This window comes from Arcicella lustrica (genome assembly GCF_034930985.1).
Classification (GTDB): Bacteria; Bacteroidota; Bacteroidia; order Cytophagales; family Spirosomataceae; genus Arcicella; species Arcicella lustrica.
In genome coordinates this window covers 1-230,686 of the sequence record NZ_JAYGIM010000005.1, presented here as the reverse complement: position 1 = coordinate 230,686, position 230,686 = coordinate 1, and the positions used below count along the sequence as shown (strand labels likewise).

The 230,686-nt window shown below is 35.2% G+C and carries 196 protein-coding genes, 9 tRNA genes and 1 riboswitch (1 of these 206 cut by a window edge); of the genes, 117 read left to right on the top strand and 88 right to left on the bottom strand.

What is annotated here, in order from left to right:
- The 6 genes from VB798_RS07745 to VB798_RS07720 form a co-directional block, all read right to left on the bottom strand.
- Positions 1 to 1,805: the 5' portion of a sensor histidine kinase gene (locus tag VB798_RS07745; protein WP_323257630.1), read on the bottom strand. 91 nt of this gene lie to the left of the window's left edge; the window shows 1,805 of its 1,896 coding nt (coding positions 1–1,805); it begins with the start codon at positions 1,803 to 1,805; its stop codon lies off the left edge, out of view.
- Between the two features lie 16 nt (positions 1,806 to 1,821).
- Entirely contained in the window at positions 1,822 to 2,229 is a 408-nt protein-coding gene (locus tag VB798_RS07740) for a response regulator (protein WP_323257628.1), read from the bottom strand.
- 10 nt (positions 2,230 to 2,239) lie between these two features.
- The gene (locus VB798_RS07735; protein ID WP_323257626.1) at positions 2,240 to 2,875 is read right to left on the bottom strand and encodes a response regulator transcription factor; all 636 of its coding nucleotides are present in this window, start codon (positions 2,873 to 2,875) and stop codon (positions 2,240 to 2,242) included.
- 687 nt (positions 2,876 to 3,562) lie between these two features.
- Entirely contained in the window at positions 3,563 to 4,126 is a 564-nt protein-coding gene (lptC, locus tag VB798_RS07730; RefSeq protein WP_323257624.1) for an LPS export ABC transporter periplasmic protein LptC, read from the bottom strand.
- Between the two features lie 52 nt (positions 4,127 to 4,178).
- Entirely contained in the window at positions 4,179 to 5,519 is a 1,341-nt protein-coding gene (locus VB798_RS07725; RefSeq protein ID WP_323257622.1) for a hypothetical protein, read from the bottom strand.
- 13 nt (positions 5,520 to 5,532) lie between these two features.
- The gene (locus VB798_RS07720) at positions 5,533 to 6,261 is read right to left on the bottom strand and encodes a type III pantothenate kinase (protein ID WP_323257620.1); all 729 of its coding nucleotides are present in this window, start codon (positions 6,259 to 6,261) and stop codon (positions 5,533 to 5,535) included.
- Between the two features lie 168 nt (positions 6,262 to 6,429).
- Between VB798_RS07720 and VB798_RS07715 the strand changes: the two genes are divergently transcribed.
- Entirely contained in the window at positions 6,430 to 7,500 is a 1,071-nt protein-coding gene (locus VB798_RS07715; protein ID WP_323257617.1) for a mechanosensitive ion channel family protein, read from the top strand.
- 81 nt (positions 7,501 to 7,581) lie between these two features.
- Positions 7,582 to 8,589 carry an SMP-30/gluconolactonase/LRE family protein gene (locus VB798_RS07710; RefSeq protein WP_323257615.1) on the top strand — a complete coding sequence of 336 codons (1,008 nt, stop codon included), beginning with the start codon at positions 7,582 to 7,584 and terminating at the stop codon, positions 8,587 to 8,589.
- Positions 8,590 to 8,812: 223 nt separating this feature from the next.
- Here the strand turns inward: VB798_RS07710 and VB798_RS07705 are convergent, their stop codons facing one another.
- From VB798_RS07705 to VB798_RS07695, 3 genes are all read right to left on the bottom strand, one after another.
- A complete protein-coding gene (locus VB798_RS07705) occupies positions 8,813 to 11,440 on the bottom strand; it encodes a valine--tRNA ligase (protein WP_323257613.1) in 2,628 nt (875 codons plus the stop codon).
- Between the two features lie 199 nt (positions 11,441 to 11,639).
- Positions 11,640 to 12,623, bottom strand: coding sequence for a ribonucleoside-diphosphate reductase small subunit (locus VB798_RS07700; protein WP_323257611.1), 984 nt, complete (start codon positions 12,621 to 12,623; stop codon positions 11,640 to 11,642).
- Between the two features lie 514 nt (positions 12,624 to 13,137).
- Entirely contained in the window at positions 13,138 to 14,109 is a 972-nt protein-coding gene (locus VB798_RS07695; protein ID WP_323257610.1) for a hypothetical protein, read from the bottom strand.
- A 173-nt stretch (positions 14,110 to 14,282) separates the two neighbouring features.
- Here VB798_RS07695 and VB798_RS07690 point away from each other — a divergent pair, with 173 nt between their 5' ends.
- Positions 14,283 to 15,905, top strand: coding sequence for a sodium/sugar symporter (locus tag VB798_RS07690; RefSeq protein WP_323257608.1), 1,623 nt, complete (start codon positions 14,283 to 14,285; stop codon positions 15,903 to 15,905).
- Between the two features lie 130 nt (positions 15,906 to 16,035).
- Positions 16,036 to 16,908 (top strand): inositol oxygenase family protein, encoded by an 873-nt coding sequence (locus VB798_RS07685; protein WP_323257606.1) that lies wholly within the window; start codon positions 16,036 to 16,038, stop codon positions 16,906 to 16,908.
- A gap of 51 nt (positions 16,909 to 16,959) precedes the next feature.
- Here the strand turns inward: VB798_RS07685 and VB798_RS07680 are convergent, their stop codons facing one another.
- Entirely contained in the window at positions 16,960 to 22,245 is a 5,286-nt protein-coding gene (locus VB798_RS07680; RefSeq protein WP_323257604.1) for a T9SS type A sorting domain-containing protein, read from the bottom strand.
- A gap of 288 nt (positions 22,246 to 22,533) precedes the next feature.
- On the opposite strand from VB798_RS07680, the gene rpsA reads away from it, so the two are divergent.
- The 18 genes from rpsA to VB798_RS07590 all read left to right on the top strand — a co-directional run bounded on the left by rpsA (position 22,534) and on the right by VB798_RS07590 (position 42,308).
- Positions 22,534 to 24,351 carry a 30S ribosomal protein S1 gene (gene rpsA / locus VB798_RS07675; RefSeq protein ID WP_323257602.1) on the top strand — a complete coding sequence of 606 codons (1,818 nt, stop codon included), beginning with the start codon at positions 22,534 to 22,536 and terminating at the stop codon, positions 24,349 to 24,351.
- Between the two features lie 214 nt (positions 24,352 to 24,565).
- Positions 24,566 to 24,636, top strand: a tRNA-Cys gene (locus tag VB798_RS07670).
- A gap of 513 nt (positions 24,637 to 25,149) precedes the next feature.
- Entirely contained in the window at positions 25,150 to 26,355 is a 1,206-nt protein-coding gene (locus VB798_RS07665; RefSeq protein WP_323257600.1) for a cytochrome c3 family protein, read from the top strand.
- A 68-nt stretch (positions 26,356 to 26,423) separates the two neighbouring features.
- Complete coding sequence (locus VB798_RS07660; protein ID WP_323257598.1) at positions 26,424 to 29,504, top strand: TAT-variant-translocated molybdopterin oxidoreductase; 3,081 nt, start codon at positions 26,424 to 26,426, stop codon at positions 29,502 to 29,504.
- A 104-nt stretch (positions 29,505 to 29,608) separates the two neighbouring features.
- Positions 29,609 to 31,018, top strand: a complete 1,410-nt coding sequence (gene nrfD / locus VB798_RS07655) for an NrfD/PsrC family molybdoenzyme membrane anchor subunit (RefSeq protein WP_184129429.1) — start codon at positions 29,609 to 29,611, stop codon at positions 31,016 to 31,018.
- A 58-nt stretch (positions 31,019 to 31,076) separates the two neighbouring features.
- Positions 31,077 to 31,601 carry a DUF3341 domain-containing protein gene (locus VB798_RS07650; RefSeq protein WP_184129433.1) on the top strand — a complete coding sequence of 175 codons (525 nt, stop codon included), beginning with the start codon at positions 31,077 to 31,079 and terminating at the stop codon, positions 31,599 to 31,601.
- 56 nt (positions 31,602 to 31,657) lie between these two features.
- Positions 31,658 to 32,275: a c-type cytochrome gene (locus VB798_RS07645; RefSeq protein WP_323257596.1), complete on the top strand. Its 618-nt coding sequence runs from the start codon at positions 31,658 to 31,660 to the stop codon at positions 32,273 to 32,275.
- A gap of 82 nt (positions 32,276 to 32,357) precedes the next feature.
- Positions 32,358 to 33,689, top strand: coding sequence for a quinol:cytochrome C oxidoreductase (locus VB798_RS07640; RefSeq protein WP_323257594.1), 1,332 nt, complete (start codon positions 32,358 to 32,360; stop codon positions 33,687 to 33,689).
- Positions 33,690 to 33,780: 91 nt separating this feature from the next.
- Complete coding sequence (locus VB798_RS07635; RefSeq protein ID WP_323257592.1) at positions 33,781 to 34,887, top strand: cytochrome c oxidase subunit II; 1,107 nt, start codon at positions 33,781 to 33,783, stop codon at positions 34,885 to 34,887.
- Positions 34,888 to 34,922: 35 nt separating this feature from the next.
- Positions 34,923 to 36,806: a cytochrome c oxidase subunit I gene (locus VB798_RS07630; protein WP_323257590.1), complete on the top strand. Its 1,884-nt coding sequence runs from the start codon at positions 34,923 to 34,925 to the stop codon at positions 36,804 to 36,806.
- A 144-nt stretch (positions 36,807 to 36,950) separates the two neighbouring features.
- Positions 36,951 to 37,916, top strand: a complete 966-nt coding sequence (locus VB798_RS07625; RefSeq protein ID WP_323257588.1) for a COX15/CtaA family protein — start codon at positions 36,951 to 36,953, stop codon at positions 37,914 to 37,916.
- A 54-nt stretch (positions 37,917 to 37,970) separates the two neighbouring features.
- The gene (cyoE, locus tag VB798_RS07620) at positions 37,971 to 38,858 is read left to right on the top strand and encodes a heme o synthase (RefSeq protein WP_323257586.1); all 888 of its coding nucleotides are present in this window, start codon (positions 37,971 to 37,973) and stop codon (positions 38,856 to 38,858) included.
- 30 nt (positions 38,859 to 38,888) lie between these two features.
- Complete coding sequence (locus VB798_RS07615; RefSeq protein WP_323257584.1) at positions 38,889 to 39,482, top strand: cytochrome c oxidase subunit 3; 594 nt, start codon at positions 38,889 to 38,891, stop codon at positions 39,480 to 39,482.
- Between the two features lie 53 nt (positions 39,483 to 39,535).
- Positions 39,536 to 40,294, top strand: a complete 759-nt coding sequence (locus VB798_RS07610; protein ID WP_323257582.1) for a cytochrome c oxidase subunit 3 — start codon at positions 39,536 to 39,538, stop codon at positions 40,292 to 40,294.
- Positions 40,295 to 40,321: 27 nt separating this feature from the next.
- Positions 40,322 to 40,639: a cytochrome C oxidase subunit IV family protein gene (locus tag VB798_RS07605; protein WP_323257580.1), complete on the top strand. Its 318-nt coding sequence runs from the start codon at positions 40,322 to 40,324 to the stop codon at positions 40,637 to 40,639.
- 90 nt (positions 40,640 to 40,729) lie between these two features.
- Positions 40,730 to 41,455, top strand: a complete 726-nt coding sequence (locus tag VB798_RS07600) for an SCO family protein (protein ID WP_323257578.1) — start codon at positions 40,730 to 40,732, stop codon at positions 41,453 to 41,455.
- Between the two features lie 21 nt (positions 41,456 to 41,476).
- Positions 41,477 to 42,016, top strand: a complete 540-nt coding sequence (locus VB798_RS07595) for a DUF420 domain-containing protein (protein ID WP_323257576.1) — start codon at positions 41,477 to 41,479, stop codon at positions 42,014 to 42,016.
- Between the two features lie 22 nt (positions 42,017 to 42,038).
- Positions 42,039 to 42,308: a hypothetical protein gene (locus tag VB798_RS07590; protein WP_323257574.1), complete on the top strand. Its 270-nt coding sequence runs from the start codon at positions 42,039 to 42,041 to the stop codon at positions 42,306 to 42,308.
- Between the two features lie 38 nt (positions 42,309 to 42,346).
- On the opposite strand, the gene murI is transcribed toward VB798_RS07590, so the two are convergent.
- A complete protein-coding gene (gene murI, locus VB798_RS07585) occupies positions 42,347 to 43,153 on the bottom strand; it encodes a glutamate racemase (RefSeq protein ID WP_323257572.1) in 807 nt (268 codons plus the stop codon).
- A gap of 209 nt (positions 43,154 to 43,362) precedes the next feature.
- On the opposite strand from murI, the gene VB798_RS07580 reads away from it, so the two are divergent.
- The 10 genes from VB798_RS07580 (at position 43,363) to nusG (ending at position 49,246) form a co-directional block, all read left to right on the top strand.
- Complete coding sequence (locus VB798_RS07580; protein ID WP_323257570.1) at positions 43,363 to 43,908, top strand: RNA polymerase sigma factor; 546 nt, start codon at positions 43,363 to 43,365, stop codon at positions 43,906 to 43,908.
- A 26-nt stretch (positions 43,909 to 43,934) separates the two neighbouring features.
- The gene (locus VB798_RS07575; RefSeq protein WP_323257568.1) at positions 43,935 to 44,732 is read left to right on the top strand and encodes a hypothetical protein; all 798 of its coding nucleotides are present in this window, start codon (positions 43,935 to 43,937) and stop codon (positions 44,730 to 44,732) included.
- A 159-nt stretch (positions 44,733 to 44,891) separates the two neighbouring features.
- The gene (locus VB798_RS07570; protein WP_323257566.1) at positions 44,892 to 46,091 is read left to right on the top strand and encodes an outer membrane beta-barrel protein; all 1,200 of its coding nucleotides are present in this window, start codon (positions 44,892 to 44,894) and stop codon (positions 46,089 to 46,091) included.
- Positions 46,092 to 46,303: 212 nt separating this feature from the next.
- Positions 46,304 to 46,386: transfer RNA gene (locus VB798_RS07565), tRNA-Tyr, on the top strand.
- 68 nt (positions 46,387 to 46,454) lie between these two features.
- Positions 46,455 to 46,530 (top strand) — tRNA-Gly (locus VB798_RS07560).
- 111 nt (positions 46,531 to 46,641) lie between these two features.
- A tRNA-Thr gene (locus VB798_RS07555) sits at positions 46,642 to 46,713 on the top strand.
- A 158-nt stretch (positions 46,714 to 46,871) separates the two neighbouring features.
- Complete coding sequence (gene tuf / locus VB798_RS07550) at positions 46,872 to 48,059, top strand: elongation factor Tu (RefSeq protein ID WP_323257564.1); 1,188 nt, start codon at positions 46,872 to 46,874, stop codon at positions 48,057 to 48,059.
- A 120-nt stretch (positions 48,060 to 48,179) separates the two neighbouring features.
- A tRNA-Trp gene (locus VB798_RS07545) sits at positions 48,180 to 48,250 on the top strand.
- Between the two features lie 157 nt (positions 48,251 to 48,407).
- Positions 48,408 to 48,593, top strand: a complete 186-nt coding sequence (secE, locus tag VB798_RS07540) for a preprotein translocase subunit SecE (protein WP_184129481.1) — start codon at positions 48,408 to 48,410, stop codon at positions 48,591 to 48,593.
- 101 nt (positions 48,594 to 48,694) lie between these two features.
- A complete protein-coding gene (nusG, locus tag VB798_RS07535; protein WP_184129484.1) occupies positions 48,695 to 49,246 on the top strand; it encodes a transcription termination/antitermination protein NusG in 552 nt (183 codons plus the stop codon).
- 71 nt (positions 49,247 to 49,317) lie between these two features.
- On the opposite strand, the gene VB798_RS07530 is transcribed toward nusG, so the two are convergent.
- The gene (locus VB798_RS07530) at positions 49,318 to 52,290 is read right to left on the bottom strand and encodes a TonB-dependent receptor (protein WP_323257560.1); all 2,973 of its coding nucleotides are present in this window, start codon (positions 52,288 to 52,290) and stop codon (positions 49,318 to 49,320) included.
- Between the two features lie 427 nt (positions 52,291 to 52,717).
- Here VB798_RS07530 and VB798_RS07525 point away from each other — a divergent pair, with 427 nt between their 5' ends.
- Entirely contained in the window at positions 52,718 to 53,788 is a 1,071-nt protein-coding gene (locus tag VB798_RS07525; RefSeq protein ID WP_323257558.1) for a mannose-1-phosphate guanylyltransferase, read from the top strand.
- A gap of 39 nt (positions 53,789 to 53,827) precedes the next feature.
- Here VB798_RS07525 and VB798_RS07520 read toward each other — a convergent pair whose 3' ends face one another.
- The 7 genes from VB798_RS07520 to VB798_RS07490 all read right to left on the bottom strand — a co-directional run bounded on the left by VB798_RS07520 (position 53,828) and on the right by VB798_RS07490 (position 59,506).
- Positions 53,828 to 54,706, bottom strand: coding sequence for a MerR family transcriptional regulator (locus tag VB798_RS07520; RefSeq protein ID WP_323257556.1), 879 nt, complete (start codon positions 54,704 to 54,706; stop codon positions 53,828 to 53,830).
- Between the two features lie 238 nt (positions 54,707 to 54,944).
- Positions 54,945 to 55,628, bottom strand: a complete 684-nt coding sequence (locus tag VB798_RS07515) for a carotenoid biosynthesis protein (RefSeq protein WP_323257554.1) — start codon at positions 55,626 to 55,628, stop codon at positions 54,945 to 54,947.
- A gap of 55 nt (positions 55,629 to 55,683) precedes the next feature.
- A tRNA-His gene (locus VB798_RS07510) sits at positions 55,684 to 55,759 on the bottom strand.
- Between the two features lie 96 nt (positions 55,760 to 55,855).
- Positions 55,856 to 56,467, bottom strand: coding sequence for a superoxide dismutase (locus VB798_RS07505; protein ID WP_323257552.1), 612 nt, complete (start codon positions 56,465 to 56,467; stop codon positions 55,856 to 55,858).
- An 88-nt stretch (positions 56,468 to 56,555) separates the two neighbouring features.
- Positions 56,556 to 56,996 carry a nucleoside deaminase gene (locus tag VB798_RS07500; protein ID WP_323257550.1) on the bottom strand — a complete coding sequence of 147 codons (441 nt, stop codon included), beginning with the start codon at positions 56,994 to 56,996 and terminating at the stop codon, positions 56,556 to 56,558.
- A 3-nt stretch (positions 56,997 to 56,999) separates the two neighbouring features.
- Positions 57,000 to 58,112 carry a chorismate synthase gene (gene aroC, locus VB798_RS07495; protein ID WP_323257548.1) on the bottom strand — a complete coding sequence of 371 codons (1,113 nt, stop codon included), beginning with the start codon at positions 58,110 to 58,112 and terminating at the stop codon, positions 57,000 to 57,002.
- 56 nt (positions 58,113 to 58,168) lie between these two features.
- A complete protein-coding gene (locus tag VB798_RS07490; RefSeq protein ID WP_323257546.1) occupies positions 58,169 to 59,506 on the bottom strand; it encodes a BatD family protein in 1,338 nt (445 codons plus the stop codon).
- A gap of 266 nt (positions 59,507 to 59,772) precedes the next feature.
- Here VB798_RS07490 and VB798_RS07485 point away from each other — a divergent pair, with 266 nt between their 5' ends.
- On the top strand, positions 59,773 to 59,991 hold the full coding sequence (locus VB798_RS07485; protein WP_323257544.1) for a hypothetical protein: 219 nt from the start codon (positions 59,773 to 59,775) through the stop codon (positions 59,989 to 59,991).
- 67 nt (positions 59,992 to 60,058) lie between these two features.
- Here the strand turns inward: VB798_RS07485 and VB798_RS07480 are convergent, their stop codons facing one another.
- Positions 60,059 to 64,765, bottom strand: a complete 4,707-nt coding sequence (locus VB798_RS07480) for a hypothetical protein (RefSeq protein WP_323257542.1) — start codon at positions 64,763 to 64,765, stop codon at positions 60,059 to 60,061.
- Between the two features lie 439 nt (positions 64,766 to 65,204).
- On the opposite strand from VB798_RS07480, the gene VB798_RS07475 reads away from it, so the two are divergent.
- From VB798_RS07475 to VB798_RS07465, 3 genes are all read left to right on the top strand, one after another.
- Complete coding sequence (locus VB798_RS07475; protein ID WP_323257540.1) at positions 65,205 to 66,410, top strand: site-specific integrase; 1,206 nt, start codon at positions 65,205 to 65,207, stop codon at positions 66,408 to 66,410.
- Between the two features lie 226 nt (positions 66,411 to 66,636).
- Positions 66,637 to 67,635, top strand: a complete 999-nt coding sequence (locus tag VB798_RS07470) for an AAA family ATPase (RefSeq protein WP_323257538.1) — start codon at positions 66,637 to 66,639, stop codon at positions 67,633 to 67,635.
- A gap of 68 nt (positions 67,636 to 67,703) precedes the next feature.
- The gene (locus VB798_RS07465) at positions 67,704 to 70,187 is read left to right on the top strand and encodes a S8 family peptidase (RefSeq protein WP_323257537.1); all 2,484 of its coding nucleotides are present in this window, start codon (positions 67,704 to 67,706) and stop codon (positions 70,185 to 70,187) included.
- A gap of 556 nt (positions 70,188 to 70,743) precedes the next feature.
- Here the strand turns inward: VB798_RS07465 and VB798_RS07460 are convergent.
- Complete coding sequence (locus VB798_RS07460) at positions 70,744 to 70,992, bottom strand: helix-turn-helix domain-containing protein (RefSeq protein WP_323257535.1); 249 nt, start codon at positions 70,990 to 70,992, stop codon at positions 70,744 to 70,746.
- A 165-nt stretch (positions 70,993 to 71,157) separates the two neighbouring features.
- Here VB798_RS07460 and VB798_RS07455 point away from each other — a divergent pair, with 165 nt between their 5' ends.
- The 11 genes from VB798_RS07455 to VB798_RS07405 all read left to right on the top strand — a co-directional run bounded on the left by VB798_RS07455 (position 71,158) and on the right by VB798_RS07405 (position 86,083).
- Positions 71,158 to 71,346 (top strand): hypothetical protein, encoded by a 189-nt coding sequence (locus VB798_RS07455; RefSeq protein WP_323257533.1) that lies wholly within the window; start codon positions 71,158 to 71,160, stop codon positions 71,344 to 71,346.
- Complete coding sequence (locus VB798_RS07450; protein WP_323257531.1) at positions 71,297 to 72,628, top strand: radical SAM/SPASM domain-containing protein; 1,332 nt, start codon at positions 71,297 to 71,299, stop codon at positions 72,626 to 72,628. The genes VB798_RS07455 and VB798_RS07450 overlap by 50 nt, the downstream gene beginning before the upstream one ends.
- Positions 72,629 to 73,632: 1,004 nt before the next feature.
- Positions 73,633 to 75,063, top strand: a complete 1,431-nt coding sequence (locus VB798_RS07445) for an SIR2 family protein (RefSeq protein WP_323257529.1) — start codon at positions 73,633 to 73,635, stop codon at positions 75,061 to 75,063.
- 5 nt (positions 75,064 to 75,068) lie between these two features.
- On the top strand, positions 75,069 to 77,195 hold the full coding sequence (locus VB798_RS07440; protein WP_323257527.1) for an ATP-binding protein: 2,127 nt from the start codon (positions 75,069 to 75,071) through the stop codon (positions 77,193 to 77,195).
- An 83-nt stretch (positions 77,196 to 77,278) separates the two neighbouring features.
- Entirely contained in the window at positions 77,279 to 78,067 is a 789-nt protein-coding gene (locus VB798_RS07435) for a restriction endonuclease (RefSeq protein ID WP_323257525.1), read from the top strand.
- 258 nt (positions 78,068 to 78,325) lie between these two features.
- Positions 78,326 to 79,429 (top strand): Fic family protein, encoded by a 1,104-nt coding sequence (locus tag VB798_RS07430; protein WP_323257523.1) that lies wholly within the window; start codon positions 78,326 to 78,328, stop codon positions 79,427 to 79,429.
- Positions 79,430 to 79,833: 404 nt separating this feature from the next.
- Complete coding sequence (locus VB798_RS07425; protein WP_323257521.1) at positions 79,834 to 81,039, top strand: tyrosine-type recombinase/integrase; 1,206 nt, start codon at positions 79,834 to 79,836, stop codon at positions 81,037 to 81,039.
- A 218-nt stretch (positions 81,040 to 81,257) separates the two neighbouring features.
- Positions 81,258 to 81,455 carry a helix-turn-helix domain-containing protein gene (locus VB798_RS07420; RefSeq protein ID WP_323257519.1) on the top strand — a complete coding sequence of 66 codons (198 nt, stop codon included), beginning with the start codon at positions 81,258 to 81,260 and terminating at the stop codon, positions 81,453 to 81,455.
- Between the two features lie 66 nt (positions 81,456 to 81,521).
- Complete coding sequence (locus VB798_RS07415; protein WP_323257517.1) at positions 81,522 to 82,448, top strand: toprim domain-containing protein; 927 nt, start codon at positions 81,522 to 81,524, stop codon at positions 82,446 to 82,448.
- 39 nt (positions 82,449 to 82,487) lie between these two features.
- On the top strand, positions 82,488 to 82,964 hold the full coding sequence (locus tag VB798_RS07410; protein ID WP_323257515.1) for a JAB domain-containing protein: 477 nt from the start codon (positions 82,488 to 82,490) through the stop codon (positions 82,962 to 82,964).
- A gap of 308 nt (positions 82,965 to 83,272) precedes the next feature.
- Positions 83,273 to 86,083, top strand: coding sequence for an SMEK domain-containing protein (locus VB798_RS07405; protein WP_323257513.1), 2,811 nt, complete (start codon positions 83,273 to 83,275; stop codon positions 86,081 to 86,083).
- Between the two features lie 1,009 nt (positions 86,084 to 87,092).
- Here the strand turns inward: VB798_RS07405 and VB798_RS07400 are convergent.
- Both VB798_RS07400 and VB798_RS07395 read right to left on the bottom strand, forming a co-directional pair.
- Complete coding sequence (locus tag VB798_RS07400; RefSeq protein ID WP_323257511.1) at positions 87,093 to 87,974, bottom strand: hypothetical protein; 882 nt, start codon at positions 87,972 to 87,974, stop codon at positions 87,093 to 87,095.
- 114 nt (positions 87,975 to 88,088) lie between these two features.
- Complete coding sequence (locus VB798_RS07395; protein WP_323257509.1) at positions 88,089 to 88,340, bottom strand: hypothetical protein; 252 nt, start codon at positions 88,338 to 88,340, stop codon at positions 88,089 to 88,091.
- Between the two features lie 615 nt (positions 88,341 to 88,955).
- On the opposite strand from VB798_RS07395, the gene VB798_RS07390 reads away from it, so the two are divergent.
- From VB798_RS07390 to mobF, 4 genes are all read left to right on the top strand, one after another.
- Positions 88,956 to 89,096, top strand: coding sequence for a hypothetical protein (locus tag VB798_RS07390; protein ID WP_323257507.1), 141 nt, complete (start codon positions 88,956 to 88,958; stop codon positions 89,094 to 89,096).
- 464 nt (positions 89,097 to 89,560) lie between these two features.
- Entirely contained in the window at positions 89,561 to 91,075 is a 1,515-nt protein-coding gene (locus VB798_RS07385; protein ID WP_323257505.1) for a type IV secretory system conjugative DNA transfer family protein, read from the top strand.
- Between the two features lie 14 nt (positions 91,076 to 91,089).
- Complete coding sequence (locus VB798_RS07380) at positions 91,090 to 91,872, top strand: hypothetical protein (protein ID WP_323257503.1); 783 nt, start codon at positions 91,090 to 91,092, stop codon at positions 91,870 to 91,872.
- Between the two features lie 167 nt (positions 91,873 to 92,039).
- Positions 92,040 to 94,781 (top strand): MobF family relaxase, encoded by a 2,742-nt coding sequence (gene mobF / locus VB798_RS07375; protein WP_323257501.1) that lies wholly within the window; start codon positions 92,040 to 92,042, stop codon positions 94,779 to 94,781.
- Between the two features lie 425 nt (positions 94,782 to 95,206).
- Here the strand turns inward: mobF and VB798_RS07370 are convergent, their stop codons facing one another.
- Positions 95,207 to 95,413 (bottom strand): hypothetical protein, encoded by a 207-nt coding sequence (locus VB798_RS07370; protein WP_323257499.1) that lies wholly within the window; start codon positions 95,411 to 95,413, stop codon positions 95,207 to 95,209.
- A 572-nt stretch (positions 95,414 to 95,985) separates the two neighbouring features.
- Between VB798_RS07370 and VB798_RS07365 the strand changes: the two genes are divergently transcribed.
- A complete protein-coding gene (locus VB798_RS07365; RefSeq protein WP_323257497.1) occupies positions 95,986 to 96,651 on the top strand; it encodes a hypothetical protein in 666 nt (221 codons plus the stop codon).
- A 6-nt stretch (positions 96,652 to 96,657) separates the two neighbouring features.
- Here the strand turns inward: VB798_RS07365 and VB798_RS07360 are convergent, their stop codons facing one another.
- The 4 genes from VB798_RS07360 to VB798_RS07345 all read right to left on the bottom strand — a co-directional run bounded on the left by VB798_RS07360 (position 96,658) and on the right by VB798_RS07345 (position 97,617).
- Positions 96,658 to 96,927, bottom strand: a complete 270-nt coding sequence (locus VB798_RS07360) for a hypothetical protein (RefSeq protein ID WP_323257495.1) — start codon at positions 96,925 to 96,927, stop codon at positions 96,658 to 96,660.
- A 1-nt stretch (position 96,928) separates the two neighbouring features.
- Complete coding sequence (locus VB798_RS07355; RefSeq protein ID WP_323257493.1) at positions 96,929 to 97,195, bottom strand: helix-turn-helix domain-containing protein; 267 nt, start codon at positions 97,193 to 97,195, stop codon at positions 96,929 to 96,931.
- 198 nt (positions 97,196 to 97,393) lie between these two features.
- Positions 97,394 to 97,477 (bottom strand) — tRNA-Leu (locus VB798_RS07350).
- Between the two features lie 67 nt (positions 97,478 to 97,544).
- Positions 97,545 to 97,617, bottom strand: a tRNA-Gly gene (locus tag VB798_RS07345).
- 256 nt (positions 97,618 to 97,873) lie between these two features.
- Between VB798_RS07345 and VB798_RS07340 the strand changes: the two genes are divergently transcribed.
- Positions 97,874 to 98,596, top strand: a complete 723-nt coding sequence (locus VB798_RS07340) for a DUF2490 domain-containing protein (RefSeq protein WP_323257491.1) — start codon at positions 97,874 to 97,876, stop codon at positions 98,594 to 98,596.
- A 67-nt stretch (positions 98,597 to 98,663) separates the two neighbouring features.
- On the opposite strand, the gene VB798_RS07335 is transcribed toward VB798_RS07340, so the two are convergent.
- The gene (locus tag VB798_RS07335; RefSeq protein WP_323257488.1) at positions 98,664 to 99,440 is read right to left on the bottom strand and encodes a T9SS type A sorting domain-containing protein; all 777 of its coding nucleotides are present in this window, start codon (positions 99,438 to 99,440) and stop codon (positions 98,664 to 98,666) included.
- A gap of 326 nt (positions 99,441 to 99,766) precedes the next feature.
- Between VB798_RS07335 and VB798_RS07330 the strand changes: the two genes are divergently transcribed.
- From VB798_RS07330 to VB798_RS07320, 3 genes are all read left to right on the top strand, one after another.
- Positions 99,767 to 101,524 carry a sensor histidine kinase gene (locus tag VB798_RS07330; RefSeq protein ID WP_323257486.1) on the top strand — a complete coding sequence of 586 codons (1,758 nt, stop codon included), beginning with the start codon at positions 99,767 to 99,769 and terminating at the stop codon, positions 101,522 to 101,524.
- 33 nt (positions 101,525 to 101,557) lie between these two features.
- A complete protein-coding gene (locus VB798_RS07325) occupies positions 101,558 to 102,241 on the top strand; it encodes a response regulator transcription factor (protein WP_184129535.1) in 684 nt (227 codons plus the stop codon).
- A gap of 117 nt (positions 102,242 to 102,358) precedes the next feature.
- Positions 102,359 to 102,853 carry a DUF456 domain-containing protein gene (locus VB798_RS07320; RefSeq protein ID WP_323257483.1) on the top strand — a complete coding sequence of 165 codons (495 nt, stop codon included), beginning with the start codon at positions 102,359 to 102,361 and terminating at the stop codon, positions 102,851 to 102,853.
- Here VB798_RS07320 and rlmN read toward each other — a convergent pair.
- Positions 102,843 to 103,922 carry a 23S rRNA (adenine(2503)-C(2))-methyltransferase RlmN gene (rlmN, locus tag VB798_RS07315; RefSeq protein ID WP_323257481.1) on the bottom strand — a complete coding sequence of 360 codons (1,080 nt, stop codon included), beginning with the start codon at positions 103,920 to 103,922 and terminating at the stop codon, positions 102,843 to 102,845. The two genes, VB798_RS07320 and rlmN, sit on opposite strands and share 11 nt — an antisense overlap.
- A gap of 287 nt (positions 103,923 to 104,209) precedes the next feature.
- Here rlmN and VB798_RS07310 point away from each other — a divergent pair, with 287 nt between their 5' ends.
- On the top strand, positions 104,210 to 104,584 hold the full coding sequence (locus tag VB798_RS07310) for a hypothetical protein (protein ID WP_323257479.1): 375 nt from the start codon (positions 104,210 to 104,212) through the stop codon (positions 104,582 to 104,584).
- Between the two features lie 110 nt (positions 104,585 to 104,694).
- Here the strand turns inward: VB798_RS07310 and VB798_RS07305 are convergent, their stop codons facing one another.
- The 4 genes from VB798_RS07305 to VB798_RS07290 all read right to left on the bottom strand — a co-directional run bounded on the left by VB798_RS07305 (position 104,695) and on the right by VB798_RS07290 (position 108,845).
- Complete coding sequence (locus VB798_RS07305) at positions 104,695 to 105,489, bottom strand: (Fe-S)-binding protein (protein WP_323257477.1); 795 nt, start codon at positions 105,487 to 105,489, stop codon at positions 104,695 to 104,697.
- A gap of 12 nt (positions 105,490 to 105,501) precedes the next feature.
- On the bottom strand, positions 105,502 to 106,383 hold the full coding sequence (locus tag VB798_RS07300) for a sterol desaturase family protein (protein ID WP_323257475.1): 882 nt from the start codon (positions 106,381 to 106,383) through the stop codon (positions 105,502 to 105,504).
- Between the two features lie 80 nt (positions 106,384 to 106,463).
- Complete coding sequence (locus VB798_RS07295; RefSeq protein ID WP_323257473.1) at positions 106,464 to 107,456, bottom strand: alpha/beta hydrolase; 993 nt, start codon at positions 107,454 to 107,456, stop codon at positions 106,464 to 106,466.
- A 60-nt stretch (positions 107,457 to 107,516) separates the two neighbouring features.
- Positions 107,517 to 108,845, bottom strand: a complete 1,329-nt coding sequence (locus tag VB798_RS07290) for a (Fe-S)-binding protein (RefSeq protein ID WP_323257471.1) — start codon at positions 108,843 to 108,845, stop codon at positions 107,517 to 107,519.
- Positions 108,846 to 109,107: 262 nt separating this feature from the next.
- Between VB798_RS07290 and VB798_RS07285 the strand changes: the two genes are divergently transcribed.
- The 4 genes from VB798_RS07285 (at position 109,108) to prmA (ending at position 112,272) form a co-directional block, all read left to right on the top strand.
- A tRNA-Phe gene (locus tag VB798_RS07285) sits at positions 109,108 to 109,180 on the top strand.
- Positions 109,181 to 109,435: 255 nt separating this feature from the next.
- The gene (locus VB798_RS07280; protein ID WP_323257469.1) at positions 109,436 to 110,257 is read left to right on the top strand and encodes a HipA family kinase; all 822 of its coding nucleotides are present in this window, start codon (positions 109,436 to 109,438) and stop codon (positions 110,255 to 110,257) included.
- 151 nt (positions 110,258 to 110,408) lie between these two features.
- Positions 110,409 to 111,254 carry a hypothetical protein gene (locus VB798_RS07275; RefSeq protein WP_323257467.1) on the top strand — a complete coding sequence of 282 codons (846 nt, stop codon included), beginning with the start codon at positions 110,409 to 110,411 and terminating at the stop codon, positions 111,252 to 111,254.
- Positions 111,255 to 111,438: 184 nt separating this feature from the next.
- Positions 111,439 to 112,272, top strand: coding sequence for a 50S ribosomal protein L11 methyltransferase (gene prmA, locus VB798_RS07270; RefSeq protein ID WP_323257465.1), 834 nt, complete (start codon positions 111,439 to 111,441; stop codon positions 112,270 to 112,272).
- A gap of 132 nt (positions 112,273 to 112,404) precedes the next feature.
- Here prmA and VB798_RS07265 read toward each other — a convergent pair whose 3' ends face one another.
- Positions 112,405 to 112,884: a flavin reductase family protein gene (locus VB798_RS07265; RefSeq protein WP_323257463.1), complete on the bottom strand. Its 480-nt coding sequence runs from the start codon at positions 112,882 to 112,884 to the stop codon at positions 112,405 to 112,407.
- Positions 112,885 to 113,137: 253 nt separating this feature from the next.
- On the opposite strand from VB798_RS07265, the gene VB798_RS07260 reads away from it, so the two are divergent.
- From VB798_RS07260 to VB798_RS07250, 3 genes are all read left to right on the top strand, one after another.
- Positions 113,138 to 114,346: a 4-hydroxy-3-methylbut-2-enyl diphosphate reductase gene (locus VB798_RS07260; protein ID WP_323257704.1), complete on the top strand. Its 1,209-nt coding sequence runs from the start codon at positions 113,138 to 113,140 to the stop codon at positions 114,344 to 114,346.
- Positions 114,347 to 114,733: 387 nt separating this feature from the next.
- Complete coding sequence (locus VB798_RS07255) at positions 114,734 to 115,255, top strand: gluconate 2-dehydrogenase subunit 3 family protein (RefSeq protein WP_323257461.1); 522 nt, start codon at positions 114,734 to 114,736, stop codon at positions 115,253 to 115,255.
- 69 nt (positions 115,256 to 115,324) lie between these two features.
- Positions 115,325 to 117,040 (top strand): GMC family oxidoreductase, encoded by a 1,716-nt coding sequence (locus tag VB798_RS07250; protein ID WP_323257459.1) that lies wholly within the window; start codon positions 115,325 to 115,327, stop codon positions 117,038 to 117,040.
- A 164-nt stretch (positions 117,041 to 117,204) separates the two neighbouring features.
- Here the strand turns inward: VB798_RS07250 and VB798_RS07245 are convergent, their stop codons facing one another.
- Positions 117,205 to 117,570, bottom strand: a complete 366-nt coding sequence (locus tag VB798_RS07245) for a winged helix-turn-helix transcriptional regulator (protein ID WP_323257457.1) — start codon at positions 117,568 to 117,570, stop codon at positions 117,205 to 117,207.
- 160 nt (positions 117,571 to 117,730) lie between these two features.
- Here VB798_RS07245 and VB798_RS07240 point away from each other — a divergent pair, with 160 nt between their 5' ends.
- The gene (locus VB798_RS07240) at positions 117,731 to 118,606 is read left to right on the top strand and encodes an SDR family oxidoreductase (protein ID WP_323257455.1); all 876 of its coding nucleotides are present in this window, start codon (positions 117,731 to 117,733) and stop codon (positions 118,604 to 118,606) included.
- Between the two features lie 126 nt (positions 118,607 to 118,732).
- On the opposite strand, the gene VB798_RS07235 is transcribed toward VB798_RS07240, so the two are convergent.
- Positions 118,733 to 120,019, bottom strand: coding sequence for an O-acetylhomoserine aminocarboxypropyltransferase/cysteine synthase family protein (locus VB798_RS07235; protein ID WP_323257453.1), 1,287 nt, complete (start codon positions 120,017 to 120,019; stop codon positions 118,733 to 118,735).
- 135 nt (positions 120,020 to 120,154) lie between these two features.
- Positions 120,155 to 121,036: a fructosamine kinase family protein gene (locus VB798_RS07230; protein ID WP_323257451.1), complete on the bottom strand. Its 882-nt coding sequence runs from the start codon at positions 121,034 to 121,036 to the stop codon at positions 120,155 to 120,157.
- A 169-nt stretch (positions 121,037 to 121,205) separates the two neighbouring features.
- On the opposite strand from VB798_RS07230, the gene VB798_RS07225 reads away from it, so the two are divergent.
- Both VB798_RS07225 and VB798_RS07220 read left to right on the top strand, forming a co-directional pair.
- Positions 121,206 to 121,508 carry a (2Fe-2S) ferredoxin domain-containing protein gene (locus VB798_RS07225; protein ID WP_323257449.1) on the top strand — a complete coding sequence of 101 codons (303 nt, stop codon included), beginning with the start codon at positions 121,206 to 121,208 and terminating at the stop codon, positions 121,506 to 121,508.
- A gap of 59 nt (positions 121,509 to 121,567) precedes the next feature.
- The gene (locus VB798_RS07220) at positions 121,568 to 122,185 is read left to right on the top strand and encodes an adenine nucleotide alpha hydrolase family protein (RefSeq protein ID WP_323257447.1); all 618 of its coding nucleotides are present in this window, start codon (positions 121,568 to 121,570) and stop codon (positions 122,183 to 122,185) included.
- Between the two features lie 128 nt (positions 122,186 to 122,313).
- On the opposite strand, the gene VB798_RS07215 is transcribed toward VB798_RS07220, so the two are convergent.
- A complete protein-coding gene (locus tag VB798_RS07215; RefSeq protein WP_323257445.1) occupies positions 122,314 to 123,009 on the bottom strand; it encodes a YjjG family noncanonical pyrimidine nucleotidase in 696 nt (231 codons plus the stop codon).
- Between the two features lie 160 nt (positions 123,010 to 123,169).
- Here VB798_RS07215 and VB798_RS07210 point away from each other — a divergent pair, with 160 nt between their 5' ends.
- The 12 genes from VB798_RS07210 to VB798_RS07155 all read left to right on the top strand — a co-directional run bounded on the left by VB798_RS07210 (position 123,170) and on the right by VB798_RS07155 (position 133,001).
- The gene (locus tag VB798_RS07210; RefSeq protein ID WP_184129586.1) at positions 123,170 to 123,493 is read left to right on the top strand and encodes a DUF3467 domain-containing protein; all 324 of its coding nucleotides are present in this window, start codon (positions 123,170 to 123,172) and stop codon (positions 123,491 to 123,493) included.
- Positions 123,494 to 123,662: 169 nt separating this feature from the next.
- On the top strand, positions 123,663 to 125,120 hold the full coding sequence (locus VB798_RS07205; RefSeq protein ID WP_323257441.1) for a tagaturonate reductase: 1,458 nt from the start codon (positions 123,663 to 123,665) through the stop codon (positions 125,118 to 125,120).
- The gene (locus VB798_RS07200; RefSeq protein ID WP_323257439.1) at positions 125,117 to 126,124 is read left to right on the top strand and encodes a sugar kinase; all 1,008 of its coding nucleotides are present in this window, start codon (positions 125,117 to 125,119) and stop codon (positions 126,122 to 126,124) included. Before VB798_RS07205 ends, VB798_RS07200 begins: the two co-directional genes overlap by 4 nt.
- Before the next feature lie 7 nt (positions 126,125 to 126,131).
- Positions 126,132 to 126,791, top strand: coding sequence for a beta/alpha barrel domain-containing protein (locus VB798_RS07195; protein WP_323257437.1), 660 nt, complete (start codon positions 126,132 to 126,134; stop codon positions 126,789 to 126,791).
- A 188-nt stretch (positions 126,792 to 126,979) separates the two neighbouring features.
- A complete protein-coding gene (locus tag VB798_RS07190; protein WP_323257435.1) occupies positions 126,980 to 128,005 on the top strand; it encodes a rod shape-determining protein in 1,026 nt (341 codons plus the stop codon).
- Between the two features lie 118 nt (positions 128,006 to 128,123).
- Positions 128,124 to 128,972, top strand: a complete 849-nt coding sequence (mreC, locus tag VB798_RS07185) for a rod shape-determining protein MreC (protein ID WP_323257433.1) — start codon at positions 128,124 to 128,126, stop codon at positions 128,970 to 128,972.
- A gap of 52 nt (positions 128,973 to 129,024) precedes the next feature.
- Positions 129,025 to 129,531 (top strand): hypothetical protein, encoded by a 507-nt coding sequence (locus VB798_RS07180; protein ID WP_323257431.1) that lies wholly within the window; start codon positions 129,025 to 129,027, stop codon positions 129,529 to 129,531.
- Positions 129,532 to 129,698: 167 nt separating this feature from the next.
- The gene (locus tag VB798_RS07175; RefSeq protein WP_184129601.1) at positions 129,699 to 130,316 is read left to right on the top strand and encodes a sigma-70 family RNA polymerase sigma factor; all 618 of its coding nucleotides are present in this window, start codon (positions 129,699 to 129,701) and stop codon (positions 130,314 to 130,316) included.
- Positions 130,317 to 130,538: 222 nt separating this feature from the next.
- The gene (locus VB798_RS07170; protein WP_229202765.1) at positions 130,539 to 130,745 is read left to right on the top strand and encodes a phosphohydrolase; all 207 of its coding nucleotides are present in this window, start codon (positions 130,539 to 130,541) and stop codon (positions 130,743 to 130,745) included.
- 119 nt (positions 130,746 to 130,864) lie between these two features.
- Positions 130,865 to 131,440, top strand: coding sequence for a guanylate kinase (gene gmk, locus VB798_RS07165; RefSeq protein ID WP_323257427.1), 576 nt, complete (start codon positions 130,865 to 130,867; stop codon positions 131,438 to 131,440).
- 188 nt (positions 131,441 to 131,628) lie between these two features.
- Positions 131,629 to 132,201: a nicotinate (nicotinamide) nucleotide adenylyltransferase gene (gene nadD / locus VB798_RS07160; RefSeq protein ID WP_323257425.1), complete on the top strand. Its 573-nt coding sequence runs from the start codon at positions 131,629 to 131,631 to the stop codon at positions 132,199 to 132,201.
- On the top strand, positions 132,198 to 133,001 hold the full coding sequence (locus VB798_RS07155; protein ID WP_323257423.1) for a Rossmann-fold NAD(P)-binding domain-containing protein: 804 nt from the start codon (positions 132,198 to 132,200) through the stop codon (positions 132,999 to 133,001). Before nadD ends, VB798_RS07155 begins: the two co-directional genes overlap by 4 nt.
- Positions 133,002 to 133,096: 95 nt before the next feature.
- Here VB798_RS07155 and VB798_RS07150 read toward each other — a convergent pair whose 3' ends face one another.
- Both VB798_RS07150 and murC read right to left on the bottom strand, forming a co-directional pair.
- The gene (locus tag VB798_RS07150) at positions 133,097 to 135,463 is read right to left on the bottom strand and encodes a S9 family peptidase (RefSeq protein ID WP_323257421.1); all 2,367 of its coding nucleotides are present in this window, start codon (positions 135,461 to 135,463) and stop codon (positions 133,097 to 133,099) included.
- A 424-nt stretch (positions 135,464 to 135,887) separates the two neighbouring features.
- Positions 135,888 to 137,264 (bottom strand): UDP-N-acetylmuramate--L-alanine ligase, encoded by a 1,377-nt coding sequence (gene murC / locus VB798_RS07145; RefSeq protein WP_407654138.1) that lies wholly within the window; start codon positions 137,262 to 137,264, stop codon positions 135,888 to 135,890.
- 178 nt (positions 137,265 to 137,442) lie between these two features.
- Between murC and VB798_RS07140 the strand changes: the two genes are divergently transcribed.
- Complete coding sequence (locus VB798_RS07140) at positions 137,443 to 137,949, top strand: PAS domain-containing protein (RefSeq protein ID WP_323257417.1); 507 nt, start codon at positions 137,443 to 137,445, stop codon at positions 137,947 to 137,949.
- 290 nt (positions 137,950 to 138,239) lie between these two features.
- Positions 138,240 to 139,712: a pyruvate kinase gene (gene pyk / locus VB798_RS07135; protein ID WP_323257415.1), complete on the top strand. Its 1,473-nt coding sequence runs from the start codon at positions 138,240 to 138,242 to the stop codon at positions 139,710 to 139,712.
- Between the two features lie 126 nt (positions 139,713 to 139,838).
- Here the strand turns inward: pyk and VB798_RS07130 are convergent, their stop codons facing one another.
- The 11 genes from VB798_RS07130 to VB798_RS07080 form a co-directional block, all read right to left on the bottom strand.
- Positions 139,839 to 140,348, bottom strand: a complete 510-nt coding sequence (locus tag VB798_RS07130) for an NADH-quinone oxidoreductase subunit J family protein (protein ID WP_323257413.1) — start codon at positions 140,346 to 140,348, stop codon at positions 139,839 to 139,841.
- Positions 140,349 to 140,399: 51 nt separating this feature from the next.
- Positions 140,400 to 140,918, bottom strand: coding sequence for a NuoI/complex I 23 kDa subunit family protein (locus VB798_RS07125; RefSeq protein ID WP_323257411.1), 519 nt, complete (start codon positions 140,916 to 140,918; stop codon positions 140,400 to 140,402).
- 62 nt (positions 140,919 to 140,980) lie between these two features.
- Positions 140,981 to 142,141: an NADH-quinone oxidoreductase subunit NuoH gene (nuoH, locus tag VB798_RS07120; RefSeq protein WP_323257409.1), complete on the bottom strand. Its 1,161-nt coding sequence runs from the start codon at positions 142,139 to 142,141 to the stop codon at positions 140,981 to 140,983.
- Between the two features lie 38 nt (positions 142,142 to 142,179).
- Positions 142,180 to 143,196, bottom strand: coding sequence for a 2Fe-2S iron-sulfur cluster-binding protein (locus VB798_RS07115; protein WP_184129636.1), 1,017 nt, complete (start codon positions 143,194 to 143,196; stop codon positions 142,180 to 142,182).
- 95 nt (positions 143,197 to 143,291) lie between these two features.
- Positions 143,292 to 144,482: a glycosyltransferase family 4 protein gene (locus VB798_RS07110; RefSeq protein WP_323257406.1), complete on the bottom strand. Its 1,191-nt coding sequence runs from the start codon at positions 144,480 to 144,482 to the stop codon at positions 143,292 to 143,294.
- Positions 144,483 to 144,492: 10 nt separating this feature from the next.
- Positions 144,493 to 145,833 (bottom strand): NADH-quinone oxidoreductase subunit NuoF, encoded by a 1,341-nt coding sequence (gene nuoF / locus VB798_RS07105; protein ID WP_323257404.1) that lies wholly within the window; start codon positions 145,831 to 145,833, stop codon positions 144,493 to 144,495.
- A 75-nt stretch (positions 145,834 to 145,908) separates the two neighbouring features.
- A complete protein-coding gene (locus VB798_RS07100; RefSeq protein ID WP_323257402.1) occupies positions 145,909 to 146,403 on the bottom strand; it encodes an NADH-quinone oxidoreductase subunit NuoE family protein in 495 nt (164 codons plus the stop codon).
- A 24-nt stretch (positions 146,404 to 146,427) separates the two neighbouring features.
- Positions 146,428 to 147,663: an NADH dehydrogenase (quinone) subunit D gene (gene nuoD / locus VB798_RS07095; protein WP_323257400.1), complete on the bottom strand. Its 1,236-nt coding sequence runs from the start codon at positions 147,661 to 147,663 to the stop codon at positions 146,428 to 146,430.
- A 12-nt stretch (positions 147,664 to 147,675) separates the two neighbouring features.
- Entirely contained in the window at positions 147,676 to 148,176 is a 501-nt protein-coding gene (locus VB798_RS07090; RefSeq protein WP_323257398.1) for an NADH-quinone oxidoreductase subunit C, read from the bottom strand.
- Positions 148,177 to 148,246: 70 nt separating this feature from the next.
- Complete coding sequence (locus VB798_RS07085) at positions 148,247 to 148,795, bottom strand: NADH-quinone oxidoreductase subunit B (protein WP_323257396.1); 549 nt, start codon at positions 148,793 to 148,795, stop codon at positions 148,247 to 148,249.
- 154 nt (positions 148,796 to 148,949) lie between these two features.
- Positions 148,950 to 149,339, bottom strand: a complete 390-nt coding sequence (locus VB798_RS07080; RefSeq protein ID WP_323257394.1) for an NADH-quinone oxidoreductase subunit A — start codon at positions 149,337 to 149,339, stop codon at positions 148,950 to 148,952.
- A 392-nt stretch (positions 149,340 to 149,731) separates the two neighbouring features.
- Here VB798_RS07080 and VB798_RS07075 point away from each other — a divergent pair, with 392 nt between their 5' ends.
- Genes VB798_RS07075 through VB798_RS07065 form a run of 3 tightly spaced genes read left to right on the top strand, consistent with a single transcriptional unit; the run spans position 149,732 to position 151,449 of the window.
- Positions 149,732 to 150,208, top strand: a complete 477-nt coding sequence (locus VB798_RS07075) for a nucleoside deaminase (RefSeq protein ID WP_323257392.1) — start codon at positions 149,732 to 149,734, stop codon at positions 150,206 to 150,208.
- 44 nt (positions 150,209 to 150,252) lie between these two features.
- A complete protein-coding gene (locus VB798_RS07070) occupies positions 150,253 to 151,119 on the top strand; it encodes an SMP-30/gluconolactonase/LRE family protein (RefSeq protein ID WP_323257390.1) in 867 nt (288 codons plus the stop codon).
- 33 nt (positions 151,120 to 151,152) lie between these two features.
- Positions 151,153 to 151,449 carry a putative quinol monooxygenase gene (locus VB798_RS07065; RefSeq protein WP_323257388.1) on the top strand — a complete coding sequence of 99 codons (297 nt, stop codon included), beginning with the start codon at positions 151,153 to 151,155 and terminating at the stop codon, positions 151,447 to 151,449.
- An 84-nt stretch (positions 151,450 to 151,533) separates the two neighbouring features.
- Here the strand turns inward: VB798_RS07065 and VB798_RS07060 are convergent, their stop codons facing one another.
- From VB798_RS07060 to VB798_RS07045, 4 genes are all read right to left on the bottom strand, one after another.
- Entirely contained in the window at positions 151,534 to 152,055 is a 522-nt protein-coding gene (locus tag VB798_RS07060; RefSeq protein ID WP_323257386.1) for an acyl-CoA thioesterase, read from the bottom strand.
- A gap of 179 nt (positions 152,056 to 152,234) precedes the next feature.
- Positions 152,235 to 152,546: an NADH-quinone oxidoreductase subunit NuoK gene (gene nuoK, locus VB798_RS07055; RefSeq protein ID WP_323257384.1), complete on the bottom strand. Its 312-nt coding sequence runs from the start codon at positions 152,544 to 152,546 to the stop codon at positions 152,235 to 152,237.
- Between the two features lie 31 nt (positions 152,547 to 152,577).
- Positions 152,578 to 153,099: an NADH-quinone oxidoreductase subunit J family protein gene (locus tag VB798_RS07050; protein WP_323257382.1), complete on the bottom strand. Its 522-nt coding sequence runs from the start codon at positions 153,097 to 153,099 to the stop codon at positions 152,578 to 152,580.
- Positions 153,096 to 154,541, bottom strand: coding sequence for a 4Fe-4S binding protein (locus VB798_RS07045; protein WP_323257380.1), 1,446 nt, complete (start codon positions 154,539 to 154,541; stop codon positions 153,096 to 153,098). The genes VB798_RS07050 and VB798_RS07045 overlap by 4 nt, the downstream gene beginning before the upstream one ends.
- A gap of 473 nt (positions 154,542 to 155,014) precedes the next feature.
- On the opposite strand from VB798_RS07045, the gene rplM reads away from it, so the two are divergent.
- From rplM to VB798_RS07005, 8 genes are all read left to right on the top strand, one after another.
- Positions 155,015 to 155,458 carry a 50S ribosomal protein L13 gene (gene rplM, locus VB798_RS07040; protein ID WP_184129674.1) on the top strand — a complete coding sequence of 148 codons (444 nt, stop codon included), beginning with the start codon at positions 155,015 to 155,017 and terminating at the stop codon, positions 155,456 to 155,458.
- An 83-nt stretch (positions 155,459 to 155,541) separates the two neighbouring features.
- Positions 155,542 to 155,931 (top strand): 30S ribosomal protein S9, encoded by a 390-nt coding sequence (gene rpsI, locus VB798_RS07035; protein ID WP_309915319.1) that lies wholly within the window; start codon positions 155,542 to 155,544, stop codon positions 155,929 to 155,931.
- A gap of 223 nt (positions 155,932 to 156,154) precedes the next feature.
- Positions 156,155 to 156,958: a 30S ribosomal protein S2 gene (gene rpsB / locus VB798_RS07030; RefSeq protein WP_184129680.1), complete on the top strand. Its 804-nt coding sequence runs from the start codon at positions 156,155 to 156,157 to the stop codon at positions 156,956 to 156,958.
- A gap of 220 nt (positions 156,959 to 157,178) precedes the next feature.
- Positions 157,179 to 158,012 carry a translation elongation factor Ts gene (gene tsf, locus VB798_RS07025; RefSeq protein ID WP_323257377.1) on the top strand — a complete coding sequence of 278 codons (834 nt, stop codon included), beginning with the start codon at positions 157,179 to 157,181 and terminating at the stop codon, positions 158,010 to 158,012.
- Positions 158,013 to 158,259: 247 nt separating this feature from the next.
- On the top strand, positions 158,260 to 158,868 hold the full coding sequence (locus VB798_RS07020; protein WP_323257375.1) for a PepSY-like domain-containing protein: 609 nt from the start codon (positions 158,260 to 158,262) through the stop codon (positions 158,866 to 158,868).
- Positions 158,869 to 159,017: 149 nt separating this feature from the next.
- Complete coding sequence (sbcD, locus tag VB798_RS07015) at positions 159,018 to 160,220, top strand: exonuclease subunit SbcD (RefSeq protein ID WP_323257373.1); 1,203 nt, start codon at positions 159,018 to 159,020, stop codon at positions 160,218 to 160,220.
- 3 nt (positions 160,221 to 160,223) lie between these two features.
- The gene (locus VB798_RS07010; RefSeq protein WP_323257371.1) at positions 160,224 to 163,283 is read left to right on the top strand and encodes an AAA family ATPase; all 3,060 of its coding nucleotides are present in this window, start codon (positions 160,224 to 160,226) and stop codon (positions 163,281 to 163,283) included.
- Between the two features lie 96 nt (positions 163,284 to 163,379).
- The gene (locus tag VB798_RS07005; RefSeq protein WP_323257370.1) at positions 163,380 to 164,249 is read left to right on the top strand and encodes a hypothetical protein; all 870 of its coding nucleotides are present in this window, start codon (positions 163,380 to 163,382) and stop codon (positions 164,247 to 164,249) included.
- Positions 164,250 to 164,310: 61 nt separating this feature from the next.
- Here the strand turns inward: VB798_RS07005 and VB798_RS07000 are convergent, their stop codons facing one another.
- Positions 164,311 to 165,111 (bottom strand): glycosyltransferase, encoded by an 801-nt coding sequence (locus VB798_RS07000; RefSeq protein ID WP_323257367.1) that lies wholly within the window; start codon positions 165,109 to 165,111, stop codon positions 164,311 to 164,313.
- Between the two features lie 189 nt (positions 165,112 to 165,300).
- Here VB798_RS07000 and VB798_RS06995 point away from each other — a divergent pair, with 189 nt between their 5' ends.
- The gene (locus tag VB798_RS06995; protein WP_323257365.1) at positions 165,301 to 166,281 is read left to right on the top strand and encodes a glycosyltransferase; all 981 of its coding nucleotides are present in this window, start codon (positions 165,301 to 165,303) and stop codon (positions 166,279 to 166,281) included.
- Between the two features lie 4 nt (positions 166,282 to 166,285).
- Positions 166,286 to 167,158, top strand: coding sequence for a glycosyltransferase family protein (locus VB798_RS06990; RefSeq protein WP_323257363.1), 873 nt, complete (start codon positions 166,286 to 166,288; stop codon positions 167,156 to 167,158).
- 94 nt (positions 167,159 to 167,252) lie between these two features.
- On the opposite strand, the gene VB798_RS06985 is transcribed toward VB798_RS06990, so the two are convergent.
- From VB798_RS06985 to VB798_RS06960, 6 genes are all read right to left on the bottom strand, one after another.
- Positions 167,253 to 168,188 (bottom strand): ABC transporter substrate-binding protein, encoded by a 936-nt coding sequence (locus VB798_RS06985; RefSeq protein WP_323257361.1) that lies wholly within the window; start codon positions 168,186 to 168,188, stop codon positions 167,253 to 167,255.
- Between the two features lie 150 nt (positions 168,189 to 168,338).
- Positions 168,339 to 168,932, bottom strand: a complete 594-nt coding sequence (locus tag VB798_RS06980; RefSeq protein WP_323257359.1) for a DUF6580 family putative transport protein — start codon at positions 168,930 to 168,932, stop codon at positions 168,339 to 168,341.
- Between the two features lie 59 nt (positions 168,933 to 168,991).
- Complete coding sequence (locus tag VB798_RS06975; protein ID WP_323257357.1) at positions 168,992 to 170,095, bottom strand: DUF5074 domain-containing protein; 1,104 nt, start codon at positions 170,093 to 170,095, stop codon at positions 168,992 to 168,994.
- Between the two features lie 224 nt (positions 170,096 to 170,319).
- Positions 170,320 to 172,269, bottom strand: a complete 1,950-nt coding sequence (locus tag VB798_RS06970; protein WP_323257355.1) for a TonB-dependent receptor plug domain-containing protein — start codon at positions 172,267 to 172,269, stop codon at positions 170,320 to 170,322.
- A 109-nt stretch (positions 172,270 to 172,378) separates the two neighbouring features.
- Positions 172,379 to 172,693, bottom strand: a riboswitch (cobalamin riboswitch).
- A gap of 101 nt (positions 172,694 to 172,794) precedes the next feature.
- A complete protein-coding gene (locus VB798_RS06965) occupies positions 172,795 to 173,184 on the bottom strand; it encodes a response regulator (RefSeq protein WP_323257353.1) in 390 nt (129 codons plus the stop codon).
- The gene (locus tag VB798_RS06960; RefSeq protein WP_323257351.1) at positions 173,171 to 176,176 is read right to left on the bottom strand and encodes a PAS domain S-box protein; all 3,006 of its coding nucleotides are present in this window, start codon (positions 176,174 to 176,176) and stop codon (positions 173,171 to 173,173) included. Before VB798_RS06960 ends, VB798_RS06965 begins: the two co-directional genes overlap by 14 nt.
- Positions 176,177 to 176,626: 450 nt before the next feature.
- Here VB798_RS06960 and VB798_RS06955 point away from each other — a divergent pair, with 450 nt between their 5' ends.
- The 3 genes from VB798_RS06955 (at position 176,627) to VB798_RS06945 (ending at position 181,902) form a co-directional block, all read left to right on the top strand.
- A complete protein-coding gene (locus tag VB798_RS06955) occupies positions 176,627 to 179,473 on the top strand; it encodes a TonB-dependent receptor (RefSeq protein ID WP_323257350.1) in 2,847 nt (948 codons plus the stop codon).
- Between the two features lie 83 nt (positions 179,474 to 179,556).
- The gene (locus VB798_RS06950) at positions 179,557 to 181,275 is read left to right on the top strand and encodes an Ig-like domain repeat protein (protein WP_323257348.1); all 1,719 of its coding nucleotides are present in this window, start codon (positions 179,557 to 179,559) and stop codon (positions 181,273 to 181,275) included.
- 78 nt (positions 181,276 to 181,353) lie between these two features.
- Positions 181,354 to 181,902, top strand: a complete 549-nt coding sequence (locus VB798_RS06945) for a hypothetical protein (RefSeq protein ID WP_323257346.1) — start codon at positions 181,354 to 181,356, stop codon at positions 181,900 to 181,902.
- Positions 181,903 to 181,997: 95 nt separating this feature from the next.
- Here VB798_RS06945 and VB798_RS06940 read toward each other — a convergent pair whose 3' ends face one another.
- Complete coding sequence (locus tag VB798_RS06940; RefSeq protein WP_323257343.1) at positions 181,998 to 182,510, bottom strand: hypothetical protein; 513 nt, start codon at positions 182,508 to 182,510, stop codon at positions 181,998 to 182,000.
- Positions 182,511 to 182,749: 239 nt separating this feature from the next.
- Between VB798_RS06940 and VB798_RS06935 the strand changes: the two genes are divergently transcribed.
- Positions 182,750 to 183,535, top strand: a complete 786-nt coding sequence (locus VB798_RS06935; RefSeq protein ID WP_323257341.1) for a DUF3050 domain-containing protein — start codon at positions 182,750 to 182,752, stop codon at positions 183,533 to 183,535.
- A 184-nt stretch (positions 183,536 to 183,719) separates the two neighbouring features.
- Here VB798_RS06935 and VB798_RS06930 read toward each other — a convergent pair whose 3' ends face one another.
- A complete protein-coding gene (locus tag VB798_RS06930) occupies positions 183,720 to 184,166 on the bottom strand; it encodes a DoxX family protein (RefSeq protein ID WP_323257339.1) in 447 nt (148 codons plus the stop codon).
- 165 nt (positions 184,167 to 184,331) lie between these two features.
- Here VB798_RS06930 and VB798_RS06925 point away from each other — a divergent pair, with 165 nt between their 5' ends.
- From VB798_RS06925 to VB798_RS06915, 3 genes are read left to right on the top strand one after another with little or no spacing between them, the layout of a single operon-like run.
- Positions 184,332 to 184,787 carry a YHS domain-containing (seleno)protein gene (locus VB798_RS06925; protein WP_323257336.1) on the top strand — a complete coding sequence of 152 codons (456 nt, stop codon included), beginning with the start codon at positions 184,332 to 184,334 and terminating at the stop codon, positions 184,785 to 184,787.
- A gap of 4 nt (positions 184,788 to 184,791) precedes the next feature.
- Positions 184,792 to 185,187: a DoxX family protein gene (locus VB798_RS06920; protein ID WP_323257334.1), complete on the top strand. Its 396-nt coding sequence runs from the start codon at positions 184,792 to 184,794 to the stop codon at positions 185,185 to 185,187.
- Between the two features lie 9 nt (positions 185,188 to 185,196).
- Positions 185,197 to 185,880, top strand: coding sequence for a Crp/Fnr family transcriptional regulator (locus VB798_RS06915; RefSeq protein WP_323257332.1), 684 nt, complete (start codon positions 185,197 to 185,199; stop codon positions 185,878 to 185,880).
- 52 nt (positions 185,881 to 185,932) lie between these two features.
- On the opposite strand, the gene VB798_RS06910 is transcribed toward VB798_RS06915, so the two are convergent.
- The gene (locus tag VB798_RS06910) at positions 185,933 to 186,598 is read right to left on the bottom strand and encodes a LysE family translocator (protein WP_323257330.1); all 666 of its coding nucleotides are present in this window, start codon (positions 186,596 to 186,598) and stop codon (positions 185,933 to 185,935) included.
- Positions 186,599 to 186,775: 177 nt separating this feature from the next.
- On the opposite strand from VB798_RS06910, the gene VB798_RS06905 reads away from it, so the two are divergent.
- Both VB798_RS06905 and VB798_RS06900 read left to right on the top strand, forming a co-directional pair.
- Positions 186,776 to 187,159, top strand: coding sequence for a RidA family protein (locus tag VB798_RS06905; protein WP_323257328.1), 384 nt, complete (start codon positions 186,776 to 186,778; stop codon positions 187,157 to 187,159).
- 145 nt (positions 187,160 to 187,304) lie between these two features.
- Positions 187,305 to 187,613: a hypothetical protein gene (locus VB798_RS06900; protein ID WP_323257327.1), complete on the top strand. Its 309-nt coding sequence runs from the start codon at positions 187,305 to 187,307 to the stop codon at positions 187,611 to 187,613.
- Between the two features lie 103 nt (positions 187,614 to 187,716).
- On the opposite strand, the gene VB798_RS06895 is transcribed toward VB798_RS06900, so the two are convergent.
- The 3 genes from VB798_RS06895 to moaA all read right to left on the bottom strand — a co-directional run bounded on the left by VB798_RS06895 (position 187,717) and on the right by moaA (position 190,327).
- Positions 187,717 to 188,169, bottom strand: coding sequence for a GNAT family N-acetyltransferase (locus VB798_RS06895; protein WP_323257326.1), 453 nt, complete (start codon positions 188,167 to 188,169; stop codon positions 187,717 to 187,719).
- Positions 188,170 to 188,263: 94 nt separating this feature from the next.
- Positions 188,264 to 189,247: a bifunctional heptose 7-phosphate kinase/heptose 1-phosphate adenyltransferase gene (locus VB798_RS06890; RefSeq protein WP_323257324.1), complete on the bottom strand. Its 984-nt coding sequence runs from the start codon at positions 189,245 to 189,247 to the stop codon at positions 188,264 to 188,266.
- A gap of 96 nt (positions 189,248 to 189,343) precedes the next feature.
- On the bottom strand, positions 189,344 to 190,327 hold the full coding sequence (gene moaA / locus VB798_RS06885) for a GTP 3',8-cyclase MoaA (protein WP_323257322.1): 984 nt from the start codon (positions 190,325 to 190,327) through the stop codon (positions 189,344 to 189,346).
- 137 nt (positions 190,328 to 190,464) lie between these two features.
- Between moaA and VB798_RS06880 the strand changes: the two genes are divergently transcribed.
- On the top strand, positions 190,465 to 190,707 hold the full coding sequence (locus VB798_RS06880) for a MoaD/ThiS family protein (RefSeq protein WP_323257320.1): 243 nt from the start codon (positions 190,465 to 190,467) through the stop codon (positions 190,705 to 190,707).
- Between the two features lie 47 nt (positions 190,708 to 190,754).
- Here the strand turns inward: VB798_RS06880 and VB798_RS06875 are convergent, their stop codons facing one another.
- A complete protein-coding gene (locus tag VB798_RS06875) occupies positions 190,755 to 191,297 on the bottom strand; it encodes a hypothetical protein (protein WP_323257318.1) in 543 nt (180 codons plus the stop codon).
- Between the two features lie 657 nt (positions 191,298 to 191,954).
- On the opposite strand from VB798_RS06875, the gene VB798_RS06870 reads away from it, so the two are divergent.
- Positions 191,955 to 194,306: a S9 family peptidase gene (locus VB798_RS06870; RefSeq protein WP_323257316.1), complete on the top strand. Its 2,352-nt coding sequence runs from the start codon at positions 191,955 to 191,957 to the stop codon at positions 194,304 to 194,306.
- A gap of 78 nt (positions 194,307 to 194,384) precedes the next feature.
- On the opposite strand, the gene VB798_RS06865 is transcribed toward VB798_RS06870, so the two are convergent.
- Positions 194,385 to 195,119: an NUDIX hydrolase gene (locus tag VB798_RS06865; RefSeq protein WP_323257314.1), complete on the bottom strand. Its 735-nt coding sequence runs from the start codon at positions 195,117 to 195,119 to the stop codon at positions 194,385 to 194,387.
- Positions 195,120 to 195,222: 103 nt separating this feature from the next.
- Between VB798_RS06865 and VB798_RS06860 the strand changes: the two genes are divergently transcribed.
- Positions 195,223 to 196,866, top strand: a complete 1,644-nt coding sequence (locus VB798_RS06860) for a carboxylesterase/lipase family protein (protein WP_323257312.1) — start codon at positions 195,223 to 195,225, stop codon at positions 196,864 to 196,866.
- 412 nt (positions 196,867 to 197,278) lie between these two features.
- A complete protein-coding gene (locus VB798_RS06855; RefSeq protein WP_323257310.1) occupies positions 197,279 to 199,171 on the top strand; it encodes an amidophosphoribosyltransferase in 1,893 nt (630 codons plus the stop codon).
- Positions 199,172 to 199,856: 685 nt separating this feature from the next.
- On the opposite strand, the gene recG is transcribed toward VB798_RS06855, so the two are convergent.
- The gene (gene recG / locus VB798_RS06850) at positions 199,857 to 201,953 is read right to left on the bottom strand and encodes an ATP-dependent DNA helicase RecG (protein WP_323257308.1); all 2,097 of its coding nucleotides are present in this window, start codon (positions 201,951 to 201,953) and stop codon (positions 199,857 to 199,859) included.
- 236 nt (positions 201,954 to 202,189) lie between these two features.
- Here recG and VB798_RS06845 point away from each other — a divergent pair, with 236 nt between their 5' ends.
- The 4 genes from VB798_RS06845 (at position 202,190) to VB798_RS06830 (ending at position 206,517) form a co-directional block, all read left to right on the top strand.
- Positions 202,190 to 204,622, top strand: a complete 2,433-nt coding sequence (locus tag VB798_RS06845) for a gliding motility-associated C-terminal domain-containing protein (protein WP_323257306.1) — start codon at positions 202,190 to 202,192, stop codon at positions 204,620 to 204,622.
- Positions 204,623 to 204,709: 87 nt separating this feature from the next.
- Entirely contained in the window at positions 204,710 to 205,264 is a 555-nt protein-coding gene (gene nuoB, locus VB798_RS06840; protein WP_323257304.1) for an NADH-quinone oxidoreductase subunit NuoB, read from the top strand.
- A 5-nt stretch (positions 205,265 to 205,269) separates the two neighbouring features.
- A complete protein-coding gene (locus VB798_RS06835) occupies positions 205,270 to 205,758 on the top strand; it encodes an NADH-quinone oxidoreductase subunit C (RefSeq protein WP_323257302.1) in 489 nt (162 codons plus the stop codon).
- Between the two features lie 15 nt (positions 205,759 to 205,773).
- Complete coding sequence (locus VB798_RS06830) at positions 205,774 to 206,517, top strand: glycosyltransferase family 2 protein (protein ID WP_323257300.1); 744 nt, start codon at positions 205,774 to 205,776, stop codon at positions 206,515 to 206,517.
- On the opposite strand, the gene VB798_RS06825 is transcribed toward VB798_RS06830, so the two are convergent.
- From VB798_RS06825 to VB798_RS06815, 3 genes are read right to left on the bottom strand one after another with little or no spacing between them, the layout of a single operon-like run.
- A complete protein-coding gene (locus tag VB798_RS06825; RefSeq protein WP_323257298.1) occupies positions 206,480 to 207,271 on the bottom strand; it encodes a polysaccharide deacetylase family protein in 792 nt (263 codons plus the stop codon). The genes VB798_RS06830 and VB798_RS06825 overlap by 38 nt on opposite strands.
- The gene (locus tag VB798_RS06820; RefSeq protein ID WP_323257296.1) at positions 207,246 to 208,205 is read right to left on the bottom strand and encodes a glycosyltransferase family 2 protein; all 960 of its coding nucleotides are present in this window, start codon (positions 208,203 to 208,205) and stop codon (positions 207,246 to 207,248) included. Before VB798_RS06820 ends, VB798_RS06825 begins: the two co-directional genes overlap by 26 nt.
- Positions 208,187 to 209,371 carry a glycosyltransferase family 87 protein gene (locus tag VB798_RS06815; RefSeq protein ID WP_323257293.1) on the bottom strand — a complete coding sequence of 395 codons (1,185 nt, stop codon included), beginning with the start codon at positions 209,369 to 209,371 and terminating at the stop codon, positions 208,187 to 208,189. The genes VB798_RS06820 and VB798_RS06815 overlap by 19 nt, the downstream gene beginning before the upstream one ends.
- A gap of 523 nt (positions 209,372 to 209,894) precedes the next feature.
- Here VB798_RS06815 and VB798_RS06810 point away from each other — a divergent pair.
- The 3 genes from VB798_RS06810 to VB798_RS06800 all read left to right on the top strand — a co-directional run bounded on the left by VB798_RS06810 (position 209,895) and on the right by VB798_RS06800 (position 213,347).
- A complete protein-coding gene (locus VB798_RS06810; RefSeq protein WP_323257291.1) occupies positions 209,895 to 211,730 on the top strand; it encodes an ABC transporter ATP-binding protein in 1,836 nt (611 codons plus the stop codon).
- Between the two features lie 348 nt (positions 211,731 to 212,078).
- Complete coding sequence (locus VB798_RS06805) at positions 212,079 to 212,285, top strand: cysteine-rich CWC family protein (RefSeq protein WP_323257289.1); 207 nt, start codon at positions 212,079 to 212,081, stop codon at positions 212,283 to 212,285.
- A gap of 219 nt (positions 212,286 to 212,504) precedes the next feature.
- On the top strand, positions 212,505 to 213,347 hold the full coding sequence (locus VB798_RS06800; RefSeq protein WP_323257287.1) for an endonuclease/exonuclease/phosphatase family protein: 843 nt from the start codon (positions 212,505 to 212,507) through the stop codon (positions 213,345 to 213,347).
- Between the two features lie 170 nt (positions 213,348 to 213,517).
- Here VB798_RS06800 and prmC read toward each other — a convergent pair whose 3' ends face one another.
- On the bottom strand, positions 213,518 to 214,378 hold the full coding sequence (gene prmC / locus VB798_RS06795; RefSeq protein WP_323257285.1) for a peptide chain release factor N(5)-glutamine methyltransferase: 861 nt from the start codon (positions 214,376 to 214,378) through the stop codon (positions 213,518 to 213,520).
- Between the two features lie 20 nt (positions 214,379 to 214,398).
- Here prmC and ribD point away from each other — a divergent pair, with 20 nt between their 5' ends.
- Positions 214,399 to 215,445 (top strand): bifunctional diaminohydroxyphosphoribosylaminopyrimidine deaminase/5-amino-6-(5-phosphoribosylamino)uracil reductase RibD, encoded by a 1,047-nt coding sequence (ribD, locus tag VB798_RS06790; RefSeq protein ID WP_323257283.1) that lies wholly within the window; start codon positions 214,399 to 214,401, stop codon positions 215,443 to 215,445.
- On the opposite strand, the gene VB798_RS06785 is transcribed toward ribD, so the two are convergent.
- The 11 genes from VB798_RS06785 to VB798_RS06735 all read right to left on the bottom strand — a co-directional run bounded on the left by VB798_RS06785 (position 215,429) and on the right by VB798_RS06735 (position 227,664).
- Positions 215,429 to 215,800 (bottom strand): DMT family transporter, encoded by a 372-nt coding sequence (locus VB798_RS06785; protein ID WP_323257281.1) that lies wholly within the window; start codon positions 215,798 to 215,800, stop codon positions 215,429 to 215,431. The two genes, ribD and VB798_RS06785, sit on opposite strands and share 17 nt — an antisense overlap.
- Positions 215,801 to 216,772 carry a sterol desaturase family protein gene (locus VB798_RS06780; RefSeq protein WP_323257279.1) on the bottom strand — a complete coding sequence of 324 codons (972 nt, stop codon included), beginning with the start codon at positions 216,770 to 216,772 and terminating at the stop codon, positions 215,801 to 215,803.
- Positions 216,773 to 216,961: 189 nt separating this feature from the next.
- The gene (locus tag VB798_RS06775; protein WP_323257277.1) at positions 216,962 to 217,867 is read right to left on the bottom strand and encodes an N-acetylneuraminate synthase family protein; all 906 of its coding nucleotides are present in this window, start codon (positions 217,865 to 217,867) and stop codon (positions 216,962 to 216,964) included.
- A 151-nt stretch (positions 217,868 to 218,018) separates the two neighbouring features.
- Positions 218,019 to 218,510 carry a KdsC family phosphatase gene (locus tag VB798_RS06770; RefSeq protein WP_323257275.1) on the bottom strand — a complete coding sequence of 164 codons (492 nt, stop codon included), beginning with the start codon at positions 218,508 to 218,510 and terminating at the stop codon, positions 218,019 to 218,021.
- 196 nt (positions 218,511 to 218,706) lie between these two features.
- Positions 218,707 to 219,537 carry an SDR family oxidoreductase gene (locus tag VB798_RS06765; RefSeq protein ID WP_323257273.1) on the bottom strand — a complete coding sequence of 277 codons (831 nt, stop codon included), beginning with the start codon at positions 219,535 to 219,537 and terminating at the stop codon, positions 218,707 to 218,709.
- Positions 219,538 to 219,629: 92 nt separating this feature from the next.
- Positions 219,630 to 220,973 carry an aminotransferase class III-fold pyridoxal phosphate-dependent enzyme gene (locus tag VB798_RS06760; RefSeq protein ID WP_323257271.1) on the bottom strand — a complete coding sequence of 448 codons (1,344 nt, stop codon included), beginning with the start codon at positions 220,971 to 220,973 and terminating at the stop codon, positions 219,630 to 219,632.
- A 114-nt stretch (positions 220,974 to 221,087) separates the two neighbouring features.
- Entirely contained in the window at positions 221,088 to 221,996 is a 909-nt protein-coding gene (locus VB798_RS06755) for a transketolase family protein (protein ID WP_323257269.1), read from the bottom strand.
- 131 nt (positions 221,997 to 222,127) lie between these two features.
- Positions 222,128 to 222,985 (bottom strand): transketolase, encoded by an 858-nt coding sequence (locus tag VB798_RS06750; protein WP_323257267.1) that lies wholly within the window; start codon positions 222,983 to 222,985, stop codon positions 222,128 to 222,130.
- A gap of 21 nt (positions 222,986 to 223,006) precedes the next feature.
- Positions 223,007 to 223,810: a glycosyltransferase family protein gene (locus tag VB798_RS06745; RefSeq protein WP_323257265.1), complete on the bottom strand. Its 804-nt coding sequence runs from the start codon at positions 223,808 to 223,810 to the stop codon at positions 223,007 to 223,009.
- Between the two features lie 17 nt (positions 223,811 to 223,827).
- A complete protein-coding gene (locus tag VB798_RS06740) occupies positions 223,828 to 224,865 on the bottom strand; it encodes a hypothetical protein (RefSeq protein ID WP_323257263.1) in 1,038 nt (345 codons plus the stop codon).
- Between the two features lie 234 nt (positions 224,866 to 225,099).
- Complete coding sequence (locus VB798_RS06735; protein WP_323257261.1) at positions 225,100 to 227,664, bottom strand: DUF5686 and carboxypeptidase-like regulatory domain-containing protein; 2,565 nt, start codon at positions 227,662 to 227,664, stop codon at positions 225,100 to 225,102.
- Between the two features lie 289 nt (positions 227,665 to 227,953).
- Between VB798_RS06735 and VB798_RS06730 the strand changes: the two genes are divergently transcribed.
- Positions 227,954 to 229,132, top strand: coding sequence for an alkaline phosphatase family protein (locus VB798_RS06730; RefSeq protein ID WP_323257259.1), 1,179 nt, complete (start codon positions 227,954 to 227,956; stop codon positions 229,130 to 229,132).
- 185 nt (positions 229,133 to 229,317) lie between these two features.
- On the opposite strand, the gene VB798_RS06725 is transcribed toward VB798_RS06730, so the two are convergent.
- Positions 229,318 to 230,469 (bottom strand): TIGR03364 family FAD-dependent oxidoreductase, encoded by a 1,152-nt coding sequence (locus VB798_RS06725; protein ID WP_323257257.1) that lies wholly within the window; start codon positions 230,467 to 230,469, stop codon positions 229,318 to 229,320.
- Positions 230,470 to 230,686 lie beyond the last annotated feature (217 nt).

Sequence of the window (230,686 nt, the reverse complement as noted above, 5' to 3'; positions counted from 1 at the left end):
CAATAAATTTTCGCTTTATGAAAATCTGTAAAATATTTCACTACGTGTAAACCTAAACCAGTTCCATTGATTCCATCTACATTTGATGCTCTTGAGAAAGCCTTAAATAAATTTTGTAAGTCTTTTGCTGGAATACCAATTCCATAATCAACCACCATAACAGTTACAGCATGCTGTCTGAAATGTAGTTGTAAAATCGGTGCTTTTTTTCCTTCAGAATATTTAAAGGCATTTCCAATGATGTTATTCAAGATATGATTCATCATCATTCTATCAAATTCAACTTCATGATTTACTCCCTTTACAATTACTTGCATTTGTCTTCCATCTGCCAATTGTGCATATTTTTCATGAAGTATTACTCTTACAAAACTTTCTAAATCTTGCGGAAATGGTCTGAATTCTACTTTACCACTTTCTATTTTGCTAATCAGGAGTAACTCTTCCATCAAACTTTCCATGCCACCTACTTCACTAACAATTCTGTTTGTATGGAAGTCAACGGCCTCTTTATCCAATCTATCTGTTTCGCTCAGCATTTCCATAATTTGTGCGCTCGACTGAATGACAGAAAGCGGTGTACGCATTTCATGAGAAACAATATTTACAAATCCTGATTTTAGCTCATTCAATCGTTTCTCCTTTTCTATGATTTTTTGTAATTCAGAAACGGCAAGATGTTGGTCTGTTACATCACTAAAAAAGATTGCATAAAATACTTCGTTACTTTCTGCTATATTATAAGGAACAAACGAAACACTTAAATATCTTCTTGAACCATACTTATCTTGAAAACGATATTCCTTGGTAGAACCTTCAAAACTACCACTCTGCTTGGTAAACTCTATCTCCTTTATTAAAGAAGAAATATTTTCAACTGCAATTACATTAATTGATTTTCCTATAATATCGTCTGAAGCATAACCAAAAGTAGATTCAAAAGAAGAGTTTGTATAAATCACATTAAAAGATTGGTCAATCACAATTACGGCAATACTTAAAATTTCTGTGATTTGAGCCAAATTTTTCTCCCTACGATTAACATTCTCTTCAGCATTTTTGATAGAAGTAACATCCATTCCATAGCCAACAACAAACTCTAATTCATTGTTATCAGCATAGAAAGGGTGCATCCTGCGAAGGTTATACTGAATATTGCCTTCAGGAGTAATGTTTTCTTCTAAAAATTCATTACAATCTTTTTGGTTGACTACCTCTTGAAATAATGCTCTTCTTTTTTCAGCAATTCTGATGTCCCTTCCTCTAAATTTCACATAATCAAAATCATCTTTTCCTACAATCCATTCTCTGATTTCATCATTTTTAATAGCTCTTTTATTGACGAATAAGTACTTATGATCCTTATCAAAAACAGCAATATCAGCAGGGATATTCAACAAAATGCTTTCATAGAATTTCTTTTGATTATTCTTCTTTACTTCTAAACTATGGGCGTAGGTATAATCATAGTAAATCCATACTTGTCCTTCAAAAAAATTATTATTAATAATGGGTAAGTAATCTCTCAAAAAAAATCTTCCGTCGGCCAACTCAAGCATTTCTTGTCTAACGGGTTCTTTTTTAGCAAGAATTTCTTTTACTCTCTCTAAAAATTCTTGAGAGTATTTAAATAGCGGGGCAGCAGATTCAGCGGCTTGTTCACAGTTGAAACCAACCATTTGGTCTGGTTCAATAGGGATGTGGAATAGTTCGCAAAAATTAGGATTTACAAATTGTAACCTTCTTTGATTATCCTCTAATAAAACTGCAAAGGGAACTTCATTTAATATAAAACGGAGATCCAAGGCTATGTCATTCTTTTTAAATACCATCGAAGTCAAATTTTCCAATAGCAAGTTCTATCGCATCAATAAGCATTACTTTACTTACTACTTTTTGTAAATACGCTACAATTTCTACATCTAATTTTCTTTCTTTAAAAACTGCATATTCTGATGCCGAGACGACAATCACTTCTATTTGTTTTCCAGTAAATTCTACTTTGTTATCTCTTAAATACAATAAGAATTTATAGCCATCCATCACAGGCATATTTAAATCTAATAGAACAATGATGTGCTGGAAAGTACTTTCTTTGATAGCATCAATCGCCTGTTGTCCGTCTTCACATTCACTAATTGGTATTTCTAAGGAACTTAGTTGTTTAGATAACACAAGCCTATTCATTCGGTTATCATCTACAATTAAGATGAATGGGCTTTTGTTCATAATATATTATTTAGTTGATGAATAAAGCTAATAATTCTCCTTTCGAATTAATTTCAAGCTTTGCATATATTTTTTTAATATGGTCATTTACAGTAGAATAGCTAATAAATAATTGGTTGGCGATTTCTTTGTAGCTTTGTCCTTTCAGTAAATAATCCACAACGTCAAGTTCTCTTTTTGTAAGAACGCCTTCTATCTTAGCTTCTTTTTCCTTTGTTTTCTGAGCAATCTTAGAAAATAACATTGAAGCTACTTCTGGCGAAATTAAAGCGCCATTATTCTTAATAATATCAATTTGCTCAATGATTTTTTTGAGCGAAAGAGGCTTTAACAAATACCCATTTGCACCAGCACTTACGGCTTCCCAAACAGAATCTTCATTACAAGTGCCACTTATCATCACGATGTGTGCATTAGGGTAGGTTTTACGAATCAAACTGATACCTTCTATCCCTGATATACCGGGAAGACCAATATCAATAAAGATTAAGTATGGTTCTTGTGTTAATGATTTATTTTCACTTAAAAATTTTTCTATACTATTCACAGAAAAAACAATAGTTATATCTGTGTATAAGGAGAAAAACTTCTCAATATTATCTCTTAAATTATGATCATCTTCAATGATTCCTATTAACAAATCCATTTCTTAAATTTATTATGATTCAAATGCCCTTTCAATCAAAGTTAAAACCCTTTAAAATGTACAGTGAGGATGAAGGTTCTAAAAAAAAATGATAATAATCACTTTTCTATTACTTATAATGACCTAAGAACATTTATAATACAATTAAACCGACAGTAATATCCGCCCGACTTACCATCAGTTTAATTATATTAATAAATATCAAGTTTTTTGATTAACTTAAAATTCATAGTAGTGAATTTCAATTAGTTGGTTAGGCAAATATTAAACTTGACATTGCAAAGTAAGTTTTTATTATATCGTTATACAATCCCTTAAAATAGGGGTTTTTATAAAAAAGTTGCCATTAACCAATTAATATATTGATTCGGTAAGTATGGAAATGAAAATTGAAGATTGTTCTAGCTTATGAGTGCTTCAATTTTACTTCAATAATGAAGTAAGAATATTTACAAGTAATACAATTTTGAGACAAAATGTATCTGTTTTTTAGTAGCGTTGGAAAAGAATAACAAGTGTAGTATAAATGTGGAGAGCCACTTTATCATCGCATTCTATTAACAATTGTAGAACCCAAATCAGTTTAATAACCAACGATGATATTACTTGGGTGGCAGTTGGTTGTCTTTATGCAGGGACCATACATAATAGATAGAAATCTTTAAGCAACAACCTCATAGTTATTACTTATGGTAAATTTTTTACGCTAACAACTCCCGTTACTTTTCTGAGTGTATAGTCCGTAAAATCTTGATTAGCATCCATTCCTACACCGTGAAAGACTTCTTCGGATGTTTTTACATCGACTGGTTTGTCTGTATAAATTTTCTTGGTATCTGGATTCCAATAAAGTTCATCTGTAGTAAGTGTTTCGTGTTTAATTTGATTGTTGATGAGTACTCTTCCCATGATATGATAAATATTTTTCATGCGAATGTATCTTGCAGAATCACTTCGTAAAGTGGTACTGTTGTTTCCTAATTTATCAAAAAAGAATACTCTTACTTCATGAGGATATACTTTATCTTCATTCGGCATTGTCAATTGGCTTTCTGTGGACATTCTAACGACTAATCTGGCAGAATCTGAATAAGTCATGTTTACACCATAAATCTCAGAGATTGGTCCCTCATAAGCTTTTTTGGCAATTACTTTCTTTTCTTCCTTACAAGCCATTAGTAAAAAGAAAGTAATCATTAAACCAAGTATTGGGCGTAAAACTAATTTGACAACCCTTAGTGGAGTTGTCAAATTAGTCAATTGTTTGAAATATATTTTGAATTGATTCATATAATTAGAATAATTAATCAATTTTTGGTTTACGGAACCAGTAGAAATCACCTAACGAGAAGCCAACAACAATTTTGCTGTATTGTTCTTCTAATCCGTTTGTTGAAAGTACTCCTCTTTTACCTCTTACATAAGCAATATTTACATAAGAAATAGTACGTAATGGTAATGAAACACCTACAGAGAAACTCATGTCTTTTGCTGCTTCGTTTCCATTATAAGTGTAAGGAGATTGTGTGTAATTTGCACCTACACGATACATTACATGGTTGAAGTATCCAGAGATGGCATCAAATTTTGGAATATATTCTGCACCAACAGCTACGGTATAAGCATTTTTTAACCCATCATTATCGCCTTCTAAACTTTTATATCCTGTCCATTTTGTTGTAGAGTAATCTAATGAAACAAGTAGTTTTCCCGGCTTTTCTAAACTTACCCCAAATTTGTAATTGGCTGGTAAGGTAATACTTCCATTTGGATTTGAAAGCGTATCGGCATTGATAAGTGTTATACCCGAAGCATCATACGTATTAAATCCTTTAAGATTTTTGATGCCAATGTTTTGTGATAATTCTGCTGTAGCACCAATATTCAAGAAATATTCTTTGCTGATTTTGGGTCTCCAAGCGTAGCCTAATTTAAAATGTACACTTGAATAATTAGAACGGTTAAAGCTTTTTACTTGATAATTTTGCCCGTCACTAAGGTTTTGTGTGGTAATATCTCTGTTGATTACTCCGAATAAATAAGAAGTTTCAAGACCAACATACATGTTTTTACTCACTCTAACACCATTACTGATGATAGCCTTATTAAGTCCGCCTTCGCCATTATAAGTAAGAATCGTACTATCTGTACCAACAACATTAAGTTTTCGTGAAGTAAGGGTTTTGTAATTTACGGTAGAATAAGGCATTAAACCTAAAGCCAAAGTCCAACGTGGAGAAGCTGGTAACGCCAATATAACTGGTCCTAAAGTTCCATTATAAGTATTAGAGCGTTGTCTGCTGTCTTGCATCGCTTTGATTTCGGTATTTACACCCATTTCAAAAACAGTATAACGGTTTCTTGCAAGCATCGCTGGGTTCAAGGTATTTACATAAATACCGTTAGAACTTGCCACACCCAAACCGCCAGACATTGAGTTTACGGCAGTTCCGCCATTATAAACTTCGCCAATGCCTAAGAATGAAAACGGAGAATTCGTTTCTTGTGCTTGTATTGAATGAAATGCCAAAAGGCAAGAAACAGCAATAAATAAACGAGAGAATGATTTGAATAGGAACTTAGAAGCAAATGCTTGATTGTAACTTTTTCTATTTACAACCCTTGAAGGGATTGTTGCTCGCATAAAATTTGAAATACTATTTATTTTGTTCGACATTATATTCTAAAATTCTGTTAAGTCCAATCAGCACCAACTCTGGAATTACAAAGTTCGGGTATTTTATGCGGTTTGCAAAGAATGTAGCATCTCCGCCACATAAAATGACGTTAATTTTTGTTAAAAGCTTGTGATACTCTTCAATAAATCCATTTATCTCTGCAGTAATACCATTCATTACGCCACTTTGCATAGCGTGTTTTGTACTTTTTCCAAGAATGTGGGGTGCTTCTTCTGGTTCTAATAACGGCAAACGTTTGGTAAAAGTATTCATAGCAGTGAATCGCATCCGTACTCCAGGTGAAATAATTCCTCCGTGAAAATTATCTTCGGTATCAACCAAATCATAAGTAATACAAGTACCCAAATCAATAATCATAGCGTTACTTTCAGGAAATATAACTCTTGCACCAATGGCAGCAGCAATGCGGTCGGCTCCCAAAGTTTCTGGTGTATCGTACAATTTAGTGATAGGAACGGGCGTAGTATTTTTTAAAAAGAACACTTTTGTACTGGCATCAGAAAAATCTTTACTCAATTGTTCTTCTGAATAACTCACCGTTGAAATGATAATATTCTTTGGCTTTAAGTCTTTTACGTAGTCAATCAGTTCGGAATAGGTAAAAGAACCTTTACTTTCGACGAGCTTTCCTTGCTCAAAAAGCCCCGTTTTGGCAAAAGTATTTCCTAAGTCTATGGCTAAATTCATGTAAAATAATGTAAGTGAAATTTGCTTCGGTATGATTTTTTAGGATAAAAAAGACAGCAAATCGTTTAAAATAAAAGCAATTTTTACAATTTTGGGAAAGCGTTTTTAAAATTCTTATGTTCACTCCCAATCATAACATTCATCTTTAAGTTTTAAAAAACAAATATTATGGAATTCTTAGAATCTGAAATTCTTGAAAATAAAGTTAATGATATTCTCTGGTTTATCGGAATTATAGTGAGTAGCTTACTATTAAAACGTTTATTATCAGTATCGCTTAGTAAAGTTTTATATCGTTTTATCAAGCACGATAAAGTATCAATTCATACTTGTATTGAGATGCTCAGAAAGCCCGTTGAGCTTTTTATCATTGTGTTGATGGTTTACTTTGCTTTTCTTTATTTACACTTTCCTCTTTCTTGGAATTTAGCCGCTACTTTGGGCTTGAAAGTAGTACTTCTGAAGATTTTTCAATGCTTTTTGATTTTTTCAATTTCTTGGATTTTGATTCGTTTGGTGAAATTTATCGCCCTTATTTTTCAAGAAAGAGCTGCATTGACTGAAACAAAACTCGACGACCAGTTTGTCCCTTTCTTCAAAGATTTGGCGGTTGTAACAGTATCTATTATGACTTTTTTCTCAATGCTAGGCATTGTTTTCAAGATAGATGTTGTGGCATTGGTAACAGGTTTGGGAATTGGGGGTTTGGCAATTGCCTTGGCTGCCAAAGAAACTTTAGAAAATCTGTTTGCTTCTTTAATGCTTTTTATGGATTTGCCTTTTGTTGTTGGGGATAATATACAAATAGATAAAGTATCTGGAGATGTTGAAAAAATCGGTTTTAGAAGTACTCGTTTAAAAACTGCTGACGGAAGTGTCGTTACCGTTCCGAATCGTTTATTGACAGCCCAAGCCTTAGAAAACATGAGTACTCGTCAGTTTCGCAGAGCAAAATATTTAATTAAACTTCAACAAGATACTCCTGCAAGTACGATTCAAAATATTGTTTCACAAATTCAAGAAGAAGTATTAGCACATGAACATATTTATAAGCCAGAGCCGGGTATTACTCGTTTTGATGGAATTGGGGAAGGTTCTATGGATATTCAAGTAGCTTATAATGTTGAAAGTAATAATGTAGCCATTTTGAATAAAACACGGGAAGAAATTAATTATAAAATTGTCGATATTGTAGAGAAAAACGGAGCAAAATTTGCCGACTTAAATAGTAGAATATAACTAGAGGAAATCTTTTTTATAAGTAGTATTTAGTTTTTGTATATTTACAAGGCTAACTGTTTATAAATAATTTACTATTTAATGAAAAAAATCTTTCTAACATTGCTTACGTTCGTTACAATGTCAACAATTCATGCCCAAAAAGTTTATCCCACGCTAGGGAAAATCACTCAGTTTGATTCAGCTCTTGAAAGTCTGGTTTCTGTCGATGCAAAAGTAGAAATTTTAGCTTCTGGATTTGTTTGGTCGGAAGGACCAGTCTGGCATAAAAAAGGGAAATACTTAATTTTCTCTGATGTTCCTGCCAACACCATTTACAAATGGAATGAAAGCGAAGGAGCAACCATTTTTCTTTCTCCTTCAGGTTATACAGGTTTGGGAGAATACGGTGACGAACCCGGAAGTAATGGATTAACGATTAACAATAAAGGTGAATTAATTGCCTGCGAGCATGGCGACCGTAGAGTATCGTCAATGTCTTTGGCTTTAGGTGGAAAAAGAACTTTAGCTGATAATTACCAAGGAAAGCGATTTAATAGTCCGAATGATGTTGTGCAACATTCGGCCGGAGCTTATTACTTTACCGACCCGCCTTATGGACTCCCCAAAAAAGACAAAGATCCAAGTCGTGAACTTGAATTTGGCGTTTATCGCATCGGAACAGATGGAAAAGTAAGCTTAGTAGCCAATGATTTAGTAAGACCAAACGGTTTAGCTTTTTCGCCAGATGAAAAGATTTTATATGTGGCGCAATCTCATGAAGACAGAGCTATTTATATGGCATATCCTGTTAACGAAGATGGAAGTTTAGGAACAGGCAAAGTACTTTTTGATGCAACATATATGCTGAAAAATGAAAAACGTTCAGGCTTACCAGATGGATTGAAGATTGATAAAAAAGGTAATTTATTCGCAACCGGTCCGGGTGGAGTATTAATCATCTCGCCAGCGGGAAAATTATTAGGAAGAATAGAAACGGGTTCACTAGCAGCAAATTGCGCTTGGGGAGACGATGGTTCAACGCTTTACATCACGGCTGATATGTATCTTTGTCGTGTAAAAACGTTGACGACTGGAGTTGGGTTTTAATTTTAGCTGTGAGCTATGAGTTGTCAGCTTTGAGCTTTCAGATATCGGATTTTGGTTTTACGTTTTTTAAAATCTGTGTGAATCTCCGTATTAAATCAGCTTGGAAAGAAGCAATCAAATGTCATTCATTACCAATAAAAGAAAAGACTCAGGATTTCTCCCGAGTCTTTTTCTTTAAAGAATAAATCTCAAAGCTGTCGGCTCATAGCTCACAGCTAAAAATCTATTTGCTTAAACTCGCAATCATTTCTTTCAAAGCCTTAATTTTCGATTCAGCATCTGCCAATTTTTGGCGTTCTCTTTCTACTAATTCTGGTTTGGCATTGGCTACGAAACGTTCGTTAGCTAATTTCGCTTCTGTCGATTTTTTGAAACCTAAATTATACTCCAACTCTTTTTTTGCATTGGCTAATTCTGCTTCTACGTCAATTTCTCCTGCAAGATTGATGAAAAATTCATCCGCTTTTACTACAAATGAAATAGCATTCGCCACTTTATCACTTACATATTCAATCGTTTCAGTATTGGCTAATTTTTGAATAATGCCTTCCAAAGTTTGGTAACGAGCTTTTTCTTCTGTTTTGATAGACAACGGCAAAGCTATTTTTGGCGAAAGTTGTTTGGCATTACGTATCTCACGGATTTTTGTTACAACGGTAAACATTGCATCAAAGTCCGCTAACAAAGTAGCATTTACTTCGCTTGCTACTGGATAAGCCGCTCTACAAATACTTTCATTTGCTCCACGTTGGCTGATTGCCTGCCAAATTTCTTCGGTAATGAATGGCATATATGGATGAGCCAAACACATCAATTTTTCAAAGATGGAAATCGTTGCTTCAAAAGTCGCTTTGTCGATAGGTTGTTCGTAAGCTGGCTTAATCATTTCTAAGTACTTACCACAGAAATCATCCCAAATCAAATTGTAAATCGACAAAAGTGCATCCGAAATACGGAACTTCACGAAATGTTCTTGAACATCAATAATCGTCTGATTCAAACGTGACTCAAACCATTGAATTGACAATAAATTTTCCTGTGGTTGTGAAATATCTGTTGCGTTCCAACCTTCTACCAAACGGTAAGCATTCCATACTTTGTTACAGAAATTACGTCCTTGTTCAACCAATTTCTCATCAAACATCAAGTCATTTCCAGCAGGAGAACTAAAAAGCATACCAGTACGCACGCCGTCTGCACCGTATTGAGCAATCAAATCTAATGGATCTGGCGAGTTTCCTAATGATTTAGACATTTTTCTGCCTAATTTATCACGAACGATACCCGTTAAATATACATTTCTGAAAGGTAATTCGCCTCTCCATTCATAACCAGCGATAATCATACGAGCTACCCAGAAGAATAAAATTTCTGGAGCAGTCACTAAATCGTTGGTTGGATAATAATATTTAATGTCTTCGTTATCAGGATTTTCGATACCATCAAAAACAGAAATTGGCCATAACCACGACGAGAACCAAGTATCCAAAACGTCTGGGTCTTGGGTTAAGTCTTCTTCTGTTAAAGCAAATAATTGTAATTCGTGTTGAGCTTTACGCAAAGCTTCACGCTTGCTTTTCGCCACGATAACAGTACCGTCTTGCAAATAATAAGCTGGAATTTGTTGTCCCCACCACAATTGTCTTGAAATACACCAATCTCTCACATTTTCCATCCAAGAAGAGTACATATTCTTGAATTTCGGTGGATACAATTTGATGTTATCATTCATTACGTTCTCTAAAGCAGGCTGAGAAACCTCTTTCATTTCCAAGAACCACTGTAAAGATAATTTTGGCTCGATAACCGCACCAGTACGCTCAGAAGTCTTAACGATAGATTTGTACTCTTCTACCTTTACTAAATGTCCTGCTTCTTCTAAATCTTTTACAATATTTCTACGAGCTGCAAAACGGTCTTGCCCTACATACAATACCGCTTTTTCGTTCAAGAAACCTGCATCGTCTAAGATGTCGATTACTGGTAATTTATGTTTTAAACCTAATTCGTAGTCATTCAAATCGTGGGCGGGCGTTACTTTCAAACAGCCTGTTCCAAAATCCATCGTTACGTACTCATCCAAAATCACAGGAATTTCACGACCTAACAATGGAATCTTTACAGTTTTGCCATGAAGATGTGTATAACGTTCGTCGTTCGGGTTAATACAAACGGCAGAGTCAGCCATAATCGTTTCAGGACGTGAAGTAGCAATCGTTAAACTTCCTTCTTCCCCAACAACATTATAAGTAATATAATAAAGCTTCGCTTGAATATCTTTGTCGATTACTTCTTCGTCAGATAAAGCTGTTTTCCCTTGTGGGTCCCAGTTTACCATTCTTACGCCACGGTAAATTTTACCTTTTTCGTACAAACGAACGAAAGTATCAATTACGGCTTGGTACAAAGAAGGTTCCATCGTAAAACGAGTTCTGTCCCAATCGCAAGAAGCACCCAATTTTTTCAATTGTTCCAGAATAATCCCGCCGTACTTGTCTTTCCATTCCATCGCATAAGCCAAGAATTCGTCACGAGTCAAATCCTTTTTCTCAATGCCTCTTTCTTTCAACATCGCCACCACTTTTGCTTCCGTTGCGATAGACGCATGGTCTGTACCCGGCACCCAACAAGCCTCTTTACCTTCCATTCTTGCCTTACGAATCAATACATCTTGAATAGTATTGTTCAACATGTGACCCATGTGGAGTACACCCGTTACGTTTGGCGGAGGAATTACGATAGAGTAAGGTTCTTTGTCTGGATTTGGTTTTGAAGCAAAGAATTTATTTTCGAGCCAATATTGATACCATTTGGCTTCAATGTCTTGTGGAGCGTATGTTTTTGAAATCATTTTATAAGAATTGTGGGTCAGTTTTCAGTCCTGACGAAATTTGTTGCAAAGATACGGATTTTGAAGGAAAGGAATTAATGGATTGGAAAGAGATATTGATGGAAATCGGTTTAATTCCTGTAGCAGCTAGTCTAATAACGACAAAGCCCTCATCACAATTATTGTCTGAGGGCTTTGTCGTTATTGCTAGATATATTGACTAAAAGTCCTCATCCAAAGAGAATGACATCGATTCCTTTTCAGACATGACGCCTGATTTTTGATATTCTGCTACTCTTTTTTCAAAGAAGTTTGTTTTACCTTGTAATGAAATCATTTCCATGAAATCGAAAGGATTGGTAGCGTTATATTGTTTCTGTAAGCCTAAAGCCAACAATAAGCGGTCTGCTACGAATTCGATGTATTGACACATTAATTCTGCATTCATGCCGATTAATGAAACTGGCAAAGCATCCGTTACAAATTCTTTTTCGATAGAAACCGCATCCATAATAATTTTATAGACAGAAGCTGGTTCTAATTGATTTTTGATATGCTCTGTGTAAAGTAAACAAGCAAAATCACAGTGAAGACCTTCGTCTCTTGAAATCAATTCGTTCGAGAACGATAAACCTGGCATTAAACCACGTTTTTTCAACCAGAAAATTGAACAGAATGAACCTGAGAAGAAAATGCCTTCTACAGCAGCAAAAGCAATTAAACGCTCAGCAAAGTTTCCATCGTTAATCCAACGCAATGCCCAGTCAGCTTTTTTCTTTACGCAAGGAATTGTATCAACCGCACGCAACATTTTATCTTTTTCTACTGGATTTTTGATATAAGTATCAATCAACAAAGAGTACGTTTCAGAGTGGATATTTTCCATCATAATCTGGAATCCATAGAAGCATTTTGCTTCAGCATATTGTACTTCAGAAAGGAAATTTACCGCAAGGTTTTCGTTGACAATACCATCTGAAGCTGCAAAAAATGCCAATACGTGCGAGATAAAGTGTCTTTCTCCATCATTTAAGCGATTTTCCCAATCGGCTAAATCTTGTTGAAGGTCAATTTCCTCGGCAGTCCAAAATGAAGCTTCCGCTTTTTTATAGAATTGCCAAATATCGTTTTGCTTAATCGGAAACAATACAAAGCGGTTTGGGTCTTCGACTAAAAGGGGCTCTATTTGCGTAATGTTTGTCATGGTTGTTAAGGGAATTTTTGTTTGTCAGCTTATTTTACTGCACAATCTTTTTATGCACAATCTTTTTATATAATACTTATTTTTATTGCTTAATGTTCGATTTTACTAGCCACCAATATACACCATGTTTTTTAATTCATGATTGAAAGTAATGATTAAGCTTTTAATCTTCAAATCACTCTTTAAACGAACACCAAAAGTAGCGATGAAGTTATTTTTTTTCGGAAAAAATCTGATGTTTTTGATAAGCTCATCTTTTTCAAGACAAGCGATGTATCAAACGAGTAAAATAATCAGATAGAATTTTAAGTGGGCTATTAGGCAGGTACAAAATACTTATTAAGCAGAAGCCCATATTGATATTATCGCCGAGCTATCTTCTCCAAATTTAGAAAGGTTTTACTTCAATAACTAAGAAAAATTATTGAATTTTTATAAATCATATTTTCCACCAAATGGTATTTTTTATAAGGTTGAATTGATACTATTGTTTTTCAGAATGTTATCAATGACCTTAAAAATCTATGCCAGTACTTTTCAAAAATTTGGAAGAAATTTTTGATTTACTTGTGATATATCTTACACTAAAACCTATATAGGGAGCAACAGGCAAGCTTGAAGTACTAAGATTTTCGTTAGCAGCATTAAAGGTTTTTACTTTCCTAAATGCCGTTAAACCACCTTCAATACCAAGATTAAAAACATTCAAAACATGTGCATTGCCCGATACAGTAAACCTTACTTGCTGGTAGTTCTGACGACGAATCATTTTTTCTGAAATAGCGTACTCTTGATAACCAGCACTGTAGCCATCGTAAACCGAATTAAAATCCAGATGAAGCCAAGGATTTACTTTATAGCCAACACTGGCTCTGAAAGGCAAAATGCCAGAAACCTTCCAGTCGTTTCCAAGCGCTTTTGTGAAACCAAAAACAGGTACAATTCTGAATTTTTGATTATAAATAATGGCAGTGCCATAAAGTATTTGTGTTTTTAAACCCAAAATTCGCAAACGAGCTGCTCCACCATAAAAGTAAGGTTGTGGATTTAAAAAGGTTTCATTGCTTTGCGTAATGCCACCACCAACGGCATACACCCAAAGTTTTTCTCGTAAACTTGCTTTTAGTTGAACGTAAGTCATGCCCAAAGTTTTATAACCACCATTTGGGTCATCTTTTCCATCAATTGTTGTGTTGATTTGGGCAAGATTTGCCACCAATAGAGAATGCTTCGCCTGAATATCAGCTTTTTTCCCGAAACCAATTCCTGCTTGAATTTCTGTACTCAAAGGAATAATTCCTAAAGCCGTACTTCTGTTGAAACCAAATTTCTGTCCGTTCGACATTGATGTTTCGGGCATAAACTCGGCTCGTAACGTAACATTTGGATAAAATAATTGGCTCAAAGAAGGCGTTTGCGCTATACTTTTCGAACAAAAGCAAAGCAACAAAACGCTAAGAAAAGAAATGTTTTTTTGAAATAGCATGATAGAGAATTGTTAGTCTTTCTTTAAACGACTTAATCGAAGGCTAAAGTATTTGAGCGATGGTTTGTGTAATCAGGACAGTGATTTTGATAAAATTGCAAGAAAACGAGTAAAAAATAATAATATTTACTTTTAGATATATCTTAGATTAATTTAGATTTTATCCATTTAATATGAATTCCCTTCATCAGCTCGACTACGTCGTTTTTTCATTGTATTTAATACTTGTTGGTTCGTATGGCTATTGGGTATTTCAGCGAGACAAAACAAAAAACTCAACCACAAAAGGCTTTTTTTTAGCCGAAGGTTCACTTACTTGGTGGGCAATCGGAGCATCTTTAATTGCTTCAAATATTTCAGCAGAACACTTTATTGGAATGTCTGGCTCAGGCTTTGCCATTGGTTTAGCCATTTCTTCTTATGAATGGATGTCGGCTGCAACCTTGATTGTCGTGGCAGTTTTTTTCATTCCAATTTATCTGAAAAATAAAATCTATACGATGCCACAATTATTGTCATTACGATATAACGATACCGTAGCGACGATTATGGCAGTATTTTGGCTTTTGTTATATGTATTCATCAACCTTACTTCCATTTTATACTTAGGCTCTTTGGCTTTAGAAACCATCACAGGTTTACAGTTTGAATATTGTATGGGTGCTTTAGCCATTTTTGCGATATTAATTACCCTTGGTGGAATGAAAGTAATCGGTTATACCGACGTTATCCAAGTGGTCGTACTGATTTTGGGAGGATTGGCTACCACTTATTTAGCCTTAAATATGGTTTCGGATAAATTTGGAGGAGAAGGCGTTTTTGATGGACTGTCTTTGCTAAAAACCAAAGCAGATGACCATTTTCACATGATATTCTCTAAAGGGGATAAGTACTATTATGAATTGCCCGGATTGTCAATTTTGATAGGAGGGATGTGGATAAACAATTTGAATTATTGGGGCTGTAATCAATACATCGTTCAAAGAGCTTTGGGAGCAGATTTAAAAACAGCAAGAAGTGGGATTATTTTTGCTGCCTTTTTAAAATTACTAATTCCACTGATTTGTGTTATTCCGGGTATAGCGGCGTACGTACTATATAATAATGGTTCTTTACAACAAGAAATGGTAGATATAAACGGTATTGTAAAACCAGACCATGCCTATCCATCTTTAATGAATCTTTTGCCAATGGGTTTAAAAGGACTTGCCTTTGCGGCACTTACTGCTGCAATTGTGGCGTCTTTGGCAAGTAAGTGTAATAGTATTGCTACGATTTTCAGTTTAGATATTTATAAAAAAATCTTGAAAAAAGACGCTACTGAGCGAAATACCGTTTTAGTAGGACGATATGCCGTTTGGGTTTCATTTGCGATAGCATTGTTGGTTACTCCACAGCTTCGTCATCTTGAACAAGCTTATCAGTTCATTCAAGAATATTCAAATTATATTACACCGGGTGCATTTGCTTTGTTTTCTTTAGGATTGTTCTGGAAAAAAACTACTTCAAATGCGGCAATTATTGCTGCCGTACTGACTTTGCCACTTTCGCTTTTATTTAAAATGTTACCAGAATGGATAGGAATAGAGCCGATTCCTTTTTTAGATAGAACGCTTTGGGTTTATCTAATTTTAGTCGTTATAATGGTAACTGTTTCTTTAATAGAAGGCAGAAAAAAAGAAGAAACAAAAGGTTTAGCCATAGATTCGAGTATGTTTAAGGTTTCAGATTCTTTTGTGGTTGTTTCGGTACTGATTTGTGGCGTTTTAGCAGCACTTTATACTGTTTTTTGGTAAATCAAAATTAGGAATTTCTAAAATTATGCTAGAAAATTTATACTTTTGAGAAAATATTTTGTGAGTACAATTATCTAATTTTTTAACATTCAATATCTTAATTTATAGCCATTTAATCTGTTTTGGTCTTATGGAATTTTCAGAAAAAGAAATCGCTCCCTTAGCGAGCCTTGATGTTTGGGAAGACGACGTTTTGCAACGTTATCCTGAAGAAGATACTACTTTTAAAAAGACAAAGGACGAGTATCGTAATTATGATAATCCTGAAAGAGATACCGTTCGGGAGTTTTACCGTTTGAATCACAAGTATCAAACTTATGACTTTGTAAAGCAAAAACAAGCAGAGTTCTTGAAGTTTGATAAAAAAGAAATGCCGATTTGGGATGCTTTTGATTTCTTGAATTCATTGGTTGACGATTCTGACCCTGATACTTCATTAGACCAATGGCAACATTTATTACAAACTTCGGAAGCCATCCGTGCAGACGGACATCCAGATTGGTTTGTATTAACAGGTTTATTGCACGACATGGGTAAAGTACTTTGTTTGTTTGGAGAACCACAATGGGCTGTAGTAGGTGATACTTTCCCAGTAGGTTGTAAGCATTCAGATAAAATTGTTTATTCAGAATACTTTGAAGCAAATCCAGATGCACATGACGAACGTTTTAATACTAAATATGGTGTTTATTCACCGAATTGTGGTTTAAGAAACGTAGATATGTCATGGGGACATGATGAGTATTTATATCAAATGGTAAAAGATAATTTACCAGAGCCAGCCTTATACATGATTCGCTATCACTCATTTTATTCACAACACCGTGAAAACGCTTACGAGCATTTAATGGATGAACATGACCACGAAATGTTTGAGTGGGTGAAGAAATTCAATCCTTATGATTTGTATTCAAAACTTCCTGTACCTCCAGACACTGAAGCCTTGAAACCATATTACAAAGAGTTAGTAAAGAAATACTTACCAGCTAACTTGAAGTTTTAAAATAAATAGAGCCACGCATAAAAATGGGTGGCTCTATTTATTTTGTAGGAATTAATATTTAATAATCTTACGAGTAATGTTTTTGTTCCCTACATCAATTTTTAAGAAATATGTTCCTGCATTGATTGTCGAAAGGTCAATTACTCCTGAATGATTTTGCGAACGATCTTCAGAAGTTTGTTCTAGGATATTTTTTCCACTTACATCATAAAGCGTCAAATATACTTTTTCAGGCTTATCAGTACTTACTTTCCAATTACAAATTTCAGCAGTAGGAACAGGATAAACTTCTACGTTAATATCTTTCTCAATATCATTAGCGAGAATAATTACTTCAATTTTAGCAGAACCTTCTGTTGTACCGATACCACAAATATTTTTTACTTCACTTAGCGTATAAGTAGTGGTTGATAACGGCTTTACATTGACCTCAAAAGGCGAAGTTGTGGCTGTAAATATTTGCCCATCCGAAAATGTTAAAGTCCACGGAGCGTAGGAATTTAAACTAACAGAGATTTTAGTTTCTTTGTCATAATCAATACTTTGGTCGCCCGTGAGTGTCGCTTTAGGTAAAATAGTAGGAAGGGCAATTGTTTTTACTTTCTCTGAATAATCCCAACATTCACCCTTTCTGAGCAAAGCCCTATAAATACCTGAGTTATTTGTTTTAAAAGTGGAAACATTAGCATCTTTAATACCTGCATTATTAAGCTCCCATTGATATTTTAAACCTGTTTCGTTACTTGCAATCAGTTCAACGGTTGAGTTATCGCAAAAAGTAATAGAGTCTTTAGGGCTAATACTAGTTGGGATTTTAACGAAATTCAGATTGATAGTAGAAGATACTCCTTCACATTTTCCTTGGCTTGCTTTGAGTTGATATACACCGGATTCACTTACTTGTATTTGGGCTAAAGATTTAGAAAAAGCTAAATCTTTACCGTCTTTTATCCATTGATATTGAATTTTAGTTGTATCAGTAGTATTAATATAACCATTTATTGCGGTTTTTTCTCCTTCACAAATACTGGACTGATTGGTGTAAATTGTGGTATTAAGTTTTCTCAAAGTTATTTTATATGGAGGAGTAATAGATTTACAGCCATTTTGATATAGGGTTTCTAGTACATAATTTCCGTCTTGATTAGTCGAAATTCTATCAGTCGAATCTGACTTAGAAAGAGATTTGAAAATATTCCCATCTTTTTTCCAAGTATATTGGATTGGGGTCTGGTCATAAAAAACAGAGGAGGGAGAACTTGTAAATGTAATAGTATCTTTACAAGCAACGATTGGAATAACATTTAAAGTAGGATCAACAGAATTAGTATTTATCAGTACATTTTTGCTAAAAGAAATCGAAGCTGTATCTGAAATGGCTTTACATTCAGTACCATTATCATATTTGATAGTATAAACTGCATGATATTTTCCTGGTGTTTGATGGTTCAATGTCGAGTAAATATAATATTCTCTTCCAATAAATGTGGTAATTAGATCTGTATCTTTAAAATACTCAAAATCCGCATAATACTTGCTTGAATCGATAAGTGTGTTTACTTCGTTGATTAGTTTGTTGTCTCTATACCATTCTGTTGGTTGTATAATTCCTTGAATTACTTTTTGAGTCTTTAAGTCAAAATATGAAGTCGAAACATTTTTATATAAATCGATACTCATTTTGGTGCCTTCGCACCATTCTTTAGAAGAGTAGAATAATTTTATATTATCATTAGCTATTTTATTGATACGTATTTCATTAGAAACGCCTTCGCAGGTACCATTAACAGCTTTCAAAGAATATACTCCTGCGTCGTTAATTTTAATGGAGCTAGTATCATTATTCCCAATAGCAATTCCATCTTTTAACCATTGTAGTTTCCATTCTTTTTGTTTTGCAATAGATGTTTTACAGTAAAGGTATGTTGAAGGGTTTGTACAAGTAATATTTCCATCAGAATAGATACTGATAGGTAGTTTGTTATTTCTTGATTTTGCTATAAAAAAAGTATCTGAAGTAGCAGTGCAACTTCCTTGTTGAAAAGATACTGTATATTTGCCGTCTTCATAAACGTTTAAATTTGAAGAACTTTCGTTTACTATATTTGTGCCGTTCTTTCCCCAAGTGAATGTATATGCCTTTGTTGAATCTTTTCTTGAATAACTATGTAAATTAATTGATTTTTGCCCGCAATAAAATACTGTTTGCCCGGCTATTTCTGGTTTATAAATACTTCCAAGCTTGATTTTTATTTCATTTGATTCTCCTGTACAGCCTTCGGTTGTTTCAACTTTAACTTTGTAGGTTCCTGCTTTTGTAGCTTGCAGTGTATTCAATTGAGAATTATTAAGAATTTGACCATCCAGTAACCATTGAACTTTTTTATATCCTATATAATCAGAATAGTATAATGTCAAGCTATCGCAAGCATTGATTATCTCATTAGCATGAGAATTATACCCTAAGGGACTAGTTAGGTAAGGGGTGTAGTGCCCTTGAACACCTATTGATTCAGAAACAGAGGAAATATTATCATCAGAAACAATTTTAAAGGTCATGGAGTAATACACATCTGGAATTTTTAATTTTAAAGGACTTGATAACCCTTCCGCTAAAATAGTATTATTACTAATTACTTTAAATTTAGTGCCTTGTGGGAACTGCCCAGTTGTAGTAAATGGTATTTCTATAATGCTATTAACGCAACTAACCTTGCTTTTATAACGTTCAATATCCCCAATTGAAATGCTTTTACAATCATTTGTGGAACTTACTTTTAGGTTGGTGCTGGTTTTTAAAAGACAGTTATTAGTATAGTAAACTGTGAGTTTGTAAAGTCCTGAATTTGAATCAACTATATTGTATAGCGTAGGGTTATCGCCATTAAAGGTTGTATTAAAGTTGTTTGGACCTTCCCATCTTGCATAATTATAGCTAGCATTAGAAGGGTTAGAAGAGAATTCGGGTAATTTTATAGTTGAGCCTTTACAAGCTGTTATCTCTTGGGGAAGACTTATTGAGTATTGTATCGTATTGATCTTAACTTCAGTTTGTGATGTGAATTTACAACCATTTTGTGTAAACCCTGTAAAGGTATAAGTACCCGCCATTGCACTGGTTACTTTTGGGATAATAGGATTTGGATTAGTGGTAGTAAAATTATTAGGACCAACCCACAGAAAAGAAGCAAACTGATGAGACGAATAAAGTTTCAGGGTATCGTCGAGGCATAAAGACAACTTCTTCTGAGGTTCATTTTCAAAGACGTCCACTATTAGTTCATTTGAAGGGAACACACAACCATTTTTTATTTTCAATAACTGGTAGGATCCACTTTCATCAACATAAAAGGTATTAGTATTGGCATTTTTAACAACTTCTTTGTTCTTGAACCAAATATATTTTAAACTATCGATTGAACTAGATACTAATGTAAGTTTATTGTCTGTTAAACAAGAAGTTGTAATGGTTGGTGTAACCAAATCCTCAACTTGTACATTTATTGTATCTGAATAATATACACAGTCATCATTTTTGAATTCGTACCAGTATTTCCCCGATTCATTTACTTGTACCTCGCATTTTTTTGTTAATATAATTTTACCATCTTTTTTCCAAACAGCGGCATCATTATCATAGTAATAGCAACGATTTAGCTTAAGTAAATATGAATTACCTTTACAAATTTTTACGCCTTTAGGTGAGTTAACTGAAAAAATCTTTTTACCGTAAATATTGTCGATTGTGATAATTTTAGATTCACCAGTACATCCAGTCTGTGAATCATGATATTTTAATTGATAATCTCCTGTTGATGATGGATATAAATGATAGTCATTTTTGTACTCAACTCCATTTTTATACCAAGTAAAATTACTTCGATTAGGAACTAATGTAAGTGTTGAAAGCTGAACATTGAAAAAACTGGAACAATTATTAATTACTCTTTCAAAAGATATAGGAATATTCTTCATTGTACCATAGCTGAATTTAACACTATCTTTGGATACGCAGTTTCCTTGTGTAACTTTTAAGATATAAGTACCAGGGCTATAGGGAGAGCTTTCAAAAGGAGAAAGTCTAAAGTTATTTTGAGAAGAATAAATAGTTAATCCGTCTTTTGATAGTTCTTTAAATCCATCTCCACTACCAATTAGATTAAATGCATTTAATTTATCGCTACATAGACTCAACTCTTTGTATTCGTTTAAATCAGAATCTCTACTAAATATAAGTTTTGATTGTATTTTGTCACTTTTAACTACTTTAATAGGTTCAGTCGTGACAAAGCAGTTGTCAGCTTTAAGATATAATCTATACTCTCCTTCTTCCTTAGTAGTGTGTACGTGGCTCGTTGCTCCTTCTATTATTTCATCATTTTTTAGCCATTGATAAGACAGCCTGTTCGCATAAAAGGATGAAATACTACTTATAAGTGTTACGTCGTCCCCCCCCTGTTTACATATAGTAGTTTGATTTTTAGAGATTTCTATAACTGGTGTACTATTATTTTTAAGGTTTAGTTTCTGGGTTTTGTATTCACAAGTATTTGTGCTAATCACAGCATGATAAACCCCGTTTTCAGATGTTTTGAAGTTTGTCTCTTTAAAATTATTAATTTCTAAATCATCTTTATACCATTTAATTTTTGCATTTTTCAAATAGCTTGTGTCAAGCTCAAATTCTGCATAGGATCCCTGACAAATAAATATGTCTGATGAATAATTCTCACTATTGTTGAAAAAATACCTAACACTACCATTCACTTTTAATGAAATACCTACTTGAAAAGGGCAGTCGGGCTTGCTAAATTTAACTTCAGTTGAAGGAATGGAAGAGCATCCAAATTCATCTCTGATAAGTACTTTATAAACACCCTGAGCATTTTTGTCGAAATTATTAATACTAGGGTTTTGTAAGTTAGACGTGAAATTATTTGGACCGTTCCAGTAATACTTAAACAAATGATAGTTTTGTCTATCTATTGATGAGTTTGCGAAAGCTTTGAAATCTATTTGATTTTTATAGATTGAATTGTAAGCATACATTTTGTCTGTCAATATTTTTCCAATTTTTACATCGATAGATAATGTCGTAGTTCCATCAATAGTAACACTATAATTGCCAGCATTCTCTAGAGTAGTTTTTGCAATGACAGGGTATTGTACATTCGAAATAAAGCCATTTGGGCCTTTCCATAGAAATGTTTTTCCTCTACTTACTTTAAATGATAGACCATCGCCTAAGCAAATAGGAGCGTTTGATGATATTTCTTGACTAAATAGTGTGTAATTGATACAAAATAATAGTGTAATGAGTAAGTAGAAATGCTTCATGTGTAGGCAATTGTTTATGTTTATTTTTTTACAAATAAAGCAGAAAGAAAGATAGCTTTGAAATTAAAGAATTAATAAATAATTGCTTTTATAAATTTTTAGTAATCAGATTTTGAGGAGGATTTAAAATTTAAGTATCCAAAAAATATTTTTTCCTCCTCATTATCAAATCATTACAAAATTTTTCTATCTTTGCACCCCCGTAAAGTAACACTTTTAGGGAATTTCACTTAATTTCTTCGCCTTTTGCCCGTGGCGATGATGTATAAAGGGCTTTTAATCAAACACATGGCTAACCAATTAGCAGATTTCGACTGGGATTTAGTCGGCACAAAAGGTATCGGTGGAGGTTATTCTGCTGAGCAAAGAGCTCAAATGGAGGCTCTAATCGAGGAAACTTTAAATTTAGTTACTGAGAAACAAGTAGTAAAAGGAACAGTCGTAGGGATTACTGACCGTGAAATTATCTTGAATATTGGTTTCAAATCAGATGGTCTTGTACCAACCTCTGAATTCAGAGATATGCCTGATTTGAAAGTAGGTGATGTAGTAGATGTTTACGTAGAAAACCAAGAAGACAAATCAGGTCAATTGATTCTTTCTCGTAAATTAGCTAAAGTAATGACTGCATGGAAAAATATCGAAGACGCTCTTGAACAAGATGTGGTTATCGATGGTTTCGTGAAACGTCGTACTAAAGGTGGTTTGATCGTGGATATCTATGGTGTAGAAGCATTCTTACCAGGTTCACAAATTGATGTGAAACCAATCCGTGATTTCGATATCTTTGTAGGTAAGAAAATGGAAGTGAAAGTGGTTAAAATCAACCACGCTAACGATAACGTAGTTGTATCTCATAAAGTATTAATCGAGAAAGACCTTGAGCAACAACGCCAGTCTATCTTGACTAACCTTGAAAAAGGACAAGTACTTGAAGGGGTAATCAAAAACATGACTAACTTCGGTGTGTTCATCGACTTAGGTGGTGTAGATGGTTTACTTCACATTACAGACATCTCGTGGGGTCGTATCAACCACCCACAAGAAATGCTTAAACTTGACCAAAAAATCCAAGTGGTTGTTTTGGACTTCGATGAGAACAAGAAACGTATTTCATTGGGTATGAAACAATTGCAAGCTCACCCTTGGGATGCTTTAGCAGAAACAACTGAAGTTGGTTCTAAAGTAAAAGGTAAAGTTGTAAACGTTGCTGATTACGGTGCATTCTTAGAAATTACTCAAGGTGTTGAAGGTTTAATCCACGTTTCAGAAATGTCTTGGTCACAACACTTACGTAACCCACAAGACTTCTTGAAAGTTGGTGATACTATCGAAGCAGTTGTGTTAACACTTGACCGTGCTGAACGCAAAATGTCATTAGGTATCAAACAATTAACTGAAGATCCTTGGACTAAACAAGATTTGTTAGCTCGTTATGCTATCGGTTCAAAACACACTGGTACTGTTCGTAACTTAACAAACTTTGGTTTATTCCTTGAATTAGAAGAAGGTATTGATGGTTTAGTTCACGTATCTGACTTATCTTGGACTAAGAAAATCAAACATCCATCTGAATTCGTTAAAGTTGGTGAAAAATTAGATGTTATAGTTCTTGAATTAGATGCTGACAACCGTCGTTTAGCTTTAGGACATAAACAATTGGAAGAAAACCCTTGGGATACTTTCGAATCAATCTTCACTTTAGGTTCAGTACATAAATCTACAGTAGTTGCGAAGAATGATAAAGGAGCTACTTTAGAGTTACCTTATGGAATCGAAGGTTTTGCTCCATTGAAGCAATTAACGAAAGAAGATGGTTCAGTTGCTGAAGTAGGTGAACAATTAGACTTCAAAGTAATTGAATTCCAAAAAGAAGATCGTAAAATTGTTCTTTCTCACGTAAGAGTTTACAACGATGCTAAAGAAGAAGCAGTAGTTGAAGAGAAAAAGAAAACAGCTAAAGACGTTCAGAAATTAGCTGATAATACTGAAAAATCTACTTTAGGTGATTTAGATGCTCTTTCAGCATTGAAAGCTCAAATGGAAGATTCAGCTCGTGAAGAGGCAAAAAAGAAATTAGATAAAAAAGCAAACACTGCTGAATAATCTAATTTTGTTATAATTTTAAAGCGTTCTGAGAATCATTGATTTTCAGAACGCTTTTTTTATGGATGTTTTCTTATGATATCAACCTTATTATAAGCATATTATGCTTTTTTATAAAAGGATTTTACATATCTTTTTCTGGAAGATTTAAGATAAATATCAAAGAGTCTTTTGTTTTTATATTTTTTGTATTAATTTTGCACTCCAATCAAATGGTCTTGTGGCCGAGTGGCTAGGCAGAGCTCTGCAAAAGCTTCCACAGCGGTTCGAATCCGCTCGAGACCTCAGATTTTAAAGCCTTTCAGCAATCGTTGAAAGGTTTTTTTGTTTTTCTGGCTTTTGATAAATATGAGCTTTGGGCATATTCATAGTTTTCACATATCCAATTCACTTATATAAAATCAATCTAAATATTGTTTTTGTACTGCAAAAAATCAATTCTTTATTACCTTTATGAGCAGTTAATTTAGATGTAAGAGTGGTCTTGATATTGTACAAACGAATCAGTGTAAATTTCAATATAAGAAAGTGCCTAAATTATGTCGTTGCTTAGAAAGATTCTAAATTGGTGAGAGCGATACGAAATTTGCAAAAAATGCACATTAAATTAATTGGTTCATAAATAATCCAATTGTACTTTTGTGACCCGCAAAAGTGTCTATTTGATAATATTGCTAAAAAAAATAAACTTGTGTCTCTTATTTCCTGAAAGAGTAATCAAGTTGGGAGAATTGAAAGAATTGAATTAAATCTTGTATTTTTATATAAATGTTCTGTTATAAAACGATTATGATAACCATGAAACGCTTGAAAATTGTTGCACTAACGGCAGTTTTAGGCTTCTTCGCCGCAACTGTGAATGTTAACGCACAAGACGTAGCCGAAGGGGAACAAATTTTCAAAAACAACTGTGCCGCTTGTCACAACACAAACGATGAGACCCTAGTTGGTCCTGGCTTAAAGGGAATTGGTGAAAGAAGACCCTTAGAATGGATTGTTAAATGGGTACACAACCCTCAGGCTGTAATTGCATCTGGCGACAAATATGCGAACGACCTTTTTAAGAAGTTCAATCAAGCTCAGATGACTCCTTATCCAAACTATTCTGAAGATCAAATCAAGAGTGTAATTGCTTACATTGATGCACAGGCAGCTCCAGTAGCTCCAGTAGCAGGAGAAGGTGGAGCAGTAGCAGCCGCTCCAGCGGAAGGTTCTTCAAACGGTGGAATGATGCAATATATTTTAGTTGCGTTATTAGGTGTAATGATTCTTGTTTTAGTAGCGTTATTATCAATTGTTTCTTCTCTTTCAAAATTAGCTTCTATAGACCCTAATTCAGACGAAGCTAAGGATGTTCCTTTCTTTCAGAAAATTGCTGAAAACGGAAAAAAATTAGCAGGAAATAGTGCATTCAAAACTGGTGCAGCATTATTAATCACTCTTTTGATTGGTAAAGCAACTATTGATACTGCTTATGGTGTAGGTATTCACCAAGGATATGCTCCAGAGCAACCAATCCAATTCTCTCACAAACTACATGCAGGACAGTACGAAATCAACTGTAACTACTGTCACACAGGTGTTTATAAAGGAAAAGGTGCAAACATTCCTTCTGCAAACATTTGTATGAACTGCCACAATACTATCAAACGTGAATCTCCAGAAATTCAAAAAATCTATCGTTCTTTAGAAAACGATGAGCCTATTCAATGGGTTAGAGTTCACAATTTGCCTGATTTAGCTTATTTTAACCACTCTCAACATACGAATGTTGGCGGTTTAGAATGTACTAATTGTCATGGTGAAATCAACAAAATGGAAGTTGTTGAACAACGTTCATCATTAACGATGGGTTGGTGTATCGACTGTCACAGAAAGACAGACGTTAACACAAAAGACAATGCTTACTACGACAAATTAGTAGAATTACATAATAAGGAAAACAAAGAACCTTTGAAAGTTCAAAATATTGGAGGTTTAGAGTGTTCAAAATGTCACTATTAATCAAAATGATTTTCAGTGTTGACATTTTAAGTTTATAATCAAGATATTTCGTTATACATATTAGATATATGGAAAATAATACAAAACGATATTGGAGAGGGCTTGAGGAATTGACCAATGAAGCAGAATTTGTAAAGTATGCTCATCGTGAATTTGGAGATGCCCCTACAACAGATGAAAAAGGTGAAGCTATTATTGATGGTACAAATACCAATCGCCGTGACTTTTTAAAAGTTTTAGGTTTTGGAGTATCAGCAGTTACTTTGGCAGCTTGTGAAGCGCCAGTAAAAAAGACTATCCCTTATTTGAACAAACCTGAAGATGTAGAACCAACGATTGCAAACTGGTATGCATCTACTTTTACTGATGGTGGTGACTATGCTTCAGTATTGGTTAAAACTCGTGAAGGTCGTCCAATCAAAATAGAAGTAAACCCTCAGTCATCTCTTACTAAAGGTATTTCTGCTCGTGTTCATGCTTCTGTATTGAGTCTTTATGATAATGAGAAATTAAAAGGAGCTTTAGTAGCAGGTGCACCGGCAGATTGGAAAGTAGCTGATAAAGAAATTATATCAGGACTTACTAAAATTGCTGCTAAAGGTGGGCAGATTAGAATTGTATCAAACACAATTTTATCACCAACTACTAAGAAAGTAATTGCAGAGTTTATCGCAAAATACCCTACAACACAATTAGTAACTTATGATGCTAACTCGTTGTCAGGTCTTGCGCAAGCGAACGGAGGTATTTTACCAAGTTTTGATTTTAGTAAAGCAAAAACAATTGTTTCTATCGGTGCTGATTTCTTAGGAACTTGGTTGTCAGGTGATGAGTTCTCAGAACAATGGGCTAAAACTCGTAGAGTTAGCTCTGCTGAAGGTGGAAACAAAGAGATGTCTCGTCATTATCAGTTTGAGACTATCATGTCGATGACTGGTGCTAACTCAGATTATCGTGCAACTTATAAACCATCGCAAGAAGGTTTAGTGGTAGCTTCACTTTATAATGCAGTAGCTTCTAAACTTGGTGCTGCAACGATTGCTACTTCAGCGGTAAAAGTTGATCATCTTGATAAAGCTGCTGCTGACTTAGTAGCAACTAGAGGTGCATCATTGGTAGTTTCTGGTTCTAATGACCCAGCAGTACAATCAATTGTTGTTGCTATCAACAGTTTATTGGGCTCTTATGGAACTACGATTGATGCAGGTTCTCCTGTAAGTTATCGCTCAGGTTCAGATGTAGCAATGAATAGCTTTATCTCTGAAGCGAAAGCTGGTCAAATTGCTGCTGTAATCTTCTATAATGCTAATCCAGTTTATAATCACCCACGTGGAGCAGAATTAGCAGAGGCTTTACCAAAAATTGAATTAAGCATTTCAACTAACGACAGAGCAGACGAAACAGGTTCGCTTTGTAAATATAGTACTCCAGATTCTCACTACTTAGAATCTTGGAATGACTCAGAACCTAAAAAAGGTTACTTCTCATTCACTCAACCTACTATCTCAACAATTTTCAAGACTCGTCAAGCGCAATCAAGTTTCTTAACTTGGGCAGGTTTGAACGGTGACTATGCTACATATCTTGAAAATAGCTGGTTAGGTATTTTAGGTGGAAAAGTTGCTTGGTCTAAAGTATTGCACGACGGTATTTATGAGTTAGGTTCAACTGTATCTGCAGTAACACCAGCTGTAAATCTTGCTGAAGCTGCTACTTTAGTTGCTAAAAACTATAAAGCTACTTCTGATAAAATGGAATTAGCTATTTATGAAAAAGTAATTATGGGTTCTGGTTCTCAAGCTAACAACCCTTGGTTACAAGAATGTCCAGAGCCAGTATCTAAAGCATGTTGGGGCAATTATGCAACAGTATCTTTAGCAACAGCTAAAAAATTAGCGTTAGATCAAGAAGTAGAATTAGATACCCTTGAAGTTGAAGTTTCAGTAAATGGTAAATCAGTTAAATTACCATTCATTGTTCAGCCAGGTCAGGCAAATGATACTGTAGCTATTGCTATCGGTTACGGACGTACTAAAGCTGGTAAATCTGCTGATGGTGTAGGTGTTAATGCTTATCCATTCGCTTCAGTTGTTAATGGAAATATCGCATACTTCAATGCTGGCGATGTTCAAGTAAAAGCAACTGGCGAAACTGCTAAAATTGCTCGTACACAAACTCACAATACTGTAATGGCTCGTGAGGCTGTTGTTCAAGAAACAGTATTAAGCGCTTACAAGAAAAATGTAGAAGCTGGTCGTTTCAAACCAGAAATTTCAACAGCAGAAGGTAAGAAAAGTGCATTAGACATTACATTATGGAATGGACACAAATATAATAATCACGCATGGGGTATGGTCATCGACCTTAACACATGTACTGGTTGTTCCGCTTGTGTGGTTTCTTGTAATGCTGAAAATAATATTGCAGTAGTTGGTCGTCAAGAAGTAATTAATCGTCGTGAAATGCACTGGATGCGTATCGACCGTTATTATTCTTCTGATGCTGATGTTGAAGATGTAAAAGGATTAGAATATGCTTCTGAAAATCCAGAAGTTGTGTTCCAACCAATGTTATGTCAACACTGTAATAATGCTCCTTGTGAAACAGTTTGTCCAGTATTGGCAACTACTCACTCTACAGAAGGACTTAACCAAATGACTTACAACCGTTGTATTGGTACACGTTACTGTGCTAACAACTGTCCATATAAAGTTCGTCGTTTCAACTGGTTCCGTTATTACCAAACAGACGAGTACGATTTCCACTTCAACAACGATTTAGGTCGTATGGTAATTAATCCAGACGTAACAGTTCGTTCACGTGGGGTTATGGAAAAATGCTCAATGTGTGTTCAACGTATCCAAGCTGGTAAATTAGAAGCGAAGAAAGAAAAGAGAAGACCAAAAGATGGAGAAATCCAAACTGCTTGTTCTCAGTCTTGTCCTACTAACGCTATTACTTTTGGAGATATGAATGATGAAACATCAGAAATCTCGAAATTATTAGCAGTAGAACACAAAGGCCGTGCATTTGGTGTAATCGAAGAAATTAACGTTAAGCCAAGTATTTCTTATTTAGTGAAAATCCGTAACAAGGATGAAGTAGCTAAAAAAGAAGAAGCTAAAGCTGAGCACAAAGAACACGCATAATATTGTCGAGAATGATATTGAAGAGTAATATTTATGAATAGATTTTACTCTTCAATCATTTTTTTTGATCCATCACTGAAATTAAAACTATCAAATATTAAAATATGTCGCACGTAGTATCACCCATAAGAGAAACCCTCGTTTCAGGCGGTAAATCTTATCACGACGTTACAAATGATATTTGTAAGCAAGTAGAAGGGGCTCCAACAAAAGAATGGAAAATTGCTTTTGGAGTATCTCTCGTAGTTTTTGCTTACGGTGCTTATTGTCTATTCTGGACATGGTGGCAAGGAATCGGAGTCTGGGGCTTAAATAAAACAGTTGGCTGGGCTTGGGATATTACCAACTTCGTATGGTGGGTAGGTATTGGTCACGCTGGTACTTTGATTTCTGCCGTACTATTATTGTTCCGTCAGAAATGGAGAACATCTATTAACCGTGCTGCGGAAGCAATGACAATCTTTGCTGTACTTTGTGCTGCATCATTTATCTTGGCTCACATGGGTCGCCCTTGGTTATTTCACTGGGCATTACCATTACCAAACACATTTGGTTCACTTTGGGTAAACTTCAACTCTCCATTGGTTTGGGACGTTTTCGCTATCTCAACTTACCTTTCAGTATCATTAGTATTCTGGTACTTAGGACTTGTTCCAGATTTAGCAACAATTCGTGATAGAGCACAGACTAAAGCTTCAAAATTCTGGTACGGTTTGTTCAGTTTAGGTTGGAATGGTTCAGCAAAAACTTGGGCACGTTATGAATACGTATCTTTAATTCTTGCAGGTATTTCAACACCACTTGTACTTTCTGTACACACGATTGTATCAATGGACTTTGCAACTTCTGTAATTCCAGGATGGCATACTACCATTTTCCCTCCATACTTCGTTGCTGGTGCGATTTTCTCAGGATTTGCAATGGTACAATCTTTATTATTAATTACTCGTGTAGTATTTAAATTAGAAGATTATATCACAATTGAGCACATCGAAATGATGAACATCATCATTACTGTTACAGGTTCAATCGTTGGTATTGCTTATTTAACAGAGTTCTTCATCGCTTGGTATTCAGGAGTAGAATACGAAAGCTACTGTTTCGTTAACCGTGCTACTGGTCCTTACTGGTGGGCATATTGGATGATGATGAGCTGTAACGTAATTTCTCCACAACTTTTCTGGTTCAAAAAATTACGTACAAGTATCCTTGTTTCATTCATCTTATCTGTGATTGTAAATATCGGTATGTGGTTCGAACGTTTTGTAATTATCGTTTCTTCATTGCACCGTGACTATATCCCTTCTTCATGGGCTATGTTCTCGCCAACAATGTATGATATTGGTGATTATATTTTCTCTTTCGGATTATTCTTTACATTATTCTTCTTGTTTGCGAAATTCTTACCTGTAATCAATATGTTCGAGGTTAAGTCTGTAATGAAAGGTGTTTCAACAAACTATCCTTTCAAGAAAAAACAAGGTGGAGAAAAATCTAAAGAAAATGTTCACTAGTAATTAAGTTCAACATTTTACTAGTTACAAATCACAAAACAGAATAAAGATTCAAACAATGGATTCAACAGAAAGATATTTAGTCGGAGTATATGATGATGATGATGAAGTCTTACAAGCTGTAACAACAGTGAAGAAAAGCGGAATCAAAATCGAAGAAGTTTATACTCCATTCCCAATTCACGGATTAGATGTTGCAATTGGACATCCACGTACTCGTATTCCTATCGCAGCCTTTTTATTTGGTTGTTTAGGTTTAACATGTATTTTCTCTTTGATAAACTATACAATGGTTTTCGACTGGCCAATGATTATTGGTGGTAAAGACTTCTTTGCTTTGCCAGACTGGATTCCAGTTTCATTTGAAGGTACAGTATTGTTTACTGCCTTTGGTATGGTTGGTACTTTTTTGGTATCAAACAGCTTGTGGCCAGGTAAGAAACCAAGAACTTTCGATTTAAGAAGCACAGATGATAGATTTATTTTGACTGTCAATATGGCAAACAATAAAAAGTCAGAATCAGAAATCGAATCTATTTTGAAAGCAACAGGTGCAATCGAAGTGAACGTTAAGCAATTTTAGTTTATGTCACTTGAAATGATTTCTAGGTGATTGACGAAAAAAATATTTCTAAAATTATGTTTACTAACAAAACAAAAAGTCTTTTAGTAAGTGGAGTTATCGCATTATCGCTAACAGCTTGTAAGGACAAACATAACGATACAGGGACTGAATTTGCTCCAAATATGTATCATTCGGTGGCATACGAGCCAATGTCACAGTCTGAAGGAGATACAAACCATATTAATCCTTACGGAATGAATATGCGTTTACCAGTAAAAGGAACTGTACCTCGTAGTAATTTTGGCAAAGCACAAAGTGATTCTGTGAATGCTAAATTACTTCAAATGGACTTAATTGCTCGAAACATTAAATCTGGAGATATGGCTTCTTCTGAAGCTTTATTGAGTAATCCTTTTGCTCCTACAGAAAAAAACCTTGAAGCTGGTAAAGAACAATACGAAAGATTCTGTCAGCATTGCCACGGTGAGGCTGGTAAAGGTGATGGTCTTGTAGGTAAAAAATATGCGGGTGTACCTGTATATTCATCTGATGCTTTGAAAGATGTAAATGACGGACATATTTATCATACAATTACGCATGGAAAAGGTAGAATGTGGGCACATGGTTCACAAATTTCTTCTGCTGACCGTTGGAAGATTGTATTGTATGTTCATGAATTACAAAAGCAATAGTATTATTTGCGAAGGATTATTTCGGAGTTTCATGGCAAACTCTTTAAAAGTATAAAATCAAACTTACAAACTTTATAGTATAATGGCGGGACATTCACATTTTTCCCCAGCTAACGTCGAAGAATATTTTGAGTTCACGGCGGAGGGTCGCAAGAGAATCATTTATGCTTTTGTGGCTGGAGTTGTAGCTCTACTAGTTGGAATTTATTTGTTATCACGTGGTGAAGGGCACGAAGTAGTTCAAGCAGCTGCTGAACATGGTGCAGAGCACGGAGAACACCTTTCTGGCGGAGCGGTTTCTCATCATGGTGATTACGACTGGACGAACCGTATTTGGGCAAACCTTTGGTTGAACGGAGTATATTTTACAGGTATTGCTGTAATCGGTATGTTCTTTGTTTCAATTCAATACCTTGCTAAAGCTGGTTGGTCATCAGTAATTAAAAGAATTCCAGAAGCGTTTCCACGTTTTTTGATGGTAACTGGACCAGTTTTAATTTTAACATTCATTTTTAAAGGCGATGTTATTTTCCACTGGATGCACCATGGAATTACTGATCCTTCAAGCGAGCATTATGATAAAATCATTGCTGGAAAATCAGGATATTTAAATCAAGGATTTTTCTTAGGTAGAATGGTTGTATTCTTTGTGCTTTGGTTAGTTCTTTGGAACTGGATGCGTAAAAAATCTATTGATGAAGATTTGAACGGAGGCAGTGCTAATTTTTACGATATGGTGAAAATTGCTACAGGTTTTATTGTAGTAATGGGTATTTCAAGCTCAATGTCAGCTTGGGACTGGGTTATGTCTATCGACACTCACTGGTTCTCTACAATGTTCGGATGGTATATGTTCTCTTCATGGCATGTTACAGGCTTAGCTACTATTACTTTAACTGTATTATTATTGAAAGACAAAGGCTATATGCAGTATGTGAATTTTAGCCATTTACACGATTTAGGTAAATTCATGTTTGCTTTCTCTATCTTCTGGACTTACGTTTGGTTCGAACAATTTTTGTTGATTTACTATGCTAACTTCCCTGAAGAAACAATTTATTTCTTAGAGCGTTGGGAAGGTCATGACAAAATTTACAAGGCTACAGAAATATTAAACGTTGTGTTTAACTTCTTCTTCCCATTCTTAGTAATGATGACTCGTGATGCAAAAAGAACTGCAATTTTCTTGAAAATCTGTTGTGCTTTCATCATCGTTGGTCACTACTTAGACTTCTACCAAATGATTATGCCAGGAACACTTGGACCACACGGTGGATTCGGATTAGTAGAGTTTGGTATGGTTACAATTTTTGCTTCTGCTTTCATTTACATTGTATCAAATGAATTAACGAAAGCTTCTTTAGTAGCTAAAAACCATCCTTTCTTGGAAGAAGCTCTTCATCACGATATTTAATTTTATTGAAATAGAAAAAAATGTTTTATCACAAAAAACATTTTTGATAAACATTTTATTAAGAATTTATAATTAAAATTTATTTACGAACATGACGTATTTAATAGGACTTTTGTCAGTAATATTCTTGATTTTGGCAATTATCATTGTCAGCAAGAGTATGGCTTTATCAAAAGGTATTCAGGGAACTGATACAGACTCTGATGTACCAGTTGACGGAGCTAATAATCTAAATGCAATTGGGTTCATTATATTCTTGGTTTTAGGTTCTATTGGTGCTGCATGGTCGTTTTTCCACGCAAGACCAGACTTTTTACCAGTAGCGGCATCAGAACATGGTGTTAAAACAGATAGTATGTTTTGGATTTCAATGGGAGTTATTACTTTCGCATTCTTTGTTACGAATGCACTTCTATTTGTTTTCCCTTTTATCTATCGTTATAAAAAAGGAAATATTGCAACTTTTTATCCAGTTAACCACAAGCTAGAGCTTATCTGGACTGTAATCCCTGCTATTGTAATGGCAGTACTTGTATTTACAGGTTGGAGAACTTGGAGAGATATTACTTCACAAGCACCAGATAATGCTGTTGTGATTGAAGTGACAGGTCACCAATTCGGATGGTATGTTAGATATGCTGGAAATGATGACAATAAATTAGGAAATAATAACTATAAATTGATTGATAATACAAACAGTATAGGTATTGATTTTACTGATGAGAAATCATTCGATGATTTTACTGCTAACGAAATGCACATTCCAAAAGGAGTGCCTGTATTATTGAAAATCAAAGCTCAAGACGTATTACACTCTGTTTATTTACCTTACCAAAGGGTTAAAATGGATGCAGTACCAGGAATGCCAACTAAATTCTGGTTTGTTCCAACGATTTCAACAGATGAGATGCGTTATAAAACGGGTAATCCTGATTTTAATTATAAGTTAAACTGTACTGAAATTTGTGGTAGTGGTCACTTCGGTATGGCAATCACAGTTTTCGTTGATGAGCCAGATGAGTATGCAGCTTGGTGTAAACAACAAAAGCCATTCTTAACTCAAAATCCTGATTACTTGGCTAAAGTTCCTGAAAAGTTCAAAGCAAAAGCTCAAAAATACATTGAAGCTCCTGCTGTTGAAACAGAAAGTACTACAGCAACAGAAACAGCTACAGCTGGAACGGCATCTTTACGTTAAACTACTTATTCAACAAGAATAAATTTTCATTAATTATGGCAACTGCGACACTAAACGCTACAGACGCTCATGCACACGAGCATGAACATGAGCATCACGAGTTAGGCTTTGTTCAAAAATATATATTTTCAGAAGATCACAAAACGATTGCTAAGCAGTACTTAATTTCAGGTATTATCTGGGCATTTTTTGGTGGTGCGATGTCAATTATCTTCCGTTTGCAATTAGGTTTTCCTGATATGGATTTAACTTGGTTAAAGCCAGTGTTAGGGCAATGGATTGTTGATGGAAAACTTGAGAAAGAATTTTATTTAGCACTTGTTACTATGCACGGAACCATCATGGTATTCTTTGTATTAACAGCAGGTTTATCAGGTACTTTCTCAAACTTTTTGATTCCTCTTCAAATTGGAGCAAGAGATATGGCTTCGGGCTTTATCAACATGTTATCTTATTGGTTCTTCTTTTTAGCATCAATTATCATGTTTGCTTCATTGTTTACTGAAACGGGACCAGCATCTGGTGGCTGGGTAATTTATCCTCCATTAAGTGCTTTACCACAAGCAATGCCAGGCTCAGGTTTAGGGATGACTTTGTGGTTAACAAGTATGACATTCTTTATCGTTTCTCAGTTAATGGGCGGTATCAACTACATTTGTACAGTTATCAACCTTCGTACACGTGGGATGTCATTTACTAAATTACCTTTGACTATCTGGGCATTCTTCTTTACAGCTATCTTAGGTCTTTTATCTTTCCCAGTATTATTATCAGCAGCGTTATTATTGATTTTCGACCGTAGCTTTGGGACATCATTCTATTTGTCAGAAATCTATATCGGCGGTGAAGCTTTACCAAACGTAGGAGGTTCGGCTATTTTATACCAACACTTATTCTGGTTCTTAGGTCACCCTGAAGTATATATCGTATTACTTCCAGCTTTAGGTATTACATCTGAAATTATTGCTACTAACTCTCGTAAACCAATCTTTGGTTACCGTGCGATGATTGGTTCAATGATGGGTATTACAATGCTTGCATTTATTGTATGGGCTCACCACATGTTCGTAACAGGTATGAATCCATTCTTAGGTTCAGTATTTATGTTCCTAACATTGATTATTGCAGTACCTTCAGCAGTAAAAGCGTTTAACTATATTACAACACTTTGGAGAGGTAATATTATCTTTACTCCAGCGATGTTGTTCTCTATTGGTCTAGTATCATTGTTTATCTCAGGTGGTTTAACAGGTATTATTCTTGGTAACGCCGCTTTAGATATCAACTTACACGATACTTACTTTGTAGTTGCTCACTTCCACTTAGTAATGGGTGCTGCATCATTCTTCGGATTGATGGCTGGGGTTTATCACTGGTTCCCTAAAATGTTCGGAAAAATGATGAACAAAAACATGGGATACGCTCACTTCTGGGCAACTTTCATCGGTGTTTATTGCGTATTTTTCCCAATGCACTATGTAGGTTTAGCAGGTTTCCCACGTCGTTATTATTCATTTACTGCTTTAGGTAATGGTAGAATGGAAGCTTTTGTTGATATGAACATGTTTATCTCAATTGCTGCTATTTTAACATTCACTGCACAAGTGATATTTGTAATTAACTTTGTTTATTCTATCTTCAAAGGAAAAACAGCTCCACAAAACCCTTGGAACTCTACTACTTTAGAATGGACTACCCCAGTCGTTCCAGTACATGGTAACTGGGAAGGTGAAATTCCAGCAGTATATCGTTGGGCTTACGACTACAGTAAACCAGGTTCAGCAGTAGATTTCATTCCTCAGAACGTTCCATATTCAGCAACACCTGAATCAAACTTGCCAGAGGAGAATGAGGAGATTGCACATGAAAAGGATATTGAAGATTTATTAGATATTCAAAATTCATCTTATAGTCACTAAGATGTTAAAAACCTCTAAGATTGAGAATGTGTTAATTTAGGTTATCTTAAATTAACATATTCTCAATTTTTCTTTTTAGAAGATTCATTTAGTTCGATTTCGCATTAAATGAATTGAGTTTATCAATGTTTAAATATTCTAATAATGCTTTTTAGGAAATTAGGAATATTAACAATCATTACGATTTATCTGTTAGTATTGGCTGGTGGAATTGTTAGAAGTACTGGTTCAGGAATGGGTTGTCCAGATTGGCCAAAATGCTTTGGCATGTTAATTCCCCCAACTGATGTAAGCCAACTTCCGCATAATTACCAAGAAATTTATGCAGAAAAATTGCATGGAGAAGTAGATTTTAATGTAACAAAAACATGGATAGAGTATGCAAATAGATTACTGGGTGCTTTTACTGGGATTGTTGTATTTGCGACCTTTATTGCTTCTATTTTTTATTACTTCAAGAAAGATAGGGTAATCGTATATTTATCGTTTCTAGGCGTTATTTTAATAGGTGCGAATGGAGTATTAGGGAAATATGTAGTCGATTCTTTTTTGAAGCCGGGAGTAGTAACGCTACACATGTTGTTAGCAGTATTGGTTGTATTTGTATTGCTTTATGCCATTGCTAGGGCTTGGTCTGAAGTAATTTCAGTTGAAACAATTAGCCAAAAATCAACTTTAAATTTGGTTCTGGTTTTAACATTGGTACTTTCTACTTCGCAAGTATTATTAGGTACACAAGTAAGAGAAGCAATTGATAGAGTAGTGGCTAATCCTTTATTCGGATATAATAGAAATACTTGGATAGAACAAATGGGATTACCGTTTTTGATTCATCGTTCGTATTCGTTGATAATACTTGCTCTACATGTATATTTAATTTGGCTTCTGAAAAAGAATATCCAAAGAGAAGGTTTAACATATAAATTTATGGTAGCACTTTTAGCAATTGTTATCATAGAAATTATTTCAGGAATAATAATGGCTTACTTTGGTGTGCCAGCATATATTCAGCCAATTCATTTAACGCTTGCTATTTTGTCGTTAGGAATACAGTTTATCGTTTATCTGTTAATAAATGCTGAACGTGTATTTAAGGCAAGTAAAAGCTAGTTTTTAGCAAAGTAATTTTAGAATAAAATGAATATTTGATATTCATAAAGTGTAATGATCTCAAAAGAAGAAAACATTCCTATCGGAATAGCTTTAAAAGTGAAAGCATATTACGAATTATTGAAATTTAGATTATCAGCGCTAGTTGCATTTTCTGGTGCATTTGGTTATTTGTTAGCTGTAGATCATATCGATTGGGAAAAAATAATTTATATTAGTTTAGGCGGTTTTTTTATTACTGGTGCAGCAAATATCGTGAACCAGATTAAAGAAAAAGAACTAGATAAACTAATGAAAAGAACACAGAACAGACCATTACCTACTGGACGATTGTCGGTAAATGAAGCGACTGTATTCTGTATTATTTTGCTAATTATCTCATCATATATTCTATTTATTGAGTTTAATTATAAGGCTGGCTTACTCGGATTATTAAGTTTTTTACTCTATGGGTTTGTATATACACCATTGAAACGAGTAGGGCCAATTTCAGTTTTTGTAGGTGCTTTTCCCGGTGCTTTCCCTCCGATGATTGGTTGGGTTGCAGCCACAAATCATTTTGGATTAGAACCTGGAATTTTATTTGCGATTCAGTTTTTTTGGCAATTCCCACATTTCTGGGCAATTGCATGGGTTGCAGATGAAGATTATCAAAGAGCAGGCTTTAAAATGTTACCCAATAATGGTCACAAAGATTTAAGAACTGCTTTGACAATGATGATGTACACCATCTTTTTGGTTCCATGTGGTTTTGTGCCTTATTTGTTACACATGACAGGTATAAACTCTGCAATGGTAGCCGTTTTGTGTGGAGTATTGTTTTTATCACAGACATTTTATTTAATGTCGAAACCAACTGATAAAGCAGCCTTGATGATGATGTTTGGGTCGTTTATATATTTGCCAATCGTGCAAATAGCTTTTTTGATGGACAAGGTATAATTTTGATTTAGAATTGATAGTTAACAAATAATGACACAAGAACATTTAGCCAATATAAAGCTAGGAGAGCCTGAAGAAACGCTCTCGATGAACCCAAAGAAGTTTATGCTTTGGTTAGCAATCGTATCAATAACCATGATGTTTGCAGGATGGACTTCAGGTTATTTAGTAAGAAAAGCAGAAGGTAGATGGCACGAGTTTGAATTGCCTCAAATCTTTTGGTATTCAACAATTATCTTGTTTATAAGTAGTATTTCAATGATTTTCGCAGTGAGAGCTGCAAAAAAAAATAAATTCAGTACACTCAAAACAGCAATTTCTATTACTTTTGTGTTCGGGTTGGTGTTTTTAATCACTCAAGTAATTGGTTTCTCTGATTTAATTGAGAATCAATTATACTTCGCTGGAAGTGATGTTGCCGCTTCTTGGATTTATGTATTAGTAGGTTTACATGGCTTACACGTATTTTCAGGATTAGTAGTTTTATTGGTTTCTTTGGTTTCATCGTTTAAGTTTACGACCGAATCTAAAAACCTTACTAGAATCCAATTATGTGCTACTTATTGGCACTTTTTGGATATACTCTGGTTGTATTTATTCTTTTTCTTGTATTTTAATCGTTAATCTGTTTAAATTAGCGAACTTTTAAATAATTAATAAACCCCAAATTATAAAAGATGTCTGCATTACACGCTGCTACTGCCGTTCCTGAAAAATTGACATGGTCGGGTGGTTCAGAGCCTTTGAAAGCTAGTTACGGAAAACTAATGATGTGGTTTTTCTTACTTTCAGATACGTTCACTTTCTCAGCCTTATTGGTAACTTACGGTATGATTCGCTTTAGCCAGCAAGCATACACTGGTGCTCATGAAAAGTTTTTCTTCTCTACTACGCACTGGCCAATCCCTGACAAAGTATTCGAAGCTGTTCCATTTTTACATGGTGTTGAGGCTCCATTAGTTTTTGTTGGAATCATGACATTTATTTTGATTTTCAGTTCTGTTACTATGGTATTGGCTGTTGAAGCTGGTCATCGTGGCGACCGTGCTGATGTTGAAAAATGGATGCTTTGGACAATTGTAGGAGGTTTTACTTTCTTAGGTTCTCAAGCTTGGGAATGGACTCACTTCATTCATGGTCCTGCTGATTTAGCTTTAGCTGCTAAAGACGCATTGGGTAATCCTATTGAAGGTGCAAATTTGACTCGTAATCCTTACGGTCCTCCAGCATTTGCAGATTTATTCTTCTTTATTACAGGTTTCCACGGAACTCACGTATTCTCAGGTGTTATCTTGAATATCTTGATTTTCTTTAACACAGCTACAGGTTTGTACGAGCGTCGTGGTCACTACGAAATGGTAGAGAAAGTAGGTCTTTACTGGCACTTTGTAGATTTAGTTTGGGTGTTTGTATTTACATTCTTCTATCTTGTATAATTCGATAACTGTTAATCTAAAAATATAATGGCATCACATAATCATTCATCACATGTTGATGAAAAAGTAATTCCACCAGCACAAACGGCGGCTATCTGGAAAACGTTTTGGATTCTTTTAGTCCTTACAGCGATAGAATTCGTTATTGCATTTACTTTACCAGCTAACCATTTTAGAGTTGCTATCTTCGTTATAATGACAATTGTTAAAGCATTTTTCATCGTAGGAGAATTTATGCACTTGAAACACGAAGTGAAAACGCTTATCTGGTCTGTATTAATACCAACAGTGTTTGTAGTTTGGTTATTGATTGCTTTGATGTACGAAGGCGGTCACCTTTACTGATATAACTTGTGGATAATTACTTCTTGGTAATTATCCACAAATGTTTTAGTAGCGATACTAAAACATTAAGATTGATTAAAGAAAACAATCATGCAAAAGTCTCAAAAAGCTGGAATCCTAATCGCTGCGTTAGTTGTTCCAGCTTTAATTTTTTTATATTTAAAGGGTTTTGGTGAAAACCATTATGAATTACCCTACATGATTCCATTGACAGATTCTACAACTGGAAATGTGATGTTGAAGAAAAATCCAAATCCAAGATGGGATCAACCTGAAATGGATACCGTTTTTCATACTATTCCTAACTGGGAATTGATAGATGAAAATGGGAGTAAGTTTTCGAGCAGTGCATTGAAAGGAAAAATTTATGTAACTGATTTTTTCTTCACAAGATGTACTTCTATTTGTCCAAAGATGTCAACGCAACTTACAAGAGTACAAGATACTTTTTCAGAAAATGAAGAAGTAAGTTTTGTTTCTATCTCTGTTGACCCTTCTCATGATGACGCTCAACAATTGAAAAAATATGCCAAAGAATACGACGCTAAAAGTGGAAAGTGGCATTTTTTGACTGGTGAAAAAAAAGTGATTTATCCCTTGGCTGTGAAAGGATATTACATTCCAGTAGCAGATGCTTCAGAGTATGACAAAGCAATTAAAAGTCCAGACGAAACATTTATCCATTCTGAAAAGTTAATACTTGTAGATAAGGAAGGACACATCAGAGGTTTTTATGATGGAACTGACAAAAAGGATGTTGATAGATTAATCCTTGAAATGAGAGTACTCTTGAAAATATATCAAACCAATAGTTGATTTAGAAAAACGGAAAGAAAAATGGCTTCATTAGTGGTAGAGAAAAACGAAAAAAATGAAAAGCTAGTCAATATTTTGTCAATTGCAATTCCTTTAGCAGTAGCAGTACTGATTGGAGTTCGTACAAAAATTGATTTAGGAGCTTGGACAAAAATATTACCTCATGTAATTGGTGTACTTAATACAACCACTTCTATTACATTAATTATTGGCTACATTTTTATTAAAAATAATAATATTAAATGGCACCAAAAAATGATGAGTTTGTCGTTCATTCAAGGTTCATTGTTTTTAGTTTTATATATATTGTACCATATTTCTAATCCTTCTACTCCTTTTAAAGGCGAAGGAGCTATAAGAGCAGTATATTATTTTTTCTTACTTTCGCACATTGGTTTATCCATTAGTGTGGTATGGTTTGTCCTTAGATCAATGTATTATGCTTTAAGCAATCAGATTGATTTACATAAAAAAATTGTAAAATTTACTTTCCCAATGTGGTTATATGTTTCGGTAACAGGTGTAATTGTTTACTTGATGATTTCTCCATATTATAAGTAATCGTTTTCCCCATAAAGGATTTATGAAAAAACTCATTTTAACTTCCCTTATATTTTTGCTTTCGCTGTCGATGAGCTTTGCACAATGTGCTATGTGCAGAATGACAGTAGAGAGTACGGTTTCGAATGGTAGAAGCCAAATTGCATCAAACTTGAACTTTGCTATTTTGTATTTATTAGTTACTCCATACTTGATTGTAGCAGTTGTTGGATATTTGTGGTGGAAGAGCTCAAAAAAGAGTATGTCGCCTCAAACAATTTTGAGACAACGTTTAAGAAAAGCTTTCAGTTAATAAAAATGGTTTCAGAACACATTCTGAAACCATTTTTATTATTCCCAAAGTGGATAATATTCTAGCCGAATTTGTTCGCCAAAAAATATTTTTGTTGACGTTTCAAATGATTGTGTATAGTCTGAAACATAAAAATGTTTGATATGCGCATTTAAAGCATTCAAAGCATTATTTTCAGACAGAAACTCCTTGACAGACTTTGCTACGATTTCAGAAGTATCCAAAACTGTTACAGAATCTTTGTAATAATTTTCTATTTGCTTTTTGATTAATGGATAATGCGTACAACCTAAAATAAGTGCTTCTATATCTTTCAATTCTTCATTTTTTAAGTATTCTTGAATAATACTTTCAGAAATATTATGGTTAAAAAAACCTTCTTCAATCATCGGAGCGAGTAATGGTGTTGCCAATGACTTTAAAGTAATATCTTTTTCTAAAGCATCTGTTTTTTTACGATAAATATTCGAGTTTACGGTTTGCTTTGTACCAATCAAGCCAATTGTTTTACCTGCATAGTTTTCAGAAATATAATTAACCACTGGGTCAATTACATTCATTACTTTGGCTTTGCTACCAACATATTCTTTTACCAATTCATAAGCAGCAGCCGAGGCTGAATTACAGGCAATCAAAATGATTTTACATTTTTGTTGCAATAAAACATTACAAATTTTGATAGAATATGCTTGAATCGCTGACGCAGATTTATCACCATAAGGCAAGTGTGCAGTATCGCCAAAGTAAATAATATTTTCGTTTGGAAGTAGTTTTGTTACTGCATGAGCAACTGTTAAACCGCCAATACCACTATCAAAAATGCCAATTGCTGCAGATGAATTCATATAAAAATGATTAGAATGGAAAATTTCTTATGAATTTGATCTTCCTTAAAGTTATTATTTAGAAAGAAAAATCAATTATTGTTTACAAATTTGAATATTCAATATTTATCGTGCAACCTTTCATTAGTATATTTCATCTTGAAAGTAATTAAGTTAACAAATTGCTCTGAACCCCAGATTTATAAAAAGCTAAACCAGAACTTTATACCGTGAAACTGATTACTTTATTTCAAACTGAAGAGGCATTAGTAAAAGCTTGTCAGAAAGGCGATCCAAAAGCCCAACGAAGAGTTTACGAGAAGTATTCCCCGAAAATGTTGGGGATATGTTTTAGGTATGTACACGATGAATTTGAAGCGGAAGAAGTAATGATTGAAGGTTTTGTAAAAGTATTCGACAAGATTAATAGTTTTAAATTGGAAGGAAGTTTTGAAGGATGGATTCGGCGGATTATGGTTAATGAATCGTTGATGTATCTGAGAAGTAACAAGAAAACGCAATTTGAAGTAAGCTATGACCAAATTCTTTACGAACCAGAACCCGAACAATTCAGAACAGACCTTGAAACAAAAGATTTACTTAAATTAATAGAGAAACTTCCTACAGGCTATCGAACAGTATTTAACTTATATGCCATCGAAGGATATTCTCATGCAGAAATTGCCGACCAATTAGGAATAACTGAGAGTACATCGAAATCTCAATTATCAAGAGCAAGAGTGATTTTACAAAATGCAGTCGTTCAAATGATTTAACTCGATTTTGATTAATCGAAAAATATATGAAAAATCAAGAAAATATTGATAAGTTTTTTGTCGAAAAGCTACAGCAATACGAGCGTCAACCACGTGCTGCTGCATGGGAAAAACTACAAACAAGATTAGAAAAGCAAGAAAGTAAAGTAATACCACTTTGGTGGAAATTTGCCTCTGCTGCTTCTGTTGCTTTACTATTAGCCTCAGGAGTCTATTGGTTGAATACTTCTGAAAATACTGTGGATGACAAATTTGTTTCAGTAGAAAGAAGTAATCCAAAAGTAAAAACAGGAAAGAGTTTTTCGGAAGTAATAAAATCTTCTGAAGAAAAAGAAAGTCTAGCAAGTCTTCAAGATAATGAGAAGATTACAGTGGAAATCGCAGCAGGCAAACGCAATGAGAAGGTGATTGTGCCTAAGTCTAAAAAAACTAAGTTTGAAAAAGCATTGACAAATAGTAATGAAGAAGTGATTTTAAGTAAAAATATTACTCTTCAACCTATTTCAAAACCTAGTCTTGAAACCAATACGATTGTTTTAGTTGTAGAAAATACTCAAAAACCAATTGTAAAACCGGAGAAAGAAACAATCGTTCTGAATTTAATAGAAACACAATCAGAAGCTGTTGCAGAAGCCACGGTTCTTGACGAAAGTGCTAATAGAAAACAAAGTAAATTCAATAAAATTTGGCAACAATTGAAAAGAGCTAAAAATGGTGAAAATGTGGACTGGAAAGAAGTAGGCTTTAAACCACAAAAGTTATTAGCTAGAGCAGATGCCAAAATAGAAAATGCTTTGACAAACGGAGAAGAAACAGAAAAATAAATAAAATTGATGCAACCCAAGATTAACCATTTGCATCTTAAAATGTAAACAACAAGTTTTTAGATTAACTACTAATTTAATTCAAAACCAAGGCATGCAGGAATAGAATTAACCGGTACAGAAATCTCTTAAAACCTAAAAACAATAAATAAAATCGCCATGGAAACGTTCAGAATCAAGAGTATCGTGAGCAAAATCACTTTCTCAATAATTTTTTCAGTTTTTGTTAGCTCAATAACTAGTTTTAAAAGTTCGGCAAAATCAAATGATGCAGATTCAACAGTTATTAATATCGACAAGCGCAATCAGACTCTATTAAATAGCAAAAATCCTAGTAGATCATTAAAAGAAGATTTACAGGAATTGTTTCAAAAAAATGGAATGAACCTTGATGATGATACTTGGAAAGGGATTCGCAGAGTAGTTAATAGTGAATTAAGTAAAGATACTGTCTTGGTCATTACACAAAACAATAAAAGCATCAATGTAGCGATTAATGCCAAAACAGAAGAATTGAATAGAAGTTCAGCAACAAACCAATCAACTCGCAGAGAATACAATATCAATAATAATTCAAATGTGAAAATTGGCGGTGGCGGAGTACATGTTAAAGATGGCAGAGACGAGGTTCACGTGAGTTGGAATGGGGTAGTGGTTAAAGATGGAAATGATGAAGTGAAAGTGATTTTGAAAGATACTGCTAAGGTAAATCGTAGAGACCAAGGATTCTCTAGCCGTTCGGGTTTCAATATCTACTTTGGTTTCAACGGGTTTTCTAATACAGGAAGTATCTCTGGTATTTACAATAGCAAAGATTTTGAATTAAGTCCTTTCGGTTCGAGATACTTTGGTTTTGGTTGGACTCGTAGCGGAATGATTAGTAAAGGAGCGAAAGCAGCTTTGAAGATTAGCTACGGTTTAGAAGTATCATGGAACAATTTTATGTTCGAAAACAATAATTATCTTGTTAAAGGAACAAACAATGTAGCTTTTGAAAATTATAAAGACAGCAAAGGAGATGTAATTCCACTTTCTCGAAACAAATTGACAGTTGCGAACATCAACATTCCAGTAATGCCTTATGTTGCCTTTAAAAAAGGGAGTGTAGTAACTTATGTGGCAGCAGGCGGTTATGTAGGTTATCGAATAGATAGTTACACTAAAACAAAAGAAGAAGATAGCGGTGATAAGAACTGGAATCACAGTAGCTTTTATTTGAACAATCTTCGTTATGGTTTAGCTTTTGAATTAGGATTAAAGAATTTTCCAGACTTATTTGTTAACTATGATATGAATAAGCTTTTTCAAGATGGAAGAGGTCCTGGTATCAGCGGAGTAAGTTTTGGAATAAGATTATAAAAAAGACATTGGCATTAATTGAGTATTTTAAACGAAAAAATATTCAATTAATGCCAATTTTGTAACTGTCAAATTATCAGGTAATTATATTTTTTTGTGAAAAAAAAGTGAAAAAAAACTTATTTAACGTTTGACAAAATAAAAAATAAACTTACCTTTGCACACTCTTTCACCAGAACGCTAAACGAAAGCGGTTCGAAAGTAGAGAAAATGGGGGTGTACCAGAGTGGCCAAATGGGGCAGACTGTAACTCTGCTGGAGTATTCCTTCGGTGGTTCGAATCCATCCGCCCCCACGATTTGAATGAGTGAATGTTTAAATTGATTTTAAAATTCAATCTCAATCATTTCACTATTAGAGTAAGCGGGAGTAGCTCATTTGGTAGAGCGATAGCCTTCCAAGCTATAGGTGGCGGGTTCGAGCCCCGTCTCCCGCTCCAAAGGAAACAATAGTAAGTGGTTAGTTGTTAATTAGTTAATAGTTATTAGTTTAGCTAAAAACGATTAACAATTAACCTCTTATAATTTCTAAGGGTTAGGTTTTGGAGTTTGCCTTTGTAGCTCAGTGGTAGAGCACTTCCTTGGTAAGGAAGAGGTCGGCAGTCCGATTCTGCTCAAAGGCTCGAATCTTTTGAAGATTGTTTTAATTTGAAGATTTGGAAGTTATTTTGTTGTTTTTACAGAATAAGTTAAAATGTTTTCAAATATTCAAATCCTCAATGTTTCAAATGTAAAAAGTATCAAACAATTTTTAAATAAAACTAATTAAGAACTAAATATCATGGCAAAAGAGAATTTTGACCGTAGTAAGCCCCACGTAAACATTGGTACAATCGGTCACGTTGACCACGGTAAAACTACATTGACTGCTGCAATTACGAAAGTATTGTCAGAAAAAGGACTTGCTGAGAAAAAAGATTTCTCATCAATTGACTCGGCTCCTGAAGAAAAAGAGCGTGGTATTACTATCAACACTGCTCACGTAGAATATTCAACAGCTAACCGTCACTATGCACACGTTGACTGTCCAGGTCACGCCGATTACGTGAAAAACATGGTAACTGGTGCTGCTCAAATGGACGGTGCTATCATCGTAGTTGCTGCAACTGACGGTCCAATGCCACAAACTCGTGAACACATCTTGTTGTCTCGCCAAGTTGGTGTACCTCAATTGGTTGTATTCATGAACAAAGTGGATATGGTTGACGATCCAGAATTACTTGAATTAGTAGAAATGGAAATTCGTGAATTGTTATCATTCTATGAATTTGATGGAGATAACATTCCAGTAATCCAAGGTTCTGCTTTAGGTGGTTTGAACGGAGATGCTAAATGGGTAGCTACTATCGAAGCGTTAATGGATGCAGTTGATAGCTGGATTCCACTTCCTAAGCGTGATGTTGATAAGCCTTTCTTGATGCCAGTTGAAGACGTATTCTCGATCACTGGTCGTGGTACTGTAGCAACAGGTCGTATCGAAACTGGTATCATCAATTCAGGTGAAGCAGTAGATATCTTAGGTATGGGTGCTGAAGGCTTGAAATCAGTTGTAACTGGTGTTGAGATGTTCCGTAAAATCCTTGACCGTGGTGAAGCTGGTGATAACGTAGGTTTATTATTACGTGGTATCGATAAAGAATCTATCCGTCGTGGTATGGTTATTTGTAAGCCAGGTTCTGTGAAGCCTCACACTAAATTCAAAGCAGAGGTTTATATCTTGTCTAAAGAAGAAGGTGGTCGTCATACTCCATTCTTTAACAAATATCGTCCACAATTCTATTTCCGTACAACTGACGTAACAGGAGAAATCATGTTGCCAGAAGGAGTAGAAATGTGTATGCCTGGTGATAACTTGACAATCTCAGTAACTTTATTGAACAAAGTAGCGATGGACAAAGGTCTTCGTTTCGCTATCCGTGAGGGTGGTCGTACAGTAGGTGCTGGTCAAGTAACTGAAATTTTAGACTAATTTTTAGCTAAAAATAGATTGAGAGCGTTACAAACCTGTGACGCTCTCTTTTTTTAGAATAAATTTGTAAGTATTTTTTTGCAAGTTTAGGATAAACAACTATCTTTGCAGTCGATTTACACGGGAATAGTTCAATGGTAGAATGCGGGTCTCCAACACCCTTGATCAGGGTTCGAATCCTTGTTCCCGTGCTCAGTATTAAGTTCCAAGTTTTAGGTTTTAAATTTATATACATTTTAAATGTACTAATTTTAAAGCCTAAAATATTGGAACTTAAAAGTTTATAAGCATAACTGTTTTTGCTTACAGATTAAAGAGATTATTAGTATAATATAGAAAAATAAAACCATGAACAAATTACAACAACTTGTTAAAGAGTCTTGGACAGAGGTTACAGAAAACGTAACATGGCCTAAATTTTCAGAATTACAAGCAAGTTCAACGCTTGTATTAGTGGCATCTTTAATTTTTGCATTAGTGGTTGGTATGATTGACTTCCTTTTCAAGTCTGGATTAGAGTGGTTCTATCAATAATATTAATGGCAGATTTCGGAATATAGCATTAGCAATAAATCTGCTTTGATGTAATATCAATCCAAAATCTACAAGGGCAAACTGAAATTTATACTCATACAATGGCAGAGACTAATTGGTACGTTCTGAGAGCTGTTTCAGGACAAGAAAAGAAGATAAGGACTTATCTCGAAAATGAAATTGCGAGACAAAGTCTTCAGGATTATATTCCACAAATTATTATTCCAACAGAGAAGATATTTGAAATGCGTAACGGTAAAAAAACTGTTCGTGAAAAAACTTTGTTTGCTGGATATATTTTTGTTGAAGCAGATATTAAATACGGTGAAGTAGCCCATTTAATTACTTCTATGCCAGGTGTAATTGGCTTTTTAAGCTGGAATGATGGTAAGACATCTAAAACACCAATTCCATTGCGTGCAGGAGAAATTAAGCGTATCTTAGGTAAAATGGACGAAGCCGTTGCTGTTGAAGAATTAGCACCAACATCGTTCTCGAAAGGTGAAACTATTAAAGTAATAGATGGTCCTTTCTCTGGATTTGAAGGTTCTGTTGAAGAAATCTTTGATGATAAGAAGAAGTTGAACGTTATGGTTAAAATCTTTGGTCGTAACACTCCAGTTGAATTGAACTATTCACAAGTAGAGAAATAGAGAAATTAGCTCAAACAAAAGAGGAATATTCATTACGAATATTCCTCTTTTTGTTTTCTAGCGAGTGCTTTTTATTTGTTTAATAATTCATCAAATGCAATTCCTACATAAAACATAGAGCCTACTGTTGGATTACCCCATGAAGTAACGTAAGATTTTCCTAAGATATTAGTTCCACCAATTTTGATGATAGATTTAATACTTGCTACTTTTTTTGAAACCTGAGCATCTAGTGTGCTGAATGCTGGAATATTTCCTTGTTGTAAAGTATTTACCGCAGGGCTAGCAAAGCTTGATTGCCAGATGAATGATTCTTGGTATCTCCATACTACATTGAAACCAACTCCAGTTTTAGCTACATTACGGTTACCAAAAGAGGCATTGAAACGATACGGCGGAGTATTGTATTGCAATTGTCCTGAAGTAAGACCTCCATTATCACTTAGTACGTTATGCGAAACATTTCCGCCAAGGTTGAATCCTTTAGGAAAAGCATAGTCTAAGCCAACTGCCCAGCCTTCAGTTTTTACATCTTTTTCAGCATTCGTTGGTAATGAATATGGTTGTACTCTTCCAGCGATAGCAGGGTCTGGCTTAACAACGACTTGTGAAATAGCGAAATTAGTAAACGTGCTCGTGTAGTAATAAGCATCAACAAATAGTTTTTTACTAATTAAACCTTTATAACCAACTTCCCATGAGCCAACTCTTTCTGGTTTATACTCTTTTCTATTATATACTTGCCATTTAGTTGGATCAGTTGGATTTGCCAATACAGTACTATAAACATAGCTTTTACCAGATAATTGATAACGATCGTCAAATAAAGGTAAGCCACCAATTAAGCGTGCTTGTGGTGTTAGTAAATCAATGTATTGGTCTTGCGTGGTTGGAATTCTAAAACCTGTTTGATATGATAAACGGAAGTTATGGTCACTTGTAGGAGAGAATACGCCTGAAATTCTTGGTGTAAATTGTCCTGCAAAATTCTCGTTTTTGTCATATCGCAAAGAACCTGAGAGTTTGAATTTTTTATCGAATAAATCTTTCGCTAATTGTGCATAAGCACCATATTCACTGATAGAAAATTCTTTCGCACTAGGATTGCTTGAACCATCGGCATTTGCTTGCTGTGTAGCAAATAAAGTACCGCCAGAGTTTAAAGAATAAGTACGATAGTTTGCACCAACGATTACATCAATCACATTATTGAAGGCTTGAGAAAGATTATACATCCCTTCAATAGCATATAGATTTGATTTGTCATTAAATTTCGCTCCACGAGGGATAGGCAAGCTTTTTACATTATCAAGCGTTGCATTCCAATTTGCGCTTGAAGGTGTTAAGCGACCTGCATCAGCAAGAGTACGTGCTGCTGCATGATAAGCGCCAAATTGCCCTTGAGTACTTGCACTAGCAGCAGTAACAGCTGCAGAAGGTGCGAGTCCTTGTCCTAATGCACCAGCAAAAATAGTAGCGTAGTTTGTAAGCGCAGATTGTGCGAAAGTACCAAAATATTGTGGATACCACGTTGTACTTGGTTTCCAAGCTTCGTTAACCAAAGCACCTAATGTTCCAGTAGCATAAGCATCTCCTGAACGTTCTTGTGTTGTGTATGCTCTTACAAAGAAGTTAGAACCTTTTACTTCTAATTTGTATTGACCTAAACTGAAATTTTTGATAGAGTAGCGGTCGGCTCCTGTATAAACAGTCGTTCCATTTCCCCAACTTGCTTGAGCGATAGCTTCAACATTATCGTTGATTCTGTAGTGAACAGCACCGTTTAATTTTATACTAGTAGTTCCATACGAAGCCAAGTCTCTTTCGTTATAACCTATTCTTGAAATGTTTGAATTGGTTTGACCTGGGATGATGGCATCAAAAATTTGTTTTGGCGTTTGTCCTGATAATTGCACTAAAGATTTTCCTCCAATTCCTGGAATATTAGCAGGATAAACAAATGTAGCAATAGCACCTAAAATTTGTGAAGTTCCATTCGCTCCAGTGCCTGGAGTACCATTTCCATACAAACCGCCATACATATTTACGTTTGTTTCATCTCCATAAGCATTCACACCATTATAGGCATAATTATTATCACGTGTACCATTGAAATTGCTACCGTTCAAGAAACTTTGGTCTCTAAAATCATTTGCTTGCCAATCGTCTGCTTTTAAATAAGAGAAGTTTGCTTTAAAGGCAATCTTATTGTTGAATGCTTTAGCAAAACGAATTGAAGCATCATAATAACCAGTTGTGGCAACAGAACGACTTTTTTCATTCATTAGCCCAGTTTTAACTGATGCACTAAGTCCTTGGTATAAAAAAGGACTTTTTGAATTCATTAATAAAATACCATTCAAGGCATTTGGTCCATATAATGCAGAAGCAGCACCAGGAAGTAATTCAGCAGATTCAAGGTCTAATTCAGAAATACCAACAATGTTTCCTACCGAGAAATTTAAACCCGGAGCTTGGTTGTCCATTCCATCAATCAATTGAACCATTCTAACGTTACCATTAGCATTAAAACCACGAGTATTGACAGAGCTGAATGTTAACGATTGAGTACTTACTTCAACCCCTTTTAGATTTTTTAGTCCATCGTAAAATGTTGCAGAAGGAGTATTTTGTATGACACGTATATCCATTTTTTCAATTGAAACTGGAGATTTCATAATACTTTGTTCTACCCTTGAAGCTGAAATGACAACTTCTTGCCCCATAATACTTTGTTCAGTGAGTATTATGTCAAAATTATTTTTACTGCCATCTACAATAAATTCCTGAGTATTATAACCAACACTTGAAACAACAACAGTAAAAGGCGTTGGAGTGCTTGTAGTCAGTGCAAATGCGCCTTTAGTATCCGAAATTGTTCCAATTACTTTTCCTTTTACTGCAATACTTACACCAATCAATGGCTCTTTTGTTGAGCCATCACTTATTTTACCCGATATTTTTGTTTGGGCAAATAGCATTGAGGTCATAAACAATAGCGTGGTAATTAGCCCAAGCCTCATTGTCGTAAAATGTTTTTTCATACCTTTATTTGTTAGTGAATTAAAATTTAAATAATGCCTTTTTCCTGATTCGATGAATTATTATGCAAATAGAAAGAATTTTTTGGATTTTATTATGCAAGCAGAGTAAATTTTTTACATTTTTTCTCAAAATTGTCTAATACTTGGTTTGAAAGATAAAATTGTTGAATACTAACCCTTGTGAAGTTAAGATAGTATTTTAATTTAAGAAAAAAGTACATTTATAAAAATGTGTGTGAAATTAGAGCAATCTGAGAAAGCAAATAAGTATAAGGTAGAAAAAATAGAAAAATTAGTATTTTACAGAGTTTTTATTACTAATAAATGAAGCTTTTCATTATAATTTCCTTTTTTTAGAAACTATACATATCTTTAAATTTCAGAACAATAGCACACAACTAGAATACAAAAAAAATAATACTAAATCATGAATAAAAATAACTATGTAGTAATTATGGCAGGAGGGGTTGGTACTCGTTTTTGGCCATTTAGTAGAACGAATAATCCCAAGCAATTTCATGATGTTTTAGGAACGGGGAGAACGCTTTTGCAACAAACTGCTGATCGTTTCGAGGACATTTGCCCAAATGAAAATATATTTATTGTAACAAGTACTGATTACATTGATTTAATAAAGACACAATTGCCTTTTTTATCGGATAGTCAGATTTTAGCAGAACCAATCCGAAGAAATACAGCTCCTTGCGTAGCTTACGCTTGTTATAAAATTGCTAAGCAAAATCCAGATGCTAATATTGTGGTAGCGCCTGCTGACCATATTATTTTAAAAGAAAAGGAATTTGAAAAGAGAATTAATATTGCTTTAGAAACTTCAGCTAAAGGAGATGTTCTGGTTACGCTTGGTATTACTCCGACTCGCCCAGATACTGGCTATGGTTATATTCAATATGATCAATCAGAAACTGAAGTAAAAAGAGTTAAAACTTTCAGAGAAAAACCCAATTTAGAATTGGCTAAAACTTTTTTAGAAAGTGGAGATTATGTATGGAATGCAGGTATTTTTATCTGGACTGCCAAAGCAATTAAAAACGCATTTTCAAAAAATAGCCCTATCGTACATAGTATTTTTGAATCAGGGAATGATATTTACTTCACGGATAAGGAAACAGACTTCATCAATAATATTTATCAAAACTGTGAAAGTATCTCGATTGACTACGCTATCATGGAGAAAGCGGATAACGTATTTACAGTTTTAGGAAATATTGGTTGGTCTGATTTAGGTACTTGGAAGTCGCTATATGAAGTATCGGATAAAGATGAAGATGCTAATGTAATTGATGGAGCAACGATGCTTTACGGTGTTAAAAATAGCATTATAAAAACACCAAAAGACCGATTAGTGGTAATTCAAGGATTGGATGGCTATATCGTTGCTGAATATGACAACGTTCTGATGATTTGTGAAAAAGAACAAGAACAATTTGTGAAGAACTTTGTGGCAGATGCTACTAAAAAAGGGAAAGAATTTGTTTAAAATATTCTGAATAGGAAGAGTATCGTTTTTATATTCTTCCTATTCTAAAGCAATATCCATTAAATATTTAATCTGAGTTATAATTTCTACATTATCAGGACAGTCAATGTCTTGTCCTACCACTTGATAACCTGATAATAATATTTTTGAATCAGGAAATTCCTTCGCTAAGCGATACACATACTTTTGTACTTCATCTTGCCCAGGTACGGATGTTATCACACTAAAAAGATAATCAGGTTTGTGTACTTTATGTGCAAAAATTAGCTCACTAAAAGGCAAACTTTGTCCTAAATAAATTACTTTGTTCTGACGTGAACGGATAATATAATTTCCAAATAATAAACTAATTTCGTGCATTTCGCCTTCGGGCAAATACAGCATATATTTTTTTGCACCCGGTCTGAGTGAAGGCAATTGACCATCTATAGCTACAATAAGCTTTTGACGGATTAAATTTGAAATAAAATGTTCTTGAGCAGGTCCAACTGAACCAGTAATCCATAAAGTGCCAATTCTACTTAGAAAAGGAAAGATGATATTAGTCATCATATTTTCAAAGCCAAATTGAAGCGTATTGGTACTTACAATTTTTTCAAACCTTTCTTCATCTAAATCTAACATCGATATCGTCAAAGCATGAATTTGTTCTGGATAACTTAATTGCTTTTCCGAAATCAACATTACTTCTTTTGACATTTCATCGGAACTCATTTTTGAAATCTCCGAGATTTTATAACCATGTTCTTTAAGCAGAGCAATGTTTAAAACCAATTTAAGGTCTTTATCATCGTAAGTACGTATATTAGTATCTGTTCTATCTGGTTTTAAAATTTCATAACGTTGCTCCCAAATTCGGAGGGTATGAGCCTTGATACCAGATAATTGCTCAAGGTCTTTAATAGAATAATTGCTCATGTTTTTGGGTCGAAGGGTTTAATGATTTTCTACAATCGAAATTCAAATCAAAGATTTGTTCAACTCTGATATTAAAATATTGAGTTTTATAAAATCACTTTTACTAAAGTTTTCAATTGAATAAAATGATGTAACGCAATCGAATTGCCATGTGTAAATACTTGTACACTTAGGGATAAAGAATAAACATCTTGTTTAAAGAAAAGTTTACAAAATTATACAATAATATTCAAGTAGCCTAAGCTGGGAGAAGTGTATGGAGAAGAAAAAACAATAATTGTAAACAAAATAAAAGTGGTGCTAATAAGTTGTTTTTTAGGAATTTACTGTTGATAAAATAGAATTGTAAAACCAAAGAAACCACCAACCAACCAAGGTAGTTTTGTACTGGGATTTTGTTGAATGACCATTGCCAAAAATCTAAACGAATTGCAACAGGTTCAATCAACAAATCTAAGCCAACCATCAAACAGGCTGCAATAATTGATAAAATGATTTTTCCAGAAATACTTGATTTTAAGTTTTGAAAGAAGTGCTCAACTATAACTCCTGAACAATAAACCAGAATAAGCCAATTTGCGCCAATTACAATGGGTACTTCAAAGAGTTTGATGCCAAGGGTTTGTCCATACTGATATTCGCCAAAGACAATGCCCGTATGCACGCCAATTACTTCTATAAAAAAACCAACTAGAAAAGTAATAATAGCAAATAGAATAAACTTAGGTTGAAAATCTTGATGAAAAAGGAGTAGTAGAATTAATGAAGCCCAAAGGTTAAAAGGAGATAATACTTTAAAATATTCTTGAGTTAAAGGAATTCTTAAACCGATAAATCCAACAATATACATCAATGAAAGTATCGTAAAAGTAGTTTTCCGATAACGTGTCGTGATTAATGTTTTAAGCTGAATGTAATTCATGGTTTGTTGTGAGATTAGGCAATAAAAAAAGGTCTTGTCGTATTGACAAGACCTTGGGAGGAAGATGGGGCTCGAACCCACGACCCTCGGAACCACAAACCGATGCTCTAACCAACTGAGCTACAACCTCCGTGTTGTAATGGACTGCAAAGGTAGGGAGTCAATTTTAAAATAGCAATTTTTTCAATGAAAATATCACGAAAAAATTGCTATTATTTTATAACTTATTAAGCTTTAGCTGCTTGGAAACGGCTTTCAGCACCTGCCCAATCTACCAAGTTCCAGAATGAATCGATATAATCAGGACGTTTGTTTTGGAATTTCAAATAATATGCGTGTTCCCAAACATCAATACCGATGATAGGAGTACCTTTTACATCAGCAATATCCATTAATGGATTATCTTGATTTGGTGTTGAAGAAACAGCAATTGAACCGTCGGCAGTAACAACTAACCAAGCCCAACCTGAACCGAATCTTGTTAAACCAGCTTTCTTGAATTCGTCTTTGAATGCTTCAAATGAACCAAATTTAGCAGTGATAGCTTCTGCTAAAGTACCTACTGGAGCTCCGCCACCGTTTGGAGAAAGAATATTCCAGAAGAAGGTATGATTCCAGTGTCCTCCACCATTGTTACGAATTGCTGGTGAGTATTTACTTACTTCAGAAACCAATTCTTCAAGAGATTTGCCTTCTAATTCTGTACCTGCTACAGCAGCATTAAGGTTAGTAACGTAAGTATTGTGATGACGGTCATGGTGAATTTCCATCGTCAACGCATCAAAGTGAGGCTCTAAAGCATCATTTGCATAAGGTAAAGGGTCTAATACGAATGCCATTTTTATAAGGAGTTATTATTAATTATATAGTTAAGGAGTTCGAGAACATTCTCTACTCATGTTGTTTCAAAAACTATCAAAATGATAATTAAGTTCTTAATTGACTAAAAAAACTCTTCAATATTTGTTCACAATCATCTTGTAAAACGCCAAATGTAACCATTGATTTGGGATGAATGATAGATGGATTTACTCTTTTGAAACCTCTTTTTTCATCCGATGCTCCCCAAACAATTCTATTTAATTGCGACCAAAAAATTGCACCGCCACACATTACACAAGGTTCTAAAGTAACATACAAAGTACAATCTTTTAAATACTTTGAACCCAAAGTTTGAGCCGCCGAAGTAATCGCTAACATTTCAGCATGTGCTGTAACATCATTGAGTTTTTCAGTTTGATTATATGCTTTAGCGATAATTTGATTCTGACATACAATAACTGCTCCTACTGGAATTTCTCCTTCATCAAAGGCAATTGCGGCCTGCTGAAGGGCAATTTGCATAAAGTATTCGTCAGAAAAAAACATATTTTACCAAGGTAAATCAGAAGAAATTTCTTGAGCAACTTTGCTAGTTGCACGGTTTCTTAAATAAAAATCCACTAATACTAAGGCTGCCATAGCTTCTACAATCGGTACTGCACGTGGTACAACGCATGGGTCGTGGCGTCCTTTTCCTGAAACCACAACAGCATTTCCTTCAGCATCTACGCTGTCTTGGTCTTGCATGATGGTCGCTACAGGTTTAAAGGCAACTCTAAAGTAAATGTCTTCACCATTAGAAATTCCACCTTGTACGCCACCTGAATGATTGGTTTTTGTTTTTACACGATTGTGTTCATCCAAAAACATTTCATCATTGTGTTCTGAACCGTACATCTCAACGCCTTCAAAGCCACTTCCATATTCAAAACCTTTTACAGCATTGATACTTAACATCGCTTTTCCTAATTCGGCATGAAGTTTATCGAAAACAGGTTCGCCTAAACCAACTGGTGTACCAGTAATTACACAATTAACAACGCCTCCGATTGAATCTCCTTTCTTACGGGTTTCATCAATCAAATCATACATTTGTTGTGCTACTGCTGGGTCTGGGCAACGAACGGCATTTTCTTCGGCAAGATTCAAATCTAATTGTTGATAGGGTGTTGATAATTTTAATTTACCAACTTGCGAAACATAAGATTTAATATCGACACCGATTTGCTTTAATATCAATTTTGCCAATGCTCCAGCCGCTACTCTAGCTACTGTTTCACGAGCAGAGCTACGTCCACCACCACGATAATCACGATTTCCATATTTTGCTGTATAAGTATAATCAGCATGCGAAGGACGAAACTGTTGGGCAATATGTGAATAATCCTTTGAACGTTGGTCGCCATTCAAAACCATCATAGCGATTGGTGTACCAGTTGTTTTTCCTTCAAAAATTCCAGAAAGTACTTGAAATTCATCGGCTTCACGGCGTTGTGTGGTAATTCTGGATTGCCCAGGTTTGCGACGATCTAATTCGCTTTGAATAAAAGATGAATCGAAGTCAATGCCAGCCGGACAGCCGTCAACAATTACACCAACTGCTGTGCCATGCGACTCGCCAAATGTACTAATCTTGAATAATTTACCGTATGTACTGCTCATTTGAGTTGTATGAGAAATAACAAAAAATGTTATTTCATTCTTTTGATTGCGCTTACTTATTTTCGTTTTTTATTGGGTAATAAAATATAAACCATTCCTATCAGCATAATTGAAATCAGAATATTGGCTTCATCTTTCAAAAATTTACTGAAGTCATTGGGGATTTCTGACGAATCTTTTTCTTTCAAACCATCATAAACTGAAATTACCGTTAAAGGAGTATCAGCAGTTTTGATGGTTGCTCCACTTACTTTTAGTTGGAGTTTTGATTGTAAAGTATCGTATTTGTCAGTTTTTGTATTGAAAAATACCCATTTAAAATACTTTCCGAGTGCAAAGTTACCAGCCTGTTTCGGAATAATTAGAAAAGTAAAGATTTTTGTACTAACAACTTTTCCATTTTCTGGATATGAACTTGAATTTACTTCAGGAGGGAAAAAGTCAAAAAGGCTATCATTTTTCATTTCTGGTAGCTTAATGTTGTAGCCATCACCCGTAATTTGAATGCGATATTGAACCGATTTCCCAGTATTGATGCTGTTTTTATTGATTACCTCTTTCAATGAAAAATCTCCAACAGATACTTCTTGCTTTAAAGGATGGCTTGGTAAATCCTTTGTTTTGATGATAAACGGCTTAGTTTTAAAAGTGGTGAATTCAGGTATTTTTTCACCATTTTTTCCAAGGGTATATTTTATCAGTTTTAAACTGACCGAAGGAAAAACGATAGGCTTGTTATTTAATGGGTAAAAAGTAGCCTGATAATATTTGTACTGAGTGTAAGATTTGCCATTCAGAACTAATTGTCCTTGTTGCATTTCGGTTAAACCAAAACTCTCTTCCCAGCAGTTTTCAGGTTTTAGTTTTTTAGTGATTTCTGGAATTTGAACTTCATTTTGGTAAGATTCAAATTCTGTTGGATTATTCTCGGCAACATAAAATGCTAGTGTAACCGTAAAACCTTCACCAGTAAAAAGAGTGAATTTATTGGTGCTCAAACTTAGGAAAGCATCGTTTTTAGAGCTAACTATTTCGGCTTGATTTCCTTCTATAAAATCCGTAAAATCTTCATTCGAATCAACGATGTCTTTTTTTTCAGTACTGGTTTTATCTGAAATTACTTTACTTACTTTCACGCTAAATCCTTCTGATTTTAAATTGAGTTCATTCACATTTACTTTGAAAGAAGGAATTTTGAAAGTGCCGATTTTTAGCGGAGAATAGTTTTGTGTGATGTTACAAGTTGAAACTGTTTGTCCGTTTACATACGAATGTGTGGTAGAACGAGAGAAGCCCTTTTTTGTGAAATTCGGTAAATCAGGAAACTTACAAGTAGGTACTTGAGCTTCGCCAATGTATTTTACAACCACTGTCACCACGAAGGGTTCATTCATAGAAATACTCTTGTCGCCTAAAATTAGCGATACATCACTGTCTTGAGCCTTTGAATAAAAGCTTATTAAAAAATAAAAAAATATTGAAATAATTATATAATATTTTTTTTGTTTCACCGTTGTCAAAATAAACGTTCAAAAAATTAATACTGAATAATATAAAATAACAATTAATTATTTTATGTAAAATGCTTGATTTACAGGTATTTGTATTATAAATTTGGTTGGAGATTTATATTGTTACTTTATTAAATCCTTTAAAAGCTATGGTTACCTTAAACTATGTCAAAGTTATATTGGAAAAAGTTAGTTTTGATGCAAAGTTATTCGAGAAAGAATTAAAAAAAGCAATCAAGACCTTATTATCTGATGAAGTAAAAGAATTGCAAGTATGGTGTTATGATAAATTTGGTAAAACCTACAAGCAAGTAATTGAGAAATGTTTTAATAGAATTCGTAGAAAAATGATAGGACTATCAGCTTAGCATTTTCTAACACACTGACGAAATTGATAAAGCCCAACAAAATTTATTTTGTTGGGCTTTTGTATGTTTAAAAACCTTCTTTCACTTCTTCTTTCTTCTTTTCTACTTTTGGTTTTTCCTCTTTTTTGTTGACTACTTTTTTGCCTTTTTCAACTCTGGTTCTGTAATTATCTACAAATCTTTCGGTAAAAGCGATTTTCTCTTCGGCACCTACTCCAAGAAAAGCATAAGCATTTTTGCCACTGCCTTTTTTAACACCTTTAGATTTTGCCGCAACTGCATTGTTGAATTCCCCATCTGAAGAAATTACACCCATTTCGTTTTTCAAATAGCCCATAAAGTACCAAACATCTTCTGAAGGTTCGAGATACAAATAGAATTCATCACCTTCATTTGTCTTCTTGATTTCTAACATTCCTTCAATTTCAGCATTGATGTCGGTTCCGCCAATATTGGCAATGGCAATTTTTCCAACGGTATAAAAAGCAGATTGCTGTTCTGAATACCGCAAATTAGCTTTAGAAATCACCATCGTAGTATTGAATTTTGAAGAAATTGAAAAGAGCGGAACATGCTCATTTTTCAATCGTCTTTCAAATGGTGCTACCGTTTTTCCACCAATGATATTCGCAATTTTAGATAATAAATTCTCCTTGTCTTCAGGTTCATCAGCACTTGTATTATCACGTGAATCTAAATTTACCTTAACAATTTTATCAGCCATTGCTTTCAATACTTCTGTAGGCATTGGGAAATTTAGAACTAACATTTGGTCGAACTTGTGTTTCCCGCTGTCAATTCGCATTTCTGCAAAACCAGATGTTTGCAATAAAGTATTTGGATTAAAGAAATTGAAAGCTCCTTCTAATTTTAAAGTCTTTTTGGCATCATCAAAAACATAACGATTGGCTTCGTAAGACTGCGTTTTGTCGTCGGCCCCAATTTCAAATCGAGAAGTTTTCGGAATATCTCTGAAAGCCCCTTTTGCTACAAAAATGTCTTCGTCTTTTGCGTCTTCTTTATTTGATAAAAAAGTAGTGTACAAGCCACTCGAAGCCGTTCTAAAATGAAGTCCCGCAAATAATGGCGTATTTGTCTCGCCCATCAAAGTAGGTTGAACGTCGATACTTACACTATCACGGCTACTTCCTTTGTAAGCAATCCAATTAGAATCATATCTTTTATTTTTTGTATCTGGACGAATAAAACCATTTAACGTAAGATTCTTGTCAGTTGAAACCATACTAATTTCTCCACGGAACAATAACTTAGGCGTTAGGAAAAATTTACTGTTTTGTTCAATACTTGCTTTAGCAGTCGTAATGTATCCTTTTGTTTTTTTACGATTATCAAGAAATGTTTCTTTAAAATCGAAACTTCCCATTTTGATATTTAACGTATCACCAATTGTGTTTACGTAGCGATAAATAGCATCACCTTCAAACTTTGATTTTGATAGAATTTTAATATTTCCATTAACCAAACGATGATAAGTATTCACCGTATCTAGGATGATTTTAGCTTGATGAAAATCTTTCATTTCAGCATCTTTACTTACAAAAACTGCTCCTTTGTCTGGAAATATTTTTGCATCAGCGGTTCTAATAAAAGGCACGCCATTGATATTCAAAGATTGTTTTTCGATATTATACAAAGCTTCAGAACCGCTGAAAGAAAGACCTTCTTGGCTTGGTTCCATCGATGAAAAAGTAGTAGTTTTTACATCACCTTTCATCGTAATTAATTTTTTATTGATGTCCCATTCAGCGCTGTTTATGGAAGTTTGATAAGCCGTATATGGGAAATATAAACTGGTAGAATCCTCTAATTTCAAATTCGTCGGTGTTTTGATATTAACCAAACCAGTTTGAATATTGAAATTGATATTCATTTTCTTCCCAAGTAGAGCAGGTTTTGCGGCACTCATTGTGTTACCAACAAATAAATCAGCTAATTCAGCAGTGAAAACACCTTTACCAAATTTGAAATTATTCGAGCTAATTTCAGAGTCTTGTCTTTTTACTTTTCCAAAACCAAACAAACCCGTTTGTCGAACCAAAAGTTTTCCTTCTAGTTTTGAACTACCAGCGTAAAAGTCGAAAGTATTTTTCTGAGTTTCAATCAACATACTATCAACTTTGGGTTGCCATTTCAATTTAAAATTATTGATAGCAACTTTGGTAAAATAAGCTTTGCCAACTTCACCTTCGTTGATAATCCCCGTTGTTCCGTTGGCTGTGACTGAATCGGCAGTAAATAAGGCTTCTTTTGCCTTAATTTGAGCCGTCAGGTGATTGATTTCTCCTTCGGTATGCAAACCTTTGCTATCCATCAATAAATTTGACGTAAACTTTACAAAAGTCTTGCTGTTGTATAAATTGTACTTTCCTTCAGGTACTTTATGGCTAAAGCCTAGAGTATTGTCGGGCATTGAAATCAATGTTTCCTTGAAAGGAGGGAAAATGCCATCAGAGTAAAAAGTACCGAAGAAATTAATGTCTTTCACATTCAAGCTATCAAAGTCGATACTTGGTACTTTGAAGTAAATCTTTTTGTTGTAAATGCCATCCAATCGCCAAGGATGGTCGAAGTAAGCAGTAACACCAGTCGGAACAACCAAACGAGGATAATTCAGCATTCTTTGGCGTCCAGATTTATTGTCAGGTTTATTGATATAAATTACACCAGCTTCATATTTCAAGTCTCCACCAATTTCAGTACGACCTTTTTTAGCCAATTCTTTTTGTGGAATAAAAGTAATAGAATCAATCTTGTCTAGTTTAACACTGAATTCATTGTAGTTAAAAGACAAATCTCTTCCTCTGAATCTGAAATTCCCTGTTTTAAGTTCTCCACTGATTCCAAAGTTTCGGTCTTTATTTACTTTGATAATGTTATCGTAAGGCGCCATGTAAACATTGAGCGAATCAGAAAGATAAAATTGCTTAACGCCTCTGATGATTAACTGATTGTTATTCAAATCTAAAGAAGCATTGGCGGTAGAATCTTTAGCACTAGAAGCATAAAAAGAAGGAATCAAGAAGTTGTCATAATCTTTTTTAGCTCCATAAACCGCCAAATAATGTAAGCCTTTTCTTGAAATTTTTAACCTTTCAACATCTGGGTCATAGTCGAAGTAACCCTTTTGCATCATTTCTAAAAAGACAGATTTTAAGGCACTCGCATCTTTTTGATATGCACGAGCAAGCTCACTTACTGTGGTTGATTGAAGATTATTCTTTTTTGTGAAATTAGAAACAACCAATAAAGGATTGAAACTGTAATTAGCAGAAATTTTCGCAAAACGTTCTGGATTGAAGTAATCGAAAGATTCGAATAAAGCTGGAACGATGTTCTTGGCAGTAACAATCATGAAATCCATTTTTTTATCTTTCAGATTCCAGCGCATTACGTCTGAAGTAATATCTAATTTATGATAGCTATCCGAATAAGATGATTCTCTAAAACCGCCGTCATCTACTTTGTTGAGGCGTAAATATTCTAATTGACGGTTATAATTCAGTTTTACGGACGGATGATAGAGGGAATCTTGACTAGCAAAATAACCTGTAAAAATAGCAGAAGGAGAAGTAATCAATGAATCACTAATATCAAAACGTTTACTAATTACTTTGAAAGCCGTTTTTCCATCTTTTTTGACTAAAATTGTAGCATATTTAGACTGAACCGAAGCACTTGATATTTTAGTGCCAACGATGGTGAAACCACCAGTATAGTCGATGTCTGAGCTGTTTTTTAAAGTAACATCATTTTGCAATGACATAAACCTTGGAAAAATAGCCAAACTATTCTTTACTCTTTTTCTACTCTGAAACTCAAAAATACCTTTTATAGGATTCGACAATTTTTGCGGATAATTAAGCGTGGCAATATCTGCCAAAAGTTTTGGGTTTCTAATGGCCATGCTGTAATTGTCTAAATTGACAAAGATTTCAGGCACTCCAACTGTTTCCCAAGAAAACTTTCCTCCATTTCCAATCAAATTTCCATCTTTAATATCCAAAAAAGCCTTTGTGTTTTGAACAATCGCAGAATCGTTGGCAGTAACGATTGCTAAATTAATATTATTGAATTCTATGCTTGGACCAGCATTGAGAAATTGAACGATTGGTTCTTCAGCTTGTGGTGCTGTAGCAGTGTTATTGTTTGATGGAAGTGGCGCATCCCATTCATCCCAAGCAGCTTTTTTGGGCGTTTCTGTTGCACTAGTTGGAGTATTTGTTTTTTCAGGTTTAAAAATTTCTGTTTTCTGTTCGTTGAATTTAAAATTTACAGCACCATTAAAAGCATATAATCGGTTGAAATTTGTGAAGTAAAGACTATTGTTTTTGAAAAATAGCCTACAAAGATCAATGAATCTGGTTGTGGTTTTTACATCCCCAGTTTCTACAGATTTTTGAAGTGTACTTAAATAGTTATCAAAACTAGACAGAGTAAGTACTCCGCTGTTCAACCCAAGATTAATTGCATCAAAAAAAGGAATGAATTGTGGCGATTTGTAGCCTTTTTTGAGCATAAAACTAGCAACTTTTGCGAGAGATGCTTTCTGTGTTTCAGCGATTTTACCAGCATTCCAGTTCTGGTCAAAATTCTGAGCAATTGCATTTGCTTGTGGGTTTCCAGAAGCCGCTAAGACGTTTTTTACATCCGCTAAAAATTCCTCAGGTTTCTCAGAAAGTTTAAGTCCTTGTGCTTGAGAAGACAAGTAAAATAAGATTATTCCAAAAGTTAAATAAAAGCGTTTTATAGTCATTATTGTAGGAGTTAGCTTCAAGAAATAAACGAAATCATGGAGTTTAGTATTTTAAACCAAACGAAGTATTCATGTTGAATGATTTGCTGAAAGAAATCTAAGGTACAAATATCATCATTTGAGATGATACAGAAGAAGGAGTAATGAAAAATAAGAGAAGTATGGACAAAAAAATAAACTCTTTAAATCAAGCAAAATGCTAATTTAAAGAGTTTATTTTTTAATGTACCGGGGACGGGAATCGAACCCGTACGAACTTGCGTTCACAGGATTTTAAGTCCTGTAATTTATGGTTTAATATGATGCTATATGTATTGGTATAGTCTATAAATTAGATAGTTATGAGTACATTAGATTATAAAATAATTTATAAAAACGAGATTTGTTTGGCAAATGTTTGGCAGTAATCTAGTATATTTGTTTATCAAACAGATAGGATATGGCATCAGTAAGCATCGTTCTTAGAAAAACTCCAAATAAAGAGGGTAAACATAACCTTTATTTAAGAATAATAAAGGACAGGAAGATTTCACAAACAAGCATCGGTCATAGCATTCTGCTAAAGGATTGGGACGGTGCAAAGCAAATTATTAAGAAGTCACACCCAAACTCCGCACGGCTAAATAATTTAATTGCAAAGAAGGTTGCTGAAGCTACTGATAAGCTTGTTGAGATGGAGGCTAACAATACCGATACTTCTGCCAAGGCAATTAAAAAAGCAGTTACAGCCTCCAAGGATAGGACATTCTTCAAGCAAGCAGAACTCTACCTTAATCAGCTAAAAGCTACTGGGAAATTCAATCAAAGATCAGCAGACGAGCCTAGAGTAAAAAAATTTAAAACATTTCTCAAAAATGAAGACATAAATTTTTCTGAAATTAGTCCTGGCCTATTGAAAAACTTTAAAGCATATTTGATTGGAACATTTGGTGTTAATGAGAGAACAGCTGTCAATCATTTAGTCGTAATCAGAACGATATATAATAGGGCTATTGCAGATGGGGTTACGGATAGAAAAAACTATCCATTCGGTAAAGGTAAGACCGTGATCAAGTTTCCAGATACTTTGAAAATTGGTTTAAACGCGGAAGAAGTTAAATTACTTGAAGAGTTGGATTTGCCACCTAGTGAAAACCATGCCCGAAATCTTTGGTTGGTTTCGTTCTATTTCGCTGGAATGCGTGTGTCCGATGTTTTGAGGCTTAAATGGTCTGACTTTCAAAATGATCGTCTTTACTATACTATGGGTAAGAATTTAAAAGCTGGATCGTTAAAGGTTCCGGATAAGGTGCTTGAAATCCTGAAACAATATCCGCAGGGTTCGAATGCTCACGATTTAGTCTTTTTTGATTTGGCTAAAATGCCTGACTTATCCAAATTGTATGAGGTTCAAAGCTATATAAAATCAAGAGTTCGAAGTTGTAATGACTATTTGAAGAATGTTGCAAACAAGATGGGGTTAACAAAAGCCTTGTCTATGCATATTGCGAGACACACCTTCGCACAGATATCAGCAGATCGTATTCCAGCGAACGTTCTTCAGAGGCTTTATCGTCATTCCGATATTAAAACCACTATGGGTTATCAAAGTAATTTTATTAACAAGACAGCTGATGATGCTCTAGAGTTGGTTATTGGGGTATAAGCTAGCGACAGTAATACCATTGATGAATAAATAAAAGCATCTAATTATCAACTCATTATGGCATATTATTTTTTCTTTTAAACATTTGTTTATAAATGTTTATTTTAATAGTATATAGTATTGGATATTTGTGATAAACTTACGTTACTTCTGTAATGTAAGTGAGGACAAAATTAATAATAAAATTAACGAAATAAATTGTTTATTTTCGTGAAAAGGCAAAACAATGAACCAAGCACTGCTCGCACGTTTATTCAAATCTATTGAAGGAAGTCGTGAAACGCCTTTAATTAAAGTTGCATTTAGCATTATTGAGGATGAAAGAAAGAAGGGACACCTTAGGCTAGCTGATAAGTTGAACACAATTTTATCCAGCAATATTGAGGAGGGTGGCAAATCTATGTTACCCCTTAGGCTTGTTAAGGATGGTCAATATAAGATTCCGGTCGACAGGAGATATCGCTTACCGTTAGCTACCCATGTTGAACATGAGTATTTGAGACATGAAATGGTACTAACGCCGGAAGTTGAAGAAAAGATACAACGAGTTGAAAAAGAATATTTTGCACGAGAACGATTAGCTCATTTTGGTCTTAAATTTAGAAAAAAGGTAATTTTATACGGATCTTCTGGCTGCGGTAAAACGATGGCCGCAGAAAGAATTGCTTGGGATTTAGGGCTACCATTTTATAAAGTACGGTTCGATTCAATCATATCATCATATCTAGGGGAATCAGCATCAAACCTTCAAGCTTTGTTCGAAAGTATTAAGGATTATCCGTGTGTTCTTTTACTAGATGAGTTTGATATAATTGGTAAGCAGAGGGATATGGCTTCAAATGACGTTGGAGAAATTCATCGGATTGTAAATATCTTGTTAGGATTGTTAGAAGAGTATGATGGACAAGGGATATTAATCGCCACTACAAACCTTGAAGGAAGCTTAGATAAAGCCTTATTTAGAAGATTTGATGATTTTATTGAATTACCGAAACCCGGAGAGAAAGAAATATTTGAAATTCTAAAAATTTCGTTATCAGCCTTAAAGACAACGAAAAAAGTTGATTTAAAAAGCTTTTCTAAGAAAATGCTCGGAATGTCGTATGCTATTGTTGTTAAAATAGCTAATGATGCTGCTAAAAAAGCCATAATTAACTCATTCAGCGAAATTTCGATGGATGATCTAAATAAAGCTTTTGAAGAGAATGAAAGTATCAATAGATAATTATGGAGCAATTTCTACAATGAAGATTTTATTAAAAAGAGTCCTATTATAAACATCACAGGATAAATATGGAGCAATTTCCACACCTAAACTTCATCGGAAAAGTTTCTGGAAGGCCGCGGCTTACGGGTGGCGGAGGAAGTCGAATATCGGATGAGAATAAAAGCAATCGGTCTGTCCACGCTGGTAAATTACAACGTTGGGTTACAAGTACAAAATCGGACTGGCACACTTCTCTCGATGACAGAAGTAATGACCTTGCAGCTATTGACACAGATATAGTTCCCATATTTATAAAATTTAATCCAGGTTTAATAGGTCCTGAATTTGATCTCGAAAGATTTGGAATTGAGATTATTTCAGAGGAAGAAGATGGGTTTATTATTGGGGCGTCGCTAGATAATTTTAGAACTCTCGAGGAAAAAATTAACGGTTTTATTAACTCAAGCCATGGAACGGCTCAAATAGCAGACTTTTGGTCAATATTTGACGGTGATCGCTCAGCTTGGCGACGCGATCGTATATTATCTGAACAACTTTTTTCTAAATGGGATGAGATTGTCGACACAACAACTTATAATCTCGAAGTATCAGTTGCATTCTCACGGTCAATAGGAAGCGAACCTGATCGATTAAAAAAGGGAGGGGAAAAACGATTAGAGGAGTATAGAAGAAAACAAGTAGAAAGGGATGAGCTTCTGCTCCAGCGCCAAAATCACTTTCAAGAGTTTATTGCTACCTACGGTCGTTTAATAAGCAGTATAGTTGAATTTGGCGATAGTTTTGGTTGTGAGGTGGCTATTAGTGGAATAGGATTAAAGGATTTAGTGACCAATTACCAGTTTGTGTTCGAAGTTAATGAAATCGAAGAGGTATCCGGAATTGAAGGTGGAACCGGTGAGAACAATGAAATAGATATTGAAATATTGCCTCCTAATGCATCCGCAGTAACGGTTGCCGTTATCGACAGTGGAATAATGGAGGGTAATAAATACATTTCTGCTGCGATTGACCCTACACGTTCACTATCATATTTAAAAAATGATGCTTCTAAAGCAGATTATGTCGCTGGTGGTGGGCATGGTACTAAGGTCGCAGGAGCTGTATTATTTCCGAAAGGAGTTTCACAAATTAATCAACCTTATCAATTACCGTGTTTCATTCGTAATGTACGGATTCTAAACGCCCTCAATCAACTGACGGACAAATATCCTGCGGAATTGATGCAACGAGTTGTCGCAGATAACGCTGATTGTAAAATTTTTAACTTGTCTGTTGGTTCGCGCGCTCCCTACAGGTTCAAGCATATGTCAACATGGGCAACCTCGATTGATAAGTTGATGCATGAAAATAATGTATTGTTTTTAATAGCAGCTGGTAATATCAGCAAGGATGATATTAGATACTACCTATCAAATGGTTTAATTTATCCAAACTATCTGGAAGAACCAGATTGTAGATTAAGCAATCCTGCACAGAGTAGTTTTGCTTTGTCTGTGGGATCAATAAATCATTCAACTTTTACTGACCACAACTGGACATCAATCGGTGACGTAGAGGAAGTATCAGCTTATTCCAGAATTGGAACCGGTATATGGGGACACATCAAACCTGATGTTGTAGAATATGGAGGTGGTATGGTTGAGTCTAATAACGGTATGAGACAAATAAACTATCATACTGAAACTTCAACGGAACTTATAAGATCTACTCTGCATGGTGGGACTGCACTCGGAAGAGATAGCGCTGGAACTTCATTTGCTACACCTAAGGTAGCACATATCGCATCGTTACTTTGGGAGCTGTATCCAGACGAAGGTGTTAATCTTATTCGAGCATTAATTGTGCAAGGTGCTAGATTACCTTCAGATCATTTTTTTAATCCTACGATCAATAGTATCCGCCATTTTGGTTACGGATTACCTTCTCTTGACAGGGTTACAAGAAATTCAGACCACCGGATCACGTTCTACAATACTGGAACTATTAAAGCGGAGGAAGCCAATCTTTTTTCCTTAAAGTTACCAGCTGAGTTACTGAATCCTGGTAATGAATTTGATATTCTTATAGAGGTAACACTTTCCTACACGGCTAACGTTAGAAGAACTAGACAAAAAACAAAATCATATTTGTCTACTTGGTTAGACTGGACATCATCAAAACTAGATGAAAAATTTGAAGTATTCACAGGGAGAACTTTGGTAGATCTAAACAATGATAGAGATAACGTCGTTGAAGATGACGATTCGGGGGAAGTAATTAAGTGGAAAATTCGTGAAAGAAGTGATTGGGGATCTGTTGATGGCCTTAATAGGAATAACAGTACAATTCAAAAGGATTGGGTTATTCTGAAATCATATGAATTGCCCGAGGAAATTGGTTTCTCTGTGAGAGGACACAAAGGTTGGGATAAAGATCACCGTCGAATACCATATGCTTTGACTGTATCAGTCGAAATTTTAGGAGCCAACATTCCGATTTATGAAAGTATACGATCTGAAAATCGAGTTGAGATCGAAGCTGAAAGTGAAACAGAAGTAGCTATAAATTAATCATGTTACCGTTTGACACTAAGAGTTTATATCTTATGAAGATCAATTTGTACCTAGTTAGATTTTAGTTGATATATTTAATATAACTGTAATGGATTAGCCTTATGACGATGAGAACTTATAGATATTTCCGTTGCCCTAATGGACATAATGGTGTTGAAAAGACTTCGGAGAATGACCAGCCTTACTCAACTTCTTGGGAAAACGTATCTACAACAGGTTTGACTGATCTAGGAAAGGACAAGCAGGGTTTTGACAACTATGGATGCACTGTTTGCGGATTGGAGATGATATTGATACCCCCAACCTCTTAAATATATCTGCTGAGATCCGTGACAATTCACGGACGAGCCTCTTTAAGATGATTATATTAAATAGCTCGTTGGCAATCGGTACAAGGTCAGAACCGGTCTCTTATGTAGGATGTTAATTAAACAGGCTGGGCATCTGCAACGGAATTTCATTTATATCTTTAATCAAACTTGTCATGAATATAATTGTCAGTTTTAGCAAAATCAAATGGGCATGCCCTCGATTTCATCATTATTGCAATAAGCTAATATTTATTAATAAATTCGAATTCCCTATTTAGAAGTTCTTTAGGATGCACATCTAGAGCTTTTGCATACTCCAAAAATGTAGTGAAAAAATAATCTTTCTTTCCATTTTCAATGTTGCTGATGTTACTTTTTGTTAAGTCACATCTTGCCGCAAGCTCATCTTGACTTAAACCAGCAAGTAACCTTAGGTCTTTAAGGTGACGGCCAACTTCTTGGAGTCTTATCAGGTCTCGTTCCTCTTTCATTCCTTTTTTTTGTAAAAAAAGAGGTTTTCAAAAATTTATTTGTTATAAGATCTTATAACAAACTCTCAAAATTTATATATTTGTGTAATTAATTTTAATTAGGAGATGCTCAATTGAACATGTCCATTGTAATTAGAAATACTAGAAACTCAAAAAACTTTTTGTATGGCAGCTATCAGCACAAATGACATTCTTTTCGATGATTTTTTATTTTTAAGCAATTTGATAGGGCCTAATGAATTGACCTTTTCATTACGTAATACGGATTGCGATTGTATAGGATATATTTTAACTTCCGACCAAGATGAACTTGATACCAATCAAATCGCCAGATCTACTGATAAGGCCAATTGAAGCTGGATATTTTTATGCAGTAAATTGTTCTTATCCGAATTCAATGCGGATTCTGAATAATACTCAATACCATATCCTTTCGGCAATTGATGGGCAGAGTAGTATTTCCAAGCTTTGTGATAAACTCTCAATTCAAGCTGATGTCTTAGATAGATTCCTCGGCATCCTTTCTAAAACAGAGATCATCCGGTTTGACAATGATTTCAGTAAACCTCAGAAGCCTCAGAGCCCAAAGTCACTCAATTTCTGGATACATACAACCAATAAATGTAATCTCACTTGTAGTTATTGCTATATTTCGACGTTGAATACTACCAATGGAATGCTTGACACTACAAAGAAGCAATTACTGCACAAGTTGGTTGTAACAGTTAAAAAAAGAAAAATAACTAAGGTGAAATTCAGGTTAGCAGGAGGAGAACCTATGAGCCAATTCAAATCTTGGAAAGCATTTATACCTATTGCGAAAGCATTGGTAAAAGATCTAGGATGTGAACTAGACTTTTCATTTATTACAAACCTAACCATTTTAACAGACGAAATTCTGGATTTCTCGCGGGAATATAATATTAGCTACGGCGTATCTCTGGACGGCATAGAAAATTATAATGATTCTAACAGAAAATACAGATCTGGAGCTGGAACCTATAAGATCATTGATAACAATCTTAAAAACCTTTTATCTAACAGTATCAGGGTATCAACTAGCACTGTCATAAACAATAACAATCTGGAAGGGTTGCCTGATCTGACCCGCTATTTGATTGATTTGAACGTCCCGTTTCGGTATTCGATTGTAAAGGGACAGGACATTAATGCAGAACTGTTGGAAAAATATCTGACGGAATCCTACGTGATTATGAAAGAGGCAATCCAGTCTGGGTGGAGCTTTTCAAACCGTCATCAGTTTTGCGATCTGAAGCCAAATGAGTTGGGCTTTCAGACCTGTGCTTCAGGCTTTTCGGGAGGTGCTATCTATGTTGACGGCACACTGAACTATTGCCACGTCAACTTCGGAGATCAGTCACAACTCTCTACTACGATCTTCAATGAGGACATGGATCTGGTAGATATGATCGAGCAGGGCAATCACCTTGAAGAGATGAAATCAAAGGATTGTGGATTATGTAAGTACAAGTCTATTTGTACCAGTGGGTGTCCGGTATACCGGATTGATGGCAAAGATCCACAATGCAGTATTTATCATAAGTTTATCCCATTGATATATGAACTACACGCATGGGAACGATTGAAATTACTGCAAGATTATGGGATTGTATAACTTGGGAAATGCGGACGTGCATTTCCCTTTAACGCTTTGGAACATGGTGGATACTCATGTGGGCTATCACAATTTCATTGTTAGCACTTCTTGCAACCTTTTATCAGGCTTATCTGCAACGCACCCACAATAGGAAAAGTGTTCGGCCATTGATCCAAATAGACCTCGGGGATCACGGAAAGAAAATTTATGTCTACATTCGAAATAATGGTTTGGGGCCGATGATTATCGACAAGCTCACCTTTATCAAGAATGGAAAATCTTACGCTTACATTAAAGATTGTCTTGATATGCCTTCAACATCCTATATGCATGTTTTAGTCAATGATGTAGCTAGGAGGGTGGTACTGCCTAATGCGTACTTCGTCGTTTTTGAAAGAGGATTTGAGTATCATGTAAAGGATACAGAAATTGATTTGGTGAGAAAACAATTATCCCGTATAACACTCAAAGTTAATTATAGTGATATCTATGATAACAAGTTCTCGTTCGAGAGAGATTTTAATTGGTTTACTAGACATTTGATTACTAATAGCAGTTCCTAATGGCATGATATAGTATTTTAGTTTTTACATAACGGCTCAATGTTCTAAACTAAACTTAGATAAATTACCCAATCGAGGAGCCAAAACTTCCATATTTATCTAACTTTCTGTATTTTTAAATTATCCATTTGATTTTTAGAAATAAAATATTCAACAATTAGTTGTTGATTTCGTTGTTTTTTTTTCAATTAGACATGGTCAGCATTTCAATTTGAGAGACAAAAATGCGTTCCCATCATCTTGTTCAGCCAGGTTCGTACAATTTATGTTTAATAGACATATTTTTCCATTAATATAAACAATATCTAGTACTAAACTCATCCTCAGTTCGGGTCCTGGGATGCAGTTATTCTGATAGCTAAATATTTGAAAATTAGCTTATAATGTAATTATCGGAATTACTTGTGCCTGAATAGTGCAAGTAATTCTTTTTATATTATATTTGAGAAATTTGTAATTATGACTGATTTATTCGACTCCTCCAAGAACAAAATATTTATTGGTAACACTGACAAACTTCCGGAATGGTCAGGTGAAAATTCAAAACCCATAGATAAAATTAAATTATTACTTAAAAATTACCTCGAGTTAGATAACGTGAGTTTTCTATTTGGATCAGGTACTTCGATCCATTTAGGAGCAGTAAGTATTCGCAATTTTCCAGTAGAAGTTGAACAATATATCCAAGTTGCAGATAATGAAGACGACTTCAAAGGTGTCTATACTGAATTCTTGACAACCATAGAGGAATTGCAAGCTAAATGGACTGCTACTGAAAAGGCGAAATTGGGAGAAGGCGAGACAAAATTTGTTAATGACAATAAATGGTCATTTAGTATTGATGGTAATGTTATCAGAGATGGATCTTCAGGTGAAATTGCTATCGAATTCGAAAAAGTACTAAACTATCTATTAGCAAAAGATTATGTGCTTGATGCTAATACATCGGTAGCCAGAACAGATCATATAAAGCAACTCATCTTGATAATAAAAAAAGGACTTTTTTCAGTTTGCGATGTCAATAATAGAGACATTCCAAAATGGTTGATTAAAAATAAAATGAATAGTGCGTATCCTATTCAAAACGGGCATGCAAAATTGTTACAGAACGAGCACAAGTATATTTTTCATGAAAAATTTCTTAAATCACTGCTTCAAAGACCATTAAATCTAAGACGCGCAAATATTTTTACACTTAATTATGATCTTGCATTTGAATACGCGTTTGACCGATTGGGAGTACACTATATTGACGGTTTTTCAGGATTTCATAAGCGATTTTTTAAACCAGAAACGTTTGAATATGATATTTTTTATCCTGGTTCAACAACATCAGGCAAAGTACAACGAATTGAAAAAGTTGTCCGCTACTTCAAACTCCATGGATCTTTGTCTTGGGTAAATTCAGATAAAATTGATTCAAATAATCTGTATGGGATTGAAGAGATGCCGCTCGCATTAATTGAGTCTCTTGAAAAGAAAGGAGAGATCATTGTATATCCCGCAGCAGTAAAAAAATCTTATACACTGGATCTACCATATTCAGAATTATTTAGACAATTTTCCGCTACCATAACCCAGTCACAATCAGTGCTGGTAACTGTAGGTTATGCATTTGCAGATGAGCACTTCAACGATATCATTTTTCAGGCACTCTCGAACCCAACTTTTACATTAATAATAGTTGACTTCTATGGAACGGAGAATAATCACCATATTGAGAGAATCAAAAATTTGAATGATGCTCGGATTATAATTCTACAAGGAGATTTCTTTGGTGATTTTCTAACGCTTGCTGATACGTTGATGCCTGATTCTAATTCTTTTGATAGCTGTGATAGGGTTGCTGATACGCTGAATAAATATTTTAACTCAGATATGAAAGATTAGTAACTATGGATGAGAAAAGCATTGGACGCGTACTCGCAGTTGATAGTTTTCGTGTATCTATCAAGCTGGATGAAGATTTGAAAAGTCTTTATAAGAGTGGATATGAGGATATCTATGAAGTAGCTAGAATTAATTCTTACGTTATAATTCCAATAGGCCCGGATAAGATTGTAGCCATGGTAACCAGGGTTAGGGCGATTGATGAGACTGAGTTAGGCAGTGATAAAGATGCGATTTTCCTAACGAAGTCGGCAAGATATTTAGTTGCGACTATGATAGGTACAATTCGTGATGATGGTAAATATTTACAAGGTGTTTATAACTATCCCATATTGGACAATCCGGTATGCTACGTTACTAAAAAAGATTTAGACAACATTTTTGACCAAAAGCCTAAAGATAAGATCGATTTTTCTGAAGATTACTACTTACCGGTTGGTACATCGCCAGCATTTACTGATTACCGTATCAAAATAAATCCCGATAAATTTTTTGGTAAGCACGCTGCCATCCTTGGAAATACTGGATCAGGTAAATCATGTACTGTTGCTTCTATCCTGCAGAGCTTGTTTGATTTTGATTATAATGGTAGCAAGATCAAAAATGCACACATTGTTATTTTTGATACAAATGGTGAATACAAAGCAGCATTTCAAGGTACCGATGAGGCACCTTATAAAAATTTTGGATTAGTCAATCCTTTTAATATCGACAAAGATGGCCTAAAAGTTCCATTTTGGTTTATGAATTTTGCTGACATGGAGTACCTATTTGAGCCTACTTCTGGAACTCAAGCACCAATCTTAAAACGGGCTATTGGATTAGCCAAAAGCCAATTAGCGGCTAATACTAACAAAACAATTCCTCAAGCATATATTTCAAAGCTAGATTCAGTTATTACAGATTGTAATAAAAATGATTTTAATATTAAAAATTTTATTTTCTCGGATCTTGATTTATTCATTGATGAATTAGCTACTATTGAGATTGATTTTGATCAAAGTCAGATCATAGCATCTTTAAAAGCACTCCAAGGTGAAAAAGTAAAACTTTCAAAACCAGCTCAATACGTAAATGGTAATGTGAGCACCAAGGTTCTTGCAACAGTTAGCAAAGATATTTCAGAACAGATGTTGCTTTATAATGTTTCTCTTAGAAATGTAGAAATTTCGCAAGAGCGTAATATCGACTTACCAGTTTATTTTAATTTTAAGGAACTGCTAGAAAGATTTTTCGATGAAGCAATTGAAGAAAACGAGAGTTCAGGAAATCGTCTTAGAGAATTCGTCTCTACATTAAGATTGCGGTTACAGTCATATCTTACAGATGAGAGAATTTCACAACCATTGCTTCTTAACCAAAGTACAGTGGTATCGATAGCATTGGCTAAATTTATTTCTTTTGTTTTGGGAGATTTCTGTAAGGTTTATCAAAATGACCAAACAGATACATTTTCGTCTTATTACAAAGATCAACTTGAAAAAACAGGACAAGAAAAGCTTACACCGGACATCAACAGTCAAGTGACAATAGTTGATATGTCTCTTTTACCTTACGAAATACTAGAAACTATAACGGGTATTATTGGAAGACTAATTTTGGAATTTGTTTCTAGGTTTTCTGAAGTTGAGCGTGGAAAATTCCCTGTTTGTATAGTGCTTGAAGAAGCACAAAACTATATCCCGGAAAAAAATAGAGGAGACAAAGAATCTATAGCTAAAAAAGTATTTGAACGTATCGCTAGGGAAGGAAGAAAATATGGCATTTCTCTTCTAATTTCAAGTCAAAGACCGTCAGAACTGTCTAAGACGGTTTTATCACAATGCAACTCGTTTATTATTCATCGTCTTCAAAATCCAGAAGACCAGAAATATGTGCGGCAACTAGTATCCGCTGCTAATGAAGATATCTTACAACAATTACCAATCTTACCACAGCAGCATGTTGTTATTATGGGGGATGCTGTTCGTACGCCAGTACAGGCCAGAATGAATACAGCTAATCCAAGACCAAACAGTAACAATCCGGAATTTATTAAAAACTGGACCGCAGATAAACCTGCCAATTTTCCTGATTATCAAGGGATTACTGAAGCCTGGGAAAATGGAAATAAATACCTTGCTAGAGAATAGGATCTATCTCAAAACTATCCGTATTGATATGAATCAAAATATCATTTTAGTAGCAATATGCTAAGAATTCATAGTAATAAATAATGATAACAAGCTCAATTCCAAATACTTGGTCGGATTTACAAGATAAAGTGTCCGATATTTTGACACAATGCGGTTTTAGTGTTGAAACCGAGAAGACAGTTCAGACTGTTAGAGGGAGTGTGGAACTGGATGTGTATGCAATTGAAACAATTAAAGGCAGAAAATACTCTATCATTTGCGAGTGTAAGTATTGGAAGTCACGTATCCCACAAAATGTAATTCATGCCTTTAGGTCAGTGGTTGGTGATCTGGGTGCTAACGTAGGCTATGTCATCTCATTAAATGGCTTTCAGAAGGGGGCTTTCAACGTTTCTGAACTAACAAATATTGAACTAGTGACATGGGAAGAATTTCAAACATTCTTTTTTGAGACATGGTATGATGTGTATTTCTCAAAGGAAATGGCAAGTAGGTTGAATCCTCTATTAACTTATAGTGAACCTATTTTACCAGCATGGTTTGACAAGATGTCTAGAGAAGATAAAGAAATATATTATTCTCTTAAAGATAAATATGATGTTCTCGGTCACATCGTAATGAATTACACCCATTATGGAAGAATGCTAGGTAATAAGCCAATTCCACTGTTACCTGTAATAAATATTCTATCTCAGGAGCTTGAAGATCAAGAGCATATTGCACGGCGCGTTCCAGAAAATATATTAACAGAAACAGGCTACTTAGAATTTTTACACCTGGTAGAGAAATTTGGTGCGGTTGCCATTTCTGAGTTTAGAGTTTTACGAGATAAGTACATCAATACTGATTATAGGGATAATGATGAATGAAACGTTTTCCTCATTAGTTTGAACTTTGCCTTCTGTTCACCAGATTCTTAGAAAAGAATTTGGTGAACATTTTATCATATACACTATCGTGAACACGATAGTGTATAAATTCCATAATGTCAAATAATTGGAATTATTGCATATTACGTAGAATTTGCTATCTATAACTCATAGATACCTAATAATTGAGTTAAAAGTAATAGTTTTATAACTCATTTTGTGTTATTATTTGAGCTATAAAAGGAGATTTTATAGTTCATGGAATGGAACTGGCAGCAAGAAGATTGGCCTAATTTTAAGTTCGATGCTTTGGCATTGGAGAATCTTGAGGCAGATTTTCAAAAGAATTCCGGCTACTTGCAAGGTACTATCAGACACATTGCCGAGGACGATAAAAATCGTTTGACCATTGAGCTAATAAGCGAGGAGGCATTGCGAACCTCCGAGATTGAAGGTGAACGCCTAAGCCGTGACAGTATCCAATCGTCTATTCGTCGGAATTTCGGTTTGGCAACTGATAACACACGCGTTCCGCCAGCAGAGCAGGGCATTGCCGAACTGATAACAGATGTATATCAACATTTTTCAGACACACTGACGCATGAGACACTATTCAAATGGCATGGCATGTTAATGTCAGGAAACTCGAAGATAAAGGAAATCGGCAAGTACAGAACTGATCCAGAACCGATGCAAGTCGTATCCGGACCGTTGCAAAAGCCTATTATTCATTTCGAAGCGCCGCCTTCAGATAAGATGCCAAAAGAGATGTCAGCTTTCATCAGTTGGTTTAATGAAACGGCACCAGGTAGCAGTAATGCACTACCTGCTTTAACACGTGCAGGAATAGCTCATCTTTATTTCGTTTGCATTCACCCATTTGAGGATGGAAATGGACGTATCGGTCGTGCTATTGCTGAAAAAGCGCTGGCTCAATCCTTAGGACAACCGACATTAATTGCGCTTTCTCGTACAATCCAAGCGCATAAAAAGGATTATTACAACGCATTAGAGTGGAATAATAAAAACAGTCAGATTTCTTCATGGCTACTTTATTTTGGTGAGACAATTTTAAAGGCCCAAACTTATACGCAGGAACTTGTCGACTTTATTATCAAGAAATCTAAGTTTTATGAAAGAATCACCGGATCTTTAAACGAGCGGCAAAGTAAAGCACTAGCCAGAATGCTGAGAGATGGGCCAGGTAGTTTCACTGAGGGACTTACAGCACAGAAGTATATCAATTTAACCAGCACATCTCGTGCGACAGCGACAAGAGATTTGCAGGAACTGGTGGATATGGGCGTGCTGCATAAGACGGGGAAATTAAAAAACACACGTTATCGTTTAAACTTGGAGTAAGACACTGTACATCGTTGTTAGTTAGTTTTTGATTGAAAATAATGTTCACATGATGTAATATTTTAATCTCACTATACTGAGTTTATCAGTATATCGGGGACTATTTGGGGACCAAAGCAGAAAAGTGAATTGCAGAAAATTAAGATACTCAAAGATGTAATTGGTCGTTTTAGCATCCTGCTCGAGGAGCCATTTCCCCCTTTTACTGACATTGTTTGTTCTTAAGTTTCTTTGAAAAACATAGTTTTTCAGGCGTTTCATCGTACTCTTTTGTTTCCCCAACATGACCAATTCCTCTCGACATTAATCAATTCTGGGGGACTATTTGGGGGACAAAAATAAATTAACATAATACTTGTCCCCCAAATTCTTAACAACTGTAAGAATGGAAAGGGTGGCTCAACATGTTTTTGACGGACACACAATGCAAGGCAGCAAAGCCAAAGGAAAAAACATACAAGCTTTCAGACAGTGAAGGGTTATATCTAGAAGTACTTCCAACCGGCGGAAAATACTGGCGCTTAAAATATCGATTGCATGGAAAGGAAAAGCGTCTTGGCTTAGGCGTTTATCCCAAGATTTCTCTATTAAAAGCCAGAGAAGAAAAACAACGGATTAGAAATGAGCTTAGTACAGGAATTGACCCACTCCTTCAAAAGGCTTTGAAAAAACAAGAAGCTGCTTTTGAAAGTGCTACAACGTTCAAAGAGGTTGCAAAAGAATGGCATAGTAAAGGAGTAGAGACTTGGGACCCACGCTATGCAAAGACTATCATGCATCGATTGGAAAAGTACACTTTCGATGAGTTTGGCCATTATCCACTCAATATATTGAAGCCTATAACTATTCTGCTGTGCTTACAAAAAGTAGAACAAACTGCACCTGAAATGGCCCGACGTGTAAAGCAGTTAGTTAGTCATATTTTAAGGTACGCAATTGTGACCGAACGCATTGACCGCGATTTGACTATCGGCCTCGAAACAGCCTTAAAAAAATATAAAAAGGGACATTTTGCATCCATCGATATTGAAGAATTACCTAAATTATTGGTAGCTCTACATAATCACAAAACTCGTCTCTATCGACAAACTTATCTGGCAATACGAATTATGCTGTTGACATTCGTTCGAACGTCCGAGCTCATCGAGGCCAGATGGGATGAAATTGATTTTGAGAGTGCACTTTGGATTATCCCAGCGGAACGTATGAAAATGAGAAGCCCTCATCTTGTTCCGCTGTCATTTCAAGTAATTGCAATACTGAAAGAATTGAGAGAGCTTAATAAACATCGTGAGCATCTCTTCCCAAGCCTGCCAAGACCTCGAAAACCAATGAGTAAGGGAACAATTTTAATGGCGTTAAAACGAATGGGTTTTAGCAACCGCATGACTGGTCATGGGTTTAGAGCACTTGCACTTGGCATATTAAAGGAAAAACTTGGGTATAATCATGAAATCGCTGATCGGCAATTAGCCCATATACCCCAAAAAAGTACTGATAGAGCTTACGACAGGGCTCATTTTTTATCCAAGAGGGTAGAAATGATGCAAAATTACGCGAATTATCTTGATGGAGTATCCCAACAAGCGATACTGGAATTCGTATTTTAAGGGATGTTTTTCAGTTATGTATTTGTGTTCAATTAATATTGATCAATTGGTAACAGGTGTAATTTGAAAAAAAAATCCTAATTCGTTTAATATAGCTTATCCTTCATTAATCAATCATGGATTGAGTTGACAAATTGTGGTCGAATGATTTATTCCCAAAGCTCTATTAAAGATTTAGCAGATAAATCTTTGAATGTTTTGTTGAGCGAGGAATAAATATGAACAATAAGCTATCAACTAATGATGATCTTGTAGACCGAAAAAGAGCTGCCAAATATCTCGGTATCTCACCCGAAACCCTTGCTGTCTGGAAATGTACTAAGCGATACGAGCTTGACTGCATCAAAATCGGACGCTCGGTCCGATATCGGATGTCTGATTTGAAAAAGTTTGTCGATGAACGCCTGACATCATAAAAGGATCGAAAAGCGAATTGTGCTGAGCACTTTTGCTTTCCTCGATATTTCAAAATATTTTGTATTGTGGAGAACGCCATGAACATTGATCATGCGAAGTCTATATCTATGCTCGAAATTCTGGAGAAACTTGATATCAAGCCGCATAAAGTGACAGAAAGCAAAGTACTTTATTCGTCACCGTTGCGAAAAGAAAAAACACCTAGCTTCTACGTCTATCGTAAAACCAATAGTTGGTACGATTATGGAGAAGGGGCTGGTGGTGACCTAATTGCCTTTGCAAGCCATTATTTAAGATCTTGCAATGAAGCGGACACCATGCAGGATGCACTGCGTTGGATCAAGAACATGGCAGGTGATAATTACACTATACATTCCTTGCTTATAGATGTAGACAAGCACGTTGAAGAACAGCCAGGTTTAATTTTAAAATCGAAGAAAACCATTCAGCATAGGGCATTAGTTCTATATCTTGAAAAACGTGGGATAGGATTAAAATTAGCCCAAAAACACTTGAAAGAAGTTCAAGTTCAAAACAAAGAAACCAAGAAGAATATCTTCGCTCTTGGATTTGCAAATGAAGACGGCGGATACGAAATCCGTAACCCTTTTTTCAAAGGTTCACTTAAACCAAAAGGTATCACATTTATTCGTGGAAAGAAGCCGAAGCCGGATGGCATCCATTTGTTTGAAGGCTTCATGGATTATCTTTCCGCTATCCATGACTTAGATGGACAATCATTTGAAGAAGATACAATCGTTCTTAATTCTGTTTCCTGTATCAAACAAGCTTTCGCATACATCCACAATTACGGTTACAAGACCGCTTACACATGGATGGATAATGATAATACCGGACGAAAAGCCGACATCATCTTAGGCGAGTTCTTTAAAACAGAAGATGACATACGCTATATCAAAATGAACAGAATGTATGCGCCACACAAAGATGTTAATGCGTGGCACATGCACAAACACAATCTAACCTTGTAGGAGAATAATATGTCACATGATCTAAAATCTCTGTTTCAGGTGTCAGAAATTGAAATCATCTATAAGAACAAAACGCCTTACCATGATCGGTTAAAAATAGATGCACCCTGGGTGGCTTATGATGTTCTACATAGCACTTGGGATGCCGGAAAGATCGAACTTCTGGAGCAATTTAAAATCATGTTACTGGATCATAGGTGTAACTGCTTAGGCATCTCTGAAGTTGGTTCAGGGGGTATGTCCGGTGTCATAATTGATACAAAAATTGTGTTTGCTACCGCCTTACAAGCAAAAGCAAACCGCCTGATTTTAGCTCATAATCATCCCAGTGGTGTATTAGAGCCTAGTGATGCCGATATCTTAATGACAAGACGTATGGTTAAGGCTGGGCAAATTCTGGATTTACCGGTTGTCGATCACCTTATAGTTACACCACATGGTTATTATTCTTTTTCCGAAAACGGACATATTACGGGTTGGGAAAAAGGGCATAGGCTGCAAACGCCGTTGCCCTGATAGGCCATTCACTATCTGCGATCACGATTCTTCACTGAAGTTAAACTGGGGAGTAAGTCAAGTATAATTGCTGATATCTGTGAAATCTTGAGAATTAAAAACAAAGTTAAGATTTGTTATAACTTCCCAACACACATAATTATAAATCCTTGTTTAATAAGGTTGAGGATGTAGCAAGTTAACATTCCGATCAACCTCTAAGCCAAGAAAGAATTATTCCTGTTTTGTTTCATATTCCTGTTTTGTTTTCTATATTAAATGTTATTACTAAACATCCACAATATCGGTTATTGAACTTACAAAAAAGTATGTTAAATCAGTCACAAAAAATTGATGGTATCATTGAAATGATAGCAAGTTGGATCACTTCTATAAGTTTTCAAAATTCGATAGGGCGGTATAATATTAATACTGATTCTGAAGATTTTTGTATTCCTCTTTTGAATCTGCTTTATGATCTTGATTTAAAAAACCAGAACAACTCAAAATTTAACTTTCCGGGTATCGATGTCGCGGATGATATAAAATCTAAGATTGCATTTCAAATCACCTCTCGCTTAGATTCAGCTAAAATCATTAAAACTGTACGGCTTTTTTCAGAGCACAAACTAAGGAACACTTATTCATCGGGAGTTAAAGTAGTAGTCTTGAATTCAAAGGGCAAAGTGAAATTTGGCATTAAGTCTTTGCAATTGTTAAAGCAATTTCAGTTCGATCCTGAAAACGACATTATTTATCCTGAAACGCTAATCAGAGAAATAAAAAACCTTTATGTAACGGATCAGGAAAGGTTTAAAAAAATTGACCTACTATTAACTCGAGAGTTATCCGGAATTGCCACTAGCTTTGGTTATAAAAATGATTTACCTGACGATGATACAAGAGTCATTAAGCGACGACGACAATTTGTGGGATTGATACCTCAGCACAAAGACGAGTTTCAGGGAAGGGATGTTGAACTTAAGTCTATAAGAAATCTTTTATGCGAAAGTAAAAGTGCTGTGATCATTAATGGATTGCCTGGGATTGGTAAATCTGCATTAGCGAAGATGTTCATACGGATAAACAGAGATAATTATGATAAAATTATTTGGATCGATATCAGAAAGAATGAAAATGAAGATAATCTCATTAAACGAGAAGAAGCATTTTTCACAGCCTTTCACCACTTAGAGGTGCATCTAAAAATTGACTTCTCATGTGTTAAAAACAGCCGGGAAAAATTTGAACTGATTATTAACGAACTTAATAATTACGAAGGCGAGAATTTACTTGTAATTGATAATATAGGTAAAGAATTTTCAACAATAATAGAGATTATGCCTGGTCCACCAAACTGGCACATTCTTGGAACGTCCCAATTGCCAATCAATGGGTTAGATAATTATTTATTATTTGACTTAGATCAATCGGCCAGCATTGCATTATTTCAAAAGTGGTATAAAAACCATCAAGACGAGTTAGAACTGCTTGATCTTTTTAAAGAAATTGGACGGCACCCTTTAATGATTGAACTCGTGGCAAAAACATTGCTTACTGTTAAACCAGTTGTAACAGTAAGAGATTTTATAGACCGCCTGAAGACAAAAAAACTAAATGATCCTTCGCTACAAAAAAGCATTTTTACAAGTCATATTAAAGGAGAAAGTCAGTTATATCATCACCTAATGATCACATTTGATTTAACTGAGGTTACCTATGAGGATGCCATTATACTGAGAAAATGGGCTTATTTATTGCCCGATAGCTATCAAATCGATGAATTAGCCGAATCAATGAATGATGCGGTATCAACCAATCAAAATTTTAATAGCCAGTTGAATTCTCTTTTAGGAAAAGCATGGTTAAACTACGAAGATGGTACATTTACTATGCATCCCTTATTGCAAAAAATTATTTTTTATAAACTTTCTCCCACCCTTTCTGACGCTGTTAGTATTATAAAGTATATCACAGAAAAGTTATCAGAGTTAAAATACGAAGTAACTAGTAAGTATTTGCCTAAGGCTGAATTTCTTATATCAAACTTAGTGGGCGAAGAAAAAATAACGACATCGGTAGGTTATTTGTTTTATTCAATGGCCTCAGCTTATGAATGGATGGTCCAAAATGAGCAAGCACTTGAAGCTTATAAAGAAGCACTCCGTATTTATAAAGAAATCACAATTGAATATGACAACGAACCAACTTTTAGAAGGATTGTTGCCCAAATACTTTTAAATTTAGGTTGTCTTTATAAAAATATGGACGCATTTGCCGACTCGGAAACCTGTTTTAAAGAAGCAATAGTTATCAGTACCGAATTAACTAAACTTGCTCCCTCTGTATATGCTGAGCAATTAGCTAGGATTTATAATAGGTACGCCGATCTTTTTGCGAACAAAGAGGATTATAAAACATCAAAATCGTACTTTAAAAAAGCAATTAAAACAATTGGTCTTCTTAACCAAGATGCTGTTGACGTTGTAGAATTCAAGCTTAATACTATGAATAGCTTAGCAATTGTATATTTAAAAGAACGTAATTTTACAAAAGCAGATGAGATTGCTTGGGAAGTTACAATAGGTTATTTGGGTTTGGCGGTAAAAGACCGGGGATTTCTCGTTCACGTTGCCATGGTAATGAATAATCATGGATCAATTTTTATGGACGCCAATCTTTTGGAGGAAGCAGAAAGCTATTTCTTTAAAAGTATTAATTATCTTCGAAATGTTACAACAAATAAGCCCGAAGACTACGATATTAAAATGGCTCAAATAGTTATCAACTTGGCAAAGCTACATGATAAGATGGGTAAAATTGATTACAGTAACAAGAGTTATAAATACGCGTTGGAGCTTTTTATGGAGCATTTAGATGATGCGAGTGCTTTATGGAAAGTGTGTTTTGAGTTAGCTATAAAATTGGCAAGGAGACTTATTAATGATCAAACTTTGGTAACAGCCTTTTTAGCTCAGGCGAGTATGTTTACAATGTATTGCCCCGAAATGGATTTAAAAGGAGAATGTTTTTTAGAAATTGAGGAGATTTTAGCATTGGCAGGCATTGATTCGGAAACTTTCTATAAAATACCTATATCAAAAATCTTTAAATCTGACGAAATTGATGAAGACAAATAATAATAATTTTATAATAGGTCTTAAAATCAACAAACAACCTCGCTTAAAAACCAATAATCTAACCTTTTTCCTCGCTTGTTAATCCACATCTAATATGCTGAACTACTATAACCATGGTTTTCTAATCCACAAATCAAATTTCTCAATTATTTGTTAGAGAAAGCATTAGTGTTTTACAAACAATATCGTAAGTTACTTTCGTTTTACATGTTGGTTTTGGCGATCCGTCAAAACACAACAATAGCTAAAATGTTTTTCTGATAAGGTTCTGTTGTCAAAGGTGAGAAGGGCATACAGATCGTTTAAGCTGACAAAATGGTCAAGCAACAGGAAGAAAAGAATAGTGATACCCAAATCAAACAAACCCCGTTTCTGAAATCTGAAAACCTATAGAGTGTTCAATGCATTCCAAATCATTTTCATGATGCTCCCAAACCATTAATCAAAGAACTAAAGCAGTAGAATGCTGATCTGGAAGAGTTCTTGCTCATATCAAAGCGGATATGTTTACAGGTCTTGAAGCGTCATATAGGCCGTCAGCAGACTGTATTAAAATGCCGATTTTGACAGTTTTAACCTATGTTCGAGGCACAATATGCTGGACATATCCAGCATTGGTTGAAAGCTTCGAATAAAGACGATCGATTTGTTTTTTCCGTTGTCTCGCAGTCACAATAAGTTACAGAGTATGTGAAGGCTGTACAACCGAGCACATTAGATTATTGGGGCCATAACCAACTACGAAATGGCTTCAGACTTTGGAGTACTGACGATGATTTTAGCATTGTCAGCTTTATTCTCAACCAATCATAAGAGGGAAAATAACATGACAACACCAACTGAAAATAAAACGAAACAGCTAATCCATACCATCTACTTTTACAAAAAAAGACGGAATTGAAAAACCAGAGTAGATCAAAGTCGGTGCAGGTTGGGAGTATGCTGACGGAAAAGGCATTGGCTTGTTAGTGAACAGCTTGGGACATGAAGTCCCATTGGTTATGCTATATTAATGAATAAAAGTATCTAATTCATTTAAGGTTCTAATTCGCATTGGCAATTCATTAGGAACTGTCTGAAGTCCATCAAAATATTTCCAAATTCTGACATCTATTTTTTCATCAAAATTCGTAAAAATAGCCGGCTTAAAGCCATCTTTGGACTGCGGAGCTCTCTGCAAAATAATAGGGCCAAAATAAATTTTGCTACTTGCATTGAGATAATAGCCCAAAGCGACCTCACCAACTGTAAGCTCTTCCATATCTATATCAAAAATAAGACGTAGCTCTCTTTCTTTTGTATTTTCAGTTCGAGCATTAAGAATGAGATGTTTTCCGTCCTTTACAAGATAGGATCCTATGTAATTCAGTTTTTTATTATAATCGTTGTTTCTAAAATCTATTGTAGCAATCGTCGCATGACCAAAGGGCAATAGTTCAACTGGAAATCTCCCAATCGCCAAATTATTATCGGTTGAGTTTCCCAGTTTATATCTTTCATACGAGTATAGCCACCAAAAACTGTTCTCGAAGGCCTCCTCCTTTTTATTTGGAACACCCAACAACTCATAGCGAGAAAGCTGATTAGCTTCATCGACACAGTTTAAAAGTAAAGTCAGCTTTGCCTCTGTCCGAATGATTGGAAGATTCTCCTTTATTTCCTTACTAAGGTCGTAAAGAAATTTTGGATAATAGTTTTGAGAGCCCCGATCATTTGCTATTGATTGTAATAATTCGATTGCAAATTGCTTTGATATTTCGGCATTACCGTATTTAATCAATACTCTTCGTAAATCTTTCTTTATCTCTTCTTTGTCTTTTTGTTCAATTATCGCCACGATTTTGGCAAACAACTCTACTGCCTGCCAACGACTTAGTAAATATGTATTCATTCCTATATATGGATTTAGAAAAAGTATACTTTTTTAGAAAATGTAATTTTTTAAATCTTCAAGCCGACTTTTCTATCATAAAACATTATTACCGACTTTTGATTAACGAATTAATCAAATGGAACAGCCAATGGCAAAAGCAACGAAATCATATCTTTCGCTGTAAAGCTCGGTCAGCGCTTTTTTCATTTCATCGAAATTATCCATTGTGGTAATAGTTTCAATTTTTGCCAACATGTCATATGTCCCATCAACATAACAAGAGGCGGGCTCAGAACCAACTTGGTTAGCACGCCATTCAATGTAGTTTTGGGCGTTTGGCTCTGGTTCAGTGCCATATTTTAAATCAGCAATTGTCTTAATCATAACGTCGCATCTCCGGTTGAAATAGGATTATTTGATGTCATAATACCTGAACATTTTATAAAGTCAATATAATAAAATTTTCTTAGACTGAAATACAACGACATTACTATTGGTGCACATATTATTTAAATAACTGAATACAAACATGAATATACTAATTAATCGCCCGAGATATCAAAAATTAAAAAACGATACTTCCCCTCCATATTTAGAGGATCAGTTTCTAATATTTTATGACATAACAACCCAAAAGGGGTGGCAAAGAGAATGGTCTACCTGGCACCAGATAACAAGCCAGTAATAACATAATTTTTCACTAAACAAAAAAAACAAGATGACAACAATCGATGATGCACGAAAAAATGGAATGGTTCAAAATCCGGATGGGACATTAACCAATTCTAACACTGGTCAAATTTACATCCCTATAGAATGTGATACCGGTCAATTGATCGTGAAACCGTTAGGTGGATCTGCAAATGGGTACGATCGATATGATCCAACGAAGCATTAGCTATGGATTTGAGGGTAATAGATGGTTAAATAGCCACCATTAATTAACCTATCATTTAATTTAAAAAACAGTTCAATTTTTCACAATCAAACACAATTAGCATGTACATAGAAGTCAAAACTGCTTATGGAACTATTCGTGGCGAAATAATCGAAAGTTCATTATTAGGTGTGAGTGTAATTAGAACCTCATCCGGTGAGATTTACGAGCGCTACATTGACGGTAAATTTTACAGAAAATAGGATTAGGTGTAAGTGCAGTTAGAATCTCATGCGGTGAGATTCTAACTGCACTGGATTGACGGTAACTTTTACAGAAAATAGGTACTTACTTTTGGAGTTGCGCTATGTCGCAACTCCAAACACAGCCTTGTAACAGCTGTTTATTAGCAATCGAGAGACAAAATCACGTTTTAAATAAATCCAGTTTTAAATATACTAGAAAGCAATTTTTCGCTTAACATTAGTGATAGACGCAATTTCCCATCTCAAAAAGCTAATTATATAAAGACAAATCAGATCATGTCACATCGTAGACAGCTTTTGGATGAAATTATTCAAAAGCTATTCACAAAATCTCACTCTAATTCAGATTATCTATACAAACTTCATGCAATAAGCCAATGGAGATACATGTAATGAAGGTGATGAGGACATACCAAAACTTCAAAGTGATATACCAATCCATTAAATAACATAGAGATATCATGGAAACATTTAGTTTGGACGATCCAATTATGGAGCTTGCCTCCAGTACTGAACAATACCAATGGACTACCCGAGAAGCTGTTCAGGGACTTTTTTGTTGTGGGGGCCTAGGTGCAGGAAAAACGACAGGCACGGGGAGGCAGATGGCACTTCGCTTCCTCTCGAAAAAATTTGGCGGATTGGTAATGACAGCAAAGCCAGACGAAAAAGATGTTTGGATTAATTACTGCAAACTTACGGGACGAGAGGATGATCTTATTGTAATCGAGCCGCGTGGAAAATATTATTTAAATTTTCTCCAATACGAAGCATCTCAAACAGATGGAAAAAATGAATTGACTGACAATTTAGTTGATGTTCTTAAAACAGTCATTCAAGCAGGAGTGGAAAAAGATAGCGGAATGAGTAATGATGGTTTCTGGGAATCAGCACTAGACATGTTGATCTTTAACGTCATTGATCTGTGCCGATTAGCCTATGGAAAAGTTTCTATACAGGAAATGTATAACATCGTCCAAACAATACCAAAAGGCGATCCTAAAATTGACTTATCATCGGATGACGGAGAAATTAAAGCCTTTGATAAAGCTTTTCAGGCAGCTCGCGACAATATTACTATCAAAATCGATAGTTGGATGAGTAACCTATCTGATAAGGAAAGGACGGAAATTATAACTAATGACAACTTAGAAAATGAGATGTTGGACGGTGTACCGGAATACCGGCTGCTTAAATTTTTAGATCAGTTTTTTATCGATACCTATATAACGCTGAGTGATAAAACACGCTCTATTATCGATTTTACATTTTCAGGGTTTCTTTTTCGCCTGTTGCGTGAACCTGTTTACTCTCTCTTTTGTCGGCATGACTTATCCACCGTTACTCCGGAAGATAGTTTGAAAGGAAAAATTATCCTTATCAACCTGCCAGTTAAAGTCTATCATAAAGTGGGGCGTGATTGTCAAATCTTATTTAAGTATATCTGGCAACGGGCGATGGAAAAACGTAATGTCACAGAGAACTCCAGACCTGTTTTTCTTTGGGCAGATGAGGCACAGAATTTTATTCATGAACACGATGTAGATTTTCAGGCAACGGCTCGTAGCAGTCGCATATGCACAGTTTACCTAACACAAAACCTGCCCAATCTTTATGCAAGCATGGGCGGTAAACAAAGTGAATACAAAGTGAAAAGTTTCCTTGGGACTTTAGCGACCAAGATATTTCATGCCAATGCGGATATTGAAACTAACCGTTATGCTTCTGAACTTATTGGTGATAGCTTTTTTGAGGATCAATCAGATAGTATTACTGTCGCCAAAAATGTGTCGCACACCAGAGGACGATCATTTAAACTAGAAAGGGTAGTCCGTCCTGAGCAGTTTATATCACTCAAAACAGGTGGCCCGAAAAACAACTTTAAAGTCGAAGGCTATATGCATCGCCAAGGTGATGTCATCATGAACGGTGACAACCATATCAAAATGAATTTCAATCAATTTTATCAACCATAATCGCTATTTCAATTATGAAGTCTAATCGCTATTTCAAAAGCTTGTACAAACGTACAAACGTTATCAAGGAAACGTTACTAAGTATTTTTTTCGGTATCGGATCAGGTCCACGTCTTCTTTTAGAAGTATTCATCAGACGTAATATGGGGGAAAGGTACTTTTCGTTTTCTACTGCTATCTTTTTGCTAGTCGTATTATCCATCATTCCTGCTTTTTCCCAGTATGGATTTGCAATATTTTCCAAGGTGCAAATGTCATATTACCAATTCAATTTATTTTCCTTTTTAGGTAAAAATCTTACCTGGTATATTTTCTTGGGCGCGTTTCTCTATTGCTCCATAGAACGCCGCAAAGAGGTGAAATCTCTGCCCTCTGTCTATGATATGGCACGTTTCAGCTTGTCAGCCGGAACAATTCACCGTGAGTTTTGCTCGTTAAAATTCGGTGGGAATCCAGTAGAGATCCGCACAATCGAAACCTTAATAGAACCTGCTTTTTTCTTTGTCATTGGATTTATGTTATGGGTTTTCGATCAAAACGTAGGTAACTTACTCATGTTTTGCAGTGTAATTTACTCACTCAGTTATAAAGCTGCCTACTACCAAGGCGACAATTTTATAATGGATCATATTGATGAGATGATTTGCGGAGAAGAACTTTCGGCAGTTTTTATTGACGGCAAAAAACCAGAAGAAGCACGTGGTTTTAGCTTTTACGGTCACAGACCAGCAAACATTCAAACCAGACGCCGCGTTGCTGAAACGTTCTTCGAAAAAGAAACTGTGGAGGTTCTGTAACCTCCTGAGCTGTGCGCAGGGGAGATGTCTGATGATGATTCTTTATCCGGCATTACACACTTCCCTCACACAGCCCATCTCAAATTTGCGATTTCTTTTTCATGTACCGGCATTAACAAAAGCAGATTTGAATTCGATCAATTTAAAACCATTGTATACTTGTTATCATGATACGGATGATCCAAAACTCCTCTGCCGGACATGCCAAAGCCTATTTTTCCGATTCCCTGTCAAAGGCCGATTACTACATCAATGATCAGGAACTCAACGGAAAAATTCAAGGGAGGCTTGCTGAACGTTTGGGCCTTAACGGCTCGGCGACCAAAGAGGTATTCTTTGCTCTGTGCGAAAACATCAATCCCAAAACCGGACAATCACTAACTCCAGAAACTAAACAAGAAAGACGGGTTGGCTATGACATTAATTTTCATTGTCCGAAGTCAGTTTCAATTTTGCATGGATTGTCAAACGATGACCATTTGATCGAGGCGTTTCAATCCAGCGTACAAGAGACAATGCACCACATAGAGGCGGATGTAAAAACAAGGGTACGCAAGCAGGGTCAATATAACGACCGGATCACAGGTGAGCTTCTGTGGGCGGATTTTATCCATCAAACATCTAGGCCTGTCGCAGGGTCCTTGCCCGATCCCCATTTACATGCTCATTGCTTTGTCTTCAATGCAACGTGGGATAATGTCGAACAAAAAGTCAAGGCTGGGCAGTTTGGTGACGTCAAACGAGATATGCCTTACTACCAGGCACGCTTTCACAAACTACTATCAGATAAACTGATTAATCTAGGTTATCAGGTGCGTCGGACGGACAAATCCTTTGAGATTGAAGGCGTTCCACAAAATGTCATCGACCTTTTTTCGAAAAGGTCAGATGAGATTGACCGCATTGCCAAAGAGAAAGGCATTACAGACGCAAAAGAACTTGACGGGCTCGGGGCACGCACCCGTGCCAACAAGCAAAAGGGCGTGGGCATGGATGAGCTCAAAGCAAACTGGCGGAAGCAGATTTTCGAACTGGACGACCAGGGACAAGGCAAAGGATCGGAGATCCTCCGGTTCGCACCTGAAAAGGAACGAACCATCCTTGATCCCAAACACTGTGTCGACCATGCCATTGAACACGGCTTTGAACGTGCATCGGTTTTAGCTGACCGTAAAATCCTAGAATCGGCCTTTCGTTACGGTATCGGTGACATAGCCGTTACTGTCGACACTATCACTGACCAGTTCAACAGAGATGAACGCATTATCCATGTTAAAGAAAAATCTCGCACCATGTGCACGACAAAATCCGTGTTGGCCGAAGAACAACATATGGTCCAACTGGCACGGCACGGACAAGGTCAGCTAATACCGTTATACGGCAAAGCACCTGAACTTAAACTGGAAGGCCAACAGGCTGCGGCGGTCAAGCATGTGCTGACTACCCCCCATCGCGTGTCGATCATCCGGGGAGCGGCTGGTAGTGGCAAAACGACGCTGATGAAAGAAGCCGTTGCACGTATCGAAGAAGCCGGAAAGCAAGTCATAGTCGTGGCACCTACATCAGAGGCCTCCCGTGGTGTGTTAAGATCGGAAGGTTTTGAAAGTGCTGAAACTGTTACCAAACTGCTTAACGACCAAGCATTGCAAGACACGCTGAAAAATCAGGTTCTATGGGTGGATGAAGCAGGCCTGTTGGGGACGAAAGACATGACTCACCTGTTGGAATTAGCGGAAAAACAGAATGCCCGGTTGATCCTTGGCGGCGACACCCGCCAGCACGCCAGTGTTGTCCGAGGTGATGCGTTGCGAATTCTCAATACTGAGGGCGGTATTCAAGCTGCCGAAGTCAATAAGATCTACCGTCAACGCAATGAACAATATCGCCATGTCGTGGAGGATTTGTCAAAAGGCAATGTTGCTAAGGCTTTTGCTAAACTGGATAGTATGGAGGTTATCAAAGAAATCGATCCCCTAAATTCAAATGAACAACTTGTCAATGATTACGTGGCAGCTGTAAAAAAAGGCAAATCGACTTTGGTGATTTCACCAACACATAAACAGGGCGATGCTATCACAAATGCCATTCGTACGGAATTAAGGACAATAGGCATTCTAGATAAAAAAGAAACTCAAGTTACAAGGTTGCTGAACTTGAATTTAACAGATGCTCAAAAAAGTGACTGGCGCAATTTACACGCTGGTCACGTTGTGCAATTCAGCCAAAATACGCCAGGCATACAACGTGGTAGTATCTGGGATGTCCAAGAATCCTCCGAAAATACCGTTATCCTAAAAAATGAAAAAGACCAAACCGTTTCGTTGCCAACAGATAAAAGCAGTCTCTACGATGTTTACCGCAAATCCAAAATTGCAGTCTCTAAAAATGACACTGTTCGCATCACGCGCAACGGCTTTGATGAGAAAAACAACCGCCTTAATAATGGACAGCTTTTACAGGTTGTCTCTGTCCGTAAGAATGGTGACATGGTCTTGCGTAACACAGTGAGCAAAAACCAATATCAGTTAAAGGGCAATTTTGGTCATTTAGCGCATGCGCATTGTGTCACAAGCTATGCATCACAGGGAAAAACTGTCGACGAGGTTTTTATCTCTCAACCCGCGTCAACTTTTGGGGCTACAGATGCAAAACAATTCTATGTGTCCGTCTCACGTGGCCGTGAACGGGCACATATTTATACGGATGACAAAGCAAGGCTATTAGAAAATGCCTCTGAAATGGGAGATCGGGAATCTGCCATTGAACTTGTAACCAAGAAAAAGCCGTCCCAAGACATCATCCAGCAACATATCCGTCAGGATGTAAATCGTAATCTTATCAACAAACCAAAAGCAATGAGTAAGGACAAAACTTATCCAAAGGACAGATCTTATGAGCCAGGGATTTAAACTTCGTTTTGATCAGATGCGCGAAAGCAATCCGTCCAAACCCGACGGGACATCTGTCCCGGATGGTCAAAATGGATTGTACCACTCCAACAGTCATGCCCGGAACCTTTGTTTAATTTGGCCAGACGGACGACGGTATTTTCTAAACTATGCCTATTTGATTGGAGCAGAATTCATTGTTGGTGAAGACATGAACCAAATCACTTTGAACTTTTCCTCCCACACGGCAATTCTGCAAGGATATTGTCTAGAACCGCTCTTCATGGAACTGTTGGATCATCTGCCAAAAATATTATCCGCTGTTAATCCAAGATACGCGCAGAACCAAAGTCACAATAATGTTATCATAGTCAACATAGTTGTAGAAGCTAATGTCTCCTGAAAAAGTAAAAGCCGGACAGATCGACATCTGCCCGGCATAGGTATTATTCAGGTTTTGGTTTGTTCTTACCGATCACCAAAGATACTGGCTGACCACAAATTTTGAGGGAAAGATTTAGCCCTTCATTATCGCAATGTGTCCAGGCGGCTCCGGTTTTAATCCATTCCGGGGTTTCCTGTCCATCTTGATATTTCAGGAAGTAAGCTGTGTGGGTCGGATATTTTTTTTCAGTTTTGTTTTCAGTTGTCATCAGTCAATCTCCTTTGTTTTGTTGGTTGATGATGGAAGCTAAAAAGCCCGAAAGGGGGCGAAAGCTCCCCGAAGCGAAGCGGAGTCGCAGATGATTTTTATGCAATAAAAATCAGGGATAAGCGTCATCGCAGCCGTTGGGCTAAGCTGACAGCATTAATCAACAGACAAGACAAAGGAGGTTGACCGTTGATAACTGAACGTCGAAAAAAATGTGTCACATATGCAATATTGAAATACGCTCATCAAAAAAGCCGGGCTGATTTTCATCGACCTAGCTTTGACACTATTCTGATCTTGGCTTGTTCTTTCGTATATTTACTATCCAAGAAAGCTTTCAATGTTGTATCTGAAACTATTGTTTGCAGTATTCCAGAGTACAAGAATTGATTGAAGTATGTTTGGCATTAAATCAATTAGATGTGGGTTTTACCAAACTGTAACTAATTGAACAGCGGGTTTCGTTTGTAAAACTCTGTTCAAATTTATATCAATCAACTTTACGAGACATTTGACGATAATTTTTTATTATTTCGTAAGGTTTCTATTTATTACCTCTTTAATAATGGAAGGATGGATAACAAAGGTGAAGACAAAAGGAGTAAGTTTCCTGAGGGCTACGAATATTTCGAAGAAATAATTAGTCCACAAATAAATATTATCAAAGATGTTGAAGAACAGATTGCACGATTGCCTAAGGTTCGTTCAACAACTATGAAACTTGAATTCAACCCTATTGCTATGGGAAAATTGGATCATTCAGTCAAATTTGCTGAGACTCGTAACTATCTTGAGAGACAGTTGACATACCTTGAAAGTGAGTTGAGTAAAAGGATTACAGCGGAAACCCGTAACCTTGACCCGGACGATGTACATAAGATTAAAGAGGCAATCGTTGATCTGCGGAACCCTAGTCCGTTCGAAGGTAAAACGGAACAGCAGATGAAGTATCATAAGCCCCAAGAAAAAGATTTAAATAATTCGCAGCATTACTCGCAGAGGTTATTAGAAAACTCCCGACTCAAGTTGGCTCAGTCAGTTAATGATAAAACAAATGACTCTAAACCAGAGTTTGTAGAAAAGAATGAAACTGAAAAGTACACTCTAGGAAGTCGAGTTATTGTATCTCTTAGTTACACACGTATGAAGGAAAACCAAATGAAGAAAAATTTAGAGCCTGCTAAAGATATAATGGCTCAATCTCAAAGAAGCATTAGGGGCAGGGATATGGACATGTGATAAAGCTTAATCGCCCGGCTCAATGTCACGGTTGACATCCTTTGTCGGAGTCTTGGTATCCTTCGCGGTACGTTGTCCTTTTATCCAAGCAGGAAGTTTATCTTTCAACTTCTCAGATTGATATTCCTTTCGGCCATCCAGAAATCCCATATTTCGTGATGATTGTAAAACTGTCTTTGACAATTGTTCCGAAAGCTCGGGTAGATGTTTTGCTAAGACATAGCCTTCGTTAAAGCCTTTTATATAGTCCGGGTCAACTTTGTTTTCGTCTTCCATTTTAAAAAGTATTTCTGGCGTTTTTTTCTAGAAATTTCTCAATAGACTCTCTGTCGTAAAGTATTATTTTCTTTTGTGGTTGAGAATAGCGTATTTTTCCTTCATCCCGAAATTTCTGAAGTGTTGTTTTAGAGGTAATGTTGAGAATTCTCATTGCCTCTTCATCTGATATCCATTTTTCTTTTTCTCCCTGTGATTCCTTTAGACGTACAACGACCTGCTCTAGTAATGAATAAAAAGCTACTTCTTCGAGACAAATTACTTGCATATATTTTCTCTATTTATCGAACCGGTAAAAATGTTAAAGTTAAACAAAATTTTTCTTTGTTTTCTTACCATTGTCATTGAGCATTTCTTTCTGTGATTATAAGCCAATATATAGAAATCAATGTTTGGCAAATGTTTGGCATGAAAATCTGAAATAAAAAAGGAGTTACAAATTTTATTGTAACTCCTTGATAATCAGTACCGGGGACGGGAATCGAACCCGTACGAACTTGCGTTCACAGGATTTTAAGTCCTGCGTGTCTACCAGTTCCACCACCCTGGCATGAAATTAAAGTTGTAACCTTAATCTCTTAAACTTAAAAAGCACCGTAAGGTGCTTCTATAAGCTGAGCGAAAGACGAGGTTCGAACTCGCGACCTCAACCTTGGCAAGGTTGCGCTCTACCAGCTGAGCTACTTTCGCTTGTGATTCTTTTGAATTGTTGTTGTAATTCCGTTGAATTGTGGTGCAAAATTATGCGATGTAATTCGTCTGTGCAAGCTTTTTGTGAAAATTTTTAATAAAAAAATCTCACAAAATTTATAAATCGCTGATTATGTTTGAATTAAGCTTGAAACTGTTTTTAGATTTTTTGTCCATTTAAAGGTGTTTGAGGGTGTAAAATTGGAAAGTAGCTAAGTATTCATGTAATTTGTAGGATATTTATTAACTGCTTTAAATGAAAAAATATGTTTGGGGCTTTGCTATGATTTTTTTAGCGAGCTTTTCAAGTTATGCCCAAAATTATCCACACTATACTTTGTGGTCAAGGGTTTCAATTCAAAAAAAAATAAGTAAGTATTTTGATGTGAATGCAGACTTTCTTTACAGAAGACAAAATGATTTTAGTAAAGGAAATTATAATCTTTTCGATTCAAGATATGTGGAAGCTTACAGAATTTCGACAGTTTATAGAAAGGGGAATTGGGCAGTAAGTCTTGCTCCCATTGTTTTTAACACTTTTCCACTTTATGGAAAAGTGGATGATTTAAAAAGACCTGTACGTTTGGAAATAAGACCTGTTGCTTATTTAGAATGGACTAAAGTATTGAGCCCAAAATGGACTTTTAGATCAAGATTGGGTTATGAATATCGTTTGTTTAAAAGAAGTGATAATACTTTTGGAGACGAGCAAGCTAGGATTCGTTTACGGATTCAGTGGAGGTATAATCTGAATAAAAACAATATTGTGTATGTCAGTGAAGAACCACTTTTGAATATTCCTCCTAATTTACCAGCCAATAATTTTAGTCAAAACCAGCTTACATTGATGTTTAGTCACGCATTTTCTCCGCATTTTACAACTGAGATTGGTTACATGTGGAATCATAGACAAAGAGCGAGCTTGGTTGAGTTTGATGAAGAAAACACTTTGCATACTCATTTCATTATCAGGCTATAAACAAAAAAGAGTAACTGCTTTTAAACAATTACTCTTTCTGTAAAACGAAACATTCCAATCAATTTATTTATTCAATAACGACTCTTTTTGCAGTACCGTCTTCACGTTGTGTTACGGTTACAAAAAGTGTTCCTTTAGTATTTTTCTTTAATTCTACTTGACCCATAAAATCACCTTGGAAATCTTTGAATTTCTGAGAACCTACTTCTTTCCCATTCACATCTGTCACTGTAACATTTACATCTCCTTTTTCAGGTGTGTAAAATTTAAGGTTCAATTTATTATCAAAAGGTTTGTTTGGATAAATTCTCAAGGCTTTAACTGTTTTTGAATCGCTGAAAGGCTCAAAATCTTTGAAGTCGTGGTCGAATTTAAACTTGAATTCTTTCATGGCTGGTTTTAATGAACCTAAAAGTTTGTCATGGTCAAAATCGAAGTGAAATTCTTTGTGGTCGTTTCTGTCAAAATCTTTTTCTATTCTTTTGCCATCTTTGTAGATTTCAATGCGTTTTTGCTCATTTCTCGGAGCTTTAAATGACTGTGCAAATCTTTCATTTCCTCTATCAACTTTAATTCTAATTTGCTTTCTTTCGCCTTTTCCTAAAGTTGTCGATAAAGAATCAGTAATACGGTTAATAAGATCTTCTTTTTGTTCTGCATTCATTCCTTCGGCATTGTAAGTACGGTCGAAAACTTGTTTTTGTCCGTTTTCTGTAGATTCTACATGAATTTTAATTTTGCCGTCTTTTTCCTCAATATTTTGAGAAGTACTTTTTTGTGCCATTGCAGTCATACTAACTGCAAACAAGATCGCTGTTCCGAAAATTTTGATGTTCTTTTGCATAGTGATTTTTGTTTTTTGAGTAAAAAAAATCATGTAAAGATTACATGAAACAAACTTAATCAACCTATTCTATATCAAACCTTTAAACTTTGTTAAAAGATGTTAAACGAAATAAATTGCTTAAGAATTAGTTTAATTTTGTTGCGCTGTAATAGACACGCTAAAAATAAAAATGTTGCAAAGCTGCTATAAGCACAATATTTTTAAGGGTTTAGCTTGTTTTAAAGTGTATAAGTACAAGCAATTGAAAGAAACGAGCCACTTGTAATGGTTAAAAAGTGCTTATAGCTTAATGTTTACAGTTCAATAAATATTAATGATTAAGAATGACTAAGCGGAAAATACAATATATAATTGCTTTGATGGCTTTTGCTTTATTAGGTTTAATTGCCTTTCAAATGTATTGGCTAGGATTTACGGTTCGCTCTAAAAATGACCAATTTGGAAGTGATGTTCGTGACGCCATGCAACAGGTCGTTCGCAAGCTTGGGAAACAAGAATTTTACTATTTTGTACAACGGAAAGTAGAAGCGGAGGAAAAGCAAAAACAGCTAATGGCAATTGCGAAACCTATTACTGAGAAGTCAATTGAAACACCAAAGCAAAAAGTGCCAATTGCTTCAAACCAAACTGGGATTGGTTTAGATAAAGTAGGAGGGACGCCATTTCCTTCAGATATTTTGGTATCGAAAGGAACGGAAATTTTGCCTAATGGTGAAATTAGAGAATATCAGGAATTTTCAATGAATATTGACATTCAAGATTTTCAAAATCGTTTGAATGAACATAAACAATTAGACGAAATTTTTTCGGAAGCATTGCAACAACACCAAAATACGCTTCAAAAACAAGATTCTATGCGAAAAGCTGAATTATCAGCAGCAAGAAAAAAACAAGTAAACAAAAAACATGTTGATAAAATTGTTGACCCTTTAGGAACACAAGATAAAGTAATGAATAAAGCCGAAATGGCTAAAGAGGTTTTCAATGATTTTCTTTTCAAAAAGAGAAGTATTTATGACAGAATCAATTATTTAGTACTAGATTCTTTGTTGAAATATGAAATCAAAATGAAGGGGATTGAAATCCCTTTTGAATACGGAATTAGTAGCCAAGAAGAACCCAATTATTTACATTATGCTTCTTCGATGAAGTATAAAATGACAGGCTTGAAGAACGATAAAGATACTTATACGGTCAATCTTTTTCCGAATGATTATGCCAATTCTGAAAATTATTTAAGAGTATATTTTCCGAATCAAGACCGCTACATTATCCGAAATATTTGGGTAATGTATGCAACTTCATTGTTGTTGATTTTAGTGGTTTTAAGTTGCTTTTATGTAGCAGTAAGTACTATTGTGAAACAAAAACAATTGGCTGATATTAAAAATGATTTCATTAATAATATGACGCATGAGTTTAAAACGCCCATTTCTACGATTTCGTTGGCAACTCAGATGTTACAAGATGAAGCCGTATCGGCTAGTCCGTCGATGTTTAAGCGTTATCTAGGCATTATTCGAGATGAAAACAAACGTTTGGGTTCGCAAGTAGAGAAAGTACTTCAAACGGCACAAATGGAAAGAGGAGACGTACAATTGAAGCTAAAAACCGTTGACGTTCATGAAATTATAGAGAAAGTATTAGAAAATATTAGTCCGCAAATTGAACTTCGTGAAGGTATCATTGATTTAGATTTACAAGCAGAAATCACGGAAATTGAAGCGGATGAAGTACATTTGACCAATATTATCTTTAACCTTTTAGATAATGCCAACAAATATTCACCTGAAAAACCTGAAATTACCATTGCTACAAAAAATACCGAAAAAGGAATTTCGATTACGATAAAAGACAAAGGAATCGGGATAAGTAAAGAATCTTTGAAGAATATTTTTGAAAAATTCTATCGAGTTCCTACGGGTAATTTACACGATGTAAAAGGTTTTGGATTGGGTTTGAGTTATGTTAAGAAAATGATTCAAGAACATCATGGTAAAATAAACGTCCAAAGTAAAATCAACGAAGGAAGTGAATTTGAGGTGATTTTACCGATTGATATTACGTCACAGCTAAGTTAAAATATACATTTAAGCATTATTCCTATTATTAACATGACAAAGATTCTCCTTGCCGAAGACGACCCCAATTTAGGTACTTTACTTCAAGAATATTTAACGATAAAGGGCTATGAAACCATTTTAGCAAAAGATGGCGACGATGCCCTTACAAAGTTTGTACAACAAGATTATGACCTTTGTATTTTTGATGTAATGATGCCAAAAAAGGACGGTTTTACCTTGGCAAAAGAAGTACGAATGTCTGATAAAGATACTCCTATTATTTTCCTGACGGCGAAGGCTATGAAAGAAGATACTTTGCAAGGCTTTAAATTGGGTGCGGACGATTACATGACCAAACCTTTTTCGATGGAAGAATTGCTGGCTCGCCTGCAAGCCGTTTTACGAAGAAGCCAGAAAGTAGAATTGCAAAATGAAAAGATTTCAAATTTCATCATCAGGGGTTTTGCTTTTGATGCTGAAAAGCAAATATTGGAAAGAAATGGAGAGTCGCAGAAATTGACAGCCAAAGAATCGGCTTTGTTGAAATTACTTTGTGAAAATATGGGCAAACCAGTCAGTCGAAGTTTTGCTTTGAAAATGGTTTGGGGAGATGATACTTATTTCAATGCTAGAAGTATGGATGTTTATATTACCAAATTAAGAAAATTCTTAAAAGAAGAACCTGAAATCCAAATTCTGAATCTTCATGGCGAAGGGTTTAAATTGATGGTTTAAAAAACATAAGATATAGATAATCTATGTAAAATAAATGATGATTTTTGAGGTTAAAATGGTGTATATCAATATTTTAACCTCATAACTCATCATTCATAATTCACAACTCTTTCATAAATGGACATACTGCTATTGATCGGTTCAATAATATGCCTTTTAGTTGGTTTGGCTGGTGCAGTATTGCCATTGCCCGGTCCGCCTCTGAGTTTGGTCGGTCTGTTTATGTTGCATTACTCCAAGTATGCTGATTTTGATAGAAAGACTTTGGCTTTCTTTACTTTGGTGACTATCGGAATCAGTATTTTTGATTATTACGCACCCATTTGGGGAACAAAAAAGTTCGGTGGAACTAAGTATGGAGCTTGGGGTTCAACGATTGGTTTGCTCGTAGGCTTATTTATTATTCCAGGTTTTGGAATGTTTCTTGGCGCTTTTTTGGGAGCATTTTTAGGAGAAATTCTTGGAAAAGCAGAACCTAAAAAAGCCCTAAAAGCGGCGATTGGCTCATTTTTAGGGCTGATTGCTGGAATATTTGGTAAAGTAATACTTTGTTTAGCAATGTTAATCTTCGCTTGTATCGCTATCGCAGAGTATTTTATGATTATGCTGTAACTTCTTCTTTCACGACTGGTGGTTTCTTCCCTGCCAATTGTCCACAAGCGGCATCAATATCTTTTCCTCTTGAACGACGCACATTAATTACCATATTTTTACCTTCAAAAAACTGAGCAAATTTTGCCAAAGTTTGTGGATCAGTATTGGTATAGTTTGCTTCGGCAATTGGATTGTATTCGATGATATTGATTTTACAAGGAAACTGTCTAGCAAATTCCCAAAGCTCTTTAGCATCTTGCAAAGTATCGTTAAAACGATAGAAAAGAATATATTCTAAAGTAATTCTACTGCCTGTTTTTTTGTAAAAATGCAATAAAGCATCTTTCAAAGCTTCTAAAGTATTCGATTCGTTGATTGGCATAATCTGATTACGCTTTTCGTCATTGGCTGCATGAAGCGAAAGAGCCAGATTGAATTTTACTTCATCATCACCCAATTTTGTAATCATTTTTGCAATACCAGCCGTAGAAACCGTAATACGTTTTGGCGACATTCCTAAGCCTTCGGGCGAAGTAATGTAATTGATAGACGACAACACGTTGGCATAATTCAACAAAGGTTCGCCCATGCCCATATACACAATATTGGTAAGCGGAGTTTGGTAATGCGATTCTGCTTGGTCACGAATCAAAACTACTTGGTCGTAAATTTCGGCTGGGTCGAGGTTTCTTTTTCTGTCCATATAACCCGTAGCACAGAATTTACAAGTAAGTGAACAACCCACTTGTGAAGAAACACAGGCAGTCATTCTATCGTCGGCAGGAATCAAAACCCCTTCCACCAAATTATGGTCGAATAATTCAAATGATGATTTGATAGTTCTGTCTGAACTGATTTGTTTTTCGGATACTTTAACCGCTCTGATGTCGAAGTTATTTTCTAACAACTCACGAGTTTTCTTAGAAAGGTTCGTCATTTCCTCGAAAGTCTGAGCCGATTTTTTCCAAAGCCATTCATAAATCTGTTTAGCTCTGAAACCCTGTTCGCCATGCTCAGTCAAAAAGTCTTTGATTTGAGTCAACGATAATTTACGTATATCTTTTTTGGTGATTGTTGCTGTTTCCATGATTTCGCAATCTTTACTTTCAAATTTATAGGAAGTAAGATTATTTTTTATCGACAAAAAAAGAGCAAAGATTGGCGTCTTTACTCTTTAGGTTAATTTTGCACAAAGTTAAGGATAAAAACAAACCAAACCAAGATGTTGGTATGGTATTGATAATCAAATGTTTATAAAGTAGCGTGCTTATTGTTAATACAAATGCCCCAAACAGATAAATAACCTAAAAAACTTATTATTAACTTATGTATTGAAAATGATTTTGTTCAATCCTAAAATACAACTATTACAAAATGCTTGCAGAACAAACACTTAAAATTTTAAACGCCTTTTTGAACCAATTACCTACTAGTTTTCTGATAGTTGGTTTAATTATCTATCTACTTTCACATTTTGAGCTGTTTGGGATTAACTTGCCTTTCAATCAAGTTAAAAGTCCTTTAATGATAACTATCTGGATTTTAGTTCTATTGATTTTTACATTTTCTAAAGTGGTATTTTCTGATAATCAGTATATTACTATAGCTAAATTTTTACTTACAATTTTAGGAATTTCAATATCATCTAAAGTATTTGTAAAGAGTATGTTTCTCTCTCTTTTAGTTTATTCATTTTCTTATTTTTGTTATGGGAAAGCATTTTTATTGCTAATTCAAATTTTATTTTAATATAGTTTGCAAATTGTTTTCTGCAGAGATTGAGTGAAAATTAATACCATTGATGGCATGACTTCAAGTCATGCCATCAATGAAAATCGCTAATTCAGCATAATACATTCTCACTTCATCCCCTCCAACAGCAATTCTGCCAAGTCATATACTTTTACAGAATCTTCTTTTTCTTTGTTTTTCACGCCGTCCGACATCATTACCATACAAAATGGACAAGCTACGGCAATGGTACTTGCTCCTGTGGCTAAAGCGTCTTCAATACGTTCTATGTTAATGTCTTTGTTGCCTTTTTCGGGTTCTTTAAACATTTGTCCGCCACCAGCACCACAACATAAACCTTTGGTTTTGCAACGTTTCATTTCTACTAAATCAGCATCCAAGGCTTCCAAAACTGAACGAGGAGCTTCATAAATATCGTTGGCACGTCCTAAATAACAAGAATCGTGATAAGTGATTTTCTTGCCCTTAAATTCGCCACCGCCTTGTAATTTTATTTTTCCGGTATCAATTAATTGTTGCAAAAAAGTAGAATGGTGAATTACTTCATAATTTCCGCCCAAAGCTGGATATTCATTTTTTAAAGTATTAAAACAATGCGGACAAGCCGTCACGATTTTTTTTACACCATAACCATCCAATACTTGAATATTCATAGTGGCTTGCATTTGAAATAGAAACTCATTGCCAGCTCTGCGTGCGGGGTCGCCAGTACAAGATTCTTCTGTGCCGAGTACTGCAAACTTTATCCCAACTTGATTCAGGATTTTTGTAAAAGCAATCGTTACTTTTTTGTATCGGTCATCAAACGAACCAGCACAACCCACCCAAAACAAAATTTCAGGGCTTTCGCCTGTACTCATCATTTCTGCCATTGTTGGCACTTTATATTCTATTTCTTGCATATTGTTATATGATTAAAGTCTGTTGTTTTGTATTTCCTCCTGCATCTGTTTAGCCGTTTTTCTTGAACCATCGTGACTCCAACCCGGAGGAGCAAAAATATAATTGAAAGCGTTTTTCAATGAACCTGCCTTCCAAACGTCTTTTGCAATATCAATCCATTCGCTGAAAGCAATTTTTACAGGATTATAAGTCTTTAAATTGTTGGTCAAACCGTACGTTGGTCGTTCGTCTTCATCAATAAAAGTACCGAACATTCTATCCCAAATAATTAAAATACCTGCATAATTTTTATCTAAATACTTCACATCAGAGCCATGATGTACTCTGTGATGCGAAGGCGTATTAAAGATAAATTCAAAAGGTTTCCACATTTTACCAATAGTTTCGGTATGAATCCAATACTGATAAAGCAAGCTAATTTGTTGCATAATCACCACGACGATGGGGTGAAAACCGACAATCGGCATCCACAGATAAAAAATAAATGAACCCGAAATATTGCCAGTCCAAGTTTGTCGAAGTGCCGTTGCCAAATTATATTTTTCAGAAGAATGATGCACTTTGTGCGAAGCCCAGAAGTATCGAATCAAATGTGCTTCTCTGTGAAACCAATAATAGCTGAAGTCATCAGCAAAAAATGCCAAAACCCACATCCACCACGCTGAACCGTCTAAAGTGAAAACATGAAAATTTTCGTACAAGTACAAAAAGATAAAAGCGATAAACGTTTTAGTGATTAAGCCCGTGAATAAATTTCCCAAACCTAAAGCGATAGAAGTAAAAGTGTCTTTTACTTCCAAATAATCTTTTTGTTCACGAGTAATAAAAATTGCCTCAAGAATAACCGTCAGCACAAAAAACGGAACAGCATATAAAATAAGATTCGGAGCCATTGGGAAATCAATTTGAAAGTTTGAAAATGAGCTAAATTTGAAAATGTAACCGACTGCCGAAATCTGGTTATCCAAAGCTTTTAATCTACAACCTTATCTAAAAACTGTTCTGTTTTTCTTTGAACGTGTTGATAATCTTTTGATAAAACATAAGAGCCAATCACATGATTTCCAGCATTCGGGAAAACAACTTTTTGTTTTTGATTGGTTGAAACGCCCAATTCATCGTACATTTTCAACATCGCTGGCACAGAAACTACTTTGTCTTGCTCTTCTTCGTTTTTGTAATAATATCCCATAAAAGTTGGGCATTTTACTTTTTTAAAAGTTTCTGGAGTCATTACGTTTGTTAAGAAATTTTGCAAAGCAATTACGCCGTTGATATGATAATGCGTACTCCAATATTTGGCATGAATTGGGTTATGCGGAGGGAAATCCCTTACTTCTGAGCCAGTAATCAATTTTGCCAAAGCCAAACCCCAATGATTATCCAGCAACTTAGCATTTTTATCAAAAATCTCAATGCAAGGAGAATAGAGTACAATGGCTTTAATTTCTGGATGTTGCGAAGCCAAATACAAAGTCAACGCTCCACCGAAAGATGTTCCAACCACGATCACTTCATCACCTAGTTTTTTACCAATAGCCAAAGCTTCTTCCGCAGAATTGATAAAATCATCAGCTTTTACGTTTTTCATCGTAGAATCACCCAAATCAATGCCATGTCCAGCCAAGCGAGCCAAGTACAGATTTGCTCCATACTTTTTTGCTAAATTGGCATGAACAGGGTCGCCTTCTTCCTGACTTGCCGAAAAGCCATGTACATATACAATGGCTAATTTTGTTTTCACTTTTTTGGCGGTATCTGCCCAAATGATTCTGGCTTCACAGTCAGGACGAATACCGACTACGGCTTTTTCAGCAGTATTGATTTTTGTTTCTAAATCAACTAATGAAGTTGGTAAATCAAAAACGGGAATCTTCATGGTCGGAGCATCGGGTTTTGGACCCATTAAATAACCAAAAAAGCAAACGACAAAAACTATGATTAATACTTTAAATAATCGTTTCATTATTCAAAAATTGTTTTGTTTCTTGTTAAAATTATTTCAGAAATCTCATAGCTCACAGCTTTATTTCACTTCATTCGCCCAATTAAATCTATCTGAAGTTGCAAATTTCCACGGAGCTTGATTGGTTTCTAAATTTGAAAACATCGCATTCCAAGAAGCTGGAGCGTCGGATTCTTCCATGATTTGATAGCGACGCAATTGCAGAATAATATCTAAAGGCGAAATATTTATCGGACATTCCTGCACGCAAGCGTTACAAGTAGTACAAGCACGCAATTCTTCCGAAGTAATATAGCTTCCGTACAATGCTTTGCCATCTTCAACAAAAATGCCACCGTTTACAGTAAGGTTTTTACCTACTTCTTCGAGTCGGTCACGAGTATCCATCATAATTTTTCGGGGCGACAAAGCTTTGCCCGTTAAATTGGCAGGACAAGACGAAGTACAGCGACCGCACTCCGTACAAGAGTAGGCATCCATCAAGTTCTTCCAAGATAAATCTTTGATGTCTTTTGCTCCGAAACGAGCAATTTCAGTACTTGGCTCAGCATCAGGCTGTGCCAAACCCAACATAATTTGTACTTCTTTCGTCACTTCTGGCATATTTGGGATTTCGCCTTTTGCTTTCAGATTCGAGAAATAAGTATTCGGGAACGCCAAGAAAATATGTAAATGTTTGGAATAAGTAACATACAAAGCAAAACCTAAAATACCCAAAATATGTAGCCACCAAGCCGTGCGTTCATAAATGATTAAAGCGGTTTCGCTCCAATTTGTGAAGATGGGTTTCAAAAAAGTACTAATCACAAAAGAACCCACTGGATGATAATGTTCGTTGCCACGTTCTTGCAAAATGCTATCAACGGCATTCATACTGAGGAGAGCCGTCATTAAAATAATTTCAGCAAAGAGAATATTATTAGCATCAATGACAGGAAAACCATTTAATTCTCGGTGGCGAGTAGCTTGTAGGCGTTCTACTTTGGTAATATTTCTACGAATCAAAAACACCACACAAACCAAGAGTACGCCTGCGGCTAATATTTCAAAGAAATTAATCAAGAAAGTATAAAAACTACCCAGAATAGGAGCTAAGAGACGATGAGTACCCAAAATACCATCCAATACAATTTCCAATACTTCAACATTGATGAGTAAAAAACCAGCATAAATTACAAAGTGCAAAATACCAATGACTGGTCGGTCGAACATCTTCTTTTGTCCGAAAGCAATGCGTAGCATCGTCTTTAGTCGTTCAGAAGGATTATCCGAACGGTCTTCAGCTCTGCCCAACTGAATAGTCTTTTTTATGATTTGTATGCGTTTTGAAATAAAATAAGCCGCCAAACCGAAAGCTGCGACGAAGAGAATTTGTTGGATGATTTGCATAATTCAGGAAAAATAAGTTTTGGTACTTATTTATTTTAAAAAATTCATCAGAACCATTTTTGATGAATTCAAGATAAATCTTGTACTTTATTTAACAATTTACTGATTTTATTGTGTGATACAAAGATGTTGATTTTCTTATTGGTATGCAAGCATACTATTTAGAAAAATATTTAAAAATTTTTGAAATTATTTTCAGAAAATGTTTGGTGTTAAAAAAAAGTTTCCTACCTTTGCAGTCCCGAAACACAGGCGGGATTCAGGTGAAGTAGCTCAGTTGGTAGAGCATCGGACTGAAAATCCGTGTGTCGGCGGTTCGAGTCCGCCCTTTACCACAAAAAACCCCTTAAACGTAACGTTTGAGGGGTTTTTGCTTTTCGGGGTAGCTTTGGGTGACAGTTTTTTACAAAGAATTTCAAACCACCTCCAATTTCAATTCTTTTCCCAGTCCCAATTCTACAATTTTATGCAAGGTTTCTTAAAGTCCTGACTTTAGAAAGAGCTAATTGTTAATTCTGAAAATGTATTTCCCCCTTCATCAAATACAGACTAAAAGAGTATATTTGAGTAAATAAAATAAACGTATTGACTTGCAGATTTACGAGGCTATATCTTTTCAGGAAATTGTGGGTGTTGGTGGTTCTACTTATCCGTGGCGAGTGTTGGTTGTAGATGAAAATAAGCACATCAGACCATTTTTAGCTAAGATATTTACGAAACGGCAACTCCTACAGCAACATGCTATTGCCAAAGAATTATTTGGTAATGTGTTGGCTCGTGAGTTTGAATTAAATGTTCCAGAAGCAGGGTTAGTGAATTTTTCAGAACCGTTTGTTGAGTATCAACTCCGACAGGCTGAAAAGGATATACTTTCACAAAGAGATAATGGATTGAAATTTGGTTGTGAGTGGGTTAATGGAATGCAGATTGTTGATACAAATAACTTAAAATCCCATTTAAAAGATTATGATTTGGCTACCATTTTTGCTTTCGATAACTTTGTACTCAACTTAGATAGAGGTGGATACCGAAACAAACCAAATCTGTTAATTAATGATGAACATTTTTTGTTGATTGATCATGAACAACTTTTTTACTTTTCAGATGATGTCAATGCTTCCGACAATCCAGTAATCACAGACTTCAAGAATAATATTTGGAATTATCAGGCTGAAAGACATTTATTTTATCCCTTGTTGAAAAGTTTATCACCACGAGCAAAAAAGGATATTTTTGGTACGTTCTGGTATTATCTAAAAAACTTAGATACTAATATTTTGGATGAGACGGCATTTTTCCTAAGTCAACATCAAATTTCGATAGGGAATTTTGATTTGATAAAAGAATATATTTATGAAATAAAGTCCAAACCTGATAAGTTTTGTGATTTATTGATTCAAAAGATTGCTTGAGTCAAGAAGAAGTAAAAGAGTTTGTCTATTTAGTCGTATATATTTGGAATTGAAATAGCAAATAAAAATTACCTAATGCCTAAAATTATAGGCAATTAGAATAATAATTTAAAGATTTTAAATCTTAATGAAATAAAGATTGAAACAAAAGATGAATAACATTTTTCAATATAGCCCTCTGCAATATCACTATAATTCAGCTTCTGGAGAAGTATTGAATGTGGGCTTATTGGTATTGTTTCCTGACCAACAAAAAATTGCTTTTGTTTATCCAGAAAAACTAAATCGTCTTCGTTATGCCTATCCGAATAGTATTGCAGAACGTACTTTAAAAGCTTTTTTAAAGGGTATTGATGGCAAGGTTCATGCTCTGAATCGTCAACCTGAAATTTTTAATGACTACAAAAAACGCCCAATTGAATTTATTAATAATGAACTTTTAATAAAAGATGCTTCTGCATTGCAGTTTGGGGAAATTAAAACAAGTATTCTCTACACAGAGAATATTAAGGATATTATAACACAGTTAAAAGATTTGTACTTGTCTTTTTATGAGGTTGAAGAAAGTCCTTATAAAATCCATACTGAGGAGTATTTGATAAAAGAGTATAGAAAGAAAATAAAGTTAGGTAACGAGCAAATTTTTACTCAAAATAAAATCGAAGAAAATAAAAGGATAGGAGAGTACTCTTTCCCGTTTGCTTGGCAGAATGGTACATATAATATTGTAAGCCCAGTAAGTTTAGATTTAAAAATGCCTGAATCTATCATCAGAAAGGCAACGCTAAATTTTGGTAAATTTACACTTCTGCAAAGCTATGCAGATGAAAACAAGGCAATGTTTGATATTTTATTAGCAGAACCAAAGCAGAAATCACTTATAAAAAAGTACGATGAAGCCATTACAATTTTAGAACAAGTAAAGTGTGTAAGGCTTTGGGCAGAAAACCAATTAGAGGAATATTCCCAGCGAACTTTGGAAGCGTTAAATTCATAAATCTAAAGAGAACCGAAAAAATGGTTCTCTTTTTTTATGGGTACTACTTACAAATATGCGTTTGACAAACCATTAAGAGTCTGTTGTTGTATGCTTATTTTAAACTTCACTTCAAAATTATTCAAACCCACCCATAGAAAAATATTATCTTTGGCATTGCAAACAAGCAAATCAAAATTTAATCATGAACTACATAGAAGTAAAACTAAACATCAACCCAGAATTTTCGGATATTTTCATGGCGGAGTTAGGTGAAATTGGCTACGAAACTTTTACCGAAGAAGCGGAGGGTTTGAACGCTTACATTACGGAGGACTTGTTTTCGGAAGAAAATCTGGATGAAATTATGGAGCGTTATTTAGCGATGACTCCTATTAGTTATAGCTACTCGACTTTAGAAAAAAAGAATTGGAATGAGGAATGGGAGAAAAACTATGAGCCAATCTTAGCCGCAAATGGTCGTGTAAGAGTACGTGCGAATTTCCATGAACCTGACCCAAGCATTCAATATGAATTGTTGATTAATCCAAAAATGTCGTTTGGAACGGGGCATCACGAAACTACTTCGATGGTGTTGAGTTTACAAATGGAGATTGACCACCAAGCGAAAAAAGTATTAGATGTTGGTTGTGGAACGGGAATCTTAGCCATTTTTGCTTCAAAATTGGGAGCTTCAGAAGTAGCTGGTTTTGATATTGAAGAATGGGCGGCTGAAAATTCTCGTGAAAATGTACAATTGAATGATTGTGATAATATTGTGATTCGTCAGGGAACAATCGAAGATGAACCTGCCGACCAATACGATATTATTTTGGCAAATATCAATCGTAATATTTTGATGCGTGATATTCCGAAATATGTTGAATTTATGAAAGCTGCTCCTTCAAAATTAATTGTAAGTGGTTTTTATCAGCACGATATTGAAGATATTGAAAAAGTAGCCAACGAATCAGGTTTAACAAAAACACATACCGAAAACAAAAACAATTGGGCAGCGGTGATTTTTGAAAGAAAATAATTGGCTTTCGGCAGTCAGCAATCGGCTTTCAGTTTTTTTATTGAAGCCAAGATAAAAAGTAGCGGCAACCTTCACGGTTGCCGTTTTTGTTTCCTTAATACCGATAGCTGACAGCCGAAATCCGAAAGCTCTTTACCCCCTCACCAATCCTTCCGCTCGTAAGTAATCATTTGTCAAAACTTCTTTTTCGGGGTTGAGTACTTTTTGTTTTAATACTTCACAGACAAACAATTCATGGTCGCCAGAGTCGATACTTCCCACACATCGGCATTGGATATAGCCAATAGCTTCGGTTAAAAATGGACAACCTCTTTCATCTATTTCAAAAGGAAGGTTGACAAATTTGTTAGAAGTTCTCCCACTTTTTCTACCGAGTTTAGGAATAAGTTTCTTGGCTTGGTCTTTCGCCAAAAGATTTACATTCAATATCATGCTTTCTCGTACCAATGCGATGGTATAATCCGTTTTGTAGAGAGCCACAGTGATAAATTTTCCTTGCATTGCACTTTGCATAACCCAAGTAGCAATGTTGGCATTGATTTTTCCTAATGGTGAAACCGTTGTGATAGAATGCACATCGTAATTTTTGTATTTTAGTAATGCTTTAGCCATGAGTAGTATTTTTTTAGGAATTTTTAAATTATAAAACGGGTCATTAAACAACTATAAAAGCTTGAATTTTAGTGACCATTTACTCAATTACTGATATTTATTTGACTTGATTTTTACAATTTGATGTAACTTTGAAAACTGTTAATCAAAAAAGTTGTTTAAAGAGATGGAGGTAATTAGTAATTCTTCTGATATTGAACTGTTTCGGGTAGATACTCCTTCGGAAGGAGATGCCCGAAGAAAAATGAAGAAAATGAAATCATTTCAGATTCCTGATCTATACAAGAGTACTATCATCGGTGGTATCAAAGAGAAGCGCCGTTTGGAGGATAAGCTCAAAAAAGATTTCACGCCAACAGTCTTGGATTATGGTGTTGTAAGATTTTTGATTTCTAGGCACTTTGGCTTTTGCTATGGCGTCGAAAATGCAGTTGAGATTGCTTACAGAACGATAGAGGAAAATCCTGATAAGAGAATCTTTCTGCTATCAGAAATGATTCATAATCCTGATGTAAATGCCGATTTATTGAGTCGTGGCGTGAGTTTCATCATGGATACTTCTGGCAAACAATTGATTCCTTGGGAGGAATTGACTGCTAATGACGTAGTAATTGTGCCAGCTTTTGGTACAACAGTTGAAATCCAACAACGTCTTTCAGATATTGGTATCAATGCTTATCAATACGATACTACCTGTCCTTTCGTAGAAAAAGTATGGAATCGTGCTACAGCGATTGGTCAAAAAGATTACACCATTGTGGTGCATGGAAAACCTGCGCACGAAGAAACCAGAGCTACTTTTTCTCATGCCAAAGAAAATGCGCCTACCATTGTTGTAAAAGATATGAAGCAGACCATCGAATTGGCGAAATACATTATTGGCGAAAAACCTACTGAACAATTTTACGAAGAATTTAAAGGTCAATACTCTGAAGGTTTTGATGTAAAGAAAGATTTACAAAGAATCGGCGTGGTGAATCAGACTACGATGTTGGCTTCGGATACGCAAGGAATTGCAGATTATTTGAAGCAAATCATGATTCAGCAATATAACATTGAAGGTTCTGATGTAACGGCTTATTTTGCTGATACTCGTGATACGCTTTGTTATGCTACCAACGATAATCAAAGTGCTACTTATGGTTTATTGAAAGAGGAGGCCGATTTAGTAGTTGTTGCGGGTGGTTATAATTCATCAAATACTTCACATTTGGTAGAATTATGTGAGCAAAAATTGCCAACCTATTTTATTTCTTCTGCCGATAAAATCCTGACAGAAAATCTTATCAGTCATTTTGATTTACATTCAAAAACTGAAAAACATACAAGTGATTTTTTACCCAAAAAAGAACCAATGACGATAATGCTTACTTGTGGAGCTTCTTGTCCTGATGCAGTGGTAGAATCAATTTTATTGAAATTACATTCGTTTTTCCCTGATGCACAGCCTATTCAAGGCTAAGAAATTTTGTTGAATTGTGGTTTTATCACGATTCAACAAAATACATTGTTTATTCCTTTTTAGCTTAAAGCTTCCTCTCCCTTATTTTATTCACATCTTATTTTTGTATTCAACGGGAAATTTATTGGGTCAAGCCCTTTCACAATATAGGGTATTTTTACTTCCAGAAGTCTATACTAGATATGAGTTTGGGTTAAAATAATTTATATTTTGTAACTTAAAACCATAATTTACTATTTCGGAAATTTAAATTATGGATTCGGGTTACAAACGGTAGAAATAACTTTTTATAACTTGATATTTAACTAGTTAATAAAACCACATAACTCAGCCTAATCCCTAGATTAAAAACCCTTTTATTTGTATTCCTAAATTAATCATAACATAATGCAAAGACGTTCGGCAATCAAAAATTTAGCTCTGACGATAGGTGGAACAATTGTTTTACCAGCGTGGGCAAATGCGTGGAGCAAAGAATCGATTCAAAGTGGTGCTTTTAAGATTACTTATGCGCAAGAAACTTTATTGGCAGAAATCGTAGAAACGATTATTCCAAAAACAGATACTCCAGGAGCCAAAGAACTGGGTGCAGATAAATTTATCTTGAAAATGGTAGCAGATTGTTACGATAAAAAATCTCAAGATATTTTTGCGAAAGGAATGGTTTCGGTAGATGAGTTATCGAAAAAAGAAAATGGTAAAACCTTTGTAGAAAGCGATGCTAAACAAAAATTAGATGTATTGAAGAAAATGAGTACTTCACCAAACAGCGACGAAAAAGGTTTTGTACAATTGGTAAAAGGTCTGACAATCGACGGTTACTTAGTTTCTGAATATGTGATGACCAATCTAAGAATCTTTGAAATGGTTCCGGGTCGTTATCATGGTTGTGTGCCAATCAAGAAATAGTACTAAAAATTTGCTTGACAACTTAAACGTCTAAGCTATTATTCACGGTCTCAAATTTTATCTCAAGAAATGTCCAATTTAAATATAGATGCTATTAAAAACCAAACTTACGATGCCATCGTAATTGGTTCAGGAATTAGTGGTGGCTGGGCTGCCAAAGAACTTACAGGAAAAGGATTACGCACATTGGTTTTAGAACGAGGAAGAGATGTAAAACACGTAATAGACTATCCAACTACTTTGATGCAGCCGTGGGAATTTGAACACCACAATCGTATCAAAAAAGAAGTAAAAGATGCCAATCCAATCGTTAGCAAATGTTATGCTTTCTATGAAGGCACAGAACAATTTTTTGTAAAAGATGCCGAACATCCATACATACAAGAAAAGCCTTTTGATTGGATTCGTGGCTACCAAACGGGTGGAAAATCTTTACTTTGGGCTCGCCAGACACAACGTTGGTCAGAATATGATTTTCAAGGGCCAGCTCGTGATGGTTTTGCCGTAGATTGGCCAATTCGTTATGCTGACCTTGCTCCGTGGTATAGTTATGTGGAAAAATTTGCTGGTATTTCTGGTAATAAAGATAATGTAGCTAGTTTGCCAGATGGTGAGTTTTTAGCGCCACATGAACTAAACTGTGTAGAGAAATACTTCAAAGAACAAGTAGCGAAGAACTATAAAGATCGCCATATTATTACTGGTCGTTGTGCGCATCTTACTTCACCAAAACAAGTACATTACGACCAAGGAAGAGCGCAATGCCAAAGCAGAACGATTTGCGAAAGAGGTTGTCCTTACGGTGGATACTTCAGCAGTAATTCTTCTACTTTACCTTGGGCTGCCAAAACGGGTAAATTGACTTTGCGTCCGCACTCGGTAGTTCATTCTATCATTTATGATGAGAAAAAAGGCAAAGCTACAGGTGTGAGAGTAATTGATGCTACGACCAACCAAATGATGGAATTTTATGCAAGAATCATCTTTGTAAATGCGGCGGCTTTAAATTCAAATTTGATTTTGTTGAATTCAACTTCACACCGTTTCCCGAACGGATTAGGAAATGATAGTGGAGTATTAGGAAAATACATAGCCTTCCATAATTACACAGCAACTATTAATGCGGATTACGAAGGGTTTTTGGATAGTACAACCGATGGACGTAAACCAAATTCAGCGTATGTTCCTCGTTTTAGAAATGTTGAAAAACAAGAAACAGACTTCTTGCGTGGTTATGCGGCAGGTTTCTCGGCGGGGCGTTATCAACACGATGATAGAAGTGGCTTAGGAGAAGATTTGAAGAAAGCTTTATTGAAACCAGAATATAACAATGTTTGGAGCGTAGGCTCGCACATGATGGGCGAAACTATTCCGAAAGAAAGTAATTATGTAGCTTTGGATAAATCGAAAGTTGACCCTTGGGGAATTCCTCAGTTGAAAATTTCGGTTGAATATGATGATAATGACCGTAAAATGGTTAAAGATTTCTTTGAACAATTCACAGAAATGTACACCAAAGCAGGATTTAAAAATATCAGAACGAACGATTCAAACCGTACTCCTGGTTTAGATATTCACGAAATGGGCGGCGTAAGAATGGGAAAAGACCCAAAAACGTCTATTCTGAATAAATGGAATGCGATTCATAGCTGTAAAAATGTTTTCGTAACAGATGGAGCATCTATGACGTCAACATCAACCCAAAATCCATCACTAACTTATATGGCAATGACGGCTCGTTCAGTTGATTATGCCGTGAAAGAAATGAGAAAAGGGAATTTGTAAGTTTTTAGCTATTAGTGATGAGCTATAAGCTGTGAGATTTTAGAAAGAATAGAACAACAAAAAAGGGTAAGTGTCCAATTTAGTACTTCCCCTTTTCTATAAGTAAACTATTAATATAAAAAATCTCAAAGCTTATAGCTCATTTCTCAAAGCTAACCTAATAGCTAAACCTTAAACTTCTCTCTCGAAGTTCTGATTTCTGGTAAATGCTCATTTGCCCAAGTTGCCAAACTATTGATATGAGGCACAAGACTAAAACCTAAATGCGTTAATTGATATTCTACTCTTGGCGGAATTTCAGGAAATACTTCTCTTGAAATTAAACCATCTGCTTCCAAAGACCTTAAAGTAACCGTCAGCATTTTTTGTGAAACATCCCCAATCGTTTTATGAATTTCATTAAAACGCATCGTACCAGTTTGTCCCAAAACCATCAAAACAAGTATCGACCATTTATCACCAAACCTATCTAATACATTTCTAACAGGACAATTTGGCGAAATTGTAAAATTATCTAAGATTTTATCCATTTTAATTGATTGATTATCAGTAATACTAACATCAAAGTAAGTATCGCACTTTTTCGTACCTTCTTGATAGATAAATACTTAGTCTATACCTTTGACTTACCAAAAGTAACTTAATTACTTTTAGTTTGCAAAAGGATATTCAAAATAAACAATTAAAGAAATGAGTAAGATATTAGTAACAGGAGCAACTGGCGGATTAGGAAGTGCAGTTGTTAATGCTTTATTAGCCAAAACAGAGGCTTCAAACATTGCAGTATTGGTAAGAGATGCCGCTAAAGTAGAAACTTTGAAAGAAAAAGGAGTAAGTGTTCTTGTGGGTGATTATAGTGATTTTGATTCATTAGTGGCTGCATTTCAAGGAATTGATAAATTGTATTTTGTTTCAGGAAATGATATTCATAACAGAATTCCTCAACAAGAAAATGTAGTAAAAGCAGCCGTTGCTGCTGGAGTAAAACATGTAGTTTATACGAGTTTCCAACGTAAAAATGAAACGGCTACTTCTCCAATTGCCTTTGTAGCAGAAGGTCACTTAAAAACAGAAGAATGGTTGAAGGCATCTGGACTTACTTATACCATTTTGAAACACGGTTTATATACAGATTTATTGCCAATGTTTGTGGGCGAACAAGTACTTGAAACAGGCGTAATTTATCAACCTGCTGGTGATGGAAAAACAGCATTTGCTTTGCGTACAGACATGGCAGAAGCTGGAGCAAACGTGTTGATAAGTGAAGGACACGAAAATAAAATCTATAATATTACTGGTGCGAAAACTTATTCGTATCAAGACATCGCTAACATTATTTCAGAAATCACAGGCAAACAAATTATATATGTTTCGCCAAGTGTGGAGGAATTTACAAAAACACTTACAGAAGTAGGCGTTCCTGCTGAATATATTGGTTTGTTTGCTGGTTTTAGCGGAGCAATTAAAGAGGGAGAATTTGATGAAGTAAGCTCAGATTTAGCAGATTTATTAGGAAGAACTCCAGTAGATGCTGAAACTTTTTTACAAGGAGTTTATGGAAAGTAATTTGAAAATTTGAAGATGTGTCAATTTGAAAATTAATGCAAAACCCCGTTGTTGAAAACTTCAACAACGGGGTTTTATGTTTTAAAAAAACTGAAAGCTCAACGCTCACGGCTCACAGCTAAAAACTTACAAAGCCGCCAAAGCTTGTTCAATATCTTCTTTTAAATCGTCGATATGTTCGATACCTACCGAAATTCTTAACAATGTAGGTTCAACTCCTGCCGAAATTTGTTCAGCTTCTGAAAGTTGTGAGTGCGTTGTTGACGCTGGATGAATAATCAAGGTTTTAGCATCGCCAACATTTGCCAAGTGACTAATTAGTTTTAAACTATTCACAAACTTTTCAGCTTTGGCTTTATCGCCTTTTAGTTTAAATGAGAACACTCCTCCAAAACCACGAGTAAGGTATTTTTTCGCTAATTCGTGATATGGGCTACTTGCTAAGCCGGGATAATTTACAGCTTCTACTTCTGGATGTTCTGACAACCAATTTGTAAGAGCAAGTGCATTTTCACCAATTCTTTCTACTCTTAAAGTCAACGTTTCTAAACCTTGTAACAACAAGAAAGAATTAAACGGACTTTGTGCTGGACCCCAATCACGTAAACCTTCTACTCTGGCACGAATGATAAACTGAATATTCCCGAAAGGTCCGCCGATACCAAAAACATCATTCAAGACCAATCCGTGATAACTTGGAGACGGCTCAGTAAACTGTGGATATTTTCCATTTCCCCAGTTGAAAGTACCAGCATCCACAATTACTCCACCCATCGTAGTTCCGTGTCCGCCAATCCATTTAGTCGCAGATTCTACGATGATATGAGCACCATGTTTGATTGGTTGTGCAATGGCACCGCCCGCACCAAAAGTATTATCAACAATAATTGGCAAATCGTATTTGGCTGCTAAAGCCGAAAAAGCTTCGAAATCAGGAATACTGAAACTTGGGTTTCCGATAGTTTCCAGATAAATCGCTTTGGTTTTATCATCAATCAAAGCTTCAAAAGATGATACATCGTCGCCATCAGCAAAACGAGCTTCAACACCAATATTTTTGAATGAATTTTTGAATTGATTATACGAACCACCGTATAAAAACGAAGTAGTGATAAAGTTGTCGCCAACCGTCGTGATATTATTGATAGCGATAAACTGTGCTGCATGTCCAGAAGCTACTGCTAAAGCCGCTACGCCACCTTCCAATGCTGCTAAGCGTTTTTCAAAAACATCACTTGTTGGATTCATGATTCGGGTATAAATATTCCCAAATTCTTTCAAGGCAAAGAGGTTAGCTCCATGTTCTGCATTGTTGAACTGATAAGCCGTAGTTTGATAAATAGGTACTGCACGTGAATTGGTTGTAGGGTCGATTTCTTGCCCAGCGTGCAATTGGAGTGTTTCAAATTTCATGAGATTGTTTGTTAATTAGATTTAATAAATTCTATAAATTCGATAGACAAAGTTATAATTTTAATTTAATGTGTAGATATTAAGACTGTAAAATTTTATAAAATAATTAATGACAAGTAAATCAGTAAGTTATCGTTAATACTTCTTCAAAATCTTCTCGACGGCATCTAAATATCCGCCACCAAAAAGATTAACATGAACCATTAATGGGTATAAATTATAAAGTGGAATGCGGTCACCAAAACCATTTTCGATAGGATATACTTCGTGATAGGCTTCATAAAAAATGGGTTCAAAACCGCCAAACATAGTGGTAAAAGCTAATTCTGCTTCTCGCAAACCATAATAACAAGCGGGGTCAACTAAAGCTACCAAACCTTTGCTATCTGTCATCACATTTCCCGACCATAAATCGCCATGAAGTAAAGCTGGCTTTTCGTTTGGTATTAGGTTTGGTATTTTTTCGAAAAGTGTTTGAAATTTATCGTATAATTCTTGTGAAATCTTGCGGTCGTAAAGGGCTAAACCAGCTTGTACTTTCAATCTTTTTTCAATGAAAAACTGAACGCCATCTTCCATCCATTCATTATTTTGGCGTAAAGCACCAATATAATTATTAAAATCTAAACCGTGACTGTGGTGTGTATGTGTATGAAGTTTGGCAAGTTTTTGACCGAAATCTTGCCAATAGTTTTCTTGTTTATAACTTGCCGTCAAGAATTCAATCATCAAATATTCTTTATCCAAAATCTTTCCATAATTGATTACTTCTGGAATTGAAAGTACGTCCTTATCACGCAAAGTTTGTAAACTTTTTGCTTCCGATTCAAACATGCCATCGTGGTCTCCTTGATTCCATTTAATAAAATAATCGCCTTCGGCAGCTTTTACTTTTACAGCAAGATTAAAGTTTCCGCCATAAAAAAACTGAAAATCAAGTACTTCTGGATGATGTCCTAAGTTTTCAAAAAGAATACTTTCGATAAACTGATATTGTTCTTGCGTCTGAAAAGTCATACAAATATTGATTGCAAAATGTGTCGATTAGGATTTATTTATCTCCTGTCTTCTTGGGTTTATTCCAAAATTACGAGAAAACCGTTAAATTGCATGGATTGAACGATTTTATCAAAAACAAATTGTTGAAATTCATTTCAGCAGTTATCAGCGAAAATTAAAAAACAAAATGAAATACAAGAAACACGTTTTTATTTGTACGAATCAGAAAGATGCACCAAAAAAATGTTGTGGCTCAGAAAGAGGAAGCGCATTGGTTGATGCTTTCAAAGCATCTTTAAAAGAAAAAGGATTGTTGTCAGAAATCAGAGCACAAAAAACAGGTTGTTTAGATGTTTGTGCTTTTGGCCCAGGTTTAGTGGTTTATCCAGAAGGAGTATTTTACGGTAATGTTCAATTATCTGATGTTGAAGAAATCGTAGAAAGTCATTTAATTGGTGACCAAGCGGTTGAACGTTTGGTAATAGCTTAACATTATTTCCATTAATTTGAAACGGATTTTTCCGTTTCAAATTAACAATCAAAAACAAAATGTACAGAATTTATCCCACATTAATCAATTCATTTGTTTTGTATGAGCAACAAGTATTGGATGCTCAGGGTAATATTTTGGTGGATTTGTGGGAAATGATTGATAGAATTAACAGAGTAAAAAAGCCAACAACCGAAGCCCAACAAAAAGGTATTGATTTTGAAAAAGCAGTAGTGACGGGCGAAAATGAAGAATTATTTGGTGAAAAAATCATCGAAAAAGCTCGTGAATTTTTACCAGCCAAATACAAAACACAGTTTTACACAGAAGCCAAGTATAAAAATTGCTTGATTTACGGTTTTGTAGATTTAGTCGGTGGCGACCGTGCTGTTGATTTAAAATCGACCAGACTTTATGAACCCAATCGTTTTGCGTTGAATCATCAGAATTTGTACTTATTAGGCTTGCAAAAATGGGGCGTAAAAACCTTAGATTATATCATCACTGATTTTGAAGACGTATATCAAGAAAGATATGACATCAAAACTTACGATTTTACACCACTCTACCGACAAATAGACGCTTTCGTAGCATTTCTTGAACAGCACAGAAAATTAATCAAAGACAAAAAGATTTTTGATAAAAAAGGAGACAGTAATCAGTTGTCGTTGTTTTAAGATGGCTTTAGGCTATAAGCTATAGGCAGTAGAGTAGGTTTAAATTTTCTAATTTTTTTAAAAATTAAACCAAAAAATCTTCAAGTCTTTTGTCTTCAGTCTTGCTTCTTGTTTCTAAAATCTCAAAACTAAAGAATCCCCTTCAACTCAATCAAATCCCTCACTTCATGTTTAGGTTGTAAAGTAATATCTTGTTTTCTGCCATCTGGGTTAAAGAAAACCGTATCAATTCCAGCTTTGGTAGCACCCACAATATCGCTCTGAAAACTATCGCCAATCATGATACATTCATGAGGTTTTGCTCCAACCAAATCTAAAGCATATTCAAAAATACCCACTTCTGGTTTTTTGAATCCTGAATTTTGAAAAGTAACGATTTCTCGGAAATAGTGTTTAATCCCGCCAGAAGTCATTTTAATATCTTGTACTTCTATAAAACCATTCGTAATAATATGCAATGGGTACTTTGGGAAAAGGTAATCTAAAACAGATTTGGCGTTCGGTAGTAAATTGGGTTTGCGAACTGAAATGTTGATATAATTATCCGAAATTTTATCACAAAGCGAATAATCATAACAGCCTAATTCAGAAAAAACCATTCTAAAACGATTGTGACGTAATTCGGGCTGAGCTATTTTCCCTTGTTCATACAAATCCCATAATTGATGGTTGATTTCGTTGAATTTTAAGTAAAACTGATGCGAAGAAGGAATGCCATAAGTATGTAAATCGAAGTTTTGATATACTTCGTCTAAAGCTTGTTTAGAATTGGTATTATGATCCCAAAGCGTATGGTCAAGGTCGAAAAAAAGATGTTTGTACATAAGGATTTTTATACAAATATGCTGAGGTAAATCTTTGAAACAAAGTACTAAGCATTTTGTTTTGAAGGATAAAACCCGAATTAATTTGCAATAAGATATTCTTTTGTATAAATTCATAGTCTGTAAAAAACAATTTCAAGAAATCTAATTGAACTATAAAATGGCTAGTCAACCCACTGAAGAAAACCAGATAAATGTAGAATTAACCGAAGCAATGGCAGAAGGAGAATACGTGAATCTGGCGATGATTGCACACTCTCAAAGTGAATTTGTGATTGATTTTATCAAAATGATGCCCGGAATACCAAAAGCAAGAGTAAAGTCAAGAGTAATTCTTACCCCCGACCATGTGTATCGTCTTTTGAATGCTTTAAAAGAGAATATTCAAAAATACGAAGAGGCTTATGGCCCTATAACAGACGATAAAAACCAAGACGGATTCCATTTTCCAACAAATTATCGTGGTCCGATAGGAGAAGCTTAGATTAAACTATAAGCAACACAATTTTTAGCATTTTCATCAATAAAGCGTAAAATGAGTAATAGATTATGGTCTATTTGCTTGATTTACGCTTTATTGTTAAGACAATAATGAGTAGATAGTAAGTACTTTGAGGCTTTAAAATATATAAATAATTAAATATTGTGATACAATGAATCAAAAACTGACCAGAGAATATTTAGCGTCGAATGCTGAAAACTTGAGTAAACTTGTTGAATTACCTAACGATAAAATTTTTGAACTTCCAGAGAAAGTACTTCAATTTGGTACTGGAGTATTATTGAGAGGACTTTGCGATTATTTTATTGATAAGGCTAACAAAAAGGGAGTGTTCAATGGTCGTATAGTGGTGGTTAAATCTACAGACAAAGGTGGCACTGACGATTTCAACGAACAAGACGGACTTTTTACACATGCTGTAAAAGGTTTAGAAAATGGACAACCCGTTGAAGAATATATCATTAATGCTTCAATTTCTCGTACTATTTCAGCTCGTTCACAATGGAATGAAATCCTAGCTTGTGCGAAAAATCCTGAAATGCAAGTAATCATTTCTAACACAACAGAAGTTGGTATTGCTCTAGTAGAAAATGATAAAATCACAAATACTCCTCCACAATCATTCCCAGTAAAACTATTAGCCTTTTTATACGAGCGTTGGAAAGAGTTTAAAGGTTCTGCAAAAAGTGGAATGGTGATTATTCCGACTGAATTAATTGTTGGAAATGGAGATAAATTACAAGAAATTGTATTAGAACAAGCACATCGTAACGGACTTGAACCAGAATTTATCGAATGGCTTGAAAACCATAATTCATTCTGTAATTCATTAGTAGATAGAATTGTACCGGGAAAACCAGACAAAGAAATTTGTGAAGAATTGGAAAAGAAATTCTCGTATCAAGATGATTTGATGATACTTTCTGAGGTTTATCGTTTATGGGCAATTCAAGGCGACGAGAAAATCCGTAAAGTTTTATCTTTCGCAAGTGCAGATTCAGGTGTTATCATCGAAAGAGACATCGAAGTATATCGTGAATTAAAGTTAAGAATGCTTAACGGAACCCATACTTTAACCTGCGGAATGGCTTATTTATTAGGTTTCCGTTTGGTGAAAGATGTAATGAGTAATAGCTATTTAAGTAAAATTATCACCAATATGATGTTGGGCGAAGTTTCTTTAGCTATTCCTTATAAAATAGATCCTAAAGTTAAAGACCGTTTCGGTAGAATGGTTTTAGACCGTTTCCGTAACCCATTCTTACAACATAAATTATTAGATATTACGGTGCAATACACTGCTAAAATGAAGATGCGTAATATCCCTATTCTTTTACAATACTATCGTGAATTTGGAAAAGCACCAGAATTGTTTGCAATGGGTTTTGCGGCTTATTTACAATTCATGAAGGCAGAAAAAGAAGTGAATGGGAATTATTTTGGAGAATCAAATGGTGAGTATTATCCAATCAATTGTAATTTTGCTCCGTACTTTTATGAAGCTTGGGAAAATTTTGATTTAGATAAAGTATTATCCAACAGAAGTTTGTGGGGAGAAGACTTAACACAATTAGAAGGGTTTTCTGATGCAGTAAGAAAATATTTATGAAAAAAGTAGTCACTTTCGGTGAGATAATGATGAGGCTTAGTACGCCCAATCATGCTCGCTTTCAACAGTCGACAAGTTTTGATATTAATTTTGGTGGGGGCGAAGCAAATGTTTCGTCCTCATTGGCTATTATGGGTATTCCAGCGAGCCACGTTACTCGTTTCCCTGATAATGATTTAGGCGTAGCCGCTATCAATACTTATCGGAAGTACGGATTGAGTATGCAAGATGTAGCACTTGGAGGCGACCGTATCGGTATTTATTTTGTAGAACAAGGAGCAGCGATGCGTCCAAGTAAAGTAATTTATGACCGAGCCAATTCATCTTTTGCTACATTGAATCCTGCTGAATTTGATTGGGAGAATATTCTAAAAGATGCCCAATGGTTTCATTTCACGGGTATTACTCCTGCTATTTCAGCAAGTGCAGCTCAAGCTTGCTTAGAGGCTGCGCAAACAGCGAATCGTTTAGGGCTAAAAGTTTCTGCCGATGTAGGCTATCGTTCTAATTTATGGAAATGGGGCAAGAAACCCAATGAAGTAATGCCAGAATTGATTGAAAACTGCGATGTAATTATTTGTAGTAAAGGCGATGCTGAAGATATGTTTGGCATTGTGCCTAACGACGAAAAGAAGAGTTTCAAATCAGTTTGTCAACAACTTACAGATCGTTTTCCAAAGCTTAGGAAAATATTGACAACCAAACGAGGACAGATTTCAGCTTCGCACAATACTTTGGTAGGAAAATGTTGGAACGGATTTGAAATGCTAGAAACCAAGCAAATCAATATTCCAGATATTGTTGATAGAATTGGCGGAGGAGATGCTTTTATGGCTGGTTTTATTTATGGAGAAATCATTTATCAAAATACTCAGAAAGCAATAGAATTTGGAGTAGCAGCTTCGGCATTAAAACATACAATTGAAGGCGATTTTAATTTATCGTCAGTAAAAGAAATTGAAGCCGTGATGAACGGCGATGTAAGTGGAAAATTAAGAAGATAAAATAGCTATGAAATTTTCCAAAGAGACTTTGTATGACAAACTTAATGAAACACCCATTATGCCACTTTTCAATCATCCCGAAATTGAAAAGAGCAAAGCGGTAGTAAAAGCTTGTTACGATGGTGGAATCAGAGTTTTTGAATATACCAATCGTGGTGCTGGTGCAGATAAAGTTTTTGCCGCATTAGTAAAATACATTCGGAGTGATTTTCCAGATATGGCAATAGGTATTGGTACTATTTATAATGCTGAAGAAGCTGAATACTTTGTTAGCTTAGATGCAGACTTTATTGTTCAGCCGACATTGGATGCTGGAGTAGCTCAGGTTTGTCAAAAAAATGACATTGCTTGGTTCCCAGGAGTACTTACTCCCAACGAAATCTATAAAGCCTATCTATTGGGTGCAGATATTGTTAAAATATTTCCTGCAAATATTTTAAATCCTTCTTTTATTAAATCTGTTAGAACGGTGATGCCCCAAGTAGAAATGATGATCACTGGTGGCGTTGAACCCAATGAAGAAAGTCTAAATACTTGGCTGGATGCAGGAGCTAAATTCGTTGGAATGGGCGGACAGTTATTCCCTAAAGCAATTTTAGAAAGCAACAATTTTACTTGGATTGAAAATACAGTAAAAGAAAGTCTAAGAATTCTTTCAAACAGATAATCCTTCATCTACTTTGGTCTTTATCTTTAAATCCTGCTAAATTTTTTCCTCAAGGTTTTAAGATAATCTCTCACATTCTCATTAATTTTGTACTTTTACAAGAATATCTGAAAACAGGTGGTTTTAAATGATTAACTTTACACAAGACCTGTCATTAAAAATATTAATATAAAGAACAAAATCATAAAATGGGATTATTCAATTTCCTGACGTCAGACATTGCGATTGACCTTGGTACTGCCAATACGTTAATTATCCATAAAGATAGAATTGTGGTTGACGAACCATCAATTATTGCCCTTGATAAAGCCACCAATAAAGTATTGGCGATTGGTAACAAGGCGATGCAGATGCACGAAAAAACCAACGAGAATATCAAAACCATTCGTCCTTTAAAAGACGGAGTAATTGCCGATTTTACGGCTGCCGAATTGATGATTCGGGGAATGATTAAAATGATTGATACGGGAAACCGTTTTTTAACGCCTTCTCACCGTATGGTGATTTGCATTCCTTCAGGAATTACTGAGGTTGAAAAAAGAGCGGTAAAAGATTCAGCAGAACATGCTGGAGCTAAAGAAGTGTACATGATTCACGAGCCTATCGCTGCGGCAATTGGTATTGGAATAGATATTGAACAACCAAATGGTTCAATGATTGTGGATATTGGTGGTGGTACAACTGAAATTGCAGTAATTGCGCTTTCAGGAATTGTATGTGAAGCTTCTGTACGTATTGCGGGTGATGTATTTACTCGTGATATTGTTGACTATATGCGTCGTGAACACAATTTATTGATTGGCGAACGTTCAGCAGAATTAATTAAAATTGAAGTAGGTTCGGCTTTGCCAGAATTAGAGAATCCACCTGCAGATTATGAAATTCGTGGACGTGACTTAATGACTGGTATTCCAAAAGAAATTAAAGTTACTTATTCTGAAATTGCTTATGCTTTAGATAAATCAATTTCTAAAATTGAAGAAGCAGTAATGAAAGCCCTAGAGGTTTCTCCTCCTGAACTTTCAGCCGATATTTACCATAATGGTATTCATTTAACAGGTGGCGGAGCTTTATTACATGGTTTAGATAAACGTTTGGCAAATAAAACTAAATTGCCAATTCATATTGCGGATGACCCATTAAGAGCTGTTGTACGTGGAACAGGTGAAGTATTAAAACATCTTGACCACTTCAAGCCCATTCTCATCTCTTAATTAATCAAGCTAAGAAATGAGTAAATGAAAGAATGATATTTTTATGTTCTTTCGTTTACTCATTTTTACATTATAGACTTTTCCAAAATCAATTACTCCAAGATTCTTCTTTTAGCAAATGTATCAGTTAATCCAATTTATTTCTAGGAAACGAGCCTTCATTCTGTTTGCATTATTGGAGGTACTGAGTCTGTGGTTTTTTTATTCATACAATAATTACCCAAGTGCTGTGATGTTTAACACAACCAATTATTATGCAGCACAAGCTTTAGATGTTTCGAATTCAATTGTTGAATATTCAAATCTTAGAAAAGTTAATGATGATTTAAGTGCTGAAAACAAACATCTCTACGAATTGGTTGGAAAATTACAAGCCCAACAAACACCAATAGCTTTAACAAATATTACTTATAAAGCAGATTCTGCTGTGGCTGCTCGTTTTAAGTTTACAGTAGCCAAAGTAACAAATCTTTCAGTAGCACAATTCAATAATTATATTACGATTGATAAAGGTACTGCGGATGGTTTGGCTCCGGGAATGGGCGTAATTTCTTCAACAGGGGTAGTTGGTAAAATTAAATCTTGTTCAGAACACTATTCAAGAATAATTTCTATCCTTCATTCAGAATATACCGTTTCGGCGAAAGTTAAAAGTAATAACGAAATTGGTTCGGTAAAGTGGGATGGGAAAAATCCTTCTATTGTTGAAATGACTGATGTTTCAAGATATAAAAATGTTAGAGTAAAGGATACTATTATGACTTCCGACTTTAACTATGTTTTCCCTTCTAACATCGTAATCGGTTATGTCAGTAAAGTAGGTTTAAAGCCCGATCAAACTTTTCATGACATTAAAGTAAAATTGGCGACTGATTTTAGTACACTTTCTTATGTTTATGTCATCAATAATAAACTTGAAAAAGAACAGAGAGCTTTAGAAAGTACTGACAGCGAAGTAAAGAAATAAAAAACTGTTGTGATAATTGTGCATAGCTTAAACTCGGCAATTTAATTTAAGAATGACTCCAAGAAATATTTTTCCACAAATACTTACTTTTATTTTTTATCTTTTGTTGCAAATTTTCTTTGTCAGACAATTGGTATTCCTTAATCACGCATTTTGTTTTGTTTATGTAGCCACTGTTATTCTACTTCCTTTTGATATTAGTAGAGTTCAGCTAGTGTTTCTAGGCTTTATTGCTGGAATGTTTATTGATATTTTTTATAATACCATCGGTGCAAATGCCGCTGCGATGACTTTCATCGCTTATATTCGTACTCCCATTTTAGCACTATTAGTTCCACAAAGAGGCTATGACGAACGCCAAGTACTTAGTCTAAAATCAATGGGTTTATCTTGGTTTGTATCTTATGTGATGATTTTGACATTTGTTCATCATTTTATACTTTTTTCATTAGAAGCCTCAGATTTCGGACTTATTCTACCCATTCTAGCCAAAGTAATTGCCAGCACTATTTTTACAACCTTAGTAATTGTCATTATTCAATTTTTTAGAAAAGATTAGTCACCAATCATGATTGTGCCTTTTTGTCAGTAAAATGATAAAAATCATGCTTGGCAAGTTGTTTGTTTATAAAAAATTATCTAAAACAATGTAATGTAGATTCAATAAATTACTTGATAATGAAGGTATCATTTTCTATTTTTATCAAGTGATATTCAGCAGCAACCATGGACGAGCAAGAAGAAATTAAAATAACTCAAACCTATACTGAAGTAGAAAAACACAGAGTTTTCGAAAAAGAGTTTATGCCGTACATTGACTCAATGTACAACTTTGCCTTTCGTCTAACGAATGATGAAGATGATGCCAACGACCTTGTCCAAGACACATATCTCAAAGCATTTAGATTCATCAACTCTTTTGCTGAAGGAACTAATGCCAAAGCATGGCTGTTCAGAATCCTAAAGAATAGTTTTATCAACGACTTTAGGAAGAAGTCTAAAGAACCTTCTAAAGTTGATTATCAAGATGTTGAAACAACTTATAATTCTGAAGAAGACGCTGAAACAACCCAAACAGTAGATTTAAGAGCTGATACAGTTCAAGATTTAATTGGGGATGAAATTGCAAACGCTTTAAATGCTTTGCCAGTTGATTTTAGAACGGTGATTATCCTTTGTGATGTTGAAGGATTTACTTATGAAGAAATGGCGAAGATTTTGGATATTCCTATCGGAACCGTCCGTTCTCGTTTGCACCGTGCCAGAATGTTGTTGAAAGAGAAATTGAAATCGTATGCCAAATCATTAGGCTATGACGTAAATGCTGACAGCATGGCAGAATAAGTAGTCATGGATATAAAAAAATGAACTTTCAAAGGAATATTTTTTTTATTTTTAAACATAAGGGAATTTTTTTATAAACCTTCCTGTTGATTAACTACTTGATTATCACAAATAGTAACCCCAATAAAACGCCAAATTAAATTTGCTTAATCCAATAGAATAATGGTTTCCGAGGTTGAAAAAATTCAAAAAAAGACAAGCTGCGAGCACCAATCTGAGTGTATGAAATTAGTCCAGTTAATTGTGGATGGTCAGGCAACAGACGAGCAAATAGCGCAATTTAAGCAAAACATGGATAAGTGTTTGCCGTGTGAGAAAGGATATGAATTGGAGAAATGTATCAAAGAAACAATGCAATTGAAATTGGAAAAAAAATGCGTTCCTTCAAGCTTGATTGATTGTATCAAAAAGAAAATAAGTGCATTGTAATTGAGCTAGCTTGCTCTTTTGATAAAGGTTATTAAGTCCGTCGTGATTGTTACGATATACTTAATAGCCTTTTACTTTTAATTAATTAGGGTATTTTGTACCTACTTACTTGTTGAAAATTGGAAAACGGAAAGCTTATTATCTTCTCAGCCCCTTCTGGTTCGGGCAAAACTACTATTGTAAAGCATTTGCTTGCCAATAATGACAATCTTGGATTTTCTATTTCTGCTTGTACTCGTGATAAACGTGGACGTAACGAAGAAAATGGGAAAGACTATTACTTCATGACACCCGATGAATTCAAAGCGAAGATTGATAATGATGAATTTGTAGAGTGGGAAGAAGTATATCCTGGAGCTTATTACGGTACACTGAAATCAGAAATTGAACGACTTTGGGCTTCTGGAAAACATGTCATTTTTGATGTAGATGTTCGTGGTGGCGTGAAATTAAAAGAATATTATAAAGACAGAGCTTTATCAATCTTTGTAAAAGTGCCAAGTGTACAAGAACTAGAAAAACGTTTGCGTGAACGTGGTACAGATTCAGAAGATTCTATCTCGAAAAGAGTATTTAAAATGAATTTTGAAATGTCTTTTAAAGACAGATTTGACATCATTTTATTAAATGATGACTTAACAGAAGCTTTCAGAAAAGCACAAAAACTGTTTGATGATTTTACGAAAAAGCTTTAGGCTTTAAGCTTTGAGCCTTGAGCTTTAGGTTTTAAGTTTTGAGCTTTGAGCTTTGAGTTTTGATTTGCAAGATAAAATAAAGAAAATATTAATTTTTTATCTTAATTCTCATAGCTCATTTCTCATAACTCATAGCTTACAGCTCAAAGCTTACAGCTCATAGCTTACAGTTCATAGCTCACAGCTATATGAAAATTGGTCTCTTTTTTGGTTCTTTCAATCCCATCCATATTGGGCATTTAATTGTTGCCAATGTAATGGCAACCACTACAGATTTAGAGCAAGTCTGGTTTGTAGTTTCTCCGCAGAATCCTTTCAAGAAAAATAAATCTTTATTACACGAATTCGACCGTTTGGACATGGTTGAAAAAGCCATTACTGATAATCCTAAATTTAAGGTAACTAACATAGAGTTTTCGATGCCCAAGCCTTCTTACACGATTGATACGCTAATTCGTTTGCAAGAAAAGTATCCGCAACATGAATTCAAATTAATTATTGGTGGCGATAATCTAGCTCAGTTTCCGAATTGGAAAAACCACGATAAGATTTTAGAATATTTCGGTTTATATGTCTATCCACGTCCGAATTCAGAACCTAGTGATTTAGAAAATCATCCAAATGTACGTTTAGTCAAAGCTCCATTATTGGATATTTCAGCTACTTTTATTCGTGAATGTTTGAAAAATGGACAATCTATCAGTTACATGATTCCAGAAGCAGTAGAAGAGTTTATCTTGAGAAAAAAGTTTTATCTATGAAAATAAGTATTTTAGGTTGTGGTTGGTTAGGTTTGCCTTTGGGCAAATACTTAGTAGAGAATGGTCATGAAGTAAAAGGTTCTACTACTTCTGAAACCAAAATACCTTTGCTTCAAAGTGTAGGCATTCAGCCTTTTTTGCTTAAATTTTCTCCAGCAGTAGAAGGTGAAGAACTTGTTGAATTCCTTCAATCAGAAACATTAATTATTTGTATTCCACCTCGTGCTGGCAAGTATGGTGAAGATTATCATATCCAACAAATTCAATCTTTAATTCCTGCCATTAAAAAATCCAGTATTCAATCCATCATTTATACTTCTTCTACGTCCGTCTATCCAGATTTGAATAAAGAAATTACAGAAGAAGATGAAGTAATAGCTTCTTTCGCTTTGATAAAAGTAGAAGAATTATTAAAAGCACTTGATACACAAACAACTATTTTACGTTGTGGAGGCTTGATGGGAATGGAAAGAATTGGGGCGAAGTATTTTGCAGGAAAGCGCATCAATACTGGACAAATTCCTGTGAATTACATCCATCAAGATGATGTAATTGGCATTGTTTCAACGATACTTGAAAACGGTTTTTGGGGAGAAACTTTTAATGCTGTCTCGCCAGAACATCCTGTACGTGAAGCCGTTTTTCTTAAGAATTGTAAAGAATATGATTTTGAAATCCCAATTTTTGAAGAAGCTACAGAAGCCATTCCATTTAAAATTATCAGCCCGCAAAAGCTTATTGAGAAAACTGGCTATCAGTTTAAATATGCTAATCCTTTAGATTTTATATATTCATTTTAGTAGTTAGTGAATTGTGAGTTAGTGAATAATTAGACATCGGATTTCAGCTTTTAAAAATTTCCCAAAGCTGAAATCCGACATCCGAAATCCAAAAACTACTTCTTCTTCAATGTTGTTTCAAACAGTTTGAAAATTCTTTTGTACTCATCCATCCATGATGTTGGTTCTACAAAACCGTGATCTTCCATTGGATAAGAAGCTAATTCCCAATTCTCTTTCTTCAATTCAATTAATCTTTGTGCTAAACGCACGGCATCTTGGTAATGAACGTTTACATCAACCATGCCATGACAAATCAATAAATTGCCTTTTAAGCCATCAGCATAATAAATCGGCGAACTTTTACGATACGCAATGGAGTCTGTTTGTGGTTCATTCAAGATATTCGCTGTGTAAGGATGATTATAGGCTGCCCAATCTGTTACGGGTCTTAATGCTGCACCAGCTGCAAATACATCTGGCGTAGTAAACATTGCCATTAAAGTAATAAAACCGCCGTAAGAGCCACCATAAATCCCAATCTTTTTAGGGTCAACACCTTGGGTTTCTACTAACCATTTAGCACCATCTACTTGGTCGGTTAAATCTTTACCGCCCATAAAACGATAAATACCTGTACGCCAATCTCTACCATAACCTGCCGAACCACGATAGTCAATATCCAATACTGTATAGCCATTATCAACTAACATATTGTGGAACATATATTCACGGAAATACTGACTCCACCATTTATGCACATTTTGTAAATAACCAGCACCATGTACAAAAATTACGGCTGGTCTTTTGCCTTTTTCTCCTTTGCCTTCATACAAACGAGCATATACTTCTGCACCGTCTTTGGCAGAAAAAGTAATGACTTCGGGTTCACGCCATTTGTATTCTTTAAACTGTTGGCTTTGTGATTTCGTAATTTGGCTAGGCGGAGCATTTACTATATTATCCTGAATATATACTTCCCAAGGACGATTTGAATATGAATTCAAATAAGCCAATTTCGTTTCATCAGGCGAAAGTACTACTTGGTTCGAACCTGTCATTTTTGTTAAACGTACTCTATCGCCACCTGTTACAGCCATTCTATAAAAATGCTGTTCGCCCGGATGTTCTTCATTAGAAGTAAAGTAAAAATGCTGTTTGTCTTTTGATAATTGAAGACTTTGAATTTCAAATTTCCCTTTGGTTAATTGCTTTTTAGCACCTGTCGATAAATTAACTGTATAAAGATGAGAATAACCATCTTCTTCTGATTGATAATAAAGTGTTTGATTATCGCCTAAAAAGCCAATATTTCCTGTACTAAAATTAGAGCCAATCCCAGGACCGCCAATCCAAGCTTCATCTCTTTGACGGTCGATGGTTTTAAGTTTTCTGGTGGCAACATCTAGTTTTAAAATCCAACGGTCTTTATTGTCTTGGCTTCTTACTACTACCACACAGTATTTTCCATCTTCCGACCAAATCGGCTCATTAAAAATTACTTTTCTAGCTTCAGCTTTTTTATTCTTGGTCGTGTCTTTTTTGGCGTATTCACTCAAATAAGCTGGCTGTTCATCAATGCCTTCAATTTCTTTAGTTGATACTTGTAAAGCTGTATCTTTTTTAATGTCATAAACCCAAAACTCATAAGTAGGCATTGGTGCACCTACCTTTGTTCTAGCAGGTAAATCTTCTGTAAAACCAGATTCTGTAACATAACTTGGTACTACAGCATTTTTTGCACCAGTAGCCGATTTTGTGAGTCGATAAGTAATATAATTTTCATCAGGACTCAAGGTCTGAATATCTACTCTTTTATCTTCAATATAAATCTCTTTGGCACGTTTTGGCAAATCTTCTTTGGCAATTGCCTCTCCTTGTTTTTTCTTATCGGCACGTTCTTTTAATACTTCAAAAAGACTTAACTGGTCTTTCTTGAGCCATTTTTCTTGTTCGTTAGCTTTTGTTTCCGTTTTCTTAGTGCCAGTCAAGAAATTACTTAATTGCTCTGTTTCACCAGTGGCAAGATTAAAGCTGTATAAATTACTTGCCTTGCTGTAAATGATTTTACTTTCTTTGCCATTAAAACTAGGATTACTTTCAGCCTCTACAGTATTGGTAATCTGACGAACCGCCATTGTTTTGCAGTCTAGTAAAAACAAATCTCCATTTTTGGTATAAATCTTTTTTGAGAAATCTCGACTATAAACACCATTAAAAGAAGGCAAAGCTCTACGAGTTTGCGGAGGAACTTTAAAAGGCTTTTTTTCAGTAACCGAAGCACTGTATAAAGAATCAGCCTTATTTCGGAAAGGATTCCAGTTGAAGTAAATCATTCGGCTATCTTCCGACCAATTAATAGAAGAAGGTAAAGCACCAATGGTAAATTTAGGGTCTTGCATGATATGCTCGATACTCAGATGTTGGGCATTGAGTTGCATACAAAAGCAAGTAATGGCAATTAACGTAAGGATTTTTTTCATGTTGATGATTTTTTACTGTAAATATAGTTTTTAGGGATAAAACAAATCTAAGCAAACAAAACAATTGATGCAAAAAGTATGAAGCTTGATATAATTTACATAAAGCTTTATACAAATTATATCAGCATTTATGCTTTACACATAAAGGTTTATGTGTAGCCTATCAACGTTGATACTTTTTATATAAAACTTTATCAAAATTATATCAAGCTTTATGTAAATTATATAAACGTTGATGTAATTTATATGAAGGCTTATATGATTTTGATAAATGATGATATGTTGTGGAAAAGAGTAGTTAGGGAGTTGATTAATGAATATTCTATGAATTAAGTTTTTTTAGTAGTTGCGTAGGTTTTGATTGGTTCAGCTTTGACAACTTTTAAAAAGTTGTCAAAGCTGTGGAAATTGGGAATTTAAAACATTACAAATTCAATCCCCATTCTTTAATTTTAGGAATCAAAGTATCAATATCGCCTGCGCCAACACTAACGATTAATTCAGGTTGTTTTTCTTTGAGGAGGTCTAATACGGCTTCTTTGCTACAAAGTGTTTTGTTGGGAGAAGTTACTTTATTGAAGATAATATCAGAAGTAACGCCTTCAATTGGCAATTCTCTGGCTGGATAAATATCTAGTAAAATCAAATCGTCGGCTAAACTTAAACTTTCAGCAAAGCCTTCTTGGAAATCACGAGTACGAGTAAACAAATGTGGTTGAAAAACTACTGTTAATTTATGTTGTGGATACAATGCTTTTACAGAAGATAAAAACGCTTGAATTTCGGTAGGATGATGTGCATAATCATCAATATAAACAATTTTCTCTGAACGAATATGGTATTCAAATCTGCGTTTTACGCCTCCGAAAGTACAAATGCCATCTTTGATTTGTGCTGGACTAAGCCCTACTTCTAAAGCCACTGCTGTAGCCGCTAAAGCGTTTTCCACATTATGGAAACCGGGTGTTAATAAAGTACAATCTTTGATGATACCATTTGGATAAACAATATCAAAAATCATTTCAGCATTTTCAATTCTTAGATTTTCAGCATAGAAATCTCCTTCATTTAATGAATACTCTGTCGATTCATTGTTGGTGAAACCTGCTAAATTCAAACCTTTGCGCTGATATAATTTACCACCATCTTTCAGTTGTGATACAAATAATTGGAAAGATTCCAGTAATTGGTCGTGGTCACCATAAATGTCTAAATGGTCGGCATCGGTAGAAGTAACAATGGTTAAGTTGGGATATAAAGTAAGAAAAGAACGGTCGAATTCATCGGCTTCTACTACACAAATTACATCTTCTGGCGATTCGTTAATCAAGAAATTTGTGCCATAATTCTGGGTGATTCCTCCTAAAAAAGCAGTAACATTTTTACCTGCATTTTTTAGAATATGCGAAACCATTGAAGAAGTAGTGGTTTTACCATGTGTACCCGAAACGGCAATGGTATAAAAGCTTTTGGTTAAAAGTCCCAATACTTGTGAACGCTTCATCAACGTAAAACCATTGTCTTTTAAATAATTAAATTCAAGATGGTCTTTCGGAATGGCAGGAGTGTAAACAATAAGTGTTTCTTCTTTATTAGCTAAAAATTCAGCGGGAATCAGATTAATATCATCTGAGAAGTGAACGGGAATTCCTTCATCTTGTAAAGCATTGGTTAGTGGAGTAGCAGTTTTATCATAACCAGCCAAAGAATAGCCATTGGCAATAAACCAACGTGCAATTGCCGACATGCCAATGCCACCGATTCCAAGAAAATAAATGTGTTTTAGGGCTTTAAGATTCACTTTCATCAAGGGTTAAATTTCTATTATGGCAAAGATATTTAGTTTTTTATAATTATTACCAAAGGCTTTTGTGGCTGTAGTCTTCTGAAAGATTATTTTCAAAAAAAATGTAGAAATTCAAAACAAAATCATTTTACAAAGACTTACCATCATCAGTAAGTTTAAATTTATTTGTAAAATGACTAATCTTTCCCCACAAGTCCATTGTGATACTTTCAAGAATGTACACTTGGTGAGTCCACTGCTACATGCCTATGAGTTTACTACTAGAGCAAGCAACAACATTACTGAGTATGAATTTTTAGAAGAATATGCTAGAAACCGTGCTTGGCATTTTAATTTAAGTAAAATCAGAAGCTTTTTGAAACATAGAGAAAATGCGATAGTTATTACTTGTCCGAACGAAAGAATAGAGTGGGTCAACAAAGGTTTTACTAGAATGACTGGTTATGGTGCTGATGAAGCTGTTGGAAAATTTCCGAATTTTCTTCAAGGAATTGAAACGTCGGAAGTAATCAGAAAAGAAATTAGAGAAAAGCTAGCTATCAAAACATCCTTTTCAGGAGAAGTACTTAATTACCGAAAAGATGGAGAGAAGTATTTGTGTAAAGTAGATATTGTGCCGATTTTTAATAATGATAAAGTATTGTGTAATTTTATGGCTTTAGAACGAGAAGTAAATTAAGGTTTAGAAAAACGATTGCTAATCCCATAAGGTGAAAACTTTATGGGATTTTTTTGTAACTTATAGAATCATTCGAAATCTGATAGTAAGACAAAATATTATTATTGATATTTATTAAAATATATACTGTTGATTTGGTTATTTATTTTCTTGATAAAATTATATTTGCAAAATAAAAATTAAACTTCTCGAAGAAAACACATAAATTTAATTCAAAGTGTAAATAGTAAAATGTAATTTCGCATTATATTATCTAATTGAACTATCAAGATTGAATAATTAACTGAATTATGTCCTATCAAAGAAAAACCAAAATCGTAGCAACAGTAGGTCCCGCTTCCGATTCAAAAGAAATGCTAGTTAAGTTTGCAAAAGCTGGCGTAAATATTTTCCGACTAAATTTCTCGCACGGAACTCACGAAGATCATTTGAATAGATTAAAAACTATTAGAGATGTTTCAGAAGAGTTAGGTATTAATCTTGCAGTTCTTCAAGATTTACAAGGGCCTAAAATTCGTACACAACTTGTAGAGAATAATGGTGTTACTATTACTGAAGGAAATAAATTGACATTCGTAATGGATGAAACTTTAATGGGAACTTCAGAGAGAGTTGGAACAACTTATACTTCTATGTATTTAGATGTAAATGTTGGAGAAAGAATTTTGATGGATGATGGTAATTTAGAAGTTAAAGTTTTAGAGATTGATAAAGAAAAGAAGGAAGTAATTACCGAGGTTATTTATGGTGGAGTTTTAAAGTCGAAGAAAGGTATTAACCTTCCGGGCACTAAAGTTTCTTTACCATGTTTAACTGAAAAAGACCTTAAAGATTTATATTTTGGTTTAGATAATGGTGTTGATTGGATTGCTCTTTCATTTGTTCGTACTGCTGCTGATATTCATGATATTAAAGACAGAATCAAGGCTTATGGAAAGAATACAAAAGTAATTGCTAAAATCGAAACGCCATTTGCGATTGATAATTTAGACGAAATCATCGAAGCTACAGATGCAATCATGGTTGCTCGTGGTGACCTTGGTGTTGAGATTGATGGTGCTAGAGTTCCTCATTTACAAAAGCTAATGGTTGAGAAATGTACTTTAGCTGGAAAACCAGTTATCGTGGCTACTCAAATGTTAGAGTCGATGATTACAAACCCTGTACCAACACGTGCTGAAACATCTGACGTTGCTAATGCAGTATTACAAGGTGCTTCTGCTACGATGTTAAGTGGTGAATCTGCTTCTGGAGCATATCCATTGAAAGCTGTTGAAACAATGGCGCATATTCAAGAAGTAGTTGAGCAACAACAAAATGAAATCAAAATCGTAAAAGGAGATGAAGCTTCAATTTACTTTAAGAATCACTCTTTAAGCAAAGGAGCAATTGAATTCCCTTTAAATGATCGTATGATTGCTGGAGCTTGTCGTTTAGCTCGTGATACTGAAGCAAAAGCAATTTTGTGTATTACAAATAGTGGTTATACTGCTTTCCGTTTGTCTGCTCACCGTCCTAAAGCGGGCTTATATATCTTTACTTCTAATAAAGCTGTTCAACAAGAAATGGGTTTATTATGGGGTGCAAATGTTTTCTATTATGAAACAAAAGGAAAAGATGTTGAAGCAACTGTAAAAGGAATGACAGACTTCTTGAAAGAAAAAGGTTTATTAGCTACAGGTGATACTTTCGTAACTACCTTAAGTGTTCCTTCTGATAAGAATTTGAAGACAAATACTGTTCAATTAGGTATTGTTGAATAGTATTCTTTAACATATAAAAAGGGCTAAGTCTTCAAGATTTAGCCCTTTTTTATTGCCGAAAAAGCAAGAAAACAAAAAAGCCTGACGAAATCAATCATCAGGCTTTTCGTTGTTATATTTATTTACTTAGAAATTGCGTTCTCCAGCTTCTCTTTTTCCTAACATTACTGCACCAACCATGGCTACAAAAAACAAGATAGAAACCAATTCAAAAGGAAGTACATAATCACGGTAAAGGATTTGTCCTAGCCCTTCAACCATCCCCGTTTGAGCATCGTATGCTTGAAGCCCAACAGCATTCTTTAAATCTACTTTACGTGAGGCTGCAATTAAGATTACTAAAAGTGTTCCGCCTAAAATTGCTCCAGCGAGTTTGGTCAATGTACTTTTCGAATCGGGTGAATTTTTACTTAAATCCATCATCATGATTACGAAGAGGAATAATACCATAATGGCACCTGCATAGACTACGATATTAACAGCCATTAAAAACTGGGCATTTAATAATACGTAATGACCAGAAATACAGAAGAATGTGAAAACCAAATACAAAACACTGTGTATTGGGTTTTTAGATAATATTACCATTGATGCACTCAGGAGTGTCAAGGCAGTTAGGAAGTACCAAAAGTTCATATTTTTAATGAATCGTTATCAGATATTACAAATAATTTATTTACAAAATGGCTATTTCCAACCTTCTCTTAAATAGCGATTATCCATTTTTTCAACCAATTTATCTTTTCCAAAGATTACTTCAGAACGGTCTTCAAAAACAGGAACCATTTTATCGTGTTGTAAATAAATGGCTTGTTTAGGACAAGCTTCTTCACATAAACCACAGAAAATACAACGAAGCATGTTGATTTCATATACACTTGCGTATTTCTCTTCACGGTATAAGTTTTCTTCGCCTTTTTTACGTTCTTCTGCAACCATTGAAATTGCTTCAGCTGGACAAGCTACAGCGCATAGCCCACAAGCAGTACAACGTTCTGCGCCTTGTTCATCACGTTTCAAGATATGATGCCCACGGAAAACAGGCCCTAAATAACGTTTTTGTTCAGGATAACGAATGGTTACTTTTTTAGAAAAGAAGTGTTTTAGCGTAGTAGCCATACCACCAACGATAGCTGGTAAGTAAATGCGTTCGGCAAAAGTCATTTCTTCTTGCTCTAAGACTTTGGATTTATTTGATAATTTCATAATAGTCTTCAAACCTTAAAGGAAAGAGTTTTTATTTTGAAGCTTAAAAATATTACGATATTTTAAGCTGTTGCTAATTTCTTTTTCTTGTATTTCATTTCACTGTAAGCAAAAGTTACCACTAACATGATGATAACGCCAGCCCATGATGCTCCAACTGTCAGCCAGTTTGAACCGCCATCATTTACAGTAAATAACATTGAGGCACCAGTCAATACAACATTGAACATTGCTAATGGAATTAAGCCAGTCCAACCTAAGCCCATTAATTGGTCATAACGGAAACGTGGAAGAGTCCAACGAACCCACATGAACACGAAAACAAAGAATAATGCTTTTCCGATTAATGCACCAACGCCAAGTAAAGTAGCGATATTTCCACCGAATTGAGTAGCTACATAATCATGTCCTGGATAGTCATATCCACCGAAATATAGAGTAGCCATTACTGCTCCTGAAATAAACATGTTGATGTATTCAGCGAATAAGTAAAAGCCTAATTTCATAGAAGAGTATTCAGTGTGATAACCACCAATTAATTCAGTTTCACATTCTGGTAAATCGAAAGGAGTACGGTTACATTCAGCAAAAGCACAAACGATAAAAATAACAAAACCCAATGGTTGATAAAAAATATTCCAATGACCATTTTGTTGCGTTTCAACGATAGATTTTGTTGAAAGTGAGCCAGAAAGCATCAAGATAGCGATGATTGAAAGCCCCATTGCCAATTCATAAGAAATGTTTTGTGAAGCTGCACGAATAGCACCAATTAATGAATACTTGTTATTTGAAGCCCAGCCACCGATTAAAACACCATAAACACCTAAAGAAACAATTCCAAATACCCAAAGGATACCAATGTTTACGTCAATTCCTTGCAAGTCTAGGATGATTCCTCCACCTAAATCTAATTGGTCACCAAATGGAACTACGGCTGATGTCATCAAAGCTGTAAGCATTGATAAACATGGACCAGCAATAAAAAGCCATTTGTTTGAATGAGCTGGGATAAAATCTTCTTTCATGAACATTTTTACAGCATCAGCAAGAGGCTGTAAAATACCGAATGGTCCAGCTCTATCTGGTCCAACACGGTCTTGCATAAAAGCAGCAATGATACGTTCAAAGTAAGTAGAATAGGCCGCTACACCAAGGGTAATAGCGAAGATGATTCCTACATAAATGGCTTTGGCCGTAAATAATGTTGATGTAATTTCCATATATCTAAATGAGTAAATAGCAAACTATCTACAATCAATTAATTTAATTGCTTTTGTGGGGCTAAAAATGAACGATCACGGTTGTCGTCAATCTTTTTGTATTGCTCTGCTGCTTGTTTTAATGGGAATGCTGGCGTGATTTTGTTCGCTCCATATTTATTGGCAGAAATTACCGAATTGTGTGGTACTTTGCTTGGTCCTTCGATAGTCCAATCAGAAGTCTTTTTACGTTCGAAACGGCAAGTATTACAGATAAATTCTTTTACTTCACCCCATTCGTTTTTACGAGCTGTTACTCTGATTACCTCGTCGCCTCTGTACCAAAGTGTTACTTTTCCAGAACATTTACCACAATCACAACTTGCATCTACTGGTTTCGAGAACCACACACGACTTTTGAAACGATATGTTTTATCTGTTAAAGCACCTACAGGACAAACATCAATAATATTTCCAGAGAAATCGTTATCAATTGCTTTTTCAATATAAGTACTAATCTCAGCATGGTCACCACGATTCATCACACCATGCACACGTCCGTCAGTAATTTGGTCTGCTGTGTAAACACAACGATAACACAAAATACAACGATTCATGTTTAGCTTGATATTCGGACCTAAATCAACAGGATCGAAAGTATTTCTTTCTTCAACTGTACGTGTTTTAGATACACCGTGCTCAAAAGTAAAGTTTTGTAAATCACATTCACCAGCTTGGTCACAGATTGGGCAGTCTAAAGGATGGTTCAATAATAAGAACTCAACGATTCCTTTTCTTACTTCTAATACTTGTTCGTTGATGGTGTTTTCAACCACCATACCTTCTTGAATTTGAGTAATACAAGCAGGCACCAATTTCGGCATAGGACGAGGGTCTTTTTCAGAACCTGCTGTTACTTTAACCAAACAACCACGGCATTTACCACCCGAAGCCTTTAATGGTTCGTAATAGCACATGGCTGGAGGTGCAATATGTGGCCCAATTTGACGAGCCGCTTGCATAATGGTTGTTCCAGGAGCTACGTCAACGGTGATGTTATCTATTGTAACTTTCATATAAAAGCTTAATATTTATTTGTCGATTAAAACATGGTTTTTCCAAAGAATAACCTAATTACTATAGTTCGATTCAGACGGTATTTCATTTATAATTAAGAAATACTTTCATGCTCGTTTATTTCTTCGATAATCTGTAATATCTGTGGGGCAATAATAGCAGCATCGTAATTTAATGCTTTTTCGTACATTTTTTGCCCGATTTCTTCTCTAAGTGTTTGCTCTTCAATTAAACTAATCAATTTGTTTTTGGCAGCAACAATATCTCCATAAGGAATAATTACTCTTTCATCTTGCTCTACATATTCAGGAGCACCGCCAGATTTATCAAAACATACTACAGGAATTTTATTTAAACTTGCTTCAATCATGACCAATGGATGCGGGTCTTCTCTTGAAGAAAGAAAGAAAATATCAAAACAAGACATATAATCCATGTTTTCCATCGTAGGAGCGATAACATGTACATGTTCTTGAATTCCCATTTTTTCTAAATCATACAAAATGTTTTGGTGTTCAACAGAGTTTTTTTGAATACCTATCCAAAGAAAATGTACGTCTTTCTTTTCACTAAGTATAGCATTGGCTACTGATAAAAAAGTATCAACTCCTTTTCTCCATTCAAAATTTCCGCAACCCCCAATTACAATAGCATCATTAGGAATATTCAGCCGTTTCCGAATACCTGATTGATCTGCATTATTGAGTTTTTCAAGTATATTACTTACTGATATAAATGGATTGACAACCGTAATTTTATCTTCCTCAATTTGATGATTTAAGAAGAGATTACTTTTAATCTCTTTAGATGCCGCTAGAAAATGGATACAATTTTCTACTTGATACTCCAAATCTTCTGGCAAAGTATATTTTTGAATAGAGTTTTCAAGTTCATGCACATATACCACAAATGGGCATCTCAGAAACTCTAAACTTCTTAACAAACCGCCATTGGCAATTGTATTAGAAAAAATTAAATCAAACTTTAATTCAGCAAGCTCTTTATGTTTTTCTTGATAAAAGGCTAATTTACGAAGCTTGTTTAATTTAAAAACTTTATCATAAATAATCCTTGAATATGGGTTTCTTTGAGTGTCTTTATCATCATATTCCCAAAGAATTACTTCAGCTACTTTATTGAATTCAGGAAGTAAAGAACCTCCTTTTGCTAATAAAAGATAGGTTTCAAAACCTTCTTGTTTTAAAGATTTTAAGAAATCAAGTAATACATATTGAGCACCCGCAACATTGGCGTCGTGTCCAATAAATAATATCTTTTTTTTCATAATCTTTAAATTATAAACTCCAACTAGCCCCTTCACGCATAAATACTGCTCCTTTTTGTGTTGCTTTTTCAGGATGTTTAATATGCCATTCAAACTCATCACGGAAGTGACGAATCGCAGCAGCAACTGGCCAAGAGGCAGCTTCTCCTAATGGACAAATGGTATTTCCTTCTATTTTCTTTGCAACATCTACTAACAAATCAATATCTTCTTGACGTCCTTTTCCATGTTCAATTCTGTAGAGTACTTTATCCATCCAACCTGTTCCTTCACGGCATGGCGAACACTGTCCGCATGATTCATGGTGATAAAAACGACCGAATGTCAATGTGTTATGAACAATACAAGTAGTTTCGTCCATTACCACAAAACCGCCAGAACCTAACATCGTTCCCGTAATAAAACCACCATCAGAAAGCGATTCATAAGTCATCAAACGATTTTCACCATTTGCTGTTTTTAAAATCAATTCTGCTGGAAGAATAGGTACTGATGAACCACCCGCAACGACAGCTTTCAATTTATGTCCATCTCTGATTCCGCCACACCATTCATCTGCATAAATAAAATCTTCAACAGTAATGCCAAGAGGAATTTCATAAACACCCGGCTTACGAACATGACCTGATGCTGAAATTAATTTCGTTCCTGTACTTCTACCTATACCAATTTTAGCGTATTCGTCGCCACCATTGTTAATAATCCAAGAAGTAGCAGAAATAGACTCTACATTATTAACTACTGTAGGGCATTGCCACAAACCTTTTACTGCGGGAAATGGAGGCTTATTACGTGGATTTCCACGTTTTCCTTCCAACGATTCCAACAAAGCAGTTTCTTCTCCACAAATATAAGCACCGCCACCTGGTTGAACGAAAAGGTCGAGGTCATAACCAGAACCCAAAATGTTTTTACCTAAAAGTCCTTTGTCATAAGCTTCTTGAATGGCTTTTTCAAGAATATTTACAACATACATTAATTCGCCTCTTACATAAATATAAGAAGTATTAGCTCCTAAAGCATACGACGAAACAATCATTCCCTCAATTAAAGTATGAGGAGATTTCATCATCAAATAATGGTCTTTGAAAGTACCCGGTTCTGATTCATCCGCATTACAAACTAAATAACGAGGAATACCTTCTGGTTTAGCCAAAAACGACCATTTCATACCCATCGGGAAACCAGCACCACCACGTCCACGAATACCTGATTTTTTTACTTCTTCAGTAACTTCATCGGGAGTCATCGTTTTTAAAGCTTTTTCAACAGCTTTATATCCACCATTTTTACGAAAAACATCAATAGTATCGATGCCTTGTACGTCAATATGTTCGGTTAATATTTTCATTTTTCTATTAAATTTGCTCAGCGATATTTCGCATCGAATTCAGATAAAGTGTATCAATTAATTAAGAGTACATTATTATTTTGACAACTCATCAATGATTTCATCAACCTTTTCGTTGGTCAAATTCATATAATATTTTTCACGAATTTGAAAGACAGGTCCCCAACCGCAAGCTGCTAAGCATTCTACTTCTTTAATCGTAAATTTACCGTCTGGAGTAGTTTCTCCGGTTTCAATGCCTAGTTTTTTCTTTAAGTGGTCATATACTTCAACTCCACCCATTAAACAACATGGCCCAGTACGGCAATATTCAATTACGTGTTCACCTACTGGTTCTAAGTGAAACATTGTGTAAAATGAAGCTACTTCATATACTTCAACAGGCTTAATTTTCAACAAGCTAGCCACATAATCCATCACTTCTGAACTACACCATCTCCACTCTGCTTGAGCCAAATGTAGAATTGGAAGTAAAGCAGATTTTTGCTTACCTTCTGGGTAACGTTTAATGATTTTATGAACTAACTCCAACGTATCCGCTGGAAACTGTATGGTTTGTGTATTTGTCATGTTTTAGTCTGAATTAAGCAAAAATTACACGTCTAATTCCCCGGCAATCACATTCATAGACGACATCGTAACGATGGCATCAGAAAGTGTTGAGCCTTTAATCATTTCTGGGAATGCTTGATAATAAATATAGCAAGGACGACGGAATTTCAAACGATATGGTGCACGGCCACCATCTGATACTAAATAAAAACCAAGTTCGCCATTACCACCTTCTACTGAATGATAAACTTCTCCAACTGGAGCGTCAATTTCACCCATTACAATTTTGAAGTGATAAATCAATGCTTCCATGTTATTATAAACCTCTTTTTTCTCTGGTAAATAATAATGTGGAGCATCAGCGTGATATGGTCCTTCTGGAAGATTGTTTAAAGCTTGTTTGATGATTTTTAAACTTTGCCACATTTCTTCTCCACGAACCAAGAAACGGTCATAAGTATCACCTTTTGTTCCAACTGGTACTTCAAAATCAAAGTCTTCGTAAGAAGAGTATGGATTCATGGCACGAACGTCATAATCAACACCAGCGGCTCTTAAGTTTGGTCCAGTAAAGCCATAGTTTAAAGCACGTTCAGCCGAAATAGCACCAACATCAATGGTTCTATCCATGAAGATGCGGTTACGTTTTACTAAACTTTCAAATTCGATGAGTCCAGCAGGAAATTCGTCAAGAAGTATTTGGATTTTACGGATGGCTTCTTTAGATAAGTCTCTTTCCATTCCACCACAACGCCCCATGTTCGTTGTAAGGCGAGCACCACATACTTCTTCGTAGATTTCGTAAATGTGCTCTCTCCATTGCATTACATACAAAAAGCCTGTTAAAGCACCTGTATCAACAGCAAGAATGGAATTACAAATGATATGATCGGCAATACGTGCCAATTCCATCATAATTACTCTAATATATTGTGCTCTTTTAGGTACTTCAACGCCTAAAAGTTTCTCTACTGTCATGTGCCAACCCATATTATTGATAGGCGACGAACAGTAGTTCATACGGTCTGTAAGCGTTGTGATTTGATAAAGAGGACGACGCTCAGCAATTTTCTCGAATGCACGGTGAATGTATCCTACTGTCTGTTCTGCATCAATTATTGTTTCTCCGTCCATCGTTAAGATGTTCTGAAAAATACCATGTGTTGCAGGGTGAGTTGGTCCTAAGTTTAGGGTTGTCAACTCATTGACATATTTTTTATCTACTTGTGCTTTCTCTAAGCCCACAAATGGGCTTGATACTAATGCGATTTCAGACATATTTTTATAAATTTATCTACCAAACAAGGCATCAATTTTATCTTGACGAGTGGCGTCTTCCAAAGGATATTCTTTACGCATCGGATGATAATCCATGTCTTCAGCATTCAGAATACGCTCCATTTTTGGGTGTCCAGAGAACAAAATTCCGTAAAAATCAAATGCTTCTCTTTCCATCCAATTTGCACAAGCATATAAACCTGTGATGGTTGGTACTACAATATTTTCTCTAGAAACATATAATTTGATAATCAATCTTACATTGTTTTCTAAACTATGTAGATGATAAATAACACCAAATTCATGACTTGGAACGTCTGGAAAATGAATGCCACCTAAATCTGTAAGAAACTGGAATTTGAAGGTTGGATGTTGATATAAATAATGCATCAACGGCACAATGGTGTCGGTTGTAGTTGTTACGTTAAGAAGCCCGTAATTTTCTACAATTCCAAAAATGTTATCTTCGCCAAATTGTGCGACTAAATCTTGTGCTATTTGTTCGTTTGTCATTGTTAGCTTATCTGTTAATCGTCTAGCTTTTACTTGTTATTCAAACAAGCAAAAATTAAACGGATAACTGTTACTCAATTCCGTAAGATGCTAAAAGTGCTTTATATTCAGGAGATTCTCTGCGACGACGTTGTTCTGTTTTTGCAATTTCTTGAATTTGCATAAAACCATCCAAAATTTGTTCAGGACGAGGCGGGCAACCCGGAACATATACATCAACAGGAATAATACGGTCGATGCCTTGTAAAACAGAGTAGGTATCAAAAATTCCACCAGAAGAAGCACATGCTCCAACTGAAAGTACCCAACGAGGCTCTGCCATTTGAAGATATACTTGTTTGAGGACTGGTCCCATTTTCTTAGAAATAGTACCCATTACCATTAGGATGTCGGCTTGGCGGGCAGAAAAAGACATACGTTCAGACCCGAATCTTGAGATGTCATAATGAGCTCCGGCTGTTGCCATAAATTCAATACCGCAACATGAGGTAGCGAAAGGAAGTGGCCAAAGTGAATTTGCACGAGCAAGACCCACGAAATCATCTAATTTGCCAGCGAAGAAACCTTGTCCTTCAATTCCTTCTGGAGCATCAACTGTTTTTATTATTCTATCGCTCATTGTATCTATTTGAGAATCTAAGTATCAGAAAGCCATCAATCATTTTGGCACGCTAATCAATTCAGAAACACAATATATTTATATATTCAAATTTGTGATAACACTGTGATGAGGAAAGGCTTGTTTACAGAAAAACCTGTTCCATTCAACGATACTACTTCTCCCAAGTTAAAACGCCTTTCTTGATAACATAAATGAAGCCTACTAACAATAAACCCATAAATACTAACATTTCAAGAAACATATTAATGGCTACATCTGAAGATGATTTTACCCATCCCATAAAATTTACAGCCCAAGGATACATAAAAATAATTTCTACGTCAAATAGGACAAAGAGAATAGCTACAAGAAAGTATTTAACTGAAATAGGAGTACGGGCATCACCCACAGATTCGATACCACATTCAAAAACATCATCTTTTAATGCACTATGACGTTTAGGACCTAGCCAGTGCGTTGCAAGCATTGTTGCAACAATAAATGCTAAAGCAGCCCCTAATTGGATAAGTATTGGAAGATAATCGGATGGTTGATAGTTCATTGTTGATTTTTGAGTTTTAGGCTTTGATTATCAAGTAATTATACTTTAATCTTCAAACCGATACGTAATTTGACTAGTATCCTTTCAAAATTTATCTGCAATTTACTGATAAAATTTTGTTTGCGACATTTTTTTAATGCTAAAATTAGGGGAAATGTTAAAGTGTACAGATTAAGTCTTTTTTATCATCTGTTATATAGATTGGTACTAAATAGTACGAGACTATTTAAACTTCAACTGATATTCATAGAATATGTTTTTCAAGAAAATATATCTCTGAATGAGTATTTTTACTTATTTTCAAAATCTTCAAAAACAAATATAAAAGCAAAGGTTCTATCCGTCGTTAGAGTTTTGATTGAGTTTACTAACTTGCCAAAAAAATCTTCATCATGGAACAAGACAAATTAAAATTTATGAAAAGAGCCATTGAACTTTCAATTCAAGGAAGTTCTGGCGGAAAAGGCGGACCATTCGGCGCAGTAATTGTGAGAAATGGAGAAATAGTCGGCGAAGGATTTAATCAAGTTACTTCTACCAACGACCCAACAGCACATGCAGAAGTAGTAGCTATTAGAGAAGCCTGTAAGCATCTCGATACTTTTCAATTATCCGATTGCGAGTTATATACTTCTTGTGAGCCTTGCCCGATGTGCTTGGGCGCAATTTATTGGGCTCGTCCTTCAAAAGTGTATTATGCCAATACTCGTGATGATGCAGCCGAAGCAGGTTTCGACGATGCTTTTATTTATGATGAAATTCCATTACCACTTGCTGAAAGAAAAATCGAAATGATTCCTTTGGGAAGAGAAGAAGCCCAAAAAGCTTTTAAATTATGGAATGAGAAGAACGATAAAGTAGATTATTAAACAGTATCCAATTTAAAATTATATACTATTTCCAATTAAAATTCATGAAAAAAACAATGACACGCTACTCTTTGAGTCTAGCCTTATTTTCCTTACTCTCATCCCAAACTTTTGCACAGCAAACCAAAGTAGAAGATTTTACTGCAGAGAATTTATTTACTAACAACATCGAAGGGCCAAATTTTGACAAAGCTGGAAATTTGTACGTCGTAAACTTTAAAGAAGATGGCACGATTGGCAAAGTAAATCCAGACGGTACTTGTGAGTTATTCTTGACTTTACCCAAAGGAAGTACTGCCAATGCGATTCAATTTGATAAAGCTGGGAATATGTACTTAGCCGATTTTTCGGGACATAATGTCTTGAAAGTTGATATGAAAACTAAAGCCGTTTCTACTTATTGTCATAATGATGCTTTCAATCAGCCTAATGATATTTGTATTACTAAAAAAGATGTAATTTTTGCCTCAGACCCAAGTTGGAAAAACTCTACAGGGAAAATTTGGCGAATAGACAAAGGCGGAAAAGAAACCCTTTTAACTGACCAAATGGGAACTACCAATGGGATTTGTTTAAGTCCAGATGAGAAAACTTTATATGTGAATGAAAGTATTCAGAAGAAAGTTTGGGCTTTTGATATTGACCTTGCTGGAAACATTGCTAATAAAAGACTTTTTACTTCCTTTGAAGACGGTGGTTTAGACGGCATGAAATGCGATGCAAAAGGAAACCTTTACGTTTGTCGTTGGGGATTGGGCAAAATACTTGTCTTTTCGAAAAAAGGGAAATTACTCAAAGAAGTACAATTGAAAGGTTTGCAGAGTAGTAATTTGGTGTTTAGTCCAAATGGAAAATACGCTTACGTTACTTTACAAGATAGAAAAGGAATGGAGCGATTTAATGTTAAGTAATTTGTTTATATTGAAAATTAACCATTCAAAATTATGCTAATAAGAATTGTAAGAATGACATTTCATGAAGAAAAAGTGGAAAACTTTTTGGCAATTTTTAATGCTTCCAAGCACAAAATTAGACGTTTTGAAGGGTGTCAACATTTAGAACTATTACAAGATAAAAACTTTCCCAATATCTTTTCAACATATAGTTATTGGGAAAGTGAAAATCATTTGAATACTTATCGAGATTCTGAATTATTCAAAAATGTGTGGACTTCAACGAAAGTATTATTTGTTGAAAAGCCAATTGCTTTTTCTTCTGAAAGAGTAGAGTTAATTAACTAGCGGCGAGTTATGAGCTTTGAGCATTGCACAGCAAAATTTGTATCGCTTTCTCATAGCTCAATGCTCATAACTCAAAACTTACAGCTATTCGCCACCGTTTAAAAACGTTTTTAATTCGGTTGCTTCCGAAGGTTTCATTCTTCCTGCTAAAACCAAACGTAATTGACGTCTGCGTAAAGCTCCTTCGTGAAGTGCTTTTTCTTCGTCAGTTTCAGTCAATGAAATAGGAACATCTATTGGGCGACCACTTTGGTCAACCGCCACAAAAGTGAAAAATGCTTTGTTGGTACTTACTCTTTCTTGCGCTGGAATATTTTCTGCCCAAACATCAATCACAACTTCCATTGAAGAACTGAAAGCTCTAGTTACTTTAGCCTGAAGCGTAACTACGCTACCAAGCGGAATAGATTCTTTAAAAGATACATTATCGACAGAAGCAGTAACAACGATACGATTTGAATGTTTTTGTGCACAGATTGCTCCGACAACATCCATCATGCGCATGAGGTTTCCGCCCATTAAATTTCCTAAAGTATTGGTATCGTTCGGAAAAATCATTTCCGTCATTGTAGTAAGAGATTCTGAAACGTATTTAGTTTTTGTCATTTTATTGGATGAAGGATTTGGGAATTTAGGATGTTGGATTTAGGATTTCAGATTTCTGTCGTTAGCTTTCGGTCTTCGGATGTCAGCTTTCAGATACATCTTTTCACGTAAGTAATAAGTAAAAATTTCGAAGCTCTAAAACCGACCTCTGAAAGCTGATGACTGAAATCCGACAGCTATTAAGATTCTGAATTATTACTTATCTCATCAAGATTGATTGATTGAAAATGTTCATGTGCTTTCAACACGATGGCGAGTGCAACGACGGCTTCACAAACAGCAACGACAATCACAAAGAGCGCAAACATTTGTCCTTGTAAATCAGGGTCATTTTTACTGAAAGCCACCAAATTTAGGTTTACAGCATTTAGCATCAATTCAATTCCCATCAAAACCACAATTACGTTTCGTTTGGTAACCACTACAGCTAAGCCAATGCTAAACAATAAAGCACTTGTAAGTAAATAATATGAAAGAAAACTATTGTCCATTGATAAGTTATCGACAAGATTTTTGAAATATTTAAACTTTGGTTTTGCTACTTAAATAAGCTGCACCAATGAGCGTTGCCATCAATAAAACACCCGAAACTTCAAAAGGTAACACGAAGTCGGTCATTAATAAAACGCCAATGTTTTGTGTTGTAGAAAACGATTCAATTGATTCAAATAGATTTGATTGAATGTCAATGAAGTTTGTTTTTGCAAAGGCATAAAAAAGCAAACTAAACAAACCCAGTGCAACAGCAAAGCCAATGAATCGATTAGTATTTGTGCCTATAATATCATTTTTGCCATTTTCTTTGTTACCATTTTGGTTGGTCAGCATTACCCCGAAAAGGAGTAAAACCAAAATTCCACCAACATAAACGAGTAGTTGAGTAATGGCGATAAAATCGGCACCAACCAATACATAAAGTGCGGCAATGCCAAAAAAAGTAAGTAAAAGACTAAAAGCAGCGTATAAAACATTATTGCTCCACAACACAACACATGCGGAGATAACAGTTAAAACGATGAATGCTATGAAAACAAAAGGTATCAATTGTCTGTTTTAGGTTTTGGTTTAAATGAAGGTTTGAAAACGGGTTTCGGTTTTGGCGCAATTGTAACTTCTTCAGCTTTTACTTCATCCGTATCCTTTAGTCCAGAATTTTCCGATAGCTCTGAGCTTTGAGCTATAAGTTGTGAGCTTTTTTCCTTTAGTTCTTCGTCTTCTATTTCAGAGTCCTTTTTCTTAAACGAAGGTTTGAAAACGGGTTTCGGTTTTGGCGCATTTGTGATTTCTTCAGTCTTTACTTCATCCGAACCTTTTACTTCTGAGCTTTCAACTCCTTCTTCTTTTTTCTTGAATGAAGGTTTAAAAACGGGTTTCAGTTTTGGTGCATTTGTGATTTCTTCCGCTTTTACTTCATCCGAATCTTTTACTTCCGAACTTTCTATTCCTTCCTCTTTCTTTTTAAACGAAGGTTTGAAAACGGGTTTCGACTTTGGCGTATTTGTGATTTCTTCAGCTTTTACTTCTTCCGAATTTGTTACTTCCGAACTTTCTATTCCTTCTTCTTTCTTTTTGAATGAAGGTTTGAAAACGGGTTTCGGTTTTGGCGTAGGAGTGATTTCTTCTTTCTTTACTTCTTCCGAATTTTCTATTTCTTCTTCTTTTTTCTTGAACGAAGGTTTGAATACAGGTTTCGGTTTTGGGACAGGAGTGATTTCTTCTGTCTTTACTTCTTCTTGTGCTAAATCTTTTAGTCCTTCATCTTCCTGTCCTGAATCCTTTTTCTTAAATGCTGGTTTAAAGGCAGGCTTGGCAACAGGCTTTTTCACTTCCTGTCCAATATCCTTTAGTCCAGAATCTTCCAGTCTTGTATCTTGTGTCTTGTTATCTTCTGTCTTCTTCGTTTTCAAACCTTTCATAGCTTCTTTTTCAAGCATAAATTGGTCGTACAAATCACGTTTTTCTTGTGCTTGTTCTGGACTAAGATTTCCGAAAGCAAAATTATGTTTGGTAATATCAAAAACAGAGAAATCATATTCCTGTGTCATGGTCAAACACTCTGTTGGACAAACAGTAGTACATAAACCACAGAAACAGCATTTAGCCATATCAATATCAAACTTCGCTGCATATAAACGAATGGCAGAACCATCAGAAGCATAACCTGCAATGCCAGTTGCTTTGATGGGTTCAATTTCTATACAATCGACAGGACAAATTTTAGCACATTTATCACAGACGATACAATCGTCCATTTCATTGTGTAATTGATAGCGACCATTATCAGGAATTGGTAGCTTTTCATGAGGATACTGTAAAGTAACAATCCCAGTTTCTTGTTTGAAGTAGTCAGGATTATTGACAAAAATGGGTTTTCGGCTTTGGCGAGCTTCTTTCAAATGTCTCCATGACAACGAAAGCCCTTTCAAGGAAGATTTAATACCTTCTTTGATGTTGCCGAAATATGTATTATTTGCTCCTTTTGACACAGTTTTAAATAATTTTCATTATTGGTGCTTAGAATGCCCTCTAAGTTTGACTTGTAAAATGCCAACAATTAAATACAAAGGTACGTTCTGGAGTTTAACAAAAGAAGGAAGAGTAGGCTTTTCTCGTCTGTACTTTATTCAATTGATACTATTGCCTGAGGTTCTGAGAGTTATTTTTCTTTGAAAGCGAAAAAAAGATGAAAATATTTAAGAAAAACACAGAAAACAATGTAAAACTTTTTGCATATACCGAAACAACTCCGTAATTTTGCGTTCCCAATTTTTAACTGGATGCCCGTTCAGAAAAAAAATAAGGCAAAATCATTGAAAATCAGAGACGTTCCAACTTTGATTTACCGAAAATACTTTCACAGCAATTAATAAGAGTCCACCGTGAATATATTTTTTGTAACACCTTTTGGCAAAGGTGCTTTCTTTGAGAAAACATTTAGGACTTTTAAAATCTTAATAAAGTGGATACTTTAAGTTATAAAACCATCTCAGCCAACAAGGCTACCACAGAAAAGGGATGGGTTATCGTTGATGCAGAGAATCAGATTGTAGGTCGTTTGACTTCTGAAATCGCAAAAATTTTACGTGGAAAGCACAAGCCTTCTTTCACTCCACATGTTGACTGTGGTGATAACGTTATCGTTATTAATGCTGATAAAATTCGTTTTACTGGCAAGAAAATGACTGATAAAGTTTACATCCGTCACACAGGGTATCCAGGTGGACAGCGTTTTGCAACGCCAAGAGAAGTGTTAGCGAAAAACCCAAGAGGAGTTGTAGAAGCAGCCGTTAAAGGTATGTTACCTAAAAACCGTTTGGGAAGCCGTTTGTTCACTAACTTGTATGTATATGCAGGTACAGAACATCCACACGCAGCTCAACAACCAACTGAAATTAAATTCTAATAATCGTTATTTGTTATTCGTTATCCGTTGTTCGTTTTTACGAATTAACATTAACAGATAACTGATAACTTCTCTATAAAAAAATGGCAGAAGTAACTAATACATTAGGAAGAAGAAAAACAGCTGTTGCCCGTCTTTATATGACTCCAGGTAACGGTACTATTCTTGTGAATGGTCGTGCTTTGAATGAGTACTTTCCATCTGAAATTTTACAAATTATCGTTAATCAACCATTTGCATTGACTAAGACTGAAGGTGCTTATGATATCAAAGCAAATCTTGATGGCGGTGGAATCAAAGGACAAGCAGAAGCGCTTCGTTTAGCAATTTCTCGTGCTTTACAAGAAATCGATCCTGAGCGTCGTCCAGCTTTGAAAAAAGAAGGATTCTTAACTCGTGACCCTCGTATGGTAGAACGTAAGAAACCAGGTCGTAAGAAAGCTCGTCGTAAATTCCAGTTCTCGAAACGTTAATATCCGTTATTGGTTATCCGTTATCGGTTTTCAGTTTTGCTGTCAACTACTAATGGATAACCCAATATTTGATTTTAATTATACGCAACAAGACTTACAGTGACCGATGTCTTTGTTGTTTTCAATTTTCTTTTTAACTTTTAATTTAAAGTTAGAAGTTATTGTTTAGTTGGCTTAGTATGATACTAATAACAATTAACAGATAACGGATAACTGTCAGAAAATGGCACAATTAGAATACAAAAACCTTTTGGATGCTGGTGTTCACTTTGGACACATGACACGTAAGTGGGATCCAAGAATGGCTCCATACATCTTTATGGAGAAGAATGGTATCCACATTCTTGATTTGAACAAAACTTTAGCTTGTTTAGACGAAGCTTGTACTGCTATCAAAGCGGTAGTTCGTTCAGGTCGTAAAGTAATGTTTGTTGCTACAAAGAAACAAGCGCAAGAAATTGTTTCTGAAGAAGCTCGTCGTTTGAAAATGCCTTACGTAACTGACCGTTGGTTAGGTGGTATGCTTACAAACTTCGCTACTGTACGTAAATCAATCAAAAAAATGTCTACTATCGACAGATTATTGAAAGACGAAGTAACAGTGAAAGCTTTAGCAAAACGTGAGCGTTTGATGATGTCTCGTGATAAAGAGAAAATGGAAAGAGTATTAGGCGGTATTACTGACCTTACTCGTTTACCAGCAGCTCTTTTCGTAGTTGACGTTAAGCGTGAGCACATTGCAGTAGCAGAAGCAAAAAGATTAGGTATTCCAGTTTTCGCAATGTGCGATACTAACTCGAACCCTGATTTAGTTGACTATCCAGTACCATCTAATGATGATGCTTACAAATCAATCGCTTTAATTACTTTAGCAATTGGTAAAGCTATCGAAGAAGGTTTAATGGAGCGTAAGCAAGATAAAGACGATGCTCGTTTAGCAGAGGAAGAAGAAGCGAAGCGTTTAGCTGACGAAGAAGCAGCGAAAGAAGCAGCGAAAGTTGCGGCTAAATACGAGAAAGAAGATTAATAATAATTTGAAGATATGATAATCTGAGAAGCCATGAATACTTATCCTTTTGTCATAACTTTATCATTATAATTTATCAAAATTGAAGCAGCCCATGGAATTCTATGGGCTGTTCCTTTAAAAATTAACATTGAATTAGCGAATGCGGATTGCGAAATAACGTAATTAAAGCCAGTTCAATTTCGCAATCCGTAATCCAAAATCTAAAATCAATAAAACGATGGCTATTTCAGCAGCAGACGTTAATAAATTAAGACAAATGACCGGTGCGGGCATGATGGATTGTAAGAAAGCCCTTACTGAAGCAGGTGGTGATTTTGAAGCCGCAATTGATATTCTTCGTAAAGCTGGCCAAAAAGTGGCAGCTAAACGTGCAGACAACGCTACTAACGAAGGTGTAGTATTGGTTGCTATCAGCGAAGATGGAACAAATGGTAAATTAGTTGCTTTAGCTTGCGAAACTGAACCAGTTTCTAAAGTAGCAGATTTCAATGAATTAGCTGCTGCTTTATTGGCATCAGCTGTTGCTACTGACGCTGCTGATAAAGATGCTTTATTAGCTTCTACTTTAGCTGACGGTCGTAACGCTCAAGAAGCAATGGTTGAATTAACTGGTAAAATTGGTGAAAAAATCAATGTAGCTGGTTATGAAAACATCACTGCTGATAAAGTTGTTTCTTATATCCACTCTAACAACAAAATTGGTGTTTTAGTAGCATTTACAAACGTAACAGGAACTGACGTTACTGAAGTTGGTAAAGATATCGCTATGCAAATCACTGCAATGAAACCAGTTGCTTTAGATAAAGACGGTGTTGATGCAGCTACTATCGAACGTGAAATCGAAATCGGTAAAGACCAAGCTCGTCAAGAAGGAAAACCAGAAGCAATGTTAGAAAAAATTGCAACAGGTAAATTGGAGAAATTCTACAAAGAAAACACTTTGTTGAACCAACAATTTGTAAAAGATAGCTCAATCAATATCAAACAATTGTTAGAGCAAACTCAAAAAGGATTAACTATCAGTACTTTCAAACGTATTGCTTTAGCTTAATAATTTTATAGTGATATTGAAAAAGGCTTCCAGTAATGGAGGCCTTTTTTGTTTATAAACCTAAATGTAATGTTAATGCTTTTTCAATTTTTTGAAGATATTTTGAGGATAGGGTACAAGTTTTCAATGAATCCTAAAATAAGTATTTCTACCCTTATGCAACGATTGGGAAAGATGTGCTGTCTAAGTAGTTAAAAAGAGTTAAAATATCCCAAATTAATTTTAAACTTAAAACAACCATTACACAATGAAAAAATTATTGTTTTTAATGACAGCCTTAGTAGGTATCATGTTCGCAAGTTGTGAAAAGCAAAATGATTTAACAGCTTCTGATGATGCTTTGGAAACCCTAGAAGTTTCAGCTGCACGTACTGCGGCAGTTACAGACACCGTAACGAAACAAAAATGCAGAGGAAGAATTACAACTGTTGACCCAGCCGCTTTACCAACAGCAATCGTTACTTATATCTCTACGAATTATGCTGGTGCTACCATTAAATTTGCAGGGACAGATACGCAAGGTCAATATGTCGTAGGAATCACTTTAAATAGCGTTGAAACAGGCTTATTGTTTGATGCTAATGGTGTTTTTGTAAAAGCACTTCAACATTATGCTAGAAAGGCTAAATTGACAGCAGTTGAAGTAACGGCTTTACCGGCTTCAATTGCTACTTATGTTACTGCAACTTACGCAGGTTATACAATCAAGCGTGCAGGGACAGATGTTGATGGCAACTTTTATGTCGCTATCAGCGATGAAACAAATCGTAAAGTACTTTTATTTGATGCTACTGGTGCATTCAAACAGGAGTTAGAAAAACCTTTACACAAAATGAGAAAGCTTAGAAAGCAATAGTCTTTTTGATAAAATCATTTTATTAAACCCCACAATATTGAATGTTTCAATGTTGTGGGGTTTATGCTTTTGTAAAGCCTAATCTTTTTAAGGTATAATTCAATTAAGAGCCGTATTTTAGCATTCTTTTTTAATCAGAATGACATTCCATGAAAATTCTACATACTGCCGATTGGCATTTAGGGAAAAAACTCCATAAGTACGACCTTCACGAAGACCAACAATTATTTTTGGAATGGCTAATTGCCCTTATCCAAGAACGAAAAATTGATGTGTTATTGATTTCAGGAGACATTTTCGACCTCGCTAATCCGCCCGCCGATGCCCGAATGCTTTATTATTGGTTTTTACGACAAATGATTTTGCAAAAATGTAAAATCATCATTACAGGTGGAAACCACGATTCGGTGTCGATGTTGAATGCACCCAAAGATATTTTGTCGATGTTGGATGTCATCGTTGTAGGCGGAGCTATGCCCAATATTGAAGATGAAATCATTGATTTAAAGGAATTAATTGTTTGTGCTGTTCCTTATTTGCGTGATGCCGATTTGCGTCAGGCAGTAGAAGGTGAAACAGCCACAGGTCGCATTGAGGCGGTTCGGAATGGCATTAAAAATCATTATGACCAATTAGCTAATATTTGCCAAGAAAGCTTCCCCAATACTCCTGTTATTGCAATGGGACATTTATATGCCAATGGCTCTGTGGCTTCAGAATCTGAACGAGAAATTCAAATCGGAAATTTAGCAGCTTTTGAAGGAAATGATTTTTCAGAAACTTTTGATTATGTGGCTTTAGGGCATATTCATCGTCCACAAAAAGTATCGGACAAAGAAAATATCCGTTACTCTGGTTCGCCGATTGCTTTGAGTTTTAGTGAAAAAAATGATTTAAAAATCGTGATTGAATTGGAAGTTTCAGCAGGAAAAATTCAAAAAATAGAAGACATTCCAGTACCCAAAAATAGAATGCTGAAGAAAATTTCGGGCGATTTCGAGAAAGTAAAAAGTCAACTAAGCAGTTTTCAAAACGAATGTCAGTTGAAAGCATTTCTAGAAATAGAAGTAACTGAAGAATTACACAATCCGATTTTGACCAGAGAACTAAACGATATAATTGCCGTTTTTGAAGACGAAAATGCCATCGTTTTAAAACATAGAATTTCATTCAAAAATGAAATTAACAGCACCGCAGAACTGTTTTTTGAAGGACAAAATATTGATGACATTAACGAAACGGAAATTTTGAAACGAAGATTAGAAAAAGAAAACGGACTTTCGGAAGAGCATCAGACTTTGCTGATGGAAGCTTTTGTGGAATTATTACAAAAAGTAAAAGAGGAAAACTAAGCGATGAAAATCAATAAAATATATTTAAAAAATATTAACTCTTTCAAAGGCGAACATCGGATTGATTTTACCGAAAATCCATTGTCATCCGCTGGTCTTTTTGCCATTGTTGGACCAACGGGAGCGGGGAAATCAACGCTTTTAGATGCTATTACTTTGGCTTTATTCAATCGTGTACCAAGATTTGATAAAAAGATTTCTAAAGATTTAGTCGGTTCGGGCGGTTCAATTCTTACACGTGGTGAAAAAGAATGTGCCGTAGAAGTAGAGTACGTTTGTAAATCAGGCGTTTTTGTGTCGAAATGGTGGATCAATGTCAATCGAAATAATAATCTGAATGATTATGGAATGGAGATTGTCGATAAAGCCAAAGACCAAATTATCACCAATAAAAAAACCGAAGTACCCGATAAAAATCAAAGTTTGATTGGACTGAATTATGACCAATTCGTGAAATCAATTTTGCTGTCGCAAGGTGAATTTTCTAAATTTTTAAAATCTGGGAAAGACGAGCGAGGCAAGCTTTTGGAAGATATTACGGGCATGCAAATTTATCGTTTGCTAGGCAAAAAAGCCTTTGAAATCAATAATGAAAAAGGTGGAGAATTAAAATTAAAAAGAAACCAAATCAAGAGTGTTTCGGAGAAATTAGTTGTGCAAGAAATTGCTGAAACTTGGGAAAAAGATTTAGCCGAGAAAGAGTTTTCGATTGTCAAAGCCAACGAAAATTTGGAAAAAACTTCGGAAAGTATTCGGCTAAAAAATACGTTAAAAGTTATTGGAGACGAAATTCTTCAAAAAGAAAAAGACTATACCAATACCGCTACGATTTGGAAAGTATTTGAACAAGAAAAATTACCGATACTTCAACAACACGAATTGGTTGAGCCTTTCAGAGAAAGTATTTTACAAGTAAAAAATGATGTAAGAGAACTTAGAAATCTTCAAAATCGACAAGTCGTTCAAAATCAAGATTTAGTTCAAAATCAGCAAGCCTTCAATCAAAATATTAGTGTCATTTCAGATTTTACGAATGAAAAAGTTAATGCAGGAAATGCGACTGAAGTATTACAAGAATTCCGTAGGAAAGTAACAGAATTGCTGAGAGAACTAAGTGAACAAGAAGGAACGCTGAAAGCCAAACAACAGCAAATTAGTGAAGTACTTTCGTTTTTGAGAATTCCACAATTAAATAATTTATCGGTCAATCAATTGGCTGATAATTCTTTAGCATTAATTGAGTCGGTTGCCAAAGAGCAGAAAGTACAGATGGAAAAATGGTATGAAATCGCCAAGATTTCGTCGCCGGAAGAAGTAGAAGAAAAAGGATTACAATTAGAATTTGAGCTAAGATTGTATCATCATCTCAATCAGTTAATTGGTGATTATAGCAATTTAAAAACTCTTTTTAGCGAAGCAGAAAAAGAGGAAAAAATACAACTTGAATTTCAAAATACGAATACATTAGTTCTTGAAAAAAAACAAATTTTATATACTCAACTTGTTCAGAAAATAGAGGCTTTAGAAGTAGAAAAAGAGCGTTTGGGTAAATCATATAACTTTGAAAAAGACCGAGCCAAACTTTTGAAAAAAGACGAAGCTTGTCCACTTTGTGGTTCGTTAGAGCATCCATTTTTGAGTCATTATGCCAATAATTATGTAGAAATTGACCAAAATTTAAAGAGCCAAAAAGCCGAAGAAAAAGTATTGAACAATGAAGTAAATACTTTGAAAACACAGATTGCATCTGCACATCAATTAGAATTAAAAGAGCAGAAGAAGAAAGATGAACTTCAACAAAAGCTAGATGTAAAACACTTAGAAATAAATGAAGTAAAGCAGAATTTACAACTAGAAAAAGTAGGCAACAGAGCGTGGGTTCAGGAACAAATAAAGTTGAAAGAGCAGCAAACAGAAGCCTTGAATTTGCTAGTTAAATCTGTAAAAGTACTTGAAGATTTAAAATCGCTTTACCGAATTGTAAAAGAAACGAAGGGTTTTCAGGAGCAGAAAAATGTACTAATTGATACCATTAAGGGTTTATACATTGGTAAAAATATCAATAACGATTGTGATAAACTACAACAAGAATTCTCGGAATTACAGACAAAAATCACTGCTAATTTGAAAATAATTCAGCAACTTGATACTGAAATAAAAGAGAAAAATGAAGCAGTAAAAATATTAGAGAACGAATTGTTGGTGGCTTTAAATGGATTAGGTTTTACAAATCTTGAAGAGGCTCAACAGCAGTTACTTTCGGTAGAACAAAGCAAAAATTTAAGAGATGAACAGGAAAAGCTCAGAACCAAAATAACTGTTTTGGAGAGTGAGTTGAAGAATAAAAAAGCTGAATTTGAACAAAAACAGCAAGAAGATAATCCTTTGATAAGTTTGGAAGAATTACTTGCTTTGAATCAACTTTTGCAAGAACAGAGAAAAGCTGTCGCCGATGAAGTGACTGCATTACAAGTAAAAATTCAAGTTCAGAATGCACATCGTCAGGAAATTTCTGCTTTAGAACAAGAAATAGCCTTCTTAGAAAAATCTAATTTGAAATGGGAATTATTAAACCGCTATATTGGAGATGCAGAAGGGAAAAAATTTAGTACATTTGCACAAGGCCTAACTTTAGCAAGATTGATAGCATTGTCAAATCGACGTTTAGCGGAGCTATCCGATCGTTATTTGTTAGATAAACCTACTGAAAATGAGGACGATGAGTTGATGATAATTGACCAGTATATGGGCAATGAACGTCGTTCGGTAAAAACACTTTCTGGCGGGGAAACTTTTATGGTGAGCTTGTCTTTGGCATTGGCTTTATCAGATTTGGCTTCTAAGAACGTAAAATTAGAAAGCTTATTTATTGATGAAGGTTTTGGAACACTCGACCCCGAAACACTAGATTTGGCTTTGGGTACTTTAGAGAAATTACAACAGGAAGGACAGAAAAACATCGGTATTATTTCGCACGTAGAATCTATCAAAGAAAGAATTTCAACGCAAATTAAACTAGAAAGAAACAACAGAGGTTTTAGTAGAATTGACATTAAGGGTTAAACAAAGGCTACAATTAATCAATACAGTGATTTTCACACCAACAGTATCATTAATATTATTCAATTTAGAAATAGTCTTGAGTAACCAGATTTCATTATGAATATTTTGTACTTGGTTTTTGGAGAAGAACAAGAAAACCATATTCAAACATATTTTTCTATTTGCTCATTTCTGAGTCAGATGAGTGAAACAGACAGAATATATGTTCTGACGGACGCTCCAAAGTATTATGAGCGGGTAGCTAGCCGAGTGAATATTGTAGAAGTAAGCAAAGGTTTATTGGATGAATGGGAAGGCCCAAAGCGGTTTTTGGGAAGAGTAAAAATCAAAGCCATAGAATATATATGTTCGATTCATCCGAAAGAAGTTGTTGTATATTTAGATGCCGATACTTTTTTGTATGCTAATATTAATTTATTAAAAGCCGATTTAGCGCATTCTATGCTGCATCAATATGAAGGAAAGCTTTCAGTAATGAAAAGTAAAAGTGAGAAATTACTTTGGAAACAGGTAGGAGGGATGTCGTTTGGAGGGATTGTAATTCAGCCAGAACATTGTATTTGGAATACTGGTGTAATGGTTTTACCAGCTGAAAAAGGCTATGATATTGTAAAGATGGCACTTTTGATTTGTGATAGTATGCTTCAAGCAAATGTTACAAAAAAATTGATTGAAAAGATTTCAATTTCTGTAGCCATTTCTGAATTTGGAGAAGCAAAGTCTTCTAATTTTTGCATAGGTCATTACTGCGATAATAAATTAGAATGGAATGAAATCATCAGAAAATTTGTGGTAGAGTCTTTTTTAGGAAACCGAAGTTTAGAAGAAGATATGGTTTTGATTCAGGATTGGGATTTTGCTAAACTTGCCATTCAGAAAAGAGTTCCTTTGGCACAAATTAGGCTTAAAAAGTTTATTGAAAGGATTTTTCCAGCTAAGATTATTCAGCAAATAAAAAAGAAGTAAGTATTAGAAAATTTGATAGTAAAAAACCCTTGTTCATACGCTTGAACAAGGGTTTTTTGATTTATTTCTGCACAATGCCGAAAGGCGTAAATGGCTCAGTTTCTTGTTGCGTTACTTTTTGTAAATCCCAAGTTTCTTGTGGAATTTTTGTTTCCTTATGATGCAAATGATAAACCAAAGCCGAAGAAGCTACTGATTTTGTTGATTTCCCAATTAAAATAAGTCGTCTATAAACATCCAAATCTTCGCCAACACCTGGCCAAAGGAAACGCTCATCAAAACCATTAATACTTAGTAAATCTTCTTTATGAATTGAAAAATTGCAACCTAAAATATCACGATGTTTGTTGTTAATCATTCTGGCAAAAAAGGGTATTCTTGCATAAAGCATTTTTTCACCGTGACGAGTTTCGCCCGATAATAACAAATACAAAAAATTCTTTTTGAAATAGCCTTTTTTGATACTTTCTGGCGTAAGTTTTTTAGATATTTTATCCGATAAATATACTCTTCTTCCCGAAAGGGCAAATCCTTTTTCTTTTGCTTCCAAATGTGCTTCCACAAATCTATCGTCAGGGATACAATCGCCATCAATAAAAATAATATAATCAGATTTCGCACTCATCACGGCTTTATTAAGCATGATATTTTTTTGCCAACCATTATCTTCTTGCCAAAGATGATTGATATGGAGTGGCGAATGCTTTTGAATTTCTCTGATTTGTTTAACAACATCTTCACGAGAACCATCATCTGAAATAATCACTTCAAAATCTTTAACACTTTGGCGTTCTAATCCTGCCAAAATGAGTTTAAGATTATCAATTTTATTGTAAAAAGCGATATTCACTGAGCAACGCATAAACTTCTATCTTTAAAATGGAATGATTTTCAATTAAAGCCTCAAAATTACGCTTATTTCTTTGAGTATAGTCAAATTACACAGACAATAGCTTAAATTTGTGGTATTGAGCATGATATTTTATTGAGAAAACAATCTTAAAATCTTTCGATTTTTGTCTCTCCAACGAATTTGTGGGAACAAAATACTATGAATATACTTCTTCAACATAATGCGATACTTCCTGTAAATCAATATGGTGGAACCGAACGAGTAGTTTGGTGGCTTGGCAAATACCTTAGTTTGTTAGGGCATCATGTGACATTTCTGGTGAAAGAAGGTTCAACATCGTCCTTTGCCAAAATTATCCCATATCGTGAAAATCAATCACTAGATGAGCAAATTCCTGATGATATTGATGTAGTTCATCTCAATCAAAAACCGCAAGAATATATTCGGAAGCCATTTGTTGTTACTCAGCATGGCAACAGTTCGCAATTAGATTCTTTGCATCAGAACACCGTTTTTGTGTCTAAAAATCATGCAGAAAGACATGGCGGAGAAGCCTTTGTTTATAATGGAATTGATTTTGACGATTATGGAAAGCCAGATTTGAATCTTCCACGGAAACATCTTCATTTTTTAGCAAAAGCCGCTTGGCGAGTAAAAAATGTAAAAGGAGCGATTGAAATTTCGAAGAGAAGTCATCATAAATTAATCGTGATGGGCGGTACTCGTTTGAACTTAAAAATGGGTTTTCGTTTCACACCCGATTTTCATGTTCGTTTTCATGGCATGATTGGTGGGGAAGAAAAATTAAGCATTTTAAACCAATCTAAAGCCTTACTTTTTCCAGTTTTATGGCACGAGCCATTTGGTTTAGCAATTGTTGAAAGCCTTTATATGGGTTCGGCTGTGTTTGGCACTACTTATGGTTCTTTGCCCGAATTGATTCATCCTGAGGTTGGTTTTCTCTCAAATCACAAGCATGAATGGGTTGAACAATTGAAAAATGTTGATCATTTTTCGCCAAAACTTTGTCATGAATATGCTCAGGATATTTTTTCTGCCCGAACAATGGCAGAAAAATATGTTACTTATTACGAAACGGTTTTAGCTGGAAAACCCTTGAATTCCCAAACGCCAAAGGCTTTGGAAAACTATCCTAAATTTTTGCCTTTTTCTGAATAATCTCATGAAAATATCTGGATTTACTTTTGTCCGAAATGCCATCAAATTTGATTATCCCATCGTCGAAGCCATCACTTCAATTTTACCAATTTGTGATGAAGTAGTCGTAGCTGTGGGAAATTCAGAAGACGAAACGTTGGCTTTAATTCAAAGTATTGATTCTCCGAAAATAAAAATCATTGAAACCATTTGGGATGATTCTTTGCGTAAAGGCGGACAAGTACTTGCTGTTGAAACAGATAAAGCTTTAGCCGCCGTTTCGCCAGATGCAGATTGGTGTTTTTACATTCAGGGAGATGAAGTTGTGCATGAAAAGTATTTGCCCGTTATTAAACAAGCCATGCAGGATAATTTACATAAATCTCAAGTAGAAGGTTTACTGTTTAATTATACCCATTTTTATGGTTCGTATCGCTATGTAGGCAACGCTCATCGTTGGTATCGAAGAGAAATCAGGGTGATTAGAAATACAGGGAAAATACGTTCTTATAAAGATGCACAAGGTTTCAGAACTGTTGATAATCAGAAATTGAAAGTAAAACTAATAGACGCTTATATTTACCATTATGGTTGGGTAAAACCACCAGAAATTCAGCGTGAAAAGATGAAAAGTTCTATCAATTTTTGGGGAGAAGGTCATGATGTTGATAAAATAAAAGAAGTATTAGAGGCTTTTGATTACTCAGAAATAGATTCTTTAACACTTTTTGAAGCTACGCATCCAGCAGTAATGCAAGCCAGAATTGAAAGTGTAAATTGGATGTTTGATTATGATATTCACGAGAAAAAACTCTCTTTCAAAAACCAAGTAAAAATGGGAATTGAAAAGCTGACAGGTTATAGAATTGGCGAGTACAGGAATTATAAGATGGTTTGATACGCCATAAAAAAAGGCCCGAAACTTGCGTTCCAGACCCATGATAGATTAGAGGGAATATTTTTTCATGATGAAACATAATTCAAAAAAGAAATTATGTAGCTAGAGTTTGATTAAAAATAGGGTACACTTTATGAATTAGGTGTTTGGGAATATTAAAAAGTGTAGGATGAAATAATGCTGCCAAAATTTCAATACCATTTACTAAGGTGGATGCACTTGGCTGAGTGAACAAATCATAATCAAGCACAAAAACTGCTTTATTTTGAACTGCACGTAGATTTTCCCAACCGTTTTTTATGGTTAATAGATGTAATTCTTCCATACTTCTTTGGGTTTCAAAACCGCAAGGAGCTATGATTAATACTTCTGGGTCGTACTTCAATATTTTGTCCCATTGCGTCACGATGCTGTCGCCAGAAGGATTACTCAGCATATCAATGCCACCAGCGTAAGCAATTTGATGAGGAATCCAATGCCCACAATTATAAATTGGTTCAATCCATTCCAACAACATTACTCTTTTAGGCAAAGCTCTGTGTTCACGGAGTTTGTCGATAACATTGTCAATTCTTTGTTGAAGATTGGCTAAATGTAGATAAGCAGCTTCTTCTCTGCCCAAAGCCTTCGCAATCATAATCGCAGAATTTAAAACATCTTCTAAGCTTTGTGGAGTAATTGTTAAAATCTGAGGTGTTTTTTCGAGATTATCAATAACCGCTTGCGTACATTTTGTATCAATTTGGCATACTTCACAAACGTCTTGTGTAATGACAACATCGGGTGCGATAGCTTGTAATTTATCTTCTTCTACATAATACAAGCTTTTTCCTTGTGCTTTAGAAGCCGAGAAAATCTTGTCGATTTCTTCGCTTGAATAGTCTTTTCCTTCAAGCACACAACGCACTAAAATTTCATTTTCAGTTCTCGATGTTGGCGGACATTCAAAGGTTACGCCATAGAGTAAGTCTTGCAAACCCATGTCGTAAATCATTTGCGTTGCGGCAGGAAGAAAAGAGACAGCTTTCATTGTTTTGAGCTTTCAGCAATTAGCTATCAGAAGTCAGCAATTGCTTTTTATTAATAAATAATGAAATTAGAGGTAAGAGCTTTTAGAATCTAGCTATATCCTTAAACAAGAATTCAAAAAAAGATAGCCGAAATCTGAAGACCGATAGCCTCAAGCTTGATTTTGTGCCAAACTTGGAAAACGTACTTGTAATAATTCGAAACTACTAAAAAGGATAGCTGAATATGCCAATGTTCCAACTAAGAAGTTTTTCATGTAAGGAAAACCTTGAATTAAACATTGTTGTAAACCAGCCCAATCACGAGTTAAAGGTAAATTCGTTCTTAAATCTGTTCCTCCGCCAATCCAAACCGTTAAATCAGCTAAAACCCAATGAGAAACAGAGGCAATCACCGCTGCTAAAACTACATTTTGAACATTGATTTTTTGAAGAATTACTCTTCCAAACAATACAATGATGGCAAAAATGCCATAAATCCAATACCAACCGTCGTACATCATTCCATATTTTCCTTGATACACCACTTTATTAATCACTACGTCACTCACGAAAATGGTAAGAATTGGAAAAGCTAGAGCCTTCCAACGATTGCTAAAATATGCTCCACCAAAAAGCCCCATAGCACCCAATGGCGTATAATTTGCTACAGGAGTAAGCTGTGCGGAGTTGGCAATTCTTAACAAAGCAATCGCTAAAATAAAGCAAAGCAAGGTTAAAAAACGAGGGTTGAGTTGCTGTTTCATTGGTTGTTTTTTGTTAGGTTTGACAACTTTTGAAAGTTGTCAAACCTGAACCTAATAAATTACTTAAATCTAAATCCTTCTGGACTAACACCTACTTTTACAGAGTCAATTAAAGTTCCGTTTGCTTGGTATCTGAAAACATAACCTGCTTGTTTGAACGAGGGTGTAAAGCCTGCATAAATATTACCTGTAGAAGGGTCGGTACTTAGTGCTGAGAATACTTTTTTGATAAATGGAGTTGTTGTAGAAATACTCGCATCGTTGATGTTAAAGCTATAAGTTTCACCTTTTTGCTTATAACCATCAGCAGCATCTGAATAAGAATACACAAAAAGAATGGTGTTTTTATCTTTATTGAAAGTAAAGCTTTCTGCTGATTTATTACCTGAAGTAGCAAAAGCAATACGACTTTCTACAGTTTTAGTACTTAGGTTGAATTTTACAAATTTCCCTTCTGAATAAAACCATAATTTACCATTCGCATCAGCACCAATTAAACGTGGATGTGAACCAATCGTTACAGATTGTGTAACTGCATCCGTTTGCATATCGATGATAGAAATTTTATCAGTATCGCTGTATGTATTTGAAGCCACAATTGCTTCATTACCGACTACAACAATTTTCTCTGGACCTTTCTGAACAGCAATTTTTTTAATCACTGTATTGGTCGTCAAATCAATTACTAATACATAGCCAGGCTTATAAGAATAATCAGTATTTAAAGCGTCCCAGCAAGTAACGTAAGCTTTGTTTGTTCCTGCTTTTACGGCATAGCGTGGGTTTTCAAGTTGAGCAGAAGTAATGGTTGCTACTGATTTAAAAGTACTTGAATTTACAATTTGAATATAATCTTTTCCTGCTGTAGCATTATCTACCAAGATTAATCCTTTGCCATCTACTTCTGTATAATCTGCCACACCACCAGCTACTGAGTTATTATTTTCTAATTGAAAAATATCAAGACTAACAGCTTTTGTAGCAGGATTAAGTAAATCAATTGTACCATTATTATCACTGAAATTACCTCTGTTCATTACAAACACACCAGCATCATAAGGTTGAGCAGGTACTACTACTTCTGTTTCTGAATTACAAGCGTTTAACGACAAGAATAAAGAAGTTGCTACCAATGAGCGAACGATAATAGAATTAAATTGCATTGTTTTATTATTGATTAAAATATGAAAACGATTTGGGGTTTTGGATGTGGGATTTCGGATTTCAGCTTTTTTAGTTATTGAAAATGAAAAAAGATGAACTTGAAACCCGAAAACCATATCCAAAATTCAAATTCCAAAAGCTGAAATCCGATGACCGAAGCCTACCCTCCGACGACCGAAAGCTGAATTCCGAAACCCGAAACCCAAAACCACAAATCCAAAATCTAAATACTCATAATCCAGCCCAAAGAGAAACCTCTTCCCGGCATGGCATTCTTTTTTACACTTGGATACACCGTATCCGTCAGGTTATTTATTTGAAAAATTAGGTTTGATTGAATGTTACCCAATTGGATTTTACCCGAAATGGTTGAATTCAAAATAAAGTAAGATGGAAAAGGTCGTCCAGAATGGTCGAAAGTGATAAAGCGTTCAGAATTATACAATCCTTGAATATTTAAATTCCAATTCCCTTTGCCAATATATGCTGTACCCGAAACCGAATGGCGTGGTACGTAAATCATTTGTTTGCCGATAAAATCTTCTGTATAAGCCGCATAAACTTTTTGTTGAGAAGTGTTCGTAAGGGCATAAGTACCCGTAAAACCAGCTATTTTATCAGTTTTGGTATATTTTACATTTCCCGAAACTTCAAAACCTTTTGCCAATACTTGTTGGAGATTTTCTACCCGATACCCTTTATCTGGATTCCAGTACGTCCAGTCGTTAACCAAATTATGATAGAGATTAATACCCAAAGAAGTATTTATATTTTCAGAAAGAACCTGTTTCCAATTGATTCCCATTTCTTTGTTGAAACCACTTTCTGGACGAATGTCTGGATTACCCATAACTTTCCAGTAGCGTTCGTTCAAAGTGGGTAAACGGTAACTTCTGGCAACATTGGCTGTAGCTTTAATTTCATGCTTTTTCGTTGAAAGTACTGCATATTCAATACCCAATGAAGGCGTAAAAGGAGCTTTATAACGGCTTGAAAAAGCCTGACGAAGATTCAGCGAAATAATTAATTTTTCTGCAAGTTGCTGTCTGACTAAAGCAAAAATATCCTGACGATTTTCAGTAATTGCGCCACCGCCATAGCCATCTACTTTTGCCACATAATGCACAAATTCTCCACCGATTCTGATAGAAGTATTACCAAAACCATCAAAGGATTTAAAAGAAAATTCGTGTTCTGCACGACTAATGTAGCGGTCGGTTTCAGAATGACTTGGATTAGCAAAATCGCCCGTTCCATAATCAACAATATCTCTGACAAAAGCTGCTTTTACATTTGTATTTCCGAACTGATAGGAAGAAAGAAAACGATAAGCTTTGGTTTGTGTAATTTCTCTGGAGGCAATTACATCTGGCTGAATACTTAATTTATTGTCAGTCAGCCAAATATTCAAAGAAAGTACATTGTTGTTTTTTTGTTTCAAGTACAAATCTTGAATAAAACCTTTTTGGGCAGTTTCAGTAGGTTCAATCGGGTAAGTTCTTCCTTTGCTGTCGGTTCTTTCGGTTACCGAAAAATGATTATTGTATTTACTTCCGTAAAGTAAAGTTTTGCCAGAAAATTGTAAACCGTTTTTGTAAGACTTTACAAAACGTAAACCTGTTTGTAGATTATAATTATCAAAACTTCCGTACTGTCCGCCAAGCGTAAAGTTCATTCCTTGTCTTTTCCATTGTGGAACAGAATTGAGTAAAATACTTCCACCCACTGCATCAGAACCCACGCAGGAAGCCGAAGAACCATATTGAATCGCCATTTGGTCGAAACCTAACAATGGAACAGTTGAAAAATCGGTTTGTCCCGCCATTGGATTATTAATGTTCAATCCATTCCACATTACTGCCGTGTGCATGGCAGAAGTTCCTCTGAAAGAAATACTTGTTAACTGACCAGTTCCATAACTTTTAAAAGCGATGGGAGATTGATATTGTAGAAAATCGGCTAAAGTTTGAAATTGAAAACGAGCTAAAGTAGCAGAATCTATTTTTTGTACTTTCAAGCCTGCCATAAAATGTTCAGTAGCAAAACCTCTTACTTTTACTTCGTCGATTTGTTTGTTGGCAATTTCCTGGGCGTGGCTTCGCAAGGATATAAAAATACCCATGACTAAAAGTATTGGCTGAAAACGTAAGAAATACGTAAAAACAGCAGACATAACGTTGATAGTTAAGCCTTGACCTGCGGAATGAAACCGAAAATATTGACCAAGAAAATTGAAAGAAAAAATCGAACGCTCAATGATGCTTATCCTCCGTAAGCAAGCAATTAAGAATGATTTAATGGCAGGTCTCCTGACTTGTTTCTCATGTACCCAAACCTTCCCAGAATATTTGGTGAATTTGTGAATTGTGATTTAGTGATTAATAAGCCAATTAAATATTAGGATTATTTTTGAATTTCTTCATTCACTCAATCATTTATTCACTCAATCACCACTAAACCAGTGGCTATTGAAGAATGGCAATGATGGTATTGAAACTTACAGTTGCGGGGACAGTACAGGCATTCAACCTGATTCCCTATTAAGCTTTAAACTTGTATTGATACAAGCCTAATGCACCATAAACTGATGCAAAGGTAGCAGAATTTTTATGTTATTTTGAAGAAAGAATTTTAAAAGCTTGATTTATAGGCTTTTTTGTTGTGATTATTAGCTTATAAATCAAGTAATTAGGAACGTTTACTCTTCCATTAATTTTTTGAGGTCATCCATTTTAATTGGCTTAACCAAATAATTACTTACAATTTCATAAGATTTTGCTCTTTTAATATCCTCAGGGTCGATAGAGCTGGTGACGATAAAAATCGTCACAGCATTTTCAATAGGAATTTGGATAAATTCATCTAAAAATTGCCATCCGTCCCAAATAGGCATATTCAGGTCGAGGAAAATCAAATCAGGGAGTTTTTCGCCTGATATGATAATTGTTTTAAGGCTATCATAAGCTTCTTTGCCATTTTTGAAAACCAGAACACCATTGCAAAAATTAGCTAATTGCATCAATCTTTTAGTGCCAAAAACAAAGATAGGGTCATCATCAATGATGCAAGCGATGTCAATTTTTTTCATATTTAAGATATATGCTGAATGTTGTTCCTTTATCTACTTCACTACTTACTTCTACTTTTCCACCCATTGCCTCAATTTGATTTTTGGTAATGAATAAACCAACACCTCTGGCATCTTTATGGTAATGAAATGTTTTGTACAAACCAAAAAGTTTGGTGCCATGTCGTTTCAAATCAATACCCAAACCGTTGTCTTCTATTTTCAGAATAAGGTAATCTTTTTCTATAACAGTTGATAGTTTGATGTAGCTATCTCTTTCATCTGAAGAGTACTTGATAGCATTTGTCAGAAAGTTAAGCATAATACTATCTAAATAGGCGGGAATGGCTAGTACTTTTTCATCTGTATTGATATTGTTTTCAATCGCCACTTTTGATTCACGGGCAAGAGCCGATACATTTTGAATAGCATTTTGGATTGCGTTATACAAACTTACTCCTTTTAAATTATCAATAACGGCTGTATTCATCAATACTACTTCATTCAAATGAGCAATGGTTTCGCCAAGATTTTTGGAAGCAGATTTTAATAAATTTAAGTATTCATTTTCGGATAATTCAGGATTTTCTTCAAGAAGTATATCCATCATCATTGAGATATTTCCAGAGTGAGACCTCAAATTATGTGAAACAATATGAGCAAAGTTTTTTAGTCTTTCATTTTGGTCTTTTGTAACATCTAAAAGTGCTTTTATCTCTTGCTCCGCATTTTTTTGCTGAGTAATATCAATAATTTGTGAGATAAAATATAAAGGCTGATTAGACTGATTTCTTACTAAAGATGCTGCCAAAATGATATGAACGATATGCCCTTTTTTATGGATGTATCGTTTTTCCATCTGATAATGTGACCTTTTTCCATCAATCAATTCTTGAACTAAGTCAAGGTCAGCTTTTAAATCATCTGGATGAGTAATTTCTTGGAAAGTAAGTTGATAGAGTTCTTCTTCAGAATATCCAATAATTTGACAAAGCGTTTGATTAATTTTTAGCCATTTTCCGTCAATATCAAGCAAAGCCATACCAATTGCCGCATTTTCGAAATTACCTCTAAAAGCTTCTTCACTAATCTGAAGTTTTTCTAGCGCTTTTTTTCTTTCAGTAATATCGTGCATCGCTACAACAGCACCGAATAATTCACCATTAGGTCCTTTGAGTTGAGCACCCGAAATAGATACAATATGACTTGGGCCATCGTTAGGAGCAATAATTATCTCAACATTATGAATATTTCCTGCTTGTAAAGTCCGAATCAGCGGTATTTCTTCAGTACTTAGTTTTGTTGTACCATCTAAACGATAAAGCCCATAATAATTAGGAAATTCTTCCGGAGTAATATTAGCGATAGGTAAGCCATGCCATTGTTTAGTGGTATTGTTAAACAAAGTAAGGTTGCCGTGCTGGTCGCAAGCTACAATACCAATATCAATACTTTCAAGAATGGTTTCTAATAAAGTATGGTTTTCCAGAAGGCTTTGTTCAATTTTTTTGCGTTCGGTAATGTCGTCTGTGTACATAATAATGCCACCAATTTTGTCATTATCTTCACTGTACCAAGGTTTCACTTCCCATTTCAACCATTGTACGGAACCATCTTTTCTAACAAATTTATCTTCATCTCGTTTGATAGATTTTCCTTGTAAGCATTCTTGGTGTATTTTTTTCCATTCATCGCCTATTTCTGGAAAAATCTCGTAGTGTGATTTTCCGATTAAATCAATACCTTCTAAATGATAATCCGTTCGCCATTTTTCTGATATAGCCAAGTACTTTACATCAGTATCAAACATTGCAATAGCGGTAGGAGTATGTTCAATAAATACCGTATTACGTTCAATTTTTTTCTTTTGTTCGCTAATGTCAGAATGTGTTCCGTACATCATCAAAGGTTTTCCTTCGTTTGTCCAGCTCACCACTTTTCCTCTATCAATCACCCATACCCAATGACCAGCTTTATGTTTCATTCGGCATTCGCATTGGTAATATTCGGTTTTCTTTTCAAAACAAGCTTGAATTCTTTGATTAGATATTTTTAAATCATCTGGATGTACCAATTTCAACCAAGTATCTATGCTGATTGGTGCTAATTCATCTAAAGTATAACCCACTATTTCTGCCCAACGCTCATTAAAAAAGGTTTCGCCAGTTTGTACATTCCATTCCCAAGTACCAGCATTAGTACCTTTTATAACGCTTTGAAGCTTTTGCTTTTCTTTAATGAGTTCTTCTTGCGCTAGTTTCTGAGCATGAATATCCTGAAAAGTACCATAAATTCTAATACAAGTTCCTTCATAAAACTCGGATTGACAAATTACTCTTACCCATTTGATATTTCCTTTTGCAGTAATAATTTTAAAGTCAAGGTCGTAGCCTTGTCCTTTTGTAATAGCAAGATTTACTAATTCAGTTATTTTTGCTTTACTTTCACCTTCTTCGTAAAAGTTAATGGCAGTGTTTATATTGGGTTCAAAGTCTTCATCAACTTCGTGTATTTTCTTGGTAGTATTGCTCCATTGTAATTTTTGGCTTTCTATTTCTAATTCCCAATAACCTACCATTGCGGCGGCATTGCAGCGTTCCAAGAAATCATCTTTTCTCAGTAATTCCGTTATGTCGGTAAAAGAAAGGATGACATTAATGGCTTCTCCTTCACTATTTCTAATCACCATCGCCCGGCAACGAAACCAAATGGTAGAGCCATTTTTATGTTTGAATCGAAGAGTTTCGTCGTAAGGTTTATTAGAGCTTTTGTAATGCTCAAAGAATTTTTTAGCATCATCAAGATGAATTAGGGTTCTCCAGACATAATGGTTTTCTGGAATTTCGCTATGCGAAAAACCTAGAGTAGTCCAAAATTTAGGATTAATCCATTCGTTTGAAGGATCTTCAATATCAAGATATCCAAAACCATCCAATGCTGATTCTTGGATAAAATCAAATATTGAAAAGTCACTCTTGATAAGGCTATATAATTCTTGTTTAGGGTTACTCATTAATTTTGGCGGGGGATTTATTTAATGTTTTAAGCAAGTAATAAATAGCTTATTTAATCTAGTTTATGAATGATTTTTGAATGCAAAACCTCCTGAAAGCATTTTTATAAATGCTGATTTTTGTTTGGATTTTTTTAAAACAGCCAAATGTTCAAATTTAACGCAGAAAATCGTTGAGGGAATTTTATTCAAAGAAAATTAATCAAAAACATTTAGATGCACAAGGAAATAAATCAGGAAAACTTACTGATTGTTGTCATATTTAGCATTTGGCAAGATTATCTGAAAAAGCAAAAAGGAGTGATTTGATCATAGTTTTTGGGGATAACTAGCCCCAAATCTTAAATCGCATAACATTGGGATAACATAAACATAAACTAAGCATAACACAAGCGTAATACTGCGGTTATATAGCCGACCTAATTTTGTGCCATCAAAAAACAAACCAGTATGATGAAGCGCAAATTACTTTACACATTAATTATTTTATTTTCTTCTCTTTCATTCACCTTCGCCCAAGAAGGAACTATTCGTGGTACAATTAAAGATGCAGTAAGTAAAGAAGACTTAGTTGGAGCAACCGTTTTTATTGAAGGAATCAACAAAGGAGCAGCCGCTGATATAAACGGTTTCTTTTCATTCAATAAAATTCCAGTTGGTAATTATAAATTGAAAATATCATTTGTTGGATATAAAGTAAAATTCATTGAAAATGTAAAAGTTGTTGAAGGTAGTGTTACAGAAATCAACACTTTTATCGAAGAAGACCAAGCTACTACTTTAAATGAAGTAAAAGTTGTAGCAAAGAAATTAACCAATACTGAAGTTTCGGTTATCTCAGAAATCAAAGCTGCTCAGCAAATTGTAAGTGGTATTTCTGCCGCACAAATTGGTAAGACTTTAGACCGTACCGCTGCCGAAGTAGTAAAACGTGTACCGGGTGTAACAATTTTCGGAGACCGTTTCATTAACATTCGTGGTTTGAATGAACGTTATAACACAGTAATGTTAAATAACGTATTTACACCAAGTATGGAATCGGATGTTCGTTCATTTTCATTCGATGTTATTCCTTCAGGACAAATCGACCGTATTTTAGTATATAAATCTCCAGCCGCTGAATTACCGGGTGAATTTGCTGGTGGTGTGGTGAAAATCTTCACGAAAAGTATTCCAGACGAAAATTATTTGACAGTTGATGTAAGCGGAGCTTACCGTGATGGAACTACAGGAAAAGAATTTTTCCGTCCGCAAACTGGAAAATACTCTTATACAGGTTTTAACAATGGTTTTTCAGACCTTCCTAAATATTTCCCAACAACAAGCGAGCTAAAACAAATTGCTGTTTCTAACCAAGCAGCCTTAACACAAGCTGGACAAATGTTAAGAAATACTTGGACGCCAGAATCTTCTACTGCTATTCCTGATTTACGTTTCTCAATTACTGGTGCTTATAAATTTATTGATAAAGAAGATTTGAAATTGGCGAACATCACAGCCTTTAACTACAGTAATACTCGTACAACTTTTGAAATGGCAAGAAGTGATTTTGGTTATTCAATTGACCAAAATAGTGTAGAAACCATTAATGAAGATACTAAATTCAGAGATTTACAATATAACAACTCAGTTCGTGCAGGTTTTTTACATAACTGGGCTTTGAGGTTGAACGAAAACCACACTTTCGAATTTAAAAACCTCTACAACCAAATGAGCAACGCTCAATATGTGAATAGAAATGGTTTAGAAAATGGTGGAACTTGGAATATTCGTTCACTGGACCAAGTATATCGTGGAATTTACACAGGTCAAGTATTGGGTCGTCACAACTTCAATGATAATAAAACAAAATTAGACTGGGTAGTTGGTTACAATAAATCAAACAGCGATCGTCCTGATTATAAGCGTTATAGGTATTCAACAGAAGGAGCAACACCAACATTATTAGTTCCTTTTGGAGCAGCGCAAACGGTTAACTTGGGAAGAACGAATATCATGCTCGACGAAGATGCTATTCTAGGAGGAATCAATTTAGTACAAAAATTAACGGTATCAAAAGGAAAAACGGCAGAAGATAATAAGGAAATAGAAGTAAAAGCAGGTGTTTTTTACGAAGACAAGAAACGTACATTTAATGCTCGTAACCTTGGTTATGTTCGTTCAAATAGCTCATTATTTGATATTGGTAGCTTGCCTATTGATGAGATTTTCGCATTGCAAAATATTAATACAACCAATGGAGTAAAAATTGATGAGCAAACAAATGCTTCTGATTCATACACAGCAAGTAATAGTCAAATTGCGGGTTATTTCTCTGGAAATTACTCTTTCACAAAGAAATTAAACTTGATTGCTGGTGTACGTGTAGAAAAGAACGTTCAAAAATTAAATAGCTATGACATCAGTAGAAACTTGCCAGTAAATTATAATCGTGATTTAACAAATCTTTTGCCTTCAGCAAATTTAACGTATAATTTCTCTGAAAAAGCGCTATTGCGTATTGCTTATGGTAAAACCTTGAATCGTCCAGAATTCCGTGAAGTTGCTCCATTCTCTTTTTATGATTTTGTAAATAATCGTGTAATTACTGGTAACCCAAGTTTGAACAATGCCGAAATTGATAATTATGATTTCCGTTATGAATTCTACCCAACACCAGCAGAAGTAATTTCAGTAGCAGCCTTCTACAAGAACTTTAAAAACCCAATTGAAGTGATTTTTGACGGTGTAACAAATGCTAATTTAAGTTTTGGAAATGCTGAAAGTGCTTACAGTGCTGGAGTTGAAATCGAAGTAAAAAAGTCATTAGATAAATTAACAGCATCAGCCCTATTAAATAAAATTAATTTGGTATTCAATGGCGCATTTATCTACAGCCGTGTAAAAATTGGTTCAACCGCTACTAATCAGTCGGATAATCGTCCATTACAAGGGCAGTCTCCGTACATTGTTAATGCAGGTGTCAACTACAACGACGCTAAAAAGAATACACAAATCAGCTTATTGTTCAACGTAATCGGTAAACGTATTTATGCGGTAGGTAACTCATTTGCAGCAGGTTATCCAGATTGGTACGAAATGCCACGTAATGTAATTGACTTTACTTTCTCTAAAGAAATTGCCAGAAATCTTATTTTGAAAGGCGGTATTACAGACATCTTGAATCAAAGAAATTTGATTATCCAAGATGGTAACAAAGACAATACTTATGATACCAATGTTGACCAAGTTATTCAGTCTTACTCTCCGGGCAGAACATATTCTTTAGGACTTGTGTACACATTAAGAAAAAAATAATAATCATCCATCAATATATTTTCAGTTGAATTTTTAACACATTATTTCTTAATCTAATAATTAAATCAATGAGATTTTTAAACATGAAAGCTACTCGAATTATTGCTTTGTTGCTCTCGATGGCAACGGTATTTCAAGCTTGTAAGGACGACACGGCAGAAGTGGTTCCTTTACCAACAATTTCAGTTTCAGGAACTTTAGCTGGTATTCCAGGAGCAACAGTTCAGTTAAAAGCATCTATCAATGCTCCGGGTGGTGTAAAGTCGGTAGTGGTTTTGAAAAATGGTGCTGCTTTTGATACAAAAACTGGAACAGGAGAAAAAACATTAGACTATACAAAGGATTATGTGATTGACAATGTAGCTGCTGGCTCAATAGTAAACTTTACTGTTCAAGTAACAGATCAGTCGAATCAAGTATCAGCTTTAACAACTATCCCAGTTACAGTATCGGCTGTACCAGCCCCAACAGTTGTAACAGTTGAAGGTATCATTGAAGGAAACGTAACTTGGACAGCTGACAAAATTTATAAATTGAAAAGCTTTGTACGTGTTGGTCAAGAGTCTGTTTTTGGAACAATCACTAAAACAGGTACTTTGACGATTCAACCAGGTACAATTATCATCGGTGACCGTGCTACAAAAGGTACATTAGTAATTCAAAGAGGAAGTAAAATTATTGCTGAAGGTACAGCTGCTAAACCAATTATTTTTACATCAGAAAGAGCAGTAGGTGAACGTGAACCAGGTGACTGGGGTGGATTGGTAATCTGTGGTCGTGCTGTAAATAACTTGCCAGATGTTCAATCAAGCCGTGAATTAGAAGGAGCTTATGGTGCATTCCACGGAGGAACTGATAATGCTGATAATTCAGGTTCATTAAAATATGTGCGTGTTGAATATGCTGGTATTCCAATCAACCCTAATCAAGAAGTTAACTCTTTCACATTTGGTTCTGTAGGTGCTGGAACAAGTTTAGAATATTTACAAGCTTCATTTGGTTTAGATGATTCATTCGAATGGTTTGGTGGTAATGTAAATGCTAAATACTTAGTAGCTTACAAAGGATTAGATGATGATTTTGATATGGATAATGGTTTCTCTGGAAACATCCAATTCGGTATCGGTATTCGTGGTGCAACACAAGCAGATATTTCAGGCTCAAATGGTTTTGAAGTAGATAACGATGCAGCAGGTTCAAGCAATACACCATTTACTTCTGCAACATTAGCAAACATGAGTATTATCGGACCTAAAGGAAGTTTAGCAACGACAATTAGTACTCAATTCCAAAATGGTATGCAATTGCGTCGCAATAGCAAGTTGAAAGTTTATAATGCAGTTGTTACGGGTTATCCTTACGGAGTTTATATTGATAGCCAAAGAGGTGATGCAAAAGGTAATGCTTCAAGAGGAGAATTAGTACTTAACAACGTTGTATTGGCTGGATTAGAAGGCTGGGGAACAGGTGGTTTTGGTACAAGTGCAGTTTCTGAAAAAGAGCAAGGTGGAACTTTAGCTGATATATTAATTGGTGATCAAAAACCATCAGTTTGGTTTGCAGCTCAGACAGGAAATAAAATTTTAGCAACGAGCTCAACAGTTGGTTTAAGCCCTTCTTTGTTCTTAACAGGTCGCCCAACATTTACTTTAGCTTCTGGTTCAAGTTTATCAGGTGTTAATTTACCAACTACTTTACCTGCATTCTTCACAAAAACTACTTATGCTGGTGCATTCAACGATGTAGATTGGACAGCAGGTTGGACAGAATTTAACCCACAAGGTGTTTCTTACGTGAAATAATTTTTAGTACAAGTAAAACTTCAGTCTGCATATTTTTAAAATATCAGACTGAAGTTCATTAAGCTTTCAATTACCAATATGAAAAATATCTTAATCATTCTTTCTGCTTTTGTTTTACTGACATCGTGTAGTTCAAAAAAAAATCAAGCAATTAATTACTTTTCTACTCAAGAACAAGACACCCTCTTAACCAACATCATTACTTATATCTATTCGCCTGCACCTGGTGCTAATAACAACACCAAATTTGAAACGAGGTATAGAAGTTTCTACCAAAAAGCCTTACCATTTTTTAAAATCCAAGAATATTATCAAACAGAAGACGGTTGGAATTATGTTTTCATTATTCGTCCTGTTTCATCAAGCCCAATCTTCAGAAGAGGAGTATTGGCAAAATTTAAACTCAAAGAAGGCTCATTAAAGCCAGAATCTTTTGAAGAAGTCATTAACACACCTCATTTAAGAGAAGAGATTGTAGTAGAGCGAGGAGGTTTTTTATTTAAGGAATTGATTAAAAAGGGAAATGTAGATGAATACCTTTCCATGAAACAATATATAGAGTGGCCAGACGACCACCTAAAATACAACAAAGCTACTCATGAGTGGGTAACAGTCAAGCCTTATTAAGGTTTTCTCCTCGTTGTAAAACGGGGAGAAAGTCCGAAATGGATTTTCATATTGGTGTAATTATGCAAAAGCCGAAGCGTATCGCTTCGGCTTTTCTATTTTTTAGCTATTGTGTAATTATACAGTTCAGCAATTCGGAGGGTATTGAAAGGAGGAATGGCTTCTTCCAAACTTATTTGCCAATTGATTTCATTGAGGAGTTCAATAAAATCTTGATTATCTGAATAGGCTTTTCTTAAATTTCTTTTTGATAAAGGAATCAAATCACCATTAGCTTCCTTACTGAAATAATAAAGTTGATTGGACATTTCATTACTGATGTCTAAACGATAAACATAAATGCCTTTTTTACTTAAAATTTCATAAGATTTATTACCCACAAATCGCCAGTCTTTTTCGCCTTTGCGATAGCCAAAAGCATTTTTAAAATTATAGATTTTGGTAGTGCCATTTTTAACTTTTACACTGCTGTATCTTTCTTTAAAAGCACTAGCATTAGTGGCTGTAAGTTGTTCTTTTTCAAAGTCTTGACTGTTTAGATAGACACCATCTTGAGCTTTGCTTTCTAAGCAGCATAAGCAATAAAAAATACAATAGATTTTTTTCATGAAGAAATTGTTTTGTCTTTACACAAAAATCAGATTTAGATATTACTTCATGATTAGCTCAATGTTAAATGAAAGTTATGAATATTAAGTTTTGTAATTTTGAGTTTCAGTCCTTGAAAAATAGAAGTTAAAACCCTTAAATGGATTGTTTGTTAATAACTTTAGTCATAAAAACTGTGTTTAGATAAATCGAAATACTTAAAAAAAACGTAGATACAATCATCATCAAAAAAGGCAAAATGAACCCCAATATTCTTAAAATTCAATCGGCAATCGAGCCAATTCGTCAAGAAATTACTTCTCATTCGGTTTACAAATACATTCATGAATTAGAAGATTTACAGCTTTTTATGCAAGACCATGTCTTTGCCGTTTGGGATTTTATGTCATTGCTAAAAGGTTTGCAACGTCATCTTACTTGTGTGGACATTCCGTGGATTCCAGTTGGCAGTGCTAGTACACGTTTTTTAATCAACGAAATTGTGATTGGAGAAGAAAGTGATACCGACACCGAAGGCAATACCATGAGTCACTTTGAATTGTACTTAAAAGCCATGCAACAATCTGGTGCTTCAACCGAACAGATTGAAAAGCTTATAGTTTTACTTTCGCAAAAAGTAAGTGTTCAGGAAGCTTTGACACAAGTACAGGTTTCAGAAAGTGTTCGTCAATTTGTAGATTTTACTTTTGACGTAATCAATACGCAGAAACCACATATTATGGCTGCTGTATTTACTTTTGGACGTGAAGATTTGATTCCATCAATGTTCCTTTCGATGGTGAAAGATTTAAACCAAAGTATGCCAGAAAGCATTTCGATTTTCAATTATTATTTAGAAAGACATATTGAAGTGGATGGCGACCATCACAGCCATTTAGCCTTGAAAATGGTAGAAGAATTGTGTGGAAATGATGCCGAAAAATGGGCTGAAGCTGAAGCCTATTCACTTCGTTCATTGAAGGTAAGAAATCAACTTTGGAATGGCGTTGAAGTAAAAATCAAAGAATTGGCTGAAAGCGTTTAAGGAGTCCAATCATTTACGGTAGCGGTAACCCTTGCGGTTACCGTTTCATCCGAGGCAACTGCAAGAGTTGCTGCTACAATTGGTAAAAATCTAAATAAAAAATTCTGCTTTACAGTAATAAATAGCTGTAAAGCAGAATTTTTATTTTCAAATTACCAAATTTTCAAACCTTCAAATCCCAAAATTACTTCATTTTATAAGCTGGATGATTTTTTACATATTCATCAAAAGAGAATTTACCAGAGCCAATCAACCAAAAAAGCCCAAGTAATAATAATACAATCACCGATAACCAAAGCTCAGAATTGACGAAAGTAAAGCCGTTTCTGATGTTGGCAAAAAACACTGCTACAAACAAAATTGGTACTTGGAAAGCCGCCGCCAGTCGGGTTAAGCAACCCAAAGTAATCAACAGTCCTCCGACCAAATGGGCGAAAGCCACATAATGCACCGCCACAAAAGTCCAAGCATTAAAATGCAGTCCTTCTACAAGCGTCGAGAGATAGGAAGTATCGCCGATAAAGCTCATTCCCTTAAAGAATAGCAACAACCCCAAGCCAATCCGAACAATGTCAAGCCAAGCTGGGTGGTGTTTATCACCCCAATTTTCTATGCTTTCAATAGTAGTCATTTTGATAATTGTTTAGTTTATTGAATTTATAATAAAAATATAACATTGTCAATATTTGATAGAATTATTTTGTGTGGTTTGCGAAAATTATAAAACTGTAAGGAAGATGACAATTGGTGAAGGAGAGAATTGTAAAATTTGTATCGTAATCAAATAACAACAAATATGAAATTTCTTATTATTCTATTCAGTATCATTAGTTTAAATGTTTTTTCACAAGACATAAACACACGTAAAAAACACTTCTTAACAGAAAAAGGAGTAGCACTCAGTGGCTACGATGCCTTGACTTATTTTCAAGGAAAACCCCAAAAAGGCAAAAAAGAGTATTCTTACACGCAAGAAGGAATTATTTACCAATTTTCATCTGCCAGCAATTTGGAAACCTTCAAGAAAAATCCTTCAAAATACGAACCACAATACGGAGGTTGGTGTGCTTATGCGATGGGAAGCAAAGGCGAAAAAGTAGAAGTTGACCCCGAAACCTATAAAATTGTCAATGGAAAATTGTACTTGTTCTATCATACTTTTTTCAGCAATACGCTTGCAGATTGGAACAAAGACGAAACTAATCTAAAAGCCAAAGCAGATATTAATTGGGAAAAAATAATCAAAAAATAAAGCCATGACCAGTCAAAAAATCTATATTAGTTGGACAGCCCAAATCATCGCAGCAGGGATTTTAGCCCAAACACTTTTTTTCAAATTTTCGGGTGCAGCCGAAAGCGTAGCCTTGTTTAGTAAATTGGGAGTTGAGCCATTCGGTCGTTACGGTGCGGGAGTAACAGAGCTTTTGGTCGTGATTTTATTACTTAGTCCACGGAAAGCTTGGGTTGGAGCATTTTTAGGAATAGGAGTAATGTTTGGGGCAATCTTGGCACACCTCACCGTTTTGGGAATTGAAAGCGACGGAGATGGAGGATATTTGTTTATCTTAGCGTTAGTTACTTTGCTTTGTTGTTCTATCGTAGCATATATCCGTAAAGGTGATTTTTTCGCCTTTTTCTATACATTAACCTAATTAACTCCAATGCAAGAAGAAGCAAAATATTGGTACTTACACGACCATCAATTATTCTCGGTTTTAAGCCGTGAAGAAAACCGTGCTTTGTGTTTGATTCCGAATTTTAAAACGGTTAAAAAAAATGAAATTCTTTACTTTTCGCATGATGACGAGCAAAGACTTTACACCATCAAAAGCGGAACGCTAAAAATTATTTCGGTGGATGCTGAAGGCAACGAAACAGTAAAAGAAATTTTACGTTCTGGCGATTTGTTCGGGCAATATACCTTTGATGAAATGGATGAAAACGAAGACGAGTACGCCGTTGCCGTTTCCGATAAAGTAGTGATTTGTAGTTTCAAACAAAACGATTTTGAAAATATCGTAAAACGAAATCCTCAATTAGCCATTCGTTATACCAAATTGGTGGGTTTTAAACTTAAAAGGATTTCTAATAATTATAGCAATTTGATGTTCAAAGATGTACGAACAAGATTTGCTTTGTTCTTGAAAGATTGGGCGATAAAAGAAGGAAACGGACAAACAAAAAATATCGTGGTGAAGAATTATCTTACCCATAACGACATCGCAGGACTGATTTGTAGTACTCGCCAAACGGTTACTTTACTTTTTAATGAATTCAAAAATGCAGGATTGATAGATTATACTCGTAGCGAAATTATTGTGAAAGATGTACATCAATTAGCTTGAAATTTTATTTAGTGATTGGTGAATAGTGATTAGAATTTTAATATTTTGATTATCAGTTGTTTGTATGCTGAAAATCTAATCGCCAATAACTTACTAATAAATTTACCAATTGCAATAAAGCCAATCCGATAAAAATACAAGCAATGAGTTTATTCAACCGTTCGTCGCTCAAGTATTTAAAAATAAGATTTCGCTTCCTATCTGCCAGAAAAGCATAAGTATAAACCAACAAGAATGTTCCCGTGCCAGCACCTAACACAAAACTTGTTTTTTGAATGGAAGAAGTAATTTTCAGCCAATCGTATTTACCATAAGAAAGTAAAACCACTACCCAAAAAGGCAAAAGAGCAGGATTGAAAAGGGATAAAGAAATACCTTTGATAAAGGAAAAAAAAGGATTGTTCAACGAAATTTTCTCATATTCAATTTCCTGTTTTTTCTGAAAGAAAGTAAAGACTCCAACCCCGAAAAGTAAGATGATAATTGCCCTTTGCATCCAAAATTCAACTTGTGGATATTTCTCAAAAATCATTAAACCTTCAATGGCTAAATAGGCATAAGTACTTTCGCACAAAACACCTCCTAAGGCTACCAAAATAGCAATTCTGATATTTTTCTGTAAAGTACTATGTACCACATAAACGCTTAGTGGACCGGGCGGAATTGTGGCAATATAACTTATTAAAGCAGTAATGAAGTAAATAATAAAGGTTTTCAAAGGATGATGATTTGGAGATTTCTTTAGCAAGTTATCTTTAAAAAACTTGAGACAAGGCAATCTTTACGACAAATTTTAGATGAATCCTCTTTAACTTTCTAAAAATTGAATACAAAACCTTTAGTATTTCGGTTTGCTAAAATTATCTTTGTGCCATAACCAAAAATTAATCACAAAATGTCAAGACAAAATATCCTTACAGGCTCACCTTGGGAAGACAAAATGGGCTATTGCCGTGCCGTAAGAATCGGAAATATTATTGAAGTATCAGGAACGGTTGCCATTGTTGATGGTGAAAATGTAAAGTCTGACGACGCTTTTGCACAAACCAATAATATCATTGAAAGAATTGCAAAAGTATTAGAAGAAGCTGGTTCAAGCTTGAACGATGTAGTAAGAACAAGAATTTTTACAACTGATATTACGCAATTTGATAATATTGCAAGAGCTCACGGAGCATTTTTTGGAGCGATTAAACCAACTACAGGAATTTACGAAATCAGTAAATTAGTTTCACCAGATTACTTGGTAGAAATTGAATTTACAGCGATTGCTCAGTAAATTTCTTTGAAAATAAGACATAAAAAAAAAGCCTCAATGAAAATTGGGGCTTTTTGCTTTATTGAAGCGTATGGTGTTAAAACGCCGAACGTTTATAAAAAGTTTTACGTTAGAAAAATAGTTGAATTATTTTTCATTTAAATTTATGAAACAACAAACTATTTATGAAGTAGCCGTAATTCCGATTGGTTCGCTGAATACGATTCGAGAAAAAGAGACGATTTTAAGCTACTTTTCTAATCTCAGCAAGTGTTTAGACCAAGTAATTGCGTCTTTGGTAATCAATGGTTGGGAAAGCAAAATTAATTATACTGCAGTGTATAGAAGTTTGAAGGAAAAAGGGAAATATGTTGCGGAGTTCAAAATTGCGAATAATAAAATTTTCAGAATCGTCATTACACCAAGAACCATCAATCCGTCTTTGACGATGTTGGGAATTGAGGAAAAACCCTAATAATTGTGATTTAGTGAATGAGTGATTTAGTGATTGAATTGTTACTTAACTGTGAATAACTTATTGTGTCGTAATCACTCATTCACAATTCACTCAATCACAATTAAACGCCATACGGATTCACCGCTTTTATTTGCATAAAATATTCGGGCTTATCCAAAGGTTCAAAGCCGAATTGGGCGTACAAACCGTGGGCATCCCAAGTAGCAAGTACCCATCTGCGTAAACCTTGTAAGTCGGGATGTTTCAGTACGCTTTCTACTAAAAATTTAGAAAGTCCATTTCCTCGGTATTCTTCCAACACAAAAACGTCTGCTAAATAAGCAAAAGTCGCCAAATCGCTAGTGACTCTACAAAAACCAATTTGTACTAATTTGTTCTCTTGTTGATGATAAACACCAAAAGTAATCGAATGAGCAATAGAACGCTGAACGATTTCCACAGGAATACCTTTCGCCCAATAAGAACGATTACAGAGATAATCATGAATTACGTCAATTTGTAATTTTGATTTATCTGTCGAAATCAAAAAATCATCTTTTTGTACTTCAAACATTGTAAGCAGTGATTAGTAAAAGTGATTGGTGATTAGTTGTGCTTGCCTAAAATAGGTTGACGTAAATTTCAACTTATATATGAAGATTTTAGGCTTATTTTTCTAAATGCAAGATCGCTTCTTTTTTCAATAAAGCTTTGTCAATCGGCACAACACCCAATGATTCACATACTAATCCGCCACCCAAATTGGATAGGCCAGCCACTAATTCGGGCGATAAACCCAAAGCAACACAACAAGCAGCGATAGAAATAACAGTATCACCTGCACCCGAAACATCCGCAATTTTACGGAAATGGGCTGGAAAATGTCTTTTCTCATCTTTGAAATCAATATAAACGCCTCTTTCTGAAAGTGTAATAAAAGCACCTTTTAGTTGTAAAGTAGTTTTTAATTGACTCACCGCATTTTCTAATTCTTCACTTTTCTTTACATCAAAACAGATGTCCAAACCTTCACGCAGTTCTTTCAAATTGGGTTTGAAAAGTGTGGCTTGCTGATAATGCAGGAAATTTCGTTTTTTGGGGTCAACTACGGTTGGAATATTATGATTATTGGCAAAATCAATAATGTCGGTAATGAGTTCTTTAGAAAGTACTCCTTTGTCATAATCTTCAAAAATAATGACATTAGCTTCTTTGGCAAGTTCTTTGATTTTTTGACTGAGTGATAAGTTTTCAGTTTCATTAATCAAAGCATCGGTTTCTGTATCAATGCGTACAATTTGCTGCGAGCCTGCAATGATTCTTTCTTTTACTGTTGTAATTCGGGTTTCAGACTGAATGATGCCTTCGGTAGATAAACCACGTTCTTGTAAAAGTTTGATTAAATCATTTCCATAAGTATCGTTTCCAACAACAGAACAAATAATGGCTTCCGCACCCAAACTTTGAACATTCATTACCACATTTCCTGCACCACCCAAACGTACTTCACGGTTTAATACATTCACAACAGGAACAGGTGCTTCTGGCGAAATACGCTCTACTTTACCCCAAGTGTAGGAGTCGAGCATCACGTCGCCAACGATGAGAACTTTAAGCTGATTAAATTGATTGAAGATTTCAGAAATTGTCATAAAAAGATAGATTCAAAAATGGGCTAACATCTGTTTTGGAAAACAAAATTAACGCATTTTTAGAAGTATTAGTCTAAAAACCTTTTTTCAAGGCGATTATCCACCAATCGTAGTCATTGATTCTGTAATGATACTTTTGCGGTTGCGTTCGGCTTCAAAGCCATCTTTGGGGCGTTGTTTGAAAACATTGATAAAAGTACTTTTTAATTCTTCATCGGAAACTCCACTTCTCAGTAAGTCTCTGATATTTAGTACGCCATCGTCGTAAAGACAAGTTTTTAAATCGCCCGTTGCCGTTAGGCGAATACGATTACAAGTGCCACAAAAAGTACGTGAAAAAGCAGCAATTACACCGATATTGCCTTGATAACCTGGGATTTGATAATTGTAAGAAGTAGAATTTGGAGCGTCAACCAATTTCTGTAAATCAGGATATTGGCTTCTAATTTCTGCTAAAATACGAGGCGCATTCCAATTCAGTTTTGGATAATGTGCACCTTCGCCATTGAAAGGCATTTCTTCAATAAAACGAATCGAAACGTTATTGTCTTTAGTAAGCTCTGATAATGGAATGATGTCTTGGGTATTTTGCCCGTCCATTACTACGGCATTTACTTTTACTTCAAAACCAGCGTCTAATAATTGAAAGAGCGTTTCATAAACTTTGTCGAATTCGTCTCTTCTTGCGATTTCAAAAAAACGTTTTTTATCTAAAGTATCCAAACTTAAATTCACAGCACGCACGCCCATTTCTTTCATTTGGCGAATGTATTGTCCTGTCAGAATTCCGTTTGTGGTAATATTGAGTTCTGTAATGCCTTCAATTTCAGAAAGCTGGTACATGAAATCAATCATATTGTGGCGAACAAAAGGTTCTCCGCCCGTAATTCTTACTTTAGAAACGCCTAATTCAGACAAAACAGAAACTGTTCGAAGCATTTCTTCATAAGTCATCAATTTTGATTTATGTAAATACTTCACACCCACTTCTGGCATACAATAGAAGCAACGTAAATTACAACGGTCTGTCACTGCCAAACGCAAATACGTAATTGGCCGACCATGATTGTCGTAAATCAAGTTTTGGGAGTTCTGTTTTTTGTTTTGAGTTATCACGTCTAAATTCGTTTCTTTGTTGAACAAATTTAAGTAAATAACTGTAGTGAATGCAAAAACATTCAATTGTTGTAGCTTAAAATTAATATTTAGGAAGTAATATGAAGTACGGCATCAATCTTTTTGGTATTACCAAGGAAATAATTGGAAATACTTATATTGAAATAGATATGGAGGAAGAGGCAAATGCAGAGCAATTGTTAGAAAGGCTAAAGAATAATTATCCGAAACTGAAAGCTATCAAATCGCTATTGTTGGCAGTGAATAGCGAATATGCTGAGAAAGATTTGCTTTTACATTTCAGAGATGAGATTGCATTGATTCCACCAGTAAGCGGTGGTTAAAAGAAAAAACCTTTGATTTCACAACTGGAAATCAAAGGTTTTTAAAATTAAACTCCGTTAGCAGAAGATTTGATTGAAGCATTTAGGTTTTTAATTTTTCTTTCATATCGATTGATGATTTCACGCTTCTGATTGGTATGAATTCTGCGTTCTTTTACAATTCTGTTAGATAAAACCTGAATCGTTTTTTCTTGCTTTTTAATATGAGTATTAAGTGAACTCACTTGGGTCTCATAACCTTCGATTTTTTTCTGCGTTTCAACTTTAAAAGCTTTGAATTCTTCAACTTTCAAATCAACATCTTTGAAAAGGCTTAAAACTTTCAAAGAATCTTGTTTGTAATTGTTTCTGATGTTGCCAATTTCTACAAAATAAGAACGGTATTTGTTTTCTTGGGCAAGTAATTCTTCGGAGAGTGTTAGTGTTTTGGCCCTTAAATCTCGTACTTCAACTTGTGAGCGTTTGAAATTTTCGTTGAGCCGACTTTTCGAACTGTCGAGCTCATTGTACTTTTTACTTGTCACACAAGAAGATTGAGTTAAAATGAGGGAAATTAAAGCTACAGAGGCGGGGATGATACTTTTTTTCATGATTTTTTAAAATGGCGATGATTTAGGTTAAAAACATTACTCATAAAAATGATAATGAGAGCATTAAAAATAGTTTTATAAATAAATTAGAAGTTAAAAGAGTTAGTAAACATCAAAAGACATTTACTGGTTACTGTAAGCGACGGTACTTGTACAATGTTTTTTACTACTTTAGTAGAGACTGATAATTTCGATATTAAGATGTTTTTATTTATTTAAGTGGTTGATTTATAGTTGTTAAAGTTATTATTTATTGTCTTTAGGTAATGATTTTGAAAAAGAGTAACACTTGCAAAATAAATAATTTTTAATTTATGTACCAAAGAAGTTTATGAAAATAGGACATATTTGGTAATTAGTAAAGATTGAGTTTGTTTTAACGCATGGTAAAATTACAAGACAACTTTTTTTTAATTATCCATTATTATATGGCTTAAATATGATGTTTCCGTCTTTGTTACGAACCTGAGCATACGTAGATAAAATTAAAAACATGCTATTATGTATGGATTTCTTGAAATTTTACGGATATTATTTGTCCGAAGGAATTTTAATTGAGAAACAATTTTCAGTTTAATATACTATTGTTAATTTATTTGAATAGATAAGCATAAGTATTTTGTAATAAACTTTACACTTTCAACACTTCGTGACGATATGGATATTTGTGAAAACGACGGTTACCAAACACCGCCTAAAGTAATTGCTGATTTAGTTACAGCAAGCCCAACACCTAGTGTAAGTGTGGATTCGAAAGGAGAATGGATGGTTTTGCTTCAGCGTGCAGCCCAGCCTTCTATTGCACAATTAGCAGAACCAGAACTTCGGTTGGCAGGTCTGAGAATTAATCCTGCCAATAATGGACCAAGCCGAACTACTTATTTTGTAGGTATTCGATTAAGAAAAGTAGTAGGGAAAGAAGAAATAGCCATCAAAGGTTTGCCCGAAAAACCTTTATTGAATTATGCAAGCTGGTCGCCAGATGAATCTAAAATTGCTTTTTGTCATTCAAGTCCTGAAAAAATAGAACTTTGGGTCTTAGATATTGAAACAGCTATGGCTAAAAAAGTGTCTGATTTAGCAATGAATGCTGTTTTCGGACATCCATACTCTTGGCTTTCGGATGGGAAATCTTTGTTAGCAAAAGTACTGGTACCGAACCGTGGAAATCCGCCACAGAAAAATGCCGTACCGACAGGGCCAACAATTCTTGAAAATTTAGGAAAAACAAATCCTAGTAGAACCTATCAAGATTTACTGAAAAATGAAAGCGATGAAAGGCTCTTTGAGTTTTATACGAGTGCTGAATTAGTAAAAGTCAATTTAGAGGGAACGGTAGAAAAAATCGTTGAAGCAAGTATTATTCAATCGGCAAGCAGTTCGCCCGATGGACAATACCTTTTGGTAAAAACCATTCAACGCCCATTTTCATATCTTGTTCCTTATAGCCGTTTTCCAATAAAAATAGATGTTTTAAACATCGCTGGAACGTTTATCAAAACATTGGCAGATAACCCTTTGATTGAAAATGTTCCGATTTCGTTTGATGCTGTTCAAAAAGAACCACGTGGCTTTAATTGGCGACACGATACACCCGCTACTGTTTATTGGGTTGAAGCCCAAGATGAAGGTGACCCTAAAAATGAAGTGGCTGTTCGAGATAAAGTAATCACCTTGAGTTCGCCTTTTACAGGAGAAACAAGAACGATTGCTGAAACGGGCTATCGCTATGCAGGGATTATTTGGGCAAATGAAAATTTGGCTTTAATTGATGAATATTGGCATAAAACCAGAAGAGTAATTACCAAAATTATTGACCCAAGTGGAGGGAAGGAAGCAGTTGTTTTATTCGACCGTTCTTCTGAAGATAAGTATAATGAACCCGGAAGTCCATCAACGAAAAAAAATCAATATGGAAGATTGGTCATGGATTTGCAAAAGGATAATTCCGTATTCATGACAGGCGACGGAGCATCTGCCGAAGGCGACCGACCTTTTGTCGATATTCTGAACCTGACGACTAAGGAAACAAATCGACTTTGGCGTTCGGAAGCACCATTTTATGAACGTCCGATTGCTATTCTTGATAATGAAAAACAGATTATTCTGACCATCAGAGAGTCAAAACAGGATAATCCAAATTACTTTATTCGAGATTTAAAGCAGCAAAACAGTAAGCAAATTACTTTCTTCCCACATCCTTATCCAGCTTTAAAAGGGGTAGAAAAACAAGTTTTAAAATACAAACGTCATGATGGCGTGGAGTTAACAGCAAATCTTTATTTGCCCGCTGATTATCAAAAGGAACAAGGTGCTTTACCATGTTTGTTGGAAGCTTATCCTTTAGAATTCAAGGATAAAAGTAATGCTGGACAAATTTCAGGTTCACCTTATGAATTTACTTCGATTTATTGGGGTTCACCGATTTTTTGGGTAACACAAGGTTTTGCTATTTTAGAAGGAACGTCTATTCCAATTGTTGGCGAAGGAACTACCGAACCTAACGATACTTATCTAGAACAATTGGTGGCAGGTGCAAAAGCTGCTATAGAGGAAGGTGCCAAATTAGGAGTAGTTGACCCGAATAAAGTAGGCGTAATGGGGCATTCTTATGGTGGATTTATGGTGGCAAATTTATTGTCACATTCTGATTTGTTCAAAGCGGGAATTGCTAGGAGTGGAGCTTATAATCGTACTTTAACACCTTTTGGTTTTCAAGGTGAAGAACGTACTTTTTGGCAAACGCCCGAAACATATCATAAAATGTCGCCATTCAATTATGCCGATAAAATGAAAACACCTTTATTGTTAATTCATGGCGAAGCCGATAATAATACGGGGACTTTTCCTATTCAGTCAGAGCGATATTATAATGCTTTAAAAGGTCTGGGCGCAACAGTACGTTATGTACAATTACCTTACGAAAGCCACGGTTACCAAGCCAAAGAATCAATTTTGCACATGCTTTGGGAAATGAATACTTGGCTGAATACTTATGTGAAGGAGTAACTTTGTGATGAATTTTGAGTTGTGTACTTTGGTTAAATTAGTCCAGCGAGAATATCATTGGACTAATTTTTTAATCGACTATTTGATAAAACTATACAAAAACGGTGCTTTGTGCGATTTGCCTAAAAACTGTTTTTCATGTCGTTTCAAAATCTCTAAACCAAGTATTTGTCTTTGAAAGGTAGTTCTACGAATATTTTCCCCTAAAATTGCTTCATATACTTGTTGGTATTGTTTCATTGTGAATTTTTCAGGTAATAAATTCGCCCCAACTAGTTTTTTATTGATATTTCCACGAAGTGTTTCCAAGGCTTTTTGCACCATTTCGTGGTGGTCGAGCATCAACGGCGGTAATTCATTGATTGGATACCATTCGCAACTATCAGATAATTCGTCGGGCTTGGGTTTTACTTCATTAAAATTGATTAAAGCATAATATCCTACCGAAATAAAACGCTCTAACAACCAGTGATTTTCTCCCGCTTTTAGATGTCCATTACTCAACATAATTTTTTCAATCGTTGCAGGAATGTATCTTTCCAAAGAACCAAAAGTGTGAAATTGCTCTAAATAGATGTTTTCTAAACCTGTTCTATCGTACAAACCCCTTCTCACGGCATCGTCAAGACTTTCATTTTCCTTCACAAATCCACCAGGTAAAGCAAACAGTTTGGTATTACTATAGCCAGAAATCAAAATTTTTAAGGTTGAGCCATCAAAGCCAAAAATGACTGAATCATAGGCGATATGAGCTAAAAAGCCAGATTCTTTAGCTGTTTTTACATACTTTGAAGGGATGTGTTTTTCTGACATTTTTAAAAAATAATAAGATTTAATTGTATTTTTCTGTAATTCATTTTAATATTGTCACAAATTGAGACAATAGATTCAATCTTTCATAAAACTAACAAATAAAATGAAATTTAACATCAGATTACTCATCTTACTCTGTGCACTAACAACGCTCAATATTACTGCACAAGCACAAAAAAATGGTTATGTATTACCCGTTCAAGCCAAAACAGTGAATGGAATTGTTGAAGGAGAATTTGATGTGCGTTCAAATATCCATACTTTCAAAGGCATTCCTTATGCACAACCTCCTGTTGGTGATTTGAGATGGAAAGAGCCTCAACCTGTAAAAAATTGGACTGGCGTTTTAGAAACCAAACAATTTGGACCAAAAGCCGTACAACCAGCAATTTTTGGCGATATGGGTTTTAGAAGTAATGGTATGAGCGAAGACTGTTTGTATTTGAATGTTTGGACGCCAAAAGTAAAAACACAAGAAAAAATGCCAGTATTGGTTTATTTTTATGGTGGTGGTTTTATTGCAGGCGATGGTTCTGAACCACGTTATGACGGAGAAAGTATGTCGAAAAAAGGAATTGTTACAGTTACTTTAAATTATAGATTAGGTATATTTAGCTTTTTCTCGCATCCAGAATTAACAAAAGAATCTCCGAATAAAGCTTCTGGAAATTATGGTTATTTAGACCAAAGTGCTGCTTTGAGATGGGTGAAAGCAAACATTGCAAATTTTGGTGGTGACCCGAACAAAATCACGATTGCTGGTGAATCAGCAGGTTCTGTTTCAGTAAGTGCGCAAATGGTTTCGCCATTGTCAAGAAACTTAATCGCTGGTGCGATTGGTGAAAGTGGTGGATTAGTATTCCCAACATTGGCAGCTGTTTCATTACAAGAAGGTGAAAAAACAGGTACTTCGTTTGCACAAAAAGCAGGTGTGAATTCTTTGAAAGAATTGCGTGCGATGACTACTTATGAAGTTTATCAAAAAATGATGGAATTTGGTGTTTGGAATTTCAAATCAACACTTGATGGTTACTTTTTACCAAAAACGCTTCCTGAAGTTTATGCAAGTAAAGAACACGCCAATGTACCTTTATTAGTAGGTTGGAATTCGGAAGAAATGAATTATAAAGCTTTGACAAAAGGAAAAGAAGCTACTCCAGAAGTTTATACAAATACCGTAAAAGAACTTTATGGTGAAAAAGCAGAGGAAGTATTAAAATTATATCCAGCAGGAACAGCCGAAGAAACAGAACAATCGGCAACGGCTTTGGCTGGCGACCGTTTTATCGCTTTTTCAACTTGGAAATGGTTTGATGCACACCGTAAAAATAGCAATCAACCAGTTTATCGTTACTTTTATGCACATCCAAGACCAGATATGAAAGCCCAAGATGTTGAAGCTGCATTGGCTGGCGGTGTTGTAAAAAGAGATAAAAATGCTCCGAAAGCGCCAAAACCAAAAGGCGCAGTTCATTCGGCTGAAATTGAATATGCGATGGGAAATTTAGGAGGAAATGCTACTTACGATTGGAACGCAGATGATTATAAAGTATCGGAAACGATGCAAAACTATTTTGCGAATTTTATCAAAACAGGCAATCCAAATGGCGCAGGTTTAGAAAATTGGCCAGTAGCAAAAGACGAAGCCAATCCAGATGTGATGATTATTAAAGTACAATCAAAAGCAATAAAAACTCCGAATGATAATCGTTATTTATTTTTAGATAAAGAATATCAGAAGAAATAAAATAAATAAAAATCCGTTTTGGTCGTGACCGAGACGGATTTTTATTTTTATAAATGATACTACATTTTTAAGTAAAAAATCTAACTTTCCTACTTCTACTCATTTTAAAGCACAGATTCGTCAAGTCTTGAAAACTAAGTATTAAATACTAATATTTCAACTAAATCTAGGAATAATTACAAGTATAAAAATTGCAAGAAAAAATACTGTTAATGAATCTCGAAAATTTGCTTTTATCAAAGTTATATCTGTAATTTTGCTAACAGAAAAATAACCCATCTTTAATTCTTTTTTAATCTGACATTTATTGCGAATTCTTACCAAAACCATTTGACATTTAATACATTGGTTGAGGGAACTTTATTTTCCAAAAAATAGGTTCTAATAATTCAAAAAAAATATAATTAAAGTCATGTCTGACGCAATTAAACACGAGTGCGGGATAGCGCTAATCCGTCTTCGGAAAGACTATCAGTATTATATCAACAAATACAACACGCCATTGTACGGTTTGAACAAATTGTATTTGATGATGGAAAAACAGGTAAACCGAGGACAAGACGGTGCAGGAGTAGCCAACATCAAGATTGATGTTCCTCCGGGTCATCGTTATATCAGTCGCTATCGTTCTGTTGAACAAAATGCTGTACCTGATATTTTTGGAAAGATTTACAAGAAATTCCGAAAAGCTCTGAAGGACAACAAAGACAAAGCTAAAGATGCTCATTGGATTCAAGAAAATGTGGCTTTTTCTGGCGAGGTATTTTTAGGACACCTTCGCTACGGAACACACGGACAGAATGAAATTGAGAACTGCCATCCGATGCTCAGACAAAGTAACTGGAGAAGTAGAAACTTAGTAATGGCTGGAAATTTCAACATGACAAATGTTGAAGAATTATTCGACAAACTGGTTTCACTTGGTCAGCATCCTAAAGAAAAAGTGGATACTGTAACGGTAATGGAGAAAATTGGTCATTTTTTAGATGAAGAAAACCAACGCCAATTCGAGTACTTCAAAAGCGAATATCACAATCCAGAATTATCAGATGTTATTCAGGATAATATAGATTTACAAAGAGTTCTACAACGTTCTTGCCGTGATTTTGATGGTGGATACGCCATGTGCGGAATGACTGGATACGGCGCAGCCTTTGTAGCACGTGACCCAGCAGGAATCAGACCAGCATTTTATTATGCAGACGACGAAGTAGTAGTAGTAGCTTCAGAAAAACAAGCTATCAAAACAAGCTTCAATTGTAATTATGAAGATATTAAAGAAGTGCAACCAGGACACGCTTTAATTATCAATAAAAATGGAGATTACTCTGAAAAGCAATTCATTGAGCCCATCGAAAGAAAATCTTGTAGTTTCGAACGTATTTATTTCTCAAGAGCTTCTGATCCAGATATTTATGCTGAACGCAAGCAATTAGGGCGTTTAGTGATTCCACAAGTACTTCAAGAAGTTAGCTTCGACCTTAAAAATACGGTATTTTCTTATATTCCGAACACTGCTGAAACTGCCTTTTTGGGTATGATTGAAGGCTTGGAAGATTATCTTGCCAAAGAGCGTAAGAAGGCAATTATGGAAGGTGTTTTATTTGAAAAAGACCTTGAAGATTTGCTTACTTTCCGTCCAAGAGTCGAGAAATTGATTTCTAAAGATGTTAAATTAAGAACATTTATCACCAATGATGCCGACCGTAATGATATGGTGGCGCATGTTTATGATACTACTTTTGAGGTAATCAAAAAAGGGGTTGATAATGTAGTTTTGATTGATGACTCAATTGTGCGTGGAACTACTTTAGAGCGTTCTATCGTGAGATTATTAGATAAATTAGGACCAAAGAAAATCGTTATCGTTTCCTCTGCGCCACAGATTCGTTATCCTGATTGTTATGGTATTGATATGTCTCGTATGAAAGAATTTGTAGCTTTCCGTGCGGCTTATCAATTACTGATTGAAAGAAATATGGATGATGTGTTAGAAGAAACTTTAGGACGTTGTTTGGCTGCGATAGAATTAGGAACTGCTCATAAAGAAAACTTTGTAAAAGCTATCTATGAGCCATTTACTACCGAAGAGATTTCTGATAAAATCGCTGAATTAGTAAAACCTAAAGATTTGAAAGCTGAATTAGCGATTGTTTATCAGACTGTTGATAGCTTAAATAAAGCTTGTCCGAATGATACTGGAGATTGGTATTTCACAGGTAATTATCCAACACCAGGAGGTAACAAAGTAGTAAATACTGCTTTTGTAAACTTTATGAAAGGTGTTGAAATGAGAGCTTACTAAGGTTGTAGAGTCTTACTAGAAATAATAAAAAGACTTGCCAAAGAATATTTGGCAAGTCTTTTTTGTTTATGGAGTTTATACCTGAATATAGATGATTTTATGTGCAATAATCAATCTATTTTATTCAAAGTTTTGAATTAAGAGAAAGATGATGTTTTAAAACCTAAAATATTGAAAAGATTTGTTCGGTTGAACTTGAAATTACTATAAGTATTGAAGTTGAAAATGCAGGATAAATAAACATATAAATTTTATAAACGCTGTAATTTAAAATATTCTAAAAACTTCCCATCATTTCTTCCTCATCTGGAAACTGAAATTCAACATTGGAGTAAGAGTGTTCGATATGCTGGCTTTGGGAAAATAATAGTGTTAAATTGCAAAACAATTTAAACGTATTTACTTGATATTTAACAATCTACAAAATCATAAAAGCCTATAGGTCAATTTGCAATTTATGTAAACTAGCGCTCGCTAGTTTTGTATAGATAAATACGGTTGAACTTTATAGCATTTAATACAATGACTAAGCGAAAAATCTCTTTATTTATTATTTTATTCCTTATGTGTTTAGTTGGCTTTGTTATGTCAGCTTCAATCCTTATTTGGGGATATGTTGAGCTTGCTTCAATATTTTTATCGATTAATAATGTACCATTAACTACTTTACAAATAAAGTTGATACTTAGCTAATCCTAGCCCAGTTGCTGGCATTGGCTCTTTGGTTTTCTACTTGCTCTTTAATCATTGCATTTTTGGGTAATTCCAAATCGTTGTCTTCTTCTAAAATAGCAGTTGCACATTCTCTTGCTACTCTCAGGATTTCCCCATCTTTAGCCAAATCGGCAATGAGTAAATCAATAACACCACTTTGTTGTGTTCCTGATAAATCGCCTGGACCACGCAATTGCAAATCAACATCGGCAATTTCGAAACCATCTGTCGTTCTTACCATCGTTTCTAAACGAATACGAGTATCCTTTGACAGCTTTACATCCGTCATCAAAATACAATAACTTTGTTCGGCTCCACGCCCTACTCGTCCACGTAATTGATGCAATTGTGCCAAGCCAAAACGTTCGGCACTTTCTATGACCATGATAGAAGCATTCGGTACATTTACGCCAACTTCAATCACGGTAGTTGCCACCATAATTTGTGTTTCTTTTTTGATGAAACGCTGCATTTCAAAATCCTTATCCGCTGGTTTCATTTTTCCATGAACAATACTGACGTGGTATTCTGGAAATGCACGAACGATACTTTCGTAACCGTCCGTCAAGAATTTATAATCCAATTTTTCAGATTCTTCAATCAGTGGATAAACGACATATACTTGTCGCCCTTTTTTGATTTCATCTCGCATAAAACCAAAAACATTTAATCGGTGCGAGTCGTAGCGATGAACAGTTTTAATCGGTTTTCTTCCTTTAGGCAATTCATCAATGATTGAAACATCTAAATCACCATAAAGTGTCATCGCCAAAGTTCTTGGAATTGGCGTTGCCGTCATCACCAAAATATGTGGATGTATTACAGAATTTTTCTCCCAAAGTTTTGCTCGTTGCGCTACGCCAAAGCGATGTTGTTCATCAATAACGACAAAACCCAAATTCTGAAATTGTACAATATCTTCTAAAATGGCATGTGTACCAACAAGTATTTTGAGTGAACCATCCAACAATCCTTCATGAATAATACCACGGGCTTTTTTACGAACAGAACCTGTTAATTTATCAATTTTAATTCCGAGACTTTCGGCAAAATCTTTTAAACCCTGATAATGTTGGTCTGCAAGAATTTCAGTAGGAGCGATGATACAAGCCTGAGCATCATTACTGATTGCTAAAAGCATACAAATAAAAGCGACAATAGTTTTGCCAGAACCTACATCTCCTTGCAATAATCGGTTCATTTGTTTGCCAGACTTCATATCTTCAAAAATCTCTTTGATTACTTTCTTTTGAGCATTGGTTAAGTCAAAAGGCAAATGATTTTTGTAGAATTCAGTCACCAAACTTGTACTTTTAAATACTTGTCCGTTATAATCAATTCTTCGGCTAAGTTTTTGTTTAATAAGCCGAAGCTGATTATAAAAAAGCTCTTCAAACTTCAATCTACGCTTTGCCTGATGTAGCCAAGCTTCTGATTGTGGAAGATGAATGTTATAAACAGCATCTTTTTTTTCAACCAGACGGAATTTTAGTCTGAGATTATCAGGAAGTGTTTCTCGGATTTTATCATAAGCCAAATCCAACAAATTGCGTTGCATCGTCGCAATTACTTTTGAATCTACATATCGTTTTTTTAATTTTTCGGTTAAACCGTAAACTGGCTGAAAGTAACCACCTTTTTCATTGATAGGATTCGGCAATTCCATTTCTGGATGCTGCATTTGCGGGCGACCTTGAAAAAAAGCGGGCTTTCCATAAATAATATATTCTGTACTTGGTCTTAATTTTTTCTCTAAAAAACTTACTCCTTGAAACCAAGTAAGTTCCATCGAACCCGTTCCATCCGAAAACTGAGCGGTCAATCTGGCTTTGTGTCCTTCGCCAATTTTTTCTACAAAATGTAGCCTCCCTTTAATTTGGGCAACATCCATTCCATCATATAAATCAGAAATTTTATGAAATTTAGTGCGGTCTTCGTAGCGAAAAGGATAGTATTGAATTAAATCTCCATAGGTGAAAATTTGTAATTCGGTATTCAATAGTAAAGCTCTGGCAGCACCTACCCCTTTGAGAAATTCTATACGAGTATCGAAAAAATTGTTTTGCATAATTTACACTTAATTGCAACGTTCTTAGTAAGTTAGTATCTTACATGATAAATTTATAAATTGTTCTTCTACTGTCAAAGACATCATTATTATCAATAAGGATAAACAATGATGTGAAAATACTGATTTTTAAATCAAAATACTCAAGACCTTCCCTTACAAAATCCTCCCTATCAATTCTGATACAGCTTTACTTCCAATTTTGAATACTGAATACGCTCTGAAATCCAAAAACCATGAAGAAAATTTACAGCATTTTTATACTGTTTACGTGCCTTTTATTGAGCTATGAACTTAAAGCTAGTCATATTCTTGGAGGCAATTTTAGCTTTGTCAGAGGGAGTACACATGGTGCCTTTACTTTAACAATGCACGTGTACTTTGATAAAGTAAGTAGAATCCCCAATCAAGAAGATAATGGTTTAAAAGTTGGTATTTTTAGGAAAAGGGATAATGTTCTGATGAGAACGCTAGTTTTGTTTGCTAATGATTTGAATGGACAACCATTTGTTTACAACAACGCCGCTTGTGCTACTACCCAAGGTTTAGATATTGTCAATATTACTTATACACAAAATATACAGCTGGACCCAACTCAATATGCTGATGCAGACGGCTATTATATTATACATGATAGATGTTGTAGAAATGTAGCTAATAATATCAGTAATTCAGGAAATACTGGTATGCTGTTTTATTTGGAGTTTCCAGCTTTAAAGAAAAATGGAACAGATTTTGTCAATTCTTCTCCAGAGTTTTCTTTTCCTAAAGGTGAATATATTTGTAAAGGACAGCCATTTAGTTTTGATAATTCTGCTACAGATGCCGATGGTGACCAATTGCGTTACTCTTTTGTAACACCTTACAGAGGGTTTAGCTCATCAACAAGGAATAATGGTACTCCAGACCCAATTGGTACGTCTAATATACCAACCATTACGTGGAACAGTGGATATAGTGCAACAACGGCTATTCCTGCTGAAAATCCGGGAATGAAGATTGATAATCAAGGCATAATTACGCTTACAGCTACCGAACTTGGGCTTTTTGTCTATTCTGTTTTGGTAGAAGAAATTAGAAATGGCGTAGTGATTGGGCAGACTCGAAGAGATTTTCAATTGAAAGTAATTGACTGTTTTGATGCTCCTGCAAAACCTGCTGTTTTTCGAGATTTAGCTCCTGTGAAAATTCACGCAACCACGATTGATTTTTGTGATTATGGTTTTGTTGAACTCGCTACAGAAATCAACAGCCGATATTTGTATCAATGGCAAAAAGATGATGTAAACCTTGTCAACGAAAATCGCTATAAAATAAGAGTGAATGAACCGGGAAAATACACGGTAATTATAGGTTATAATACGGGTTGTAGCGAAACATCTACTTCGGATGAAACCATCGTAAAAAAAGTAACAGGTGAACAATATGCTATTAATCCCGATGAAAAAAAGGTCTGTCTTGATGAAATACCAGTTAAACTAACGATTCAAAAACAAGATGGAAGTACTTTTGCGACAAGTGCTTATAGTTATTCTTGGACTCGTAATACCTTTGATGTCCCGAACAGTGACAGCCATGAAATAAATGTCAATTTATCAGGGGAATATCGTGCTAGAATGACTCAGATTGGCGGTATTTGCGAATATGAACCAATTGCCAAAGTAACAGTTTATGCTTTGCCCGATGCCTTGTTTACGAACAAAATAGATAAAAAAGTAATCTGCGATGGAGAAAGTATTCCACTTATCGCCAATTTAGGATATAACTTAAAATACGATTGGTACAAAGATGATGTTTCCATCCAAAATTCAACGGTGAATAAATTTGATGTTAAAACATCTGGAATTTATAAAGTACTGGTTACGGATGAAAACAATTGTAAAAAAATGTCGGATACTTTAAAACTGACAGTCAATCCTTTAACGCCCATCAAATTTGATACAATTTTTCCTTTTTGTGGCACTGCTAATCTGAAACTTGATTTACTAAATTACGTCACTCCTTATGATGCAACTATGTCAAAATTCTTAGGCAGAGGTGTGAATGGTACAACTTTCTCGCCTTTGATTTATGGCGCTTCGCCAATTACTTATCAATACACCAATGGTTATGGTTGTGTTTCTAAAATCACTAGAATCACTTTTGTGGATTTGCCCCCAAAAGTATTATTAGGCAACGATTTAGTGATTTTCAGAGGAGATACCATTACGCTAAAAAGCCAAGCAAGCGGAGGTTTTGATAATAATCTAACTTACGAATGGTCGCCAGCTAATAGTTTGAATAATGCTAATATTCCAACGCCAATAGCTTCGCCAATTGCAGATACTGAATATACTTTAAAAGTAACATCATCGCTAAGTAATTGTACCAATAGTGATAATATTTTGGTGAAAGTCAAAGCAAAAATCATTGTTCCCTCAGGTTTTACGCCCAATGAAGATAATGTAAACGACGTTTGGGTGTTGGAAGGTATTGAAGAATATCCCAAAGCTGAGGTGAAAATTTATAACCGTTGGGGAGGTGAAATTTTTAGCACAATGAATTATTCTTCCAACCCTTTTAATGGACGAAAAGATAGTGAAAATTTGCCAGCGGCTACTTATTATTATGTTATCAAAGCGGATGAAGACATTCGTCCGATTACGGGATATTTAACCATTGTTCGATAATTTTTGAGAATAAACCAATAAAATGCAGGATTGAGATTAAATTTGCAGTTCGGGATACGCTTTTCTATCCTCAAAATCTAAATCATTATGCAAGGATTACTCGATCAACAGTTCAATGAAGGTGGTGTTGTAATTACCAAAGTAGATGACCTCATCAATTGGGCACGTCTTAGCTCGCTTTGGCCAATGGGTTTTGGTTTGGCTTGTTGTGCCATTGAAATGATGCAAACGATGGCTTCTGGCTATGATTTAGACCGTTTTGGAGTTTTCCCAAGACCTTCACCTCGCCAGTCGGATGTAATGATTGTAGCAGGAACAGTAACGTTTAAAATGGCGGATAGAATCCGTCGCCTTTATGAACAAATGCCTGAACCACGCTATGTTATTTCAATGGGAAGTTGTTCAAACTGTGGCGGTCCTTATTGGGAACATGGCTATCACGTTGTAAAAGGTGTTGACAGAATTATTCCAGTAGATGTATATGTGCCGGGTTGCCCACCTCGACCAGAAGCTTTGATTGGTGGATTTTTGCAATTGCAAGAAAAAATCAGAAATGAAAGTTTGGTTGCTCCTAAAGCATTATTAGAAATGGAAGCAGAAGAGGCAAGAAACCAAAAACCAGCCTTTGCAGTGAAAGCATAAACAAGATGAACATAGAGAACTTTAAAAATATTCTGATAGAAAAATTCGGAGAAGGAATCATTCTTCAAAGCGACCACCAAAGTATTGCTGTACCAACAGAAAATATTGCGGAGGTTTGTCAATTGATGCTTGAACACGAAGAATGTTATTTCGATATGCTTTCTTGTTTGACGGCTTTAGATAATGGCGTGGAAAAAGGCACGATGGAAGTGGTTTATAATTTGTACTCCATTCCTTACGAACATAAATTAATGCTGAAAGTGATTTTTCCAAGAAATGAAAAAGGCGAAGCTTTACCAGATGTACCAACTGTAAGCAATATCTGGAAAACAGCAGATTGGCATGAAAGAGAAGCCTTTGATTTGGTAGGAATTAACTTTACAGGCCACCCAGATTTACGAAGAATTTTATTGCCAGAAGATTGGGACGGACATCCACTCAGAAAAGATTATCAAGCACAAGAGTATTATCACGGCATCCAAGTAAAGTACTGATTTCAATTCAAAACCATGAAAATTAGCGTAGTTCTGATTACTTTCAATTCTGAAAAAACATTAACAAAAGTACTTGAAGCCGTAACTTGGGCAGATGAGATTGTACTGGTGGATTCTGGAAGTAGCGATAAAACGCTAAAAATTGCTGAAGCTTTTAAGGCAAAAGTAGTTTACCGAAAATTTGATAATTATGGTATGCAAAAGAATTTTGCTACACTTCAAGCTTCAAACGATTGGATACTTTCTTTGGATGATGATGAAATTTTAAGTGATGAATTACAGCTTGAAATTCAAAATTTATCGCTTGAAAATGATGAATTACAAGCTTATAAAATTCCTCGTTCTTTAATTTTTCTAGGAAAATTATTACGTTTCAGTGGCGAATACAAAAGACTTACATTAAGACTTTTCAATCGAAATTTTGGGAATTGGAATACTGAACACGTTCACGAAAGTGTAGCAATACAAGGCAAAATTGGTGTGTTAGCGAATCATATTTTACACGATAGCTACCGTGATTTGACTGATTACTTCAATAAATTCAATAAATATACTTCGCTCGGAGCAAAAACGTTGGCTGAACGTGGGAAGAAAGCTTCCGTTTCAACCATCGTTTTGCGTTTCCCGATTACGTTCTTAAAAATTTACCTCCTCAAAGCTTCTTGCTTAGACGGCTACGCAGGTTTTATGTGGGCGTTGCTTTCGGCAATGAATCCCGTCATTAAATATGCGAAACTGAAGGAATCAGAAAATCTTTAGTCGTCTTAAATTCAAAACCTTCTTTTTGTAAAAAAGCCATCAATTTATCGAATCGCTCCAACATTTTTTTACCGTTATTTCTGTGCAAATAAAATGGATATTTTGCGCCATTGGGTAAATCTGTATAATCTGTAAACTCCCAAGGATGAAAGTACAAATGCAAATATCCATCCGCTTCCACTACTTTTTTACATAAATAAAAAAAGTAAGACAAAGGGAAATTATGAAAAGCAATCCAAAATAAAGGCACTCGCCAAGCAGGTGAAACCGAAGCTGGAAAGTGTATTAAATCATTCTGAGTAAAGTAAGTCCGAGAAATATGTCGATAATCGTATCGTCCCGGCAAATAAGTTGGATTGATTGACGCATTGTATAAATAACCAGCCTCCAACAAATCAGCATCCGAAACGGGTGCCATTCTTGGCATTCTGAAACCTACTACTTCTTGTTGCGTAATATTTTCTAAAATGGCTTTAGAAGTACTCAAATCCTCTTTTTTATGACTTGAATGATAATGATTATGCGAAGCAATTTCGTGCTTTTTACTTAATTCTCTTATTTGTTCAGTTTTTGCCAAAGCATAAACGCCAGTGCAGTAAAACGTTGCTGTGGCATTGTACTTTTCTAAAACAGAAGTAATAGATTGTAAACCTTGATACGAAGTAGCGATTTGCTCTTTCATTTCGGGTTTTCCACCATATTCAAAAGGCATATCAAACTCTTCTACATCAAAACTCAACAAGGCTATTTTCATGAATATTTTGTTCTTGTATAATGTACAAAGGTCTTTCTTTATTTTGGATTAAAATTTTACCAATATAAATTCCTAAAACACCGAGTACAATTAAGTTTAATCCTCCAAAAAAGGCAATCGTCATCAAGATGGAAGCCCAACCATCAACAGCTTGCCCGATTGCAAAACTATAAAGTACATAAGGCAAATACAAAAATGACATCAAGGCAAAAAAGAAACCAATATAAATTGCCGTATAAAGTGGTTTTATACTGAAGGAAGTAATGCCTGCCAAAGCTAAACGCATCATTTTAGCGAAAGTATATTTACTTTCTCCAGCAAAACGCTTGTTGGCTTTGTATTTAATTGTTGCTTGGTCGTAACCAATCCATTGAATCATTCCTCTTAAAAAAACATCTTGTTCTTTTGATTTTTTTAAGGTTTCAGTTACTTGTCGGTCGATTAAACGGAAATCTGCTTGTCCAGGTTCTAACTTTAAATCACTTACTTTATTCAGTACTTGATAAAAACGTTTGCTCGATTGTTTTTTGAACCATGATAAATCTTGGTCTTCTTCACGAAGTGTGTTGACCATGTTTACTTTTTTCTTCAACCAAAGCTCAATCAAATCAGGAATCATTTCTGGTGGATGCTGCAAATCGCTATCCATCATAATAATGGCGTCGGCATTGATGGTATCAATCCCAGCTTTCAAAGCAATTTGTTGTCCGAAATTCCTAGAAAAAGAAAGGTATTTAACGGATTCGTCTTTCTTTGCTAATGTTCTAATAACCGAAAGCGTATCATCTTTACTGCCATCGTTTACAAAACAAAACTCAAAAGAATAAGGAAGTTTATCAATTACTTTTTTTACGGCATGATAAAAAACTAAAAGGTTTTCACCTTCATTGTACGCTGCCGAGAGGATACAAATGTTTAGTCTTGATTGATCCATAATGTTTTAATTTCTGAGGTTTCATCGAATAAGAGTTGGTAAATACAAGCAAACCAAACCAAGCAACATGGAAAGGCTTTGATTGAATACAGAATGATTTTCATCCGTAACCAATCGGGAAAAATATCAGTTGCGGTAAGCGAAGTCACCACCGTAACAGTAATAAGTAAAACCCAAACCCATTTTTGTATTGGAAAATCTTGTGTGATAAACCAAATTGCTACACCCGTTACCGCAATAATAAATGTTGGAGATTCGGATGAAGAAGAAAAAATAACTACAAAAATGGACAGGGAGGCAAGGTATCTTAATTGAAAGAGTATGTTTTTATATTGTTTGAATCTTAATAAAGGCATTACTTGTAAAATAAAACCTGGGATAATAAAAAATAGATTAGACAGCTGTGGAAAACCGCCTACTCGTCTGACCAAACCCATCAGCGAAACATCTTGCATACTTGTTCCCATACCATTTTCAACACCTTGGTTTTGGATGTTTTTATGCACCAAACTGTTGTACCAATCTAAGTAAGATTGTACGATAAAGGAAGGAGAACTAATTGCCATCGGCAACACAAAAAGTACAATTGCCCATAAAAAACAATAAGCAATGTATTTGATTTTACTTTCTGAAAATACCCAAAATGCTAAACCGACAATTCCGTACAGTTTCACAAAAGCACCAAGCATCACAAACAATGTTGCCCAAATTACTTGGTCTTTTTTGACAAAATGCCATGAGAAAATAATAAAAGCAACCACCGTAGGGTTCACCTGAACACTATGAGAAGAAGTATTCAAATCAACTAAACAAATGGCTAATAAAATCCATTGATAGGCTGGTTTTATTGGTAATAAGGTAAGTGCTTTATACAGTGCAAAAGCTTGTAAACAATTCCAAAGTGGTATGCCAATTCCATTAGGAATATAAGTAAAAGGCATAATGATTAAGCTAAACAATGGCCCATAATGATTGCTATCAAAGTACTCTTTGGGATAGAGATTATATAAATTTAAGCCTTCAATTAGATGGTGATATACACCTGTGAAAATATTATAATTGTTTACTTCGCCTAACCTCCATTTAAGAAATCCAGCAAGAGCAGGCGTAAAAAACCATAAAAAGGGGAAAAGCTTACGCTTGTCTTTAAATACGGAAAGTATCATTTAAATCAGTATATATTTATATTAGCAATTAGTGTTCTAACAATAGAATCTTCCTAAATCGACCTGACTTTTGGGTATTCTCCCAATATTTTAGCCAGAAAAATTATAACAAAGTGCTATAATGGACGCTAATTCGGTCGAGAAGGTTGGATTTGAAACAATAAAAAGAATGAGAGAAATGCTTAATAGCATTGCGCTGGAAGATTTGGTTTGAGAAAACCTTTTGCCAGAAAGAGTAGAAAGTAAATTCTACCTGATAAAACCTCAACCCGAAAACAGGTAAAGGTCTTAATGGTTGTAAAGACAATTTCATAAAAGCAATTAGTATATATTAAAGAGATTTCAAAGCCTTAGTGAGAGCTTATATACAAAATTAGTATTAATCTTTTACAATTTAGTGATTTTTAGCTAATCCTTCAAGTACTATATTGCAGATATAATGTTCTAGCAAAATAGTCAACACATTTTCACTAAATTTGTATGAGTTATTTTTAATTAACGTTCAAATCTGAAACAATTTTCATTGAAAACTTACTTTCGTATTCTTCAATATGCTGAGTCTTTAAGAGCCTTCGCATTTCCATATTTTATTCTTTCATTGCTTGCAAGTTTATTCGGCATTCTAAATTTTACTTTACTGATTCCTTTACTTGATGTACTTTTTGATAAAGTGCAAATGGTTGATTTACAGAAATTTAGTATTAAGCCTGAGTTCTCACTTGAATCTGATTACTTTAAAGAGATTTTCAATTATTACTTCTATCAAATCATTGGTTTATATGGCAGAATGGGCGCTTTGAAGTTTGCCTGTGTTGCCATTGTGGTATCGGTAGTTTGTTCAAATATCTTTCGTTACTTTTCTCAAAGAATTCTCAAAACCGTAGAAGCACAAACCATTGCTTCATTGCGCCAAGCTATTTTCGAGAAAACACTTAATCTACATTTTGGGTTCTTCAACAATGAAAGAAAAGGAAACCTGATGGCGCATCTTACTACTGATGTTCAAGAAGTAGAAAACTCTGTAGGAAGAGCCTTCACGGCAAGTTTTAAAGAAGTATTTACTTTAGTAATGTACTTTGTTTTCTTGTTCAATATGTCGGTGAAGCTGACGCTTTTTTCTTTATTAATTTTGCCAATTTCGGGTGGAGTAATTGCTACGATAAGTCGTCGTTTACGTCGAGCTGCCCGTGAAGTACAAGAACGCCAAAGTGCAATGATTGGCACACTAGACGAAGTATTCGGCGGAATGAGAATTGTAAAAGGTTTCAATGCCGAAAAAGTAGTTGCTGAAAAATTCAAGGAACAAAATTATGGCTATAAATCTGCTGTCTTGCGCATGGTCTATCGTCAAGAAATGACTTCGCCAGTTTCAGAAGCTTTGGGCGTAACCGTTATCGCTGGAATTTTATTGTATGGCGGTTCGTTGGTGATTAATAACGACGAAAGCCTAAGTGCTTCCACTTTTATTTCATTTATTATTCTGTTTTCGCAAGTAATGCGACCAGCAAAAGTAATTGCAGATGCTTTTAGTGGCGTACAAAGAGGAATTGCTTCGGCAGAAAGAATCTTGAAATTGATTGATACTGTTCCTGCCATTCAAGATGCCGAAAATGCTGTTGCTATTCCAGAATTTAAGGAAGAAATAGAGTTCAAAAATGTAAGTTTTGAATATCAAGAAGGTAGAAAGGTATTAGATAATATTTCTTTCAAAATCCAAAAAGGAAAGACTATTGCTTTGGTGGGAACTTCGGGCGGAGGAAAATCAACTCTTGCCGACCTTGTTCCAAGATTTTATGACCCGACGGAAGGACAAATTTTAATGGATGGTGTTGATTTAAAACAAATTACCCAAGCTTCTTTAAGTAAGCAAATTGGTATCGTTACGCAGGAATCTATTTTGTTTAATGACACTGTTGCTAACAATATCACTTTCGGTTCGGTGGCGACTGATGCCCAAATTGAAGAAGCTGCCAAGATTGCCAATGCGCATCAATACATTTCACAATTGGCTGATGGTTATCAAACTTTTATTGGCGACCGTGGCGGTCGTTTATCGGGTGGTCAACGCCAGCGTTTGAGTATCGCAAGAGCGGTTTTGAAAAATCCACCGATTTTAATTCTGGACGAAGCCACCTCTGCCTTAGATACGGAATCAGAAAAATTAGTACAAGAAGCCCTGACGCACTTGATGAAAAACCGAACCACTTTGGTAATTGCCCACAGACTCAGTACAATTCAACATGCGGATGAAATTTTGGTCATCAATCATGGTAAAATTGTAGAAAGAGGCACTCATAATGAGCTTTTAGCCAACGAGAATGGTTTCTATAAAAAGTTGAACAGTATGCAGGAAGCATAAATAGTCGTAGCGGAAAATTATTTTTGGATTGTGTAAGATTGAATAGCTTCAGCGGAAAATTATTTTTGGATTGTGTAAGATTGAATAGCTTCAGCGGAAAATTATTTTTGGATTGTGTAAGATTGAATAGCTTCAGCGGAAAATTATTTTTGGATTGTGTAAGATTCAGTAGCCTTAGCTGAAAATTATTTTTGGATTGTGTAAGATTCAATAGTCTTAGCGGAAAATTATTTTTGGATTGTGTAAGATTCAATATCCTTAGCGGAAAATTATTTTTGAATTGTGTAAACCTCAAAGTAAAAGACTACATAGTAGCACGAGTTTCCAACTCGTAAAACAAGAAAAATCATGGAAAAACACGCTCAAGAAAGTTGTCCAAGATGCGAAAAACTGTTTACCTGCAAAGTAAACAACATTCTACAATGCGATTGCATGAAAGTAAACCTCACAAAAAAGCAAATAGAATATATCGCCGACGTCAGTCAATGGGAATTTGACGGAGCTTGTTTATGCAAAAATTGTTTAGAAGAACTGAAAGCGATTTCGGATTTGTGATTTCTGAAGTCGGATTTTTAAACAGATTCTCCAGTCTTCCGTTTAAAATCTTACATATTGTTCTTTTCGTCTTTAATCTTCAGTCTTACTTCTTGCTTCTAAAATCTTGCTTCTTGTATCTTGCATCTCAAACATTCTTTACACAAATTTCATCCATATCAGGGCAAGCCTGTGATTGAAAATGAATAGTTTTGCTGAAAATCTCCAAACAATCAGCAAATGAAAAAAACATTTTATTCTCTGCTATTAACGCTTTTGATAAGTACTTCTATGAGCAGTTTTTCCCAACAAAAACTTAATGTAATGACCTTCAATATCCGTCTGGAAACGGTTCAGGATGGAGAAAACCAATGGTCAAAACGTAAAGAAAATCTTAGCAGTATGCTTGAATTTTACGAAGCAGATATTTGTGGAATGCAAGAAGTATTAGTCGGACAAATCAGAAACCTAAGTACTTTATTACCAAGCTATGCTTACGTAGGTGTTGGTCGTGATGATGGCAAAGAGGCGGGTGAATTTTCACCTATTTTTTACAAAAAAGATAAATTTACAGTATTAGAAAGCAATACTTTTTGGTTAAGTCAAACGCCAGAAACACCCAGTAAAAGTTGGGATGCTGCCTTGAATCGTGTAGTGACTTATGCCAAATTCAAAGACAATAAAACGAAAAAAGTATTTTATGTTTTCAACACACATTTCGACCACATCGGACAAGTAGCTCGTCGTGAAAGTGCAAAAATGTTAGTCGCAAAAATCAAGGCAATCGACCCAAAAATTCCAGTGATTTTAACAGGAGATTTCAACAGTACTCCACAAGAAGAGCCAACAATTATTATTAACGAAGGTTTAATAGATGCACAGAAAGTAACAAAACAGCCACATTTCGGACCAATCAGTACATTTAATGGTTTTCAGGCAAAAGAAATTGAAGGTAAATTAATTGACTATATTTTCCTGAACACTGATAAAATTAAAGTATTAAAACACGGAACATTAAGTAATACTTGGAACGGTCGCTTTGCGTCTGACCACCATGCTGTGTTTGCGGAATTGATGTTTTAGGTTTTAAGCTGTCTGTTTTCTGTCTTCGGATGTCGGATTTTAGATTTTGGCTTTCGGTCATCAGCTTTCGGATTTTAGATTTTTTACCTATCTATAAATTAATTCTTCCAAAATCTGAAATCCGATACTCTACATCCGAAATCCGATAGCCGAAGACTGATAGCTTATGACTACAACATCGCTTTCACCATTCTATCTTTCCCAAAGAAATCTTTGATTACATCTACACTTTTAAAACCCTCTTTCCAGAATAAATCAGCCGTTTCAACGCCAAAAGCTTGGTTAATTTCTACGATACAAAAACCGTTTTCAGTCAAGTGTTTTTTAGCGAATTTAGCAATGGCTTTATAAAAAATCAGCGGATTTTCGTCTTCTACAAACAGCGCTAAATGCGGTTCAAAATCCAAAACATGATGCTCCATTTCATGTTTCTCAAGATTCATCACATAAGGTGGATTTGACAAAATAATATCAAAAACAGGTAAAGTATCATGAAATGATTCATCCAAGAAATTTACTTTTTCAAAGTTGATGGTCACTTCATTCAATTCAGCGTTTTGCTTTGCCATTTTTAAAGCTTCCTCCGAAATATCAAAAGCCGTCACGACAGAATGATGAATAATAGCAGCCGTCGAAATCGCAATACAGCCAGTTCCCGTGCCAATATCTAATATCTTGGGAGACGAAGAAATGAGTTGTTTTTTAGCTAAATCCTGAAAAGTATGTATCGTTAATTCAACCAATTCTTCCGTTTCTGGTCGAGGAATTAAAGTGGCAGGACTTACTTTGAAAATTCTTCCATAAAATTCTGTTTCGCCAATAATGTACTGAACAGGTTCATGTTGTTTGATTCTATGAATAATTTCTTGATAATCGAAATCTTTTTTCAGCGGATTGTCCAACAAAATATCTGTTTTAGAAATACCTTGAAAGTGTTCTAAGAGTAAATAAACGATGCTCTTCGCTTCGTTTTCATCGTAAACAGCGTTAATTTCGGAGAAAAGTTCTTGGAATATTTTTTTTGCGGACATACAGGTTATCAATAAAATTTATGCAAAGTTACGAAGAATATTACGCCAAGTCTGCTGAAATGTGGATGGCTCGTGCATTACAATTGGCTCGTTTGGGAGCGGGAACGGTTTCGCCGAATCCGATGGTGGGCTGTGTTATTGTGCATGAAGGTAAAGTTATTGGCGAAGGTTGGCATAAAAAATATGGCGAAGCTCATGCAGAAGTAAATGCTGTAAATTCGGTTGAGGATAAATCTTTGTTGCCAGAATCGGAAGTTTATGTGACGCTTGAGCCATGTTCTCACTTCGGGAAAACACCACCTTGTGCAGATTTGCTGGTGAAACATCAGGTAAAAAAAGTAATTATTTGTAATGTAGATTCAAATCCATTAGTCGGTGGTAAAGGAATTGCCAAACTAAAAGCCGCTGGAATCGAAGTAGAAACGGGAGTTTTGGAAGCAGAAGGAAGAACTTTGAACAAGCGTTTTTTTAGTGCTATCGAAACAAATCGTCCTTACATTATTTTAAAATGGGCAGAAACGGCTGATGGCTTTATCGCCAAAGAAAATTTTGAAGCTGTACAGATTTCTAATCTACTTTCCAGAAGATTTGTCCATAAAATGCGAAGTGAAGAGGATGCGATAATGGTCGGGACAAATACCGCTCGTTACGATAACCCAACCTTGAATACTCGTTTCTGGACGGGCAAAAATCCTTTAAGAATTGTGTTAGACAAAAACCTTAGTTTGCCTAATTCCTTAAAGATTTTCGATAACTCTCAGCCAACGATTTGCTATAATTTGCTTGAAAATAAAGTAATAGAAAATACTTCATTTGTGAAAATTGAAGAAGCAGATTTACTCAAAAACATCATTCAAGATTTAGCAACAAGAAAAGTCCAATCGCTTATTGTAGAAGGCGGAAGTACTTTACTTCAAGGTTTTATTGATGCCCAACTTTGGGACGAAGCCATCGTTTTGAAAAGTAAAAAAATACTTCAAGCGGGCATTTTAGCACCAAAAATTGAAGGAAGTGTTACAGAAATTTCGGATTTGGATACGGATAAAATCATTAAGCTTTTCCGCTAACAACTTTTAAGCCCACAATTCCAACCGTAATCAACATCAGAAAAAAGGCTTCTGACCAATTAAGTTTTTCGTGAAAGAAAAGTATTTCAGCAATTTTGATGAAGATTAAAGCTGATGCAGTCCAAACAGCCATTGCTGTTGCGGTTGGAATAGTTTTTAGTGCGATTGAAAAAAAGTAAATATTGCCGATACCAAAAACGATATAACCTAATAAAGGAATAATTTTTAAAATCCCTTCCATCTCCAAATACTTGTGAAGTGGAAGGGATTTTATGTCTTTAAAACTGAGGAATTTTAGCGAAAATGTCCATGCTGATTCAAATAAAGCAGCAATTAAAATATAAATCCAAGCCATTTATTTGAGGTCAGAATGATGATTGTGAGATTCGGGATTTTCTTCTTTTTCTTTCTGTTCAATTCTACGGTAAGTCATAGAAGAGTTTTCAATCATAAAAGAGTGTTCAATATCTTCAATCCAATGATTGATTTTCTTTAAGATATTCGGACGTAAATTATAATACCAAGCAAACCATTTGTAGCGAAGTAATTTCTTTTCATCAAAACGCTTTACTGAAAAGGCGTGTTGTAAGAAATAGTCTTTCGGATAATCGTAGTATAACCCCCAATTTTCTCGTTCATTTCCGGGCTTATGTTCCGGGAAATATGCCGTACCAAAAAGATAATCCCAGAAAGCAAATTTGGTAGAGAAATTCGCATGAAATACTTCCTGATAATTGGCGTGATGCCATAAATGTAATTCTGGCGAATTGAAAATATACTTCCATTTGCCCATTTTTACATTGATATTCGCATGAATAAACATCCCGAAAACAGCATCTAATAATGCTTTAATCGGTAAAACGGCTGGGTCGGCACCGAGTACGATGATGGGTAAAAATTCAATGGTTTGGTTGATGATAATTTCTACCACATTAGAACGTGAACCTTCTAAAAAATCTACTTCTTTGCCCGAATGATGTGCTTCATGGGTTCTCCAGAAAAATTTATTAGAATGTTGAAAACGGTGAAACCAATAAATATAAAAATCGTGGGTAATCAAGAAGAAAAGTACTTGAACAGGAATCGACCAATGTTTTACAAATTGATAATCAGACCAATCGAAATTGACATTAATCGGCTGAATGATATAATCAAAAATAAGGATTTTAAGAAAGTAACTTTGAATGATTGTGTACCAAACCAGATCTACCCAAAAGCCTTCTCTAAAAAGTTTTAGTCCTTTACGATAAGGATAAAGCCTTTCCATCAAGATGATAAAAATTATCCAGCAGACAAGTATCGAAGTGGTTATTGTTAAGAGATTCATATTGGTTGGGTAATTTTGAAGCGGAATTAAGAAAAAGACTGATTCAATTTTGTAGAAAAGAGATTGTATCAAATATAAAGGTAAGCTAATATTATGTTGTTAAATACCTCAATTTTCATTCGTTAATAGAGATGGACTTAAGCCCATCCCCTATTAATGAATGAAAATTGAGGAAATATACGCTCAAAACTAAACAGAATATTCTGCTGAAATATGTTTTCTTAATTTTTTCATTTGAGAAATTTCTGCTTCATATACTTTTTTGATACCATCACCCGCAGCGATTTCTACGTCACGAATGTCTTTTACCAAGCGAGCCAAACCTTGTGGTTCTACAGAAGCAGCGTGGTCTGAACCCCACATGGCACGGTCTAAAGTAAAGTGGCGCTCTACAAAAGTAGCTCCTAAAGCAACAGCCGCAACGGTTGTAGCCAAACCTGTTTCATGACCAGAGTAACCGATTGGCGTATCTGGGAACATTTCTCCCAAAGTTCTAATCATACTCAAATTCAATTCTTCTGGTTTGCAAGGATAAGCTGAAGTAGAATGAGCAATCATCAATGGATAATTTTCATCGAAATTCTTGATAAAAGCAACCGTTTCAGTAATTTCTTTCACGGTTGACATTCCCGTTGAAATCATCAATGGGCGACCTGTTTGAAGAATTTTTTCAATCAATTCTAAGTCAGTCAAAGAAGCCGAAGCCAATTTATACAAAACTGGACTGAAATACTCTAAGAAATCAACAGAATCTACATCCCAAGGTGAAGCGAACCAGTCGATACCTCTTTGTTTTGCGTGTTGGTCGATGGCAGAGTATTCTAAATTGCCAAATTCAGTTTTACGTTTGTAGTCGATGTACGACATTCTTCCCCACGGAGTATCACGTTGGATTTCCCATTGGTCAAGCGGAACACATAATTCTGGTGTTCTTTTTTGGAACTTTACAGCATCTGCTTTGGCATTTGCTCCTTCGTCAACCAATTGTTTTGCGATGTCTAAAGAACCATTATGATTGATTCCGATTTCGGCAATAATGTAGCATGGCTGACCTTTACCGATAACTTTTCCTGATGATAATGTAACGTTTTTCATTTGTAATGTACATAAAACCCCCTGACCCCCAGAGAAGAGTTTGTTAGAAAAGTAATGATGCCTTGGGGATAAGAGATTGTTCAAATATTAGCATTTGGACAATCCCCAAAAGACATGATGGTTAAAATGTTTTATGGAAATCGAAAAAAGATTAAGATTGTGAGGCAATGATTAATTCAGCAAATTCTCTGAAACAACCTTCACCACCTTTATTTTCGCAGATATAATCGGCAACTTCTTTGGTAAAACTAATGGCATCACTTGGGCAAGCGGTTAATCCTACATTTTGCATAATTTCAATATCATTCACATCGTCGCCGATGTAGGCAATGTTATTTTTGGTTAGATTTCTGTTTACCATAATTTGAACTAACACAGCCAATTTTTCTTTGATGCCCAAATGCAATTCAGTAATCTTGAGTTTTTCGGCTCTTTTGGCAACTGAAGGTGATATTTCTCCTGTAATAATCGCTGTTTCAATGTTGGTTAATTTGCGAAGTCTTTCAACACCCATTCCATCACGGATATTGAACTTTTTTAATACTTCACCATTTTCACCATAATATACTCCTGCATCCGTCAACACGCCATCACAGTCGGTAATGAGTAATTTGATATGCTTTGCTTTTTCGTGTACGCTCATGTTTAGTGATTGAGTGAGTTGTGAATTAGTGATTGATTTTCAATTGTGATTGAGTGAGTTGTGATTTAGTGATTGATTTTAAAATTTTGAGTTAGTGAGTTGCTAATTAGTGAATTATTTTTTTAATTATGATTAAATTTCAATTTTTCACTTTTTTAATCACTCAATCACAATTCACTAACTCACTAAATCACAATTATACAGCCGTCCATCCGCCATCTACGACCAAATTTGCTCCAGTCATGTAAGCCGAAGCGTCGGACGCTAAGTAAATTAATGCCCCTTGATAATCGCTTGAAGTTGCCATTCTTCCTAAAAGTGTTTTGGCAGAATAGTTTTTTACGAAATACTCATCTTGCGAATTTTCTACACCACCCGGCGAAAGTGTGTTTACTCTTACGCCTTTGTTGCCCCAATAAGCCGCCAAATAGCGAGTAAAATTGATGATTGCTCCTTTGGTAGTTGGGTACGATGGCGATTTGAAAAACAACTGTTCGCCAGCTTCGTTGCGGTAAATACTTTGGTCTGGTCCAACGATTCCGTAGGTAGAAGCAATGTTGATGATGCTTCCACTACCTTGTTCTGCCATTACTGTTCCAAATACTTGTGAGCATAAAAACACACCCAACACATTTACTTCTAAAGATTTGCGGAATGATTCTAATGGATATTTTTCAAAAGCAGAAAGCGAAGCCGCCAATTCTGGATTTTCAAACATATCGTTGATAGCGGCATTGTTCAACAAAATATCAATCGAACCGAAGCGAGCTAAAATTTCATTTTTTGCGTCTATCAAAGAGGTTTCATTCGTAACATCAATATTTACTCCTAAAGCATTTTCGCCCAAAGTTTCAGCAAAAGCTTTTGGATTCGCTTGAGCGATGTCTGCCACTACAACGTTTGCTCCAACTGCCTTTAAGGCTTCACAATGCTTCTTTCCGATAAGTCCAGTTCCACCTGTAACAATTGCCGTTTTTCCGACCAATGAAAACAGTTGAGGAATGGTACTTGTATTTATATTTTCCATAAAATGTTATCTCTAAAAACAAATTGCTAAAGAGGTTTAATCTAATTCAGCAAAGACATTTCATAATTCATCACTCATAATTCATAACTCTATTAGGCTTTTGCCAAAGCAGGCTTAATATTATAATTGCTTGTTTTTCTGAAAACAGCTTCTAATACTTCACCCTTCAAGTACGATTTTACATCTTTACTTTCGATAGCTTCTTTCAAAATTGGCATTACTTCACGGTAAGCCGAAAGGGTGTATTGAATGTCTTCGTCTGAGTGACTAAAACACATATTATGAAAACCAGCCCACAATACGCCACGCTTAATCATTTCTTGTTGCATCAAAGCTTTTACTTCTAAACCATTGCCTGCTTCTGGAGCGAAAGTCACCATTGAACGGCAGTTGTAGCCGATACATTTGGTCAGGTTTTCTAAACCAAATTCTTTAGCGATTTCGTTGTAACCGTCTTTGATAATTCCGCCTTTTTCATCTAAATAAGCAGGTACGTTTTTATCTCTGATTTCTTTAATGGTAGCAATACTTGCTGCCAAAGAAAGTGCTTCGCCTCCGAAAGTTGTGTAGCTAAATACTTCGCTGTTGAACAATTCCATTACATCCGCACGACCAGTCAATAAAGCAATTGGCATTCCGTTGGCACAAGCTTTCGAGTAAACTGCTAAATCGGGAGTAACTTTAAAATACTCTTGAGCTCCACCCAAAGCAATGCGGAAACCTGTCCACATTTCATCAAAAATGAGTAAAGTGCCATTTTCACGACAAACCTCAGCTAATTCTTGCAAGAAGTTATTTTGTGGTGCTTCAAAAATGAAAGGCTCAAGAATGATGGCGGCAACGTCTTCGTCTAAAGCTTCTTTGATGGCTTCGATATTGTTGTATTCAAAAGTGTAAGTCATGTTTTGAATGGCTTCTGGAATACCTGCATTACGGCTTGTAATACCGATATACCAGTCGTGCCAACCGTGATAACCACAGCAGAAAATCTTCTCACGACCTGTAAATGCACGAGCCACACGAATAGCTGCCGAACAAACATCTGCACCAGTTTTCGAGATTTTTACGGCTTCTGCATTAGGAATTACTTCTTGAATTAATTCTGAAAGTTCTACTTCTAATGGGTGCATCAACGAAAAAGTGATACCATCTTCCAATTGTTTTTTGATGGCTTCGTCAACCACTGGATAGGTATAACCCAAAGAAAGTGGGCCAATCGCAGCGTTGAAATCTATATATTCGTTGCCATCTACGTCCCACAGGTGCGAGCCTTTGCCTTTTTGCAAATACTTCGGTGCTACACCTTTGGTGAATTGCCCCGGGCCTTTGGCAAGTGTTTGTGTGATGGGCTTTTGTACTTTTAAAGCTCTGTTATACCAATTATCCGACTCCGTGATGTTGGGATAATTTTCGTTTGATTTTATCGTGTTGGGCATTTTTTTTGGACTTTAGGACTTTAAGATGAAAGACACAAGATTCAAGACAGAAGAAGCTTTGAGCCTTGAGCTATCAGAGCAAAAACTCAAAGCTCATTGCTCAAAGCTCAAGGCTCATAGCTGATAACTCACAGCTACTTCCAATATTTTCTCTGCCATTTGTTTTCCTGTGAAACCTTCGTATGCTAATACTTCATTCAAGCGTGCTGGTTTGAACCATTTTTCATTTAAAGCAATCGGTAAAACATCGGCTGTCATTCTGTTTTTCAATAAAGTTTCTGCTACGATACTGTACAAACCACCTGTCAAGAAATGGTCTTCAATCGTTACAATTAAATCTGATTGTTGAGCCGCTTTAATGATTGCTTTTTCGTCCACAGGTTTCAAACTTCTCATGTTGATTAAACCCACAGATTTACCTTGTTCACGCAAGATTTCAGCGGTAATCAAGGCTTGTTCAAACATAAAACCATAAACCAAAATCGTCACGTCTGTACCTTCTGAAATGATTTCAGCTTTACCAATTTCAAAATTTGTATCGTGCTGATACTTGGCTGGTCTGGTACAAATACGTACATAAGCAGGATTTGGCGTATTCCAGATTTTAGGTAACATCGTCACTAAATCGCTTTCGTCGGCAGGAGCAAAAACCTGCATATTCGGAATACCACGCATGATACTTACGTCTTCAATTGCTTGGTGCGTTGGGCCATTTCCATCCGACAAAAAACCCGGAATAAAACTGCTCAACTTTACAGGAAGATTGGCAATACCGGCATCAGTACGGATAAATTCAAAAGCACGCATCGACAAAAATGCCGACAAAGCATGAACAACAGGAATGCGTCCACGTAAAGCCAAACCTGCGGCAGCACCAATCATCGTTTGTTCGGTGATACCTGTATCTATAAATCTTTTTCCCAAAACTGCTGGTAGGTTTCTCACCAAAGCACGGTTTTCGGCAGTCATTACCACAAATCGCTCGTCAGCAAGGGCTGTATTTTTTAATAATTCTTCGTACATGATTTTATTTTTTTAGCTGTGAGCTATGAGCTGTCAGCTTTCGGTCATCGGCTTTCAGCTTTCGGATTTTAACCACACAACTTTAAACATTAAATCCGATATCTGACATCCGATACCCGAAATCCAACAAGCTATCTAACCACCAACACCTCTGATTCAATATTTGCTGCGTGAACGCCGTGTAATTCTTCCATCAATTGAGAAACTTCATTTTCTGAAAAATTACAGAACCAACGGTCGGCACGGGCTTCGATACTTGGTAAACCTTTTCCACGAACAGTATCAGCAATAATAACATTGAGTTTACCTTTCTGGTCAGCAATGGCTAAAAACGCTTCTTCTAAATCTTGGAAATTATGTCCATCTATTCTTTGAACATTTGCTCCAAAAGCCTTGAATTTATCCGCTAAAGGTTCTAAAGGAATTAAATCTTCCGTGGCAACATTCGCTTGAAATTGGTTGCGGTCGATTACAAAAATGAGGTTATCTAATTTGTAAGCATTCGCCACCAAAACGGCTTCCCAACAAGAACCTTCATTCAATTCTCCATCGCCCAAAATACAAACGATTTTGTTTTCTGTACCTCTGATTTTACAATCTAAAGCTACGCCCAACGAAACAGCAGGAAGATGTCCCAACGAACCAGAATGAAATTCAATGCCCGGAATTTTGGTGTTCGGATGCCAGTAAATATTATCGGATGTAGAAAGATGATTTTGTAAACGATTAGCCTCTAAAATACCCATTTCAACCAAAGTGCCATACAAAGCAGGTACATCATGTCCTTTTGAAAGAAACAGATAATCACGGTTGGGGTCGTCGAGGTTTTCTTTGCTAATATTTAAAAAGTCGTTGTAGAGATAAACCATCAAATCGGTAGCTGAAAGGGACGCTCCTACAAAACAACCGCCATCAGTGGACATTCCGATGATGTGTTCACGTACTCGCAAAGCGATACTTTTTAAGGTTTCTAATTTTTCTTCGGTCATTTTATTTATTTGGAATTTACGCTAAATGCTCAATTTGGTTTGCTCTTGTGAAATGGTTTTCAGTTCACCTAAATGATTTCTGTACCAATTTACGCCAGCAAAATGTTGGTTAATTTCATAGATTTCAGGTTTTTCTTGCAGAAGTGTCAAAATATCATCTAATGAAAATCGAGGATTTTGTGGATATAATTCTTCAAAAACTCGTTTGATAAATAAGTAATCTTCATGATAATCAATCGTAAAACGATGCGACATCGAGTAATCTAAATTCGTTTCCCAAACTACATTCGCCAAGCGAAATTTATCTGGATTTTCCCAGAAATAAGGCGTTGTATGTTCCAACTCTAAAGGTCGAACTGCTTCTTGCCAAGCTTTACTTAGTGCTTCCGAAGTCATGATTTCCACATCATTACCATCTGGATAAGTAGCAGGATGGAGGTTACTCACAAAATCATATTTCCCTTCGTTTTCAACATAAAAATCCAATACTTTATCCACAATATGTGGGTCAATCAATGGACAATCAGAAGGTATTTTGATAATAATATCAGCATTGGTTAATTTCCCAACCTGATAATGTCTATCTAATAAATTATTTAAACTTCCACGGAAACAAGTAATGTTTTTTGTTTGACAAAAAGTTTCAATAACATCATCTTGTTGGTCTTCAGAAGTAGCAATTACAATCGTTGCTTTGTGTTTAATTTGCTGTAAACGCTCTATCATTCTATAAAGCAGACTTTCTCCCAAAATGGGTAATAAAACCTTTTTGGGTAATCTACTCGACGACATACGTGCTTGAACAACAATAGTAATGGCAGTCATTTATATTATTTTAAATGTTATTGAAAGACTAATTCTGACTGAACAGCTTTGTATTGATATGTTTTAACAAAGTCTTCTTTTTTACCTTTGAAAGCTAAAAAATCACGACAAACCTGAGCAATATTTTTAGCAGAAGTACCTTTGTTTTGAATAGGCATTTGTCTTTCTAATTCTTCTTTATCGAAATAAGAATGTACTTTTTTACCCAATGCCATACCAACATACACTGCCGATGAATATTGTGTGATGAATTCTTCGCAATTAGCAATCATCGGATTAATATTTCCAGAAGTATAAATCAAAGTTCCTTCAGGCGTATTTTCCTTAATTTCCGCAACAGCCCTTTCCATTATTTCGTTAGGATGAAGTTTGAAGATGAGTTGTCTTCCAGCGGCTTTTTCTACACAATCTTTAATAAAGCCAATTCTATCTTCGGGTCTGAAGCATTCTCTGCTATCAGAAGTCGCTACTAAAACATAATCATGTAGAGGAAAATCGTTCTCCAAATATTGTTCACAATTGTCAAAATTTGGAATACCAGTTACTAAGATTTTGTGAGCCTTAGTACCAATCTTAGAGAAGCGTTCTTTGTAACCTTTTGAAGCAGCACAATAAATATCACAAAGATTTGAAGAACCATTTAATGCAGTACCAATTGCCCAATAGCGAGGAAGGTTTAATTTTTTGATGATTTTACTGAAAAAGTTATACTCATCAACCATTCCTTCTTGTACCCAAATAGTTTTTCTTTGAAGTAATCTGTCAGGAATAATCATATCAGAACAATAAACGACTAAATCGTATTGATTTTTTTTTGCCTTATAATCCATTTGAAGACTATTTTCAAGGCAAAATTTTTCAGAATTCGCTTTAAATTGACCAGACAAAACCGTTTTTGCTAAAAAATCAGTTTTATCAAGTACCCATTGTATGAAGGGCGAATCCACAAAAATTTGACTAAACCAACAATCATATTCAGGCAATTGCTTCGCAATTTGATGCATTTGAGTCGTTTGGTTGATTGAACCCGTGATGAATAATATCTTCTTTTGCATAAATGATTTGTGTTGGATTTAAAACAAAATTATCAAGCAAGTATTAGGTTAATATTATCTTGAAATTAAGTATTTGGTAAGTTTTCAAGATAATCAACGCAATTATAAATTCATGTGGTTAGTCAAATGTAAAGTAAAGTTACAGATTAGTCAATAAAATTGTTTAATCTGTATATATAGCAAAAATGACTAAAGAATAAGAGATGTATTAAGTATTTGATATTCAGTTGTTTATTAGAAATCGAATCGCATTCTAAATCTTATTGTTGGGTTGGCGCTAACATTTGGGTTTTCCAAGTAACTCAAACGTTTTACCAAGTCTAGTCTTAATACTTTAAAAATATTTTCAATACCAAAACTCATTTCCATATAAGGTTTCTTTTCTAATGAAAAGGTACTAGCTTTTCCATTTTCATCGGTAGGCATTACCAATAAACCATTTCCCGCAGTGGCTTTGTTTTGGTCGCTGAGTTTTCCAATCAAGCCTTTAAATGTAATTACTTCTCTTAGTTTTAATTTTCTGATTAGCGGTAATTTATTGAAAATGAATCCATTAAAATGATGGTCGATAAATAAAGCTCCATATTGGTCACTCACAAATTCCAAGAAATTCATTAAGTTATAAGCTTCAGGCTGATAAGCATAAGTTTGGTTGGCTCTATGAATTGTCAACAAAGCAAAAGGGAGAGGATTAAATGTTTTACCGCCTTCCAAAGCCACATCCGTATAACCAATTGGTGGAATGTAAATTCTTTTCTGAGCATAAGCCACGAGTCGATGGAAATTGTACTGACCATCCAACAATCCTTTCATGCCCAAAGTATATCTGATTTGGAAAGATGGATACTTATTAATAATCGGAATGCGATAATTTTTTCCTTGATAAAATTGCTCATTTGGTGCATATCTTAATCCAATCATTAATTCACTACTGATGATTTCTGGAATATTTTTCAGCGTCCCATCATTTTGCAAAGTATTGAAATACAAAGAACCAGTAGGCGTTTGGCGAATATTTTTAAAATTAATATTAACAGTTAAACCTGTTTTAGATTCATTCAGATAATCAAGATTGAGTACTTTATTGTAGGTCATTTTATTATTCTGACCTCTTTTGAATGAAAGCAAAAAATTGTCTTCCTGCACAAATTGTAATTCTTGTCCCGGAATTTTGATTTCATTTTGATACGAAATTCTGAAATGTTTAATAGGATAAGTATAAGTATTGTGGTCGGTTAAGGAAAAGGTTGCCGAGGCAAAATATTTATAACGTTCATCTCTAAAACCATAAGCCACATAGGTTTCAAAAGCCATTCGTTCACTAAAAGTTGGTGTCGTTCTACCGCCAATTCTAGCCCTAAATCCTTCAATCGGGTTGAAACTGTAAAAAGTATTGACTGGTCCAATCTCAAAACCACCCATTGGTTTATAACCTTCAAGCAAAAAAGTTGCCGTGTTCATTACTCTTTGGAAGGCTGGCACTTTTTTTACACTATCCACCATCGAATAAATGCCTAATTCTTTGCTTGATAAAGAATGATGCCGAGCTTGTTCCCAGAAAGCATCATCTCGTTTTTCAGCATCTTTTTGGATGTCGGTCTTTAAGCCTTCAAAAATATTTTTTTCAATCGCTTTATTGATAACATAGTCTTTATACGACACACTCCTTTGTCCGAAAAGTCCCATGCCATTTTCTTTTTTGAGGAGGTTGAATTCAATTGCTAAATCATCTTTGGTCAGCATCAAACCTTCGTTTTCAATAAAATCATATTCTTGCGAAACTCGTAAATCCGTTACAAAATTCACATTGATGTCTTTCGAAAAACCCATTTGTACTTTTCTAATCGCATAGCTTGAATCTAAAGAAATAAGCATTGTTCCTTGAAAAAGCTGGTCGTTTGAATTTCGTGGAGAAAAACCCAAATTCACACATTTTGTCCCTTTAAATTCTGTGGTGTCGATAATCACGTAACGATAAAACTGCGGAGCAACAGGAGCGGTTGGTCCTAAAAATTGCGTAGCTAAGAGTAAAATATTATTATCATAAACATTTACGTCTTGATAAAGTGCTTCTAAATATAACTTGATACCATTATTATCCACATAATTTCCCAAGCCCGTCATTTTTTCACCTTTAATTATCTCCTTTTTATTTTCAGGCAATTTTCTGAAATAAACGTCCGAAATGGTTTCCTTCAAATACATCGGCAAATTGACTTTCCCCGTGATTTGAGAAGTATCTAAATGGTTAAAAACGAAGTCAAATTTCCTGAGAGAACGTTTATTTCTAAACTTTTCAGAAACATTACTCAAATCAAATTCTAATTTTTCGTACTTGTTGTATTGATAAAAATCTAGCGATTCTTTTCTGTTTTGGGCTTTATGTTCAATTACTTTTCTGATTAATACAACCGCTGGATTATCTTTATTTCGATAGCGGTCTTTTTTGCCTTTTACGGTTACTTCTTGTAAATCAGTGTTTTGTGTTTTGAGTTTAAAGATTACAGAAACAATTTTTCTACCATCTATTTCTCTTACTTCAGGCGAATATCCTACAAAAGCGACTCTAAGTGTGGGTTTTAGTTGAGGGGTTTCTAAATAAAAACTGCCATTCATATCGGTCTGAGTACCTTGTTTAGTCCCCATGATACTGATATTTACGAAAGGCAAAGTTTCTCCAGTTTTAGCATCTATTACTTTGCCTTTGATTCTGGTAGTTTGCGCAAAAACCGGAGCAACTGCAAATACTAATAGTGTTAAGACTGAGTAAATTTTGAGTATTTTGAAATATGCACTCATTATAATTTTATGATTAAAATAAAGCAGTGAAGTACTTTTTGTACTCCTTTGTTAAGCTGTTTGAAAAAAAATCACTTGGCTTTCCTATAGAAGCGTATCAAAAAAAAGGAAAACAAAGTTCCTAGATGATTTTAGAAGAGTGGCTAATTAATATTTATATAATATTGTCCCAAAAGTAATAACTTATAATTAATATTTCAGTAACTGCATGAATGTTTGAAATACCTATTTTTGATTCCCTTATATTTTACAAGCAGACAACCGTTAGTGTTGTTTAAAAAACAAGAGAATGAATATTTTACCAAGTGCTTCAACCATGATAAAACTAATGGTAAGCGATTATGTATTTCAGATTAGAAAAATTTTGTTAGTTTTTCCTCAAAAACTGTCAAATGCAATTGTTTTGACAGTTTTTTCACTCTTGTTTTTTCAGCAGGAAATATATGCTCAACATAAAACGGAACATATATTTTTGATTACAACTGATGGTTTTCGTTGGCAAGAAGTATTTGGTGGAGTGGATTCTGTATTATTGAACAGTAAAGAATACACAAAAAATAAAGATAGAGTAAAACAAAATTTTTGGTCGGATACAGCAGAAATTAGTCGCAAAAAAATCATGCCTTTTGTTTGGAATACGATGGCAAAACAAGGGCAACTTTACGGAAACCGCTGGGCGGGAAATAAAGTGAATGTGAAAAATCCGTACTGGTTTTCGTATCCGGGCTACAACGAAATTTTGACTGGTTATGCCGACGATAAAGTAAATTCAAACGATAAAAATTTGAATGAAAATATTACCGTTTTAGAGTTTTTAAACAACCAACCAAAGTATAAAGGGAAAGTAGCGGCATATTCTACTTGGGATGTTTTTCCGTACATTATCAACGAAAAAAGAAGCGGAATTCCTGTGAATTCAGGGAAAGAATTGGTGGAAGGAAATCTGACAGAAAAAGAGAAAATCTTGAATGAAATTCAAAGTACTTATCCAAGTTTAGCCAGCGATCGCCACGATTTTATTACTTATTATTTAGCAAAAGAATATATCAAAAAGAATGACCCAAGTGTTTTCTTTTTGTCTTTTGACGAAACCGATGAATTTGCCCACGAAGCGAAATATGATGAATACCTTTTTGCGGCCAATACTGTGGATAAATTTGTGGGCGATTTATGGAATTACTGCCAAAATAATCCTAAATACAAAGACAAAACGACCATAATCTTAACTACTGACCACGGAAGAGGTAACAAGATTAAAAGTCAGTGGACAAGTCACGGACAAAAAGTGCCTGATTGTTATGAAATTTGGTTTGGCGTAATTGGTCCAGATACTCCAGCTTTGGGCGAAATCAAAACAGAAGGGCAATACTTTCAAAACCAAATTGCTAAGACTTTAGCGAAATTCTTAGGCTACGATTTCCAGAATGGGAAAGAAATAGGAGAAGCGGTGAAAGGAGTGATGAAGTAAATTTTGTCTGTTATCTGTTAATCGTAAACTGTTATCCCTTATGATTCCAAACATTACATTGGAACTGTCTTTTGAGATTTGAGTTTACTTTAACAGATAACAGATAACAGATAACAGATAACAGATAACAGATAACAGATAACAGATAACAGATAACAGATAACAGATAACAGATAACAGATAACTTATTTTAGAATATCCTCAACTCGTTTACGGCTATAACCTGCCGCAGTCGTCATGCCTTTTCCGCCAATCCCTGTTGAAATAAAAATTTTATCTTCAATTTGATACTCATAAGAACCCCCATCAGCCGTTTGCGAATAATAACCAGCCCAATAATTTTGAATTTTCCAGTTTGGTAAAGCCATAATTCTTTTGGCTTCTTTCAAAATTAAATCGTTGATATTCATATCAATTCCTAATGGCAATTTAGCGTTTTCGTCCACATCAGCGTACTCGTGCGAGTCGCCAATAATGATTGAACCATTCAAAGCCTGTTTAAACAAAATATGAATTCCCCATTCTTTATAAGGCTTTTGCCATTCTGGCGTTTGTAAATGTTGGTAGGAATTACAAGATTTAAAACTATCGTAACGACGAATCGAAAGTCCAGATAAAATATTTCCGTTCAATTTTACTTCTGGTAGCGGATAGGTCTGCATCATATTCAGTTTACAGATTTTCATACCGCTTTGGTTGAAAATTTCTGGAAACAAAATTTTGAACTCATGTCCGTTGCAAATCGCTACTTTATCTGCAAAGAGCTTTAGGTTCGTTGCAGTACTTACTTCACAAATTCCATTTTTGATTTCACAATTGATAACAGCCGTATTGTTCATAAATACCAAGCCAAAATCTTGTATCAACATTTGGCGAACTCTATGCACCATCGTTCTTGGTTCAACCGATACTTCATCTGGAAAGAACAATCCGCCCTTGTAATATTCTGAATTGAGATTCGGAAAACGTTCATAACATGATTTTCTGGAAAGAAGCGTAGAAGAATACTCTCTGATTTTAAACAAAGCTCTTGCTTCTTCTAAAAGTACCATTTCCTCATCGTCGGAAGCAAAGTAATAAGTGCCATTTTGACGAGCCGTAATATCAAATTTTGCTTGGATTTTCTTGTAAATGCCCAACGATTCACGACCATATTCAAACCAAGTATCTAAGGCTTGTCCAGAAGGAACAACTTGCCCGAAATTTCTAATAGTAGCTTCAATCGGCTCAGAATCTTTGTCAATTAATAAGACAGATTTACCTTGCGTGAGAGCGTGATAAGCATGAAAAGTACCAATATTTCCAGCTCCGATAACGATTAAATCATATTTGTTCATAAAGTGGTTTGTGCAAAAGAGATTATTTTAATTGTGAGTTAGTGATTTGTGAGTTAGTGATTTGTGAGTTAGTGATTTTTTAAACCGAAAGGTATTTTTGCTAAATTTTATTGATGTTGCAAGCTTTGTGTTTGCCCAAAATGTCTCTAAAATTAATAATTTGTTGTAGCGGCAAACCCTTGCGGTTGCCGTTTAGGATGCGGCAACCGCAAGGGTT

Excerpts from the sequence above, each read along its gene's own strand:
- VB798_RS07295 (WP_323257473.1), bottom strand. The coding sequence starts at position 107,456 with ATGAAACGATTATTTAAAGTATTAATCATAGTTTTTGTCGTTTGCTTT.
- VB798_RS07715 (WP_323257617.1), top strand. The coding sequence starts at position 6,430 with ATGGAATTCTTAGAATCTGAAATTCTTGAAAATAAAGTTAATGATATT.
- VB798_RS07400 (WP_323257511.1), bottom strand. The coding sequence starts at position 87,974 with ATGAATACATATTTACTAAGTCGTTGGCAGGCAGTAGAGTTGTTTGCC.
- VB798_RS07605 (WP_323257580.1), top strand. The coding sequence starts at position 40,322 with ATGGCATCACATAATCATTCATCACATGTTGATGAAAAAGTAATTCCA.
- VB798_RS07330 (WP_323257486.1), top strand. The coding sequence starts at position 99,767 with ATGACTAAGCGGAAAATACAATATATAATTGCTTTGATGGCTTTTGCT.
- VB798_RS06995 (WP_323257365.1), top strand. The coding sequence starts at position 165,301 with ATGAATATACTTCTTCAACATAATGCGATACTTCCTGTAAATCAATAT.
- VB798_RS07205 (WP_323257441.1), top strand. The coding sequence starts at position 123,663 with ATGAATCAAAAACTGACCAGAGAATATTTAGCGTCGAATGCTGAAAAC.
- rpsA (WP_323257602.1), top strand. The coding sequence starts at position 22,534 with ATGGCTAACCAATTAGCAGATTTCGACTGGGATTTAGTCGGCACAAAA.
- VB798_RS06865 (WP_323257314.1), bottom strand. The coding sequence starts at position 195,119 with ATGTCAGAAAAACACATCCCTTCAAAGTATGTAAAAACAGCTAAAGAA.
- VB798_RS06725 (WP_323257257.1), bottom strand. The coding sequence starts at position 230,469 with ATGAACAAATATGATTTAATCGTTATCGGAGCTGGAAATATTGGTACT.
- VB798_RS07650 (WP_184129433.1), top strand. The coding sequence starts at position 31,077 with ATGGATTCAACAGAAAGATATTTAGTCGGAGTATATGATGATGATGAT.
- VB798_RS07100 (WP_323257402.1), bottom strand. The coding sequence starts at position 146,403 with ATGACAAATACACAAACCATACAGTTTCCAGCGGATACGTTGGAGTTA.
- VB798_RS06905 (WP_323257328.1), top strand. The coding sequence starts at position 186,776 with ATGTCAAGACAAAATATCCTTACAGGCTCACCTTGGGAAGACAAAATG.
- pyk (WP_323257415.1), top strand. The coding sequence starts at position 138,240 with ATGTCCTATCAAAGAAAAACCAAAATCGTAGCAACAGTAGGTCCCGCT.
- rlmN (WP_323257481.1), bottom strand. The coding sequence starts at position 103,922 with ATGGAAACAGCAACAATCACCAAAAAAGATATACGTAAATTATCGTTG.
- VB798_RS06980 (WP_323257359.1), bottom strand. The coding sequence starts at position 168,932 with ATGAAACAGCAACTCAACCCTCGTTTTTTAACCTTGCTTTGCTTTATT.
- VB798_RS06965 (WP_323257353.1), bottom strand. The coding sequence starts at position 173,184 with ATGAAAAAAATTGACATCGCTTGCATCATTGATGATGACCCTATCTTT.
- VB798_RS07075 (WP_323257392.1), top strand. The coding sequence starts at position 149,732 with ATGGAACAAGACAAATTAAAATTTATGAAAAGAGCCATTGAACTTTCA.
- VB798_RS07235 (WP_323257453.1), bottom strand. The coding sequence starts at position 120,019 with ATGAAATTTGAAACACTCCAATTGCACGCTGGGCAAGAAATCGACCCT.
- VB798_RS07455 (WP_323257533.1), top strand. The coding sequence starts at position 71,158 with ATGGCAGCTATCAGCACAAATGACATTCTTTTCGATGATTTTTTATTT.
- VB798_RS07595 (WP_323257576.1), top strand. The coding sequence starts at position 41,477 with ATGGCTTCATTAGTGGTAGAGAAAAACGAAAAAAATGAAAAGCTAGTC.
- VB798_RS07005 (WP_323257370.1), top strand. The coding sequence starts at position 163,380 with ATGAATATTTTGTACTTGGTTTTTGGAGAAGAACAAGAAAACCATATT.
- VB798_RS06775 (WP_323257277.1), bottom strand. The coding sequence starts at position 217,867 with ATGAAAAACGTTACATTATCATCAGGAAAAGTTATCGGTAAAGGTCAG.
- VB798_RS06955 (WP_323257350.1), top strand. The coding sequence starts at position 176,627 with ATGATGAAGCGCAAATTACTTTACACATTAATTATTTTATTTTCTTCT.
- VB798_RS07180 (WP_323257431.1), top strand. The coding sequence starts at position 129,025 with ATGACTCCAAGAAATATTTTTCCACAAATACTTACTTTTATTTTTTAT.
- VB798_RS06765 (WP_323257273.1), bottom strand. The coding sequence starts at position 219,537 with ATGGAAAATATAAATACAAGTACCATTCCTCAACTGTTTTCATTGGTC.
- VB798_RS07130 (WP_323257413.1), bottom strand. The coding sequence starts at position 140,348 with ATGAACTTTTGGTACTTCCTAACTGCCTTGACACTCCTGAGTGCATCA.
- VB798_RS07150 (WP_323257421.1), bottom strand. The coding sequence starts at position 135,463 with ATGAAAAAAATCCTTACGTTAATTGCCATTACTTGCTTTTGTATGCAA.
- prmA (WP_323257465.1), top strand. The coding sequence starts at position 111,439 with ATGAACTACATAGAAGTAAAACTAAACATCAACCCAGAATTTTCGGAT.
- nuoB (WP_323257304.1), top strand. The coding sequence starts at position 204,710 with ATGCAAGGATTACTCGATCAACAGTTCAATGAAGGTGGTGTTGTAATT.
- nrfD (WP_184129429.1), top strand. The coding sequence starts at position 29,609 with ATGTCGCACGTAGTATCACCCATAAGAGAAACCCTCGTTTCAGGCGGT.
- VB798_RS07610 (WP_323257582.1), top strand. The coding sequence starts at position 39,536 with ATGTCTGCATTACACGCTGCTACTGCCGTTCCTGAAAAATTGACATGG.
- VB798_RS07370 (WP_323257499.1), bottom strand. The coding sequence starts at position 95,413 with ATGACAACTGAAAACAAAACTGAAAAAAAATATCCGACCCACACAGCT.
- VB798_RS07125 (WP_323257411.1), bottom strand. The coding sequence starts at position 140,918 with ATGAAATTATCAAATAAATCCAAAGTCTTAGAGCAAGAAGAAATGACT.
- VB798_RS07175 (WP_184129601.1), top strand. The coding sequence starts at position 129,699 with ATGGACGAGCAAGAAGAAATTAAAATAACTCAAACCTATACTGAAGTA.
- VB798_RS07725 (WP_323257622.1), bottom strand. The coding sequence starts at position 5,519 with ATGCGAGCAACAATCCCTTCAAGGGTTGTAAATAGAAAAAGTTACAAT.
- VB798_RS07115 (WP_184129636.1), bottom strand. The coding sequence starts at position 143,196 with ATGAAAGTTACAATAGATAACATCACCGTTGACGTAGCTCCTGGAACA.
- VB798_RS07470 (WP_323257538.1), top strand. The coding sequence starts at position 66,637 with ATGAACCAAGCACTGCTCGCACGTTTATTCAAATCTATTGAAGGAAGT.
- VB798_RS06750 (WP_323257267.1), bottom strand. The coding sequence starts at position 222,985 with ATGACCGAAGAAAAATTAGAAACCTTAAAAAGTATCGCTTTGCGAGTA.
- VB798_RS07710 (WP_323257615.1), top strand. The coding sequence starts at position 7,582 with ATGAAAAAAATCTTTCTAACATTGCTTACGTTCGTTACAATGTCAACA.
- VB798_RS07210 (WP_184129586.1), top strand. The coding sequence starts at position 123,170 with ATGGCTAGTCAACCCACTGAAGAAAACCAGATAAATGTAGAATTAACC.
- VB798_RS07310 (WP_323257479.1), top strand. The coding sequence starts at position 104,210 with ATGCTTGCAGAACAAACACTTAAAATTTTAAACGCCTTTTTGAACCAA.
- VB798_RS07365 (WP_323257497.1), top strand. The coding sequence starts at position 95,986 with ATGGATAACAAAGGTGAAGACAAAAGGAGTAAGTTTCCTGAGGGCTAC.
- VB798_RS06940 (WP_323257343.1), bottom strand. The coding sequence starts at position 182,510 with ATGAAAAAAATCTATTGTATTTTTTATTGCTTATGCTGCTTAGAAAGC.
- VB798_RS06950 (WP_323257348.1), top strand. The coding sequence starts at position 179,557 with ATGAAAGCTACTCGAATTATTGCTTTGTTGCTCTCGATGGCAACGGTA.
- murI (WP_323257572.1), bottom strand. The coding sequence starts at position 43,153 with ATGAATTCATCTGCAGCAATTGGCATTTTTGATAGTGGTATTGGCGGT.
- VB798_RS06990 (WP_323257363.1), top strand. The coding sequence starts at position 166,286 with ATGAAAATATCTGGATTTACTTTTGTCCGAAATGCCATCAAATTTGAT.
- VB798_RS07425 (WP_323257521.1), top strand. The coding sequence starts at position 79,834 with ATGTTTTTGACGGACACACAATGCAAGGCAGCAAAGCCAAAGGAAAAA.
- VB798_RS07290 (WP_323257471.1), bottom strand. The coding sequence starts at position 108,845 with ATGCAAATCATCCAACAAATTCTCTTCGTCGCAGCTTTCGGTTTGGCG.
- VB798_RS06805 (WP_323257289.1), top strand. The coding sequence starts at position 212,079 with ATGGAAAAACACGCTCAAGAAAGTTGTCCAAGATGCGAAAAACTGTTT.
- VB798_RS06830 (WP_323257300.1), top strand. The coding sequence starts at position 205,774 with ATGAAAATTAGCGTAGTTCTGATTACTTTCAATTCTGAAAAAACATTA.
- VB798_RS07000 (WP_323257367.1), bottom strand. The coding sequence starts at position 165,111 with ATGCGTTGCTCAGTGAATATCGCTTTTTACAATAAAATTGATAATCTT.
- VB798_RS07200 (WP_323257439.1), top strand. The coding sequence starts at position 125,117 with ATGAAAAAAGTAGTCACTTTCGGTGAGATAATGATGAGGCTTAGTACG.
- aroC (WP_323257548.1), bottom strand. The coding sequence starts at position 58,112 with ATGAGCAGTACATACGGTAAATTATTCAAGATTAGTACATTTGGCGAG.
- VB798_RS07260 (WP_323257704.1), top strand. The coding sequence starts at position 113,138 with ATGAAATCATTTCAGATTCCTGATCTATACAAGAGTACTATCATCGGT.
- VB798_RS07065 (WP_323257388.1), top strand. The coding sequence starts at position 151,153 with ATGCTAATAAGAATTGTAAGAATGACATTTCATGAAGAAAAAGTGGAA.
- VB798_RS07705 (WP_323257613.1), bottom strand. The coding sequence starts at position 11,440 with ATGATTTCAAAAACATACGCTCCACAAGACATTGAAGCCAAATGGTAT.
- VB798_RS06820 (WP_323257296.1), bottom strand. The coding sequence starts at position 208,205 with ATGGATCAATCAAGACTAAACATTTGTATCCTCTCGGCAGCGTACAAT.
- VB798_RS07325 (WP_184129535.1), top strand. The coding sequence starts at position 101,558 with ATGACAAAGATTCTCCTTGCCGAAGACGACCCCAATTTAGGTACTTTA.
- sbcD (WP_323257373.1), top strand. The coding sequence starts at position 159,018 with ATGAAAATTCTACATACTGCCGATTGGCATTTAGGGAAAAAACTCCAT.
- rpsB (WP_184129680.1), top strand. The coding sequence starts at position 156,155 with ATGGCACAATTAGAATACAAAAACCTTTTGGATGCTGGTGTTCACTTT.
- VB798_RS07685 (WP_323257606.1), top strand. The coding sequence starts at position 16,036 with ATGGAATTTTCAGAAAAAGAAATCGCTCCCTTAGCGAGCCTTGATGTT.
- VB798_RS07230 (WP_323257451.1), bottom strand. The coding sequence starts at position 121,036 with ATGACTTTTCAGACGCAAGAACAATATCAGTTTATCGAAAGTATTCTT.
- VB798_RS07240 (WP_323257455.1), top strand. The coding sequence starts at position 117,731 with ATGAGTAAGATATTAGTAACAGGAGCAACTGGCGGATTAGGAAGTGCA.
- VB798_RS06880 (WP_323257320.1), top strand. The coding sequence starts at position 190,465 with ATGAAGTACGGCATCAATCTTTTTGGTATTACCAAGGAAATAATTGGA.
- VB798_RS06825 (WP_323257298.1), bottom strand. The coding sequence starts at position 207,271 with ATGAAAATAGCCTTGTTGAGTTTTGATGTAGAAGAGTTTGATATGCCT.
- VB798_RS07090 (WP_323257398.1), bottom strand. The coding sequence starts at position 148,176 with ATGACAAACGAACAAATAGCACAAGATTTAGTCGCACAATTTGGCGAA.
- VB798_RS06875 (WP_323257318.1), bottom strand. The coding sequence starts at position 191,297 with ATGAAAAAAAGTATCATCCCCGCCTCTGTAGCTTTAATTTCCCTCATT.
- VB798_RS07195 (WP_323257437.1), top strand. The coding sequence starts at position 126,132 with ATGAAATTTTCCAAAGAGACTTTGTATGACAAACTTAATGAAACACCC.
- VB798_RS07225 (WP_323257449.1), top strand. The coding sequence starts at position 121,206 with ATGAAATACAAGAAACACGTTTTTATTTGTACGAATCAGAAAGATGCA.
- VB798_RS07420 (WP_323257519.1), top strand. The coding sequence starts at position 81,258 with ATGAACAATAAGCTATCAACTAATGATGATCTTGTAGACCGAAAAAGA.
- VB798_RS07020 (WP_323257375.1), top strand. The coding sequence starts at position 158,260 with ATGAAAAAATTATTGTTTTTAATGACAGCCTTAGTAGGTATCATGTTC.
- VB798_RS07265 (WP_323257463.1), bottom strand. The coding sequence starts at position 112,884 with ATGGCTAAAGCATTACTAAAATACAAAAATTACGATGTGCATTCTATC.
- VB798_RS07435 (WP_323257525.1), top strand. The coding sequence starts at position 77,279 with ATGATAACAAGCTCAATTCCAAATACTTGGTCGGATTTACAAGATAAA.
- VB798_RS06920 (WP_323257334.1), top strand. The coding sequence starts at position 184,792 with ATGACCAGTCAAAAAATCTATATTAGTTGGACAGCCCAAATCATCGCA.
- VB798_RS07155 (WP_323257423.1), top strand. The coding sequence starts at position 132,198 with ATGAAAATAAGTATTTTAGGTTGTGGTTGGTTAGGTTTGCCTTTGGGC.
- VB798_RS07355 (WP_323257493.1), bottom strand. The coding sequence starts at position 97,195 with ATGCAAGTAATTTGTCTCGAAGAAGTAGCTTTTTATTCATTACTAGAG.
- VB798_RS06730 (WP_323257259.1), top strand. The coding sequence starts at position 227,954 with ATGAATATTTTACCAAGTGCTTCAACCATGATAAAACTAATGGTAAGC.
- VB798_RS07625 (WP_323257588.1), top strand. The coding sequence starts at position 36,951 with ATGCTTTTTAGGAAATTAGGAATATTAACAATCATTACGATTTATCTG.
- VB798_RS07635 (WP_323257592.1), top strand. The coding sequence starts at position 33,781 with ATGACGTATTTAATAGGACTTTTGTCAGTAATATTCTTGATTTTGGCA.
- VB798_RS07660 (WP_323257598.1), top strand. The coding sequence starts at position 26,424 with ATGGAAAATAATACAAAACGATATTGGAGAGGGCTTGAGGAATTGACC.
- VB798_RS06755 (WP_323257269.1), bottom strand. The coding sequence starts at position 221,996 with ATGTACGAAGAATTATTAAAAAATACAGCCCTTGCTGACGAGCGATTT.
- VB798_RS07450 (WP_323257531.1), top strand. The coding sequence starts at position 71,297 with ATGAACTTGATACCAATCAAATCGCCAGATCTACTGATAAGGCCAATT.
- VB798_RS07190 (WP_323257435.1), top strand. The coding sequence starts at position 126,980 with ATGGGATTATTCAATTTCCTGACGTCAGACATTGCGATTGACCTTGGT.
- VB798_RS07335 (WP_323257488.1), bottom strand. The coding sequence starts at position 99,440 with ATGCAAAAGAACATCAAAATTTTCGGAACAGCGATCTTGTTTGCAGTT.
- VB798_RS07515 (WP_323257554.1), bottom strand. The coding sequence starts at position 55,628 with ATGAATTACATTCAGCTTAAAACATTAATCACGACACGTTATCGGAAA.
- VB798_RS07300 (WP_323257475.1), bottom strand. The coding sequence starts at position 106,383 with ATGGCTCCGAATCTTATTTTATATGCTGTTCCGTTTTTTGTGCTGACG.
- nuoK (WP_323257384.1), bottom strand. The coding sequence starts at position 152,546 with ATGGACAATAGTTTTCTTTCATATTATTTACTTACAAGTGCTTTATTG.
- VB798_RS07255 (WP_323257461.1), top strand. The coding sequence starts at position 114,734 with ATGCAAAGACGTTCGGCAATCAAAAATTTAGCTCTGACGATAGGTGGA.
- VB798_RS07690 (WP_323257608.1), top strand. The coding sequence starts at position 14,283 with ATGAATTCCCTTCATCAGCTCGACTACGTCGTTTTTTCATTGTATTTA.
- VB798_RS07680 (WP_323257604.1), bottom strand. The coding sequence starts at position 22,245 with ATGAAGCATTTCTACTTACTCATTACACTATTATTTTGTATCAATTAC.
- VB798_RS07380 (WP_323257503.1), top strand. The coding sequence starts at position 91,090 with ATGAAGTCTAATCGCTATTTCAAAAGCTTGTACAAACGTACAAACGTT.
- VB798_RS07480 (WP_323257542.1), bottom strand. The coding sequence starts at position 64,765 with ATGACTATAAAACGCTTTTATTTAACTTTTGGAATAATCTTATTTTAC.
- VB798_RS07010 (WP_323257371.1), top strand. The coding sequence starts at position 160,224 with ATGAAAATCAATAAAATATATTTAAAAAATATTAACTCTTTCAAAGGC.
- nuoD (WP_323257400.1), bottom strand. The coding sequence starts at position 147,663 with ATGTCTGAAATCGCATTAGTATCAAGCCCATTTGTGGGCTTAGAGAAA.
- VB798_RS07700 (WP_323257611.1), bottom strand. The coding sequence starts at position 12,623 with ATGACAAACATTACGCAAATAGAGCCCCTTTTAGTCGAAGACCCAAAC.
- VB798_RS06800 (WP_323257287.1), top strand. The coding sequence starts at position 212,505 with ATGAAAAAAACATTTTATTCTCTGCTATTAACGCTTTTGATAAGTACT.
- VB798_RS07360 (WP_323257495.1), bottom strand. The coding sequence starts at position 96,927 with ATGGAAGACGAAAACAAAGTTGACCCGGACTATATAAAAGGCTTTAAC.
- nadD (WP_323257425.1), top strand. The coding sequence starts at position 131,629 with ATGAAAATTGGTCTCTTTTTTGGTTCTTTCAATCCCATCCATATTGGG.
- VB798_RS07590 (WP_323257574.1), top strand. The coding sequence starts at position 42,039 with ATGAAAAAACTCATTTTAACTTCCCTTATATTTTTGCTTTCGCTGTCG.
- VB798_RS07060 (WP_323257386.1), bottom strand. The coding sequence starts at position 152,055 with ATGACAAAAACTAAATACGTTTCAGAATCTCTTACTACAATGACGGAA.
- secE (WP_184129481.1), top strand. The coding sequence starts at position 48,408 with ATGAACAAATTACAACAACTTGTTAAAGAGTCTTGGACAGAGGTTACA.
- VB798_RS07220 (WP_323257447.1), top strand. The coding sequence starts at position 121,568 with ATGTACAGAATTTATCCCACATTAATCAATTCATTTGTTTTGTATGAG.
- VB798_RS06915 (WP_323257332.1), top strand. The coding sequence starts at position 185,197 with ATGCAAGAAGAAGCAAAATATTGGTACTTACACGACCATCAATTATTC.
- VB798_RS07110 (WP_323257406.1), bottom strand. The coding sequence starts at position 144,482 with ATGAAAAAAAAGATATTATTTATTGGACACGACGCCAATGTTGCGGGT.
- VB798_RS07645 (WP_323257596.1), top strand. The coding sequence starts at position 31,658 with ATGTTTACTAACAAAACAAAAAGTCTTTTAGTAAGTGGAGTTATCGCA.
- VB798_RS06895 (WP_323257326.1), bottom strand. The coding sequence starts at position 188,169 with ATGTTTGAAGTACAAAAAGATGATTTTTTGATTTCGACAGATAAATCA.
- VB798_RS06735 (WP_323257261.1), bottom strand. The coding sequence starts at position 227,664 with ATGAGTGCATATTTCAAAATACTCAAAATTTACTCAGTCTTAACACTA.
- nuoF (WP_323257404.1), bottom strand. The coding sequence starts at position 145,833 with ATGAAAATATTAACCGAACATATTGACGTACAAGGCATCGATACTATT.
- VB798_RS06760 (WP_323257271.1), bottom strand. The coding sequence starts at position 220,973 with ATGCCCAACACGATAAAATCAAACGAAAATTATCCCAACATCACGGAG.
- VB798_RS06785 (WP_323257281.1), bottom strand. The coding sequence starts at position 215,800 with ATGGCTTGGATTTATATTTTAATTGCTGCTTTATTTGAATCAGCATGG.
- VB798_RS06925 (WP_323257336.1), top strand. The coding sequence starts at position 184,332 with ATGAAATTTCTTATTATTCTATTCAGTATCATTAGTTTAAATGTTTTT.
- VB798_RS07640 (WP_323257594.1), top strand. The coding sequence starts at position 32,358 with ATGGCGGGACATTCACATTTTTCCCCAGCTAACGTCGAAGAATATTTT.
- VB798_RS06745 (WP_323257265.1), bottom strand. The coding sequence starts at position 223,810 with ATGACTGCCATTACTATTGTTGTTCAAGCACGTATGTCGTCGAGTAGA.
- VB798_RS07070 (WP_323257390.1), top strand. The coding sequence starts at position 150,253 with ATGAAAAAAACAATGACACGCTACTCTTTGAGTCTAGCCTTATTTTCC.
- VB798_RS07500 (WP_323257550.1), bottom strand. The coding sequence starts at position 56,996 with ATGTTTTTTTCTGACGAATACTTTATGCAAATTGCCCTTCAGCAGGCC.
- VB798_RS06985 (WP_323257361.1), bottom strand. The coding sequence starts at position 168,188 with ATGAAAGCTGTCTCTTTTCTTCCTGCCGCAACGCAAATGATTTACGAC.
- nuoH (WP_323257409.1), bottom strand. The coding sequence starts at position 142,141 with ATGGAAATTACATCAACATTATTTACGGCCAAAGCCATTTATGTAGGA.
- VB798_RS07080 (WP_323257394.1), bottom strand. The coding sequence starts at position 149,339 with ATGAACTATCAACCATCCGATTATCTTCCAATACTTATCCAATTAGGG.
- VB798_RS07405 (WP_323257513.1), top strand. The coding sequence starts at position 83,273 with ATGTTAAATCAGTCACAAAAAATTGATGGTATCATTGAAATGATAGCA.
- VB798_RS06780 (WP_323257279.1), bottom strand. The coding sequence starts at position 216,772 with ATGAATCTCTTAACAATAACCACTTCGATACTTGTCTGCTGGATAATT.
- VB798_RS07485 (WP_323257544.1), top strand. The coding sequence starts at position 59,773 with ATGGTTACCTTAAACTATGTCAAAGTTATATTGGAAAAAGTTAGTTTT.
- VB798_RS07340 (WP_323257491.1), top strand. The coding sequence starts at position 97,874 with ATGAAAAAATATGTTTGGGGCTTTGCTATGATTTTTTTAGCGAGCTTT.
- VB798_RS07320 (WP_323257483.1), top strand. The coding sequence starts at position 102,359 with ATGGACATACTGCTATTGATCGGTTCAATAATATGCCTTTTAGTTGGT.
- VB798_RS06870 (WP_323257316.1), top strand. The coding sequence starts at position 191,955 with ATGGATATTTGTGAAAACGACGGTTACCAAACACCGCCTAAAGTAATT.
- cyoE (WP_323257586.1), top strand. The coding sequence starts at position 37,971 with ATGATCTCAAAAGAAGAAAACATTCCTATCGGAATAGCTTTAAAAGTG.
- VB798_RS07695 (WP_323257610.1), bottom strand. The coding sequence starts at position 14,109 with ATGCTATTTCAAAAAAACATTTCTTTTCTTAGCGTTTTGTTGCTTTGC.
- VB798_RS07445 (WP_323257529.1), top strand. The coding sequence starts at position 73,633 with ATGACTGATTTATTCGACTCCTCCAAGAACAAAATATTTATTGGTAAC.
- VB798_RS07525 (WP_323257558.1), top strand. The coding sequence starts at position 52,718 with ATGAATAAAAATAACTATGTAGTAATTATGGCAGGAGGGGTTGGTACT.
- VB798_RS07465 (WP_323257537.1), top strand. The coding sequence starts at position 67,704 with ATGGAGCAATTTCCACACCTAAACTTCATCGGAAAAGTTTCTGGAAGG.
- VB798_RS06845 (WP_323257306.1), top strand. The coding sequence starts at position 202,190 with ATGAAGAAAATTTACAGCATTTTTATACTGTTTACGTGCCTTTTATTG.
- VB798_RS07520 (WP_323257556.1), bottom strand. The coding sequence starts at position 54,706 with ATGAGCAATTATTCTATTAAAGACCTTGAGCAATTATCTGGTATCAAG.
- VB798_RS06740 (WP_323257263.1), bottom strand. The coding sequence starts at position 224,865 with ATGCAAAAGAAGATATTATTCATCACGGGTTCAATCAACCAAACGACT.
- VB798_RS07740 (WP_323257628.1), bottom strand. The coding sequence starts at position 2,229 with ATGAACAAAAGCCCATTCATCTTAATTGTAGATGATAACCGAATGAAT.
- mobF (WP_323257501.1), top strand. The coding sequence starts at position 92,040 with ATGATACGGATGATCCAAAACTCCTCTGCCGGACATGCCAAAGCCTAT.
- rpsI (WP_309915319.1), top strand. The coding sequence starts at position 155,542 with ATGGCAGAAGTAACTAATACATTAGGAAGAAGAAAAACAGCTGTTGCC.
- VB798_RS06945 (WP_323257346.1), top strand. The coding sequence starts at position 181,354 with ATGAAAAATATCTTAATCATTCTTTCTGCTTTTGTTTTACTGACATCG.
- mreC (WP_323257433.1), top strand. The coding sequence starts at position 128,124 with ATGTATCAGTTAATCCAATTTATTTCTAGGAAACGAGCCTTCATTCTG.
- recG (WP_323257308.1), bottom strand. The coding sequence starts at position 201,953 with ATGCAAAACAATTTTTTCGATACTCGTATAGAATTTCTCAAAGGGGTA.
- VB798_RS06960 (WP_323257351.1), bottom strand. The coding sequence starts at position 176,176 with ATGAGTAACCCTAAACAAGAATTATATAGCCTTATCAAGAGTGACTTT.
- VB798_RS07720 (WP_323257620.1), bottom strand. The coding sequence starts at position 6,261 with ATGAATTTAGCCATAGACTTAGGAAATACTTTTGCCAAAACGGGGCTT.
- VB798_RS07630 (WP_323257590.1), top strand. The coding sequence starts at position 34,923 with ATGGCAACTGCGACACTAAACGCTACAGACGCTCATGCACACGAGCAT.
- VB798_RS07505 (WP_323257552.1), bottom strand. The coding sequence starts at position 56,467 with ATGGCATTCGTATTAGACCCTTTACCTTATGCAAATGATGCTTTAGAG.
- VB798_RS06975 (WP_323257357.1), bottom strand. The coding sequence starts at position 170,095 with ATGCAATTTAATTCTATTATCGTTCGCTCATTGGTAGCAACTTCTTTA.
- VB798_RS06835 (WP_323257302.1), top strand. The coding sequence starts at position 205,270 with ATGAACATAGAGAACTTTAAAAATATTCTGATAGAAAAATTCGGAGAA.
- VB798_RS07575 (WP_323257568.1), top strand. The coding sequence starts at position 43,935 with ATGAAAAATCAAGAAAATATTGATAAGTTTTTTGTCGAAAAGCTACAG.
- VB798_RS07305 (WP_323257477.1), bottom strand. The coding sequence starts at position 105,489 with ATGCAAGAAATAGAATATAAAGTGCCAACAATGGCAGAAATGATGAGT.
- VB798_RS07085 (WP_323257396.1), bottom strand. The coding sequence starts at position 148,795 with ATGAGCGATAGAATAATAAAAACAGTTGATGCTCCAGAAGGAATTGAA.
- VB798_RS06900 (WP_323257327.1), top strand. The coding sequence starts at position 187,305 with ATGAAACAACAAACTATTTATGAAGTAGCCGTAATTCCGATTGGTTCG.
- VB798_RS07245 (WP_323257457.1), bottom strand. The coding sequence starts at position 117,570 with ATGGATAAAATCTTAGATAATTTTACAATTTCGCCAAATTGTCCTGTT.
- prmC (WP_323257285.1), bottom strand. The coding sequence starts at position 214,378 with ATGTCCGCAAAAAAAATATTCCAAGAACTTTTCTCCGAAATTAACGCT.
- VB798_RS07475 (WP_323257540.1), top strand. The coding sequence starts at position 65,205 with ATGGCATCAGTAAGCATCGTTCTTAGAAAAACTCCAAATAAAGAGGGT.
- VB798_RS07170 (WP_229202765.1), top strand. The coding sequence starts at position 130,539 with ATGAAATTAGTCCAGTTAATTGTGGATGGTCAGGCAACAGACGAGCAA.
- VB798_RS07430 (WP_323257523.1), top strand. The coding sequence starts at position 78,326 with ATGGAATGGAACTGGCAGCAAGAAGATTGGCCTAATTTTAAGTTCGAT.
- nusG (WP_184129484.1), top strand. The coding sequence starts at position 48,695 with ATGGCAGAGACTAATTGGTACGTTCTGAGAGCTGTTTCAGGACAAGAA.
- VB798_RS07530 (WP_323257560.1), bottom strand. The coding sequence starts at position 52,290 with ATGAAAAAACATTTTACGACAATGAGGCTTGGGCTAATTACCACGCTA.
- VB798_RS06890 (WP_323257324.1), bottom strand. The coding sequence starts at position 189,247 with ATGACAATTTCTGAAATCTTCAATCAATTTAATCAGCTTAAAGTTCTC.
- VB798_RS06815 (WP_323257293.1), bottom strand. The coding sequence starts at position 209,371 with ATGATACTTTCCGTATTTAAAGACAAGCGTAAGCTTTTCCCCTTTTTA.
- VB798_RS06930 (WP_323257339.1), bottom strand. The coding sequence starts at position 184,166 with ATGACTACTATTGAAAGCATAGAAAATTGGGGTGATAAACACCACCCA.
- VB798_RS06970 (WP_323257355.1), bottom strand. The coding sequence starts at position 172,269 with ATGTCTGCTGTTTTTACGTATTTCTTACGTTTTCAGCCAATACTTTTA.
- VB798_RS07735 (WP_323257626.1), bottom strand. The coding sequence starts at position 2,875 with ATGGATTTGTTAATAGGAATCATTGAAGATGATCATAATTTAAGAGAT.
- VB798_RS07570 (WP_323257566.1), top strand. The coding sequence starts at position 44,892 with ATGGAAACGTTCAGAATCAAGAGTATCGTGAGCAAAATCACTTTCTCA.
- VB798_RS07460 (WP_323257535.1), bottom strand. The coding sequence starts at position 70,992 with ATGAAAGAGGAACGAGACCTGATAAGACTCCAAGAAGTTGGCCGTCAC.
- VB798_RS07275 (WP_323257467.1), top strand. The coding sequence starts at position 110,409 with ATGAATAACATTTTTCAATATAGCCCTCTGCAATATCACTATAATTCA.
- VB798_RS07600 (WP_323257578.1), top strand. The coding sequence starts at position 40,730 with ATGCAAAAGTCTCAAAAAGCTGGAATCCTAATCGCTGCGTTAGTTGTT.
- VB798_RS07390 (WP_323257507.1), top strand. The coding sequence starts at position 88,956 with ATGTACATAGAAGTCAAAACTGCTTATGGAACTATTCGTGGCGAAATA.
- VB798_RS07440 (WP_323257527.1), top strand. The coding sequence starts at position 75,069 with ATGGATGAGAAAAGCATTGGACGCGTACTCGCAGTTGATAGTTTTCGT.
- VB798_RS06935 (WP_323257341.1), top strand. The coding sequence starts at position 182,750 with ATGAACCCCAATATTCTTAAAATTCAATCGGCAATCGAGCCAATTCGT.
- VB798_RS07385 (WP_323257505.1), top strand. The coding sequence starts at position 89,561 with ATGGAAACATTTAGTTTGGACGATCCAATTATGGAGCTTGCCTCCAGT.
- VB798_RS07665 (WP_323257600.1), top strand. The coding sequence starts at position 25,150 with ATGAAACGCTTGAAAATTGTTGCACTAACGGCAGTTTTAGGCTTCTTC.
- VB798_RS06855 (WP_323257310.1), top strand. The coding sequence starts at position 197,279 with ATGTCTGACGCAATTAAACACGAGTGCGGGATAGCGCTAATCCGTCTT.
- VB798_RS07250 (WP_323257459.1), top strand. The coding sequence starts at position 115,325 with ATGTCCAATTTAAATATAGATGCTATTAAAAACCAAACTTACGATGCC.
- VB798_RS06770 (WP_323257275.1), bottom strand. The coding sequence starts at position 218,510 with ATGAGCGTACACGAAAAAGCAAAGCATATCAAATTACTCATTACCGAC.
- tsf (WP_323257377.1), top strand. The coding sequence starts at position 157,179 with ATGGCTATTTCAGCAGCAGACGTTAATAAATTAAGACAAATGACCGGT.
- VB798_RS06860 (WP_323257312.1), top strand. The coding sequence starts at position 195,223 with ATGAAATTTAACATCAGATTACTCATCTTACTCTGTGCACTAACAACG.
- VB798_RS07490 (WP_323257546.1), bottom strand. The coding sequence starts at position 59,506 with ATGAATGAACCCTTCGTGGTGACAGTGGTTGTAAAATACATTGGCGAA.
- VB798_RS07140 (WP_323257417.1), top strand. The coding sequence starts at position 137,443 with ATGACTAATCTTTCCCCACAAGTCCATTGTGATACTTTCAAGAATGTA.
- ribD (WP_323257283.1), top strand. The coding sequence starts at position 214,399 with ATGCAAAGTTACGAAGAATATTACGCCAAGTCTGCTGAAATGTGGATG.
- VB798_RS07395 (WP_323257509.1), bottom strand. The coding sequence starts at position 88,340 with ATGATTAAGACAATTGCTGATTTAAAATATGGCACTGAACCAGAGCCA.
- VB798_RS07215 (WP_323257445.1), bottom strand. The coding sequence starts at position 123,009 with ATGTACAAACATCTTTTTTTCGACCTTGACCATACGCTTTGGGATCAT.
- tuf (WP_323257564.1), top strand. The coding sequence starts at position 46,872 with ATGGCAAAAGAGAATTTTGACCGTAGTAAGCCCCACGTAAACATTGGT.
- VB798_RS07615 (WP_323257584.1), top strand. The coding sequence starts at position 38,889 with ATGACACAAGAACATTTAGCCAATATAAAGCTAGGAGAGCCTGAAGAA.